This window comes from Aminobacter sp. P9b (genome assembly GCF_045345995.1).
GTDB lineage: Bacteria > Pseudomonadota > Alphaproteobacteria > Rhizobiales > Rhizobiaceae > Aminobacter > Aminobacter niigataensis.
On sequence record NZ_CP150082.1, the window covers coordinates 1599734 to 1821867 of the forward strand.

Annotated in this window: 219 protein-coding genes, 3 tRNA genes, 1 other RNA gene and 5 pseudogenes (2 of these 228 running past the window's edge); 127 read left to right on the forward strand and 101 right to left on the reverse strand. The window is 63.5% G+C overall.

Translation table 11 applies throughout. The features are described from left to right. On the reverse strand, nucleotides 1-177 hold the start of the coding sequence (locus tag WHT83_RS07875; RefSeq protein WP_406873481.1) for a sensor histidine kinase N-terminal domain-containing protein. It extends 1212 nt beyond the left edge of the window; the window shows 177 of its 1389 coding nt (coding positions 1-177); its start codon is at nucleotides 175-177; the stop codon falls past the left edge of the window. Further along, a complete protein-coding gene (locus tag WHT83_RS07880) occupies nucleotides 177-851 on the reverse strand; it encodes a response regulator transcription factor (RefSeq protein ID WP_183264173.1) in 675 nt (224 codons plus the stop codon). The genes WHT83_RS07875 and WHT83_RS07880 overlap by 1 nt, the downstream gene beginning before the upstream one ends. 127 nt (nucleotides 852-978) lie before the next feature. On the opposite strand from WHT83_RS07880, the gene WHT83_RS07885 reads away from it, so the two are divergent. The 4 genes from WHT83_RS07885 to WHT83_RS07900 all read left to right on the forward strand — a co-directional run bounded on the left by WHT83_RS07885 (nucleotide 979) and on the right by WHT83_RS07900 (nucleotide 5322). Then, the gene (locus WHT83_RS07885; RefSeq protein ID WP_183264172.1) at nucleotides 979-2043 is read left to right on the forward strand and encodes an ABC transporter substrate-binding protein; all 1065 of its coding nucleotides are present in this window, start codon (nucleotides 979-981) and stop codon (nucleotides 2041-2043) included. A gap of 307 nt (nucleotides 2044-2350) precedes the next feature. Further along, nucleotides 2351-3295, forward strand: a complete 945-nt coding sequence (locus WHT83_RS07890; protein WP_406873482.1) for a Bug family tripartite tricarboxylate transporter substrate binding protein — start codon at nucleotides 2351-2353, stop codon at nucleotides 3293-3295. Further along, nucleotides 3292-3780 (forward strand): tripartite tricarboxylate transporter TctB family protein, encoded by a 489-nt coding sequence (locus WHT83_RS07895; RefSeq protein ID WP_406873483.1) that lies wholly within the window; start codon nucleotides 3292-3294, stop codon nucleotides 3778-3780. The genes WHT83_RS07890 and WHT83_RS07895 overlap by 4 nt, the downstream gene beginning before the upstream one ends. 27 nt (nucleotides 3781-3807) lie before the next feature. After that, entirely contained in the window at nucleotides 3808-5322 is a 1515-nt protein-coding gene (locus tag WHT83_RS07900; RefSeq protein WP_108605401.1) for a tripartite tricarboxylate transporter permease, read from the forward strand. A 203-nt stretch (nucleotides 5323-5525) separates the two neighbouring features. On the opposite strand, the gene WHT83_RS07905 is transcribed toward WHT83_RS07900, so the two are convergent. Beyond that, entirely contained in the window at nucleotides 5526-5690 is a 165-nt protein-coding gene (locus tag WHT83_RS07905) for a hypothetical protein (RefSeq protein ID WP_165916076.1), read from the reverse strand. 273 nt (nucleotides 5691-5963) lie between these two features. Between WHT83_RS07905 and rimP the strand changes: the two genes are divergently transcribed. From rimP to WHT83_RS07955, 10 genes are all read left to right on the forward strand, one after another. Next, nucleotides 5964-6596, forward strand: a complete 633-nt coding sequence (gene rimP / locus WHT83_RS07910) for a ribosome maturation factor RimP (protein ID WP_108605400.1) — start codon at nucleotides 5964-5966, stop codon at nucleotides 6594-6596. Between the two features lie 51 nt (nucleotides 6597-6647). Beyond that, the gene (gene nusA, locus WHT83_RS07915; RefSeq protein ID WP_108605399.1) at nucleotides 6648-8240 is read left to right on the forward strand and encodes a transcription termination factor NusA; all 1593 of its coding nucleotides are present in this window, start codon (nucleotides 6648-6650) and stop codon (nucleotides 8238-8240) included. A 32-nt stretch (nucleotides 8241-8272) separates the two neighbouring features. Continuing rightward, nucleotides 8273-8923 (forward strand): RNA-binding protein, encoded by a 651-nt coding sequence (locus tag WHT83_RS07920; protein WP_183264187.1) that lies wholly within the window; start codon nucleotides 8273-8275, stop codon nucleotides 8921-8923. Next, the gene (gene infB, locus WHT83_RS07925; RefSeq protein ID WP_108605398.1) at nucleotides 8920-11538 is read left to right on the forward strand and encodes a translation initiation factor IF-2; all 2619 of its coding nucleotides are present in this window, start codon (nucleotides 8920-8922) and stop codon (nucleotides 11536-11538) included. The genes WHT83_RS07920 and infB overlap by 4 nt, the downstream gene beginning before the upstream one ends. Before the next feature lie 114 nt (nucleotides 11539-11652). After that, nucleotides 11653-12060, forward strand: coding sequence for a 30S ribosome-binding factor RbfA (gene rbfA / locus WHT83_RS07930; protein WP_108609539.1), 408 nt, complete (start codon nucleotides 11653-11655; stop codon nucleotides 12058-12060). Between the two features lies 1 nt (nucleotide 12061). Continuing rightward, nucleotides 12062-13009, forward strand: a complete 948-nt coding sequence (gene truB / locus WHT83_RS07935) for a tRNA pseudouridine(55) synthase TruB (protein ID WP_108605397.1) — start codon at nucleotides 12062-12064, stop codon at nucleotides 13007-13009. 63 nt (nucleotides 13010-13072) lie between these two features. Further along, nucleotides 13073-14167 carry a magnesium/cobalt transporter CorA gene (gene corA, locus WHT83_RS07940; RefSeq protein WP_108605396.1) on the forward strand — a complete coding sequence of 365 codons (1095 nt, stop codon included), beginning with the start codon at nucleotides 13073-13075 and terminating at the stop codon, nucleotides 14165-14167. A gap of 57 nt (nucleotides 14168-14224) precedes the next feature. After that, nucleotides 14225-14599, forward strand: a complete 375-nt coding sequence (gene rpsO, locus WHT83_RS07945) for a 30S ribosomal protein S15 (protein ID WP_275543110.1) — start codon at nucleotides 14225-14227, stop codon at nucleotides 14597-14599. Nucleotides 14600-14970: 371 nt separating this feature from the next. Beyond that, on the forward strand, nucleotides 14971-17118 hold the full coding sequence (gene pnp, locus WHT83_RS07950; protein ID WP_108605395.1) for a polyribonucleotide nucleotidyltransferase: 2148 nt from the start codon (nucleotides 14971-14973) through the stop codon (nucleotides 17116-17118). A 234-nt stretch (nucleotides 17119-17352) separates the two neighbouring features. Further along, nucleotides 17353-18366: a class I SAM-dependent methyltransferase gene (locus WHT83_RS07955; protein ID WP_406873484.1), complete on the forward strand. Its 1014-nt coding sequence runs from the start codon at nucleotides 17353-17355 to the stop codon at nucleotides 18364-18366. Nucleotides 18367-18376: 10 nt separating this feature from the next. On the opposite strand, the gene WHT83_RS07960 is transcribed toward WHT83_RS07955, so the two are convergent. The 4 genes from WHT83_RS07960 to fabA form a co-directional block, all read right to left on the reverse strand. Further along, nucleotides 18377-19915: a bifunctional diguanylate cyclase/phosphodiesterase gene (locus WHT83_RS07960; protein WP_183264169.1), complete on the reverse strand. Its 1539-nt coding sequence runs from the start codon at nucleotides 19913-19915 to the stop codon at nucleotides 18377-18379. A gap of 191 nt (nucleotides 19916-20106) precedes the next feature. Further along, entirely contained in the window at nucleotides 20107-20919 is an 813-nt protein-coding gene (gene fabI, locus WHT83_RS07965; RefSeq protein WP_406873485.1) for an enoyl-ACP reductase FabI, read from the reverse strand. Nucleotides 20920-20929: 10 nt separating this feature from the next. Continuing rightward, a complete protein-coding gene (gene fabB, locus WHT83_RS07970; protein WP_183264167.1) occupies nucleotides 20930-22153 on the reverse strand; it encodes a beta-ketoacyl-ACP synthase I in 1224 nt (407 codons plus the stop codon). Between the two features lie 30 nt (nucleotides 22154-22183). Further along, nucleotides 22184-22705, reverse strand: coding sequence for a 3-hydroxyacyl-[acyl-carrier-protein] dehydratase FabA (fabA, locus tag WHT83_RS07975; protein ID WP_108605390.1), 522 nt, complete (start codon nucleotides 22703-22705; stop codon nucleotides 22184-22186). Nucleotides 22706-22956: 251 nt separating this feature from the next. Here fabA and irrA point away from each other — a divergent pair, with 251 nt between their 5' ends. Next, a complete protein-coding gene (gene irrA / locus WHT83_RS07980) occupies nucleotides 22957-23382 on the forward strand; it encodes an iron response transcriptional regulator IrrA (RefSeq protein WP_183264166.1) in 426 nt (141 codons plus the stop codon). A gap of 37 nt (nucleotides 23383-23419) precedes the next feature. Here irrA and WHT83_RS07985 read toward each other — a convergent pair whose 3' ends face one another. Then, the gene (locus WHT83_RS07985; protein ID WP_108605388.1) at nucleotides 23420-23977 is read right to left on the reverse strand and encodes an SH3 domain-containing protein; all 558 of its coding nucleotides are present in this window, start codon (nucleotides 23975-23977) and stop codon (nucleotides 23420-23422) included. Between the two features lie 160 nt (nucleotides 23978-24137). On the opposite strand from WHT83_RS07985, the gene WHT83_RS07990 reads away from it, so the two are divergent. Next, nucleotides 24138-25139, forward strand: a complete 1002-nt coding sequence (locus tag WHT83_RS07990) for a 2-hydroxyacid dehydrogenase (protein WP_406873486.1) — start codon at nucleotides 24138-24140, stop codon at nucleotides 25137-25139. A gap of 60 nt (nucleotides 25140-25199) precedes the next feature. On the opposite strand, the gene WHT83_RS07995 is transcribed toward WHT83_RS07990, so the two are convergent. The 14 genes from WHT83_RS07995 to WHT83_RS08060 all read right to left on the reverse strand — a co-directional run bounded on the left by WHT83_RS07995 (nucleotide 25200) and on the right by WHT83_RS08060 (nucleotide 38263). Further along, complete coding sequence (locus WHT83_RS07995; protein ID WP_406873487.1) at nucleotides 25200-25625, reverse strand: aconitase X swivel domain-containing protein; 426 nt, start codon at nucleotides 25623-25625, stop codon at nucleotides 25200-25202. Continuing rightward, nucleotides 25622-26875, reverse strand: a complete 1254-nt coding sequence (locus tag WHT83_RS08000; RefSeq protein WP_406873488.1) for an aconitase X — start codon at nucleotides 26873-26875, stop codon at nucleotides 25622-25624. Before WHT83_RS08000 ends, WHT83_RS07995 begins: the two co-directional genes overlap by 4 nt. Next, complete coding sequence (locus tag WHT83_RS08005; RefSeq protein ID WP_406873489.1) at nucleotides 26872-27351, reverse strand: GNAT family N-acetyltransferase; 480 nt, start codon at nucleotides 27349-27351, stop codon at nucleotides 26872-26874. The genes WHT83_RS08000 and WHT83_RS08005 overlap by 4 nt, the downstream gene beginning before the upstream one ends. A gap of 2 nt (nucleotides 27352-27353) precedes the next feature. Continuing rightward, the gene (locus WHT83_RS08010; RefSeq protein ID WP_108605383.1) at nucleotides 27354-28112 is read right to left on the reverse strand and encodes a molybdopterin-synthase adenylyltransferase MoeB; all 759 of its coding nucleotides are present in this window, start codon (nucleotides 28110-28112) and stop codon (nucleotides 27354-27356) included. Between the two features lie 52 nt (nucleotides 28113-28164). Next, nucleotides 28165-29292 carry a DNA replication/repair protein RecF gene (gene recF, locus WHT83_RS08015; protein ID WP_406873490.1) on the reverse strand — a complete coding sequence of 376 codons (1128 nt, stop codon included), beginning with the start codon at nucleotides 29290-29292 and terminating at the stop codon, nucleotides 28165-28167. Nucleotides 29293-29368: 76 nt separating this feature from the next. Continuing rightward, a complete protein-coding gene (gene dnaN, locus WHT83_RS08020) occupies nucleotides 29369-30487 on the reverse strand; it encodes a DNA polymerase III subunit beta (protein WP_183264161.1) in 1119 nt (372 codons plus the stop codon). A gap of 202 nt (nucleotides 30488-30689) precedes the next feature. After that, a complete protein-coding gene (gene dnaA, locus WHT83_RS08025; protein ID WP_108605380.1) occupies nucleotides 30690-32222 on the reverse strand; it encodes a chromosomal replication initiator protein DnaA in 1533 nt (510 codons plus the stop codon). 831 nt (nucleotides 32223-33053) lie between these two features. Then, the gene (gene rpsT / locus WHT83_RS08030) at nucleotides 33054-33320 is read right to left on the reverse strand and encodes a 30S ribosomal protein S20 (protein WP_055980783.1); all 267 of its coding nucleotides are present in this window, start codon (nucleotides 33318-33320) and stop codon (nucleotides 33054-33056) included. A 133-nt stretch (nucleotides 33321-33453) separates the two neighbouring features. Next, entirely contained in the window at nucleotides 33454-34227 is a 774-nt protein-coding gene (locus WHT83_RS08035) for an enoyl-CoA hydratase (protein ID WP_108609537.1), read from the reverse strand. Nucleotides 34228-34275: 48 nt separating this feature from the next. Continuing rightward, complete coding sequence (mutM, locus tag WHT83_RS08040) at nucleotides 34276-35166, reverse strand: bifunctional DNA-formamidopyrimidine glycosylase/DNA-(apurinic or apyrimidinic site) lyase (RefSeq protein WP_406873491.1); 891 nt, start codon at nucleotides 35164-35166, stop codon at nucleotides 34276-34278. Beyond that, the gene (locus WHT83_RS08045) at nucleotides 35159-36397 is read right to left on the reverse strand and encodes a phosphopentomutase (RefSeq protein ID WP_406873492.1); all 1239 of its coding nucleotides are present in this window, start codon (nucleotides 36395-36397) and stop codon (nucleotides 35159-35161) included. The genes mutM and WHT83_RS08045 overlap by 8 nt, the downstream gene beginning before the upstream one ends. A gap of 108 nt (nucleotides 36398-36505) precedes the next feature. After that, nucleotides 36506-37108: a TadE/TadG family type IV pilus assembly protein gene (locus WHT83_RS08050; protein WP_246389691.1), complete on the reverse strand. Its 603-nt coding sequence runs from the start codon at nucleotides 37106-37108 to the stop codon at nucleotides 36506-36508. A gap of 70 nt (nucleotides 37109-37178) precedes the next feature. After that, the gene (locus tag WHT83_RS08055; RefSeq protein ID WP_108609533.1) at nucleotides 37179-37751 is read right to left on the reverse strand and encodes a TadE/TadG family type IV pilus assembly protein; all 573 of its coding nucleotides are present in this window, start codon (nucleotides 37749-37751) and stop codon (nucleotides 37179-37181) included. Between the two features lie 134 nt (nucleotides 37752-37885). Next, complete coding sequence (locus tag WHT83_RS08060) at nucleotides 37886-38263, reverse strand: pilus assembly protein N-terminal domain-containing protein (RefSeq protein WP_246389690.1); 378 nt, start codon at nucleotides 38261-38263, stop codon at nucleotides 37886-37888. A 401-nt stretch (nucleotides 38264-38664) separates the two neighbouring features. On the opposite strand from WHT83_RS08060, the gene WHT83_RS08065 reads away from it, so the two are divergent. From WHT83_RS08065 to WHT83_RS08105, 9 genes are all read left to right on the forward strand, one after another. Beyond that, nucleotides 38665-38847, forward strand: coding sequence for a Flp family type IVb pilin (locus tag WHT83_RS08065; protein WP_108609531.1), 183 nt, complete (start codon nucleotides 38665-38667; stop codon nucleotides 38845-38847). 151 nt (nucleotides 38848-38998) lie between these two features. Next, a complete protein-coding gene (locus tag WHT83_RS08070; protein WP_108610078.1) occupies nucleotides 38999-39520 on the forward strand; it encodes a prepilin peptidase in 522 nt (173 codons plus the stop codon). Between the two features lie 125 nt (nucleotides 39521-39645). After that, complete coding sequence (gene cpaB, locus WHT83_RS08075; RefSeq protein WP_318762670.1) at nucleotides 39646-40461, forward strand: Flp pilus assembly protein CpaB; 816 nt, start codon at nucleotides 39646-39648, stop codon at nucleotides 40459-40461. Continuing rightward, on the forward strand, nucleotides 40458-41975 hold the full coding sequence (locus WHT83_RS08080; RefSeq protein WP_108609529.1) for a type II and III secretion system protein family protein: 1518 nt from the start codon (nucleotides 40458-40460) through the stop codon (nucleotides 41973-41975). Before cpaB ends, WHT83_RS08080 begins: the two co-directional genes overlap by 4 nt. Before the next feature lie 14 nt (nucleotides 41976-41989). Beyond that, the gene (locus WHT83_RS08085; RefSeq protein ID WP_406873493.1) at nucleotides 41990-42721 is read left to right on the forward strand and encodes a CpaD family pilus assembly protein; all 732 of its coding nucleotides are present in this window, start codon (nucleotides 41990-41992) and stop codon (nucleotides 42719-42721) included. A 26-nt stretch (nucleotides 42722-42747) separates the two neighbouring features. Next, nucleotides 42748-44031 (forward strand): AAA family ATPase, encoded by a 1284-nt coding sequence (locus WHT83_RS08090; protein WP_406873494.1) that lies wholly within the window; start codon nucleotides 42748-42750, stop codon nucleotides 44029-44031. A 29-nt stretch (nucleotides 44032-44060) separates the two neighbouring features. Then, on the forward strand, nucleotides 44061-45563 hold the full coding sequence (locus tag WHT83_RS08095) for an ATPase, T2SS/T4P/T4SS family (RefSeq protein ID WP_406873495.1): 1503 nt from the start codon (nucleotides 44061-44063) through the stop codon (nucleotides 45561-45563). 43 nt (nucleotides 45564-45606) lie between these two features. Beyond that, nucleotides 45607-46620, forward strand: coding sequence for a type II secretion system F family protein (locus tag WHT83_RS08100; RefSeq protein WP_183264152.1), 1014 nt, complete (start codon nucleotides 45607-45609; stop codon nucleotides 46618-46620). A 7-nt stretch (nucleotides 46621-46627) separates the two neighbouring features. After that, nucleotides 46628-47644 (forward strand): type II secretion system F family protein, encoded by a 1017-nt coding sequence (locus tag WHT83_RS08105; protein ID WP_108609525.1) that lies wholly within the window; start codon nucleotides 46628-46630, stop codon nucleotides 47642-47644. A gap of 75 nt (nucleotides 47645-47719) precedes the next feature. On the opposite strand, the gene WHT83_RS08110 is transcribed toward WHT83_RS08105, so the two are convergent. Next, nucleotides 47720-48529 carry a tetratricopeptide repeat protein gene (locus WHT83_RS08110; RefSeq protein ID WP_406873496.1) on the reverse strand — a complete coding sequence of 270 codons (810 nt, stop codon included), beginning with the start codon at nucleotides 48527-48529 and terminating at the stop codon, nucleotides 47720-47722. 655 nt (nucleotides 48530-49184) lie between these two features. Here WHT83_RS08110 and WHT83_RS08115 point away from each other — a divergent pair. Beyond that, nucleotides 49185-49418: a hypothetical protein gene (locus WHT83_RS08115; RefSeq protein ID WP_406873497.1), complete on the forward strand. Its 234-nt coding sequence runs from the start codon at nucleotides 49185-49187 to the stop codon at nucleotides 49416-49418. Between the two features lie 71 nt (nucleotides 49419-49489). Beyond that, nucleotides 49490-49711: a hypothetical protein gene (locus WHT83_RS08120; protein WP_406873498.1), complete on the forward strand. Its 222-nt coding sequence runs from the start codon at nucleotides 49490-49492 to the stop codon at nucleotides 49709-49711. 24 nt (nucleotides 49712-49735) lie between these two features. Here the strand turns inward: WHT83_RS08120 and WHT83_RS08125 are convergent, their stop codons facing one another. Continuing rightward, nucleotides 49736-49903 (reverse strand): hypothetical protein, encoded by a 168-nt coding sequence (locus WHT83_RS08125; protein WP_406873499.1) that lies wholly within the window; start codon nucleotides 49901-49903, stop codon nucleotides 49736-49738. A gap of 806 nt (nucleotides 49904-50709) precedes the next feature. Between WHT83_RS08125 and WHT83_RS08130 the strand changes: the two genes are divergently transcribed. Together WHT83_RS08130 and WHT83_RS08135 are read left to right on the forward strand one after the other, a co-directional pair. After that, a complete protein-coding gene (locus tag WHT83_RS08130; protein ID WP_406873500.1) occupies nucleotides 50710-51780 on the forward strand; it encodes a porin in 1071 nt (356 codons plus the stop codon). A 107-nt stretch (nucleotides 51781-51887) separates the two neighbouring features. After that, complete coding sequence (locus WHT83_RS08135) at nucleotides 51888-52451, forward strand: site-specific integrase (RefSeq protein WP_406873501.1); 564 nt, start codon at nucleotides 51888-51890, stop codon at nucleotides 52449-52451. 42 nt (nucleotides 52452-52493) lie between these two features. On the opposite strand, the gene WHT83_RS08140 is transcribed toward WHT83_RS08135, so the two are convergent. Then, complete coding sequence (locus WHT83_RS08140; protein WP_406873502.1) at nucleotides 52494-53216, reverse strand: hypothetical protein; 723 nt, start codon at nucleotides 53214-53216, stop codon at nucleotides 52494-52496. A gap of 47 nt (nucleotides 53217-53263) precedes the next feature. On the opposite strand from WHT83_RS08140, the gene WHT83_RS08145 reads away from it, so the two are divergent. The 10 genes from WHT83_RS08145 to WHT83_RS08190 all read left to right on the forward strand — a co-directional run bounded on the left by WHT83_RS08145 (nucleotide 53264) and on the right by WHT83_RS08190 (nucleotide 66350). Continuing rightward, a complete protein-coding gene (locus WHT83_RS08145; protein WP_406873503.1) occupies nucleotides 53264-54082 on the forward strand; it encodes a tyrosine-type recombinase/integrase in 819 nt (272 codons plus the stop codon). A gap of 387 nt (nucleotides 54083-54469) precedes the next feature. Then, entirely contained in the window at nucleotides 54470-56596 is a 2127-nt protein-coding gene (locus WHT83_RS08150) for an Ig-like domain-containing protein (RefSeq protein WP_406873504.1), read from the forward strand. A gap of 102 nt (nucleotides 56597-56698) precedes the next feature. Next, nucleotides 56699-58423, forward strand: a complete 1725-nt coding sequence (locus WHT83_RS08155) for a type I secretion system permease/ATPase (protein WP_406873505.1) — start codon at nucleotides 56699-56701, stop codon at nucleotides 58421-58423. A 4-nt stretch (nucleotides 58424-58427) separates the two neighbouring features. Further along, complete coding sequence (locus tag WHT83_RS08160) at nucleotides 58428-59786, forward strand: HlyD family type I secretion periplasmic adaptor subunit (protein WP_406873506.1); 1359 nt, start codon at nucleotides 58428-58430, stop codon at nucleotides 59784-59786. Between the two features lie 1062 nt (nucleotides 59787-60848). Then, on the forward strand, nucleotides 60849-62375 hold the full coding sequence (gene istA, locus WHT83_RS08165; RefSeq protein WP_315929027.1) for an IS21 family transposase: 1527 nt from the start codon (nucleotides 60849-60851) through the stop codon (nucleotides 62373-62375). Continuing rightward, entirely contained in the window at nucleotides 62365-63177 is an 813-nt protein-coding gene (gene istB / locus WHT83_RS08170; RefSeq protein WP_315929025.1) for an IS21-like element helper ATPase IstB, read from the forward strand. The genes istA (WHT83_RS08165) and istB (WHT83_RS08170) overlap by 11 nt, the downstream gene beginning before the upstream one ends. A gap of 117 nt (nucleotides 63178-63294) precedes the next feature. Further along, entirely contained in the window at nucleotides 63295-63507 is a 213-nt protein-coding gene (locus WHT83_RS08175) for a hypothetical protein (protein WP_406873507.1), read from the forward strand. A 109-nt stretch (nucleotides 63508-63616) separates the two neighbouring features. Beyond that, nucleotides 63617-64981, forward strand: a complete 1365-nt coding sequence (locus WHT83_RS08180; protein WP_406873508.1) for a leucyl aminopeptidase family protein — start codon at nucleotides 63617-63619, stop codon at nucleotides 64979-64981. A 161-nt stretch (nucleotides 64982-65142) separates the two neighbouring features. Continuing rightward, nucleotides 65143-65493, forward strand: a complete 351-nt coding sequence (locus WHT83_RS08185; protein ID WP_183264149.1) for a MarR family winged helix-turn-helix transcriptional regulator — start codon at nucleotides 65143-65145, stop codon at nucleotides 65491-65493. Continuing rightward, nucleotides 65490-66350: an NlpC/P60 family protein gene (locus WHT83_RS08190; protein WP_183264148.1), complete on the forward strand. Its 861-nt coding sequence runs from the start codon at nucleotides 65490-65492 to the stop codon at nucleotides 66348-66350. Before WHT83_RS08185 ends, WHT83_RS08190 begins: the two co-directional genes overlap by 4 nt. A 12-nt stretch (nucleotides 66351-66362) precedes the next feature. On the opposite strand, the gene WHT83_RS08195 is transcribed toward WHT83_RS08190, so the two are convergent. The 9 genes from WHT83_RS08195 to WHT83_RS08235 form a co-directional block, all read right to left on the reverse strand. Beyond that, entirely contained in the window at nucleotides 66363-67307 is a 945-nt protein-coding gene (locus WHT83_RS08195; RefSeq protein WP_406873509.1) for a 2-hydroxyacid dehydrogenase, read from the reverse strand. Nucleotides 67308-67322: 15 nt separating this feature from the next. Continuing rightward, nucleotides 67323-68951 (reverse strand): ABC transporter ATP-binding protein, encoded by a 1629-nt coding sequence (locus WHT83_RS08200; protein ID WP_406873510.1) that lies wholly within the window; start codon nucleotides 68949-68951, stop codon nucleotides 67323-67325. Beyond that, nucleotides 68948-69340 carry a type II toxin-antitoxin system VapC family toxin gene (locus WHT83_RS08205; RefSeq protein WP_108609519.1) on the reverse strand — a complete coding sequence of 131 codons (393 nt, stop codon included), beginning with the start codon at nucleotides 69338-69340 and terminating at the stop codon, nucleotides 68948-68950. Before WHT83_RS08205 ends, WHT83_RS08200 begins: the two co-directional genes overlap by 4 nt. Beyond that, on the reverse strand, nucleotides 69337-69585 hold the full coding sequence (locus WHT83_RS08210) for a type II toxin-antitoxin system VapB family antitoxin (protein WP_159091736.1): 249 nt from the start codon (nucleotides 69583-69585) through the stop codon (nucleotides 69337-69339). Before WHT83_RS08210 ends, WHT83_RS08205 begins: the two co-directional genes overlap by 4 nt. A gap of 49 nt (nucleotides 69586-69634) precedes the next feature. After that, a complete protein-coding gene (locus WHT83_RS08215; protein ID WP_406873511.1) occupies nucleotides 69635-70777 on the reverse strand; it encodes an ABC transporter permease in 1143 nt (380 codons plus the stop codon). Further along, nucleotides 70777-71880: a microcin C ABC transporter permease YejB gene (locus tag WHT83_RS08220; protein WP_108609516.1), complete on the reverse strand. Its 1104-nt coding sequence runs from the start codon at nucleotides 71878-71880 to the stop codon at nucleotides 70777-70779. Before WHT83_RS08220 ends, WHT83_RS08215 begins: the two co-directional genes overlap by 1 nt. A 45-nt stretch (nucleotides 71881-71925) precedes the next feature. Next, nucleotides 71926-73797, reverse strand: a complete 1872-nt coding sequence (locus WHT83_RS08225) for an extracellular solute-binding protein (RefSeq protein WP_406873512.1) — start codon at nucleotides 73795-73797, stop codon at nucleotides 71926-71928. Next, entirely contained in the window at nucleotides 73794-75674 is a 1881-nt protein-coding gene (locus WHT83_RS08230) for an extracellular solute-binding protein (RefSeq protein WP_406873513.1), read from the reverse strand. The genes WHT83_RS08225 and WHT83_RS08230 overlap by 4 nt, the downstream gene beginning before the upstream one ends. Nucleotides 75675-75827: 153 nt before the next feature. Further along, nucleotides 75828-76532, reverse strand: a complete 705-nt coding sequence (locus WHT83_RS08235; RefSeq protein WP_108609514.1) for a cytochrome c family protein — start codon at nucleotides 76530-76532, stop codon at nucleotides 75828-75830. A gap of 201 nt (nucleotides 76533-76733) precedes the next feature. Here WHT83_RS08235 and WHT83_RS08240 point away from each other — a divergent pair, with 201 nt between their 5' ends. From WHT83_RS08240 to WHT83_RS08250, 3 genes are all read left to right on the forward strand, one after another. Then, a complete protein-coding gene (locus tag WHT83_RS08240) occupies nucleotides 76734-77462 on the forward strand; it encodes a 3-deoxy-manno-octulosonate cytidylyltransferase (protein WP_406873514.1) in 729 nt (242 codons plus the stop codon). A gap of 16 nt (nucleotides 77463-77478) precedes the next feature. Further along, a complete protein-coding gene (locus WHT83_RS08245; RefSeq protein WP_406873515.1) occupies nucleotides 77479-78345 on the forward strand; it encodes a prephenate dehydratase in 867 nt (288 codons plus the stop codon). Between the two features lie 77 nt (nucleotides 78346-78422). Then, nucleotides 78423-79205, forward strand: coding sequence for a class I SAM-dependent methyltransferase (locus WHT83_RS08250; protein ID WP_108609511.1), 783 nt, complete (start codon nucleotides 78423-78425; stop codon nucleotides 79203-79205). A gap of 33 nt (nucleotides 79206-79238) precedes the next feature. On the opposite strand, the gene WHT83_RS08255 is transcribed toward WHT83_RS08250, so the two are convergent. From WHT83_RS08255 to WHT83_RS08265, 3 genes are read right to left on the reverse strand one after another with little or no spacing between them, the layout of a single operon-like run. After that, a complete protein-coding gene (locus tag WHT83_RS08255) occupies nucleotides 79239-80144 on the reverse strand; it encodes a GNAT family N-acetyltransferase (protein ID WP_406873516.1) in 906 nt (301 codons plus the stop codon). Between the two features lie 27 nt (nucleotides 80145-80171). Beyond that, a complete protein-coding gene (gene nudC, locus WHT83_RS08260) occupies nucleotides 80172-81128 on the reverse strand; it encodes an NAD(+) diphosphatase (RefSeq protein WP_108609509.1) in 957 nt (318 codons plus the stop codon). 34 nt (nucleotides 81129-81162) lie between these two features. Then, a complete protein-coding gene (locus tag WHT83_RS08265) occupies nucleotides 81163-81582 on the reverse strand; it encodes an HIT domain-containing protein (protein WP_108609508.1) in 420 nt (139 codons plus the stop codon). Nucleotides 81583-81767: 185 nt separating this feature from the next. On the opposite strand from WHT83_RS08265, the gene ffs reads away from it, so the two are divergent. From ffs to WHT83_RS08280, 3 genes are all read left to right on the forward strand, one after another. Further along, nucleotides 81768-81864, forward strand: an RNA gene (ffs, locus tag WHT83_RS08270) — signal recognition particle sRNA small type. A gap of 122 nt (nucleotides 81865-81986) precedes the next feature. Continuing rightward, nucleotides 81987-83804, forward strand: a complete 1818-nt coding sequence (locus tag WHT83_RS08275; protein WP_406873517.1) for a DNA polymerase III subunit gamma/tau — start codon at nucleotides 81987-81989, stop codon at nucleotides 83802-83804. An 18-nt stretch (nucleotides 83805-83822) separates the two neighbouring features. Beyond that, nucleotides 83823-84146 carry a YbaB/EbfC family nucleoid-associated protein gene (locus WHT83_RS08280; RefSeq protein WP_108609506.1) on the forward strand — a complete coding sequence of 108 codons (324 nt, stop codon included), beginning with the start codon at nucleotides 83823-83825 and terminating at the stop codon, nucleotides 84144-84146. A gap of 154 nt (nucleotides 84147-84300) precedes the next feature. Here WHT83_RS08280 and WHT83_RS08285 read toward each other — a convergent pair whose 3' ends face one another. Next, a complete protein-coding gene (locus tag WHT83_RS08285; RefSeq protein WP_406873518.1) occupies nucleotides 84301-85341 on the reverse strand; it encodes a zinc-dependent alcohol dehydrogenase family protein in 1041 nt (346 codons plus the stop codon). 154 nt (nucleotides 85342-85495) lie between these two features. On the opposite strand from WHT83_RS08285, the gene WHT83_RS08290 reads away from it, so the two are divergent. From WHT83_RS08290 to WHT83_RS08300, 3 genes are all read left to right on the forward strand, one after another. After that, the gene (locus WHT83_RS08290; protein WP_406873519.1) at nucleotides 85496-86239 is read left to right on the forward strand and encodes a cell wall hydrolase; all 744 of its coding nucleotides are present in this window, start codon (nucleotides 85496-85498) and stop codon (nucleotides 86237-86239) included. Nucleotides 86240-86345: 106 nt separating this feature from the next. Continuing rightward, nucleotides 86346-86951 carry a recombination mediator RecR gene (gene recR, locus WHT83_RS08295; RefSeq protein ID WP_108609504.1) on the forward strand — a complete coding sequence of 202 codons (606 nt, stop codon included), beginning with the start codon at nucleotides 86346-86348 and terminating at the stop codon, nucleotides 86949-86951. A gap of 220 nt (nucleotides 86952-87171) precedes the next feature. Then, on the forward strand, nucleotides 87172-88401 hold the full coding sequence (locus WHT83_RS08300; protein WP_406873520.1) for a lytic murein transglycosylase: 1230 nt from the start codon (nucleotides 87172-87174) through the stop codon (nucleotides 88399-88401). 191 nt (nucleotides 88402-88592) lie between these two features. Here WHT83_RS08300 and WHT83_RS08305 read toward each other — a convergent pair whose 3' ends face one another. Together WHT83_RS08305 and WHT83_RS08310 are read right to left on the reverse strand one after the other, a co-directional pair. Beyond that, nucleotides 88593-89594, reverse strand: a complete 1002-nt coding sequence (locus WHT83_RS08305; protein ID WP_183264133.1) for an LLM class flavin-dependent oxidoreductase — start codon at nucleotides 89592-89594, stop codon at nucleotides 88593-88595. A gap of 96 nt (nucleotides 89595-89690) precedes the next feature. Continuing rightward, complete coding sequence (locus WHT83_RS08310) at nucleotides 89691-90743, reverse strand: LLM class flavin-dependent oxidoreductase (RefSeq protein WP_406873521.1); 1053 nt, start codon at nucleotides 90741-90743, stop codon at nucleotides 89691-89693. A 218-nt stretch (nucleotides 90744-90961) separates the two neighbouring features. Here WHT83_RS08310 and WHT83_RS08315 point away from each other — a divergent pair, with 218 nt between their 5' ends. Then, entirely contained in the window at nucleotides 90962-91390 is a 429-nt protein-coding gene (locus WHT83_RS08315; protein ID WP_108609500.1) for a DUF6481 family protein, read from the forward strand. Between the two features lie 200 nt (nucleotides 91391-91590). Here the strand turns inward: WHT83_RS08315 and sugE are convergent, their stop codons facing one another. Together sugE and WHT83_RS08325 are read right to left on the reverse strand one after the other, a co-directional pair. Further along, nucleotides 91591-91905 (reverse strand): quaternary ammonium compound efflux SMR transporter SugE, encoded by a 315-nt coding sequence (gene sugE, locus WHT83_RS08320; protein WP_108610073.1) that lies wholly within the window; start codon nucleotides 91903-91905, stop codon nucleotides 91591-91593. Nucleotides 91906-92063: 158 nt separating this feature from the next. Continuing rightward, a complete protein-coding gene (locus WHT83_RS08325) occupies nucleotides 92064-92189 on the reverse strand; it encodes a hypothetical protein (protein ID WP_108609499.1) in 126 nt (41 codons plus the stop codon). Between the two features lie 155 nt (nucleotides 92190-92344). Here WHT83_RS08325 and WHT83_RS08330 point away from each other — a divergent pair, with 155 nt between their 5' ends. Further along, a complete protein-coding gene (locus WHT83_RS08330; RefSeq protein WP_406873522.1) occupies nucleotides 92345-93313 on the forward strand; it encodes a cation diffusion facilitator family transporter in 969 nt (322 codons plus the stop codon). 27 nt (nucleotides 93314-93340) lie between these two features. Beyond that, entirely contained in the window at nucleotides 93341-93745 is a 405-nt protein-coding gene (locus WHT83_RS08335) for a GFA family protein (RefSeq protein WP_406873523.1), read from the forward strand. 7 nt (nucleotides 93746-93752) lie between these two features. Here WHT83_RS08335 and WHT83_RS08340 read toward each other — a convergent pair whose 3' ends face one another. Further along, nucleotides 93753-95018 carry a DNA recombination protein RmuC gene (locus WHT83_RS08340; protein ID WP_108610072.1) on the reverse strand — a complete coding sequence of 422 codons (1266 nt, stop codon included), beginning with the start codon at nucleotides 95016-95018 and terminating at the stop codon, nucleotides 93753-93755. A 103-nt stretch (nucleotides 95019-95121) separates the two neighbouring features. Between WHT83_RS08340 and def the strand changes: the two genes are divergently transcribed. The 4 genes from def (at nucleotide 95122) to truA (ending at nucleotide 98015) form a co-directional block, all read left to right on the forward strand. Next, on the forward strand, nucleotides 95122-95652 hold the full coding sequence (gene def / locus WHT83_RS08345; protein ID WP_108609497.1) for a peptide deformylase: 531 nt from the start codon (nucleotides 95122-95124) through the stop codon (nucleotides 95650-95652). 145 nt (nucleotides 95653-95797) lie between these two features. After that, nucleotides 95798-96733, forward strand: a complete 936-nt coding sequence (gene fmt, locus WHT83_RS08350; RefSeq protein ID WP_406873524.1) for a methionyl-tRNA formyltransferase — start codon at nucleotides 95798-95800, stop codon at nucleotides 96731-96733. Continuing rightward, the gene (locus WHT83_RS08355; RefSeq protein ID WP_183264128.1) at nucleotides 96730-97239 is read left to right on the forward strand and encodes a GNAT family N-acetyltransferase; all 510 of its coding nucleotides are present in this window, start codon (nucleotides 96730-96732) and stop codon (nucleotides 97237-97239) included. The genes fmt and WHT83_RS08355 overlap by 4 nt, the downstream gene beginning before the upstream one ends. Before the next feature lie 23 nt (nucleotides 97240-97262). Further along, complete coding sequence (gene truA, locus WHT83_RS08360) at nucleotides 97263-98015, forward strand: tRNA pseudouridine(38-40) synthase TruA (RefSeq protein WP_406873525.1); 753 nt, start codon at nucleotides 97263-97265, stop codon at nucleotides 98013-98015. Here truA and WHT83_RS08365 read toward each other — a convergent pair. The 5 genes from WHT83_RS08365 to dapD form a co-directional block, all read right to left on the reverse strand. Then, the gene (locus WHT83_RS08365) at nucleotides 98000-98596 is read right to left on the reverse strand and encodes a transporter (RefSeq protein ID WP_406873526.1); all 597 of its coding nucleotides are present in this window, start codon (nucleotides 98594-98596) and stop codon (nucleotides 98000-98002) included. The two genes, truA and WHT83_RS08365, sit on opposite strands and share 16 nt — an antisense overlap. A gap of 14 nt (nucleotides 98597-98610) precedes the next feature. Further along, a complete protein-coding gene (dapE, locus tag WHT83_RS08370) occupies nucleotides 98611-99798 on the reverse strand; it encodes a succinyl-diaminopimelate desuccinylase (RefSeq protein ID WP_318762648.1) in 1188 nt (395 codons plus the stop codon). Nucleotides 99799-99943: 145 nt separating this feature from the next. Beyond that, the gene (locus tag WHT83_RS08375) at nucleotides 99944-100315 is read right to left on the reverse strand and encodes a DUF805 domain-containing protein (RefSeq protein WP_108610071.1); all 372 of its coding nucleotides are present in this window, start codon (nucleotides 100313-100315) and stop codon (nucleotides 99944-99946) included. Beyond that, nucleotides 100308-100685, reverse strand: coding sequence for a DUF805 domain-containing protein (locus WHT83_RS08380; protein WP_406873527.1), 378 nt, complete (start codon nucleotides 100683-100685; stop codon nucleotides 100308-100310). Before WHT83_RS08380 ends, WHT83_RS08375 begins: the two co-directional genes overlap by 8 nt. A gap of 75 nt (nucleotides 100686-100760) precedes the next feature. Continuing rightward, nucleotides 100761-101615, reverse strand: a complete 855-nt coding sequence (gene dapD / locus WHT83_RS08385; protein ID WP_406873528.1) for a 2,3,4,5-tetrahydropyridine-2,6-dicarboxylate N-succinyltransferase — start codon at nucleotides 101613-101615, stop codon at nucleotides 100761-100763. Nucleotides 101616-101759: 144 nt separating this feature from the next. Between dapD and WHT83_RS08390 the strand changes: the two genes are divergently transcribed. Next, nucleotides 101760-102599, forward strand: coding sequence for an LOG family protein (locus WHT83_RS08390; protein ID WP_108609491.1), 840 nt, complete (start codon nucleotides 101760-101762; stop codon nucleotides 102597-102599). A gap of 9 nt (nucleotides 102600-102608) precedes the next feature. Here the strand turns inward: WHT83_RS08390 and WHT83_RS08395 are convergent. Both WHT83_RS08395 and WHT83_RS08400 read right to left on the reverse strand, forming a co-directional pair. Next, nucleotides 102609-103457 (reverse strand): annotated as a pseudogene (locus WHT83_RS08395) (DUF817 domain-containing protein); the annotation flags it as partial. After that, complete coding sequence (locus WHT83_RS08400; RefSeq protein ID WP_055980607.1) at nucleotides 103454-104164, reverse strand: pyrimidine 5'-nucleotidase; 711 nt, start codon at nucleotides 104162-104164, stop codon at nucleotides 103454-103456. The gene WHT83_RS08400 and the pseudogene WHT83_RS08395, both read right to left, overlap by 4 nt. A 162-nt stretch (nucleotides 104165-104326) precedes the next feature. Here WHT83_RS08400 and WHT83_RS08405 point away from each other — a divergent pair, with 162 nt between their 5' ends. Further along, nucleotides 104327-105088, forward strand: coding sequence for a GGDEF domain-containing protein (locus WHT83_RS08405; RefSeq protein ID WP_245439537.1), 762 nt, complete (start codon nucleotides 104327-104329; stop codon nucleotides 105086-105088). Between the two features lie 105 nt (nucleotides 105089-105193). After that, nucleotides 105194-106099, forward strand: a complete 906-nt coding sequence (locus WHT83_RS08410) for a DMT family transporter (protein ID WP_108609490.1) — start codon at nucleotides 105194-105196, stop codon at nucleotides 106097-106099. 10 nt (nucleotides 106100-106109) lie between these two features. Here the strand turns inward: WHT83_RS08410 and phhA are convergent, their stop codons facing one another. Then, nucleotides 106110-106943 carry a phenylalanine 4-monooxygenase gene (gene phhA / locus WHT83_RS08415; protein WP_406873529.1) on the reverse strand — a complete coding sequence of 278 codons (834 nt, stop codon included), beginning with the start codon at nucleotides 106941-106943 and terminating at the stop codon, nucleotides 106110-106112. Nucleotides 106944-107077: 134 nt separating this feature from the next. Between phhA and WHT83_RS08420 the strand changes: the two genes are divergently transcribed. Further along, nucleotides 107078-107554 (forward strand): Lrp/AsnC family transcriptional regulator, encoded by a 477-nt coding sequence (locus WHT83_RS08420; protein ID WP_406873530.1) that lies wholly within the window; start codon nucleotides 107078-107080, stop codon nucleotides 107552-107554. Nucleotides 107555-107558: 4 nt separating this feature from the next. Here WHT83_RS08420 and WHT83_RS08425 read toward each other — a convergent pair whose 3' ends face one another. Next, entirely contained in the window at nucleotides 107559-108341 is a 783-nt protein-coding gene (locus WHT83_RS08425; protein WP_183264120.1) for a DUF1194 domain-containing protein, read from the reverse strand. A 151-nt stretch (nucleotides 108342-108492) separates the two neighbouring features. Beyond that, nucleotides 108493-109395, reverse strand: coding sequence for an acetylglutamate kinase (gene argB / locus WHT83_RS08430; RefSeq protein ID WP_406873531.1), 903 nt, complete (start codon nucleotides 109393-109395; stop codon nucleotides 108493-108495). Nucleotides 109396-109577: 182 nt separating this feature from the next. On the opposite strand from argB, the gene WHT83_RS08435 reads away from it, so the two are divergent. The 4 genes from WHT83_RS08435 to msrB all read left to right on the forward strand — a co-directional run bounded on the left by WHT83_RS08435 (nucleotide 109578) and on the right by msrB (nucleotide 112233). After that, nucleotides 109578-110117, forward strand: coding sequence for a sigma-70 family RNA polymerase sigma factor (locus WHT83_RS08435; protein WP_108609487.1), 540 nt, complete (start codon nucleotides 109578-109580; stop codon nucleotides 110115-110117). Next, nucleotides 110114-110836 carry an anti-sigma factor domain-containing protein gene (locus WHT83_RS08440; RefSeq protein ID WP_406873946.1) on the forward strand — a complete coding sequence of 241 codons (723 nt, stop codon included), beginning with the start codon at nucleotides 110114-110116 and terminating at the stop codon, nucleotides 110834-110836. Before WHT83_RS08435 ends, WHT83_RS08440 begins: the two co-directional genes overlap by 4 nt. Before the next feature lie 184 nt (nucleotides 110837-111020). Beyond that, entirely contained in the window at nucleotides 111021-111572 is a 552-nt protein-coding gene (locus tag WHT83_RS08445; RefSeq protein WP_183264117.1) for a fasciclin domain-containing protein, read from the forward strand. A gap of 163 nt (nucleotides 111573-111735) precedes the next feature. Further along, complete coding sequence (gene msrB / locus WHT83_RS08450; protein WP_406873532.1) at nucleotides 111736-112233, forward strand: peptide-methionine (R)-S-oxide reductase MsrB; 498 nt, start codon at nucleotides 111736-111738, stop codon at nucleotides 112231-112233. Here msrB and yihA read toward each other — a convergent pair. The 5 genes from yihA to rpmH form a co-directional block, all read right to left on the reverse strand. After that, nucleotides 112230-112895: a ribosome biogenesis GTP-binding protein YihA/YsxC gene (yihA, locus tag WHT83_RS08455; RefSeq protein ID WP_183264115.1), complete on the reverse strand. Its 666-nt coding sequence runs from the start codon at nucleotides 112893-112895 to the stop codon at nucleotides 112230-112232. The two genes, msrB and yihA, sit on opposite strands and share 4 nt — an antisense overlap. Continuing rightward, the gene (locus WHT83_RS08460; protein ID WP_108610065.1) at nucleotides 112892-113530 is read right to left on the reverse strand and encodes a CatB-related O-acetyltransferase; all 639 of its coding nucleotides are present in this window, start codon (nucleotides 113528-113530) and stop codon (nucleotides 112892-112894) included. Before WHT83_RS08460 ends, yihA begins: the two co-directional genes overlap by 4 nt. Before the next feature lie 352 nt (nucleotides 113531-113882). After that, complete coding sequence (gene yidC, locus WHT83_RS08465) at nucleotides 113883-115697, reverse strand: membrane protein insertase YidC (protein ID WP_318762642.1); 1815 nt, start codon at nucleotides 115695-115697, stop codon at nucleotides 113883-113885. Nucleotides 115698-115706: 9 nt separating this feature from the next. Then, the gene (gene rnpA / locus WHT83_RS08470; RefSeq protein ID WP_108609482.1) at nucleotides 115707-116075 is read right to left on the reverse strand and encodes a ribonuclease P protein component; all 369 of its coding nucleotides are present in this window, start codon (nucleotides 116073-116075) and stop codon (nucleotides 115707-115709) included. A 16-nt stretch (nucleotides 116076-116091) separates the two neighbouring features. Continuing rightward, nucleotides 116092-116226, reverse strand: a complete 135-nt coding sequence (gene rpmH / locus WHT83_RS08475; RefSeq protein ID WP_008833937.1) for a 50S ribosomal protein L34 — start codon at nucleotides 116224-116226, stop codon at nucleotides 116092-116094. A gap of 361 nt (nucleotides 116227-116587) precedes the next feature. Here rpmH and WHT83_RS08480 point away from each other — a divergent pair, with 361 nt between their 5' ends. From WHT83_RS08480 to WHT83_RS08490, 3 genes are all read left to right on the forward strand, one after another. Next, nucleotides 116588-118078 (forward strand): HAMP domain-containing sensor histidine kinase, encoded by a 1491-nt coding sequence (locus WHT83_RS08480; protein ID WP_318762641.1) that lies wholly within the window; start codon nucleotides 116588-116590, stop codon nucleotides 118076-118078. 113 nt (nucleotides 118079-118191) lie between these two features. Continuing rightward, nucleotides 118192-118268 (forward strand) — tRNA-Arg (locus WHT83_RS08485). Nucleotides 118269-118473: 205 nt separating this feature from the next. Beyond that, nucleotides 118474-118550 (forward strand) — tRNA-Arg (locus WHT83_RS08490). A 158-nt stretch (nucleotides 118551-118708) separates the two neighbouring features. Here the strand turns inward: WHT83_RS08490 and WHT83_RS08495 are convergent. After that, the gene (locus WHT83_RS08495) at nucleotides 118709-119083 is read right to left on the reverse strand and encodes a winged helix-turn-helix transcriptional regulator (RefSeq protein WP_406873533.1); all 375 of its coding nucleotides are present in this window, start codon (nucleotides 119081-119083) and stop codon (nucleotides 118709-118711) included. Between the two features lie 112 nt (nucleotides 119084-119195). Between WHT83_RS08495 and WHT83_RS08500 the strand changes: the two genes are divergently transcribed. From WHT83_RS08500 to WHT83_RS08510, 3 genes are read left to right on the forward strand one after another with little or no spacing between them, the layout of a single operon-like run. After that, entirely contained in the window at nucleotides 119196-120263 is a 1068-nt protein-coding gene (locus WHT83_RS08500) for an LLM class flavin-dependent oxidoreductase (RefSeq protein ID WP_406873534.1), read from the forward strand. Continuing rightward, nucleotides 120253-120900, forward strand: coding sequence for an NADPH-dependent F420 reductase (locus WHT83_RS08505; protein ID WP_108609478.1), 648 nt, complete (start codon nucleotides 120253-120255; stop codon nucleotides 120898-120900). Before WHT83_RS08500 ends, WHT83_RS08505 begins: the two co-directional genes overlap by 11 nt. A gap of 51 nt (nucleotides 120901-120951) precedes the next feature. Beyond that, nucleotides 120952-121278 (forward strand): GNAT family N-acetyltransferase, encoded by a 327-nt coding sequence (locus WHT83_RS08510; protein ID WP_406873535.1) that lies wholly within the window; start codon nucleotides 120952-120954, stop codon nucleotides 121276-121278. Here WHT83_RS08510 and WHT83_RS08515 read toward each other — a convergent pair whose 3' ends face one another. The 4 genes from WHT83_RS08515 to WHT83_RS08530 all read right to left on the reverse strand — a co-directional run bounded on the left by WHT83_RS08515 (nucleotide 121279) and on the right by WHT83_RS08530 (nucleotide 123257). Continuing rightward, entirely contained in the window at nucleotides 121279-121995 is a 717-nt protein-coding gene (locus WHT83_RS08515; protein ID WP_108609476.1) for an LrgB family protein, read from the reverse strand. 4 nt (nucleotides 121996-121999) lie between these two features. Continuing rightward, the gene (locus WHT83_RS08520; RefSeq protein ID WP_108609475.1) at nucleotides 122000-122359 is read right to left on the reverse strand and encodes a CidA/LrgA family protein; all 360 of its coding nucleotides are present in this window, start codon (nucleotides 122357-122359) and stop codon (nucleotides 122000-122002) included. 116 nt (nucleotides 122360-122475) lie between these two features. Beyond that, nucleotides 122476-122754 (reverse strand): GNAT family N-acetyltransferase, encoded by a 279-nt coding sequence (locus tag WHT83_RS08525; protein ID WP_108609474.1) that lies wholly within the window; start codon nucleotides 122752-122754, stop codon nucleotides 122476-122478. 188 nt (nucleotides 122755-122942) lie between these two features. Then, the gene (locus tag WHT83_RS08530; RefSeq protein WP_406873536.1) at nucleotides 122943-123257 is read right to left on the reverse strand and encodes a hypothetical protein; all 315 of its coding nucleotides are present in this window, start codon (nucleotides 123255-123257) and stop codon (nucleotides 122943-122945) included. 129 nt (nucleotides 123258-123386) lie between these two features. Between WHT83_RS08530 and WHT83_RS08535 the strand changes: the two genes are divergently transcribed. Then, nucleotides 123387-124031, forward strand: coding sequence for a carbonic anhydrase (locus WHT83_RS08535; protein WP_318762632.1), 645 nt, complete (start codon nucleotides 123387-123389; stop codon nucleotides 124029-124031). Between the two features lie 116 nt (nucleotides 124032-124147). After that, nucleotides 124148-125629, forward strand: a complete 1482-nt coding sequence (locus WHT83_RS08540) for an aldehyde dehydrogenase family protein (protein ID WP_406873537.1) — start codon at nucleotides 124148-124150, stop codon at nucleotides 125627-125629. A 76-nt stretch (nucleotides 125630-125705) separates the two neighbouring features. Here WHT83_RS08540 and WHT83_RS08545 read toward each other — a convergent pair whose 3' ends face one another. After that, on the reverse strand, nucleotides 125706-127460 hold the full coding sequence (locus WHT83_RS08545) for an ABC transporter ATP-binding protein (RefSeq protein WP_406873538.1): 1755 nt from the start codon (nucleotides 127458-127460) through the stop codon (nucleotides 125706-125708). Between the two features lie 236 nt (nucleotides 127461-127696). Between WHT83_RS08545 and WHT83_RS08550 the strand changes: the two genes are divergently transcribed. From WHT83_RS08550 to WHT83_RS08580, 7 genes and pseudogenes are all read left to right on the forward strand, one after another. Beyond that, complete coding sequence (locus WHT83_RS08550; RefSeq protein WP_318762629.1) at nucleotides 127697-128722, forward strand: BMP family protein; 1026 nt, start codon at nucleotides 127697-127699, stop codon at nucleotides 128720-128722. A gap of 171 nt (nucleotides 128723-128893) precedes the next feature. Next, nucleotides 128894-130425, forward strand: a pseudogene (locus tag WHT83_RS08555) (ABC transporter ATP-binding protein). Nucleotides 130426-130659: 234 nt separating this feature from the next. Further along, entirely contained in the window at nucleotides 130660-131709 is a 1050-nt protein-coding gene (locus WHT83_RS08560; RefSeq protein WP_406873539.1) for an ABC transporter permease, read from the forward strand. 269 nt (nucleotides 131710-131978) lie between these two features. Continuing rightward, nucleotides 131979-132920, forward strand: a complete 942-nt coding sequence (locus WHT83_RS08565) for an ABC transporter permease (RefSeq protein ID WP_406873540.1) — start codon at nucleotides 131979-131981, stop codon at nucleotides 132918-132920. Further along, nucleotides 132917-134209: an amidohydrolase family protein gene (locus WHT83_RS08570; RefSeq protein ID WP_406873541.1), complete on the forward strand. Its 1293-nt coding sequence runs from the start codon at nucleotides 132917-132919 to the stop codon at nucleotides 134207-134209. Before WHT83_RS08565 ends, WHT83_RS08570 begins: the two co-directional genes overlap by 4 nt. Before the next feature lie 175 nt (nucleotides 134210-134384). Further along, a complete protein-coding gene (locus WHT83_RS08575; RefSeq protein ID WP_406873542.1) occupies nucleotides 134385-134639 on the forward strand; it encodes a hypothetical protein in 255 nt (84 codons plus the stop codon). Between the two features lie 114 nt (nucleotides 134640-134753). Beyond that, complete coding sequence (locus WHT83_RS08580) at nucleotides 134754-135674, forward strand: DMT family transporter (protein WP_108609464.1); 921 nt, start codon at nucleotides 134754-134756, stop codon at nucleotides 135672-135674. A 3-nt stretch (nucleotides 135675-135677) separates the two neighbouring features. On the opposite strand, the gene WHT83_RS08585 is transcribed toward WHT83_RS08580, so the two are convergent. From WHT83_RS08585 to WHT83_RS08595, 3 genes are all read right to left on the reverse strand, one after another. Then, a complete protein-coding gene (locus WHT83_RS08585) occupies nucleotides 135678-136166 on the reverse strand; it encodes a CAP domain-containing protein (RefSeq protein ID WP_318762624.1) in 489 nt (162 codons plus the stop codon). 67 nt (nucleotides 136167-136233) lie between these two features. Further along, entirely contained in the window at nucleotides 136234-138675 is a 2442-nt protein-coding gene (locus tag WHT83_RS08590; RefSeq protein ID WP_406873543.1) for an FAD-dependent oxidoreductase, read from the reverse strand. A 2-nt stretch (nucleotides 138676-138677) separates the two neighbouring features. Further along, entirely contained in the window at nucleotides 138678-139562 is an 885-nt protein-coding gene (locus WHT83_RS08595) for a choline/ethanolamine kinase family protein (RefSeq protein WP_108609462.1), read from the reverse strand. Between the two features lie 214 nt (nucleotides 139563-139776). Here WHT83_RS08595 and WHT83_RS08600 point away from each other — a divergent pair, with 214 nt between their 5' ends. From WHT83_RS08600 to WHT83_RS08610, 3 genes and pseudogenes are all read left to right on the forward strand, one after another. Continuing rightward, complete coding sequence (locus WHT83_RS08600; protein ID WP_108609461.1) at nucleotides 139777-140541, forward strand: DeoR/GlpR family DNA-binding transcription regulator; 765 nt, start codon at nucleotides 139777-139779, stop codon at nucleotides 140539-140541. A 122-nt stretch (nucleotides 140542-140663) separates the two neighbouring features. Next, nucleotides 140664-140894 (forward strand): annotated as a pseudogene (locus tag WHT83_RS08605) (SAM-dependent methyltransferase); the annotation flags it as partial. Next, nucleotides 140891-141508, forward strand: a complete 618-nt coding sequence (locus WHT83_RS08610) for a DedA family protein (protein WP_406873544.1) — start codon at nucleotides 140891-140893, stop codon at nucleotides 141506-141508. The pseudogene WHT83_RS08605 and the gene WHT83_RS08610, both read left to right, overlap by 4 nt. Before the next feature lie 21 nt (nucleotides 141509-141529). On the opposite strand, the gene WHT83_RS08615 is transcribed toward WHT83_RS08610, so the two are convergent. The 14 genes from WHT83_RS08615 to WHT83_RS08680 all read right to left on the reverse strand — a co-directional run bounded on the left by WHT83_RS08615 (nucleotide 141530) and on the right by WHT83_RS08680 (nucleotide 153526). Then, on the reverse strand, nucleotides 141530-141844 hold the full coding sequence (locus WHT83_RS08615; protein WP_108609459.1) for a hypothetical protein: 315 nt from the start codon (nucleotides 141842-141844) through the stop codon (nucleotides 141530-141532). A 41-nt stretch (nucleotides 141845-141885) separates the two neighbouring features. Next, complete coding sequence (locus WHT83_RS08620) at nucleotides 141886-142248, reverse strand: nuclear transport factor 2 family protein (RefSeq protein WP_108609458.1); 363 nt, start codon at nucleotides 142246-142248, stop codon at nucleotides 141886-141888. A gap of 55 nt (nucleotides 142249-142303) precedes the next feature. Then, a complete protein-coding gene (locus WHT83_RS08625; protein ID WP_108610061.1) occupies nucleotides 142304-142780 on the reverse strand; it encodes a carboxymuconolactone decarboxylase family protein in 477 nt (158 codons plus the stop codon). A 104-nt stretch (nucleotides 142781-142884) separates the two neighbouring features. Beyond that, nucleotides 142885-144438, reverse strand: a complete 1554-nt coding sequence (locus WHT83_RS08630; RefSeq protein ID WP_406873545.1) for an alpha/beta fold hydrolase — start codon at nucleotides 144436-144438, stop codon at nucleotides 142885-142887. A 93-nt stretch (nucleotides 144439-144531) separates the two neighbouring features. Continuing rightward, on the reverse strand, nucleotides 144532-144783 hold the full coding sequence (locus WHT83_RS08635) for a formate dehydrogenase subunit delta (RefSeq protein WP_108609456.1): 252 nt from the start codon (nucleotides 144781-144783) through the stop codon (nucleotides 144532-144534). Continuing rightward, nucleotides 144773-145600 (reverse strand): formate dehydrogenase accessory sulfurtransferase FdhD, encoded by an 828-nt coding sequence (gene fdhD / locus WHT83_RS08640; RefSeq protein WP_108609455.1) that lies wholly within the window; start codon nucleotides 145598-145600, stop codon nucleotides 144773-144775. Before fdhD ends, WHT83_RS08635 begins: the two co-directional genes overlap by 11 nt. Nucleotides 145601-145607: 7 nt before the next feature. After that, complete coding sequence (gene fdhF / locus WHT83_RS08645; RefSeq protein ID WP_108609454.1) at nucleotides 145608-148487, reverse strand: formate dehydrogenase subunit alpha; 2880 nt, start codon at nucleotides 148485-148487, stop codon at nucleotides 145608-145610. Nucleotides 148488-148498: 11 nt separating this feature from the next. Further along, nucleotides 148499-150055, reverse strand: a complete 1557-nt coding sequence (locus tag WHT83_RS08650; protein WP_406873546.1) for a formate dehydrogenase beta subunit — start codon at nucleotides 150053-150055, stop codon at nucleotides 148499-148501. Beyond that, nucleotides 150052-150531 carry a formate dehydrogenase subunit gamma gene (locus tag WHT83_RS08655; RefSeq protein ID WP_183264089.1) on the reverse strand — a complete coding sequence of 160 codons (480 nt, stop codon included), beginning with the start codon at nucleotides 150529-150531 and terminating at the stop codon, nucleotides 150052-150054. The genes WHT83_RS08650 and WHT83_RS08655 overlap by 4 nt, the downstream gene beginning before the upstream one ends. A gap of 141 nt (nucleotides 150532-150672) precedes the next feature. After that, a complete protein-coding gene (locus tag WHT83_RS08660) occupies nucleotides 150673-151572 on the reverse strand; it encodes a LysR family transcriptional regulator (protein WP_108609451.1) in 900 nt (299 codons plus the stop codon). Nucleotides 151573-151634: 62 nt separating this feature from the next. Beyond that, entirely contained in the window at nucleotides 151635-152012 is a 378-nt protein-coding gene (locus WHT83_RS08665) for a VOC family protein (RefSeq protein ID WP_183264088.1), read from the reverse strand. Nucleotides 152013-152101: 89 nt separating this feature from the next. Further along, a complete protein-coding gene (locus WHT83_RS08670; protein ID WP_406873547.1) occupies nucleotides 152102-152653 on the reverse strand; it encodes an SRPBCC family protein in 552 nt (183 codons plus the stop codon). A 22-nt stretch (nucleotides 152654-152675) separates the two neighbouring features. Further along, the gene (locus WHT83_RS08675) at nucleotides 152676-153086 is read right to left on the reverse strand and encodes a DoxX family protein (protein ID WP_108609448.1); all 411 of its coding nucleotides are present in this window, start codon (nucleotides 153084-153086) and stop codon (nucleotides 152676-152678) included. A 29-nt stretch (nucleotides 153087-153115) separates the two neighbouring features. Beyond that, nucleotides 153116-153526 carry a VOC family protein gene (locus WHT83_RS08680; RefSeq protein WP_108609447.1) on the reverse strand — a complete coding sequence of 137 codons (411 nt, stop codon included), beginning with the start codon at nucleotides 153524-153526 and terminating at the stop codon, nucleotides 153116-153118. A 205-nt stretch (nucleotides 153527-153731) separates the two neighbouring features. Here WHT83_RS08680 and WHT83_RS08685 point away from each other — a divergent pair, with 205 nt between their 5' ends. Then, nucleotides 153732-154901: an Mrp/NBP35 family ATP-binding protein gene (locus WHT83_RS08685; protein WP_108609446.1), complete on the forward strand. Its 1170-nt coding sequence runs from the start codon at nucleotides 153732-153734 to the stop codon at nucleotides 154899-154901. Between the two features lie 367 nt (nucleotides 154902-155268). Here WHT83_RS08685 and WHT83_RS08690 read toward each other — a convergent pair whose 3' ends face one another. Continuing rightward, nucleotides 155269-156480 (reverse strand): MFS transporter, encoded by a 1212-nt coding sequence (locus tag WHT83_RS08690; RefSeq protein ID WP_406873548.1) that lies wholly within the window; start codon nucleotides 156478-156480, stop codon nucleotides 155269-155271. A gap of 116 nt (nucleotides 156481-156596) precedes the next feature. Here WHT83_RS08690 and WHT83_RS08695 point away from each other — a divergent pair, with 116 nt between their 5' ends. Next, complete coding sequence (locus WHT83_RS08695; RefSeq protein ID WP_406873549.1) at nucleotides 156597-157526, forward strand: LysR substrate-binding domain-containing protein; 930 nt, start codon at nucleotides 156597-156599, stop codon at nucleotides 157524-157526. Nucleotides 157527-157766: 240 nt separating this feature from the next. Here the strand turns inward: WHT83_RS08695 and WHT83_RS08700 are convergent, their stop codons facing one another. Together WHT83_RS08700 and pgi are read right to left on the reverse strand one after the other, a co-directional pair. Further along, complete coding sequence (locus tag WHT83_RS08700; protein WP_108609443.1) at nucleotides 157767-158477, reverse strand: HAD family hydrolase; 711 nt, start codon at nucleotides 158475-158477, stop codon at nucleotides 157767-157769. A 5-nt stretch (nucleotides 158478-158482) separates the two neighbouring features. After that, complete coding sequence (gene pgi, locus WHT83_RS08705; protein ID WP_406873550.1) at nucleotides 158483-160126, reverse strand: glucose-6-phosphate isomerase; 1644 nt, start codon at nucleotides 160124-160126, stop codon at nucleotides 158483-158485. A gap of 262 nt (nucleotides 160127-160388) precedes the next feature. On the opposite strand from pgi, the gene WHT83_RS08710 reads away from it, so the two are divergent. Then, the gene (locus WHT83_RS08710) at nucleotides 160389-161882 is read left to right on the forward strand and encodes a PLP-dependent aminotransferase family protein (RefSeq protein WP_108609442.1); all 1494 of its coding nucleotides are present in this window, start codon (nucleotides 160389-160391) and stop codon (nucleotides 161880-161882) included. Between the two features lie 179 nt (nucleotides 161883-162061). Beyond that, nucleotides 162062-163651 (forward strand): trimethylamine methyltransferase family protein, encoded by a 1590-nt coding sequence (locus WHT83_RS08715; RefSeq protein WP_108609441.1) that lies wholly within the window; start codon nucleotides 162062-162064, stop codon nucleotides 163649-163651. A 7-nt stretch (nucleotides 163652-163658) separates the two neighbouring features. Here the strand turns inward: WHT83_RS08715 and WHT83_RS08720 are convergent, their stop codons facing one another. After that, nucleotides 163659-164057: a hypothetical protein gene (locus WHT83_RS08720; protein WP_108610059.1), complete on the reverse strand. Its 399-nt coding sequence runs from the start codon at nucleotides 164055-164057 to the stop codon at nucleotides 163659-163661. A 363-nt stretch (nucleotides 164058-164420) separates the two neighbouring features. On the opposite strand from WHT83_RS08720, the gene WHT83_RS08725 reads away from it, so the two are divergent. The 6 genes from WHT83_RS08725 to WHT83_RS08750 all read left to right on the forward strand — a co-directional run bounded on the left by WHT83_RS08725 (nucleotide 164421) and on the right by WHT83_RS08750 (nucleotide 169381). Beyond that, a complete protein-coding gene (locus WHT83_RS08725) occupies nucleotides 164421-166697 on the forward strand; it encodes an autotransporter domain-containing protein (RefSeq protein ID WP_406873551.1) in 2277 nt (758 codons plus the stop codon). A 152-nt stretch (nucleotides 166698-166849) separates the two neighbouring features. Next, nucleotides 166850-167209 carry a metalloregulator ArsR/SmtB family transcription factor gene (locus WHT83_RS08730; RefSeq protein WP_108609439.1) on the forward strand — a complete coding sequence of 120 codons (360 nt, stop codon included), beginning with the start codon at nucleotides 166850-166852 and terminating at the stop codon, nucleotides 167207-167209. Further along, nucleotides 167193-167672 (forward strand): SRPBCC domain-containing protein, encoded by a 480-nt coding sequence (locus tag WHT83_RS08735; protein WP_406873552.1) that lies wholly within the window; start codon nucleotides 167193-167195, stop codon nucleotides 167670-167672. Before WHT83_RS08730 ends, WHT83_RS08735 begins: the two co-directional genes overlap by 17 nt. Nucleotides 167673-167777: 105 nt before the next feature. Then, nucleotides 167778-168227: a GFA family protein gene (locus tag WHT83_RS08740; RefSeq protein WP_183264079.1), complete on the forward strand. Its 450-nt coding sequence runs from the start codon at nucleotides 167778-167780 to the stop codon at nucleotides 168225-168227. A gap of 86 nt (nucleotides 168228-168313) precedes the next feature. Next, on the forward strand, nucleotides 168314-169084 hold the full coding sequence (locus WHT83_RS08745) for a DUF899 domain-containing protein (protein ID WP_406873553.1): 771 nt from the start codon (nucleotides 168314-168316) through the stop codon (nucleotides 169082-169084). Between the two features lie 12 nt (nucleotides 169085-169096). Further along, nucleotides 169097-169381: a hypothetical protein gene (locus tag WHT83_RS08750; protein WP_406873554.1), complete on the forward strand. Its 285-nt coding sequence runs from the start codon at nucleotides 169097-169099 to the stop codon at nucleotides 169379-169381. Nucleotides 169382-169412: 31 nt separating this feature from the next. Here WHT83_RS08750 and WHT83_RS08755 read toward each other — a convergent pair whose 3' ends face one another. Further along, nucleotides 169413-171215 carry an IlvD/Edd family dehydratase gene (locus tag WHT83_RS08755; protein WP_318762603.1) on the reverse strand — a complete coding sequence of 601 codons (1803 nt, stop codon included), beginning with the start codon at nucleotides 171213-171215 and terminating at the stop codon, nucleotides 169413-169415. A 183-nt stretch (nucleotides 171216-171398) separates the two neighbouring features. On the opposite strand from WHT83_RS08755, the gene WHT83_RS08760 reads away from it, so the two are divergent. After that, entirely contained in the window at nucleotides 171399-171851 is a 453-nt protein-coding gene (locus WHT83_RS08760) for a carbon monoxide dehydrogenase subunit G (protein WP_318764265.1), read from the forward strand. A gap of 801 nt (nucleotides 171852-172652) precedes the next feature. Here WHT83_RS08760 and WHT83_RS08765 read toward each other — a convergent pair. Beyond that, complete coding sequence (locus WHT83_RS08765; protein WP_406873555.1) at nucleotides 172653-174971, reverse strand: long-chain-fatty-acid--CoA ligase; 2319 nt, start codon at nucleotides 174969-174971, stop codon at nucleotides 172653-172655. A gap of 478 nt (nucleotides 174972-175449) precedes the next feature. Between WHT83_RS08765 and WHT83_RS08770 the strand changes: the two genes are divergently transcribed. The 13 genes from WHT83_RS08770 to WHT83_RS08830 all read left to right on the forward strand — a co-directional run bounded on the left by WHT83_RS08770 (nucleotide 175450) and on the right by WHT83_RS08830 (nucleotide 187423). Continuing rightward, nucleotides 175450-177045, forward strand: coding sequence for an ABC transporter substrate-binding protein (locus WHT83_RS08770; protein WP_108609433.1), 1596 nt, complete (start codon nucleotides 175450-175452; stop codon nucleotides 177043-177045). Nucleotides 177046-177154: 109 nt separating this feature from the next. After that, entirely contained in the window at nucleotides 177155-178159 is a 1005-nt protein-coding gene (locus tag WHT83_RS08775) for an ABC transporter permease subunit (protein ID WP_108609432.1), read from the forward strand. A gap of 9 nt (nucleotides 178160-178168) precedes the next feature. Beyond that, nucleotides 178169-179077, forward strand: a complete 909-nt coding sequence (locus WHT83_RS08780; protein WP_108609431.1) for an ABC transporter permease subunit — start codon at nucleotides 178169-178171, stop codon at nucleotides 179075-179077. 1 nt (nucleotide 179078) lies between these two features. Next, a complete protein-coding gene (locus tag WHT83_RS08785) occupies nucleotides 179079-179930 on the forward strand; it encodes an ABC transporter ATP-binding protein (protein WP_108609430.1) in 852 nt (283 codons plus the stop codon). Beyond that, the gene (locus WHT83_RS08790; protein ID WP_108609429.1) at nucleotides 179927-180754 is read left to right on the forward strand and encodes an ABC transporter ATP-binding protein; all 828 of its coding nucleotides are present in this window, start codon (nucleotides 179927-179929) and stop codon (nucleotides 180752-180754) included. The genes WHT83_RS08785 and WHT83_RS08790 overlap by 4 nt, the downstream gene beginning before the upstream one ends. 240 nt (nucleotides 180755-180994) lie before the next feature. Next, nucleotides 180995-182602, forward strand: coding sequence for an ABC transporter substrate-binding protein (locus WHT83_RS08795; protein WP_406873556.1), 1608 nt, complete (start codon nucleotides 180995-180997; stop codon nucleotides 182600-182602). A 361-nt stretch (nucleotides 182603-182963) separates the two neighbouring features. Beyond that, nucleotides 182964-183950 (forward strand): ABC transporter permease, encoded by a 987-nt coding sequence (locus WHT83_RS08800; RefSeq protein ID WP_406873557.1) that lies wholly within the window; start codon nucleotides 182964-182966, stop codon nucleotides 183948-183950. Continuing rightward, entirely contained in the window at nucleotides 183947-184774 is an 828-nt protein-coding gene (locus WHT83_RS08805) for an ABC transporter permease (protein WP_406873558.1), read from the forward strand. The genes WHT83_RS08800 and WHT83_RS08805 overlap by 4 nt, the downstream gene beginning before the upstream one ends. Next, on the forward strand, nucleotides 184771-185547 hold the full coding sequence (locus WHT83_RS08810) for an ATP-binding cassette domain-containing protein (protein WP_406873559.1): 777 nt from the start codon (nucleotides 184771-184773) through the stop codon (nucleotides 185545-185547). The genes WHT83_RS08805 and WHT83_RS08810 overlap by 4 nt, the downstream gene beginning before the upstream one ends. Next, nucleotides 185544-186332, forward strand: coding sequence for an ATP-binding cassette domain-containing protein (locus tag WHT83_RS08815; RefSeq protein ID WP_406873560.1), 789 nt, complete (start codon nucleotides 185544-185546; stop codon nucleotides 186330-186332). The genes WHT83_RS08810 and WHT83_RS08815 overlap by 4 nt, the downstream gene beginning before the upstream one ends. Beyond that, nucleotides 186329-186832 (forward strand): L-2-amino-thiazoline-4-carboxylic acid hydrolase, encoded by a 504-nt coding sequence (locus WHT83_RS08820; RefSeq protein WP_108609424.1) that lies wholly within the window; start codon nucleotides 186329-186331, stop codon nucleotides 186830-186832. The genes WHT83_RS08815 and WHT83_RS08820 overlap by 4 nt, the downstream gene beginning before the upstream one ends. Nucleotides 186833-186948: 116 nt before the next feature. Then, on the forward strand, nucleotides 186949-187137 hold the full coding sequence (locus WHT83_RS08825) for a YegP family protein (RefSeq protein WP_108609423.1): 189 nt from the start codon (nucleotides 186949-186951) through the stop codon (nucleotides 187135-187137). 31 nt (nucleotides 187138-187168) lie between these two features. Next, nucleotides 187169-187423: a GlsB/YeaQ/YmgE family stress response membrane protein gene (locus WHT83_RS08830; RefSeq protein ID WP_108609422.1), complete on the forward strand. Its 255-nt coding sequence runs from the start codon at nucleotides 187169-187171 to the stop codon at nucleotides 187421-187423. Nucleotides 187424-187683: 260 nt separating this feature from the next. Here WHT83_RS08830 and WHT83_RS08835 read toward each other — a convergent pair whose 3' ends face one another. Beyond that, nucleotides 187684-187833 (reverse strand): hypothetical protein, encoded by a 150-nt coding sequence (locus WHT83_RS08835; RefSeq protein ID WP_183264069.1) that lies wholly within the window; start codon nucleotides 187831-187833, stop codon nucleotides 187684-187686. Nucleotides 187834-188092: 259 nt separating this feature from the next. After that, nucleotides 188093-188221 carry a hypothetical protein gene (locus WHT83_RS08840; protein WP_256371646.1) on the reverse strand — a complete coding sequence of 43 codons (129 nt, stop codon included), beginning with the start codon at nucleotides 188219-188221 and terminating at the stop codon, nucleotides 188093-188095. Nucleotides 188222-188245: 24 nt separating this feature from the next. Here WHT83_RS08840 and WHT83_RS08845 point away from each other — a divergent pair, with 24 nt between their 5' ends. After that, nucleotides 188246-189184: a helix-turn-helix transcriptional regulator gene (locus WHT83_RS08845; protein ID WP_159091732.1), complete on the forward strand. Its 939-nt coding sequence runs from the start codon at nucleotides 188246-188248 to the stop codon at nucleotides 189182-189184. A 731-nt stretch (nucleotides 189185-189915) separates the two neighbouring features. Here WHT83_RS08845 and WHT83_RS08850 read toward each other — a convergent pair. Next, nucleotides 189916-190149: a hypothetical protein gene (locus WHT83_RS08850; protein WP_183264068.1), complete on the reverse strand. Its 234-nt coding sequence runs from the start codon at nucleotides 190147-190149 to the stop codon at nucleotides 189916-189918. Nucleotides 190150-190423: 274 nt separating this feature from the next. On the opposite strand from WHT83_RS08850, the gene WHT83_RS08855 reads away from it, so the two are divergent. From WHT83_RS08855 to istB (WHT83_RS08875), 5 genes and pseudogenes are all read left to right on the forward strand, one after another. Beyond that, nucleotides 190424-190780 (forward strand): cupin domain-containing protein, encoded by a 357-nt coding sequence (locus WHT83_RS08855; protein WP_406873561.1) that lies wholly within the window; start codon nucleotides 190424-190426, stop codon nucleotides 190778-190780. A gap of 181 nt (nucleotides 190781-190961) precedes the next feature. After that, nucleotides 190962-191259: pseudogene (locus tag WHT83_RS08860) on the forward strand (hypothetical protein); the annotation flags it as partial. A 195-nt stretch (nucleotides 191260-191454) separates the two neighbouring features. Then, nucleotides 191455-192057 carry a DMT family transporter gene (locus WHT83_RS08865; RefSeq protein ID WP_406873562.1) on the forward strand — a complete coding sequence of 201 codons (603 nt, stop codon included), beginning with the start codon at nucleotides 191455-191457 and terminating at the stop codon, nucleotides 192055-192057. A 96-nt stretch (nucleotides 192058-192153) separates the two neighbouring features. After that, on the forward strand, nucleotides 192154-193680 hold the full coding sequence (gene istA, locus WHT83_RS08870; protein WP_315929027.1) for an IS21 family transposase: 1527 nt from the start codon (nucleotides 192154-192156) through the stop codon (nucleotides 193678-193680). Next, nucleotides 193670-194482: an IS21-like element helper ATPase IstB gene (gene istB, locus WHT83_RS08875; RefSeq protein ID WP_315929025.1), complete on the forward strand. Its 813-nt coding sequence runs from the start codon at nucleotides 193670-193672 to the stop codon at nucleotides 194480-194482. The genes istA (WHT83_RS08870) and istB (WHT83_RS08875) overlap by 11 nt, the downstream gene beginning before the upstream one ends. A 39-nt stretch (nucleotides 194483-194521) precedes the next feature. On the opposite strand, the gene WHT83_RS08880 is transcribed toward istB (WHT83_RS08875), so the two are convergent. Further along, nucleotides 194522-194842, reverse strand: a complete 321-nt coding sequence (locus tag WHT83_RS08880; RefSeq protein ID WP_406873563.1) for a type II toxin-antitoxin system Phd/YefM family antitoxin — start codon at nucleotides 194840-194842, stop codon at nucleotides 194522-194524. Nucleotides 194843-195288: 446 nt separating this feature from the next. Here WHT83_RS08880 and WHT83_RS08885 point away from each other — a divergent pair, with 446 nt between their 5' ends. The 4 genes and pseudogenes from WHT83_RS08885 to WHT83_RS08900 form a co-directional block, all read left to right on the forward strand. Further along, complete coding sequence (locus WHT83_RS08885) at nucleotides 195289-196152, forward strand: tyrosine-type recombinase/integrase (protein WP_406873947.1); 864 nt, start codon at nucleotides 195289-195291, stop codon at nucleotides 196150-196152. Then, nucleotides 196139-196645, forward strand: coding sequence for a hypothetical protein (locus WHT83_RS08890; RefSeq protein ID WP_406873564.1), 507 nt, complete (start codon nucleotides 196139-196141; stop codon nucleotides 196643-196645). Before WHT83_RS08885 ends, WHT83_RS08890 begins: the two co-directional genes overlap by 14 nt. A gap of 359 nt (nucleotides 196646-197004) precedes the next feature. Then, nucleotides 197005-197220, forward strand: coding sequence for a helix-turn-helix transcriptional regulator (locus WHT83_RS08895; protein ID WP_406873948.1), 216 nt, complete (start codon nucleotides 197005-197007; stop codon nucleotides 197218-197220). Further along, nucleotides 197213-197671: pseudogene (locus WHT83_RS08900) on the forward strand (bifunctional DNA primase/polymerase); the annotation flags it as partial. The gene WHT83_RS08895 and the pseudogene WHT83_RS08900, both read left to right, overlap by 8 nt. Here WHT83_RS08900 and WHT83_RS08905 read toward each other — a convergent pair. Then, nucleotides 197633-198313: a hypothetical protein gene (locus WHT83_RS08905; protein WP_406874058.1), complete on the reverse strand. Its 681-nt coding sequence runs from the start codon at nucleotides 198311-198313 to the stop codon at nucleotides 197633-197635. The pseudogene WHT83_RS08900 and the gene WHT83_RS08905 overlap by 39 nt on opposite strands. A 247-nt stretch (nucleotides 198314-198560) precedes the next feature. Here WHT83_RS08905 and WHT83_RS08910 point away from each other — a divergent pair, with 247 nt between their 5' ends. Next, complete coding sequence (locus WHT83_RS08910) at nucleotides 198561-199469, forward strand: hypothetical protein (RefSeq protein ID WP_406874059.1); 909 nt, start codon at nucleotides 198561-198563, stop codon at nucleotides 199467-199469. A gap of 303 nt (nucleotides 199470-199772) precedes the next feature. Here the strand turns inward: WHT83_RS08910 and WHT83_RS08915 are convergent, their stop codons facing one another. Further along, on the reverse strand, nucleotides 199773-199991 hold the full coding sequence (locus tag WHT83_RS08915) for a helix-turn-helix domain-containing protein (protein ID WP_406873949.1): 219 nt from the start codon (nucleotides 199989-199991) through the stop codon (nucleotides 199773-199775). Nucleotides 199992-200106: 115 nt separating this feature from the next. On the opposite strand from WHT83_RS08915, the gene WHT83_RS08920 reads away from it, so the two are divergent. From WHT83_RS08920 to WHT83_RS08930, 3 genes are all read left to right on the forward strand, one after another. Then, on the forward strand, nucleotides 200107-200403 hold the full coding sequence (locus WHT83_RS08920; protein ID WP_406873565.1) for a hypothetical protein: 297 nt from the start codon (nucleotides 200107-200109) through the stop codon (nucleotides 200401-200403). A 280-nt stretch (nucleotides 200404-200683) separates the two neighbouring features. After that, nucleotides 200684-200932 (forward strand): DUF2188 domain-containing protein, encoded by a 249-nt coding sequence (locus WHT83_RS08925; protein WP_406873566.1) that lies wholly within the window; start codon nucleotides 200684-200686, stop codon nucleotides 200930-200932. A 21-nt stretch (nucleotides 200933-200953) separates the two neighbouring features. Next, entirely contained in the window at nucleotides 200954-201544 is a 591-nt protein-coding gene (locus WHT83_RS08930; protein ID WP_406873567.1) for a hypothetical protein, read from the forward strand. Between the two features lie 19 nt (nucleotides 201545-201563). Here the strand turns inward: WHT83_RS08930 and WHT83_RS08935 are convergent. Further along, nucleotides 201564-201639: transfer RNA gene (locus tag WHT83_RS08935), tRNA-Thr, on the reverse strand. Nucleotides 201640-201937: 298 nt separating this feature from the next. Further along, on the reverse strand, nucleotides 201938-202894 hold the full coding sequence (locus tag WHT83_RS08940) for an NAD(P)H-dependent flavin oxidoreductase (protein ID WP_406873568.1): 957 nt from the start codon (nucleotides 202892-202894) through the stop codon (nucleotides 201938-201940). Between the two features lie 227 nt (nucleotides 202895-203121). On the opposite strand from WHT83_RS08940, the gene WHT83_RS08945 reads away from it, so the two are divergent. After that, nucleotides 203122-204204, forward strand: a complete 1083-nt coding sequence (locus WHT83_RS08945; RefSeq protein ID WP_406873569.1) for a hypothetical protein — start codon at nucleotides 203122-203124, stop codon at nucleotides 204202-204204. A gap of 13 nt (nucleotides 204205-204217) precedes the next feature. Here the strand turns inward: WHT83_RS08945 and WHT83_RS08950 are convergent, their stop codons facing one another. Next, on the reverse strand, nucleotides 204218-205816 hold the full coding sequence (locus WHT83_RS08950) for a cisplatin damage response ATP-dependent DNA ligase (protein ID WP_406873570.1): 1599 nt from the start codon (nucleotides 205814-205816) through the stop codon (nucleotides 204218-204220). A gap of 274 nt (nucleotides 205817-206090) precedes the next feature. Continuing rightward, the gene (locus WHT83_RS08955; protein WP_406873571.1) at nucleotides 206091-207101 is read right to left on the reverse strand and encodes a ligase-associated DNA damage response exonuclease; all 1011 of its coding nucleotides are present in this window, start codon (nucleotides 207099-207101) and stop codon (nucleotides 206091-206093) included. Nucleotides 207102-207185: 84 nt separating this feature from the next. On the opposite strand from WHT83_RS08955, the gene WHT83_RS08960 reads away from it, so the two are divergent. Further along, on the forward strand, nucleotides 207186-208097 hold the full coding sequence (locus WHT83_RS08960; RefSeq protein WP_406873572.1) for a methyltransferase domain-containing protein: 912 nt from the start codon (nucleotides 207186-207188) through the stop codon (nucleotides 208095-208097). Here WHT83_RS08960 and WHT83_RS08965 read toward each other — a convergent pair. Continuing rightward, the gene (locus WHT83_RS08965; RefSeq protein WP_406873573.1) at nucleotides 208094-208261 is read right to left on the reverse strand and encodes a hypothetical protein; all 168 of its coding nucleotides are present in this window, start codon (nucleotides 208259-208261) and stop codon (nucleotides 208094-208096) included. The genes WHT83_RS08960 and WHT83_RS08965 overlap by 4 nt on opposite strands. A gap of 366 nt (nucleotides 208262-208627) precedes the next feature. On the opposite strand from WHT83_RS08965, the gene WHT83_RS08970 reads away from it, so the two are divergent. Next, the gene (locus WHT83_RS08970; protein ID WP_406873574.1) at nucleotides 208628-211240 is read left to right on the forward strand and encodes a ligase-associated DNA damage response DEXH box helicase; all 2613 of its coding nucleotides are present in this window, start codon (nucleotides 208628-208630) and stop codon (nucleotides 211238-211240) included. Continuing rightward, entirely contained in the window at nucleotides 211237-211950 is a 714-nt protein-coding gene (pdeM, locus tag WHT83_RS08975) for a ligase-associated DNA damage response endonuclease PdeM (RefSeq protein WP_406873575.1), read from the forward strand. The genes WHT83_RS08970 and pdeM overlap by 4 nt, the downstream gene beginning before the upstream one ends. 353 nt (nucleotides 211951-212303) lie before the next feature. Here the strand turns inward: pdeM and WHT83_RS08980 are convergent, their stop codons facing one another. The 3 genes from WHT83_RS08980 to WHT83_RS08990 form a co-directional block, all read right to left on the reverse strand. Further along, the gene (locus WHT83_RS08980; RefSeq protein WP_406873576.1) at nucleotides 212304-213086 is read right to left on the reverse strand and encodes a TIGR02186 family protein; all 783 of its coding nucleotides are present in this window, start codon (nucleotides 213084-213086) and stop codon (nucleotides 212304-212306) included. Continuing rightward, the gene (locus tag WHT83_RS08985; protein WP_108609374.1) at nucleotides 213086-214012 is read right to left on the reverse strand and encodes a sulfite exporter TauE/SafE family protein; all 927 of its coding nucleotides are present in this window, start codon (nucleotides 214010-214012) and stop codon (nucleotides 213086-213088) included. Before WHT83_RS08985 ends, WHT83_RS08980 begins: the two co-directional genes overlap by 1 nt. A 174-nt stretch (nucleotides 214013-214186) precedes the next feature. Further along, complete coding sequence (locus WHT83_RS08990) at nucleotides 214187-217897, reverse strand: peptidoglycan-binding protein (RefSeq protein ID WP_406873577.1); 3711 nt, start codon at nucleotides 217895-217897, stop codon at nucleotides 214187-214189. Between the two features lie 442 nt (nucleotides 217898-218339). On the opposite strand from WHT83_RS08990, the gene WHT83_RS08995 reads away from it, so the two are divergent. The 4 genes from WHT83_RS08995 to WHT83_RS09010 all read left to right on the forward strand — a co-directional run. Further along, entirely contained in the window at nucleotides 218340-218792 is a 453-nt protein-coding gene (locus WHT83_RS08995) for a MerR family DNA-binding transcriptional regulator (protein WP_108610051.1), read from the forward strand. A gap of 255 nt (nucleotides 218793-219047) precedes the next feature. After that, entirely contained in the window at nucleotides 219048-220844 is a 1797-nt protein-coding gene (locus tag WHT83_RS09000) for an acyl-CoA dehydrogenase (protein ID WP_318762558.1), read from the forward strand. Between the two features lie 117 nt (nucleotides 220845-220961). Next, nucleotides 220962-221417: an endonuclease domain-containing protein gene (locus WHT83_RS09005; protein WP_406873578.1), complete on the forward strand. Its 456-nt coding sequence runs from the start codon at nucleotides 220962-220964 to the stop codon at nucleotides 221415-221417. Further along, nucleotides 221414-222134: the 5' portion of an acyl-CoA dehydrogenase family protein gene (locus WHT83_RS09010; RefSeq protein WP_108609370.1), read on the forward strand. It continues 449 nt past the right edge of the window; 721 of the gene's 1170 nt are visible here — the first part of the coding sequence; its start codon is at nucleotides 221414-221416; the stop codon falls past the right edge of the window. Before WHT83_RS09005 ends, WHT83_RS09010 begins: the two co-directional genes overlap by 4 nt.

Below are 222134 nucleotides of genomic sequence, written 5' to 3' on the forward strand. Positions count from 1 at the left end.
CACCCGCTCGGCGATTGCCAGGGCCGAGCCGGCCAGCACGCGATCGGAGACGGCGTTGGCGGTATCGACCGCCTCGTTGTAGGTGTCGGCGAGCGCGACCAGGCCCAGGGCGACCAGCGGCACGAGCAGCCAGAGCAGCAGCCGCCTGCGCAGTGAATATGGTTTGGCTCGGGCCATCAGGCGCTGGGCAGCTTTTCGAGGTAGTAGCCGATGCCGCGGGCGGTGCGGACGGTCAGCCCATAGGGCGCCAGCCGCTTGCGCAGCCGGCTGACATACTGCTCGATAGCGTTGGCGCTCAAATCCTCGTCGAAGCCGGCGAGCGATTCGATGATCGCCTGCTTGGCGACCACCTTGCCGGCGCGCATGAACAGGGTCTCGAGCAGCGCCAGTTCGCGCGCCGGGATGTCGATGGCCGCCCCGTGCGACGAGAAGCTGCGCGTGGTGAGGTCGAGCGTCACGTCGCCGAACGACACGGTCGACGCCTTGAGCCCGGCGCGGCGGCGCAACAGCGTGCGCACACGCGCCTCCAACTCGCCGACGTCGAACGGCTTGACCATGTAGTCGTCGGCGCCGAGGTCGAGACCCTTGACCCGCTCGTCGAGCGAATGACGCGCCGACAGGATCAGCACCGCGGCGTCGTGCTGGCGCCCGCGCATGGTGCGCAGCACGTCGAGCCCGTCCATTTCCGGCAGGTTGAGGTCGAGGATGACGAGGTCGAAGCGCTCGGTGGCAAGCACTGCCACGGCAGAGGCGCCGTCGCCGACGACGTCGACGGCATAGCCGCTGCCCTTGAGCACCGCCGCCAGCCCCCCGGCCAGCGTCGCATTGTCCTCGACCACCAGAATGCGCACCCGAATTCTCCTTGCCCGCCCGTTCGAACGATGCCTATTCGCTAGGCAAAGGTCCAGTGCCCGTCATGCGCGTCGATAGCGCTTCGCCGTTGTGCGGCTCGCCCGGCTGTTGCATGGTCTGGCGATCATGCGTCTGGCCATTTTCACCGTCCTTGCCTGCCTCTCATCGCCCGCCTGGGCCGAAGTCACCGTCTTTCCGGCGCTGAATGGCGCCGCCGACGCCCGCACGCTGGTTGTCTATTCGTCGCTCGACGCGCCGTTGGCCAAGCCGATGATCGAAGGCTTCCAGAAGGCAAACCCCGGCGTGGCGGTGCGCTACGAGGATCTGCAGACGGTCGACATCTATGACCGCGTCGTCGCCGAGACGGATGCCGGCAAGGGCACCGCCGACATCGCCTTTTCCTCGGCCATGGACCTGCAGGTCAAGCTCGCCAATGACGGCTATGCCCAGGAAAGCCGGCTGCCGCTGTCGGATCGCTGGCCGCGCTGGGCCAACTGGCGCGACACCGCCTATGCGCTGACCTTCGAGCCGGCGGTGTTCGTCTACCACAAGCCGAGCTTCAAGGACGCGCCGCCGCCGGCGACGCGCGGCCAGTTCGTCGAATTCCTCAAGACGCAGGGCGACAGGTTCTACGGCCGCATCGCCACCTACGACATCGAGCGTTCCGGCGTCGGCTTCATGTTCATGGCGCGCGACCAGGAGCAGTACCCCGACATCTGGTCGGTGATCCGCGCCATGGGGGCGGCGGGCGTGAAGCTCTATTCGACCAGTGGCGCCATCCTCGAGCGCATCGCCGACGGCCGTTTCGTGCTCGGCTACAACATCTTGGGCTCCTATGCCGCCGACTGGGCGGCGCGGAACCCCGACGTCGGCATCGTCCTGCCCAAGGACTACACCGTCGTCATGTCGCGCATCGGCCTGGTGCCGGCTGCCGCCAAGTCGTCGGATCTCGGCCGCCGCTATCTCGAATATTTCATGTCGGCCGAGGGCCAGACGGTGATGGCGCGGCAATTGCATATCGCAGCCGTCAATCCGGAGGTCTCGGGCGAGAATACCGCCAACCGCATGCAGGAGGTTCTTGGCGGGCAGTTGCGCCCGGTGCCGGTCAGCCCGGGACTGATGGTCTATCTTGACCAGGTCAAGCGCTCCCGTGTCATCGAGCGCTGGAACGAGGCGCTGCGCAGCCCGTGATTCCGGCGATGTTCCCAAGCTGTTGCATCGGTGTCAGTCTGATGTCAGGTTGCTGCGATAGGGAAGTTTTGGCCCATCCGTTGGAGGCGGCGAGGCTCGGAAAGTTCGGGAGGATTTCGAACACGTTTCCGCAACGGCTACCCGACGGCGATCCTATCGCCGGGCAGAGGGGCCGGGAAACGCTGCTCTGATGGCAGGCCCCTTGGCCGGCCAGTTCCTTCCCCCGAAATGCCGAGACGCTGCCCTGGCGCGGGCCTCGAAACTGAAAAGCATCTGCCCCGCGCATGCGGGCAAGGGAGGAACAGCAATGAAGCAGTTCGTATTGGCCACCATCGTCGCAGGCGCGCTCGCCCTGCCGGCTGCGGCCGCCGACTACAAGATCATGGCACCTGCGGCCCCTGGCGGCGGCTGGGACCAGACCGCGCGCTCGATGCAGACCGCGCTCCAGGACGAGAAGATTTCCGCCTCGGTCCAGGTCAACAACGTTCCGGGCGCCGGCGGCACCATCGGCCTCGCCCAGTTCGTCAACCAGGCCAATGGCGACCCGGCCCAGCTTATCGTCGGCGGCTACGTCATGGTCGGCGCGATCCTGACCAACGCCTCGCCGGTGACGCTCGACCAGGTCACCCCAATTGCCCGCCTGACCGGCGAGTTTGAGGCGCTTGTCGTTCCGGCCGCTTCCGACATCAAGGACATGGCTGGCCTCGTTGCCAAGCTCAAGGCCGATCCGGGCGCGGTTTCCTGGGGCGGCGGCTCTGCCGGCGGCACCGACCACATCACGGCAGGCCTGATTGCCAAGGCCATCGGCGTCGACCCGACCAAGGTCAACTACATCGCCTATTCCGGCGGTGGCGAGGCTCTTGCCGCCATCCTCGGCGGCCAGGTGACGGTCGGCATTTCCGGTTACGGCGAATTCGCCGAGCAGATCAAGGCCGGCACGCTCCGCATCATCGGCATCTCGTCCGACGCCAAGGTCGAAGGCATCGACGCACCGACCTTCAAGGAAGGCGGCGTTGACGTCTCGATCCAGAACTGGCGCATGGTCGCTGCCGCTCCCGGCATCTCGGCCGAGCAGAAGGCGGCAGTGCTCGCCGACGTCGAAAAGATGGTCACCTCGGCTTCGTGGACGAAGATCCTCGCCGACAAGGGCTGGGCCAACACCTACCTCGCCGGCGACGACTTCGCAGCGCAGCTGAAGAAGGACACCGAGTCCACCGCAGCGATCCTGAAAGACATCGGCCTGGTGAAATGAGCCTGGACAACCAGCAACAAGAAAGGCGCCGCCCCGATTGGGCGGCGCTTGTCATCGCCGCCCTGCTTATGGCGGTGTCTGTCGTCATCGCCTGGAGCACCGCCAGCCATGGCGCCGGCGCCAGCTATGCCCGCGTCGGCCCGACAACCTTTCCCTACGTGATCGCCGTGGCGTTCTTCGGCCTGTCGATCTGGACGGTTTTCGAAGCTTTCCGCGGTGATTTCCCCGAGCGCGAGAAACAAGAGATCAGCCCGATCCTGTGGATCGTCGGCGGTCTTGCCGCCCAGATGCTGCTGCTCAAGGCAGCCGGCTTCTCGATCGCCACCGGATTGCTCTTCGCCGCGACAGCACGCGCGTTCGGACGCGGGCTGCTGTGGAAGACGATCCCGATCGGCATCGTGCTTTCGTTCGTCGTCTGGGTCATTTTCGCTAAGGGATTGCAGCTCTCGCTGCCCGCCGGCCCGCTCGAACACCTGCTGTTCTGAGCGATCATCAAGGGAGCTCGGCTCTAAATGGATACCTTTGGTCTGCTCGCGCAGGGGCTGCTCACGGCACTCGAGCCGATGAACATGCTCTATGCGCTGATCGGCGTGACGCTCGGCACGGCTGTCGGCGTTCTTCCCGGCATCGGCCCGGCACTTACCGTCGCCCTGCTTTTGCCCGTCACCTACAAGCTTGATCCCGCCGGTTCGCTGATCATGTTCGCCGGCATCTATTACGGCGGCATGTATGGCGGCTCGACGACGTCGATCCTGCTCAACACGCCTGGCGAAAGTGCCTCGATCGTCACGGCGCTCGAAGGCAACAAGATGGCGCGCGCCGGGCGAGGCGGCCCGGCACTGGCAACCGCCGCCATCGGCTCGTTCGTCGCCGGCCTGATCGCCACCATCGGCCTTGCCTTCGTTGCGCCGACGGTCGTCAAGATGGCGCTGTCCTTCGGTCCGGCCGAATATTTCGCGCTGATGATCCTGGCGTTCATGACCGTCTCCGCCGCCTTCGGTGACTCGACGCTGCGCGGTCTTACAGCGCTGTTCATCGGCCTTGGGCTCGGTCTGATCGGCATCGACCTGCAGACCGGCCAGGCGCGCCTTGCATTCGGCATTCCCGACCTGCTTGACGGCATCGAGGTGACGACGCTTGCGGTTGCCTTGTTCGCCGTCGGCGAGGCGCTCAGCGTCGCCGCCAGCAAGGGCGGCGATTCGACCATCCAGGCGATCAAGGGTTCGGTGTGGATGACTCGCGAGGACTGGCGCCGTTCATGGAAGCCATGGCTGCGCGGCACCGCGATCGGCTTCCCGATCGGTGCGATGCCGGCCGGCGGCGCCGAAATCGGCACCTTCCTGTCCTATTCTGTGGAAAAGAACCTGGCGCAAAAGCCCGAAGAGTTCGGCCATGGCGCCATCGAAGGTGTCGCCGGCCCGGAAGCTGCCAACAATGCATCGGCGGCCGGCACGCTGGTGCCGCTGTTGACGCTCGGCCTGCCGACCACGGCGACCGCCGCGATCATGCTCGCCGGTTTCCAGCAGTTCGGCCTGCAGCCCGGGCCGCTGTTGTTTGCGACCAACCCGCAGCTCGTCTGGGGCCTGATCGCCTCGCTGCTGGTGGCAAACCTGATGCTTTTGGTGCTCAACCTGCCGCTGATCGGCGTCTGGGTCAGGTTGCTGACCATCCCGCTGCCCTGGCTCTATTCGGGCATCCTGCTGTTTGCGACGCTTGGCACCATCGGCGCCAATCCGTCGACTTTCGAGCTCGGCATGCTGCTGGCATTTGGCCTGCTCGGCTACGGCCTGCGCCGCTTCGGCTATCCGATTGCGCCAGTGGTGGTGGGATTGATCCTGGGGCCGATGGCCGAGCAGCAACTGCGTCGGGCGCTGGCTATCAGCCAGGGCGACCCGATGATCCTGGTGCATTCGCCGATCGCGATCGTGCTGCTGCTCTTGGCGGCAACGGCGGTGCTGCTGCCGCTCTACCTGCGCGCCCGTGGCCGCGGCAAGGTGCTGGCCCAGCTGGGCGCCAATGAGGACTGAGGCCTCTCGGTTGCGAAACAAAAAAGCCGAGGCCCGGAATTCCGGCCTCGGCTTTTTCTTTGCCTCGACAGCGAGGCGGGATACCCAGGGACAGAGCGACGGTCAGATTGACCGGCCGCTCCGGAGCACTGCCCGGCTGGCAACGCCTTGGCAATCGCCAATGACGCGGCCAGCGGTGCGCTCTCTACCCTGAATGCCTGTAATCAGTATTTGCGAATGCGGTCGAAGTGGAGCGGGTCGATGCCGAGCATCACCAGGTCCTGGTTGGTTGGGCGATGACCGCGCTCGACGGCTGCTGCGGCAGCGACGGCGCTACCAAAGGTGCGGACCAGTTCGCCAATGCGGCCAAGGGGCTTGCGGGTGTTCATCTCTTTATCCTCTTTTGCGCTGCATCATCATTTCTTGTGCAGCGCAACAAATATAGGTGACGCAAAGGGAAGCGGTAGGGGCATCTGCGCATGCTTGCCATGCATCCGCTGCATTGGTTGGCTAAATAAGTGCCAGTGGACGCCGCCGGCCACGGGACTTGAAAGCGCCGCCGCCTTCGGCTATATCAGCCTCAAATTCTTGGTCGGTATGACGAAGAGTGGGTCCACCCGGTCCCGCTCTTTTTTGTTACCTGCCGACCGTCTGGAGATTCTATGACCGAAAACGCAGTCGAACAGACAGGCGACGACCGCATCATCCGCGAGACCGGCATCGACGCCCGCATCGCCCTGATCGTCCAGCCCGTCCTTCGCGCGATCGGCTTCCGCCTCGTTCGCATCCGCCTTTCGGGGCAGAGCGGGCTGACGCTGCAGATCATGGCCGAGCGCGAAGACGGCACCATGACCGTCCAGGATTGCGAAGAAGTGAGCCGCGCGGTTTCGCCTGCTCTCGATGTCGATGATCCGATCGAAAAAGCGTATCATCTCGAAGTGTCGTCGCCGGGCATCGACCGGCCGCTGGTCCGCAAGTCGGATTTCGGCAACTGGATCGGTCACATCGTCAAGATGGAGACCTCGGTCATGGTTGCCGACCGCAAGCGGTTCCGCGGCAAGATCGCCGAGGTCGACGAAGAAGGCATCCTGATCCAGCGTGACCAGGCTGCCTACGGCGAGGAGCCGACCGTGCGCGTGCCTTTCGAGGCGATTTCCGAGGCGCGGCTGATCCTTACCGACGATCTCATTCGCGATGCCCTGAGCAAGGACAATCAGGCGCGCAAGGAAGCACGGAAACGTCGCGGCGAAGACGAAGATGCGCCGGAAGACGAAGAAACCGAAACGGAAGATTGATAGAGCCGCGCGGCTGGACCAGGTTCGGCCGAACGCTCCGGGAGAAAGACAATGGTTGTAAGCGCCAACAGGCTCGAACTGCTGCAGATCGCCGATGCGGTCGCCCGCGAGAAGTCGATCGACAAGTCGATCGTCATCGCCGCGATGGCCGACGCGATCCAGAAGGCAGCGCGCTCGCGCTATGGTCAAGAGACCAACATCCGCGCCGACATCAACCCCAACACGGGCGAGATGAAGCTGCAGCGCCTGATGGAAGTTGTCGAAAAGGTCGACGACTATGCCATCCAGATCGCGCTGAGCTCGGCTCGCGAACGCAACCCCGACGCCCAGCTCGGCGATTTCATCGCCGAACAGCTGCCGCCGATGGATTTCGGCCGCATCGCCGCCCAGTCGGCCAAGCAGGTCATCGTCCAGAAGGTGCGTGAAGCCGAGCGCGACCGCCAGTACGACGAATACAAGGATCGCATCGGCGAGATCGTCAACGGCACGGTCAAGCGCGTCGAGTATGGCAACGTCATCGTCGATCTCGGCCGCGGCGAGGCGATCATCCGCCGCGACGAGCTGATCCCCCGCGAAAACTACAAGTACGGCGACCGCGTTCGCGCCTACGTCTACGACGTGCGCCGCGAGCAGCGCGGCCCGCAGATCTTCCTGTCGCGTACCCATCCGCAGTTCATGGCGAAGCTGTTCACCATGGAAGTGCCGGAAATCTACGACGGCATCATCGAGATCAAGTCGGTTGCCCGCGATCCCGGTTCGCGCGCCAAGATCGCCGTCATCTCGCGTGACAGCTCGATCGACCCGGTCGGCGCCTGCGTCGGTATGCGCGGTTCGCGCGTCCAGGCCGTTGTCGGCGAGCTCCAGGGTGAAAAGATCGACATCATTCCGTGGTCGCCCTCGGCCGCTTCCTTCATCGTCAACGCCTTGCAGCCGGCTGAAGTCGCCAAGGTCGTCCTCGACGAGGACGCCGAGCGCATCGAAGTGGTGGTTCCCGACGACCAGCTGTCGCTGGCCATCGGCCGCCGCGGCCAGAACGTGCGCCTGGCTTCGCAGCTGACCGGCTGGGATATCGACATCCTGACCGAGCAGGAAGAGTCGGAGCGCCGCCAGAAGGAATTCGTCGAGCGTTCGACCCTGTTCATGGAATCGCTCGACGTCGACGAGATGGTCGGTCAGGTGCTGGCTTCCGAAGGCTTCACCTCGGTTGAGGAAGTGGCTTACGTCGATGCCGACGAAATTGCCTCGATCGACGGCTTCGACGAGGACACCGCTTCCGAGATCCAGACCCGGGCCCGCGAGTATCTCGAAAAGATCGAGGCCGAGCACGACGAGAAGCGCAAGACGCTCGGCGTGCAGGACGAACTGCGCGAAATCCCCGGCATTACCACCGCGATGCTGGTGGCGCTCGGTGATGACGGCGTGAAGACGATCGAGGACTTCGCCGGCTATGCCGCCGACGATCTCGTCGGTTGGAAGGAACGCAAGGACGGCGAGACCAAGTTCTTCCCGGGCGTGCTCGCCGACTACGGCGTGTCGCGCACTGATGCGGAACAGATGGTCGTTGCTGCCCGCCGCATGGTTGGTTGGATCGCCGAGGACGAAGTCGTGTCCGAGGAAGAGCCAGCCGACGTCGCCGGTGAGTGACGTGAGGCCGGCCGGAGAATCTGTTGGACGAGATGAACGATCGCACCTGCATCGTCACGCGCAAGAGCGCCGAACCGGATGATCTGATCCGTTTCGTCGTCGGCCCGGATTCGACCGTTTTTCCGGACCTCAAGAGAAATCTGCCCGGCCGCGGTTGCTGGGTGACGGCCGACCGCCTACATATCGACAAGGCGGAGGCCAAGGGCATGTTCGCCCGCGCTTTCAAGGCGCAGGTCGTCGTGCCGCCTGAATTGGGCGCCATGGTCGATAATCTGCTCGCCAGATCGGCGCTTGGCGCGCTTGGGCTTGCCCGAAAGGCCGGTCTGGTGGCACTAGGTGCCGCCAAGGTCGACTCCACGGTCCGCGCCGGCAAGGCGCTTCTTGTACTCCATGCTTACGAGGGTGCTGAAGACGGCGTCCGCAAGATCACCCAGGCCCGCAAGGCCACAGTGCATATCGGCGGGCCTGCAACGCCTGCCTATAAACTTTTTTCGGAAGCCGAATTGGGTTTGGCATTGGGTGCAACAAATGTGATACATGCTGCCGTCCTCGCGGGAGAAGCGGGCAAGGCGGTCGCGAAGCGCATGGTTGCGCTTGACCGATATCGGGGCGGATCCCCGGATGATCTGGCAATGATTGCGGCGATTGCCTACGACGATGATGCCGCAGAGGATATGGAATGAGCGACACTAAATCGGGCGATGACAACACGTTGAGCGTCACTCCGAAGAAGACCTTGACGCTGAAGCGCCCGGGATCGGAGCAGGGAACCGTACGCCAGAACTTCTCGCACGGCCGCACAAAGCAGGTCGTCGTGGAGACTAAGAAGCGTAAGTTCTCCATGCCCGGCGACAAGCACGAGCCGACACCGGCCGCAGCCGTCTTTGCACCCAAGCCTCAGCCCGCAGCTCCGGTAGCCGCAGCTCCGGTGGTCGCAGCACCTGCGCCAGCGCCCGCGCCGGTCGTCGTGCGCGAGACGCCGCGGCCCCAGCCCGAGCGTTCGGGCATGGTCCTGAATGAATTGTCGCGCAGCGAGATGGATGCGCGTCGCCGCGCGCTTGAAGGTTCTGTCGCCCGCGAGCACGAGGAGCGCCAGCGCGCTGCCGACGACGCACGCCGCCGCGCCGAGGAAGATGAACGCCGCGGCCGCGAGCGCGAGGAATCGGCTCGCCGCCAGGCGGAAGAGGAAGCCCGTCTCAAGGCGGAGTCGGAATCGCGCCGTCGCGCCGAGGACGAAGCCCGTCGCCGCGCCCCCGCTGCAGCGCTCGAGGCCAATGTACCCGACGAGGTGGACGCCAAGCCGAAGGGCCGCGTCGGTCCCGGCGTCGCTGCTGCAGCGCCCATCCGCCGCATTGCGACCCCCGAGGTTGCCCGTCCGGCCAAGACCAAGACGGAAGACGACCGCCGTCGCGGCAAGCTGACGCTCAATACGGCGCTGACTTCCGGGGATGGCGACGCCCGTTCGCGTTCGCTGTCGGCGATGCGTCGTCGTCAGGAGAAGTTCAAGCGTGCGATGCACCAGGAAACGCGCGAAAAGATCGTGCGTGAGGTTATTCTTCCTGAGACCATTACCATTCAGGAACTGGCCCAGCGCATGTCCGAACGCGCCGTTGAGGTCGTCAAGTTCTTCATGAAGCAAGGCCAGATGTTGAAGCCGGGCGACGTCATCGACGCCGATACGGCTGAACTGGTCGCTTCCGAATTCGGCCACACGGTTCGCCGCGTTGCCGAGTCCGACATCGAAGAAGGCCTGTTCGACATCGCCGATCACAGCGCGACCCTGGTTTCGCGTCCGCCTGTCGTCACCATCATGGGCCACGTCGACCACGGCAAGACCTCGCTGCTCGACGCCATCCGCAATGCGAATGTGCAGTCGGGCGAAGCCGGCGGCATCACCCAGCACATCGGCGCCTACCAGGTCGAGAAGAACGGTCAGAAGATCACCTTCATCGACACCCCCGGCCACGCCGCCTTCACGGCGATGCGTGCTCGTGGTGCCCAGGCGACCGACATTGCGATCCTCGTGGTTGCGGCCGACGACAGCGTCATGCCGCAGACGATCGAGTCGATCAGCCATGCCAAGGCGGCCGGCGTGCCGATCATCGTGGCGATCAACAAGATCGACAAGCCGACGGCTGATGCCCAGAAGGTCCGCACCGAGCTGCTGCGCCACGAAGTCTTCGTGGAATCGATGGGCGGTGAAGTGCTCGACGTCGAGGTTTCGGCCAAGAACGGCACCAATCTCGACAAGCTGCTCGAGGCGATCCTGCTGCAGGCCGAAGTGCTCGACCTCAAGGCCAACCCCGACCGTACGGCCGAAGGTGTCGTCATCGAAGCCAAGCTCGACAAGGGTCGTGGCCCGGTCGCGACCGTGCTGGTCCAGACCGGTACGCTGATGCCCGGCGACATCCTCGTCGCCGGCAACCAGTGGGGCCGTGTCCGCGCGCTGGTCAATGACCGTGGTGAACACCTCGAAGAGGCGCCGCCGTCCATGCCGGTCGAGATTCTCGGCCTCCAGGGCACGCCTCAGGCTGGCGACCGCTTTGCGGTGGTCAACAACGAGGCCCGCGCTCGCGAGATCACCGAGTACCGCCAGCGCCTGGCGCGCGACAAGGCTGTCGCCAAGCACGCCACCCAGCGCGGCTCGCTCGAGCAGATGATGTCGCAGCTGCAGTCGTCCGGCCTCAAGGAGTTCCCGCTCATCATCAAGGGTGACGTGCAGGGTTCGGTCGAAGCGATCGTGGCTGCCCTCGACAAGCTCGGCACCGACGAAGTGCGTGCGCGCATCGTCCATTCGGGCGCCGGCGCCATCACCGAGAGCGACGTCACGCTTGCCGAAACCTCGGGTGCGGCGATCATCGGCTTCAACGTGCGCGCCAACGCGCAGGCGCGCCACGCCGCTGAACAGTCCGGTATCGAGATCCGCTACTACAACATCATCTACAGCCTCGTGGATGACGTTAAGGATGCGATGTCGGGCCTGCTGTCGCCGGAACGCCGCGAAACCTTCATCGGCAACGCCGAAATCCTCGAAGTCTTCAACATCACGAAGACCGGCAAGGTTGCGGGTTGCCGCGTCACCGAAGGCAAGGTCGAGCGTGGCGCAGGCGTCCGCCTGATCCGCGAAAACGTTGTCATCCACGAAGGCACGCTCAAGACGCTCAAGCGCTTCAAGGACGAAGTCTCCGAAGTGCCGGTCGGCCAGGAATGCGGTATGGCCTTCCAGAACTACGAAGACATGCGCCAGGGCGATGTCATCGAGTGCTTCCGCGTGGAGATGGTGACCCGGAGGCTCTAAGCCTCTGGCATTTGTCTCATCGTTTGGACGGTGGCCGGTCGGCCGCCGTCCGTTTTCGTGCAGCAGGAAGCGCGGTCCCATTCCGCCTCCTGCGACATATGGATTTTCAGGACCATGTCGCGTTTTCAGAGTTCAGGCCCGTCACAGCGCCAGCTTCGCGTCGGCGAACAGGTGCGCCATGCGCTTTCCGAAATGCTCCCGCGCGGAGAGATCATCGATCCGGTGATTGAAACGACGGTCATTTCGATCACCGAGGTGCGCATGTCGCCAGACCTCAAGATCGCCACCGCCTTCGTGTCGCCGATTGGCGCCAAGGATCCCGATACGGTCATCGAGGCGCTCAACAAATACGCCAAGTTCATCCGTGGCCGCGTTTCCTTTGCCTTGCGGCAGATGAAATACATGCCGGAATTCCGTTTCCGGCTGGACACCAGTTACGACAATTTCGCCAAGATCAACGATCTGCTGCGCTCGCCCGAAGTGGCGCGTGACCTCGACGGCGAAGAAGACAAGGAAGACTGACATGTCGCGTCGCGGCAAGAAGAAAGGCCGGCCCGTCTCCGGCTGGCTGGTGCTGGACAAACCCGTGGGCATGGGCTCGACCGAGGCCGTCTCCAAGATCAAGTGGCTGTTCAATGCCGAAAAGGCCGGTCACGCCGGAACCCTCGACCCGCTGGCCTCCGGCATGCTGCCGATCGCGCTTGGCGAGGCGACCAAGACGGTGCCTTACGTCATGGACGGCGCCAAGGTTTACCGCTTTACCGTCTCCTGGGGCGAGGAGCGTTCCACGGACGACCTCGAAGGCCCGGTGACCAAGAGCTCCGACAAGCGTCCTTCCGAGGACGAAATCCGTGCGATCATGCCGAACTACACCGGCGTCATCATGCAGACGCCGCCGCAGTTTTCGGCGATCAAGATTGCCGGCGAGCGCGCCTATGACCTTGCCCGCGAGGGCGAGACGGTCGACATTCCGGCCCGCGAGGTCGAGATCGGCCGCCTCGAGATCATCGAAAACAGTGCTGATCGCACCGTTTTCGAGATCGATTGCGGCAAGGGCACCTATGTCCGGTCGCTCGCGCGCGACATGGGCCGCGATCTCGGCTGCTTCGGCCATATCTCCGAGCTTCGCCGCACTGAGGTCGATCCGTTCACTGCCGAAGACTTCGTCACCATCGCTGAGCTCGAAGCTGCTCGCGCCGCCGGCCAGCCGGACGGCGAAGAGGGCAGCTGGGATTTCACCGCTATTGACGAGTTCGTCGTCGACACCGCAGCAGCGCTCGATTGCCTGCCGCAGGTCGCCGTGACCGACGAGGCAGCCAACAAGATCAGGCTTGGCAATCCGGTCATCGTGCGAGGCCGCGACGCGCCCGTGGAGGCCGAGGAGGCCTGCGCCACCGCGCGTGGCAAGCTGGTCGCCATCGGCGCCATCGAGCAGGGCATGTTCAAGCCCAAGCGCGTCTTCACCGCCTGACACTTGTACGCGGCTGCCGTTTCCGCTTGGATCGTCCCAGATGATTCCGCGGGCGGAACGCGAATGGCAGGGGCTGAGACGATAGCAGTACGTCCATCACGACACGTGCGGCGGGCCCCTGTAGGGGCCTCGCCTGGAACGTTGATTGCCGATCCGTCCGCACGGCAATCGGCGCTCAACCTGACACTGATATCGCCCGACGCGTGCGAATTCATCAACAACGCCAGTCTCGACGATGTGGCGGCCGCTTGCGAGAAATGGCCGCTGATCTGGCTCGACTGCGTCGGTCTCGCCGACATCGCGCTGATCGAGGAAATCGGAAACATCTTCAGCCTGCACACGCTGGCGCTCGAGGATGTGGTCAACACCGGCCAGCGCCCGAAGGCCGACTTCTTCGACGACCATGCCTTCTTCGTGCTCAGCATGATCGACGATGCCAAGAGCGGCCGCTACGAGCAGATTTCATTCTTCTTCGGCGAGAACTTCGTCGTCACCTTCCAGGAGCGTGAGGGCGATCCGTTCGAACCGGTGCGCCAGCGCATCCGCATCTCGAACCCGAGCCGGCTGCGCCATCGCAAGGCCGACTATCTCGCCTATGCCCTGATCGACGCCGTCGTCGACAGCTACTTCCCGATCGTCGATGCCACCGGCGACAAGGTGGATGCGATCGAGGACGAGCTGCTGGCCGCCCCCAGGAAGCAGCACATCAGCCAGTTGCACGGCCTGCGTCGGGCGACCAATCTGCTCAAGCGCACGCTTTGGCCGCTGCGCGATGCCCTGACGACCCTCATCCGCTCCGACGCCGCCTTCATCTCGGCCGAGACAAAGGTCTATTTCAACGACACGCTCGACCACTCGATCAGGTTGGCCGAGACAGTCGAATCCCAGCGCGAAACGATGATCGGCCTTATCGAAATGCAGTTGTCGCTGTCGCAATCGCGCACCAACGAGATTATCGGCGTGCTGACGATCGTCTCGGCGATCTTCATCCCGCTGACCTTTCTCGCCGGCATCTGGGGAATGAATTTCGACCCCACCATATCGCCCTGGAACATGCCCGAGCTGTTGTGGCCTTATGGCTATCCCGTGGCCCTCGGCTTCATGGCCCTGGTCGCGATCTCGCTGGTGTTGTTTTTCCGCTGGCGGAAATGGCTCTGAACCCCGGCCCGGAGCCGGCTTGCGAAATAGCTGGCATTTGCCGCCAAATTCCACTATATGCGCCGCAACATCGCGTCTTTTGCCGCTTTGTTCATCGGCCCCAGCTGGACGACATCCCGGCCGTGGGCGTCCCGTTTCCTCCAGATCGAAAGGAAAAACACGATGTCGATCACTGCCGAGCGCAAGTCGGAACTCATGGGCGAATTCGCAACCGTCAAGGGCGACACCGGTTCTCCGGAAGTCCAGGTTGCCATCCTCTCCGAGCGCATCAAGAACCTGACCGAGCACTTCAAGGACCACAAGAAGGACAACCACTCCCGTCGTGGTCTTCTGGCGCTCGTCTCCCAGCGTCGCAGCCTGCTTGATTACCTCAAGCGCAAGGACGACGCACGCTATCAGACGCTGATCGAGAAGCTCGGTCTGCGCCGCTGACGAATTGACCGGCGGGCTCTCCTTGTGGGAGCCCGCCGGTCGCGCATTCAGGGCCATCAACCGGATGGTCCCTCGGCCCGATCCTGCCACAGGGTGCGGTCGCGTCGAAAAGGTTCCGGAGCGCCAAAGGGAAGCGCCCGAACCGCCCATGGACGGTCATGGGGCAGGATTGCAGGACGTTCGGTCGGCCGCCTTCGCGGCCAACATCCACCACCGAGCTTCTTGTTGTCTTGCCCGTGGCTGGCCAAACTGAAGCCAGGCACATGATCCATCAGGAAGGCCCTGTGGTTTTCCCGGATCCCGTGCCTAACAAGCCAGGGAATGGGCGCGCCGCCGAGCGGCGTTGCCACTCCCGCTACGAAGGACAAGAAATGTTCAAACACCACAAAGTCGAAATCGAGTGGGCCGGCCGTCCGCTCATCCTCGAGACCGGCAAGATCGCGCGTCAGGCTGACGCCGCCGTTCTCGCCACCTACGGCGAGACCGTCGTTCTCGCGACGGTCGTTTCGGCCAAGGAGCCGAAGCCTGGCTTCGACTTCTTCCCGCTGACCGTCAACTACCAGGAAAAGACCTACGCGGCCGGCAAGATCCCCGGTGGCTATTTCAAGCGTGAAGGCCGTCCGAGCGAAAAGGAGACGCTGGTCTCCCGCCTGATCGACCGCCCGATCCGTCCGCTCTTCGCCGCCGGCTACAAGAACGACACCCAGGTCGTCATCACGGTTGTGCAGCACGACCTCGAAAACGATCCTGATATCCTGTCGATCGTTGCCACCTCGGCTGCCTTGACGCTCTCGGGCGTGCCTTTCATGGGCCCGATCGGCGGCGCGCGCGTCGGCTACATCAACGGCGAATACGTGCTCAACCCGCACATCGACGAGATGCAGGAATCCAAGCTCGACCTCGTTGTCGCCGGCACCGATGCCGCCGTGCTGATGGTCGAGTCGGAAGCCAAGGAACTGGCCGAAGACATCATGCTCGGTGCCGTCATGTTCGGTCACCGTGGCTTCCAGCCGGTCATCGACGCCATCATCAAGCTGGCCGAAGTGGCCGCCAAGGATCCGCGCGACTTCACCGCGCCGGACTATTCCGAGCTTGAAGCCGAGATGCTGAAGATCGTCGAAGGCGAACTGCGCGACGCCTACAAGATCACCGACAAGCAGGCCCGCTACACCGCCGTCGACGCGGTCAAGACCAAGGTCAAGGCAGCCTTCGCCGCTGAAGGCGAAGAAGCTCCGAAGTGGTCGGCCGACAAGGTCGCAACCGTGTTCAAGGAACTCCAGGCCAAGATCGTGCGCTGGAACATCCTCGACACCGGTTCGCGCATCGATGGTCGTGACCTCAAGACCGTCCGCCAGATCGTTTCCGAAGTCGGCGTCCTGCCGCGCACCCACGGTTCGTCGCTGTTCACCCGCGGCGAGACCCAGGCGCTTGTCGTTGCCACGCTCGGCACCGGCGAAGACGAGCAGTATGTCGACGCGCTGACCGGCATGTACAAGGAGAAGTTCCTCCTTCACTACAACTTCCCGCCCTACTCGGTTGGCGAAACCGGCCGCATGGGCTCGCCCGGCCGCCGCGAAATCGGCCACGGCAAGCTCGCCTGGCGCGCTGTCCGCCCGATGCTGCCGGCTGCCGAGCAGTTCCCCTACACGCTGCGCGTCGTCTCCGAGATCACCGAGTCCAACGGCTCGTCCTCGATGGCCACCGTCTGCGGCACCTCGCTGGCGCTGATGGATGCGGGCGTTCCGCTGCAGAAGCCGGTTGCCGGCATCGCCATGGGCCTGATCAAGGAAGGCGAGCGCTTCGCCGTCCTGTCTGACATCCTCGGCGACGAGGATCACCTCGGCGACATGGACTTCAAGGTTGCCGGCACGACCAACGGCATCACCGCGCTGCAGATGGACATCAAGATCGACGGTATCACCGAAGAGATCATGAACATCGCGCTCGGCCAGGCCAAGGACGGCCGCCTGCACATCCTCGGCGAAATGGCCACGGCCCTGTCGGAAGGCCGCTCGGAACTGGGCGAATTCGCTCCGCGCATCGAGGTCATGCACATCCCGACCGACAAGATCCGTGAAGTCATCGGCTCGGGCGGCAAGGTCATCCGCGAGATCGTCGAAAAAACCGGCGCCAAGATCAACATCGAGGACGACGGCACGGTCAAGATCGCTTCGTCGAACGCCAAGGAAATCGAGGCGGCCAAGAAGTGGATCCACACCATCGTGGCTGAGCCGGAAGTCGGCGAGATCTACGAAGGCACGGTCGTCAAGACCGCTGACTTCGGCGCCTTCGTCAACTTCTTCGGCCCGCGCGACGGCCTCGTCCACATCTCGCAGCTTGCCAACGACCGCGTTGCCAAGACCTCGGATGTGGTCAAGGAAGGCGACAAGGTCTGGGTCAAGCTGATGGGCTTCGACGAGCGCGGCAAGGTCCGCCTGTCGATGAAGGTCGTCGACCAGGAAACGGGCAAGGAAATTGCTCGCGACAAGAAGGCTGAAGGCGAAGAATCCGCCGCCTGATAGCCTGATAAGTTGATAAGAAGCGGGCGCGCCGTAAGGTCGCGCCCGTTTTCGTTTGTTGTGCGGTCTTCGAGGCTCACTTCGCTCGCACCTCAGGATGAGGTAGGTAGGGCTCGGTGGCAGCATGACAGGTTACATCAAGCCACAACATCTCCGGTTGGTGGCGCCAACCGCCCTCATCCTGAGGTGCTTGCCGAGGGCGAGCCTCGCAGGACGCACGACTAGGATGCCAGAATGCGCGATGCCCTGAAAACCCTGTTCTATCCCTTCGAGGCCGACGTCCTGGCGATGCCGGGGCAGGGCGCGCGCGTGTTGTTCATCGGCGCCGAGCCGGGCTTCAGGACGCCGCAGGGCTTCGACGCAAAGCTTTCCCTGGTTCAGGGCTTTCGACCCCACGTGCTGGCCCTGGCGGCCGCGGGACATGATGTGACTGCACGCGCCGAGGAAGAAGGCTTCGACACGGCTCTCGTGCTCGCCGGCAGGCATCGCGGCCTCAACGAACTGCGAATTGCCGAGGCGATCGAGCGCGTGGCGGCCGGCGGCCTGATCGTTGTTGCCGGCGGCAAGGACGACGGCATTGCCAGCCTGCGCAAGCGGCTTGGCTCGATGGTCGAGATCGAGGACCACCTGCCCAAGTATCATGGCACTGCACTCTGGTTCCGGCGCACCGCGCAGGCGGACGCTGCCGCTGCCGCCTTGCGCGCTGACAATCCCGAGCAACTGGTCGAGGACCGCTTCCGCACCGCGCCCGGCATGTTCTCGTTCGAACGCGTCGATGCCGGTTCGCGCCTTCTGGCCGACAACCTGCCGTCCGACATCAAGGGCAAGGTCGCCGATTTCTGCGCCGGCTGGGGCTATGTCGCCGCCGAGGTGGCGGCGCGCGCCAAGGAACTCAAGGCGCTCGACCTGTTCGAGGCCGACTTCGACGCGCTGGAGGCGGCCAAGGCCAACGTGCCCAACACACCTGTCCAGCCTGCGTTCCACTGGCAGGATCTCGCCAAGGAACCGGTCGAGCGGCGCTACGATTTGGTGGTGATGAACCCGCCGTTCCATCAGGATCGCGATGCCGATCCGGAGATCGGCCAGCGCATGATCAAGGCGGCATCTGCCGCGCTCAAGCCCGGCGGCAGGCTGTTCATGGTGGCCAACCGCCATCTGCCCTACCAGCCGGTGCTGGCGGCAACATTCTCATCTGTTCAGGAAATTGCCGTCGACAGCGCCTTCAGGGTCTATTCCGCCAAGCGCTGAGCGTGCGTTTTCAGTGCAGGCTGGTGGGGCGGTCAGCGGGAACGACAAGCCCTGCATCGCCAATGACGAGCGGCGCCGGCCGTCCGAAGAAATAGCCCTGCACCACCTGGCAGCCAGCCGCCCTGAGCAGGGTGGCCTGGTTCTCCGTCTCGACGCCCTCGGCAATGGTGCGCACGCCGAGCGCCCTGGACAGGCCGACGATGGTCGAGACCACGGCGCCGGAATTGCTGTCGGTCTCCATGCGGCTGACGAAGGAACGGTCGATCTTGAGCTTGTGGAACGAGAAGTCGATCAGGTAGGCGAGGTTAGAGTAGCCGGTGCCGAAATCGTCGACGGCCACCGAAATGCCCATCGCCGTCAGCTGCTTCAGGATCAGGGCGGCGCGGTCGCGGTCCTGCATCATCGCCGATTCGGTCAGCTCCAGTTCGAGCCGCTTGGGCGCGATGCCGGTTTCCTTGATGATCTTCTCGACGATGCCGACGAAGTCGCGGGTCATGAACTGGACCGGCGAAATGTTGACCGCCACGAAGCAGTCTTCCGGCAGCAGGCGCGCATCGGTGCAGGCCTTGCGCAGCACCCATTCGCCGATCGGGGCGATCATGCCGGTTTCTTCGGCGACCGAGATGAACTCGTTGGGCGCGATCATGCCGCGCTCGGGGTGATTCCAGCGGATCAGCGCCTCGTAGCCGACGACGCGGCCGGTCGGCAGGTCGAGCTGCGGCTGGTAGTGAAGGTCGAAGTCGCCGCGCTCGAAGGCGACATGCAGTTCCGACTCGACCCATTGGCGGTGATCTGCGACGCGGCCCATCTCGGGCTGGAAAACGGTCCAGGCGCCGATGCCGCTGGCCCGCGCGTTCTGCAGCGCCAGGTTGGAGCGGCGCAGCAGCGTCACCGGATCGTAGCCGTCCTTGGGCATGGCGACCACGCCGACGGACACGTTGACCGACTGGAGATGCGATGCCAGCGGGTAAGGCCGCATGAGATCGTGGATGACGCGGTCGATGAGCGCTTCGAGCGACCCGTGCAAGGCCTGGTCGGGATAGAGGATGGCGAATTCGCCGGCGCCGATGCGGCCGACGACCACGTCGCGCGGCAGCGCCGCCTTGAGCCTTGCGGTGAAGGCACGGATCAGCGCGTCGCCATTGCTGTAGCCGATGGCATCGTTGATCTGCTTGAAGCGGTCGATATCGATGTCGATGAGGAACACCGGCTTGCCGGTTCGTGCCGTGGCCGACGCCGCCTCGGCGATCTTGCCGACCATCGCGGTACGGGCCAGCAGCCCGGTCAGCTTGTCGAAATGGGTCTCGTTGAAAACGTAATCGGCCGATTCGTCGATGCCGGCGAAGAACGACATGGCTGCAATCGACGCAGCGAGCGCGCAAAGCGCGGCGATGACCGCGCTGGCAACTTCCGTGGGCATGCCGCCGATGTTGTCGCCAAGGGCGAACTTCAGCCCCCACATGCCCAATGTGAAACTGCCCAACCCCGAACTGGCGATGGTGACGAGCCGAAACAGCGGGCTTCGACGGGGATTCCTGACGGCAGGCATGCGTGACTTTCCTAACTTGCGTGGCATCACTACCGATTCGCTCGTTAAGATCGCTTGCGGCGATTGTCTACAATTTTAATTTGGGCAAGAATTTTCACCCCGCCGCAAGTCTTCCCATAAGCGCAAAAGACGCTGCAAAAGCATGAATAGGTACATGGGGCTTGCCGGAAATCGAATCCGATTTCCGGATACTACTCGCGGCCACCGTCCATCTGCTTGAGCTCGTCCAGCGTCGGCATCGAGACGATGTGATAGCCCGAATCAACGTAATGGATCTCGCCGGTGACGCCCGACGACAGGTCCGACAGCAGGTACAGCGCCGAACCGCCAACCTCGTCGAGGGTCACGGTACGCCGCAGCGGCGAGTTGCGCTGCTGGTAGGAGAACATGTGGCGGGCATCCGAGATGCCAGCACCTGCCAGCGTGCGCACCGGGCCGGCCGAGATGCCGTTGATGCGGATGCCGCGCGGGCCGTAATCGTTGGCAAGATACCGGACACTGGCCTCGAGGCCTGCCTTGGCGACGCCCATGACGTTGTAGTTGGGCATGACGCGCACCGATCCGGCATAGGTCAGGGTGATCATCGAGCCGCCGTCGTTCATCAGGGCCGCAGCGTGCTTGGCGACTTCGGTGAATGAGAAGCACGAGATCACCATGGTGCGCACGAAATTTTCGCGCGTGGTGTCGGCGTAGAGGCCCTTCAGCTCGTTCTTGTCGGAGAAGCCGATGGCGTGGACCAGGAAGTCGATGCCGCCCCACTTTTCCCTGAGCGTCTCGAAGGCGGCAGCCACCGAGGCGCTGTCCTCGACGTCGCAGGGCACCAGGATCTCCGCGCCGACCTTCTCGGCCAGCGGCTTGACGCGGCGGCCAAAGGCCTCGCCCTGATAGGTGAAGGCAAGCTCGGCGCCGTGCTGGGCGAGCTTCTGCGCGATACCCCAGGCAATGGAGTGGTCGTTCGCGACGCCCATGATGAGCCCGCGCTTGCCCTTCATCAATCCATCCATGTCGGTGTCCCTATGCGGAGAGGCGCTGGAAAACGAGCGTGGCGTTGGTGCCGCCGAAGCCGAAGGAATTGGACAGCACCGTGTCGATCTTGGCGTTGTCGATGCGCTTGCGCACGATCGGCATGCCTTCGAATTCCGGGTCGAGCTCCTCGATATGAGCGCTCTCGCCGATGAAGCCGCCCTGCATCATCAGGATCGAGTAGATCGATTCCTGCACGCCGGCCGCACCCAGGGAGTGGCCGGTCAGCGACTTGGTCGAGGTGATGTTGGGGAGCTTGTCTGCAAAGACTTCGCGGATCGCGCCCATTTCCTTCGAATCGCCCACCGGCGTCGAAGTACCGTGGGTGTTGATGTAGTCGACCGGACCCTTCACCGTCGACAGCGCCTGGCGCATGCAGCGCATGGCGCCTTCGCCCGACGGCGCGACCATGTCGTAGCCGTCTGATGTCGCACCGTAGCCGACCAGTTCGCAATAGATCCTGGCGCCGCGCGCCTTGGCGTGTTCGAGCTCCTCGAGCACCAGCACGCCCGCGCCGCCGGCGATGACGAAGCCGTCGCGGTTGGCGTCATAGGCGCGCGAGGCGACCGAGGCGCGGTCGTTGTACTTGGACGACATGGCGCCCATGGCGTCGAACAGGTTCGACATGGTCCAGTCGAGGTCCTCGTGGCCGCCGGCGAACATGACGTCCTGCTTGCCCCACTGGATCATCTCGGCGGCGTTGCCGATGCAATGCGCCGAGGTCGAGCAGGCCGACGAGATCGAATAATTGACGCCGTGGATCTTGAACCAGGTGGCGAGCGTTGCCGATGCGGTCGAAGACATCGCCTTCGGCACGGCGAACGGCCCGATGCGCTTGGGGCTGTTGTTCTTGAGCGTGATCTCTGCGGCTTCGACGATGGTGCGGGTCGAAGGACCGCCCGAACCCATGATGATGCCGGTGCGTTCGTTGCCGGAAATGACGTTCTCTTCGAGACCGCTGTCGGCGATCGCCTGCTTCATGGCGACATGGTTCCACATGCCGCCCTGCGACAGGAAGCGCGCGGCGCGACGGTCGACAAGTTCGGTCGTGTCGAGATTCGGCGCGCCCCACACCTGGCACTTGAAGCCATGTTCGGCAAAGGATTCGGAAAAGCTGATGCCGGACTTGGCGTCACGCAGCGAAGCCTGAACCTCGGAGGCGTTGTTGCCGATGGACGATACGATGCCAAGGCCAGTTACGACGACACGTCTCATGAGAATCTCCGGTCCAGTGTATGGGGCCGATCAGACGGCCGAGGCTTCCTGCTTCGAGAGCCCGACCTTCAGGTCGGTAGCCTTGTAGATAGGTTCGCCGTCAGCCTTCAGCCAGCCATCGGCGATGCCGAGCACCAGGCGGCCGCGCATGACGCGCTTGAAGTCGATGCCGTATTCGACTTTCTTCACCGAAGGCGTGACCATGCCCTTGAACTTCACCTCGCCGGTGGAGAGCGCCATGCCCTTGCCGGACTCGCCGAGCCAGCCGAGGAAGAAGCCGGTCAGCTGCCACATGGCGTCGAGGCCGAGGCAGCCGGGCATGATGGGATTGCCGATGAAATGGCAGGGGAAGAACCAAAGGTCCGGCTTGATGTCGAATTCGGCGCGGACGAAGCCCTTGTCGAACTCGCCGCCGGTCTCGCTGATCTCGGTGATGCGATCGAACATCAGCATCGGCGGGGCCGGCAGCTGGGCATTGCCGGGTCCGAACAGCTCGCCGCGGGCACATGCCAGCAATTCTTCGTAGCCGTAGCTGGATTTCTGATCGGCCATGAACACCTTCCCCGTAATAGTTCTCGGGCGGTGCCACGCCCTTCTTGTGTGCTCTCACTAGCACAGACTGTTTGCAGCCGGAAACCGGCGTTTGCGATTAACGTGCCCGTCCGCCTGGGTCAATGCGCGCTATTGATCGCATTTGAACGACAGAATATATGTCAGGCATAGCTTGCCGGCGTTCCATTCGGATTTGAGAGCGCCTGGCGGATATTATTGAGGCGAAGGCCAACTTCGACGAGGCAAACCGAGTGGATTCCCGCAAGGCCAGTATTGCTGTGGAAGCGCGTGTCCGCGACGCGGGGCTGAGGCCCACGCGGCAGCGCATCGCGTTGGCCGAACTCCTGTTCGCAAAGGGCGATCGCCATCTCTCGGCGGAGGAGCTGCACGAAGAGGCGCTGGGCGCCGGCGTGCCGGTGTCGCTGGCGACCGTCTACAACGCGCTGCACCAGTTCACCGAGTCCGGGCTGCTGCGTATTCTCGCGGTCGAAGGTTCGAAGACCTATTTCGACACCAACACCTCCGACCACCACCACTTCTTCATCGAAGGCGAAAACCGCGTGTTCGATATCGAATCGGGCCCGGTCACGGTCACCAACCTGCCGGAGCCTCCGGAAGGCATGGAAATCGCCAATGTCGATATCGTGGTGAGGCTCAGGCCCAAGCGCCAAGCCTGAGGTCGGCGATCCCGGCTGCGGCAGCCGGGAAGATAACTCAGTTCTCGATGCTTTCGCCGGGATATGCACCCCAGACCTGCGACTGGTTGAGCCAGCCGCTCGTGCCGGCAAAGGTCATCTCGCACCATTCGCCGTTGCACTGCTTGATCGAGCCGATCACGCCTGGGTCGATGACGGCGACGGTGCGCGCGCCCTGTTCGGGTTTGGCCAGCAGGTTGAGCTGTGCCGGCTTGCCGCGCTGCCAGGGAGCCGTCATCGCCGTGCGGTGGCCCGACAGCAGCGACTGGTTGATCCAGCCCTCGGCACCTTCCGAGTCGCGCACGCGGCGCCAGTTGTCATATTCCTGGATGATTTCCATCGGCAGGCCCGGCTTGAGATAAAGCCAGTCGACCGGATAGTTGACGCCGGGGCCGATGCGCGAATTGACCTTGCCGGATTTCAGGCTGACGAATCGCGGCAGCGGCAGCCCGCTCGGGCCGAGCCTGACGTCCTGGGCCGCCACGGCGGGGCCGACCAGACCGGCATTCGGCGAAACGAAAGCAATGCCGATCAGTGCTGCGCTGACGGCCAGGCGGAGCGACGCGAAACCAGACACTTCCGTAACCTCTGTTTGAACCTGGTGTCCTTTTGGCGGGCACCCTTTTTCTTTGTCTTCGGCGGCACTGCTTGTTACACAGATTACCGCTCAGTGATCGGTTCCCAGTTTCGCCGGTCTTGGTTAAAGAGGTCTCAACGAGATCTTCGTCGAGGATAGAATGGCCGGTCGAAAAAAGCCTCTCGTCGTCATTACGCGCAAGCTGCCCGACCAGGTCGAGACGCGCATGCGCGAATTGTTCGACGCGCGCCTCAATGTCGACGACCGACCGATGACCCAGCCGGAGCTGGTGGCGGCGGTCAAGGAGGCCGACGTGCTGGTGCCGACGGTCACTGACACCATCGACGCAGCCCTGATCGAGCAGGCCGGGCCTAACCTCAAGCTGATCGCCAATTTCGGCAATGGCGTCGACAAGATCGATGTCACCGTTGCCGCGAAACGCGGCATCACCGTCACCAACACGCCGAATGTTTTGACCGAAGACACGGCCGACATGGCGATGGCGCTGATGCTCGCCGTGCCGCGCCGGCTGACCGAGGGCGCGAGCGTTCTCACCGGCGACAAGAAATGGGCTGGCTGGTCGCCGACCTGGATGCTCGGCCGCCGCATCGGCGGCAAGCGTCTCGGCATCGTCGGCATGGGCCGCATCGGCACCGCCGTCGCCCGCCGCGCCAAGGCTTTCGGCCTATCGATCCACTATCACAACCGCCATCGCGTGCTGCAATCGGTCGAAGACGAGCTGGAGGCGACCTACTGGGAAAGCCTCGACCAGATGCTCGCCCGCATGGACATCATCTCGATCAACTGCCCGTCGACGCCGGCGACCTTCCATCTGCTGTCGGGGCGCCGGCTGGCGCTGATGCAGCCGCACGCCTACCTCGTCAACATCGCCCGTGGCGACATCATCGACGAGGATGCACTGGTCAAGATGCTGCAGGACGGCAAGCTTGCCGGTGCTGCCCTCGACGTCTTCGAGCATGAGCCGGCGGTCAACCACAAGCTGCTCAAGCTCGCCGCCAAGGGCAAGGTGGTGCTGATGCCGCATATGGGCTCGGCCACCATCGAAGGCCGTATCGACATGGGCGAGAAGGTCATCATCAACATTCGTGCCCATGTCGACGGGCATCGCCCGCCGGATAGGGTGCTGCCGCTCAGGACCTGATCAGCGAGGGCGCTGCACGTTCGCTGCGTCCTTCGAGGCTCGAAGGACGCACTGATGAATTCAGTCCGTCAGGTCCGAACCCCGAATCGTCACCTCGCCGTCAGCCCCGACCCGCACTTGCTGGCCTTCGAAGGCGCTGAACGCGTCGCGCGGCAACTTCACCGCCACCGGGGTCATCCAGCCCATCTCGCGCGCCACGATCAGCCCGAGCAGCAGGATGGCGTCGGGCGCGTGCAGCACCAGCGCCGCCGGCGCATGGCCGGCATGCACCAATTCCATCAGCACCGCCGACGCCGACGACGAGCCGATGGTGCCGGGCAGGAACAGCACTTTGCCGGCGATGCTCTCTCCGCATTCAGGATGGCGCACGTCGGCAATGCGTCCGGATTTCGGATCGACCCCACCCCAGAAGCTGATCGGCGCCGACAGGATCAGTGCCGGGCCTTCGCCCGCCTGGCCTGGTACCAGGATTGCGGCCTGGCTCATCGTTTGATCTCCGCAAACAGCGGCCTGCCGGCGACGGCGCTCTCGACGCAATCGGCGAGCGAGCCATAAAGCACGGCATAACCGGTATTGCCGGGCGCATAGTGGGCGAACTTGCCGGAGTTGGTCATCAGCACGCCGCCCGACCGGTCGGGCAGGATCGGCGTCACGACCACGCAGGTATCAGCGACGATGACCACGCCCAGGTCTTCCAGCACCTTGCGCCTGCCGTCGCGGTCGAGTTCGCCAAGAACATGCCGGCCGGTGCAGGCGTGGATCGGCACTGTGAGTCGCCGCCCTGACATCAGCCGCTCCAGCGCGTCGAATTCCGCCAGCGACAAGTGCGGGCTGCCGATGGCGACGGCGTCGATTCGGTCGGCGTTTTCAGCCGTCGACAGGCGCGCCTGCGCCTCGGCGACCATGTCCGGCGTGACGCGGATCACAGTTTCGGCATCCACGCCGCCCAGCGCCGTCTCGGCATCGGGTGCTTCCGGCGTCACGCCTGCGATGTGAAACAGCCCGACCGCGCCCGACGAGGCCGCGGCGGCACCGAATGCCTTGAGCGCGTCCTCGCCGGGATTCTTGGTCACACCCGTGACGACACCAACCGCGTCGCCGACTTCGCGGCCATAAAGGCTGCCCAGCACCGGCCAGGCGATCTCGGAAGCCATGAAGGTCCGGGGCAGGGCGGAGACGTCGAACACCAGCCTGGCCAGGCGATTTTCTGGCCGGTGCAGGCCATAGTCGGGCGCCCGGCCTGATATGGCGCAGGCGATGTCGAGGAAATCGCCGTAGCGGTTGGTGCGCGCGCCGAGGACCGAATTGCAGAATACCACCGCGTTCGATTCGCCCCAGGCGACATCGGTGCCCAAAGCCGGCCTGTGGCCGGCCTGATAGGGCGCGCAGGTCCAGCTCTGCTCGCAGCCGAGCTTTCGGTAGGCCTCCATCATCCGCCGCGCCATCGAGCGTTGCGGCTCTTCCAGGCGCACGCGCGAGCAGCCCATGAGGTCGAGCGCGCCGACATTGAGCGTCGAACGCACCCCTACCCGCGCGCCGCCTTCGACCAGTCTTTCTGCGAACAGCGTGCCCGAATCGCCATGGTAGAGCGCGCCGTCGATATGCGCCGAGGCGATCGGGAGCAGCCTGGGGGCGCCGAGCAGGGCGGCGCTTTCGGCGACGATGCGCATCGCCATCGCCGCACCATCGGTGCCATTGGCGATCCGCCGCTCGTCGGCTGTGAGTTCGAGGCTCAATTGAGCGTCTTCCGGTAGGTGATCGACGTCGGGCGGCCGTAACCTTCGTGTGCCGTGCGCTCGAATTCGACGAAACCCATCCGCTCGAAGGTCGCGTGGTTGGCTTCGAGCTCGATTCGGGTCTGCAGTTCGAGGGCAGGTTTGCCTTGCGCGACGGCATGGCGTTCGGCCGCCTGCATCAGCGCCCGGCCGATGCCCATCCCGCGGGCACTGTCATCGACCGCCAGCTTGCCGACATAAAAGGCGTCGGCGCGCTCGGCGGCGAAGATGCAGCCGGCGAGCCTGCCGTCCAGCGCGGCGATGAAACAGACCTCGTTGCTAGCCCTGTCGCGAAGGTTGGCCGGCGTCAACCGATGCGCCGAGGACGGCGGGTCGATGACACCGTCCATGTAGGCGAAGCAGCGCATGATCAGGTCGAGCAGTTCGGCCCAGGCCGAAAAATCCTCGGGGAGGCGGGTGACGATCAGGCCGGTCATCGTCAGGGCGCCTTGTAGCGGACCGTGTCGAACCGGGCGCCGAGCGCATCGTAGAGCAGCAGGCGGCCGACCAGCGGTTCGCCGATGCCGGTGATCAGCTTGATCGCCTCCATTGCCTGCAGCGTGCCGATGACGCCTGTCAGCGCGCCGAGCACGCCTGCCACCGCGCAGGAGGGCACAAGTCCCGCCGGCGGCGGTTCGGGAAACAGGTCGCGGTACGAGGGGTTTCGGCGTCCGTCGGCGCCGGACTCGAACGGCTTCAGCACGGTGATCGAGCCGTCGAAACGACCGACCGCGGCATGCACCAGCGGCCGTTTCACCTCCGCGCTGGCGTCGGCCACGGCGTAGCGTGTCTCGAAATTGTCGGAACCGTCGATGACCATGTCATAACCGGCGATCAGATCCGCCGCATTGTCGGGCGTCAGCCTGAGCTTGTGCAGTTCGACTGTCACATGCGGGTTGATGCGCAGGATCGCGGTCCTTGCGCTTTCGGCCTTGGAGATGCCGATCGACTGGGTGTCGTGGATCACCTGGCGCTGCAGGTTGGACAACGAGACATGATCGTCGTCGACGATGCCGAGCGTGCCGACGCCTGCCGCCGCCAGATATTCAAGAACCGGCGCGCCGAGCCCGCCGGCGCCGATCACCAGCACGCGGGCGCGCTTCAGCTTCTGCTGGCCCGGGCCGCCGATCTCCGGCAGCACGATGTGGCGGGCGTAGCGTTCGAGTTCTTCTGAAGAGAGCGGGGCTGACTGGTTCATGACGCAACCATATCGCCGCGAGTCCTGCTTGTCAGTCCGGTAGCGGTACGATCTATAGGTCCATGCCGTCGGGACCGACTGTCGCTCGAACGCTGCCGTGGTCGACAGTCAGGAACTGCGCCCGCCCAGCGAGGCTCGAAAAAAGGCTGGCTTCGGTGCCGGTCATGAAGGCCTGGCAGTTGAGCTCCTCGAGGATTTCGAACAGCGCCGCGCGGCGTCCGGCGTCGAGATGGGCGGCGATCTCGTCGAGCAGCAGGATGGGGGCTGCGCCCGCCATCTCGCCGGTCAGGCGTGCATGCGAGATGACGATGCCGACCAGCAGTGCCTTCTGCTCGCCGGTCGAGCACAGTTCGGCCGGCATCGATTTAGGCCGATGACGGACCAGGAGGTCGGAGCGATGTGGGCCTTCCAGCGTGCGCCCCGCCGCACGGTCGCGGTCGCGGCCGCTGGCGAGCGCCTGGCGGAAGCGCTCTTCCAGTTCCACCGCCGGCATGTTGCCGATGCTTTCCTCCAGCGTTCCGGAAAGCGCCAGCTCGGCTTGCGGGAAGGGACCGGTCTCGGGCATGCGGCCGATCATGGCGGTAAGCAGCCGCACCATCTCGACGCGGGCGGCGGCGATAGCCGCACCGGTCTCGGCCATCTGGATCTCGATCGCATCGAACCAGGCGTTGTCGCGGCGGTCCTCTGAAAGCAGCCGGTTGCGGCCGCGCATCGCCTTTTCGTAGTCGAGCGCGCGCTGGCCGTGTGCCGGGTCGATGGCCAGCACCAGCCGGTCGAGGAAGCGCCTGCGGTCGCCGGTCGGCCCGGTGAACAGCGCATCCATCGACGGCGTCAGCCAGACCACGCGCAGCCAGTCGAGCATCTCGTCGGCCGACTTTGCATTGGCGCCGTTGATGCGCACGCGCCGGCCAGCTTCGTTGGCGGCTTCCGGTGCGGTGCCTGTGCCGATCTCGACATCGCCGAACGATCCTTCGATGCCGGCATGCACGGCAAAGCCGCCGGCACTGCCTTCGCGCGCCACGTCGGGATAGGGCGCACGGCGCAGCCCGCGCCCAGGCGTCAGAAACGAAATCGCCTCGAGCAGGTTGGTCTTGCCGGCGCCGTTGTCGCCGGTGAACACCACGGCACCAGGCCTGAGGTCGAGCGCAAGCGAGGTGTAGTTGCGGAAATCCGTAAGCATGAGCTTACGGATATGCGTCGAGGGGGTGCGTTTTCGCTCGCCCCCCGGTTCCTGGTCTGGCACGGGCGTCGGGGCGCTACACGCGCATCGGCATCAGCACGTAGAGAGCGTTCTCGTCGGCTGTGTCGTGGATGAGCGTGGGGGAGCCGGCATCGGCCAGCATGAAGCGCGCTTCGCTGCCCGAGAGCTGGGCGGCGACGTCGAGCAGGTACTTGGCGTTGAAGCCGATCTCGATCGGGTCCGACGAGTAGTCGGCGGCGAGTTCTTCGGTCGCGCTGCCCGAATCGGGGTTGTTGACGGCAAGTGTCACCTGGCCGTCGGCGATCGTCAGCTTCACCGCGCGGCCGCGCTCGGACGAGATCGTCGAGACGCGGTCGACGGCCGCGGCAAAGCTCTGCCGGTCGATGATCAGCTGCTTGTCGTTGCCGCTCGGAATGACGCGCTGGTAGTCGGGGAAGGTGCCGTCGATCAGCTTCGAGGTCAGGATCACGCCGCCGATGGTCAGGCGGATCTTGGTATCGGAAAGCTCGGTCGTCACCGCCACGTCGGGCGTGTCCATCAGCTTCTGCAACTCGCTGACCGTCTTGCGCGGGATGATGATGCCCGGCATGCCTTCCGATCCGGCCGGCGCCTCGACCTCGGCACGGGCGAGGCGGTGGCCGTCGGTGGCAACCGCACGCAGCATCAGCTTGCCGCCGCTCTCATGCGTGTGCAGGTAAATGCCGTTGAGGTAGTAGCGCGTCTCTTCGGTCGAGATGGCAAACTGCGTCTTGTCGATCAGGCCCTTCAGCGCCTGGGCGTCGAGCCGGAAGATATGCGAGAAGGTGCCGGCCGAAAGCTCCGGGAAGTCCGACTGCGGCAGGCACTGCAGCCGGAAGCTCGAACGGCCCGACACCACCGACATGGCGTTGCCGTCTTCGTCGGTCCTCAGCATCACTTCGGCACCGTCGGGCAGCTTGCGCACGATGTCGTAGAGCAGGTGGGCGGGTACGGTGGTCGCACCGCCTTGCTCGATATTTGCCGGCGTAGCTTCCGAGATCTCGAGGTCGAGGTCGGTGGCCTTGAGTTCGAGGCTTGCGCCGTTGGCCTGCAGCAGCACGTTGGAAAGAATCGGGATCGTGTTTCGCCGCTCCACCACGCGGTGCACGTGGTTCAGCGACTTCAACAGGTTGGAGCGTTCCAGGATAACACGCATGACGAAACAGGCTCGCTTATTTGAAGGTGCGGGCTCACGGGCTCGAATGCGCCCGGGAAAGCCCGCAACACGATCGGAATTGCGCCGAGTCTGACAGTAAAAACTATGGAAAGGCAAGCCCGCGCAGCCATTCCAGGGCGGTTGCGCGGGCGTTCTGGGGATAAGTGGCGGACGTCGATCGGTCGCCGCCGCCACCGAGCCGTCAGGCCTGGTCGTTGATCAGCCTTCTCAGCAGCTCGAGTTCCTGCGCCAGCGTGTTGTCGCCACCCGAGAGGTCCTCGATCTTGCGCACGGCGTGCAGCACGGTTGTGTGGTCGCGGCCGCCGAAACGCCTGCCGATCTCGGGCAGCGAGCGCGGCGTCATCACCTTCGACAGATACATGGCGATCTGGCGCGGCTTGACGATGGTGCGGGTGCGGCGGTTCGAAAGGAGCTCCGTCTTCGACACGTTGTAGTGGCGCGCGACGACGCGCTGGATGTCTTCGATACGCACGCGCTTGGGCTCGCCCGAGCGATAGATATGGCCGAGGATCTCGTCGATCCGCTCGATCGACAGCTGCGGTTCGAACGACTGGCGGAAGATCAGCTGGTTGAAGGCGCCTTCCAGCTCGCGGCCGCTGCCGGTGACCGTGCGGGCGACATGGGCGAGGATCTCCTCGTCGATGGCAAGGTTCGGGTCTTCGTTCTTGGCGCCGGCAAAGCGCATCTTGAGCATGCCCAGGCGCATGCCGAAGTCCGGCGCCGACATCTCGAGCGCCACGCCGCCATTGAGGCGTGAGCGGACGCGGGGTTCGAGCGATTCCAGTTCTGCCGGCGGGCGGTCGGCTGCCACCACGACCTGCTTGGCCGAGTCGAGCAGCATGTTGATGAGATGGCAGAACTCGTGCTGGATCGACTTGCCCTGCAGGAACTGCATGTCGTCGATGATCAGCAGGTCGATGTCGCGCAGCTGTTCCTTGAGCGTCAGCGCGTTGTTGTCGCGGATCGCGGTCGCGAAACGCCACATGAAGTATTCGGCCGTCAGGTAGACGACACGCGACTTCGGGTTCTGGCGCAGCGACTCGGCGGCGATCGCCTGGAGCAGGTGCGTCTTTCCGAGACCGACGGTGGCGTGGAGGAACAGCGGGTTGAAGCGCGAGTTCGATTCCGCCACCGCACGGGCGGCGGCCAGCGCCACGCGATTGGACGGACCTTCGACGAAGGACTGGAACGTGTAGCGCGGGTCGAGCGGCGAGCCGAGAACGCTCTGCTTGAACTCCGCATCCGCCGTGCCGTTGCGGGCAGGGGCGGGGCGTTCGGTGCGTCCGGCAGCCACGGTGCTGGTGGCCAGGGCCGTCTGAGCCTGGCGCACCGGCTTGCGCAGTGCTGCGGCCTCGGCTTCGACGCCGGGACGCATCTGGCGGGTGGCCGTACGGATGATGATTTCGAGCTTCAGGAGCTCGGGTTCTTCCTGCCGCCAAAGCTCGGAAATCAGATCCAGATAGTGGCTGTTGATCCAGGAACGCAGGAAGGCCGTCGGCACCGAAAGGCGCACCACGCCCTTCGAAGTCTCGGCAAGCTTCATGCGGCCGAACCAGCTCGAGAATACTTCGCTGCCCAGGCGAACCTGCAGCTGCGTCTTGACCCGGTCAAAATTCTTCTCTGCGGCGCTGGTTGCTGCCACTTCGTTCCCCTCGATCAGTTCGCCGGTAAAAAGAAAGCCCGCATTTGCTTCCCTTTCGATGCCGCTTTGCATGTCGCAATCCCTAACCTTCGGTCCTCGTTGCCGTATGGGGATGCGCCGCTCGCATCTCCACCGGTATGTTCATTCGGGATGCTGCCGTTTCCGGCGAGGCCCCGTATCGCCTTCCTCGGCGCCGTCAGGCGCTTTCGGAAGGCTGGTGCTGCGGGGGCAGCAGCACCAGGCAAATGCGTAGCCCTCCGGCGAAATCGCCGGTGCATTGCAAAGTCACCATGCCGTGTATCCCCACACGCCCCAAGTATAACTCGAAGTGAGCACGCCTCCCCCGATCGCGGATTCCATCCACGCCGAGAACGCCGCCGATTTTTAGGCTTGGCAGAGGGCTTGGTGCCCGTCCCTTCGATGAAAAGACCTTACAAAAATCGCTGTGGACAGGGCAAGGCCGAGTCTAACGCGTTTTTAATGAATCTGCTTAGCCCCCGCCCGGATTCAAAGCCCGTTTGTGTCCCTCGCGCGGCCAAAGCCTTTGTGATTCAAACCCTTTTCCGGGGATCGAAAAAAACCGGGCCCTGTTGGAAAAAATTATAAAAGAATCCGCTTGACACCAACTTGTCCCCCAAGCCCCGTGGGTGACGTGAACAAGCTGTGGATGACCGTTCACAACTCTATGAATTTACAGGAGAATTTCTGCCAGGGTGAGTCTGCGGGGGAGGCCGCTTGCTGCAGTTGTACTTATGAGAATAGCCGCATATGCCGGCAAAGAACTTGGTGCCCCAAGGGTATGCTCGCACGGCCATTGCGGACTGCTTTTCCGGCCGTTTTCGGACAAAAGAAAAACCCGGCTGGTGAGGCCGGGTTGATCAGAAATCCAATTGCTTGCAGGGCTTAGGCGGAAAGCGCCTTGAGCCGCTGAGCCAGACGCGAAACCTTGCGCGAGGCGGTGTTCTTGTGGACCACGCCCTTGCTGGCGGCGCGCATCAATTCCGGCTGAGCGGCGTTGAAGGCGGCTTCTGCCTTTGCCTTGTCGCCCGAGGCCAGTGCCTCTTCGACCTGGCGGATATAGGTCCGGACGCGCGAACGGCGGTTCTTGTTGACCGCGGTGCGGGCGGCAATCTTGCGGGTAGCCTTCTTGGCCGAGGAGGTATTGGCCATGGTGCCTCTCTTTGATCTATGGTGGGCGCGAGCAGCTTCCCGCAAAGCGCAGAAATCATTCGGGCGTCCCTAGGGGCGCCTCGGTTGGTGCGGCTTATAGTTCAGCTTACTCCCAACGTCAACGCGATTCCGGTCAGCGGTTGCGGAAATTCGCAGTCCTCTTCTCCGCAAAAGCCGCCATGCCTTCCTTCTGATCTTCGAGTGCGAACATCGAATGGAACAGGCGGCGCTCGAAGCGCAGCCCTTCCGAAAGCGTCACTTCATAGGAGCGATTGACGGCCTCCTTGCACATCATGACCGCCGGCAACGAGAAATCGGCGATCTTGGCCGCCGCCTTCATTGCCTCTTCCATGAGGTCTGCCGCCGGCACGACGCGCGATACCAGACCCGAGCGCTCGGCTTCGGCCGCATCCATCATCCGGCCGGTCAGGCACATGTCCATTGCCTTGGACTTGCCGACGAAGCGGGTGAGTCGCTGCGAGCCGCCCATGCCCGGCATGACGCCGAGGGTGATCTCGGGCTGGCCGAACTTGGCCGAGTCGGCGGCGATGATGAAGTCGCACATCATGGCGAGCTCGCAGCCGCCGCCCAGCGCATAGCCCGCGACAGCCGCGATCATCGGCTTGCGGTTGCGGGTGAAGGCTTCCCAGCCGGAGAAGAAATCCTCGAGATAGGCCTCGACATAGGTCTTGGCCTGCATCTCCTTGATGTCGGCACCGGCGGCGAATGCCTTTTCCGAGCCGGTGATGATTATGGCGCCGATGCCGTGGTCGGCCTCGAAGGCTGCGGTGGCGGCCAGCAGTTCGCCGAGCACCTGCGAATTCAGCGCATTGAGCGCCTTCGGTCGATTGAGCGTGATCAGCCCGACCTTGCCGCGTGTTTCCACGATGATCGTTTCATAGGCCATCTCAGGCTCTCCCTGTCTCGCAGCACCACCAATGAGACTTGATCTAGCTTAGCGCTGGCACTGGCGGCAATAGAAGGTTGACCGCCCACTCTGCACTATGCGCTCGACATGGCCGGCACAGCCGGTGTGCGGGCACGGTTCGCCCTCGCGGTCATAGACGGAGAACGAGTGCTGGAAGTACCCCAGCGAGCCGTCGGTGTGGACATAGTCGCGCAACGAGGAGCCGCCCGCCGCGATCGCATCGGCAATCACCTCGCGCACGCTGGCGGCGAGCAGCGCAGCACGTTCGCGTGCCACCTTGCCCTTGCCGGCGAGCGTGCCGGCAGCGCGCAGTGGCGACAGGCCGGCGCGCCAGAGAGCTTCGGAGACATAGATATTGCCGAGCCCGGCGATCAGGCGCTGATCGAGCAGCGCCGCCTTGAGCGGCGTCTTTTTGCCTTCGAACAAGCCGCCCAGCAATTCGCCGTCGAGCGTGTTGCCGGTCGGCTCGACCCCGAGGCCGGACAGCATCGGATGCTCGGCGCCGTTGCGCTCGGCAAACAGCATGAAGCCGAAACGCCGGGGATCGTTGAAGACGACGCGCGCCGGGGCGCCTCTTTGATCTGCGACGTGGAAGACGACGTGATCGTGCGCTTCCGACTTCGATCGTTCGTGGTGGAACTGGCCCGGCGTCGTTCCATCCTCGTCGGTTTCGACGCGGAACGAGCCGGACATGCCGAGATGGCAGATCAGCAGCGGGGCATCCTCGACATCGGCGAGCAGATATTTGGCGCGGCGGCCGAGCGAGGTGATCTTCTTGCCCGCAAGGCGTTCGCCGAAATGTTCGGGGAAGGGGTAGCGCAGATTCGGCCGGCGCGTTTCGACCCGTTCGATGCGCGCGCCTTCGAGCACCGGCTGCAGTCCGCGCCGGACGGTTTCGACTTCGGGCAATTCAGGCATGGGTGGCGATCGTTTCGAGGAAGGAGGTGCCGTGGCGCCCACGTGGCAGGCCGAGATGCTCGGCCACCGTCTCGCCGATGTCGGCGAATGTCGGCCTGAGGCCGATATCGCCGCCGCGAAGGCCCTGCACAACACCGATCACCGGGATGCGTTCGCGGGTGTGGTCGGTGCCGCGCCAGCTTGGGTCGTTGCCGTGGTCGGCGGTCAGGATCAGCAGGTCGCCCGGTTTCAGCCGTGCGAACGCTTCCGGCAGGCGCCCGTCGAAGGCTTCCAGGGCAGCCGCATAACCCGGCACGTCGCGGCGATGACCGAATTCGGTGTCGAAATCGACGAAGTTGGCGAAGACGAGATCGCCGTCGCCGGTATCGTCCATGGCGCCGAGTGCTGCGTCGAACATCGCCATGTTGCCGACGCCCTTGCGGATTTCGCTGATGCCGCGATGGGCGAAGATGTCGCCGATCTTGCCGACGGCGATGACCTTGCTGCCACGCCCGGTGAGCCTGTCGAGCAGCGTCGCCTCCGGCGGTGGCGTGGCATAGTCCTTGCGGTTCGGCGTACGCTCGAACGTCTCCCTGCTTTCGCCGACGAAGGGGCGGGCGATGACGCGGCCGATGTTCAGCGGGTCGACGAGCCGGCGGACGGTCTTGCAGAGCGCATAGAGCCGCTCGAGCCCGAAGTGCTCTTCGTGCGCGGCGATCTGCAGCACGGAATCCACCGATGTGTAGCAGATAGGCTTGCCGGTGCGGACGTGTTCCTCGCCGAAGCGCTCGATGATCTCGATGCCCGAGGCGTGGCAATCGCCAAGGATGCCCGGCACGTTGCCTTCGCGGGTGATGGCTTCGGTCAGCGATGCCGGGAAGGCCGGCACGGTCAGTGGAAAATAGCCCCAGGCGAAGGTGACCGGCACCGCGGCGATCTCCCAATGGCCCGACGGCGTGTCCTTGCCGCTCGAAATCTCCTGGGCGGCGCCATGGAAGGCGCCGGCGCGCAGCTTGGCGTTCGCTTCGAATTCAAAGCCGGTTGCCAGCCTTGCCGCGCGGCCGAGCCCGAGTGCCGTCATGTTCGGAAGGTCGAGCGGACCTGAGCGCAGACCTTCGCGATTGCCGCGGCCCTCGGCGCAGGCGGCTGCTATGTGGCCGAAGGTATCGGACCCGACATCGCCGAAACGTTCGGCGTCGGCCGCGCCGCCAATGCCGAAGGAATCCAGGACGAACAGGAATGCACGCGCCATCTATGAAGGGCTCTCGGTTGCCAGCTTGCCGCACAGACATAGGATCAGTCGCGGTCGTTGGCAATTATCCGGCAAATGGCAACTGACGAGAGCAGATGGACCGGCTACCTAGATTTCGCAACCTGTGCAGGGGATCGTCTGGCTCATGCGCGGCCGCAGATAATAGGTCTCGTCCATCGTGATCGGATCGATTGCGGCAGCGAGGCCAAGCACGGGCTTGCTTTCGGCGGCCCAGGTGATCATCGGCTTGTAGTCGAGTTCGCTGACGACCCGGATCAGGAAAGCGCCCTTGGTCTTGAGGGCGTCGGGCACGGTCGTCACCGTGTCCTTGACGACGTCCGGCTTGCCGACGCCGTCGACGTATTTGCGCGACCAGACCACCAGCACTTGGGGCGACGCTTCGTCGGTGACCTGGATTGCCGTGATGAAGATCTTGCCGGTGCTGCGGTTGTAGGGCTGCAGGATCGACTCGGCAATCTTCATCACCGCGTCCACTTCGGTTGCCTTGATCGTCTGCTGTTGCGTGATGAGATCGGCGACCATCGAGCCGGCCCGGCTGACTTTCTTGTTCGTCTCGATCGCCTGGGAGACCTCCATGGTCACGAAATACAGCGACAACAGGAGAGGGACGACGAAGGCGAATTCGACCGCGGCGATACCGCGCCGGTCGCAAATCAGGGCATATGCGTATGATCGCAATTGCTTCAGCATCGATTGTGCCCCCCGCCACGCCGACATCCCAAGACTTTCCGCTAGCTGCGGCCGTAACTGGCCGTTTCGATCAATCATTGAACGGTTCGTTCTGCCAGATGGCAGACGCAAACTGCAGCGTATAGCCACCGTTCAGGTTCGACATGGACGCCCGCATGAAGTCGGTGATGACTGGCCATTTGTAAAAAACGCGCAGCATGTTCTTGGTGCCGGCTGGTCCAGGCGTGACACTAATGCCGGTCGTGTCGATCTCCCGGCCAGTCAGCCTGAGCTTCACGTCGGCCGCAGCAGCAAAAGTTGGATAGCTGCGCAGGTCAACGATCAGATTGGGGCACCCGTCGGCGACGATGACCTCAAGACGCTCACAGATCTTGCCTTCCAGCCAATCTTTGGTGACGTCCTTGCTCTTGACCTGTCCAGTGCGCAACTGGCGGGCGACATCGTCGACTGCGTTAGAAAGTACCTGCTGGCCGGCGAATGAAATGCAACTCTCGAGGATCGCAAAGACCAGCAGCGAGAAAGGTATCACCAGCATGACGAACTCGATCGCCGTGCTGCCGCTGCGGTCGCGCGCAAAACCTGCGAACAATCCTCGCCGGCGCGCCTTCGTCTTGTCATGCACTGCAGACGCTGTGTCGCTCATGTCCCGACCGCCTTCTCATTCCGGGCGGACAATAGTGCAAAGCCGTTGAGGTCCCGTTTTGATGTTCGGGAAAATAGCAGGCAAAATCTTTACCCAAGGCTAACCTTGTCCGGTACGTCCTGCGGGTCCCACGCTTACTGGGAAGCGTTCATCTCGCTTTCGGACATCCGCTCGGCGTCGCTCTTGTAGGAGCTCTCGCAATAGGGCGTGCAAGAGAGCGTCTGTATCTCGGAGCGGCGGTAGATCCGTACGGAAGAGGCGTCGTGACGTATGACGGTCACCTGTTCGTCGACGATGGGCGTGCCGTCCGCATCGAGCACCACGAGGTTGGTGACGCCAAAACCCTTGCCGGTCAACACTAGGGTCGAAGCGTCTTGGACCGAGGCGTCGGCGATGGACGAGTTGCCGACCACGATGGTGTCGGCAGGGCGGGCGAGTCGCACGATCTTGGCCTGGTTCATCGTCACTTCGATGCCGCCACCCGCATGGGCCGGCACAGCGGCGGCGGCCATCGCTATCGCAACTGCGCACGCTCCCGGAAAGAAAGCTTTCGGCCTTGTCATCGCTGCCCCTCGATCACTGTCAGTATCGACTGATCAACGGAAGATGAACGCTTTTGGTGAACCAACAGTTAAGCCGTCTGACTGGTGGCAACCGGTGCGCGAGCAGCGCCGCTAAGGAAGTGCCATGCAGCCCCCCAAACGCCTCGCGGGCAGCGGTTCCCAGCTGAAGACAAAAGGCCAGCCCAGCTTAGCCTGTAGTTAACCACACGATGGCAATGGCCGGCTAAAGGTTTCGGTAAGGCTGTTTCTTAAGCCGTTTGAAAGAGCTCCCCGCTAGGTTGCACTCATCCGATCGACGACAAAGAAATGTTGACGGAAGTGCTGTAACAAACGGAGTAAGGAGCTCTCCAATGTCCAATCTCATCGCACGCTTTGTGAAGGACGAATCCGGCGCGACCGCCATCGAATACGGTCTGATCGCCGCCCTTATCGCAGTTGCCATCATTGCCGGCGCCGGCTTGGTTGGCAGCGCGCTCGACACCAAGTTCAGGGGTGTCGCGACGGCAATCGAAAACGCCCCTGTGGCTCCGTGATAGGCGGCTCTACGCCAAAAATCACGTAGACAAAAAGCGAAAGGCTGCTCAAGGGCGGCCTTTTTCTTTTTGAGAATAGGCCCAGCCTTCACCCAAGATTAATGTCAATTCTCTAAGTTAGATCTTGGTTCAACCTATCAGGTATGTGGCGATGCTTGAAGCACTGATCTTTGTCGTGTTCCCGTTCTGCATGGTCTACTCGGCCGTATCCGACACCATGTCGATGACCATCGCCAACCGTGTGCCGCTACTCCTACTTGGCGTCTTCCTTGTCGTCGCGCCGCTGACCGGCATGGCCTGGGCCGACATCGGCATGCATCTTGCTGCAGGCGCCTTGCTTCTTACCGTCACCTTCGCGCTGTTCGCACTCGGCGGCATGGGCGGCGGTGACGCCAAGCTCATCGCCGCGTCCGCCGTTTGGATGGGGTTCGGCATGCCGTTGATGCAGTACCTGCTTACCTCCGCTGTATTTGGCGGGATGCTGACGCTCGCGATCCTGACCTTCCGCAGTTCCGCTCTTTCCCACATCACCAGCCAGAACATGTTCCTCAGGAATTTCTCCAAAGATGCCGGCGGCGTGCCCTACGGCATTGCGCTCGGCATAGGTGGCCTGATCACCTATCCGAGTTCACCCCTGATGGTCTGGGCGCTGGAGCGGCTGACTGCCCAATGATCTCCACGCCTGCAGGCGTAAGGTATCGTTAATCATATATATAAGCATCGCGTTAACCATAATTTGACGATTGGCTATGCAAAGTCCGACTTGGCTTGATGGGTTGCCGGGGCGAGGTTCGGACAATGGCTGCATCGCGACTAATGATACTTGGCGTAGCGGTCGCCGCCGCGGGTGGCGCTGGTTTCGTCGCCAAGAATATGTCTGCTCCACCTCCTCAGGAGGTCATCGTCGAATCCGGGCCGCAACAGCCGCAACTCGCGCTCACCGACGTGCTGGTGCTCACCGGCGACGTGCCGATGGGCGGTGTTGTGGAGGGCAACATCGGCTGGCAGCCTTGGCCGAGCGACGCGATAAATCCCAATTTCATCACGCGCAGCGCCGAGCCTGAAGCGCTGGAAAAATTCAAGAATTCGGTCGCGCGCCTTGCCATGTACGGCGGCGAGCCGCTGCGCAAGTCGAAGCTGATCGGCGAAGGCCAGAGCTTCATGTCGGCGGTCCTGCCGGCAGGCAGTCGCGCAGTCGCCACTGCGATTTCCGCCGACACCTCCGCTGGCGGCTTCATTCTGCCGAACGACTATGTCGACGTGATCATGACCCGCCGCAGCGATGCCGCGAAATCGGGAAGCGGCTTCACCACCGAGACCATCCTCAAGAACATCCGCGTGCTGGCCATCGACCAGACCATCCAGGAGGATGAGGAGGGCAAGAAGGTCAAGGTCGGCGAAACCGCGACGCTGGAACTCACCGCCCAGCAGGCCGAGATCATCACCGTGGCCCAGCAGATGGCGGACCGCCTCACCCTTGCCCTGCGCTCGGTTGCCGACGCCCAGGAAAAGAACCTCGCCGAGGCCGACTATCTGGTCTCGGGCAGTGGCAAGCGCGGCACGGTGCGGCTGATCAAGTCAGGTGAGATTTCCGAATCGGGAGCAAGGAAATGAGGTCCACCGCCAGACTTCTTGTGACTGCTGCGACGTTGGCCATAGGCTCCGTTGGGGTCTGGCAGTCGCCGGTACTTGCTGCAAAGGCGAGGGTCGGCGCGGAAAATTCCAGCCAGCGCGTCAAGCTCGGGCTCAACAAGTCGGTGGTCATCGACCTGCCGTCCGACGCCTACGATATCCTTGTCGCCAATCCGGCTGTTGCCGATGCAGTGACGCGCACGGCGCGCCGCATCTACCTGTTCGGCAAGTCGGTCGGCCAAACCAACATCTTCGTCTTCGGCCCCAATGGCGAGCAGATCGCCAGCCTCGATCTCGCTATCGAACGCGACGTTGCCGGGCTTGAGGACTACATCAAGCGTTTCATCCCGAATTCGCAGATCAAGGTTGAATTGATCAACGACAACGTCGTGCTGACCGGCATGGTCGATACGCCGCTCGATGCCAAGCGCGCTGTCGATCTGGCGACCATCTTCGTCACCGGCGGTGAGGCGACGACCGGGCAATATTCGCAGACCGCCAGCGGCGGCTCCGAAAATGGCGGCGTCGACATCGACAATCCCGACTCGACGCGCCAGAAGAGCAAGATCGTCAACCTGCTCCAGATCGTCGGCGACGACCAGGTGATGCTCAAGGTCACCGTCGCCGAGGTCAGCCGCACGGTGATGAAGCAGCTCGGCGTCAACATGATCGGCTCGGGCGATGCCAACGGCATCAGCTGGGGCGCCATCAGCGACAGCATCCCGGGTCTAGGCAAGCCGCTTGGCGCCTCGCAGGTCTCGATCGGGACCTCGCTTCTCGACGCGTATGTCAATGCCATGGAACAGGCTGGCGTGATGAAGACGCTGGCCGAGCCGACACTCACCGCAGTTTCGGGCGAAAAGGCGACCTTCAAGGTCGGCGGCGAGTTCAACCTGGTGACCAACCAGGAAGGCGGCGGCTCAAGCGGCGGCCGGACCTACGAAATCGAGAAGATCGAATACGGCATCGGTCTCGAATTTCAGCCGGTGGTGCTGTCGCCAGGGCGTATTAGTCTCAAGATCAGAACCCAGGTCTCCGAGCCGACCACTGAAGCGTCGGTCTCGCTGTCGGGAGGCGGATCCCGCGGAGCGAGGTTCAATGCTCCTGGCATGACGGCCCTGTCGATCCGTAAGCGCCTGGCCGACACGACGGTGGAGCTGCCCTCCGGCGGGTCGATGATGATTGCCGGCCTCGTCCGCGACGACGTGCGTCAGGCGGTCAACGGATTGCCCGGACTGTCCAAGATTCCCGTTCTTGGCACCCTGTTCCGCAGCCGCGATTTTGTCCGCAACGAGTCCGAACTCGTCATCATCGTCACGCCGTATCTGGCCCGTCCGGTGGCGCGCAACGAGCTCGCCAGGCCCGACGACAATTTCAACGCCGCCAGCGACGGCGCCGGCATGTTCCTCGGCCGCGTCAATCGCGTCTACGGCACCATGAAAACCGACAAGCCCATGGGCCGTTATCACGGCGTCGTCGGCTTCATCTACAAATGAGCGGGGATAGGGGCATGTCTCAGGCAATACACCACGCCACGCGCGCCACCGGCCGGACCCGGCAGGAAATGTCGCGCCTCTTCCGTCCGCTTCTGGCGGCGGCCGCGGTTGCCCTTGTCGCCGGATGCGCGACCAACCGCGACAGCGTCACTGTCGGCTCGATCCCGGATGACTACCGAACCAATCACCCAATCGTCATTGCCGAGAAGAACCAGACCCTCGACATCGCGGTCGGCACCAGCGATCGCGGCATCTCCAAGGGCCAGGAAGCGACATTCGCCGGCTTCCTCAGCGACTATGACCGCCGCTCGAAGCCGGCGCTGACGATCATGGTGCCCGCGGGGGCCTCGAACGATGTGGCGGCGAACGAGGCCGCGCGGGCGCTGGCGCGCGTCGCGACGAGGAATGGCGTGCCGTCGAACCGTATCGACATCGCCCGCTACCAGGCGGCCTATGCCGATGCCGCGTCGCCGGTACGTGTGACCTACACCGCCATGCGCGCGCAGACCGACCGGTGCGGCAGCTGGCCGGAGGACGTGCTCAACACGACCGAGAACAAGCACTACGCAAATTTCGGCTGTTCCTATCAGAACAATCTCGCCGCACAGGTTGCCAATCCTGCCGACTTGCTTGGACCGCGCAAGCAGACGGAGATCGACGCTGAAAATCGCGGCGAAGTAATCGATCTCTACCGCAAACGCGGGATCACCACCGAGTTCAACAAGAACTCCGAAGTGAGCTTTTGATCGCGAGCTATGGGAAGAACGAGACAATGAGCAATCTCGCCTACGATTCCCAGCCTGAGAGCGCTGAACCTGCGCATCAGGATATGGCACTGATGCAGGCGCTGCGGCCCGTGCCGCGCATCTCCATCCAGGCCTTCTGCGAGACCGACAGCGTCGCGGGCCCGATCGAACGCGCCGGCGCCGACCGACGCATGGCCAAGGCCCACCTCCAGGTTCATATGGGCGGCGTCGAGACTGCGGTCGAAGTCTATCGCGGCTCGCCGACGCCCAACCTGATCATTCTCGAATCGCGCCGCGAGCCGAAGAACCTTCTCGAAGCCCTGCACGCGCTGTCGGAATATTGCGACCCGAGTTCCAAGGTCGTGGTCATCGGGCACTACAATGACATTGCGCTCTATCGCGAGTTGATCCGCTCGGGCATTTCCGAATATGTCGTGGCGCCGGTATCGACCGCCGACATCGTCAGCGTGATCTCCTCGATCTTTATCGATCCCGAAGCGGAGCCGATGGGCCGCTCGATCGCGTTCGTCGGCGCCAAGGGTGGCGTCGGCTCCTCGACCATCGCCCACAACGTTGCGTGGAGCATGTCCAACCTGTTCAAGTCGGAAGTGGTCGTTGCCGACCTCGACCTGGCTTTCGGTACCGCAAACATCAACTTCGATCAGGACCCCGCCCAAGGCATTGCCGAGGCGGTGTTTGCGCCCGAGCGCGTCGACGAGGTCTACCTGGACCGCCTTTTGGCCCAATGTGCCGAACACCTGTCCCTGCTTGCCGCGCCCTCGACGCTCGAGCGCGTCTACGATTTCGATCCAGAGGCGTTCGCCCAGATCATCGACACCGCTCAGCGCAGCACCCCGCTGCTGGTGCTCGATGTCCCCCACATCTGGAGTGGTTGGAGCAAGAACACCCTGGCCCGTGCCGACGAAGTGGTTATCACCGCCACGCCGGAACTCGCCAATCTGCGCAATACCAAGAACCTGGTCGATATGCTCAAGCGGCTGCGGCCCAACGATCCGCCGCCGAGGCTGATCCTCAATCAGGCAGGTCTGCCCAAGCGTCCGGAAATTGCGGCAAGCGATTTCGCCGAACCGCTGGGCATCACCCCGATGTCCGTCATCCCCTTCGACGCGCTGCTGTTTGGCAATGCCGCAAACAATGGCCGCATGCTGGGCGAGATGGATGCGAAGAACCCGACGGTCCATATGATCAACGAGATTGCGCATGTGCTGACTGGGAGGTCGGAAGCCAAGGTCAAGAAACAGTCAGGGCTTGGCGGAATTCTGGCCCGGCTCAAGGCTCGCAAGAAGTGATGCCGGCGCGGCGGAGGCGATAGTCGACCATGTTTGGCAGAAGAGGCAGCGACGACGGCAACCGCTCAACGCCGGGGTTCCGCCCGAACGCACCCATACAGGCGCCGGTCGCGAGCACCAGCGACACACTGGTCGCGCCGCGTCCATCCATCCCGGCGCCACCCGCAGAATCGGTCGCGACGCAGAAGCGGACGGTCCAGCCGACGCCGCCATTCGCCGCGGAGCCGCGCAAGGCGCAGCGCGAACGCAGCGAAAGCTATTACGACACGAAAAGCCAGGTCTTTTCGGCGCTGATCGATACCATCGACCTGTCGCAGCTGGCCAAGCTCGATCCCGACAGCGCGCGTGAGGAAATCCGCGATATCGTCAACGATATCATCGCGATCAAGAACTTCGCAATGTCGATCGCCGAGCAGGAAGAGCTGCTCGAGGATATCTGCAACGACGTTCTCGGCTATGGTCCGCTGGAGCCTTTGCTCGCCCGCGACGACATCGCCGACATCATGGTGAATGGCGCCAGGAACGTCTATATCGAAGTCAACGGCAAGGTCGAGCAGACGGGCATCCGCTTCCGCGATAACCAGCAACTGCTCAACATCTGCCAGCGCATCGTCAGCCAGGTCGGCCGCCGCGTCGATGAATCCTCGCCGATCTGCGATGCGCGCTTGCCAGACGGGTCCCGCGTCAACGTCATCGCGCCGCCACTGTCGATCGACGGCACCGCGCTCACCATTCGAAAATTCAAGAAGGACAAGCTGACGCTCGACCAGCTCGTCAAGTTCGGCGCGATTTCCCAGCATGGCGCCGACGTGCTGAAGATCATAGGCCGGGTCCGTTGCAACATCGTCATTTCAGGCGGTACCGGTTCGGGCAAGACGACGCTGCTCAACTGCCTGACCAACTATATCGACCGCGACGAGCGCATCATCACCTGCGAAGACTCGGCGGAGCTGCAGCTGCAGCAGCCGCATGTGGTCCGTCTCGAAACCCGTCCCGCCAACCTGGAAGGCGAGGGCGAGGTGACCATGCGCGACCTGGTCAAGAACTGCCTGCGCATGCGTCCGGAGCGGATCATCGTCGGCGAAGTGCGCGGACCGGAAGTGTTCGACCTGTTGCAGGCGATGAACACCGGCCACGACGGATCGATGGGCACCATCCACTCCAACAGCCCGCGCGAGTGCCTCAATCGTATCGAGTCCATGATCGCCATGGGCGGCTATTCGCTGCCACAGAAGACGGTTCGCGAGATCATCGTCGGTTCCGTCGACGTCATCATCCAGGCCGCCCGCCTGCGCGATGGCTCGCGCCGCATCACCCACATCACCGAGGTGATCGGCATGGAAGGCGACGTCATCATCACCCAGGACCTGGTGCTCTACAACATCAAGGGCGAGGACCAGAACGGCAGGCTTCTCGGCCAGCACGTTTCCACGGGGATCGGCCGGCCGCATTTCTGGGACCGGGCACGTTACTTCGGCGAGGATTCCCGGTTGGCCAATGCTCTCGAGAGCATGGAAAAGAGCGCTGACTGAGATGGCACTAACAACGATGCGAGCAGGGAGGATTTAGCGCGCCATGTTCGGGCTTGATGCTTCAATGCTGGTATTTGTCGCGCTTGCCGGTCTTAGCGCCGGCCTGGTGGCTTACGCTTTCCTGTTCAAGCGCATGGAAACCGAGAGCAACACCGAGCGCCGCCTTTCGACTGTAAGGCAGACCGAAACGGATCGCTCGCTGGTCAAGGCTTCGCGCGATCGGACTGCCGAAGTCGCCAAGCGCAGGAAGTCGGTTCAGGACACGCTCAAGGAACTGGACGACAAGCAGAGGGCCAAGGACCGCAACATCAAGAAGCCGCCGCTGAAGGTCCAGATCCGGCAGGCCGGCATGCAGGTGACGATCGAGCGCTTCTATGTCTATTCGGTGGTTTGCGGCATCGTTGCGACCCTTTTCGTCTACATCGCCGGTGCCCCGCTGATCCTGCTGCCCGGTGCGCTGCTTGCAGGCACGATCGGCCTGCCGCGCTGGTTTGTCGCCTTCCGGCGCAACCGTCGCGTCAAGCAATTCCTGGAAGAGTTTCCCAATGCGCTCGACATCATCGTGCGTGCGGTGAAGTCGGGTCTGCCGCTCAACGATGGCATTCGCCTCATCGCGTCGGAATCGCCGGAGCCGGTACGCGGCGAGTTCCGCCGCATAGTCGAGTCTCAGCAGGTCGGCATCGCCATCCCCGATGCGGCCTTGCGCATGACCGAGACCATGCCGTGCCCCGAGGCCGGCTTCTTTGGTATCGTCATCCAGATTCAGAGCCAAGCGGGCGGCAACCTCTCGGAAGCATTGGGCAACCTGTCGCGCGTGCTGCGTGACCGCAAGAAGATGAAAGCCAAGGTTCAGGCGCTGTCGATGGAAGCAAAGGCCTCGGCCGTAATCATCGGCGCCCTGCCGATCATCGTCGCCACCCTCGTCTACCTATCGAGCCCGAACTACATCATGCCGCTTTTCACCACGAATACCGGCAACCTGATCCTGGGCATCTCGGGCATCTGGATGTCGATCGGCATCTTCGTGATGCGCAAGATGATGAATTTCGAGGTCTAGTGCACAAATGACCGATCAAGTCGTCAAGTCGCTCACGGATCCGTCCTTCCTCATCGCACTGCTGGTCGGAATCGCTGTCTTTGCCACGGTCTTCACCGCGATGCCGTCGCTGATCGGCAATCCGCTCAAGGCGCGCATGAAAGCCGTTGCTCTGGAACGCGATGAGTTGCGCGCCAAGCAGCGCGTCCGCCTCGCCGCCGAAAGTGATCGCCGCCGTGGCGCGCTGCGCGAGCAGCAGCATGTCGGCATGCGCAACATCGTCGAGCGCCTCGACCTGCGCCGTGCGCTCGTTGACGAAGGGACGCTCAACAAGCTGAAGGTTGCCGGCTTCCGCGGCCAGAATCCTCTGACGCGCTTCCTGTTCTTTCGCCTGGTGTTGCCCTTCGTCGGCTTCGTGCTGGCGGCTGTCTACGTGTTCGCAATGGGCGGAGCCGCGGAAAAGCCGATCTTCGTCAAGATTTTCATCTGTATCGTGGCTGCCTATGCCGGTTTCTACCTGCCGGTGCTCTACGTCTCCAACCGCGCCACCAAGCGCAAGCAGTCGATCCAGCAGGCATGGCCAGATGCACTCGACCTGATGCTGATCTGCGTCGAATCGGGCATGTCGGTGGAAGCGGCGCTTCGCAAGGTCGCCGATGAGATCGGCTCGCAATCCGTCGACCTCGCCGAAGAGTTCGTGCTCACCAACGCCGAGCTTTCCTATTTGACTGAGCGCCGCCAGGCCTATGAGAACCTCGCCGCCCGCACTGGCCTCGACTCCGTCAAGTCGGTGACCCAGGCCCTGATCCAGGCAGAGCGCTACGGCACCCCGGTCGCGCATGCCCTGCGCGTGCTGGCAGCCGAAAGCCGTGACATGCGCATGAATGCTGCCGAGAAGAAGGCTGCCGCACTGCCGCCCAAGCTGACAGTGCCGATGATCCTGTTTTTCCTGCCGGTGCTGTTTGCCATCATCCTCGGCCCTGCCGGCATCCAGATCAGCGAACGCGGTCTGTTTGGCGATAAGCCGCAGTCGAGCAGCGAATAGGTTCCGCATCGCCAGTCATGAACGAAAAAGGCCGCGTCAGACGACGCGGCCTTTTTCATGTCCGGCGCTATACGGTCAGTTGGTGGTGGGCTTGTCCTCGGCCTTGATCTGGTTCCAGGCGTTTTGCTGGGCAAGCATGCTGCGGAGGTAGGCGACGTTGGCCTGTGCCTGCTCGGGGGAAAGCTCCTGGCTGGCAATCTTCTCGGCTTCGTCGAACCGTCCCTGGAGGCCGACCGCGAGCGCAAGGTTCTGGCGCACGCGGCTGTCGGCGCCCTGCTGCGAGGCGGCCGAACGCAAATAGGTCTCCGCCGATTTCAGGTCGCCCTCGAGCACATAGGACATGCCGAGGTTGGAGAGCACGGTAGGATCGTTCGGCTTGAGGTCGAGCGCCTTGCGGTAGAGGCTGCGCGCGTCCTGGGTCTGGCCAAGCTGGTCAAGGATCGCGGCCTCGGCCGAGACCAGTTTCCAGTCGGGATATTCCGGGGTCTGGGCGCGGCGCACGGCGTCGAGCGCCGGCTGCAACTCGCCCGAGGCGGCCAGCGCCTTGCCGTATGCGGCCAGCACGTCCCGGTCCTTGGGGTAGCCGATCGCGAGCTTGCGCATCACCGCCAGGGATTGGTCTGTCTGACCCTTCATCTGCAGCGCCGAGGCGTATTGCATCGCCACCGGCTTGTTGTTCGGGTTGCTGGCATAGGCGCGGCCGATCTGGTCGGTGGACCCCGCGATCGCGCCGGTCGACATGGTGTCGACCGATTTGCCGCGGCCGATCGAACCGGTGGTCATCTTGCTGGTGCCGCAACCGGCGACGCCTGCCATCAGCAGTGCCACGAAAGCCGCTCTTGCAAGGCGTTTTCCCGTTGCGTTCATCGAGCGATTGGTCAACATCGGAGGCAGGTCTCCATTCGTCCGCGTGGCCGTTCGCCGGCCATTTCCCCGCTTTGGAGAAATAATCTGTTAACCCTAACGGATGGTTAACAGTAAGGTGTTGAAAACAAAGCAACCCGTTACCGCTGATCGGGCAGAAAACACCCCGAGGGGGCGCATGTCGGCGAATCGTCGGCGGCACATCTTTTCGGAGAACTGCACCGAGGCTTCAAGCGGCGGAAGGGCTGGTCTACGATTGGCAGAAGCGCAGGTACGTGCGAGAAATTGCCCCAGCCAGTGAGGGCATGCAATGCAGCCAATCCAATCTGAAGACGGTGAGACCTGCGAGTTCTTGGTGATACCGCCGTCAGGCACATGGTTTGACCAAAACCGACGCGAGATAGCCCTGGAGCTTGAACTCCGTTTCCCAGACATGAAGTTCACGGTGACTGTGGAGTCCGGTGAGCGGGACGATAGAGCCTTCAAGCTAATCCCTATCCTAGGCGCCGCTGATACCAACCAGCCAATGCTGAAGTGGCCTTCCATGGACGTCATCGAGGATGTGTTGAATTGCCTGGCGGGGTTCATTGTGCAGTCTGAGACGAAGCCTCTCCTTCATTGAACAGGAAGAGTTGCGACTATGTCGAGCACCGGACAAGTCCTACCTGAACGCAAGATGCCAAAGCTGATCGTCGTGGCCGCATTCAACCGCGACGAGGAAGGCGACCTCAAGCCGGCCTTTGATCCGCGCCAGATGCAGAGCGAGGATGCGGCCGTCCGCCTGGCCAAGATGATCGAGAGCGAGCATGCCGGTGTTATCGCATGGTCACGAGAGGCAAATCCCGCCATTGGCGAGTACGGCGAGCCCACGATCCTCTACCAGGCTGGCAACGTGCCCGACATGGAATGATCGAGAGCGTGCTCCTTGACACGTGCTTCCCGAATGCGTGTGATGGTATGGTTGGGCCCGAGGATATGATCATGGCCGCCGCCAAATATCTCAATCACAAGCTCGAATGTCCCTATTGCGAGACAATTCGCTTGCGGATCCCGGAGGATGCGTCGGCCGATACGCCAATATCTTGCGATGACTGCGGGGAGTATCTCGGCACTTGGGACGAACTGCTAACGGATCTCGAAAAGCAGGGCGGGACCCACGGCGCGTTTCGGTTGGAAAAGGGCCGTATCAGGAAGATTGGCTAACCGTCGAAGACACGCCTGCCGGCGCTAACGTTTTTTCGCTAGGAGCCTGGCTTCCCTTAAAAGCGACGGCCACTCATATCCGATCAGGGCGATGAGCTCCCGAGCTTGCTCTTCAGTGATGGTGGCTTCTTTCATTAAACGCCCAACCATAGCGTTGTCAGTGCTCTGCAGTTTGCTCGGTTCGTCGGTCATTTTTAAACATTTCCCTGGCGCCGAAACGTATTCATGGCCCGGCGGTTCCGCCCTATTCTTGAACCCTCGATGAAGGGCTTCCAAAACGACAAAGGCCCAAGCCTTTCCTACACACCCTCCGGCGGGGACGAAGAAGCAGTTTACATGGTCTTCGGTGGGATGGAGGCAAATTTGGAAAGACGTGTCGCCCGAGGTCAACTCGTCACCATAGGGATTCTGTAGTGGTGGGGGTGGGGCGCCGTTATGCCGCCCGTTGTCTTGCCCCGTAGAACACGAACACGCAGGTCGAAACAACGGCCTTTCATACGACAGCGCGGCGCGAAAGGACTTTCGCCACGGTCATCGAAGTTTTGAAGCCGCTTGCATTGGCCTATGCTGCCAATGCGGCGAGTGAGTTGGACGCTGCTCCCCCGCACGTGATCCCACGGAGCAATCGAGCGATGCAGTTCGAGCTAGCATTAAGGTCTATCGCAAGAAGCCAGGAGGAGAATCATCATTGTCACCACGTGCTTCCCTTCTGAACGGGTCCCCTTGTGCAGTTAGGGCTTTAGGCGCTTCAAGTATTAACAGAAATCTAATGCGCCCCCTCAAATCGTGGCTTTTCTGCCACACGCGAATTGGATAGCGCGGCTCAGCGTGTACGTTTGGCACGTTGGCTGTTGAACCGCATCGGCTCATAGGTAATGTCGGGGTCGAAGAGGGAGCGCGGTGCGCATCTTTTTCAAACGGGGATGGGGCAGGGAACGCTGTCCTTCAGCAAAAAATACCCAGACCCTCTTTTGAAACTTTTGACTGGAGGTCAGAAAATGAACATTAAGAGCCTTCTTCTCGGCTCCGCTGCGGCTCTGCTCGCAGTCTCCGGCGCTCGTGCGGCCGACGCTGTCGTCGTCGCTGAGCCGGAACCCATGGAATACGTCCGCATCTGCGACGTTTACGGCGCGGGCTTCTACTACATCCCCGGCACCGAGACCTGCCTCAAGGTCGGCGGCCTCGTTCGTTACCAGATCAACTGGGACGACAACGATGATGGCTGGCGCAAGGAAACCACCGCTCGTGTGAACCTCGACGCCCGTTCGGAAACTGAATACGGCACGTTCCGCCGCTTCATCGAGCTGAACTTCCGCCACAACGGCGGCGAGTTCACTGAAAACGACGATCTGGCCGATTATTACGATTACTCGGACACGCAGGATTCCTGGATCCGTTATGCGTTCTTCGAGCTCGGCGGTCTGATGGTCGGTCGTAACGACACCCTCTGGGACGGCGGTTTGGCGGGCGAGTTCGACGCCGGCGGCGGCGACTTCATCAACTCGATCCGCTACACCTTCGACGCCGGCAACGGCATTGCGGTGTCGCTCGCTCTCGAAGAAGAAGACAACAACTTCGACTACATCCCGCTCGTAGTCGGCAAGGTTTCGGTGTCGCAGGGCTGGGGTTCGGTCGACCTGTTCGCTGCCTATGACGATCGCTTCGAAGAGTTCGCCCTCAAGGGTATCGCCAACATCAAGGCGACCGACGCTCTGACCCTTCAGCTGCTCGCAGCTTACGAGTCCGGCCCGACCTGGCTGAGCCTCGGCGACTTCTATTCGGGTTACGAATGGTCGGTTGGTGGTTACCTGAAGTACCAGGTCAGCGAGAAGCTGGCAGTTGGCTTCGGTGGTCAGTACTTTGCTGATCAGCACATCGGTCTGCTGAATCCTGATGGCACGGCGCTCGCAGTTCTCGAATCCGGCAACGACGACTGGTCGATCGGTGCAGTCATCGACTACACGATCGTCGAGAACCTGAATGCTAAGCTCGCCCTCAACTACGACGACGGCGACAGCTTCGTGGACGGCTCGTTCAACGGCTTCCTCCGTCTCGACGCTTCGTTCTAATCAGCTAAGCTGACTTAGATTGATGGCCCGCGGTCTTAGGATCGCGGGCCATTTTCATTTGTGCTTAAATAGCGCAGTTTCTTCTCCGCCGATTTGGTGGATGATATATGGCTGATTTCCACAACCTGTCTAAGGCTCGCGCACAACGGGAAGGACTTCCGCCAGTTCGGTTTCTGGACGGGAAAGAGGAAACAGCTTTGTTCGCTGCCCTCCGCACTCAATCGGAAGTTTATTATAGTCTCTCAATCTTTCTCCTTGATACTGGCGCCCGGATTGGAGAGGCCACCGCGCTCAAGTGGGCGTCAGTAGCCGAACAATGCGTGACGTTCGAGCAGGGAAAGACAACGATAAAGCGAACGATACCACTAACAAAACGGGCAGCGCGTGTCATGGCTGGCCAGCGTGAGAACGGCGACGGACCTTACGTCTCGGTAAGGCTCCAAGCCTATCGAGCGGCCTGGAAAAACGCCAAGCATGACGCCGGGATCTTCGACGCGAACCTCGTTCCCACCGTCTTAAGACACACGTGCGCGGTGCGACTTGTTAAAGGCGGCGTCGACTTGCGTACCGTCCAAAAGTGGCTAGGTCATCGATCGCTCGCGATGACGATGCGCTATGCGCAGTTTGCCGAGACCGACCTGGAAGCATGTGTCCGGGTTCTAGAGCGATGACTTGCCGTTGCCGTTAAATCTCAGAGCGTAGGGGACGCCCAACTACTTCGGGCCGATTTCCGGCAGCCGCATGGTATTCGCATAAGCCCGCGCTGCCCGAACCACATCTTGCACACGATCCATTTTTAGAAGATCAATGGGCAAATAGCCGTCAAGCTCGTCACACGGTCTGCTGAGCCAATACCAAGTCAACCTAGGATGGCCGATCAACTCGCTCACCTCAGCGATTCCATTCGCTGGGCGGCCATCTACGAACTGTGCCAGCGGAAACACGTGCCTCTTACCGCCCGCTAGGAGCGCGATTACTTCGTTCCGTCTTTGCCAGCGATGGAGTGTAGAACGGGGGATCCCATAGTTTTCCTCTAGGAATGTTGGTCCTGCTGATGGTCCTAACCAGTCGTGTAAGGCGACCACTGAAAGCGGATTCGGGATGGGTGTAGGGTAGTGGCTCGGCTTGATGGTGTTGCCGTCCGCAGCCCGCTGCGCGAGGAGTTCCTGTCTCGTTGCCCCTGCCAACTCCGCGATAAAACTGTCGAGCTTATCTCCGATGTCGTTGAGATCCGTAGTGAGCGCCGCCTGCCTTTTCAGTGACAGGAAAACATAGGAAGTCGCCGCAACCCCGGCTAACTTAGCTGCGCTGATGATGGCTGGGCGCTTTAAGTCGGGATCGAGCCGTGCAAGCAGTTGCTCGATCTCGCCAGCTATGAGGCTAACCATGTCCTCTTTTCTGAATTTTTGGGGACGTTGGGGGGCATCAGCGGTCAACAAACTCTCCTATGCTAGAAACTCGAACACGGGGGGCCCGATCATTGATGGACGATGACCTGGCAGCAGTATTGGACGTGCTCAAGTTCCGTTTATGGCCCAACCCTGCACACCGTTACAATGCTGAGCTTGCGATCAATGAGTTGGACAGGCTCGCCGGGTGCTGTGGACTCGTCGCGACAGCGCTAGCCATCGACCAAACAGTTACCCGATACCGGAACGCCGGCAATTCAGATGCTACGATCAACCGGAAACTGTCTTTCTTCCGCAAGTTGATAGGAGGCGCATTAGAGGCAGGGTATATACGTGAAGCCCCAAGAGTAGACAGACTGCCAGAAAGTTCCAAAGCACAGCCAGTACTCAGCGAGGACCAAATCAATCGAGCGCTCGCTTTGCTCGAAGTCATTGACCGCGAAGCATTTCAGCTTATCGCCTTCCTTGCCGATAGTGGAGCGACGATCAAGGAAGCCCTTGCACTGAGGTGGTCTGACATTACTTACCGGCACGTGACATTTTGGTCTGCGACCGGCTATGCGCGAACGATTCCACTCACCCAGCGGGCTTCAAAAGCGCTGACATTCCGGCCGGACCTCCCTCAAGGGCCGTTTTCCGCAGTCAAACTGAGAGAGCTTCGGGTAAACTGGCGGCGCTCGCAAATTGACGCCGGGGTTCAGGCACCAATTTCCCCCTCTGGTCTCCGATATTCCTGCGAAGCTCGGTTGGTAAAGCAAGGTGTTGATACAAAATCGATCCATCGTTGGCTGGGATATCGGACGCCGCGGACGTCATTGAGATTTCCGACATCGGATGATCTTCGTGGAGTGCAGACTGTTCTAGAGAGTGGTCGTGCCCAGGAACGACGATGAGCCAAGAAACCAGCCTCGCGCTGTTAGCTGGGTTGCATTAAGCCATGATGAGTGCGCGCGCACTGACATGGAAAGCCCGGATGTTGTCATATACATCGTTCGATATACATCGATGTAATTAAAAAATAACAGACGAGGTCCGTATTACTGTTTTGACAGTCGTGATCGTTTAAGAGTAGCTTATGGATAATTTCCGTTTGTACCGGAAGATACTGTCGAATGGAGAAGGTGCTGTTTAGCTATGCAATTCGCATGGTCGAACGAAGATTTTGATGAATCAAAGAAACTGAGGGAACGATCTCAATAGCTCATTGAAACAAGCTGGTGTCGGCCAGCTCTGGCCTCAGGCGCGGACGCACCCCAGCCGTGGAATAGGGAGAACGAGCGATGGCCATCGTGGTGAAGGGCGGGCAAGACGACCAGATCACAACCGGATCGGCAAATGACATCATCTTTGCCGGCGGCGGTAACAACACCGTCAATGCCGGTGACGGCAACAACACCGTGGCGGCGGGCGCCGGCAACGATGACATCACCACCGGCAGCGGCAACGACGCCATCAACGCCGGTAACGGCAACAACACCATCCATGCCGGCGATGGCAACAATGCCGTCAACACCGGTAACGGCCTGGATGAGGTCGTTACTGGATCGGGTGACGATGCTGTCAACACGGGAGGCGGCGACGATACGGTCTCGCTCGGCGGCGGCGACAACACCGCCTATCTCGGCAGCGGTAACGACACGGTCAACTTCGTCTGGACCGAGGGCGCCGGTAACCGCAACGTCTTCTACGGCCAAGGCGGGCAGGATAAGCTTCGGATCACGCTCACCGCGGACGAAGCCCAGAACACAGCAGTCCTGGCAGACCTGGCGGCCTTCCAGGCGCATCTCGCAACCGGCTCGGACAATCCTTTCCGGTTCACCGCAATCAACCTCGCCGTGGCCGATTTCGAGAGCGTCGAGCTCATCGCGCCAGTATTGGCAAGCGACGACACGGCCGAAGTCGAGGAAAACGGCGCGCCCGTCGCCATCGACGTGCTGGCGAACGATACCGATCTTCTCGCTCCGGATAACAGCGCGCTGTCGGTGACCGATTTTGACGACTCGGGCGTGCCGGCCGGCGCGAGCCTGACGCTCAATCCCGACAACACGTTCAGTTTCGATCCGGGCACGGCCTTCGACCACTTGGCCGCCGGCGAAAAGGCACTAGTGCAGTTCACCTACACTGTGTCTGACAATCAGGGCTTCGAGGACACCGCCACGGCGACCGTCACCATCACCGGCACCAACGACGATCCGGTGATCAGCGTCGGCGCTGGCGACAGCAGCGCGACGACGCTGGCCGAGACCGATGCCGCGCTGACCACCGGCGGCACACTGACGGTCACCGACGTGGACCTGTCGGACACGGTGAGCCCAAACGTGCAGTCTGTCGTGGCGAGCGGCACTACGTTGGGGCTCGGCCCTGACAACGCGGCGCTCCTGGCGATGCTGACCGTTTCGCCGGCGACGATCGATGCCAACAGCGGGGACGCGAACAACCTCACGTGGTCGTTCAACTCAGGCTCCGAAGCCTTCGATTACCTGGGAGCCGGCGAGAGCCTGGTACTGACCTACACGGTGCGTACCGCCGACGGCGCCGGGGCTTTTGACGAGCAGACGTTGATGGTGACGGTGACGGGCACGACCGACGAAGCACAGGTCGTTACCGATCCGCTCGTAATCTCCGCGACGTCTCAGTTTGCTCCGAACCAGGATCTAACGTTTGGCTCATTCTTTGGCATGGGCAAAGATCCCGTAACGGGTGAGTTCTATATCTCCAGAGGCTACGGGGAGGTAGGTGACGGCTCTCTGGTTCACAAGTTTGCAAATTCAACTGATTTCATTTCCGGCAATGCGGCGTCGAGCTTCTATTTAAGCCAGCAGGACATTGCGGGAACATACTTCTCTGCCCATGCGGGGAAGATCATCGGCAGAAGTGATCCAACTGATGGCAATTGGCCCGACGATACCAAATTGGGTCAATGGGATGGCACTACAGGCGGGCTCGATCTTGTCACGTCATCGCTGCCCGTGATCGGCGGCGACAACTTTGATGACAGCTTCGACTGGGGCGGCTTCTCCGCTCCGGCGGTTATGCAGAGCGACGCCGGAATGTTCGTATTCGGCAAGGTCGACACGTCCAGTAGCAACTGGCAACTCATCCAGATTGACCCTACGACGTTGTCACCTGTGGCGACAGAGACGTTCAGTCTGACAGACCGCCCCGGCTTCGCATTTATGGTAGATCATTTCCTGTTCATAGGAGATGATTATAATTCTGAAAAAATATCGAATGTTTTCGATTTCGAGACAGGTACGATGATGTCAGTCGATGTCACGTTCTCGACACCTGAGATAAATGACTACATTTCAAACTCCTTGTATGATGAAGAAACCGACACGCTTTACTTGGCCAGCGCTGGGGATGTTTATGTCTACCAGTCTGTATCCCAACAATTGTTCGCCTGAGGATCGGAGGAGTTGATGGACACTACTCTCCTGCCCAACCAAGGCTATGGGTCTCCGATAGTCGCGGATCACGCCTTCATAGCCAGTTAGGGCGGACGGGCGGTGACGCGGGGGGCTGGAGGATTGCGAAGGGCGCTGCGGCAATGCTTCGCAGCGCTTTTCGGCGTCGGCATCTTTTCCGCCATCGCCAACATCCTTGGCCTGACCGGAGCCATCTACATGCTCCAGGTCTACGATCGCGTGCTGCCATCGCGTAGCGTGCCGACCCTGGTCGGAATCACGGTGGCGATGGCCGGGCTTTATCTCACCTACGGCCTGCTTGATTTGGTCAGGCTGAGGCTTTTGGTGCGCATCGGCAACCGCTTCGACCACAGCCTCCGCAAGGAAGCCTTCGCTGCCCTGCTGCTTTTGCCGCTGCGGGCAGGCCCGGAAGGGAACCGGATCCAGCCGCTGCGCGACCTCGACCAGATCCGGGGTTTCCTCTCGGGGATGGGCCCGGCCGCCTTCTTCGACCTGCCGTGGATCCCGTTCTATTTGGCCGTCATCTGGGTGATGCATCCTTCGCTCGGCATCCTGTCGTGCATCGGAGCAGCGGCCATCGTGATCCTGACACTCTTCACCGAGCTGATGGGACGGGGGCCATCGCGCCGCGCCACTGAAACCGGCGTTACCCGTGGGCTCCAGGCGGACGCCGCGCGCCGCAACGCGGAAGCCATCGGGGCGATGGGCCTGCAGCGCAGGATCGCCTCGATCTGGAATGCACAAAACATGCGCTTCCTCAAGGAGCAGCAGCGTGTCTCCGACCTCGTGAGCGCCGCCGGAGCGTTGTCCCGGGCGCTCAGGATGATGCTGCAATCGCTGGTGTTGGGCCTGGGGGCTTGGCTGGTTATCGAGGGTGAAGCATCGTCGGGTGTCATCATCGCATCGTCAGTCATGTTCGCCCGCGCGCTCGCCCCCGTCGACATGGCGATCGCCCACTGGAGAGGGTTCATGGCCGCACGCCAGAGCTGGAATCAGCTCGGGCGGACGCTCAACATGCTGTCAGCCGCAAGAGAGCCGATGGCGTTGCCGCGCCCGGTGCGGAGCCTATCCGTCGAGAACCTGGCCGTCGCAGCGCCCGGTCGGCAGAAGCCGCTCGTCCAGAACGTCACTTTCTCGCTTCAGAAGGGGGATGGCCTCGGAGTGATCGGACCGAGCGCATCAGGTAAGTCCACGCTGGTGCGCGCCATCGTCGGCGTATGGCAGCCGGCCCGCGGCACAGTCCGCTTCGATGGGGCGGCGGTCGATCAGTGGGACGCGGAGGCACTCGGACGCGATATCGGTTACCTGCCGCAAGATATCGAACTCTTCGAGGGCACTGTTGCCGAAAACATCAGCCGCTTCGATCCGGGCGCTGATCCAAGAGACATTCTTGCCGCAGCGGAAACCGCAGGCATCCATGAGATGATCCTGCGGTTGCCCGACGGTTTCCAGACGCGTGTAGGCGAAGGCGGCATGGAGCTGTCGGCCGGCCAGCGCCAACTCGTCGGACTCGCCCGTGCCCTTTACGGCAATCCTTTCCTGGTCGTTCTGGACGAACCCAACTCCAATCTTGACGCTGACGGCGAAACGGCCCTCGCGGCGGCGATCGCATCGGTCCGCCGCCGCGGCGGGATTATCATCGTGGTTGCCCATCGCCCTTCTGCGCTCGCCAATCTCGACCGGCTGCTGGTCCTGGCGGGGGGCTTGGCGCAAGCTTTCGGCCCGAAGAACGAAGTCCTTGCCGCCGTCACACGGCCTGTTGTTCATGCCGCTCCGAACGTCGTTCAGCTGCCGGAAAAGGGGTGAAGCAGTGTCCGCGATCTTGAGACTGCACCCTTCCAACGCCGGCCCGATGCCGGAGCAGGCCGACGCCGATCTCCCGGGTGCCGGCGACGGCATCCGCGGGAACCTTGCCCTCGGTGCGGCGGTGACGTCCTTGTTGGTCGGTGGGCTCGGCGCATGGGCTGCGACGACGACGCTGGCCGGAGCGGTGATCGCGCCTGGAACCGTGGTCGTCGAGAGCAATGTCAAGAAGGTGCAGCATCAGGAAGGTGGCATCGTCGGCGAGTTGCTGGCCCGCGAAGGCGACCGCGTCAATGCGGGTGACACTCTCATCCGGCTCGACGAAACCATGACGCGCGCGAACCTTGAAATCGTCAGCCAGCAACACGATCGCACCGTCGCTCGCCAAGCCCGCCTCCGCGCCGAGTTGTTGGACCTTCCAGAAATCACAGTACCGGAAAACCTCGCCTCGCGGGTCAACGATCCCGACGTCGCCGCCATCCTCGAGGGCGAACGAGCATTGTTCAGGAGCCGTTCGGGGGCCCTGGCAGGTCTGAAGTCGCAGCTCGCGGCCCGCTCCGGGCAGTTGCGGCAGCAGATCGAAGGGCTTGCGGCGCAGAAGAAGGCAACTGCCGACTCCGCCGCACTGATCGAAAAGGATCTGGAGAAGCTGCAGGCCCTCTATACGAAGAAGCTGGTCTCGATGGAGCGCATAGGCGAACTTCAACTGGAGCTGTCGCGCCTACGGGGCGATTCAGGCCGCCTCGCAGCGGCGGTCGCAGAGACCGAGGGCAGGATCAGCGAAACGACCCTGCAAGCGCTGCAGCTCGATGAAGAACTTCGCAAGGAGGTCAATGAGGAACTCCGAGAGCTCGAGGGCAAGGAGGCCGAGCTGGCTGAGCGGAGGCTGGTTGCGAAAGACCAACTGCGGCGGATGGGGATCCAAGCCCCGCAATCCGGATTCGTCCAGGAACTCGCAGTTCATACGGTTGGCGGTGTCATTGCGCCGGGCGAGGTGGTCATGCTGATCGTCCCTGAACAGGACCGGCTTGTGATCGACGCGATGGTTGCACCCCAAAGCATCGACGAACTTAAACCGGGGCAAGAGGTTTCGATTCGGCTTCCTGCCTTCGATGCGAACACTACCCCAGAATGCAGGGGAACCCTCGACCGGGTCTCGGCGGACATCGTCCGCGATCCGCAGCAGAAGACATCCTACTTCGTCGCCAGGACGACCTTGGACGATCGGGAGCCCTGCCTGGGTGGCTTGAGGCTTCTCCAGCCCGGGATGCCGGCGGAGGTCCACATCAGGACGGCAGACCGCACAGTGTGGTCCTACTTTATGAAGCCGCTCTTCGATCAGATGTCACGGGCGTTCAAGGATTAGTAGGAGAGGGTCATCGGCTCAGATACAATCGCATAGCTGGTAGCCGCTTCTAGTGCGAGCTGACGTTTTGTTGCGGATCGTGATGGGCGGCTTTCGCAGAGCAAGACTTGGGGGCGGTATCAGCTTACCATTGAAGTCGGCTGGCGAGGCTAGCTCCAATTGCCGACTAGCACTTCGCCAGCGCCATCGGATATGATGAATGACCGACCATCCATGGGGCACGCTTTGCTTGACTTGTTAAAACTTGCAGGCACCGCGCCAGGGCGAAGGAGGCCCGCTCCCTAAAGGAGCGGGTCTTTTAGTTTGGTCTCGCAGGCAAAGTGTTAGTTGTTGGTAGAGCGCAGGACGGGGTCGGGGACGCGCTCAACATCGCGACCATATCAAAACGAATCTTATCAGCTAATGCTTTTTGACGCCTATAGTAGTGCGCGCCAGTACGAGGCCCCCCTGTCCGGCGACAGGTCACGGGGTCTCGTGGGTCTGGCTTGGCGACTGCTAGGAAATCCTACCGCTTAGCTTGTCTTTGTTGCACCCTGGCCCGGCACGCAGGGCTTAGCTCGGACAGCATGTTGCGGAGATTGCAGTCACCGCGCCGGCTTGTTCCGCACAACCGCTTCCTGTCATCTGCACAAGCGCCTTCTCCCTTAGTTGAATTCTGCCGGGGCGCCTTACCCCTCTTTTTCATCTCGGGTTCGACAATAGCTCGGCACATCGTAGAGAGCTGATCGACATATCGGCTCAATTTGCATTCATGTCGCGGTATTCCCGCACATAACCGTGCCCGGTCGCTCTTGCAGCTATCGGGTTTTTTCTCGGCAATGGCACCGTTTGGAACTAGAAGCGTTAATGAAAGAAGGGAATTGCATAGCCAAATCCTCGCGGATGTCATGCCATTTTTCCTCCCTAAGTGACCTTTTCGTTGCATCGGCACGTTAGCAGTTTGGCTATTATGTTGATTGCCACTGAGAACTGACCCGGCGCAGCCCAATATTTCCATTGAGAATTGACCCATGTTTGAACCCTCCCTCGCATGTTTTCAGCGGGGGCTATGGAGTGATCGACATGGCGTTATTGAGCGTGATCCGACGCTGGCATTTTCGAGAGCATCTATCGATCCGGGAGATTTGCCGCAGGACTGGCCTATCCCGGAATACCATCCGCAAGTATCTCCGTGCCGACGGCGTAGAGCCGAAGTTCAAGGTCCCGGAGCGTCCGAGCAAACTTGACCCGTTTGCGGATCGGTTATCGGCCTGGCTGAAGACGGAATCCAAGAAGGGCCGCAAGCAGAAGCGGACGATGAAGCAGTTGCATGCCGACCTTATAAGCCTCGGCTATGAGGGTTCCTATAACCGCGTGGCGGCTTTTGCTCGGGAATGGCGGGAGGATCGGCAGAGGGAGTTGCAAACTACTGGCCGCGGGACGTTTGTGCCCCTGGCGTTCGAGCCGGGCGAAGCCTTCCAGTTCGATTGGTCGGAGGACTGGGCGATCATCGGCAATGAGCGCACCAAGCTCCAGGTAGCGCATACGAAGCTGAGCTACAGCCGGGCCTTCATCGTCCGGGCCTACCTCCTGCAGACGCATGAGATGCTGTTTGACGCCCACAATCATGCATTCCGCGTCTTTGGTGGCATTCCGGGTCGCGGCATCTACGACAATATGCGCACGGCGATCGACAAGGTCGGACGTGGCAAGGAACGTGACATCAATGTCCGTTTCCAGGCGATGGCCAGCCACTATCTGTTCGAGCCGGAGTTCTGCAATCCGGCTTCTGGCTGGGAGAAGGGACAGGTCGAGAAGAACGTGCAGGACGCGCGTCACCGCCTCTGGCAGCCCACGCCGCGCTTTCCGTCGCTGGCAGCACTCAATGAATGGCTGGAGCAGCGCTGCAAGGAACTATGGGCACAGACGCCGCATGGTCAGATGCGTGGCACCATTGCCGACATCTGGGCTGAGGAGGCTCAGGCTCTGATGCCAGTTTCCCGGCTCTTCGACGGTTTTGTAGAATACACCAAGCGGGTCTCGCCCACCTGCCTCGTGCATCTGGAACGCAACCGCTACAGCGTCCCGGCTTCCTTTGCCAACCGGCCGGTGAGCCTGCGGGTCTACCCGGATCGTGTCGTTGTCGCCGCGGAAGGTCAGATCGTCTGCGAGCATCGGCGCGTCATCGATCGTTCCCATGATCGGCCGGGGCAGACTATCTACGACTGGCGACATTATCTGGCGGTCGTGCAGCGCAAGCCGGGCGCTCTTCGCAACGGCGCACCGTTCGCCGAGCTTCCCGACGCGTTCCGGACTCTGCAGCAGTATTTGCTCAAGAAGCCGGGCGGCGACCGCGAGATGGTCGATATCCTGGCGCTCGTGCTTCAGCACGATGAACAGGCCGTTCTGTCGGCGGTCGATATGGCACTGAAGTCCGGCGTTCCAACCAAGACGCATGTGCTGAACTTGCTACATCGCCTTGTCGACGGCAAATCCTTCACACCACCGACCATCGAGGCGCCTCAGGCCCTAACGCTCATCAACGAGCCCAAGGCCAATGTCGAACGATACGATGCCCTGAGAAAGACGGAGGCCCGCCATGCGTCATAATCCGGCAAGCGGCGCTATCGTCATCATGCTGCGGCAACTGAAGATGCACGGCATGGCGCAGGCAGTCGGCGAGTTGACCGAACAGGGATCGCCGGCGTTCGAGGGCGCCATTCCGATCCTGTCACAGCTTCTCAAGGCGGAGACGGCGGAACGAGAGGTGCGATCGACGGCCTATCAGCTCAAGACCGCACGCTTTCCAGCCTACCGCGATCTGAACGGCTTCGACTTCGCCAGCAGTGAGATCAACGAGGCGCTCGTGCGCCAGCTCCATCGCTGCGAGTTCCTCGACGAGGCCAACAACATCGTTCTGGTCGGCGGCCCCGGCACGGGCAAGACGCATATCGCCACGGCGATCGGCGTCCAGGCCATCGAACATCATCACAAACGGGTCCGCTTCTTCTCGACCGTGGAACTGGTCAACGCGTTGGAGCAGGAGAAAGCACAGGGACGTTCTGGCCAGATCGCCAATCGCCTTGTCCATTCCGATGTCGTCATTCTCGACGAGCTGGGATACCTGCCGTTCAGTGCGTCCGGCGGTGCGCTGCTCTTCCATCTGCTGAGCAAACTCTACGAGCGCACCAGCGTCATCATCACCACCAACCTAAGCTTCAGCGAGTGGGCCAGCGTCTTCGGCGACGCGAAGATGACCACCGCGCTGCTCGACCGGCTCACCCATCATTGCCACATCCTCGAAACCGGAAATGACAGCTTCCGCTTCAAGAACAGCTCGGCGCATGAGACCAAAAGCAAAAAGGAGAAAGGCAGGAACTTGACCCAAGCCACAGACCCGAAACATACCTAATAGGCGGGTCAATTCTCGGTGGAAATGCCGGGTCAGTTCTCAGTGGCAATCAACACTGGAGGCTGCTGGCCGCTTTGCAGACGCTCGCATCAAGGGGCGCAACACCAAGGGTGACGCATGACCGACCACCTCTACACCCGCGCGCTTCAGACCGTCACAACGGGCGCGACTGAGTGCGAGTTGACAGAGGACGAGTGGAAAGCTCTGCGCCTGAATGCCTACCTGGCCGGGCAGCATCTTGCCTATGACAAGGAGGGCGCAACCTTCATGGGAATGAGGCTCAAGATCACCCGTGAACAGAGCGGTAACAGCACCGGTAACGGGCGGTAACGCGCGGTCAATAACTGCCTGATAAACAAGCAGAAATCGATTTGTGAAACTAACGGATGGTTAAGAGTGCCCTGATGTACCGAGCCGTCCGACACTGAAGGAAGCCGCAATGCCGGTCGAACTGCTCGACGCCAAGCCCAGCGATGCGCTGCCGATCCATCTTGTTGCCAAGGATGGCCTGGGCAATGCCGGTCTTGCACCCGAAATTGCCGCCTGGGCCAATGCCAACGGCTTTGCCGGCGAGGCGGGCAGGGTGCTAGCCGTGCCCGGCGTGGACGGCAGGCTGGCCGGGGCGCTGTTCGGCACGGGTCAGCAGGAAAACGGGCTTGGCTTCGGCGTTCTTGCCCGCAACCTGCCGGAAGGCGACTGGCATTTCGCCACCGCGCCGGCGCATCCCGAGCTGGCCGCGCTTGCAGTCGCGCTCGGCGGCTACAGCTTCACCCGATATGGCAAGAAGCCGGGCAGGGAACTTGGGCTGGCGGTCCCAGCGGGGGTCGATGCCGATCGCCTCAAGCGCCTGGTCGAAGCGGTTTTCCTCGTCCGCGACCTCGTCAATACGCCGACCAATGACATGGGCCCCTCGGCGCTCGAAGCCGCGGCACGGACTCTTGCCGGCGCACATGGCGCCGAGGTCCGCGTGACGATCGGCGACGGCCTGCTTGAACACAATTTCCCGATGATCCACGCCGTCGGCCGCGCCTCGCATGATGCGCCGCGACTGATCGACCTGACCTGGGGCGCAAGCGACGCCCCGAAGGTCACGCTTGTCGGCAAGGGCGTCTGCTTCGACACCGGCGGTCTCGACATCAAGCCTGCCTCGGGCATGCTTTTGATGAAGAAGGACATGGGCGGTGCCGCCAACGTGCTTGGCCTTGCCTCGATGGTCATGGCGGCAAGGCTGAACGTCAGGCTGCGCGTGCTCATCCCCGCGGTGGAGAATTCGATCTCGGCCAACGCCTTCCGCCCGGGCGACGTGCTGCAGAGCCGCAAGGGCATCACGGTCGAGATCGGCAACACCGATGCCGAGGGCCGGCTGGTGCTCGCCGACGCGCTGGCCCTTGCCGATGAGGAACAGCCGGAGATGCTTGTCGATATGGCGACGCTGACGGGGGCTGCGCGCGTGGCGCTCGGGCCGGACCTGCCACCCTTCTACACCGACGACGATGCCCTTGCTGCCGAACTCGCGGCCGCATCCGGCGCGGTCGAGGACCCGATCTGGCGCATGCCGCTTTGGAAGCCCTACGACGCAAAACTGTCTTCGAAGATCGCCGACATGAACAACGTCACCTCGGACGGTTTCGCCGGCTCGATCACTGCTGCCCTGTTCCTCAAGCGCTTTGTCGAAAAGACGCCCGGCTGGGCGCATTTCGACATCTTCGCCTGGAACCCGACGGACCGCCCGTACGGCCCGAGCGGCGGCGAAGCGCAGGCGATCCGGGCACTAGAAAAAGTGATTTTGGCACGATTTGGCTGAGGCTGGCGTGGTTCCTCGCCCCCGCTTTGCGGGGGAGAGGTGCCGAGCGCAGCGAGGCGGAGAGGTGTTTACTCCGCATCTGTCCGACTGCGCCTTGCCATCGCCGCAAAATCCCATTTGAATGAAACGGAACCGAAACAAATACAGTGGATGCTGGCGGCATGCCGATCGCATTGCGTCCGAGCCAGTCGTTGAAACTGTTGCAGCAGTTTGCCCTTTCCGAGGTGCGTGACGACGCGCCCGACCTGACGCTGCGCCAGATGGCGATCCTGCTCACCATCTATCTCGACCCGCCGCCGCATACGGTGCGGGGGCTGGCGGCTCGGCTCGGCGTCAGCAAGCCGGTCATCACCCGCGCGCTCGACACCATGGGTGCGCTCAAGCTGGTATCGCGGCACCGCGACCCGAGCGACAAGCGCAACGTGTTGATCAGGCGCACCGTCGAAGGCGCGCTCTATGTCGAGAGATTGGGCGATGCTATCATCGCCAAAGCCATGGAGCTTCCGATTTGACCGCCCGCGACAGCCGCCTTCACGCTTTCCGTCCCGACCTTGCCGACGCCCGCCTCAAGGGCGAAGTGGCGGCCGAGCGATTTGTCGCCGGCCGCCCGGCGCGCATTTCCGCCCCCGTTGCGGACGTTCGCAAGGCGCCCAGGCCGGATTCGGGCCTCAACACGCAACTGCTTTATGGCGACGACGTCACGATCTTCGAGGAGGCTGAGGGGTTCGCCTGGCTCCAGGCCGAGCGTGACGGCTATGTCGGCTATGTCTCGTCTGGCGACCTTGCGCCGCGCGGCCCGGCGCCGACCCACGTCGTCATGGCGACACGCACCTTCGTCTATCCCGGTCCTGACATGAAGTTTCCGCGCGGCCCGGCATTGTCGCTGGGATCGCAGGTTGCGATTGCCGGCCATGCCGAAACGCGCGGCACCCAATATGCCCTGCTTGCCTCGGGCGAGGCACTGGTTTCCCAGCATTTGGCGCCTTTGGGCACAAAGGCCGACGACTTCGTTTCGGTGGCGGAACGGCTGATCGACACGCCCTATCTCTGGGGCGGCTTCTCAGCCTTCGGCATCGACTGCTCGGGGCTGGTCCAGCTTTCGATGCGCATGACAGGGCGTGACGTCCTGCGCGACTCGGACATGCAGGAAGCCTCGCTTGGCAACCCGGTCGACGCGGGCACGGATTTCTCCAAGCTCCAGCGCGGCGACCTCGTCTTCTGGAAAGGCCACGTCGCGATCATGACCGATGCGGTGAACATGATCCACGCCAATGGTCACACCATGACGGTCGCGCGCGAAGGTCTGCGCGACGCCATCGACCGTATAGGCTACCTCTATGGCGGGCCTACGAGCTTCCGCCGGCCGTAAGGGCTTCCGGCTCTAATACCCTGCCGCGCGGTCGACGACATTCTCCAGCGGTTCGCCCCGCTCGAAAGCGTCCATCTGCTCGAGCATCGGCGGCACCAGATGGGTGGGGTCGGACGTCGCGGCCGCATGCGGCGTCACGAACACCTTCGGGTGGTTCCACATCGGGCTGGTCTTGGGCAGCGGCTCGACCTCGAAGACGTCGAGGCTGGCTTCTTTCAGCGTGCCGTCGTCGAGCGCGCGCAGGATGTCGGCATCGCGCTGCAGCTTGCCGCGCCCGGCATTGATCAGCACAGCACCCCCGAGGCCGTTGCGCCGGCGCAGTTCCTTGAGCAGGCCGTAGCTGATGATGCCCTTGGTCGCCTCCGTCAGTGGCAGCAGCACCACAAGGATGTCGGTCGCGTTGAGGAACGGCACGAGGCCGGCATCGCCGCTGAAGGTGGTCACGCCTGCTGCTTCCTGTGGGCGGCGGCTCCAGCCATTGACGTGGAAGCCGACACCCTTGAGCGCTTCGGCCGCCGCACGGCCGAGATTGCCCAGGCCCATGATGCCGACCGAGATGTCGGCGGCAGGCCGCTGCTGCGGCTCGTGCCAGGCCTTCTTCGTCTGCTGTATCCGGTAGAGCTGGCCCTGGCGATGATGGTCGAACACCCGCCACAACACGTATTCGACCATGTGCTGGGTCAGGTTTTCATCCACGACGCGGATGATCGGGGCTGCAGGCAGGTTGGGATCGGCAAACAGATGATCGACGCCGGCGCCGATGGAGAAGATGACCTTCAGGTTCGGCAACTTGGCGAGCAGGCCGGGCTTCTGCTTCCAAACCACGGCGTATTCGATCGAGGGATCGGCGGGGCCATCCGGTTCGAGCACCACCTCGCGCTCCGCCGACAGCAATTCATACCAGCGCTGCGGGCTGAATCCGGTGATCGAAAGAAGAACCTTGCCCTTGCCTGCCATGCTATGCCCTTGATGCTATTCGCTGACGACGCCAGTAGGCGCGGTCTCGATCTTGAACGCCGCCGATATCAGCGCTCGAGTGTAATCCGTTTGCGGACGCTCGAAAATCTGCTCGGACGGCCCCGCCTCGACCACCTTGCCGTTGCGCATCACGATGACGTCATTGGCAAGCGCGCGCACGACCTTGAGGTCGTGGCTGATGAAAAGGTAGGCGAGGTCGTGCTTGGCCTGCAGGCTGCGCAAGAGATCGACCACCTGGGCCTGCACGCTCATGTCGAGCGCCGAAGTCGGCTCGTCGAGCATGACGAAGCGTGGCTTGAGCACCATGGCGCGGGCAATGGCGATGCGCTGGCGCTGGCCGCCCGAGAATTCGTGCGGATAGCGGAAGCGGGTCTCGGGGTCGAGGCCGACCTCGCGCAGCACGTCGACGACCTTGTGGTCACGTTCGGCCACCTTGAGACCGGGCTCGTGGATCTTCAGTCCCTCCTCGATGATGTCGGCCACCGACATGCGCGGGCTGAGCGAGCCGAACGGGTCCTGGAACACGATCTGCATCTCGCGTCTTAGTGGCCGCATCGCGTTGAAGCTGAATTTGTCGATCTCGCGGCCGTCGAAGTCGATCCTGCCTTGCGACGAGATCATGCGGGTCAGCGCCAGTCCCAGCGTCGTCTTGCCGGAGCCCGATTCGCCGACCACGCCGACGGTTTGGCCGGCGCGGACGGCAACATCGATGCCGTCGACCGCCTTCACATGGTCGACCGTCTTGCGGAAGAAGCCCTGCTTGATAGGAAACCAGACCTTCACGTCGGAGCCCGACATCACCGTCTTGGCTGACGCGTCGGCCGCCGGCGGCTTGCCCTTGGGCTCGGCGGCCAGCAGGTGGCGGGTGTAGCTGTGCTGCGGGTTGGCGAAGATTTCCTTGGTCGGCCCGGTCTCGACGATCTGGCCCTTGGTCATGACGCAGACCCGGTCGGCGATGCGCCGGACGATGCCGAGGTCGTGGGTGATGAACAGCATTGACATGCCCTTGCGGGCCTTGAGCTTGGCGAGCAGCTCCAGGATCTGCGCCTGGACCGTCACGTCGAGCGCGGTCGTAGGCTCGTCGGCGATCAGGAGTTCGGGCTCGTTGGCGAGCGCCATGGCGATCATCACGCGCTGGCGCTGGCCGCCCGAGAGCTGGTGCGGATAGGCGTCGAGCCGCTTGCTGGGTTCGCGGATGCCGACCTCTTCGAGCAGTTCGAGAGTGCGCGACTTGGCCTGCTTGTCGCCCATGCCCTGATGCAGCGACAGCACCTCGACGATCTGCCGCTCGATCGTGTGCAGCGGGTTGAGCGAGGTCATCGGCTCCTGGAAGATCATGGTGATCTTGTTGCCGCGGACCTTGCGCAAGGCGTTTTCGTCGAGCGCAAGCAGGTCCTGGCCGCCGAACATCATGCGTCCCGAGGGGTGGCTCGCCGGCGGGTAGGGCAGGAGCTTCAGCACCGAAAGTGCCGACACCGACTTGCCCGAGCCGGATTCGCCGACTAGCGCCACCGTCTCGCCCTTGGCGATGTCGAAGGAGATGTGGTCCACGGCGGTCGTCGTCATGCCGCCCTGGCTGAAGGCGACGGACAGGTCCTGGACGGAAAGGAGAGGAGAGGTCAAATGGCGGCCTCGATGTCGGTCATGCGGAAATCGTCGCCTTTGAAAAGAAGCGGCTCGCGGCGCGCCTTGGCAAGCGCATAGGCAAAGCAGTCGCCGAGGTTGAGCTTGGCCGGGTGATTGCCCTTGCCGAATTGTTTATAGGCTTCGCGGGCGAGCAATGCCTGTTCCGGTGTCACCACGACGATCTCGATGCCGAAGTCTGCCAACAAATTGTTGAGTTCAGCACCTTTCCTGGTGTCCTTTAGGCCGTCTGCTTTGACAGCGGCTTCAAGGTAGTTGACTGGGGACATCGCGTGGCGCTGACGAGGCGAAAGGAGCTTGTCTTCCATCGCGTCGCCATCGGACTCTTCCAGTAGGATTGCGAGAATTGCCGACGCATCAACGATCATGCCGGCAAACCGTCATCGTCATAAAGGTCGGAATGATCGCTTGTGGCCCCTGGGGGTGTTGGCCCCGAGCGCCTCAAGATTTCCTTGATCCGCGCTTTGCGAATTGCAAGGTCGTCATTGGTTTCGAGCCTTTTGATTTCGGCTTCCAACGCCTGTTCGATGGCTGCCGTCATGCTTTGCCCTGTCGCATCGGCCAACCGTCTCGCGAGCTTTTGCGCCTTCTCACTCTTGATGTTCATGCCCATGTTGATCTCCATGGTAGAAAACACAAGAAATTATACCATAGGTCCCAGCTCACTTGAACGTCTTCCTTGGGTCGAAGGCGTCGCGGGTTGCCTCGCCGATGAAGATCAGCAGCGACAGCATCAGCGAGATCACGACGAATCCGGAGAGCCCGAGCCATGGCGCGTTGAGGTTGCGCTGGCCCTGCTTGAGCAATTCGCCGAGCGACGCCGAGCCCGGCGGCAGGCCGAAGCCGAGGAAGTCGAGAGAGGTCAGCGTCGAGATCGAGCCGTTGAGGATGAAGGGCAGGAAGGTCAGCGTCGCCACCATGGCGTTGGGCAAAAGGTGGCGGAAGATGATCGTCCGGTTGGGCACGCCGAGCGCGCGCGCTGCATTGACGTATTCGAAGTTGCGGGCGCGCAGGAACTCGGCCCGTACGACGCCCACCAGCGCCACCCATGAGAATACCAGCATCAGCCCGAGCAGGATGAAGAAGCCGGGCGGCAGGATGGCGGCGACGATCAGCAGAAGATAGAGCACCGGGATGGCCGACCAGATTTCGATGAAGCGTTGGAACAGCAAGTCGGTCCAGCCGCCGAAATAGCCCTGCATGGCGCCCGCCGAGACGCCGATCAGCGCCGAGCCGGCGGTCAGGATCAGGCCGAACAGCACCGAGATGCGGAAGCCGTAGATGACGCGGGCGAGCACGTCGCGCGCCTGGTCGTCGGTGCCGAGCCAGTTCCAGTTGCCGACGGTGCAGTTGGGGTCGTCCACCCCCAGCGGATAGCGCTGGCAGCGAACGTCCTTGGGGTACATCCAGGATGGCTTGGCGGGCGCTGCCTCGGGAATCTCGTTGTTGGTCGTGCGGTAGGAATAGCGGACCGGCGGCCAGATCATCCAGCCATTGGCTGATATCGCCTCCTGCACCACCGACATGCGGTAGTCGGTGACAGGCAGGAAACCCTCGTCGCCAAGGAACGTCTCTTCGCCATAGTCGCGGACGATCGGCGAAAAGAACTCGCCCTTGAAGCGAATCAGGAGCGGCCTGTCGTTGGCGATCAGTTCGGAGAACAGCGTGAGCACGAACAGGATGAGGAACAGCCACAGAGACCAGTAGCCACGGCGGTTGGCCTTGAAGCTCTGCCAGCGGCGTTTGTTGATCGGCGAGAGCCAGGGCCGCTTGACCGGTGCGGCAACCGTATCGACCGCCGACATCAGACGTCCCTCCGCTCGAAGTCGATGCGCGGATCGATCCATGTGTAGGTCAGGTCGGAGATCAGGCTGACGAACAGCCCCATCAGCGAGAAGATGTAGAGGTTGGCGAAGACCACGGGATAGTCGCGGTCGAGCACCGAGCGGAAGCCGAGCAGGCCGAGCCCGTCGAGCGAGAAGATATTCTCGATCAAGAGCGAGCCGGTGAAGAAGGCCGAGATGAAGGCGCCGGGGAAGCCGGCGATGACGATCAGCATGGCGTTGCGGAAGACGTGGCCGTAAAGCACCTGGCGCTGCGACAGTCCCTTGGCGCGGGCGGTGACGACATACTGCTTGCGGATTTCGTCGAGGAACGAGTTCTTGGTCAAAAGCGTCGTGGTGGCGAAGGCCGACAGCACCAGTGCGGTCAGCGGCAATGCGAGGTGCCAGAGATAGTCGAGCACCTTGCCGCCGAGCGACAGCTGGTCGAAATTCTCCGAGGTCAGGCCGCGCAGCGGGAACCAGTCGAAGAACGAGCCGCCGGCAAACAGAACCATCAGAAGGATGGCGAACAGGAAGGCCGGGATGGCGTAGCCGACGATGATGACGCCGCTGGTCCAGATGTCGAAGGACGAGCCGTCCTTGACTGCCTTGCGGATGCCGAGCGGAATCGAAATCAGGTAGGACAGCAGCGTGATCCAGATGCCGAGCGAGATCGACACCGGCATCTTCTCGAGGATAAGATCGAGCACCGAGACGTCGCGGAAATAGCTGTCGCCGAAGTCGAAGCGGGCATAATTCCACAGCATCATGCCGAAGCGTTCGAGCGGCGGTTTGTCGAAGCCGAACTGCTTCTCCAGCTTGGCGATGAATTCGGGGTCCAGACCTTGCGCGCCGCGGTATTTGGACGAGCCTTCGCCGCCCGCCGGGTCGAAGTTGTTGCCGCCGACATCGCCTCCGCCGCCAGAAAGCCGGTCACTGGCGTCGCCGCCTTGGCCGGTCAGCTTGGCGATGACCTGCTCGACCGGGCCGCCCGGCGCGAACTGGATGACGGCGAACGAGATCGCCATGATGCCGAACAGGGTCGGAATCATCAAAAGGATACGGCGTAAGACGTAGGCGCCCATCAGGCGAGGCTCCTCAGGCGGAACGGAGCTTCAAGCGAAAAAATCTCAGGTCTTGCCAATACGTGCAGCCTTGTCCTTGTCGAACCACCACATCGCCTCGATGGGGAAGCCGAAATCCGGTTTCGGCTCCTTGAAGCCGAACATGTCCCAGAATGCGGCGCGGTGATTCGCCGAAAACCAATTTGGAATCCAGTCTTGCCGGGCGCGCAAGACCCGGTCCAGAGCCCGCATGGCGACTGTCAGCGCTTCGCGATCCTTGGCCGCACCCACGGCGTCGATCAAGGCGTCGATGGCGGGGTCGGCGGTGCCGGGCAGGTTGGTCGAGCCCTGCAGGGCGGCCGAGCGCGAATGGAACAGCCCGTCGATCTCGTCGCGGCTGGGGGTCGCCGAAAAAGAGGCCGCGGCCGAAATGGCGTCATAGTCGAATGTTGTCTGCCGCGCCTGGTGCTGGGTCGAATCGACCATGCGCAGCGATGCCGCGATGCCGATCGCCTTCATGTTCTCGACCCAGGGTGAAAAGACGCGGACCAGGGAGTCGTCGTCGACGAGGATTTCGAGCGTCAGCTGCTCGCCTTTGGCGTTGCGCAGACTGCCGTCCTTGCGGGTCCAGCCGGCGTCAGCGAGCAGTTTCGAAGCCTTGCCGAGCAGCTTGCGGTCTCGGCCCGAGCCGTCCGACGGCGGCTGCAGCACTGCCTCGCCGAAGGCTTCGTCGGGGATGCGGCCGCGGAACGGTTCGAGCAATGCCAGTTCCTCGGGCGTGGGCAAGCCCTCGGCACGGTAAGCCGATTTCTCGAAGGTCGACTGCGAACGCTCATAGGCGCCGTAGAACAGGTTGCGGTTGGTCCATTCGAAGTCGAAGCACAGCGCAATCGCCTGCCGCACACGCGGGTCGCGAAAGCGCTCGCGCCGCTGGTTGAGCGCCAGTGCCTGCATCGCTGGGCGCTTTTCGCTAGGGAATTCGCGCTTGACCACCTTGCCGGCCTTCAGTGCTGGAAAGTCGTAGCCGGTTGCCCAGACGCGGGAGACGTATTCCTGCCGATAGAGGATGGCGCCCTTCTTGAAGGCCTCGAAGGCGGCCTGCCGGTCCTGGTAGAACTCGATGCGGATGCGGTCGAAATTGTAGAGGCCGCGATTGATCGGCAGGTCGCGTCCCCAATAGTCGGCTACCCGCTCGAACTCGATGGTCTGCCCAGGCGAGACGCGGCCGACCTTGTAGGGGCCGGAGCCCAGCGGCGCCTTGAGCTGGGAGCCGTCGAACGGATTGGCCTCGAAGAAAGCCTTGGCCGGGATCGGGTATGTCGCGATGTCGAGGACGGTACGGTCCGACTGCTGGCCGTCGAAGCTGAGCCGCAGCGTGTGCGCGTCGAGCGCCTTCGCCTCCTTGAGATGGCTGAGCGGCAAAAGCAGGTTCGGATGGCCATTCTTCTTGAAAAGATCGAAGGCGTAGGCCGCGTCTTGCGCCGTGAACGGCGTGCCGTCGTTGAAGCGCGCTTCGGGCCTCAGCGCGAAATCGAAACTGTTGCGGTCGTCGGAAATGGTCACCGACTGCGCCAGCAAGCCGTAGATGGCGTCGGGCTCGTCGATCGCCCGCGTCATCAGCGAATCGTAGCACAGTTCCATGCGTGGCGGGGAATCGCCCCTGGCGACGAAGGTATTCAGCGTGTTGAAGGTCTGCGGATTCTGGTTGAAGACCCAGTAGGACGGCGAAAAGTTGAACGTACCGCCCTTGGGGGCGTCGGCATTGACGAAGTCGAGATGCGTGAAGTCCGGGCCGTATTTGAGATCGCCGAAGGCCGACAGGCCGTGCAGCCCCACACCGGTGGGGCTCGCCGCGAACACGCGTCCCGGCATCAGCGGTGTTACGGCCGCGGCCGTACCAAACGCCAGGAAATCGCGACGGGTCGGGCGCGGTCTCAATTGGCTCCCTTGTACTTGGCGGCGAGTGCCGCCTCCTTGTCCTTGTCGATCCACCAGGAATCGATGTCGGCGCCGATGAAGCTCGGCTGCTTTTCAGGGATGCCGAACTTGTTCCAGTAGGCAAGCCACAACACCGACCGGTGATATTGCGGCACGACGTAGTAGTTCCACAACAGCACGCGGTCGAGCGCGTGGGTGGCGGCCAAGAGGTCGTCGCGATCGGTGGCGAAGATGACGCGTTCGACCAGCGCATCGACGATCGGGTCGCCGATGCCCATGATGTTGCGCGAACCCGGCTTGGCGGCGGCCTTCGAGCTCCAGAAATCGCGCTGCTCATTACCCGGCGAGGACGACTGGTTGAGCGTCGTCGTTGTCGCGTCGAAGTCGAATTCATTGATCCGGTTGATGTACTGGCTGGTGTCGACCATGCGCAGCGTCGCGTCGATGCCAAGCCGACGCAGACTGTCGATGAAGGGGCTGGCGATGACCTCGTCGGTGGCGTCCTTGCCGAGGAACTCGATCTTGAACTGCTCGCCGGTCTTTTCGTTCATCAGCTTGCCGCCGCTGGCGCGCCAGCCGGCCTCGGCGAACAGCGATATCGCCTGGCGCAGATGTTGCCGTTCCGACTGGGGCGTATCATAGACCGGCAGCTTGAACTCTTCGGTGAAGAGTTCGGGTGGTAGCTTGTCCTTGTAAGGCGTCAGAAGCTCCAACTCCTTGCCGGTCGGCAGGCCGCTCGAGGCGAGATCCTGGCCCTGGAAGTAGCTGTTGGTGCGGGTGTTGAGCCCGAAGAACAGCGTGCGGTTCATGTATTCGAAATTATATGCCAGCGTCAGCGCCTGCCTGACGCGACGGTCCTGGAACTGCGGCCGACGCAGGTTGAGCGCGTAGCCTTGGAACGGTTCGCCCGACGTCGTCTTGAACACCTGCTTGATGACGTCGCCGGCCTTGAAGGCGGGGAAATCATACTGCGTTGACCAGCGGCGCGAGCTGTTTTCGCGCTTGACGTCCTGAAGCCCGCCCTTGGTGAAGGCCTGCCATTCGGCGCTCTCGTCGAGGAAGTAGCTATAACGGCGCTTGTCGAAATTGTTGCGCCCGACATTGACCCCGACGGTGGCCGCCCAATGGTCGGATACGCGGGTCCAGACGATCTCGGTACCCGGCTTGAAGCTTTCGACCTTGTAGGGGCCGGAGCCGAGCGGGATTTCGAGCGTTGGCCGGGTCACGTCGCGCTTCTTGCCCGAAGCGTCGTTGCCTTCCCACCAGTGCTTGGGCAGGACCACCAGGTCGCCCATGATCTTGGGAAGCTCGCGGTTGCCCTTCTGGTCGAAACGAAACTCGACCTCGCGATCCGAGACCGCGACGGCTTCCTTCACATTGGCATAATACTGGCCGTATTGCGGGCTGTTGGCTTTCAGCACATTGAACGACCAGATGACATCGTCCGTGGTGATCGGCTTGCCGTCGTGCCACTTGGCGCGCGGGTCGAGCCGATACGTCGCGGAAGAGTAATCGGCGGCAAACTTGTAGGCATCGGCGATCATGGGGTGGCTAACGCTGGGTTCGTCGAGCGATTGCTCCATCAGCGTTTCATAGAGCAAACCGCCACCGAAATAAGTGAAGCCAGCGGCCGATGCGCCTTTGACGATATATGGGTTGAAGCTGTCGAAGGTGCCGCCGACGGTCGAATTCAGCGTGCCGCCCTTGGGCGCGTCCGGATTGACGTAGTCGTAGCGCTTGAAGTCCTGTCCATATTTCGAAGGGCCAGTCAGCGAGGAACTGGTTTGCCACTCCTGGGCGCTCGCCGGCAGCAGCATGCCCGACGCCAGAACAGCGGCGAGGCCGGTTGCAAATATCCTGGTCAGGCAAGCCTTCATGAAATTCCCCTTCGCCCGGTGCTTCGCGCCACTCTAATTGTTTCCCGACGCATGGAAACCGCACGTTGGACGATTGTCGTCGCATGTTTGCGGCGGGCAACAAAAAAGCCGGGTCAAACCCGGCTTTTTCAAGATGCGAAGATTACAAATCGGTTAGTGCGCGGCCGGAGCCGGAGCTGCACCCTCTGCCGGTGCTGCCGGGGCAGCGCCCTCTGCGGGAGCAGCCGGTGCGGCGCCTCCAGCGGGAGCTGCCGGAGCCTCGCCAGCCGGCGCTGCTGTCGGCTCTGCGGCAGGAGCCGCGTCTGCCGCAGGCAGCGGTGCCGGGCTGTCCGACTGCGAGTTCAGATAGGCCAGCAGGTTGGCGCGCTCGTCATCCTTCTTGATGCCGGCAAAGCCCATTGCCGTGCCCTTGATGTAGCCCTTCGGCGAAGCCAGGAAGTGGTTCAGGTGCTCGAAGTCCCAGACGACCGAACCGCCCTGCGAGAATTCCTTCATCGCGCCCGAATAGGAGAAGCCTTCATGCGAGGCGATCGGGCGGTTGACCACGGCCCAGAGATCCGGTCCGACCTTGTTGGGGCCACCCTTTTCGATGGAGTGGCAGGCTGTGCACTTCTTGAACACGGCAGCACCCGCTTCGGCATTGGCGCTGGCCAGCAGCTGGGCGACCGGTACTGCGGCCGGAGCGGCTTCGCCACCACCTGCTGCTGCGCCACCTTCTTCGGCAGCCTCGATGGCAAAGCCCGGCTTCTCGGGAACCGGCGCAGCGAAGATCGCGTCCGAGACCAGCGAGATGGAGAACACCACAAAGGCAGTGCCCAGCAGGCCGCCGAGCACCTTGTTGATTTCGAATGAGTCCATACGCCCCTGGCTCCCTTATCCGGCCGATCGCCATCCTCTGCGACCGTTGCCGTTCGTCGGTATCGTCTATCGCCCGGCCGGCCGGGTGAAATCGCGCGGAAACTAGGTCTTTTGCTTGCCGGTTGCAACACCTATAAGGGCGCTTCCAGTGAGACCTTTTGACACTTTTCCACGCCATTTCGAGACAGCCGCAGCCAAGCCATGTCCACTCTCGTCCTGATCCCCGCCCGCATGGCCTCGACGCGCCTTCCGGGCAAGCCGCTCGCCGACATCGCCGGCCGCCCGATGATCGTCCATGTCGCCGCCCGCGCTTCGGAAAGCAGCCTGGGCCGTGTCGTGGTGGCCACCGACACCGACATCGTTGCGGAAACGGTAAGGGCGCATGGCTTCGAGGCGGTGATGACACGCGCCGACCATGAGTCGGGTTCGGACCGTATCTTCGAGGCGCTGACCAGGCTCGATCCCAAGGGCGAGGTCGACACGGTGGTCAACGTCCAGGGCGACTTGCCGACCATCGACCCGGAACTGATCCGGGCTGCCTTCCGGCCATTGGCTGAAGCAGCCGTCGACATTGCCACGCTCGGCGTCGAGATCGTCCGAGAGGAAGAAAAGACCAACCCCAACGTCGTCAAGATCGTCGGCTCCGCCCTTTCAGTGCGGCGTCTGAAGGCGCTCTACTTTACGCGCGCGACTGCCCCCTGGGGCGAGGGGCCGCTCTACCACCACATCGGGCTCTATGCGTATCGCCGTGCGGCACTCGAACGGTTCGTCCGGCTCGGGCCGTCACCGCTCGAAAAGCGCGAGCGCCTCGAGCAGTTGCGCGCGCTCGAAGCCGGCATGCGCATCGACGCCGAGATCGTCTCGTCGGTACCGCTCGGCGTAGATACGCCCGAAGACCTCGAACGTGCCCGCGAAATCCTCTCCAGATAGACAAGACAGGCCAACCATGCCGACCACGACCAACAAGATTGCCTTCCAGGGCGAGCCGGGCGCCAATTCCGACACCGCCTGCCGCAACGTCTATCCAACCATGGAACCGTTGCCGTGCCCGACCTTCGAGGACGCATTCAACGCGGTCGAAACCGGCAAGGCCGATCTCGCCATGATCCCGATCGAAAACACGATCGCCGGCCGCGTCGCCGACATCCATCACCTTTTGCCTGAATCCAAGCTGCACATCGTCGGCGAATATTTCCTGCCGATCCATTTCCAGCTGATGGTGCTGCCGGGCGTCAAGCGCTCCGAGATCAAGACGGTGCACAGCCACATCCACGCGCTCGGACAGTGCCGCAAATACATCCGCAAGAACAACTGGAAGCCGGTCGTTGCCGGCGATACCGCCGGTGCGGCCAAGCTCGTCGCCGAGGTCAAGGACCGCACGATGGCAGCACTTGCGCCGCGTCTGGCCTCGTCGCTCTACGGCCTCGACATCCTCGAGGAGAACGTCGAGGACACGGAAAACAACATCACCCGTTTCGTCGTCCTGTCCAAGGGCAAGAGCTGGGCCGAGCGCACCAATCCCGAGACGAAGATGATGACGACCTTCGTCTTCCGCGTCCGCAACGTGCCGGCCGCCCTCTACAAGGCCATGGGCGGCTTCGCCACCAATGGCGTCAACATGACCAAGCTGGAAAGCTACCAGCTCGGCGGCGAGTTCACCGCCACCCAGTTCTATTCCGACATCGAAGGCCACCCCGACGACCGACTGGTGGCGCTGGCGCTCGAAGAACTGCGTTTCTTCACCCGCGAGGTGCGCATCCTAGGCGTCTACGAAGCCAACGAATTCCGCGGCACGCAGGCCAACGGCGACTGAGCCGCAGCCTGCTCACCGCAGATTGAATTGTGAGTTCGCCGCACCTGGCGCAGCATCGTCCACGCTAGGACGGCGTCATGGGCACGGCAGCAATCCAGGGTGAATTGTGGGGCGCCAAGGCGCGAGACTGGGCGGAGGCCCAGGAACCCGCCTGGCTGCCGGTGTTTGGGGCCGCCATGGCTCTGGCCGGCGTCGGGCAGGGCAGGCGACTGCTCGACATCGGCTGCGGCACCGGCGGGGCACTCGTGATCGCTCGCGATCGTGGGGCGGAGGTTTCAGGCATCGACGCCTCGGAGGCCTTCGTCGCCATTGCGCGGGAGCGCCTGCCGGACGCCCAGATAGAAGCCGGCGAGATGGAGGAACTGCCCTTCGCTGACGGTGCCTTCGATATCGTGACCGGCATCAATTCGTTCCAATTCGCGGGCGACATGATTCGTGCGCTGGGCGAGGCCGCTCGCGTCTGTGACAGCGGTGGCAGCGTTTTCATGCTGGTCTGGGGGCAGCGGGATAGATGCCAGCTGCAATTGGCGGCGATACGGGCGCTCGGTCCATTGCTGCCGCCATCACCTGTGCCGCCCCTTCCACTCGCCGAGCCTGGCGTGATCGAGGGCCTTCTGCGCATGGCAGGGCTGACACCGATCGGTTCTGGCGTGCTTGACGAGACCATCGCCTTTCCCGATTCCGGCACGGCATTGCGTGCCTTTGCCTCGGCCGGGATGGTCACCCGAGCCGAGCGCCATTCAGGCGCCCATAAGGTTCGCGACGCGCTTGCCGACGCAATCAGGCCCTATATTCGTGGGGATGGTCAGGTCATGCTTGCCAACCAGTTTCGCTGGGTGAAGGCCGTGCCGGAGTTTTAGGCGCGTGTCGCCAGATGCTGCCGGCGAAGTGCTCTACAGGCGTTTCTCGAACCAGTGGTCGGCATAGGGATTGTCGTTGAAGCGCGCAATTTCCTCGTAGCCCTCACGGCGGTAGAGAGTCTGCGCCTCCTTGAGCGCCCGGTTGGTGTCGAGGCACACCGTTTTCGCGCCAAGACCTGCCGCGATCGCTTCCAGCTTGAGCAGCAGGCGGCTGGCAATGCCAAGCCCGCGTGCGGAAGGCGCGACCCACATCCGCTTGATCTCCGCGGTCGTGGCATCGATCATGCGCAGTGCCGCGCAGCCTACGGGGCGTCCGTCAAGCCGTGCGATCACGAAACTGCCACGGGGAGGGATGAACTCTTCCTCTGTGGTTGTGTTTCCCCTGGCCGGGTCGAACCCCTTTTCGAAACGCTCTGCGAGTTCGTCGAAATACTGCGCCAGGCATTGCCGCGCTTCCGCAGAATTGGGAGCCTCCTCGCCGATCGTGATCGACGCTGCCATAAGCAGGCGCTCGACCTCTGCCATCGCGGCAACGAGGCGATCTCGCCGCGACACCGAAAGCGGATCGAGAATGGAATTCGCCAATTCGTCCGACAAGGCGTCATAGGCTGCGTGCTCGTCGCGGCCCTTTTGGGTCAGCGTCGCGCGGCGGCTGCGGGCGTCGCCGGCGTGTTTGCCGACGGCGACGAGGCCCTGTGCCTCGAGCGAACGCAACATCCGGCTGAGATAGCCCGAATCCAGCCCAAGCCGCGAGCGGAGCACGCCGAGCCCCGCGCCTTCCAGCCCGATTTCGAAAATGACCCGTGCCTCGCCGAGCGGGCGCCCACGGCTGAGATAGCTGTCTTCCAGCACGCCAATACGGCGGGTCACCGTGCGGTTGAAGCTGCAAATCCGGGTGACTTGCAGAGCCTTGTCCATTGCCTGACTATAGTCAGGCATGTGCGGGCAGGCAAGAATTATCGGACTTTAGTCAGGCATTTTGTTGAGCGTTTTCGCCCAAGCGTGGATCAGCTGGTGGGCGATGGCGTGGGGCGGCGGCACCCGGAGTTCTCCGGGGTGCGTGCCGTCGAGCATCTGCAGCACCTCGGCACGGGAAAACCAGCGGCAATCCTCGAGCTCGGCGGTATCAGGCACGATGTCCTCGTTCAGCGCTTCGCCATAGCAGCCGATCATCAGCGAGTAGGGGAACGGCCAGGGCTGGCTCGAGTGGTAGACGACGCGGCCGAGCCTGATGCCGGATTCCTCCAGCGTTTCGCGCCGCACCGCCGCCTCGATCGTTTCGCCCGGCTCGATGAAGCCGGCGAGCGCCGAGTAGACCCCGGGCGCGAAATGCCGGCCCCGCCCCATCAGGCACCGGTCGCCCGACACGGTCAGCATGATGGCCACCGGGTCGGTGCGCGGGAAGTGCTCGGCGTCGCAGGAAGTGCACCGCCGCTTGTAGCCGCCGGCGCGCATCTCGGTCGGCCCGCCGCAGCGGCCGCAGAAACGGTGGGTTGCATGCCAGGCGAGCAGGGCGGCACCTTGCGCCATGGCACCGAGGCCGGCGCCGTCGATCAGGCCTTGCGTCAGGATCGAGCGGAAATCGACCGCCTTGAGGTGCTCGGGCAGGGTTTCCGGCTCGACGGCGACAGGCACCGCGAGCATGGCGACATCGTCGACCCGGCCGAGCAGGATCGCGGCGTCGGGTTGGATGCCGATGGTCTGGGCTGCGGTGACCGTGAAATATGGGCTGGCCGCGCCGGTGCTGAAATCGAGCACCAACCGTCCCGCGCCGATCAGCAGCAACCGCGCGCCGGGCTCGGCCAACGCCAGCCGGGCGGAATCGTCGCTGCGCTTTTCCGACTGGCGGTCGATGACGTTGCCGGCAAAACCGAGGAACTGGCTGGCTTCGCGCTCGGGCGCGTTGGACAGGCTGAAATGCATTGCGTGGACTCAGGCGCTGGGTCGGGGGATGCCCTTATAGGGCGGCCTTGATGTTCTCGGCAAACCGGTGGAGGTCGTCGCGGCGATAAGGCTCGCGCACGCCATGGCCCCAGACCGGGCCGGGCCAGCCGGGGTCGCCCTCGGAGCGGGCGACGACATGGAAATGCAGCTGCCGCACGACATTGCCGAGTGCACCGCTGTTGATCTTGGCGCAGCCGGTTACGCGCTTCAGCGCATGGGCCACCATGTTGCTTTCGAAGGTCAGCATGGCTTGGTCGAGCGGGGTCAGGTCGTGGATTTCCTCGATGCCGGAGCGTTGCGGCACCAGGATCAGCCAGGGCCAGCGCTGGTCGTTCATGACGCGCAATTCGCACAAGCCAAGCCACATCAAGGGCTCGCTGTCGGTGTCGAGACGCGAATCCAGCGCAAACCCGGCCTTGAGCCCCGACATCATTGGCGTTTTCCCTGTTCATGCGGAGGCTAGAGCCTGCCTGCTGCCGCTGCAAGCGAATCATTGCTCTCGGCTGCCGTGCTTCGATCAATCTGATGGGCTACCGGAGGGACGATAGAGGCGCATGTTTGCAGGCGCAGCCTGCTTGGCTCTTGCAATTGCTGCGGCAATTGCCGATATGGGGATTGGGAGGTTGGTGGTGGACGATCCACTCGCCAACCGGGTCAGGTCCGGAAGGAAGCAGCCCTAACGAGCCCGGAACGGGTCATTGTTCCAGCCTCCCGCCTCTTCGCCCTTCTCCGCGTCATTGACGGCGTTGCGCCGTGCGGGCGAAACTCGTTTCGCGGAATCGGCCCTGTGGGGTCGAGGCAGGGGCGCCACTACGAACGGGCGAGCGAACGGGGCGGATGAGCGAAGCCGGACAAACCGATAAGAGCAAGGCTTACCGCGTTCTCGCGCGCAAGTACCGCCCTGCGGATTTCTCAGCCCTCGTCGGCCAGGAGCCGATGGTCCAGACGCTGACCAACGCTTTTTCCAGCGGGCGCATCGCCCAGGCCTGGATGCTGACCGGCGTCCGCGGCGTCGGCAAGACCACCACCGCCCGCATTCTGGCCCGTGCCCTCAACTACAAGACCCCGGACATCGACCGGCCGTCGGTCGACTTGTCGGTGCTCGGCGAGCATTGCCAGTCGATCATGGAAGGCCGCCATGTCGATGTCATCGAAATGGACGCGGCCTCCCACACTGGCATCGACGACATCAGGGACATCATCGAGCGCGTACGCTATGCGCCCGTTTCGGCGCGCTACAAGGTCTACATCATCGACGAGGTGCACATGCTTTCGACGCAGGCCTTCAACGGCCTGCTGAAGACGCTGGAAGAGCCGCCTCCGCATGTGAAGTTCATCTTCGCCACCACCGAAATCCGAAAAGTTCCGATCACGGTGCTGTCGCGCTGCCAGCGCTTCGACCTGCGCCGCATCGATGCCGGCAAGCTGGTCGGCCATCTAAGGAGCATCGCGCAGCAGGAAGGCATTGCGGTCGAGGACGACGCGCTTGCCATGGTTGCCCGTGCAGCCGAAGGCTCGGCGCGCGATTCGCTGTCGATCCTCGACCAGGCCATCGCCCATGGCGGCGGCAAGGTGACGACGGATGCGGTGCGCGCCATGCTCGGCCTTGCCGACCGTGCCCGTGTCGTCGACCTGTTCGAAAACGTCATGAAGGGCGACATTGCAGCCGCCCTTGGCGAACTGCGCGCCCAGTATGACACCGGCGCCGACCCGGTCGCCGTGCTCAACGATCTTGCCGAATTCACCCATCTCGTCACCCGCCTGCGCTTCGTGCCTTCGGCGGCCGACGACGCCTCGCTGTCGGAAGACGAGCGCAAGAGGGGCGGGGAGTTCGCCCAGAGCTTGTCGGTCAGGGTCCTGTCCCGCGCCTGGCAGATGCTGCTCAAGGGTATCCCCGAAGTGCAGTCGTCCAACCGGCCTGTCAGTGCCGCAGAGATGGTGCTGATCCGGCTGGCGCACGCCGCCGACCTGCCGACGCTCGACGAGGCGTTGAAGTCACTGGGCGATGCGCCGTCACAACCCGCATCCGGCCCACGCAATGGCGGCATGCCTGCGGGCGGCGGCAATGGTGGACCTGGCGCTTCGGCTGTTTCTCAGGCCCGCATGCCGGTCAGCAATGGCGGTGGCCAGGCCATGCGCCTGATCGAGACGGCGCCTGCGCCTGCTGCGTTTGTCGCGCCGACGCCGGCACCCGAGCCGGTGGCCGACGCGGTGCCGGTCAAGTCGATCGCTGATCTGGCGGCGCTTGCCGAAACCAATCGCGAGATGGCCTTCAAGGTGCTGATCCGCCGCGTGGTTCGGCCGGTCCGCATCGAGCCGGGCCATATCGAGGTCAGCCTGACCGCGGACGCGCCACGGACTTTTCTCAACGACCTGACCACCAAGCTGAAGGCCTGGACCGGGCGCCACTGGCTGGTGTCGCTTTCGAAGGACGAAGGCGGTGCCACGCTCGCCGAGATCGAGGCCAACAAGCGCGAGGTCGCCCTTACCGATGCGAAGGCCGATCCCACCGTGGCCGCGATCCTGTCGCGCTTTCCCGGCGCCAAGATCATCGATGTGCGCCTGCCGACGCAGCCGGACGCGCCCGATCTGGATACCGACACCGAGTTGCCGCCCGATCCCGGCGTGGACAACGACGATGACGACCCGTTCTGAGACGAAAGGAATACGACCATGAAGGATCTGCTCGGCCTGATGGGCAAAGCGAAGGAAATGCAGGCCAAACTCCAGGCCATGCAGGAAGAGGTCGCCCTGATCGAAGCCACCGGCCAGTCCGGCGGCGGGCTCGTCACCGTCACCCTTTCCGGCAAGTCGGAGATGAAGTCGCTGAAGATCGACCCGTCGTTGCTGAAGGAAGGCGAGGGCGAGATCCTCGAGGACCTGATCGTCGCCGCCCACAACGACGCCAAGGCCAAGGTCGAGGCGACGATGCAGGAAAAGACCAAGGCGCTGACGGCAGGCCTGCCGATCCCGCCCGGCATGAAGCTGCCGTTCTGAGAAAGAGCTATAGCGAATAGTGAGTAGTGAGTAGTGAATAGTGAATAGTGAATAGTGGGGTGGCGCTTGATCATCAGGCGCCGTTGCTCATCAATCTATTCGCTATTCGCTATTCGCTATTCGCTATTCGCTATTCGCTATTCGCTGTTTGCCCCTAGAACCTCGTCACCACGCTGATCCCAAGCCCCTCGAACCGGTCCATCGCCATCAGTGCGGCGGGCGCTTCGTTGAGGCTGAGATGCTTGCCGACCAGCATCTGCGGCTTGAGCGTGCCGGCGTCGATCATCTCCATCATCGCCTGGTAGCGGAACGCCTGCATGCCGTGACTGCCGAGGATTTCGAGTTCGTGGGCAATCACCTTGTCCATCGGAATCCTGGGGTGATGGTGATCGCCGAGCATCAGCCCGACCTGCACGTGCCGGCCGCGGCCACGCAAATTGGCGATCGAGTTGAAGCAGGTGGTGGGATGGCCGAGCGCGTCGAGCGAAAGATGCGCGCCGCCCTTGGTGATCTCCCTGACAGCACCCACGACGTCCTTGTCGCCTGAGGCATTGATCGTCGCCACGGCGCCGACCTTCCTGGCGAACTCCAGCTTGTCGTCGGCGAGGTCGATGGCGATCACGTTGGCCCCGGCAGCCGCCGCGATCATGATCGCCGATAGCCCGACGCCACCGCAGCCGTGCACGGCGACCCATTCGCCCGGCTTGACCCGGCCCTGATCGACGACCGCCCGGAACGAGGTGACAAAGCGGCAGCCGAGGCTGGCCGCCGTGGCGAAGTCCAGCTTTTCCGGCAGCCGCACCAGGTTGGTGTCGGCGAAATCGACGGCGACATATTCGGCAAACGAGCCCCAGGCGGTGAAGCCGGGCTGGAATTGATGTTCACAGACCTGGTGGTTGCCCGACGTGCATTCGAAGCAACGGCCGCAACCGCCGACGAAGGGCACGGTCACGCGGTCGCCGACCTTCCATCGCGTGACCAGCTTGCCCAGGGCAGACACCGTGCCGGCAAGCTCATGACCCGGCACGTGCGGCAGCACGATGTCGGCGTCGTGTCCCATCCAGCCGTGCCAGTCGCTGCGGCACAGGCCGGTCGCCTCGACCTTGATCACCACGCCTGCCGGCGAGGGCGTCGGATCGGCCACGTTCTGCATCTTTGGCGGCTGGCCGAATTGCTCGAACAGGACAGCTTTCACGATCGTCTTCCTCTTGCTTCTCGGCCGTTGCGCCGCGTCTTGGCAGCGACCATAGCGACCGGGCGTTGCAGAGGCGACCCTGCCGATTGCCACATTTCGGCCTTCGGCCATCATTTTGCCCGAAATGGGCTCATTGTTGCTGCAATCTGGGGACGTGGCGGGACTGCAAGAGGGGCGCTTTTTGATCGCCAAGAAATGGAAGATGCCGATCCTTGTCGGCATCCTTGTCTCGCTGTTCATCGTGTCCGGATGCACCACCAGCAAACTCGCTGACGGGGTCACCACGAGCTCGGTTCGTTCCGGTTCCTACGCCTATACGGCGAAGGACAAGGAGTGCCTGGCGCGGGCGATGTTCTTCGAATCCAACCGCTCCAGCCGCGACGGCCTCGTTGCCGTTGGCAGCGTCGTCATGAACCGCCTCAAGTCGGGCGAATATGGCGAAACGGTCTGCGGTGTGGTTGGCCAGAAAGGCCAGTTCGCGCCCGGCGTGCTGTCGCGGCCGATGAATTCGAAGGCCTTGCCCGACGTGCAGGCGGCTGCCGACGCGGTGCTCAAGGGCGAACGTCACCCTAAGGTGAAGCCCGAAGTGATGTTCTTCCACACGGCCGGGCTGAAGTTTCCCTACAAGAACATGCACTACACGACAGTCGCCGGCGGCAATGCCTTTTACGAGAAGCGCAGCCGCAGGAAGCCGCTGCCTGCAGCGATCGAGGCCGAAACCATGGTCGCTTCAGCCGAACCGCAGGCGCTGCCGGGCGTTGTCGAGGAGAAGCCGACGACCGTCGCTTCCGCCGGTTCCGATGCGGCACTGGCCAGTGCCATGTCGTTCCAGGCGACATCCGAGGATGCCGACGCGATCGGCGCGCTGATTGCCAGCCAGGACAGGCCGATGCAATGAGTGAGGGAATAGGGAGTAGCGAATAGGGCAAGAAGACAAGGGCTGCCGGTTGGCGCTTCGTCACTATTCGCTACTCACCATTCGCTCCTCGTTTTATACCGCTTCCATGTCGAAGCGAATCGCCGGTCCCGAGATCGAACGCCTGATTCAGCTGCTGGCCAAGGTGCCGGGGCTTGGGCCCCGTTCGGCCCGCCGCGCAGCCCTCCATTTGATCAAGAAGAAAGAGCAGCTGCTGGCACCTCTGGCTGCCGCCATGGGCGAAGCGGTCGACAAGGTGCGTGTCTGCTCGACCTGCGGCAATGTCGATACCTCCGATCCCTGCATGATCTGCACCGATCCGCGTCGCGACCCGACCACCATCATCGTCGTCGAGGACGTGTCGGATCTCTGGGCGCTGGAGCGGGCTGGCGCCATGAATGCGCGTTTCCATGTGCTTGGTGGCACGCTGTCGCCGCTGGATGGCGTGGGGCCGGACCAGCTGACCATCAAACAACTGGTGACCCGCATCGCCGAGGGCGGCGTCAGCGAGGTCATCCTGGCGGTCAACGCCACCGTCGAGGGCCAGACCACGGCGCACTATCTCACCGACCAGCTCTCCGGCTTCGACGTGAAGATCACGCGGCTGGCACATGGCGTGCCGGTCGGTGGCGAACTCGATTATCTCGACGAGGGCACGCTTTCCGCGGCCCTCAAGTCGCGGACCGTGTTTTGACGCAATTGGCTTGCAGGGAGGTTGGATGATCGGCGCCCTAAGTTGCCCCCCTCTGTCCTGCCGGACATCTCCCCCACAAGGGGGGAGATCAGCCCTCATCGCACCTTTGGCCAATCTCCACCGTCGTTGCACGACGAGCGGTGAGGACGCAGCCGCCAATCTCCCCCCTTGTGGGGGAGATGTCCGGCAGGACAGAGGGGGGCAACGTGGAGCGCAATCCTTGCGCCAGTTCCTGGCTTCGCTGGTGATAGGACTCTTGGCCTGCGCCGCCCCAGCCTCCGCTGCCCCCGTCGACAGCCAGTTCCAGGCCTGGCTGGCGAAGGACCTCTGGCCGGAAGCCAAGGCCAAGGGCATCTCCAGGGCGACATTCGACGCGGCTTTCGCCGGCGTCTCGCCCAATCTCAAGTTGCCCGACCTCGTCTTGCCCGGCGAAAAGCCGAAGACGCCGAAGAAGCAGCACCAGGCCGAGTTCGGTTCGCCAGGCAACTACTTCGCCGAGAAGACCCTGGGTGCGGTCAGTGCAGGCGGGCGCACGCGTGCCGGCTCCAATGCCAAAACGCTTGCCGCGATCGAAAAGCGCTTCGGCGTGCCCCGCGGCGTGGTGCTCGCCATATGGGGCCGCGAGTCTGGCTTTGGCGCCGCCAAGATGCCTTACGATGCCTTCGAGGTGCTGGGCACCAAGGCATTTCTCGCCACCCGTAAGGACATGTTCCGCAAGGAGTTGCTCGCCGGTCTCGAGATGGTCGAGCGCGGGCTGGTCAGCCGCAAGGCCATGCGCTCGTCCTGGGCCGGCGCGCTTGGCCAGCCGCAGTTCCTGCCGACGTCGTTCCTCGAGCATGCCGTCGATTTCGACGGCGACGGCCGCGCCGACATCTGGAACTCGACGCCCGACACGCTGGCCTCGATCGCCAACTATCTTGTCCATTACGGCTGGGTGAAGGGGCGCGACTGGGGTTTCGAGGTGTCGGTGCCGGATACCGTAACCTGCGCTCTGGAGGGTCCTGACCAGGGCAAAAAAATCGCCGACTGGGCGGCGATGGGCATCGGCCGTATCGGCGGCAAGCCATTCCCGCAAAACGAAGCGAGGGCCGAAGGTTTCCTGATGATGCCGGCGGGACGCAACGGGCCTGCCTTCATCGTCACGCCCAATTTCTACGTGCTCAAGGAATACAACGAGAGCGACGTCTATGCGCTGTTCATCGGCCATGGCGCCGACCGGATCGCGTCAGGCGACAGGCGCTTCGCCGGCAGCTGGGGCAAGGTCGACGGGCTCTACCGCTCCGACATCGCCGCCATGCAGCGTGGGCTAGAAAAGCTCGGCTACGACGTCGGCGGCGCCGATGGGTTGCCGGGGTTCAAGACCCGTCGCTCGATCGGCGACTGGCAGGCCAAGAATGGCCGCGCAGCGACGTGTTTTCCGGACAAGGGCATCGTCGAGGCTATGCGATAGCGCACTCTTCCTTCTCCCCTTGTGGGAGAAGGTGCCCCGAAGCGATGAGGAGTGCTGGCCGGAGCTCGGTTTTCGAAATTCGGTCCTGCGCCCGCTCCTGATGCCTCGTATATCTTCCAACACCCCTCATCCGTCTCGGCGCTTCGCGCCGATTCACCTTCTCCCACAAGGGGAGAAGGTAAGACACCAGACTACGCCGCCTTTGCCAGTGCGGCGCCGACTTCCGCCAATATCTCGTACGACCGCTTGCGCGCGACATGGTCAAACACCTGCGCGGTCACCATCAATTCGTCAGCACCGGTTCGCGCAATGAACGCCTCCACGCCGCGGCGGACGGTTTCGGGCGAACCGACCACCGCGCAGGCGAGCGTCTGCGACAGCATCTGGCGGGCGACCGGGTCAAGGTCGCGCTCGTAGCCTTCGACCGGGGCCGGAAGCCTGCCTGGGCGGCCGCTGCGCAGATTGACGAAGGCCTGCTGCACCGAGGTGAACAGGAGCTTCGCCTCCGCGTCGGTCTCCGCGGCCACGACATTGATGCCGGCCATGACATAGGGCTTGGCCAGCCGCTCCGAGGGCTGGAAGCGCGAGCGGTAGATCTCGATCGCATGGTCGAGCTCGGCGGGCGCGAAATGGGAGGCGAATGCGTAGGGCAGGCCAAGCATGGCGGCGAGTTGCGCGCCATAAAGGCTGGAGCCGAGCACCCAGACCTCGACCTGCTCGCCCTCGCCGGGTACGGCGCGGATGCGCTGCTCCGGCGTCGCCGGCTCGAAGTAGCCCATCAGCTCGACGACATCCTGCGGGAAATTGTCGACGCCGGCTTCGAGATTACGGCGCAGGGCGCGTGCGGTCAGCATGTCGGTGCCGGGCGCCCGGCCGATGCCGAGGTCGATTCGGCCGGGGTGAAGGGCGGCCAGCGTGCCGAACTGCTCGGCGATCACCAGCGGCGCGTGGTTGGGCAGCATGATGCCGCCGGCGCCGACTCGGATGGTGCTGGTGCCGGCCGCGACATGGGCGATGACGACCGAGGTCGCAGCACTCGCGATGCCGGCCATGTTGTGGTGCTCGGCCAGCCAGTAGCGGTGGAAGCCGAGTGTCTCGGCGTGGCGGGCGAGGTCGAGCGTATTCCGGAGCGATTGCGCGGCAGTGCTGCCTTCGGTGACCGGCGAAAGGTCGAGGACAGAAAGGGTGGTCATGATGCAGCTCCGGCGGGTGGGGACCCGCCGGATATAGGAACCACTATCCTCGCAAACAAACCTTCCCGCTCAGGGTAAGTTTTGGTCCAGCCGGATTCAGGCTGCCGGACCGGCGGGCGAGGCGCCAAGTTCCTTGCGCACCAGCGGCGCCACCTTGGTGCCGTAGAGCTCGATCGCTTTCATGATCTTGTCGTGCGGCATGATGCCGATCGCCATCTGCAGCAGGAAGCGGTCGTTCTTGAACAGCTTGTGCTGTGCCACGATCTTTTCGGCCACCACCTCCGGGTTGCCGACGAACAGCGCGCCTTGCGGCGAACGCGATTGGTCGAAATGCGCCCTTGAAGTCGGTCCCCAGCCGCGCTCGCGGCCGATGCGGTTCATCACCTCGGCCTGCGGTTGGTAGAAGTCGTCGGCCGCCTGCTCGGTGGTTTCGCCGACGAAGCCATGGACGTTGATGCTGGTGGCAAGCTTGGCCGGGTCCTGCCCGCCGCGCCGTGCCGCCTCGCGATAGAGGTCGAAAAGCGGTGCGAATCGTGCCGGCTCGCCGCCGATGATGGCAAGCGCCAGCGGCAGGCCGAGCACGCCGGCGCGCGCTGCCGATTGCGGCGTGCCGCCGATGGCGATCCAGATCGGCAGCTTGTCCTGATAGGGGCGGGGATAGACGCCGCGATCGTCGATCGACGCGCGATGCGTGCCCGACCACGTGACGCACTCGCTGTCGCGCAGCGCCAGCAGCAGGTCGAGCTTTTCGGCGAACAACTCGTCGTAGTCCTCGAGGTTGTAGCCGAACAGCGGGAACGATTCGATGAACGAGCCGCGACCGGCCATGATCTCCGCGCGGCCGCCGGAAAGCTGGTCGAGGGTGGCGAATTGCTGGAACACGCGCACGGGATCGTCGGAGGAAAGCACGGTGACGGCGCTGGTCAGCCGGATGCGCTTGGTGCGCTCGGCTGCGGCAGCAAGCGCGACGACCGGCGCAGAGGCTGCGTAATCCGGGCGGTGGTGCTCGCCAAGACCGAACACATCGAGCCCGACCTGGTCGGCCAGTTCGATTTCTTCGATGAGATTGCGCAACCGCTGATGCGGTCCAATGGCTCCCGGGCCTGCTTCCGGGCTGACGTCGGCAAAAGTGTAAAGGCCAAGTTCCATATCGCTGGTCCTGTCGCTGTCATTCGTGCTACAGGTAGCCATCGCTCCACGAAGCCGCCAGATGCGGACTAGTGAACAATCCATATCGAGATTGGCGCCAAAGAGCGTTTCCTATCCGCAACAACACGCGAATTCATGGGAGACATGCCTTTTTGGCGCTTGAACTCTGCCTTTGCGCGCGTATGTAAGCGGCGCGAAGTGACTCCAGGGAAATCAAATTGGCAATCTACAGGGAAAAAGACGTCTTCGAACGGCGTAACGCCGCCAATGACGCAAAGAAAGCTCTCCTCGAAAAGTACAAGGCACGCCCGGCAGCTGACGATCCAGCGGTTGTGGCACGCCAGGCTGAACGCAAGGCGATCCTAGAGGCACGCGCCATCCGCGAAGCCGAAAAGGAAAAGCTGCGGCAGGAACGCTTGGCTCGTGAAGCCATCGAAAAGGCCGAACGCGAAGCCAAGGCCGAAGCTGAACGCCTGGCCGCCGAAGAGGCCGCGCAGGCGGAAGCCAAGGCACGCGAGGCTGAAGAGGCCGACCGTATCAGCCGCGTGCTCTCCGACGAGGCTGAGCGCAAGGCCAAGCGTGACGCGCGTTACGCAGCGCGCAAGGCGCGCGGCAAGCGGATGCCGCCTTCGGCCAATTTCGGCTGATTGCAGGACACATTCGCCTGAAAGACGCATCGGCCTGCTAGCCAGGTCCGATTGCGCGAATTCTCATTGCTGGTGGTTCGCGACCGGGGTTTTGCCAAGCCCGGGGCGCGGGCCGCTTTGGCGTGTCCGCAGGTCAGCCGGCATGCAGATTGCTGTGGCCCGCCCGGTTGGGCAGGCCAGGCCATTTCGCGACTGCGCGATCAGGCGACGAGCTTGAGGCCGACGATGCCGGACACGATCAGGCCGATGCAGGCAAGGCGGAGCGCCGTTGCCGGCTCTCCCAGAAGCCAGATGCCAAGCATCGCCGTGCCGACCGTGCCGATGCCGGTCCAGATGGCATAAGCCGTGCCGACGGGCAGCGTCTTCAGCGCCAGGCCGAGCAGGCCGAGGCTGACGATCATCGAGGCGATGGTGAGGACAGTCGGCATCGGCTTCGAAAAGCCGTCCGTGTATTTCAGCCCGATGGCCCAGCCGATCTCAAACAGTCCAGCAAGAAACAGATAAGTCCAAGCCATGGAACGCTCCATTGGATGGCGGGTCGTCCCGACCGGTTTTTGGGGGAGGCGCAAGATCGTTCCTGCGCCAGGATAGATGGGGTTTTTGGAAGAAGAATCAACCAGACGCCCGGCCGAGACCGGGCGTCTGGTGATTGATATCAAGCCGAGACCAGAGCCTACTTGTCCTTGATCTTGGTGGCTTGCACCGGAGGCGCCTTGAATGCCGGCGCTGGCGCAGGCTTCTTGGCGTCTTTTTTGGGTTTCCGGGCTTCTTTCCCGGCTTTCATCGCACCCTTGGCCATGATTCGTTTCTCCCGCTGCTGAGACACGAAGTGAAACGCGAAGTTGTCTCGCTTGCAAGAGGGGTGTTGAGCCACCAGCCGCTTGTTTCGCAGCCACGAATTGGCTTGAGCCCAGCCCGGCGCCCGCTACAGTTGCCTCTCGCGAGGAACTGACGGTGGCACACTCCGGCTCCAGATTTGTGATCTTTGCGGCAATCGCCGGCAACCTGCTGATCGCCGCCACCAAGTTTGTCGCCGCCGCGTTCACCGGCAGTTCGGCGATGCTGTCGGAAGGCGTGCACTCGCTGGTCGACACCGGCAACGGGCTTTTGCTGCTCTATGGGCTTCGGCGCGCCGCCCAGCCGCCCGACCGCTTGCATCCATTCGGCCATGGCCGCGAGCTCTATTTCTGGAGTTTCATCGTCGCACTTCTGGTCTTTGCGCTCGGTGCCGGCGTCGCCTTCTATGAGGGCGTGATCCACATGCTCGATCCCGAGCCGATCGAAAACCCGCTCGTCAATTACGTGGTGCTTGGCCTGTGCATGGTCTTTGAAGGTGGCTCCTGGCTGGTCGCGCTCAAGGAGTTCCGGCGCAGCAAAGGCAGCCTCGGCTACATCCAGGCCGTGCGGCGCAGCAAGGATCCCAGCGTCTACACCGTGCTGTTCGAGGATAGCGCAGCCCTGCTCGGGCTGGTCATCGCGCTCATCGGCATTTCCGCGGCGCAGTATTTCGAGCAGCCCTGGATGGACGGCGCCGCATCCATCGGTATCAGCCTGATTCTCGCGGCGACGGCGGTGTTCCTCGCCCGGGAGAGCAAGGGGCTGCTGATGGGAGAGCCCGCCTTGCCCGATATGCAGGCCAAGATCCTGGAGGTTGCTCAGGCCGACCCGGCGGTCGAAAAGGCCAACGGCGTTCTGACGGTGCACATGGGGCCCGAGCAGATCGTCGCCGGCCTCAGCCTCGATTTTGTCGACCACATCTCGGCGGCCGATATCGAAACCTGCGTCGAGCGGCTGGAGAACAAGCTCAAGGCGGAAGTTCCCGAGGTAAGCGCGGTCTTCATCAAGCCGCAGACTTCCGAGCGCTGGCGCGAGCGGCGGGAAAGGCTTGTGACCGGGGATACGGCGGCGCCTGAGACGGAATAGAATCGTGAGGAAAAGGGAGGAATTTCAATGAAGATTGAAGGCGGCTGCCATTGCGGCGCCATCACCTACACGGCCGAGGTCGACCCCGAGAAGACGGCGATCTGCCATTGCACCGACTGCCAGAAGCTGACCGGCACGGCCTTTCGCGTCACGGTTCCGGTCGCCGAGGACAAGATCGCGTTCTCGGGCAAACCCAGGATCTACGTGAAGACAGGTGAGAGCGGCAACAAGCGGGCACAAGGCTTTTGCGCCGAGTGTGGGTCGCATCTCTTCGCCACCTCGGTCGGCGACGGTCCGAAGGTCTACGGCCTCAGGACCGGTACATCCAGCCAGCGCGAGCAACTGGTTCCGCGCAAGCAGGTCTGGCACCGCTCGGCCCTGCACTGGCTGCCCGCATTCGACGGCATGGAGACGGTCGAGAAGCAGTCCTAGCGACGCCTTATTCGCTTTCCTCGACCACTCGCAGCCTGAGCTGGCCCGTCTTGGAGTCGGCGGCGCGGCCATTCGGCGTTTGAGGTTTCGCGGCTTCGTCCGATTCGCCGGCATGCGAGGCGCCGAATTCCAGTGCCTCGATCTTTTCGCCGCGCTTGGTGACCTTGGACGACGACACCAGGATGTCGTCGATGTCCTTGCTGGCCTGGCCGAAATGGGTCTGCAGCTTGCGCACGCGCTCGTCGAGGCGCCCGACATCCTCCATCAGGCGGATGACTTCGCCCTGGATCAGGTGCGCCTGCTCGCGCATCCGCGCATCCTTGAGGATCGCCTGGATGACCTGGATCGACAGCATCAAAAGCGATGGCGAGACGATCACGATGCGGGCGCGATGCGCCCGGTGCACCAGTGATTCGAAATTCTCGTGGATCTCGGCGAAGATCGATTCCGACGGCACGAACATGAACGCCGTGTCCTGCGTCTCGCCCGAGATCAGGTACTTGTCGGCGATCGCCTTGATGTGCACATCGAGATCGCGCCGGAACGCCTGCGCGGCATATTTCTGCGCGTCTGCAGCGCCATCGACGTCGGCTGCGGCACGGATGGCGTTCCAGGCCTCGAGGGGAAACTTGGCATCGATCACCAGCGACGGTGCGCCATTGGGCATCTTGACCAGGCAGTCCGGCCGGTTGTTGTTCGACAGCGTCGCCTGGAACTCATAGGCGCCGAGAGGCAGCCCGTCGGCGACGATCGCCTCCATCCGCGACTGGCCGAAGGCGCCGCGCGTCTGCTTGTTGGACAGGATCGCCTGCAACTGCACCACCTGGCCGGCGAGCGACTGGATGTTGCCCTGGGCGGTGTCGATGACGGCGAGCCGCTCCTGCAGCTTGGCGAGGCTGTCATGCGTCGACTTAGTCTGCTCGGCCATTGTCTGGCCGATACGCCCGGTCATGGCGTCGAGACGCTGGCCCAGCGACTGCGTCAGCTCGGCCTGGCGCGCGCCGAAGATGTCGGCAACCGTGCCGAGCCGTCCCTGCATTTCCGCCTGCGCCTGCAGGATGCCGGCCATGCGGGCTTCCGCGTCGCGGGCGTGATCGGCGGCTTCGGCGGCGGCCACTGCGCGCGCCTTTGCCGATCGCCACAAGGCGATCATGAGGACGGCGAGCAGGATCACGAACAGCAGGGCGCCGAAACCAAGCGCCTGGCCGAGCGTGATGATGGTGGCGCCAAGCTGGGCGATGGGAGCGGACAAGATGCTGGAAAGGTCGTTCATGGCCGGCACCATAACCGATTCGCATCCTACGGTCAGATCAAAACAGGAACATCGCCCCATGCCACCGGTTGACGGTTTTATTCCGACATCTTAGTTGAGGCACATGACTATCAAGCCGCTGATCATCCTTCCCGATCCACTGCTGCGCGAGCTTTCCAGGCCCGTGGAGCGCATCGACGACGACGTGCGCAAGTTCGCGCGCGACATGCTCGACACCATGTATGACGCGCCGGGCATCGGCCTTGCCGCCATCCAGGTAGGCGAGCCGCTGCGCATGCTGGTGCTCGACCTTGCCAAGGAGGGCGAGGAGCCGGCGCCGCGCGTCGTCATCAATCCGCAAGTGCTTTCGCGCAGCGACGAACGCTCGGTCTACGAGGAAGGCTGCCTGTCGATCCCCGACTATTATGCCGAGGTCGAGCGTCCGTCGGCGGTTCGGGTCAAGTATCTCGACGAGAACGGCAAGGAGCAGGAGGTCGAGGCCGACGGCCTGCTCGCCACGTGCCTCCAGCACGAGATCGACCACCTCGATGGCGTGCTGTTCATCGACTACATCTCGAAGCTCAAGCGCGACATGGTGCTGCGCAAGTTCAAGAAGCTCGCCAAGGACCGTCCGCCGAGCCGCATGGTGGGTTGATCCCGCTCTGTTTGCCTCAAAGCTTGCGACGCGCGACATCCGCGACTTCGACGGGCTTGACCTCAGGCTCGTAAACCCGTTTGAAGCGGAGGCCTGAACGGTTGGCCGTCGCCGGCCGGGCTTAGCTCCTGGACTGCATACCCTCATGAGCCTTCGCGTCATCTTCATGGGAACGCCGGATTTTTCCGTGCCGACGCTGCGTGCGATCGCCGAGGCTGGCCATGAGGTCGTCGCCGTCTATTCGCAGCCGCCGCGCGCCGCGGGCCGTCGCGGACTGGAGCTCACGCCCTCGCCGGTGCAGCGCGAGGCCGAGCGGCTGGGCATCGAAATACGCACGCCGCTTTCGCTGAAAAGCGACGCAGAGCATGCGGCATTCGCCGGGCTCAAGGCCGATGTCGCCGTGGTCGTGGCCTATGGCCTGTTGCTGCCGAAGGCCATTCTCGAAGGCACGCGATTGGGCTGCTACAACGGCCATGCTTCGCTCCTGCCGCGCTGGCGCGGGGCCGCACCCATCCAGCGCGCGATCATGGCCGGCGATGCTGAAACCGGCATGATGGTCATGCGGATGGAAGAGGGATTGGACACCGGACCGGTCGCGCGACTTGAAAAAGTCGCGATCGGACCCGACATGACGGCTGGCGAGTTGCACGATCGTCTGATGGCGGTAGGTGCCTCGCTCATGGTAGAAGCGCTGGCTGAGCTCGAAGCGGGCAGGCTGGAGACGGTGCCCCAGGCCAGCGAAGGCGTGACCTACGCCAAAAAAATCGATAAAGCGGAGACGCGGATCGATTGGACCTTGCCGGCGACGGCGGTCGACAACAATATCCGCGGCCTGTCGCCATTTCCCGGCGCCTGGTGCGAATTCGAGATCGGTGGACGAACAGAGCGCTTGAAAGTGTTGCGCTCGCAACGTGCCGCCGGACAAGGAGAGCCGGGAACGGTTCTCGACGACCGGTTGGAGATTGCCTGTGGCGAAGCCGCCGTCAGGCTGGTCGAGGTACAAAGGGCGGGGGGAAAACCCGTCACCGCGGATGAATTCCTGCGCGGTGCCAAGATCGAAAAAGGAATGAAGTTGTCATGAGCATGATGTCGATCCGGGCGGCAACGCCCCGCGACCGCGAGGCGATCCGCCTCGTCGAGGAACACGCCTTCGGGCAACAGGCCGAAGCCGGTCTCGTCGATGCACTGGTCGCCGAGGGCGACGCGGTCGTCGAACTGGTGGCCGAAGAAGACGGCGACGTTGTCGGCCACATCCTGTTTTCGAGGCTCTATGTCCAAAACGGCGGCAAGACCGTTCCGGCAGTTGCGCTCGCACCGCTGGCGGTCGAGCCCGATTTCCACGGCACCGGCATCGGTGGCGCGCTGATCCGCGAGGCTCATATCCGCCTCAAGGATGGCGGCGAGACGCTGGCCGTGGTGCTCGGCGATCCGGCCTATTACGGCCGCTTCGGCTACACGCACGACCGCGCGGCCAAATTCGAAAGCGACTACCAGTGCGAGGCGCTGCAGGCGCTGGCCTGGGGCGATGCGCCCGAGACCGGCGAGCTGGTCTACGCCTCGGCCTTCGGTACGGCTCTGGCCGCGTAAAGCGGCCGGAGTTTTGACAGCACATGCCGCGCTATCGCCTTGATATCGAATATGACGGTCGCGGCTACGCCGGCTGGCAGCGACAGGCCGGGCTGCATACGGTGCAGGCGGCGATCGAGCAGGCAATCCTGAAATTCTCCGGCGATGACATCTCGCTGCGGGGCGCTGGCCGCACGGATGCCGGCGTGCACGCGTCCGCCCAGGTCGCCCATGCCGACCTCACCAAGGCATGGGCTGACGACAAGGTGCGCGATGCCGTCAACGCGCATATGCAGGCTGCCGGCGAGACGGTATCGGTGCTCGCCGCCCGGCAAGTGCCAGACGATTTCGACGCCCGTTTCTCCGCCACAGGGCGCCATTACATCTACCGTATCCTCAATCGCCGCGCGCCAGCCGCACTGGAACGTGGCAGGGTCTGGTGGGTGCCCAAACGCCTCGACCACGAGGCGATGGCAGATGCAGCCAAGCTCCTGCTCGGGCGGCACGATTTCACCACTTTCCGCTCGACCCAGTGCCAGGCCAACAGCCCTGTCCGCACGCTCGACCGGCTCGACGTCACGCGGTCCGGCGACATGATCGAGGTCAGGACTTCGGCTCGCTCGTTCCTGCATAACCAGGTCCGATCGATGGTCGGCAGCCTGAAGCGGGTCGGCGAGGGCGGCTGGACGGCCGACGATCTCAGGGCGGCACTTGAGGCGCAGGACCGCGCCGCCTGCGGACAGGTGGCGCCGCCGGACGGTCTTTACCTGACAGGCGTGGATTATGCGGGTACGTAGATCCCGAACATCGACTGCAGCGAAAACAGCACCAGCAGCGACACCAGGAACATGCCGGCAAAGACTGCCGAGCCGACCGCAGCCCCCTTGCTGATCGCCGCGTTGGTCATGCGCCAACTGAGCACCATCGACAGCACGAACAGCGCCAGCGACAGCCCTGACGTCGCGCTCTGCGCCGCCGGCATCAGCATCCGGAGCAGCGCGGCGGGCAGCATCAGCCAGGCGATGATGGCCGAAGCCCAGTTGCTGGCCACGACATAGTGCACGAAACGGTCGCCGACGCCGGCGCGGCGTGCCACCAGGGCAAAGACGATCAGCGGCAGGACCCAGGCACCGATGTCGACCAGCGCCAGCCGGACGACGATGCCGAAGCGGCCTGCAAATGCGGTCGATTGCAGGGCAAGCTCGTCGGAGACCCCGACCCAGCCGATGATCAAGGCGGGCACGGCGATCAGGATGGCGAAGAACGAGTTCCAGAACCCGTCGGCGCTGAGATCGAGCAGGCGCAGGCCGTCGGCCTTGCCCAGCATCAGCCGCCAGGCACCGGACAGATATTGCTGGATTTCACTGCTGCCCAACATCGCGTCCTAAGCTGTCATCCGAACCAGTCTTCCAGGAAGCGCTGGTAGACCTGTGTCAGCATTTCGAGTTCGGCAAGCGGCACGCGCTCGTCGACCATGTGCATGGTCTTGCCGACCAGCCCGAATTCGACGACCGGGCAATAATCCTTGATGAAACGCGCATCCGACGTGCCGCCGGTGGTCGACAGTTTCGGCTTGCGGCCGGTGACCGCCTTGATCGAGCCCGCCAGAGCGTCGACCAGCTTGTCGTCGCGGGTCAAAAAGACATGGCTCGGCGTGTCGCGCCAGGTCAGCTCGAATTCGATCGGCTCCTTGCGGCCCTTGCGGTATTTCTTCCGGCCGCTCGCCTTGTCCAGGCGATTGTGGATCTCCGCCTGCAGCGTCTCCACCGTCCAGGTGTCGTTGAAGCGGATGTTGAAGGCTGCCGTCGCCTTGGCCGGAATGACGTTGGTGGCCGGATTGCCGACGTCGAAGGTGGTGACCTCGAGGTTGCTCGGCTGGAAATCCTTGGTGCCCTTGTCGAAGGCAGGGTTGAGCAGCGCGTCGACCAGCGTCATTAGGCCGCGCACGGGGTTGTCGGCGAGGTGCGGATAGGCGGCATGGCCCTGTCGGCCGTTGACGGTGACGACGCCCGACACCGAGCCGCGCCGGCCGATCTTGATCATGTCGCCCAGCATATCCGGGTTGGTCGGCTCGCCGACCAGCGAAGCGTCCCACTTCTCGCCGCGTGCGGCTGCCCATTCGAGCAGCTTGACGGTGCCGTTGATCGCGGGGCCTTCCTCGTCGCCGGTGATCAGCAGCGACACCGATCCTTTCGGGCCGCCATTGGCCTCGACATGGCGCGCCACCGCCGCCACGAAGCAGGCGATGCCGCCCTTCATATCGACGGCGCCGCGGCCATACATCTCGCCATTGGCGATGGCTGCCGAGAACGGCGGGTGCGTCCACGCCGCCTCGTCGCCGACCGGCACGACGTCGGTGTGGCCGGCGAACATCAGGTGCGGTCCGTTACCGGAACGGCGGGCATAGAGGTTCTCGATGTCGGGTGTGCCCGACTCGGAGAAGGTCGGGCGGTCGACGGCGAAGCCGAGCGGCTTCAGCATGGCTTCCAGCGCCGTCAGGGCGCCGCCTTCAGCCGGGGTGACCGACGGGCAGCGAATGAGGGCGGCAAGGTTCTCGGCGGGATCTGTAGGCAGTTTCATGGCCACAGCGATAATTGAATCGTCCGGCCCTGTCACGACGTTCGGTTGCTCCGGTGAACGCCGAGTTAAGCCTCGCTACAGCGTCGCCCGTCACGACCTGTCATGGGAAGGCGCAGGCTCGCTCGTTGGGCCTCACAGGAAGGGTCTATTGCGGCGCGTTGGTCTGGTGGCCGAACTGGTTCGGGCCCGGCGTTCCCGGATAGAAGCAGAGCGCGATGAAGGCGAAGATCGAGATCACCGGGATGAACAGCGCCACCGCGAAGAGGCCTGGCTTGTCGAAATCGTGCAGGCGTTTGACGCTGAAGGCGATGTGCGCCCACAGGAAGACCAGGAAGCTCAGGCCGAACAGCATCGACCATAACTGGGCCGCGCCGCTTTCGGGATGCACGCGCATGAACTGGTAGAGCGGGAACGACATCGTCACCAGCATCAGCAGAAAGCCGAGCACGTAGGCCGCGCGGTTCACGCGGCCCGAGAATCGGAAGAACAACCAGAAAAGCTGGGATTTGTCAGGCAAGTGGGTCCGGTCCGTATTCATTTGCGCCGCGGTCGCCTTCAAGGATCCCGAGTTCTACCACGATCCAGACAGTGCCGATGACCGGAACTATTGCTATCAGGCTCCACCAGCCTGTTTTGCCGCGATCATGCCAACGCTTCGCATAGACCGCGAGCGCCATGTACATCATCAGGAGGCCGAAGACAAAGGAGGCTGCCGCGCGAGCAAAAAAAACGGCCATGTCGGGGTTGGGATCTGCGAGGTTCAGTCCGAAGGCCCGGATCAAAATGGTGAAGACGACCCAGGTCACCACGAAGACAGCCACGCAAGCCCAGAACTTGGCACGATTGATGCGGCCGTCGAAGCTGGTCAGGAGATACTTCCAGTCCATGTCACCACTCCGAAGCTGAAATGCCGGCGCGCCCCGTGCGCGCCAGCCCGACGTTGCTTCGGTTTCAGGAGAAGATCAATCTCTGAGCAGTTCGTTGATCGAGGTCTTGGAGCGGGTCCTGGCGTCGACGCGCTTGACGATGACGGCGCAATAGAGGCTCGGGCCGGGCTCGCCATTGGGCAGCGGCTTGCCGGGCAGCGAGCCGGCGACGACGACCGAATTGGCCGGCACTTCACCGTAGAATATTTCGCCCGTGGCGCGGTCGACGATCTTGGTCGACTGGCCGATGAACACGCCCATGCCGAGCACCGAGCCTTCGCGCACGATGCAGCCTTCGACCACTTCCGAACGCGCGCCGATGAAGCAATTGTCCTCGATGATGGTCGGGCCGGCCTGCATCGGCTCGAGCACGCCGCCGATGCCGACGCCGCCGGACAGGTGCACGTTCTTGCCGATCTGGGCGCAGGAGCCGACAGAGGCCCAGGTGTCGACCATCGTGCCGGTGTCGACATAGGCGCCGACATTGACGAAGGACGGCATCAGCACGGCGCCCGGAGCGACGAAAGCCGACTTGCGCACGACGGCCGACGGCACGGCGCGGAAGCCGGCCTTTTCGAAGTCGACCGAGCCCCAGCCGTCGAACTTGGACGGCACCTTGTCCCACCACGAAGCGCCACCGGGCGCACCCGAGATCAACTCCATCGGGTTCAGGCGGAACGACAGCAGCACCGCCTTCTTGAGCCACTGGTTGACCTGCCACTTGCCGTCGTCCTGGCGCTGCGCGACGCGGGCAGTGCCCTTGTCCAGAAGGTCGAGTGCGGTCTCGATGGCGTCGCGGACTTCGCCGCGCGTCGATGTCGAAATGCCGTCGCGTTCCTCGAACGCCTTGTCGATTGTCTTTTCGAGGCTGGCGAGATCGGGCTTCGACATGAACATCTCCGTTACGTACCGTTAAGGTTAAGGCTTCTAAGCTGGCATAAAATCGCGCGGACCCTATTTCAGGCTAGTGGAGGGGTCAATCGCGGTGACGCCGCGGAATGTCGCGGGCAACGGTAATTTGGGGTCGAGCAGAAAATGAATCCTATGGATAAGGCTGGCTGGACGCCGCTGCCGCACTCTGACGAGGACCTGGAGCGCTCCAAAAGCGTACCCGACACGCCGCAGACGCGCGCCTCGACCTACCGGCTTGCCTGGAACGACGAAGACTTCATGACCCAGCGCGACCTGCGCCCGGTGCGGCTGCAGCTGGAACTGCTCAAGACCGAGATGATTCTGGCAGAGCGCGGCATACGCTCCACGGTGATTCTTTTCGGCGGCGCGCGTATTCCCGAGCCCGGCGGCGAGGCCTGGGCGGCGAAGAACGAGACGCAGCGCAAGAATCTTGAGGCCAACAGTCGCTACTACGAGGAGGCGCGCAAGTTTGCCCGCCTGTGCTCGCAGCATTCGGCTGCGTCCTACTACCGCGAGTTCGTCGTCGTCACCGGCGGCGGCCCTGGCGTGATGGAAGCCGGCAACCGCGGAGCCGACGATGTCGGCGCGCCTTCCATAGGCCTCAACATCGTCCTGCCGCACGAGCAGGCGCCCAATGCCTATGTGACGCCGGAGCTGTGCTTCAACTTCCACTACTTCGCCATCCGCAAGATGCATTTCGTCATGCGTGCCAAGGCGGTCGCCGTGTTCCCCGGCGGCTTCGGCACGATGGACGAGTTCTTCGAGACGCTGACCCTGATCCAGACCGGACGCATGGAGCGTGTGCCGGTCATCCTGTTCGGCAAGTCATTTTGGGAGCGGGCGATCGACCTCGACTTCCTCGCCGACCAGGGCACGATCACGCCGGGCGACCAGGACATCATCGATTTTGTCGACACCGCCGACGAGGCCTGGGACATCATCGCCAAGTTCTACAGCCTTTGAGCCTGGCGTCGCGTCCATCGGCCGCGGCCGGTGGACCAGCGTCACCAGCACGAAGGATATGATCATCAGCAGATACCAAGAGCCGAGCTTCTGGATCGACACCGGCGTCCAGCCGTCATGCTGGCCGGGATAGATCCAGGCGCGCGACCACGTGCCGATGTTCTCCGCGAACCAGATGAACAGCGCGACCAGCAGGAAGCCGAGCAGCAGCGGCATGCGGTGGCGGAAGCGGAAGACGCGGTAATGCACCACCGTCGTGAGGTAGAGCAGCGCGGTTGCCGCAAACAGGCCGTAGCGGATGTCGATGGTGAAATGGTGGGCGAAGAAGTTGACGTAGATCGCCGCGCACAGCAGCACCGTCGCCCATAGCGGCGGATAGCCAGTATAGCGCATGTCGAAGATGCGGCTGACGCGGGCGAGGTAGGAGCCGACCGCCGCATACATGAAGCCGGAGAACAGCGGCACGCCGGCGATGCGAAACAGGTTCTCCTCGGGATAGATCCACGAGCCGGCGGAGGTCTTGAACACCTCCATCACTGTCCCTACGACGTGGAATATCAGGATGACCTTGGCTTCGGACGGCTTCTCCAGGCGCAGCGCCAGCATGGCGACCTGGATGGCGACCGCGGCGAGGAACAGGAAGTCGTAGCGCGTCAGTCCGGCGTCCGCCGGCCACCACAGCCTGGTCGCCATGATCAATGCCAGCATGGCGCCGCCGAACAGGCAGGCCCAGGCCTGCTTCAGCCCGAAGACAAGGAATTCGACGAGCGCACCGTAAAAGCCTCCGGCAGGCAAGCGGTCGAGCACGGCATGTGCCGCCGCATCGATCCGCGCCTCGACGGAGGTGAAGCGGCTCAAGCGGCGTTGGCCTCGACGATCGTCGTCAGGAAGGTCGCGAGATCGTCGGTGACGTAGTCGACGTCGTCCTCGTGGGTGGGATCGCTCTCCCAGATCTCCGAGAAGGTCGGCTCGAAATTACGCGGCACGATCAGCACCGTCGTCATGCCGAGCGACTTCGGCACCGAAAGGTTGCGCGCCAGGTCCTCGAACATCACGGCATTGGCGCCGGTGACCTTGTGCAGGGCGGCGAAGGTCTCATAGGGCTGGCGCGCCGGCTTGGGCGTCAGGCCGGCGGCGACGATGTCGAAGATGTCGTCGAAATGGTCGAGGATGCCCAGCTGGCGCGCGGTGCGCTCGGCGTGGCTACGATTGCCATTGGTGAAGATGAACTTGCGGCCCGGCAACTGGCGGATGGCAGCGCCCAGCACAGGATCCGGCACCAGCCAGGAATAATCGATGTCGTGTACGTGTTCGAGGAACGCGTCGGGATCGATGCCGTGGCGCTGCATCAGGCCGTTCAGCGTCGTGCCATATTCGAGATAGAGTTCTTTCTGCAGCTTGCGTGCGTCCTCGCGCGACAGCGTCAGCAGCTCCGCGACATAGCCCGTCATCTTCACGTCGATCTGGGAAAACAGATTCGAATGATGCGGATAGAGCGTGTTGTCGAGGTCGAACACCCAGTCGGTGACGTGGTCGAAGCGGGCGGGATCGGGAATATCGGTCATGACGCCCTTATGGCATGGTTCAGGAAATTTGGAAGCGTCCGCGCACGCTCACAATCGCGTTGGACGATGGCGAATTTACGCGGGGTAAGTCGAATTTTAACTACCTGGGAAAGATGACCTTCAGTTGATGCTGGCATTCCAGCTGTCGGCAGGGAGCAGAAATTGAAGATTGTGCTTTTAAAATCCGGTTTCGTCACACTATTGTGCATCGCGGTCACGATGGCGCTGGTCCTGACGGTGATTCCGCTCACGAATGGCACTGTCGACACCGCCGCTTATCTATTGCCGGTGCTGTGTCCCGTCTTGATTGCATTTCCTTTTTCTTTTCACACCTTCTGGCAGCGTGAAAAGTTGAAGGTGGCCCATGCAGAGCTGACGCGTGCCCACGCCCAGCTTGCCGCCGCGCACAAGCGCCTCTCGGAAAAGGCAAGCCGCGACGAGATGACCGGCATGCTCAACCGCGAGAACTTCTTTGCCGCCCTCGATGGATCCAGGCGCAAGACCGATCGCGGCGCGCTGCTGATCATCGATGCCGACCACTTCAAGCAGATCAACGACAGCTTCGGTCACCTGACCGGCGACCAGGCGCTGCTCCAGATCGCCGCCGCGATCACACGCGGCGTGCGCAGCGGCGACATCCTCGGGCGCATCGGCGGTGAGGAGTTCGGCGCCTTCCTGGTTGGCGCCACGAAGGACGAGGCCAAGCTGGTGGCCGAGCGTATCCGCAGCGAGGTCGAGGCGCTGCGCTTCCAGCCCAACGACGAGCGCTCCGTGCCGCTGACCGTCAGCATCGGCGGCACCACCTGCGAGTCCGAGGCCAACGTATCGGAACTGATGAAAAGCGCCGACAAGCGCCTCTACGAGGCCAAGCGCCGTGGCCGCAACCGCGCGATCTTCGATACGGGCGTCCCCGAAGCGGCCTGATCTGTTTCTGGCACAAGGTTTTTGAGGCCGCGTACGGTTGCACGCGGCCTTTGCCGCTTCTAGAGGGAACGGGCGGCGCCTCCAGCCGTCCCGCCGGACATCTCCATGGAACTCTGGATACCCATCACCATCGCCGCCGCCTTCCTGCAGAACCTGCGGTCGGTGGTGCAGAAGCATTTGAAGGGCGTGATGGGCACCACCGGTGCCACCTTCGTCCGCTTCGGTTTCGGTTTTCCCTTCGCGCTTGCCTTCGTCGGCGTGCTGCATTTTGTCGTCGGCTACGACCTGCCGCAGCTCAACCGAGCGTTTTTTGCTTGGGCCGTGGTCGGCGGTGTCGGCCAGATCGCCGCGACCTTCCTTTTGATCCACCTGTTTTCGTTCCGCAACTTTGCCGTCGGCACCGCCTATTCGCGTACCGAGCCGGCGCAGGCGGCACTGTTCGGGTTGCTGTTCCTCGGCGAGCGGGCGACGGCGGGCGCCATCGCGGCCATCGCCATCAGCGTCTTCGGCGTGATGCTGATCTCGGTCGCGCACACGGCATTCACCGCCCGCACGCTGGTGACCTCGGTGCTCAGCCGCAACGCGCTGATCGGGCTGGCCTCGGGCACGTTTTTCGGCATCTCGGCCGTCGCCTACCGCGCCGCTTCGCTTTCGCTCGGCGGGCCGAATTTCATGATGCAGGCGGCGGTCACGCTCGCCGTCGTCATCGTCTTCCAGACGCTGATCATGCTGGCCTGGATCGTCTGGAAGGAGCGCGATGAGCTGCCGCGCATCGCCAAGGCGTGGCGGCCGGCATTGTTCACCGGCCTTGTCGGTGCGTCGGCGTCCTTCGGCTGGTTCATGGCCATGACGCTTCAGCAGGCGGCGATCGTCAAGTCGCTGGCCCAGATCGAGATGCTGTTCACTTTTGCGTCGAGCGTCTTTTTCTTCCGCGAACGCATCAACCGGCTCGAGATCGCCGGTTGCGTTTTGATCGTCGGCGGCATCCTGGTGCTGTTGGCCGTCGGCTAGCCAGGCAAGCCTAGATCGTCGCCGGGTCGAGCGGCGGCTCATCCTTCCAGCGCTTGATGATACCGGCCAGGTCGGAGTTCTGGAAAGCGTCCCTGAGGACGTCGAACGACGGCAGCACGAAATAGGCGCGCTGGAACTTGTCGATCTCGTAGGTCGTGCGCATCACCGTCTCGATGTCGAACGGGACCTGGTGGGCATCGGGGCTTTCGACGGCGAATTGCAGTTCCGTGAACGACGACATCAGCCCGGCGCCGAATGCCTTGAGCGGCTGGCCGGCTTCACGCATCAGGCCGTATTCCGCCGTGTACCAGTAGAGCCGGGTGGTCATCTCGTCGCCGCCGAGCGCGATCAGGTCGCCGGCCTTCTCGCCATACATCTGCATGAAGTCGCCGAACACCGGCTGGCTCAGCACCGGCACATGGCCGAAGAAGTCGTGGAACATGTCGGGCTCGACGATGTAGTCGAGCTCTTCGCGCGTCCTCAGCCAGTTGGTGACGGGAAAGCGGCGATTGGCGAGATGATCGAAGAACGGCTGTGCCGGGATCAGGCCGGGCACCGCGACGATCTCCCAGCCGGAGAGCTTGCGCAGCTTCTCGCTGACGTCGTGAAAATCCGGGATGCGGTCGACGAGGCCGAGCGCCGACATGCCATCGAGATAGGATTTGTGCGCCAGCCTCTGGGTCAGCTTGGTCTGGCGGTCGCACAATGTGCGCCACACCTCCTGCTCGGCGGCGCTGTAGTCGTATTTCTGTTCGACGGTGAAGTCGGGGCGGCAGATCGTGTAGTCGCCACGCAGCCCTTGGGCCGCACATTCTTGCGCGTAGTCCTGAACGCTGATGCCCATTGTCTGATCCTCCCGACAACATGGTTTCGATGCCGAATCATAATCGGGGCTGTCGAGCAGGATTCACTTCTTTCCGCGCATCAGCCCGGGAATTGAGGTATATTTCCCTGCAGATGATGCACAAGGGAGTGAAAATGCCTCAGTTCGACGAGTTCGAGGTCAAGATGCTCGACATTCTCCAGCGCGACGGCCGCAAGCCGGTGTCCGAGATCGCGCAGGAGATCGGCCTCTCCAATACGCCTTGCGCCCGGCGCTTCGAAGCGCTGCAGGAGGCCGGCGTCATCAAGGGCTTTGCCGCCCGCATCGGCCGCCGGGCGGTGGGCCTCATGGTCGAGGTCTTCGTCCAGGTCAGGCTGGTCAGCCACAGCGACGACTCGCCGGAAAAGTTCATCGCCGCCGTGCAGCGCATGGACGAGGTCTCGGCCTGCTGGACGATGACCGGCGACTACGACTTTTTGCTGCACGTCATGGTGCCCAGCGTCGACGACCTCAACGCCTTCGTCATGCACCGCCTGATGCGGCTGTCGGGCGTGCGCGACGTGCACACCCAGCTGGTGCTGCAGAACATCAAGGGTCCCGGCCACGTGCCGCTCGGGCATCTGCGGCCGTAAGCGACTACGGCTCTGGATAAACCAGCCGGTAGCGTTCGCCGACGAGACAGTTGACGGGTTCTGTCGCCTGGATTTTCAGGATGTCCGGCGCGTCGGTGACGCCGCTGACCTCGAGGATCAGCTTGCGGCGGATCGCGGTGATGAACTCCGATGCGAGATGAATGGGCAGGACGAACGAGCCGGGCCCGCCGGTCACGCATTCGGCGTAGTAGCGGTCGATGTCTTCGAGGCTTCCCGTCGGTCGAACGAGGATCGGCAGGCCGTTGATGATGATGCCGGTCGCAACTGCGTTGTTGCGGGCGACCTCCACCGGCGCTCCGGTGTTGTTCGGGCCGTCGCCCGAGATGTCGATGACCTTCTTTTCACCCCTGAAGTCGTTGTGCTGCAGCAGGCTCGCGCCGAACGCCACCGCATTGGAGATCGAGGTGCCGCCAGATCCGCCGATCGGCCTGACGGCGAGCTTGGCGGCGAATTCGTCGGCGCTGTCGCGGCTGTCGATGATCTGCCACGGTATGACCGATTCCTGCTGGACGGTTCCCGCCCACTCGAAATAGGTCACTGCAATGCGCCCCCTCACGCCCGACAGAACGGCATTGACGAAGTCGGGGTGGCGCAGCGCCTTGACATAACCGGCGCGCTGAAGGGCGAACTCGCCTTCGTCCATCGAACTTGAGACATCGACGGCCAGAACCAGCTCGACATCCACCGTCCCGGCGTCCACGCCGATGACCGGCGTGGCAGGCAGTTCGCAGCTCGTGCACAGCATCAGCGCCAGCGCAGCCAGCATGGTTGTCGTCCGAGGGACCGGAAATCAGTGTGCGTCAACACGGGAAAAAGGAAAGCCGCAGCGCTTCAATGCTTCGTGAACGCAAGGGCTGAAATGACAAGGCCGGCAAAAGCCGGCCTGTCATTGTCCGTTGGGGCAGAACTGTTATCGCTTACGGGACGATCAGCGTGCCCGCGCCATGCTCGGTGAACAGCTCGAGCAGCACCGAGTGCGGCGTCTTGCCGTTGAGGATGACGACGCCTTCGACGCCGCGCTCGATCGCCTCGATGCAGGTCTCGACCTTGGGGATCATGCCGCCCGAGATGGTGCCGTCCCTGATCAGCGCCTTGGCGTCGGCGACCGTCAGCTCGTCGATCAGCCTCTTGTCCTTGTCGAGCACGCCCGGCACGTCGGTGAGGAACAAAAGCCGCGATGCCTTGACCGCGCCGGCAATGGCGCCGGCGAAGGTGTCGGCGTTGATGTTGTAGGTGTGGCCGTCACGGCCCGGGGCGACGGGCGCCAGGACCGGGATCATTTCGGAACGGGCCAGAAGGTCGAGCAAAGTGCGGTCGACTTCGACCGGCTCGCCGACGAAGCCGAGGTCGAGCACCTTTTCGATGTTCGAATCGGGGTCGATCATGGTCTTCTTGGCCTTTTCGGCGAAGACCATGTTGCCGTCCTTGCCGCACAGGCCGATCGCCCACTCGCCCTCGGCGTTGATCAGGGCGACGATCTCCTTGTTGATCGAGCCGGCCAGCACCATCTCGACGATCTCGACCGTCTTCTGGTCGGTGACGCGCAGGCCACCTTCGAACTTCGATTCGATGCCCATCTTGTTGAGCATGGCGCCGATCTGCGGGCCGCCGCCGTGCACCACGATGGGGTTGACGCCCGACTGCTTCAGTAAAGCGATGTCGCGGGCAAAAGCGCGGCCGAGCGCCACGTCGCCCATGGCGTGGCCGCCGTATTTCACGACGACGGTCTTGTTCTCGTAGCGCTGCATGTAGGGCAGGGCGGCTGAAAGCAGGGCGGCCTGCATTTCGGCGGTGGCGGCGACGTTCGTCGTCATCGGCATGGTCCCGGATCGGTGGAAAAGGTCGGCGCGGTCTTAGCCGGAAACCGGGCAGGGGGCAAATGGTTCGATGACCCTGGCCGGCCTGTGACGCCATGCCTCCTGCGCTGCCGAAACCGGTTGCAGGTTGTGGCGCAATCTAAACAGCAGTTGCAATTCGGCCTCCGCAACGTAACGTGGCGACAATGACGCCGCAGGACATCACCAAACTGATCGTGCGGACCTCGATGAAGGACCGCGGTGCCTTCGATCTGCTCTACCGGCAGACGAGCTCGAAACTTTTCGGCGTCTGCCTGCGTGTATTGAACGACAGGGCAGATGCCGAGGAAGCGCTGCAGGAGGTCTTCGTCAAGATATGGACGAAGGCCGACCGGTTTGCCGCCTCCGACCTCAGCCCCATCTCGTGGCTTGTGGCAATCGCGCGCAATCATGCGATCGATCGTATCCGGGCACGGCGCCAGGCACCCTTCGCCATCGACGAGGCGCTTGAGATTGCCGATCCCGCGCCGGGACCGGAGGCCGCCGCGGTGGCGGGCGACGAGGCCGGGCGCATCCACGGCTGCCTCGAGGAACTGGAGAAGGACCGGGCCGCCGCAGTCCGCGGCGCCTATCTCAAGGGCGAGAGCTATGCCGAACTCGCGGAACGCCATGGCGTGCCGCTCAATACCATGCGGACATGGCTGCGCCGCAGCCTGTTGAAGCTTAGGGAATGTCTGGAAAGATGACGCTCGCGGAAGACAATGGACCGGAACGTGGAGGGGACGACATCGTCGCCGCCGAATACGTTCTCGGCGTCCTGCCTGCCGACGAGCGCCGCCAGGTCGGTATGCGCATCGATAGCGAGCCTGGGTTCGCCCGCCTCGTCGACGAATGGGAAGTGCGGTTCGCCCCGCTGGGCGCGGCCTATCCCGAGGTCGAGGCGCCGGCCTCGGTCAAGCAGGCCATCGACGCCAGATTGTTCTCCTCCACCGCTCAGGCGCCGGTTGGGCAGCCTGCCGGCCTGTGGGCGAGCCTTGCCTTCTGGCGCGGCCTGGCAACGGCTGCCGTGGCTGCCCTGGCGATCTATGTCGCCGTGCCCATGATCAGCCCTCCGGTCGACGTGCCGCAGGAGCGCATGGTGGCATCGCTCGCCGCCGACGGCAGCGACGTGAAGTACATGGTCATGTACGACGCCGCCTCCGGCGAGGTCGGCCTGTCCCATGTCGCGGGCGAACGCGGCACCGGCAAGGACTTCGAGCTCTGGATGATCGAAGGCACCAACCCGCCGGTATCGATGGGCGTCATTCCGGTCGGCGCCACCATGAAGATGCCGGTCAAGGAAGACATGCGCGACAAGCTGGCAGCCGGTGCCGTGCTCGCAGTCAGCCTCGAGCCGACAGGCGGTTCGCCGACCGGCCAGCCGACCGGTCCTGTGGTTGCGGCCGGCGACCTCCGGGAAATCTGAGAATCTTCGCAGATAAGCAAGGTGGGTCGAAACTTATTCGCATTGACCCTCGTATCTACAAGGTTTTGAGAAATAACCGTTTGATAATAAATATATATTTCTGCCTTCTTGTGAAACTGTTCGAGCTCGAAACCGTAATTCCTTGTGCCTTTCCATCTCGGGAAACAATCCAAGGAGTTACGATATGCGTAAGATCTCTCTCGCTTTGCTCGCCGGTGCTTTCTCCGCTCTCGCCACCGTTGCTTATGCCGAAAACCCGATGGTTGGCGGTGCGGCGATGTTTGCCGACAAGAACATCGTCGAGAACGCGGTCAACTCGAAGGACCACACCACGCTCGTCGCCGCCGTCAAGGCTGCCGGCCTTGTCGAGACGCTGCAGGGCAAGGGCCCGTTCACCGTTTTCGCGCCGACCAACGAGGCCTTCGCCGCCCTGCCGGCCGGCACCGTCGAGAACCTGCTCAAGCCGGAGAACAAGGATCAGCTGACCAAGATCCTGACCTGCCACGTCGTCGGTGCCAAGGCGATGGCGGCCGACATCAAGAAGATGGTCGACGACGACAAGGGCGCTCACCCGGTCAAGACCGTCGGCGGCTGCACCTGGACCGCCAAATATGACGGCGACAAGGTCACCGTCGAGGACGAGAACGGCAATGTCGCCAACGTCACCATTGCCAATGTCGAACAGTCGAACGGCGTCATCCATGTCATCGACAAGGTGCTTCTGCCCAAGATGTGAGCCGGGGGCATGATTGTGCGGGCACTGGGTCGCTGACGCTCGTGCAATCGACGATGCGCCCCGCAACGGCCTTGAAGCCGCGGCGGGGCGCATCCTTTGCCCTCAAGCCCAGTTGATTTCGCCGTGATGCGGCACCGGCCTATGGTCGGATAGGAGCAATGCCATGAACCGCCGGTCATTCCTGTTGGGCAGCGCAGCGATCGCCGTTTTTGGAGGCTTCGTCATTTCCAGGCGATTGACCATTGCCGGCCCGGCATTGGCCGAGAGCTTCGAGATCACCAGGACGGAGGCGGAGTGGCGCACCGTACTTTCCGACGCCCAGTTTGCGGTGTTGCGCCAGGAAGACACCGAGCGGCCATGGACCAGCCCGCTGCTCCAGGAGCACCGCAAGGGTGTTTTCCATTGCGCGGGATGCGATCTCGGCGCTTACGCTTCCGAGACAAAATACGACTCAGGGACAGGCTGGCCGAGCTTCTGGGAGGCGCTGCCCAATGCCGTCGGCACCAAGGTCGACAGTGCCCTGTTGATGACCCGCACCGAAGTGCACTGCCGCCGCTGTGGCGGCCATTTCGGCCACATCTTCGACGACGGCCCGCCGCCGACCGGCAAGCGTCACTGCATCAACGGCCTGGCGCTGAGCTTCAGGCCGGCGACGGCCTAGCCGCCATTGACCACCAGCGCGATCGCGGCGCGCAGTTCGTCCATGCCTTCGTTCTTTTCCGAAGAGGTGGCGAGCACGACCGGGAATGCCGCTGCCCGCTTCTTGATCTTGAGAAGCGTCTCGTCGATCAGCCGGGGTACGCCGGCAGCCTTGATCTTGTCGGTCTTGGTCAGGATGATCTGGTAGGAGATCGCCGCCTTGTCGAGCAGGGTCAGCACCTCCTCGTCGTTCTTCTTGATGCCATGGCGGGAATCGATCAGCAGGTAGACGCGCTTGAGCGTCACCCGGCCGCGCAAATAGTCGAAGACCAGTTTGGTCCAGGCGTCGACCTGTTCCTTCGGTGCCTGGGCATAGCCGTAGCCCGGCATGTCGACCAGCGCCATCGGCGGCAGGTCGCCGGCCTCGCCGGAATAGCCGTCGGGCACGAAATAATTGAGCTCCTGCGTGCGCCCCGGCGTGTTCGAGGTGCGCGCCAGCCCGCCCTGCCTGACCAGGCCGTTGATCAGCGACGACTTGCCGACATTCGAGCGGCCGGCAAAGGCGATCTCGGGCGGTCCCTCTGGCGGCAGGAACTTCATGGCGGGCACGCCGCGGATGAAGATCCACGGGCGCTTGAATAGCTCGGCATCCACCGGTGCTGCCGGTCTTGTCTGGTCGTTCAAACCGCTGCCTCCAGCAGAGAAATATCGGAGCCGCGAATGGCGTCGAGGTTGCGGCCGATCTTGTCCACCGGCCAATCCCACCAGGCAATCGAAAGCAGCCGTTCGATGGTCTTGTCGTCGAAACGCTTCTTGACCACGACCGAAGGATTGCCGGCTACGATCGCATAAGGCGGTACGTGCCTGCTGACAACCGATTTCGCTGCAATGATGGCGCCGTGGCCAATATGGACGCCCGGCAGGATCACCGCTTCCATGCCGATCCACACGTCGTTGCCGACAACCGTGTCGCCACGCACCTCCTGCTGCCAGGTGGCGACGTCGAAGCCTTCCTCCCAGCCGTGGCCGAAGATGTTGAAAGGATAGGTCGAAAAGCCGGACATGGCATGGTTGGCGCCGTTCATGATGAAGCGGGCGCCCTCGGCAATGGCGCAGAACTTCCCGATGATCAGCTTGTCGCCGATGAAGGGGTAGTGATGCAGCACGCATTTGGTCTGGAAGAGGTCGGGGCCCTCGGGATCGTCGTAATAGGTGAAGTCGCCGACCTCGATGTTTTCGGCGTCGACGAGGGGCTTCAGGAAGCCGACGCGCTTGTGCATCGGCATCGGGTGCTTGATCGAGGGGTTCGGTCCCGGCATGGCGCAACGTCCGTATTGAGGCGGATAGGGTGACAGTATAGCGCGATCCGCCGCGCTGACATCGCCGCGCCGGACCTTCTTCATTCGATCATTGCGCGAATACTTGAATTCTTGGTTGCGATTGCTGGGCCGCAAACCGGGGTCCCGCAAGGGACAGCGGGACCCCGGCCTTGCCGAGACGGTTCATTGCTGACCGGGGGGAGGTCAGACACCGCCACCCCGCAAGCTGACGCATGCAGGTATCTTCGAGATACGCAGCGCCTGCCGAAAGAGTTTCAGTGCTTCGATATCAGGTGAAAAGAAAAGGCCCCGGAAATTCCAGGGCCTTTCTGTTTCATCTCGATTGTCCGGCCTATTCGGCCGGTGTCGGTTTCTTCTTGAACAGCGCCACGAGGTTGTCCCACAGCTCGATCTTGGCGCCCTGGCGCTTCATGATCACGCCCTGCTGCAGGATCGACAGCGAGTTGTTCCACGCCCAGTAGATGACGAGGCCCGCCGGGAACGACGCCAGCATGAAGGTGAACAGGATCGGCATCCAGGTGAAGATCATCGCCTGGGTCGGATCCGGAGGCGTCGGGTTCATGCGCATCTGCAGGAACATGGTCACGCCCATGATCAGCGGCCAGACGCCGATCATCAGGAAGGCGGGCACGCCCCATGGCAGCAGGCCGAACAGGTTGAAGATCGAGGTCGGATCGGGTGCCGCCAGATCGTGGATCCAGCCGAAGAACGGCGCGTGGCGCATTTCGATGGTGACGTAGAGCACCTTGTAGAGCGCGAAGAAAACCGGGATCTGGATCAGCACCGGCCAGCAGCCGGCCAGCGGATTGATCTTCTCGGTCTTGTACAGCTCCATCATCGCCTGCTGCTGCTTCATCTTGTCGTCCGCGTATTTCTCGCGGATTTCCAGCATCTTGGGCTGCACCATCTTCATGTTCGCCATCGACTTGTACGACTTGTTGGCGAGCGGGAAGAAGATGGCCTTGACGATGACGGTGGTGGCGAGGATCGCCAGGCCGAAATTGCCGAGCAACTTGTAGAGGTTGTCGATCAGCCAGAACATCGGCTTGGTGATGAAGTAGAACCACCCCCAGTCGATCAGGAGCTCGAACTGGCGAATCTGGCGATCCGCCTCGTAGGCGTTGATCTTGGCCACTTCCTTGGCGCCGGCGAAGACCAGCGTTTCGACAGTCGCCGACTGGCCGGCCGCCACCGTGATCGGGTCGGTCAGGTAGTCGGCCTGGTAGCGCGGGCGGCCGTCGTCGAAATAGGAGAAGCGCGGCTGGAACGGCTGCTTGCCCGAGGGAACCAGCGTCGCGGCCCAGTATTTGTCGGTGATGCCGAGCCAGCCGTCGGTCGACTTGCCGGGCAGGACCTGCTTGTCGTCCTCGATCGTGCTGTAGCTGATCTCCTGCAGGCCTTCGGTGCCGGTCACGCCGATCAGGCCTTCGTGCAGTACGTAGGTCGAGGCATGCAGCGGCTTGTCGAAGCGGGTCAGGCGTCCGTAGTTGGACAGCGCGACGTCGGCGCTGCCGGCATTCGTCACCGTATCGGTCACCGTGAACATGTAGTTCTCGTCGACCGCAATGGCGCGCTTGAAGGTCAGGCCCTTTTCATTGGTGTAGGTCAGCGTGATCGGCGTTGCCGGGGTCAGCGTCTGGTTGCCTTCGGCGGTCCAGACCGTGTCGGGACCCGGAACGGCACCGGTCGCCTCGCTGCCGACGAAGCCGATCTCGCCGTAGAAGCCGGACGGCAGTGCCTGCGGGTTCAGCAGCTCGATGACAGGCGAATTCGGCTCGACCGTCACGCGGTAGTGCTTGAGGCTGATGTCGTCGATGCGCGCGCCGGTCAGGTTGATCGAACCCTTCAGGCTCGGCGTGTCGAGGGCGACGCGGCCCGAGCCGGCGATCGCCTGGGCGCGGTCGGCAATGGCGGCCTGCGTCGTCGGCGCGCCGGGGATGCCGGCCTGCGGCGCGGCAGGGGTGGCGCTGCCGGGCGTCGTGCCGGCAGGCTGCGCGGCCTTCTGCTCCTGCGCCACGCGCTCGGCCTCGATCCGCGCGGTTTCGCGCTGCGTTTCGATGCGAGGGTTCATGTAGAACACCTGCCAGAGCGTCAGGATCAGCACCGACAAGGCGATGGTGATGAAGAAGTTACGGTTGTTTTCCATCGAAAGCCCTTATCGCGTTCCGCGAATGCGCCGAGAAAGTTCAGCCGTTATCTGGCCGAAAGGGGCGGTGAGCACATCTTCGCGCCCGACGATCACATAGTCTTTGCCGGCGGCCATGTCACCTGCGGCATGTGTACGAACGGCCTCCCGCAGGCGCCGCTTGACACGATTGCGGACAACCGCATTGCCGACCTTCTTGGTGACGGTATAGCCGACCCGCGGCCCGGCCTTGTCGTCGCGATCCAGGACCTCGACGAGAAAAAACCGCCCGCGCCGCTTGTCACCGCGGCGGACGGCCAGGAACTGTTTTCTTTTCAGAAGCCGTTCGGGGCCGCGTCCATGCGGAGCAGACCCCTCTGGCTTGCCGTCAGCGGGCAAGGTCCCCGCCTACGGCTTAGGCGGAGAGCCGCTTGCGGCCGCGATTGCGGCGAGCTGCGACGACGCCACGACCGCCCTTGGTAGCCATGCGAGCACGGAAACCATGACGGCGCTTACGGACGAGTTTGGAAGGCTGATAGGTACGCTTCATTTGTTTTAATACCGCGGGGTGCGGCCCTTCTTGATTCTGTCACTTTGTAACAGGAGCTTGGCTCGGCTTGCCTCGACGCGATCAAAAACCGCGACGGAAGCGGGTCCCGAGCGTGTGCGGGCTTATAGAAAGAAGGTGCCGTGAAGTCAATCCGCCGGCGCCGTTGCCACCGCCGGTTGTCGGCAGCCCGTCCGGGACCGCCAACCGGCCCGTCCACGACATGGCTACAGGCCGTCTTTTGCACTGCGGAATTTGCAACTGCGCTGCAATAGCCTATCTTTGCCGTGACGGGATGCAAGGCGTTTCGCGCCTCCATTGGCCGAACCTACGCTCCCAGGGTGGACTTGCAGCAAAGACCAAAATGACTGAAGCAGCAGATACCGGCGCATATGCCGGAAAACCAGCGGACCGTTCGGTTCCGCTTTCGCGCGGCCTCTCGGCCAAGCTGCTGCTCTTGACCATTGCCTTCGTGCTTTTTGCCGAAGTGCTGTTCTTCCTGCCCTCGATTGCCTCCTATCGCCTGCGCTGGCTGGAGGAGCGGCTGGCGACGGCTGCCGCGGTTGCGGCTATCCTGGTGCAGGGCGATCCGACGTCGTTGTCGCGCGCCGCCCAGAACGACGTGCTGATGGCGATCGGCGCCAAGGCAATCGCCGTGCGCGATGGCGGCGTCTCGAGGCTGCTCGTCGTTACCGACATGCCTCCCCAGGTCGACGAACATATCGACATCACCAAGGCAGGCGTGCTGAGCTCGATGCCGGCGGCGATCGACACGTTGCTGTTCGGTGGCAACCGCATGCTGCGGGTCTTCGGAACCGTCGGCGAGAGCCAGAAGGAATTCGAGCTCGTCATCCCCGACTACCGGCTGCATCGCGCCATGCTGGGCAACGCGCGGTACATCGTCTTCGTCTCGCTGTTGATTTCGCTCTGTACTGCAGCCCTGGTCTACGCAGCCATCGACCGCATCATGATCGGCCCGATCCGCGCCATGACGCGCTCGATGCTGACCTTTTCCGATGCTCCCGACAGCCCGGCAGGTGTCATCGTTCCGGCCGGGTCGCGTGGCGACGAGATCGGCGTTGCCGAACGCGAATTGTCGGCGATGCAGATGCATCTGCAGAAGATGTTGAACGAACAGAAGCACCTCGCCGACCTCGGCCTTGCGGTGTCGAAGATCAACCATGACATGCGCAACATACTTGCCTCGGCGCAACTGATGTCCGACCGCCTGCGCATGGTCAAGGATCCGGCCGTCCAGGCCTTTGCGCCGAAGCTGCTGAAGACGCTCGACCGTGCCGTCGCCTATACCGAAAACGTGCTGTCTTATGGCCGCGCCCAGGAACTTCCGCCGGCGCGCCGTCGCCTGCGGCTCAGCCAGCTGGTCGACGACGTGCATGGCCTGCTCGGCCTCGAGTCCGACTCGGGCATCGAATTCTTCAATGCGGTCGATACCGACTTCGAGATCGATGCCGACCCGGACCAGCTGTTCAGGGTGCTGACCAATCTCTGCCGCAACGCCGTCCAGGCCATGGCGGGCGTGGCCGACAGCGCCATCGTCAATCGCCTCACCGTCTATGCCGAACGCGAAGGCAGCGTCAGCCGCATCCTGGTCGCCGACACCGGTCCGGGGCTGCCGCAGAAGGCACGCGAAAATCTCTTTGCCGCCTTCCGCGGTTCTGCGCGCAGCGGCGGCACCGGGCTTGGCCTCGCCATCGCCTACGAGCTGGTGCGCGCCCATGGCGGCTCGCTGGAACTGGTCGAGAGCACCGGCGGCCGCACCGTCTTTGCCGTCACCATTCCCGATCAGCCGGTCCGCCTCGACGAGGCACGCAACGGTTTGCGCCGGCCGGCCTGATGTCAAAAAACTTTGCCGGCAGCGGCTTGCATTTCGTCATGCCAGCCGTTAGGTAGCGCCAATCGCCGCGGTCGATTGACCGAAGCGTCTCGGCCATTCGCATGGCCTGTTGCGCGCCCGTAGCTCAGCTGGATAGAGCACCAGACTACGAATCTGGGGGTCAGAGGTTCGAATCCTTTCGGGCGCGCCATTCTTCCGAATTTCAGAATGATGGAACTGTTCAAGACGCAGTTCGATTTTCTGTCCCGCTGGCCGCGCGGCGGGACAACTGCGTTGCCTTTCCAGAAAAAGCTCGGCGGCTGCTTGCAATTCGCAAAACCAACCGCTAGGTAGCGCCGGTCGCTGCGGTCGATTGACCGAAGCGTCTCGGCCATTTTCAACATTTGGCCTGTTGCGCGCCCGTAGCTCAGCTGGATAGAGCACCAGACTACGAATCTGGGGGTCAGAGGTTCGAATCCTTTCGGGCGCGCCATTTTCTTCGCAAATTAACGAGCATTGTCGCCGGCGCTAGAGCATGCGCAGGCGAAACCGATCTGGCGAACATGCCGGTCGGCTCCTGACTTTTGGCGTCGAACGCTTCGGGGAGCTCCGCGCTGCGAGCTTGTCGCCGGCCGCACCTGCCGGAACAGGTCAGGCGGCCTTGTCGCGGCCGTCGAACCACAGCTGCGCTTCGGTGATCCGCCTCTCGTTGTCGATCGCCCAGCGCCCGAGCTCTTCGATCGGTCCGCGCAGGGAATGCCCCAATTCGGTGAGTTCGTAGTCGACGCGGGGCGGGTTCGCCGGCGTCACCGTGCGCCGCACCAGCCCGTCGCGTTCCATGCCTTTGAGCGTCAATGTCAGCATGCGCTGCGAGATGGTGCCGATGGCGCGCTTGATCTCGTTGAAGCGGCGCGGGCCGTCGCGCAGGGCCATGACGATGAGCACGCTCCATTTGTCGCCGACGCGGGCGAGAATGTGGCGGACAGGCCTGCAAATCTCCAGCAGGCCGCTCGGTTCAGGTAACATCGATGTGCCTCCTTGCGCCTTTCCGGCCAGTCACAATATTAGGCCAGGTTACAAAAATATACCTACTGACAAGGCGAGCGACAAGGGCGCCGCCGACAAAGGAGCGAAGACCATGGAACTGGGTGTCTACAGCTTTGGCGATGTGCAGGCCGACGCCGCGACCGGCAAGCTCGGCTCGACCGCCGATGCCACGCGCAACCTGCTCGAAGCCATCCAGCTCGCCGACCAGGTGGGGCTGGACTATTTCGGCATTGGCGAGCATCACACCCGCGAAATGCCGGCCTCTGCCGCGACAGTCATCCTGGGCGCGGCCGCCTCCACAACCAGGAACATCAAGCTCGGCAGCGCGGTCACCGTGCTCAGCACCGATGATCCGGTGCGCGTCTACCAGCAGTTTGCCACGCTCGACGCAGTCTCGAATGGCCGCGCTGAAATCACCGCGGGCCGCGGATCGTCGACCGAATCCTTCCCGTTGTTCGGCCACAGCCTGAACGACTATGACGAACTCTATGCCGAAAAGCTCGAGCTGCTGCTCCAGATCAACGAGAGCGAATCGATCACCTGGAGCGGCAAGTTCCGCCCGGCGCTGAACGATGCGCTGGTGGTGCCGCGCCCGGACGCCGGTTCGCTGCCGATCTGGCTCGCCACCGGCGGCAATCCGCATTCGTCGGTGCGTGCCGGCCTGCTCGGCTTGCCGGTCTCCTATGCCATCATCGGCGGGCAGGCCAGCCGCTTTGCGCCCTTGGCCGATCTCTACAGGCGTGCTGCCGCACAGGCCGGCATGGCGCAGGAGAAGATCAAGGTCGCCGTCGCCAGCCCCGGCTTCGTCGGTGAGGATGCGGCACAGGCCAAGGAGTTCTTCTGGACCCACTGGCACCGCGTCATGGAACAGCTCGGCAAGATCCGCGGTTTCGCTCCGCCGCCGCGCGCCCATTTCGACAAGGAGGCCAGCGGTGCCGGCGCCTTGTTTGCCGGTGGACCCGAGGAGATCGCCGAGCGGATCGTGACCCTGCACAAGAGCCTCGGCCACATGAGGCAGTTCTTCCAGACCGATGTCGGCCAGATGCCGCACAGGGAGTTCCTGCGCTCCATCGAACTGCTCGGCACCAAGGTGAAGCCGCTCGTAGATGCCGAACTCGGCACCAGCGAGCCGGCCAAGGAGTTGACCAATGTCGCCTGAGACGTCCGCCATCGGCATTCTCGGCGCCGGCCGTGTCGGCACCGCGCTGGCTCGGCTGGCGCTAGGAGCCGGCTACGAGGTCCGTGTCGCAACGGGTCGGCCGCCCGCCGAGATCGAACTGCTGCTGGAGATCATGGCTCCGGGGGCAAAGGCAGTGACGGCGGAGGCTGCGATCGCCGAAAGCGACATCGTGCTGCTGGCGCTGCCTTTGTCGAAGTATCGCAGCCTGAAGCCCGAGCTTCTGGCCGGCAAGGTGGTGGTCGACATCATGAACTACTGGGCCCCGACCGACGGGACAATCGCCGAGTTCGAGGGCGTGCGGTCGAGCAGCGAGGTTGTCCAGGAGTTCTTGTCGGCAGCGCTGCTGGTGCGTAGCTTCAATCACATGGGCTACCATGAGATCGAGGAGGAGGCGCGTCCGGCCGGTGATCCCGACAGGCGCGCCCTGGCCATCGCCGGAAACGATCCCGCGGCCCGCGGCATCGTCGCAGCGTTTGTCGACCGCCTTGGCTACGATGCCGTCGATGCCGGTACGCTCGCGGCCAGCCGCACTTTCGGAACCGGCACGCCGATCTTCGGCGCCACCTTCGGCCGTTCCGAGATGGAACGGATGCTGTCGGTCGAGCCGGTGGCCTGATCCCGGAGCGGCTTTTGTCCGGGTTCCATGATGTGAAAGCAGAGGAAAGACATGTCTGAAATCGACATCTCCAGGGAAGAACGCGGCCAGCGCCACGGGCGCTACGTCGCCCGCATCGCCGGCGTCGACGGCGAAGCCGAAATCACCTTCACCAAGAGGGGCCCTGGGCTGATCAGCGCCGATCACACCGGCGCGCCCGAGACGATGCGTGGAACCGGTGCCGCCGCGGCCCTGGTGACGTTCCTGGTCGAGGACGCGCGCAAGAACGGGTTCAAGATCCTGCCGCTTTGCCCCTATGTGCGGGCGCAGTATCGCAAGCATCCCGAATGGGCCGACGTCATGACGCTGGCGCCCGGCGAAGAGCCGCCGGCCCGCTGATCACAGCACCAGCCTGACCAGCAGCGGCACGATCAGGGACGTTGCGATGGCGTTCAGCGCCATCGCGATCCCGGCGAACAGTCCCGCAGTCTCATCGACGTCGAAGGCGCGGGCCGTGCCGATCCCGTGCGAGGTCAGCCCGACCGCAAAGCCGCGCGCGGCATAGTCCTTGATCCGCATGGCATTCATCAGCGGTGTCACCACAAGCGCGCCGACGATGCCGGTGAGCACCACCAGGACGGCGGTCAGCGAGGGATTCCCACCCAGCGACGATGAAATCGCCATGGCCACGCCGGCCGTGGCCGATTTGGGCAGGAACGAGACGAGCACATCTTGGGAAAGACCAACCCATTTGCCCATCAGCACGATCGACAGCACCGCGGAGAAGGAGCCGACGACCAGCGCCGCCGCCATCGGGATCAGCGCCTGCCGCACCTTTTGCCACTGGCGGTACAACGGGATGGCGATGGCCACGGTGGCGGGGCCGAGCAGGAAATGGATGAACTGGGCGCCTTCGAAAAACGTCTCGTAGGGCACGTCGAACAGCCACAGCGTCGTCGACAGCACCGCGATGGTGATCAGCACCGGATTGGCCAGTGGGTGGCGCTTCAGGCGCACCGAGATCGTGGTGGCCAATATCCACGCAAACAAGGTCAGGGTGAGCCACAGCAGCGGCGAGGCGGACAGGTAGACCCAGAGTTCGATGGGATGCTTCATGGCGCTATTCCCGTCCGACGAACCGGCGGACGATGACGAACGTCCACACGGTGATGGCAAGGGTCAGAACCGCGGACGCCACCAGCACCATCAGGATCGCACCAGCCTGGCTCTGCAACTGGCTCCAAAGTGCGACGATGCCGACGCCGGCCGGCACGAACAGCAGGCCGAGATTGGCAAGGAAGCCGTCGGCCGCAGTTTCCGCCTCGGCGAACAGCCCGAGGCCGAGCATCTTGCATGCCTGCATCGCCACGAACAGCAGCACCAGGCCAACCACCGGTCCGGGCAGGGGAAGCCCCGTGGTGAAGACGATGCTTTCCCCCAGCAGTTGAAACAGCAGCAGAAGTGCTATGCCCTTGATCATGTGTGGCCTGTCCAGGATGTAGCTCGAAGGTGGAAAGTACGGCTCAGAAGCGCTGCCTCGCATCGACGCTCGAGATTGCTCGAACCTCGGTCCGCAAGGCGGTGGCGTTTGGAAGGTCAACCATCCAGCAGCGCCAGGTATTCCGGGTGGCGGCTGGCATAGGTCGCCATGAAGGGGCATTTGGCGATCGCCCTGCGGCCGCTGGATTTGATGGCTTCGAACACACCCTTGGCAAGCCTGGAGCCGATGCCTTGTCCCGCGAACGCCTGCGGCACCTCGGTGTGGACGAGCACGATGCGGTTGTCCTCGATCCGGTAGTAGGCCGCCGCCACTTCGTCACCCAGTGCAAGTTCGTATCGGCTCATGGCCGGGTTATCGACGACGTGTCCGTCCATGCTCATTTCCAATGCGACAGCTTCTGGCCCGGTCTGTTGTCGGCAGCGAGGCTCTACGGGCATCCTCGACAACGGCGCACGCAAAATCAACCGGCATTGCGCAGCGAGCGCTGCCGGCGATGCGCGGCCACTTAAGTCCTGAGCCCCCGCGGAAGAAGCGTGAGTCGACCTGTCGGGCTGGCGCGCCGTCAGCTGACCGTATTTTCCTTCTTGCTTTCGCAGTCCCGGCCGCTGCCCTGGCCGCTTGGCTGCGGGCAGTTTTCGCCCGAGCATTCCTGGGCTTGTGCGGGTGAGACGGGCGCGGGTCCGACGCCTGTCGCCGCCAGAACGCCGGCAGCAAAAATGATGAAAAGGAGCAGGCGCATTTCACTCTCCTTGCCGTGTTGCAGATAGTGTGCCGCGCTTGTTGTCAGCTGCCGGGTCTCGGCGGGCAGGCGAGAGCCTTGCTTGGGCAAGGCGCTTCTGGTGCGGTTCGAACCGCAGCATAGCTCAACTTCGTTCATGGTAAAGCGCTTGGCTTTTCGTCCCGCGGTTGCGCGGTGCGAGGGCCACTGGTCCAAGACGTCGGAGACTTAGTAGCTGTTGCTCATTTGCATTTGCCGCAACGGCAATTTCCGTTTATGGGCAACTCCATGTCGAATTTGCCTGATACGCTGCTCACCGGTTATCGCAACTTCATGAAGGGCCGTTACGCGGCCGAAACCGAGCATTACAAGTCGCTGGCGCGCGAGGGCCAGTCGCCCGAAACGCTGGTCATCGCCTGTTGCGATTCCCGTGCGGCGCCCGAAACCATATTCGATGCCGGCCCGGGCGAATTGTTCGTGCTGCGCAACGTCGCCAATCTCGTGCCGCCCTATTCGCCGGATGGCGAGTTCCACTCCACTTCGGCGGCGCTCGAATTCGCCGTGCAGGCGCTCAAGGTCAAGAACATCGTCGTCATGGGCCATGGCCGCTGCGGCGGCATCCGCGCGGCCCTCGACCCCAATGCCGCGCCGCTTTCGCCCGGCGATTTCATCGGCAAGTGGATGAGCCTCGTCGGGCCTGCGGCCGAAGTCGTCTCCGGCAACGAGATGATGACCAAGTCCGAGCGGCAGACAGCGCTCGAGCGCATCTCGATCCGCTACTCGATCGCCAATCTGCGCACCTTCCCGTGCGTCCAGATACTCGAGCAGAAGGGCCGGCTGGAAATCTTCGGCGCCTGGTTCGACATCTCGGCGGGCGAGTTGTGGGTCATGGACCGCAACACCGGCGATTTCGAACGCACCGCAATCGCCTGACGTTCGGCTCCTGGCCTCATCGCAATGGCTTGAATGGCGTGGCCACTCCAGCCTAGCCTTGCCGCGTTGACCAGGCCATGGCGCCACGCCTCGGCCGCGCCGGCGAGGAGCACACCATGACCATCGTCCCCATCCGCCAGCCCATCGATGGCCGCCATCGGCCGATGTTCATCGGCGGGTTATGGGTGGAAGCGGCTTCCGGCCAGACCTTCGAGACGCGCAACCCGGCTACCGGCGAGATCATCGCCACAGTGCCGCGCGGCGGCAGGCAGGATATCGAGCGCGCCGTGGCCGCCGCACGCAATGCCTTTGTCGGGCCCTGGAGCCGCTTCAAGCCGCATGAACGGCAGAAGCTGCTGCTGCGCATTGCCGATTTGTTCGAGCGCCATTGGGAGGAGATCTGCACCTCCGACACCACCGACATGGGGCTGCCCATCGCGAGAGCCCGGGGCAACGCCAATCGCGTCCTTGGCATGCTGCGCTATTATGCCGGCATGGCGACCGCCCTGCACGGCGAGACCATCGAGAACTCGTTGCCCGGCGACATCGTTTCGTTCACGCGCAAGGAGCCGGTCGGCGTCGTCGGCGCCATCATCCCGTGGAATGCACCGACCGCTGCTTCGATCTGGAAGATTGGCCCTGCGCTGGCGACGGGCTGTACCGTCGTGCTCAAGCCGTCGGAAGAAGCCCCCCTGACGCCGCTGCTGATCGCCGAGCTGATGGCAGAGGCCGGGGTGCCCGATGGCGTCGTCAATGTGGTCACCGGCACGGGAGCGGAAGCCGGCGCGCCGCTGGCAGAGCATCTGGGCGTCGACAAGATCGTCTTCACCGGCTCCACCCTGACCGGTCAGGGCATCGTCCGGGCTTCAGCCGGCAATCTCAAGCGCGTGTCGCTCGAACTCGGCGGCAAGTCGCCGGTCATCGTCTGCGCCGATGCCGACCTGGAGCGGGCGGTGCCCGTCGCCGCCATGTCGGTCTTTGCCAATTCCGGCCAGATCTGCATCGCCGGCTCGCGCCTGTTCGTCGCGCGTTCGATCCATGACGAGTTCGTCGAGCGTCTTTCCGTCTATGCCGCAAGCTTGCGCATCGGTAACGGCATCGACCCCGAAACCGAAATCGGGCCGCTGATTTCCCAGCGCCAGCTCGAGCGTGTCGAGGGCTACCTGCGTGCCGGCTCCGAGGAGGGCGCTCGGCTCGTCACCGGCGGCACCAGGCTGTCGCAAGGCGCCCTGGCTGCCGGCAATTTCATCGCCCCGACAGTTTTTGCCGGCGTTTCCGACACCATGCGCATCGCGCGCGAGGAGATATTCGGCCCGGTCATTTCGGCCTTGCCTTTCGATACGCTGGACGAGGCGGTCAGACGCGCCAACGACACGCCCTATGGCCTGGCCGCTGGTGTCTTCACGCGCGACCTGGCCACCGCGCACCAGCTGTCGCGCCGGCTGCAGGCCGGTTCGGTGTGGGTCAACACCTATCACGCCATCGACCCCGCGGTGCCCTTCGGCGGCTACAAGATGAGCGGTTACGGCCGCGAGGGCGGTGGCGAGCATCTTGGCGAATATCTCAGCACCAAGGGCGTCTTCATCCGCATCGATTGAGGGCCGCCAGGCCAAATGCACAAGCAAAAAGCCGCGCCTCGGGTGTGCCAAGGCGCGGCTTTCAGGCTCACGGCGATCAGCGCATCAGCTGGAATTCGTAGAGCCGGCGATAGAGCCCGCCAGCTTCCAGAAGATCGGCATGGCCGCCCTGTTCGGTAACCTTGCCGTCCTGCATCACCACGATGTTGTCGGCCTGGTGAACGGTCGACAGCCGGTGTGCGATCGCAATCGTCGTGCGGCCCGCCGACAGCTTTTCCAGTGCCTCGCGGAACAGCGCCTCGGATTCGGCGTCGAGCGCACTGGTGGCTTCGTCCAGCAAAAGCACGTTGGCATCGCGCAGGATGGCGCGCGCGATCGACAGCCGCTGCTTCTGGCCACCCGAAAGCAGGGCGCCGTTCTCGCCGACTTGGGTCGCATAGCCGTTCTTCAGCGCCGTGATGAAGTCGTGCGCGTTGGCGGCCTTGGCGGCTGCGATCACCTCTTCGTCGCTGGCGCCTTCGCGGCCGAGCCGGATGTTGTGCATGATCGTGCCGGTAAACAGGAAGGTATCCTGGCTGACATAGGCGATGCGATCGCGCACCGAATGCAGCGTCGCATGCGAAATGTCCTGCCCGTCGAACAGCACTTGGCCGCTGTCGGGATCGTACATGCGCATGATCAGGTTCATGATCGTCGACTTGCCGCTGCCCGAGGGGCCGACGAGTGCGGTCATCTTGCCCGGGGGGAAGACCAGGTCGAGATCGCGCAGCACCGGCTCGCCGTCGGCATAAGAGAAGCTGAGATCCTTGAGTTCGATCCTGCCGGGGCCGGCCAACAATGCCTCGGCACCAGGCTTTTCGGTAATCGTCAGCGGCCGGTCGGTAAGTTCGAACATCATGCGCACGCCGACAAGGCCGGCCTCGAGCGAAACGCGGAACCGCGCCAGCCGCTTGGCAGGCTCGTAAGCCAACAGCAGTGCCGTGATGAACGACATGATGCTGCCCGGGGTCTGGCCGCCCTGGACGACGAGGTAGCCGCTGACCAGCACCACGCCGGCGATGGCGAGTCCGGCCAGCGTTTCCATGATCGGGCTGGTGCCGGCTTCGAGCGCGGCAATGGTGTTGGCGCGCTGCTCGACGTCGGAGACTGCACGGTGCATGCGGCTGCGCATCAGGGATTCGAGATTGAAGGATTTGACGATGCGCACACCGACCGTCGTCTCCTGCATCACCTGCACGATCTGCGCCAGCGACATGAACTCCGCCTCCATGATCTTGCGCACCCGGCGCAGGATCTGGTTGACGCCGAAGATGGCGATCGGGCCGACGATGAAGGCGACCAGCGACAGGACCGGCTGCTGGTAGACCATCACAGCAACCAGGCCGAGCAGCGAAAACAGGTCGCGCACGAAGGAGGTGACGATGACGTCGAGCACCGCACGTGCTGCCTGCGCATTGTGGGTGACGCGGGTGATCAGGTCCGACGACGGGATCGAATGGTAAAAGGAGATGCCTTGCGCCAGGATGCGATCGTAGATCTTGCGCTGGCGGTCGGCGATGATGCTGTTGCCGACACGGCTCAGGAAGAAGGCCTGGACGAACGTCGCCACGCCCTTGAGGATGAATATCCCCGCCACCATCGCCGCGATCATGTAGACGCGGTTGATGTCCTTGCCGATGACGAACTCGTTGGTGATGTCCTGCATGATCCAGGCGCTGGCCGCGGTCATGCCGGCCACCACGAGCATGGCGGCGATTGCGATACCGTAGCCAAGGGCATGCTGGCGGAAGGATTCGCGCAGCAATCGAAAGATCAGGCGGTGATTCTGCGTCGGACGAAAAAATCCAAACAAATCAATGGGTCCCTTGAGGCGCGGCCCCCCGTGCGGGCCTATATAAAGCACCTGCGGGCGAAGGGAAACGGGAGATGTGCTGCCAATGCAAGGACCTGCCGTGGCAGTGCGCAAGGAGACGGTGGACAGCAGGCTGCCTGCGGATTGCCGGCATTCCGGATTTCGCATACCGTTGACCAAACGATAAAAAACGCGCCTTCGCCAAAGAAGACCAAAACCAGCCAGAGGTGGAAAGAATGCCAAGAAATTCAAACGATTTCGGCTTGTCTCGGCGTACGCTGATCAAGGCTGCGGGTGCCTCCGCCGCCGTGGCGGCGGTGGGGCTGCCGGTGCGGCTTTTCGCGGCCGACCCGATCAAGGTCGCAGCCGTCTACACGGTTCCGGTCGAGCAGCAGTGGGTCAGCCGCATCCACAAGGCGGCCAACGCCGCCAAGGACCGCGGCGACATCGAATATGTCTATTCGGAAAACACCGCCAACAACGACTATGAGCGTGTCATGCGCGAATATGCCGAGGCCGGCCACAAGCTCATCCTCGGCGAGGTCTTCGGCGTCGAGGATGCCGCACGCGCCGTCGCCAAGGACTATCCCGACGTCGCCTTCTTGATGGGCTCCAGCTTCAAGCCCGACGCCGCCGTGCCGAATTTCTCGGTCTTCGACAACTACATCCAGGACGCGTCCTACCTCTCCGGCCTTGTCGCCGGCGCGATGACCAAGTCGAAGAATATAGGCATGGTCGGCGGCTACCCGATCCCCGAGGTCAACCGCCTGATGAACGCCTTCATGGCCGGCGTGAAGGAAGTGGCCCCCGACACCAAGTTCCAGGTCGCTTTCATCGGCTCGTGGTTCGATCCGCCCAAGGCCAAGGAAACCGCCTTCGCCCAGATCGACGGCGGCGCCGACCTGCTCTACGCCGAGCGTTTCGGCGTCTCTGATGCCGCCAAGGAAAAGAAGGTGCTGGCCATCGGCAACGTCATCGATACCCAGGCCGACTATCCCGAAACCGTCGTCGCCTCTGCGCTGTGGCACTTTGAGCCGACGCTCGACAAGGCGATTGCGGAAGTGAAGGCCGGCACCTTCAAGGCCGACGACTACGGCGTCTATTCCTTCATGAAGAACGGCGGCTCGTCGCTGGCTCCGCTCGGCACCTTCGAGGGCAAGGTGCCCGACGAGATCAAGGCCAAGGTTGCCGAGAAGGAAAAGGCGATCAAGGACGGCTCGTTCACCGTCGAGATCAACGACGCCGAGCCCAAGTCGAGCTAGCGCTTTCCACCTCTCCCCTTGTGGGAGAGGTCGGATTGCCCCGCAGCGGCAAGGTTGGCAATGGTGAGGGGTATTCCAAGTTGGAACACCCCTCATCCGATCTCGCTCCGCTCGGCCACCATCTCCTACAGGGGGAGAAGGGGTCGCCCAATCGCCCCGCCCGGATAGAGAATGTCGCCCAACGCCTCAGAACCCGTCCTTAGCCTCTCCGGCATCACCAAGCGGTTCGGCCCGCTCGTCGCCAACGACGCCATTTCCTTCGAGCTGAAGCGTGGCGAAGTGATCGCGCTGCTCGGCGAAAACGGCGCCGGCAAGACGACGCTGATGAACATCCTCTTCGGCCACTACGTCGCCGACGAGGGCACGGTCGAGGCCTTCGGCAAGCCGTTGCCGCCGGGCGATCCGCACGCAGCACTCGATGCCGGCATCGGCATGGTGCACCAGCATTTCACGCTCGCCGACAACATGACGGTGCTGGAAAACATCGCCCTCGGCACTCAGAGCCTGTGGCGTCCGCGCCTCGACCGGGCCGCCGCGCGCAACCGCATAGGACAGCTTTCCACCGATTTCGGCCTGGCGGTCGACCCCACTGCAACCGTCTCGACCCTTTCCGTTGGCGAGCGCCAGCGTGTCGAGATCCTGAAGGCGCTCTACCGCGAGGCCCGCATCCTGATCCTCGACGAGCCGACGGCGGTGCTGACCCCAGCCGAGACCGATGCGCTGTTCCGCACGCTGAAGCTGCTTGTCGCCAAGGGCCTGTCGATCATCTTCATTTCCCACAAGCTGCATGAGGTCATGGCCGTCAGCGACCGCGTGCTGGTGCTGCGCTCGGGCCGGCTCGCCGGCGAACGCGAAACCAAGGCGACCGATCGCAAGGAACTGGCGGCCCTGATGGTCGGCCAGGAAGTCAAGCCGGCGGAGGTCAGCCCGGTCCAGGTCGGCGCGCCGCTGCTGGTGCTCGACCGTGTCTCCACCGCCCGCCACAATGGCGCCGGCCTCGACGAGGTGTCGCTGACCCTGAGCGCCGGCGAGATCACCGGCCTGGCCGGCGTTTCCGGCAACGGCCAGGCGGCCCTTGCCGCTCTCATCGCCGGCACAAGGCGCCCCACAGGCGGCGGCATTTCCATTGCCGGCCAACCGATCGGCGACTGGTCGCCACAGGCAGCGCTCGGCCATGGCGTTGCCCGCATCCCGGAAGACCGCCACGCCGTCGGCACCATCGGCGACATGAGCGTCACCGAGAACGTCATCGCCGAGCGCTATGGCAGTCCGCGCTTCAGCCGCATGGGCTTCCTCGACTGGAAGGCGGCACGAAGCTTCGCCGAGGAAATCATCGCCGACTACGACGTCAAATGCCCGTCGCCCGAGGCGCGCATCCGGCTGCTTTCGGGCGGCAACATGCAGAAGCTCATCCTCGGCCGCGCGCTTGATCCCGAGCCGGCGGTCATCCTCGCCAGCCAGCCGACGCGCGGCCTCGATGTCGGCGCGGTCGCCTATGTCCATCGCATGCTGCTTGCCGCGCGCGAGCGGGGGCAGCGGTCCTGCTGATCTCGGAGGACCTGGAGGAAATCCTGGCGTTGTCGGACCGCATCGTCGTGATGTCCAAGGGGCGGCTTTCGAGCCCGTCGGCGCGCGGCGAGCGCAGCATTCGCGAACTAGGGGAACTGATGGCAGGTCACGGCGAAGAGGGGCAGGCGGCGTGAGCAACGAGTGCACCTTTGCTCGGGCCGCGCTCGACGTTGCCCCCCTCTGTCCTGCCGGACATTTCCCTCACAAGGGAGGAGATTGGCCGGCCGCGCCGGTTTCGCCAATCTGCGGAGTTGCAGAAAGGCGTCAGCCGGAGCCACTGCTGATCTCTCCCCTTGTGGGGGAGATGTCCGGCAGGACAGAGGGGGGCGCTGTCCCGCAGCCATCTCAAGCCGGGGGAAGGCAACATCATGCGGCTTGAGCCGAAACCCGCGCCGTCGCTGGCGCTCACCCTGCTGTTCCCGATCGCGGCGATTGTTGCCACGCTGCTCATCACATCGCTGCTGGTGCTCGCGGCCGGGGCTTCGCCGCTGTCGGTGTTTTACCTCGTCGCCAAAGGTGCCGCTGGCTCGCAATTCGCCCTGCTAGAGACGCTGACGCGCGCGACGCCGCTGATCTTCACCGGCTTGGCGGTTGCCGTCGCCTTCCGCGCCAAGCTCTGGAACATCGGTGCCGAGGCCCAGCTTTATGTCGGCGGCATCGTCACCGTGGTGCTCGGCACCGGCGCCCTGCCGCTGCCATCGATCGTTCTCGTCCCTATCATCATGCTGGCGGTGATGCTCGCCGGAGGGTTGCTGCTTCTCGGTCCGGCGATCCTGAAGACCCGCTTCGGCGTCGACGAGGTCGTCACCACCCTCCTGCTCAATTTCATCGTGCTGCTGTTCGTCTCGATGCTGCTCGAAGGCGTGCTCAAGGACCCGATGGGCCTCGGCTGGCCGCAGTCGCAGAAGGTCATCGCCGAGGCGCAACTGCCGCGCATCATCCAGGGCAAGCGCCTTCACTACGGCTTCGTCGTCGCCATCGTCTCGGCCATTGTCGTCTGGGTCATCATGAAGAAGACCGTGCTCGGCTACGAAATGCGCGCCGTCGGCCACAACCCCGAGGGTGCGCGTTTCGTCGGCATTCCGGTCAACCGCGTGCTGATGAAGACAGCGCTTCTGTCGGGCGGGCTGGCGGCACTGGCAGGTTTCTCCGAGGTCTCGGGCCTCAAGGGCAACCTGACGCTCGACCTGTCGCCGGGCTACGGCTATTCGGGCATCGTCGTCGCCATGTTGGCGATGCTGAATCCGCTCGGCGTCATCGCCTCGGCCATCTTCGTCGCCGGCATCTTCGTCGGCGCCGACGCCATGAGCCGCGTCGCCAAGGTACCGAGCTACATCGCCGACGTCATGGTCGCGACGTCGCTTCTGACTATGGTGGTGGCGATACTCCTGACGCGGTTCCGGGTGAGGTGGAGGTGATGGCTGTGATCCTTCGCGCCCCCCTCTGGCCTGCCGGCCATCCCCCCTCAAGGGGGGAGATCAGTCGCGTCGACGCCGCACCAATTCCTGCCGCGTCGCAATGCGCTTTGGCAGACATGGCGAAACCTTTCTGCCGCCGACGATTGGGCGAGGCGCTGGTCACAGCTTGATCTCCCCCTTGAGGGGGAGATGGCCGGCAGGCCAGAGGGGGGCAACGTAGGGCGCCCACATCGGTTGATGCAGGCAGTATCGAGGCGGAGAGCCCTCTGATGGACGCGTTTGAAATCCTCTTCACCGCCTCCTTCTGGGTCGCTGCCATCCGCATCGCCTCGCCGCTGATCTTCGCCACCATGGGCGAACTGATCTGCGAGCGTGCCGGCGTGCTCAACCTGGGCATCGAGGGCATCATGACCGCCGGCGCCTTTGCCGGCTGGTTCACTGTCTATGCCGGCGGCGACCTGTGGACGGGGGTGCTCGTGGCTGCCCTTGCCGGCGCGATGTTCGGCCTGCTGCATGCGACGCTGACCGTGCCGCTCGGCTTGTCGCAGCATGTCGTCGGCATCGGCATCACGCTGCTTGCCACCAGCCTGACCTATTTCATCTATCGCCTGGCGCTGCCCGAGGTGACCTCGCCGCCCAAGATCGAGCCATTCCAGCCGCTGCCGATCCCCGGCCTGTCTGATATCCCGGTGCTTGGCGAAGCACTGTTTTCGCAGACGCCGCTGACCTATCTTGCCTTCCTCACCGTCGCAGTCGTCGCCTGGGTGCTCTACCGCACGCCCGTCGGCCTTGCCGTCCGCGCCGCCGGCGAGAACCCGTCGGCCGTCGAGGCGCAGGGCATCTCCGTCACCGCCATCCGCATCGGCGCCGTCATGGTCGGCAGCGCGCTGATGGCCGTCGGCGGCGCCTTCCTCACCATGTCGGCGTTCAACTCGTTCTTCTTCGAGATGATCAACGGCCGCGGTTGGATCTGCATTGCGCTGGTGGTGTTCGGCTCGTGGCGGCCGGGCAAGGCCCTGATCGGCGCCATCCTGTTTGCCGCGTTCGACGCCTACCAGGTTCGCCTGCAGCAGATGTCGGGCGGCATCGTGCCCTACCAGGTGTTCCTGATGATGCCCTATGCGCTGTCCATCCTGGCCCTGATCCTGGTGGCGCGCCGCGCTACCTATCCCAAGGCGCTGATGATTCCGTACCAGAAAGGCGAAAGATGAGCTTCGACCTGATCGTCAAGGGCGGCACGCTGCCCGATGGAACCGTTGCCGACATCGGCATCAAGGGCGACCGCATCGCCGCGATCGAACCGCGCATCGACGCTGAGGCGGGCCGTGTCGTCGATGCCTCCGGCAACCTCGTCTCGCAGCCCTTTGTCGACCCGCATTTCCATATGGATGCGACGCTGTCCTACGGCCTGCCGCGCATTAATGCCTCGGGTACTCTGCTCGAAGGCATTTCGCTGTGGGGCGAGCTCAAGCCGCTGCTCACCCACGAGGCGGTGAAGGAGCGCGCGCTTGCTTATTGCGACTGGGCCGTGTCGATGGGCCTGCTCGCCATCCGCACCCATGTCGACACCTGCGATGATCGGCTGCTTGCCGTCGAGGCCCTGCTCGAGGTCAAGAAAGAGATCGCGCCCTACATCGACCTGCAGCTTGTCGCCTTCCCGCAGGATGGGCTCTATCGCTCGCCGACGGCCCGCGAAAACACCATCCGCGCCCTCGACATGGGCGTCGATGTCGTTGGCGGCATTCCGCATTTCGAGCGTACCATGGCCGACGGCACGCGCTCGGTCACCGAACTCTGCGAAATCGCGGCGACACGAGGCCTGATGGTCGACCTGCATTGCGACGAAACCGACGATCCGCTGTCGCGCCACATCGAGCAACTGGCCTACGAGGCCCAGCGCCTCGGCCTGCAGGGCAGGGTGGCCGGTTCGCATCTGACGTCGATGCACTCGATGGACAATTATTACGTCTCGAAGCTGTTGCCGCTCATCGCCGAAGCCAGCGTGTCGGCGATCCCCAACCCGCTGATCAACATCATGCTGCAGGGCCGCCACGACACCTATCCCAAGCGCCGCGGCATGACCCGCGTCCCCGAAATGCTCAAGGCCGGCATCCGCGTCGGCTGGGGCCAGGATTGCGTGCTCGACCCGTGGTATTCGCTCGGCACCGCCGACATGCTCGATGTCGCCTTCATGGGCCTGCATGTCGCCCAGATGTCGTCGCCCGCCGATATGCGCCGCTGCTTCGACATGGTGACCAGGGTCAATGCCGAGATCATGGGGCTCGACCATCTCGGCCTCGTGGTCGGCAAGACGGCGAGCCTCGTCGTGCTCGACGCCGGCAATCCGATCGAGGCGGTGCGCCTGCGCGCCGAGCGGCTGTGCGTCGTCGCCAAGGGCAAGGTCGTGGCCGAGCGCCCGAAGCGCGATACGTCACTTTCGATCAAGGGCCGTCCGGCGAGCATCAACCGCCGCCACGTCGTGCCGCCGCAAGCAAATTGACAGGTGCTTTTCCAGCTTGGGTTCCTCGCCCCACTAAGTGGGGAGAGGTGGCGAGGCAAAGCCGAGCCGGAGAGGGGTAATGCCGACAGCAGGCGAATAGGCCACCTCTTCCCGAACCCCGGCGGAACGAATAAAGTCTCCGTCCGGAATCAAGTTTTGAATGCGAGGCGCAGCCATGAAGTTCAGGACCGTCTTGTTGCTTCTCACGGCCGCCGTTGTTGCCGGCTGTGTGTCTTCCGAAGAGCAGCGCGCCCGTGACGAGGAAAAGTGCCGTTCCTACGGCTTCACCAAGCGCAATGACGCCTTCGCCGAATGCCTGCAACGCATCGAACTCGACCGTCGCGCCGAGTTCCGCCGTCGCAGCGAGTTCGATGACTGGGATCGACCGTTCGTCGTCTATCGCCCGATCGTCGTCGCGCCCAGGCCGTGATCGCTGGCGCTGCGACGCAGCAACGCATGGTCCAGGGCACTTAGCTCTCGCAAAGATGGCGTTGCGGGCCTAGATAGGCGCGATCCGGGCCCGTTGCCCGCGGACGCTGACACCATGACATTTCGACAAGCCATAGCCCTGCCCAAGGGGAACCTCGTTCTCGCGGGCGTCCTGCTGATGCTGCTGGGCGACTTCATGTTCGCCCTCAACGATGCCATGGGCAAATGGCTGGTCACCAGCTTCTCCGTCGGCCAGGTGCTTTTCATCCGCTCGGTCGGCGCCTTCATCATCCTCGGCCCGATGATCGCCAAGCAAGGCGTAGCCCCTCTGACAAGGGTCGAGCGCCCGGGCCTGCAGGTGCTTCGCGTCGTGCTCGCCACGGCCGATACGGGCTTTTTCTATGCCGCCGTCGCCTACCTGCCGCTGGCCGACGTCATGACCTTCTACATGGCCGGCCCGATCTACATCGCCGCCCTTTCGCACTTCTTCCTTGGCGAAAAGGTCGGCTGGCGCCGGTGGATCGCCATCGTGCTCGGCTTCTGCGGCGTGGTCATTGCGCTGCGTCCGTCGACAGCCTCGCTGTCCTGGCCGTCGCTGTTCGCCATCGTCGGCAGCCTGTCCTTCTCCGTCACGCTGATCCTCAGCCGCAAGCTGCGCGCCACCAACGACACCACGCTCGTTACCTGGCAGACGGTGGGCGCGCTTATTGTCGGCGGTGTGCTGGCGGTCGCCGACTGGCGCGCGCCAAGTGCGCTCGACTGGTCGGCCATGCTGCTGCTCGGCGTCGTCTCATGCGCGGCGCACCTGATGATCACGCGCGCGCTCAAGCTTGCGCCCGCCTCGCTGCTGGCGCCGCTGCAATACACGCTGCTTCTGTGGGCAATTGTCATGGGCATCGCCTTCTTCGGCGATTACCCCGATGCTCAGGGCCTCATCGGCTCGGCGATCATCGTCGTTGCCGGCCTGTTCATCTTCCACCGCCAGAAGGTGGTGGACAAGGCCGAGCCCGAGACGGTGCCGACCAGCGTGCACTGAGGGTTATTTGCCCAGCACCAGCGCCCAGTAGCGCTTGTCGCTGCCCTTGGCCTCGCGCACATAGGCGAGGCCGAACTTGCTGAAGCGCGGGTCGAGCATGTTGCGGCGATGGCCGGCCGAATTCATCCACATCGAAAACAGCTTGGCCGGCTCCATGCCGCCATGGGCGATGTTTTCGGCTGCAGCACCTGCAACGCTGTTGTCGTTCATGCGGGCGGCGAAATCCTTGCCCCAGCCGGTGGTGTGCTCCATCTTGCCGCTTCGCGCCATGTAGCCCGCCTGCTGCAGTGCTGCGCGCTCCAGCGTCGAGTCGGGGCGCAGCGGCGGCAGGCCGTGCTCGGAGCGGATGGTCTGGAGATAGGCTATGCCTGTCGTCGACGCGCCGGCACCGTCACCGGCCATGTTCGAACCGGTCTGGCAGGCGGCCAGGAAAAGCAGTCCGCCCATCGCCGTTGCGCGCAATGCCGCGCGCGCCATCTGTTTCGCCATCATCAGGTCCTTGTCTCGTGCCCGTCCTTGCGAGCCTTGATAAGGCAGATCATGGCTTTTTGGCGAGCACCTACCCCTTCACACGTGCTGCGGCGGGATCGAACAGCGGCTCGAGGTGGATCTTCGCCGCAACCCGCTCCATGGCGACCACCAGCTCGTAGCTGCCGCCGGTGAGGAACGCATCGTCGACGCCTCCGGCGTCGCGGACGTAACCGAAGCCGATGTTCTTGCCCACTGTGTAGCCATAGCCGCCGCTGGTGAGGTAGCCGACCGGCTGGCCGTCGCGCAGGATCGTCTCGCGCCCGACAAGCACGACCTCCTTGTCGTCCACGGTGAAGCAGGCGAGCCGCTTGGTCAGCGGCGCGTTACCGAGCTTCTCCAGCGCCTTGCGGCCGAGGAAGTCGATGTTCTTCTTCAGCTTCACCGCCCAGCCGAGCCCCGCCTCGAATGGCGTGTCGTTGGGGGTGATGTCCGAGCCCCAGGCGCGGTAGCCCTTTTCCAGCCGCAGCGATTCCAGCGCGCGGTAGCCGACCGGGCGGATGCCATGTGCAGCGCCCGCCGCCATCAGCGCGTCGAACACCTCGCCTGTAGCCTCGATCGGCACATGCAGTTCCCAGCCGAGTTCGCCGACATAGGTCACGCGCAGCGCCCTGATGGTGGCACCGGCGATGGCGATCTCCTTGATATGGCCGAAGGGGAAGGCAGCGTTGGAGACGTCGGCATCGGTGACGGCTTCGAGCACTTTCCGCGCATTCGGCCCCATCAGCGACAGCGTGCCGAACTGCTCGGTGACATCGACCAGCCTCGCGTCCAGCCCCTCCGGAATGTGGTCGCTGATCCAGGCCAGGTCGTGGGTGCGGAAGCCGGTGCCGGTAACGATGTAGAACTTGTCTTCTGCCAGCCGCGCCACGGTCAGGTCGGCCTCGATGCCGCCCCGCGTGTTGAGCAGTTGAGTGTAGGTCAGCCGTCCGGCAGGCTTCGACACGTCGTTGGCACAGATGAAGTCGAGCGCCTTTTGCGCGTCCTTGCCGGTCATCTCGTATTTGGCGAAGGACGACTGGTCGAACACGCCCACTGCCTGGCGCACGTGCCTGTGCTCGTCGCCGACAGGTGCAAACCAGTTCTGACGGCCCATGGCATAGACGTCCTTTGGCTCCACGCCGTCCGGCGCGAACCAGTTGGGCCGCTCCCAGCCGAGCTTGGAACCGAAGACGGCGCCATACTTCTTCAGCCGCTCATAGAGCGGCGAGACGATGTAGGGCCGGCCGCTGTCATATTCCTCGTGCGGAAAGCCGATCGTGTAGTGCTTGCCATAGGCCTCGAGCGTGCGGTCGGACACCCATTGACGATCGCGGTGCAGGCCCGAGAAGCGCCGGATGTCGACCACCCAGAGGTCCAACGGCGCTTCGCCGTCGACGACCCATTGCGCCAGCACCCAGCCGGCACCGCCGCCAGAGGCGATGCCGAAGGCGTTGAAGCCGGCACCGACGAACATATTCTGGCACTCAGGCGCCGCCCCCAGGATGAAGTTGCCGTCGGGCGTGAAGCTCTCCGGGCCGTTGATCATCTGCTTGACGCCGACATCAGCCAGTCCGGGCACACGCTCTATCGCCTGCACCATGTGCTGCTCAAAATGGTCGTAGTCGTCGTCGAACAGCCGGAATTCCCAGTCGTTGGGCACGTCGCCTGTGGTCCAGCCTTGCGGGTTGGGCTCGTAGCCGCCCATGACAAGCCCGCCGACCTCTTCCTTGAAATAGGTACGCCGGTCAGGGTCGCGGATGGTTGGCGCATCGGTGGCGAGCCCGGGCAGCTTCTCGGTGATGATGTACTGGTGCTTGACCGGCTGCAGCGGCACGTTGATGCCGGCCATCGCACCCACCTGCCGCGCCCACTGGCCGGCGCAGTTCACCACCTTGTCGCAGGCGATGTCGCCTTGGTCGGTCATAACCTTGAGGATACGGCCGTCCTTCATCTCGAAGCCGGTCACGCGCACGTTCTCGAACAGCTTGGCGCCATGCATGCGCGCGCCCTTGGCCAGCGACTGGGTGATGTCGGAGGGGCTCGCCTGGCCGTCGGTCGGCAGCCACGAAGCGCCGACGAGATCCGAGGTCTCCATCAGCGGCCACATCCGCTTGACCTCTTCCGGCGATACCAGCTGCATGTCCATGCCGAAGCTTTTGGCCGTCGTCGCCAGCCGCTTGTATTCGGTCCAGCGGTCCTGGTTGGTGGCGAGCCGCAGGCAGCCCGTCATCTTCCAGCCGGTGGCAAGCCCGGTCTCGGCCTCCAGCCCCTTGTAGAGTTCGACCGAATATTTGAGCACGCGGGTGATCGAGGCCGACGAGCGCAACTGCCCCACCAGTCCCGCCGCATGCCAGGTCGACCCTGAGGTCAGCTTGCCCTGTTCGAGCAGAATCACGTCGGCCTTGTGGTCGCGCGCCAGGTGATAGGCGGTCGAGCAGCCGATGATGCCACCGCCGATGACGACGATCTGTGCATGTGGGGGGAGGGCCATGGTCAGAGTTTTCCGTACAATGTGCGATAGGTTTCGAGCGCCGCATCGAGCTTTCCGAGGTTCTCGGCGGTGTAGGCGACATAGTCGCTGCCCGGAGCGGAGAGGTGGATTTCCGAGACCATGCTCCACATCGCCTCGCGCAGCAGCGAGGCGCACTGCATGGCCGCGTGCGAGCGGCGGATTTCCTGGTCGGGCGGGCCGCCGAAATAGGTGGTGAGCAGATCGTCCGACTCTTGCTCAGTCATCCCTGCATTGGAGGCGATGCCGGCAAGGTCGAACATTCCGGTCGAAAATCCGGCATATTCGAAATCGATCAGCCACAGCCTGTCGCCGTCGTCGAGGAAGTTGGCCGGCAACAGGTCGTTGTGGCCGAAGACGATCGGCAGGGGCGCCTGCGCCTCCTCGAGCGCGTCGGCCAGTTCGAGATAGCGGGGCAATTCGGCCGTCATCCGGCTGCCGCCGGCCTGAAGCGTGCGGGCATAGTCGCGGATCACGTGGAAGGCCCAGAACATGAAGCCGGGCCCCGAAACATGCCTGGGCATCTCGATATGGAAGCGCCTGACCATGCGGGCGATGCCTGTCGCATTGGCCCGGACATCGCCGGCGCCATAGGTCCTGGCGCCGAGAAACTCCGTCACCATCACGCCGGGTGCCGCATATTGCAGTTCAGGCGCGAAGCCCGCCTCGAAGGCTGCTTTCGCCACCATCACCTCGCGCTCGCGGGTGACGTGATGGAAGGGAAAATCCTTGCCGAAGCGCACGACATGCGCCCCCGACGCGTCGGTCACCACCCAGCTTTCGTTGCTGATGCCGCCCTTCAGCGGCGCGATCGTCACTGCCCCGTTCCACAGCGGCAGGGCGCGGATGCGATCCTCGCTATTCGACATCCAGCCTCTCCGTGCCGTGTCCGGCGCGTTCCCCTTGCGCCCTGATTTTGTTGACGGGCAGTCTCACGCAGCGGAAGCGGCAGTGTCAATCCGGGTTTGTGGTTTTTGTTGTTCTTTTGCCCGTATCTGTTGAATATCGCGGGATAAATACGGTAGAGTCAGTCATCGTGAATCTCGGAAACGGCCATACTGGCCCTTCGAGCGGGGCAGCCTGATGAACCATTCCAAGCGTCACAGCGAAATCCTGCGCCTGCTCGAGGACGAGGGCACGATCACCATCGCCGACCTTGCCGACAAGCTCGGCGTGTCACTCGAAACCGTGCGGCGGGACGTCAAGCCGCTGGCATCCGACGGGGCGATCCTCAAGATGCACGGTGCCATCGGCCTGCCGTCGGCCGTCGGCGAGGCGCCCTTCGAGCGCCGCATGCGCGAAAATGCCGAGGCCAAGCGTGCCATCGCCAAGGCCGTCGCCGCCACCATCCATGACGGCGAGTCGGTCATGCTCGATACCGGCACCACCACCAGCTATCTTGCCCGGGAACTGCTCGGCCATCGCCGCCTGACGGTGGTGACCAACTCCTCCGACATCGCCCGCACGCTGGCCACCGTCAACGGCAACAAGGTCTACATGGCGGGCGGCGAACTGCGCAGCGACAGCGGTGCTGCCTTCGGCGTCTCGGCCATCGAATTCGTCAGCCGCTTCGCCGTCACCCATGCAGTGATCTCGGCCGGCGCGCTCGACGCGGCCAACGGCGTGATGGACTACGATCTCGAGGAGGCGGAGTTCGCCCGCATGGTGCTGTCGCGCGGCCAGCGTTCGGTCGTCGTCACCGACCACACCAAGTTCGGCCGCCAGGGGCTGGTCCAGGTCTGCGGCTTTTCCGGCTTCACCGAACTCTTCACCGACCGGCAGCCGGCGGACGACCTCACCGGGGCGCTGTCCGATGCCGGCGCGAAGCTCTCCATCGCCGCTGGCTAGGCAGCCGGATCGCTTGCAAAGACCATCCTGAAGCGGGTGCCTCTTTGCTCGCCGCAGGCCAGTTCGATGCGGCCGCCATGGATCTGCATGATCCCTGGACCAGGTTGAGGCCCGGGCCCGTGCCGCGCCGGACACTCGCCATCCTCGAAGGCGTTTTTGCTAATGTCAGGCCCGGCGGGGCGATGTATATGTTCACCTACGGCTTCCGTTGTCCTATCGATCAGCCGCTACTCGACAGGCTCGATCTCGAAGTGACGCGCGTTGGCCATACTTTCCGCAACCTGCCGCCGGCGGCCGTCTATCGGATCACCAGGATGAAGCCGGCAAAGAGTTACGACTGGCGTTTTGCATGATCCCATCGATCCTGGGTTTCGGCCTGTTTGGTGCCGCCGGCCTGGCCTTCACCGAGAAGATATCGCCGGTCCCGCCGTCGCATGTGCTGCTGCTGTTCCTCGGCATGACCGCCGCGCCGGACATGCAGACGCTTGTCGCGCTGATGTTTGCGACCATGGTCGGCTCGACCCTCGGTTCGATGATCTGGTATGCCGGCGGCAACTGGCTGGGGCCTGATCGCGCCGACGCTGCCGTCAAGCGCTTCGGCAAGTACGTTTTCCTCAAGCACGCGACCTATCAGAAGCTGACGCAGGCTTATCGCCGCAACAACTTCCGCGCTTCGCTGATCGCCCAATTGGTGCCGGTGTCGCGCACCTACCTGGCGCTCGAGGCCGGCGTCCTGCGGCTTTCCTTCGTACCTTTCGCGCTGGCAACGCTTTGCGGCGCCCTGATCTGGAATTCCGCCTTCCTGATCGGCGGCTACCTGATGCGCGATGGCGACCACGATCCTGTGACCATCGGCTTCCGCATCATCGCGATCGTCGTCGCCGCCGAGATTATCTTCCTCTTCGCACTGCGCCACAGTACCCGAAGGCCGGTCGAAGACCGCCCTCCGGGCGAAACGCATCAGTAGGCATGGGTGGTCGGGTGGTCGTCAGTCAATCACCCGGTAGATGTTCCAGTAGGACGAGCCTGACACGACCAGCGGCTCGAGCCGTTTGCCCCATTGGGCGTGGGCGTCGAGTTTGGAGATCTTGGCGAACATGTCGTCGAGTTGCGCCAGGCTCTCGACCGTATGGTTGACCTCGATCGCCGCCTCCTTGGCGCCGATCGATCCGGTCAGGATCTGCATCGCCATCTGGTCGGTGCCGGCCTGCGGACCGATCTCCCGTTCCCATTGGCGCAGCAGCTCGATTGCACCCTGCTTGTGCCCGAAGCGGGCATCGATCTTCCAGCGTGCGACGAACATGGCTTCCTCCTTTTTGCGGACGACCATTCGTCCGCATTCGATCACTCGTCCCAGGCCTGCACGACGGTCTGCCGCGCGATCTTGCCATCCTTGAGTTCAAGCATGGCCGCGCAGAAGACCTTGGTGCCGTCGGGGTAAGAGCAGGCTTGCGAGAAGGCGAGGCTGTCGCCTTGCGCGATGGTGGTGTCGACGCGGTGGGTCATCGCCCGGCTGCAGATGTCGTCCCAGAACGTGGTGATCGCAGCCCGGCCGCGGATCTCGCGCGGCTTGCTCGGTGGGTTGTTGCGGTCGATGACGCGCACCAGCGCGTCGTCGGCATAGAAGCTGGACAGCATCTTGCCGTCGCGGCCTTCGATCGCCTTCTTGATCGAGGCGCCGGTCACGGCTTCCTTGGTGGCAAGCATTTGTTCCTCCTGTTGGCGTCCCCGGCGGGACGCCCGGTTGATTGATCTCAGCGGTCTATTGCGACTTGGCCTTGGCTGCGGCCATCACCGTGTCGACCTCTTGCTTGAATTGCGGGTAGTCGACCTGCATGCCGTTCAGCACCGTCGACCAGTGCCGCACGGTCGCAGACATCGCCACGGCCTCGCGGATTTCCTCGTCGGTGGCGCCGTTGGCCTTGGCCGCTACGGTGTGGAAATAGATGCAGTACTGGCACGGTATCTGTGCTGCCACCGCCAGGCCGAGCAGTTCCTTGGTCTTGCCGTCCAGCTCGGTCTTGGGATTGAGCTGCACGCCCTTGAACTCGGCCCAGGCGCCGGCGATGCCGGACTCCGGAAACTGCTTGAAGAAGCCGGGCACCGAGCCGAGCGTGGCCTCGATATCCCGGTAGGTTGCCTCAGCCGAACTGTCCTCGGCGAGCGCGCTCGATGCGATGAGCGCGGAGAACCCGGCTGCGACCGCCAGCGCTGCGAACACCTCACGTGCCTTGGTCATGACTTCCTCCATCCGCAGGTCCATGGCCATTTTGCCTGCCTGCTTGGGGAGAATTTGTAGTCCCTTGTGCGGCTCTTCCGCTTCGCCCGGACGGGCCATTTCCGCTATGGCCCGTCCGGGCCAGTCTGGCGGGCGGCAAAGGCCGCCGCCGCCGCGCGTGACGGCAGGTCGAGTTTGAGCAGGATGTTGGCGACATGGCGCTTGACCGTGTGTTCGCTGAGGCTGAGCTCGGCTGCGATCGCGGCATTGCTCTTGCCGTCGGCGATCAGCGCCACCACCTCGTTCTCGCGCACTGTCAGTGCCGATGGTTCCACCGCGATCGCCCTGCTGCGGCATGCCGGCTCCAGGTGCTGTTCCGACGTCGCCTCGACCAGCGCCAGCGGCTCGTCGAGATCGTCGAGGGACAGCCGCCCGGCATCGATGAAACGCAGGCCCGAGCCGGCGGCGAGGTCGGCGACCAGCCGCGAGGCAAGGATACCGCCGCGCCCGACATGGTCGGCGATCTGTGCCGTCACGCGGATCGCCAGGCCGGAGGGAGGTCCGCGCATCTCGACCTCGCCGACATGCACGCCTTGCGCGCTGGCGATGCCGATGTCCTGGGCGGCCTCGCGCAAGGCGGCGGCGCACCGCACCGCCCGCGCCGGGCCGTCGAAGCGCGAGACCAGCATCTCGCCATGCTGGTCGGCGGCGCGACCGCCGTGGCGACCGACCAGAAGGCGCCAGGTCTCATGAAAGCGCAGGCTGCGTTCCGCCCACATCCGGTCGCCCAGCCGTGCCGTATCCGAAATGCGTGTGACGAGCAGGGCAGCGAGCACCCGCTCCGTGTCGGGTGCTGCATGCGTGCCGGTCAGGAATTCCTCGACCAGATCGGCGACACGATTGACGTCGCCAGTCCAGATCGGGTGATCGCGCCCGGTGATTTCGGCGAGCCGCGCGCCGGGGATCTTCTGCGCGAGATAGCGGCTGGCGTCGGGGTTGACCCGCGCGTCATTGCGGCGATGGATCACCAGCGTCGGCGCGCGGATGCTCGCCAGGACGCCGCGCACGTCGATGTCTGCGTTCATCCGGGCCAGTGCGGCGGCTGCGGTCGGGCTGGCCGACAGCCGCTCGAAGCGTGCCCACCAGTTGGCGAAGCGGCTGTCGTCGACACGCCCGGGCGCAAAGTTCGCCAGCGTTGCGCCCGTGCCCCACGAGGTCGCCGCCGCCTCGATGAAGGCGTCGAGCCGTTCGCGCCCCATCACCCATTTGTCGAACTGCGCGTAGCCGCCATAGAGCACCAGTGAGCGCGTCCGTTCCGGATAGGTCGCGGCAAACAGGATCGCCATCGGCGCGCCTTCGGAGGCGCCCAGGATTGCGGCCCGGCTCGAGCCCACTGCGTCCATCACCGCGCGGACATCGTCCATGCGCGTTTCGAGGCTGGGCAGGGCATGCGCGTCGACCCGGTCGGAAAGCCCGGTGCCGCGCTTGTCGAACAGGATCAGGCGGGAAAAGGACGACAACCGGTGCAACAGCCGGCTGTAGCCTTCGTCTTCCCAGTGCAGGTCGAGATTGGAGATGAAGCCGGGAACAAAAACGAGGTCGATCGGCCCCTGGCCGACCACCTGATAGGCTATGTGGACGTCACCGCTGCGCGCATATCGGGTCGCGATCGGCCTCATCGGAGCCATCCCATCGGTAGAAACCATTAGGGATGGCTAACATAGCAGATGTTTGGTCGGGGGGAACGGCCTGTTCCGCCGGCTTCGGTGCGGTCAGGCTGCGTCCTGCCTGGGGCGACGGATCGTGGCGGCCGCCTCGATGACAAGCGGCTTCATGCCCTTGCCGCCTTCATCGAACATCTCGAAGAACTGGCGCCGCATGCGCGGATCCCAGAAATCGTTGATGTGCTTGGCGACACCGGCCACACCCTCGTCATGGGGTTTGGTTTCGAAGAAGGTCGCGATCTGGTTCGCCATGTAGACGAGTTTTTCCTTCGTCCCCATCTTGTGCTCTTCATGCGACATTTTTGGCGGCTCCGGTACTTACGCGGTCTGGATGGGTGAAGATGTCGAAATCGTCGCCACGCACGAGTGCAATCAGTGTCATGCCGGCCTGTTCGGCGGTGCGGATGGCCAGTGCGGTTGGCGCCGATACGGCAATGATGAAAGGCGCGCCGATGGCGGCCGTCTTTTGAACCATTTCCACCGACACCCGGCTGGTCACGACCACGGCGCCCGACGCGCCCGATATGCCTGCCTTGTCGAGGGCGCCGGCAAGCTTGTCGAGAGCGTTGTGGCGGCCTACATCCTCGCGCGCCGCGACAATGCCCTTGCCAGGCACGTAGAAGCCGGCTGCGTGTACCGCGCCGGTCTCCGCATGCAGCGGCTGGACCTTGGACAGCAGCTTCACCGCCTGCACGATGTCGTCGGAGGAAAGCCCTGACGTTGCCTTGTGCACATCGTCGACCGAGCGCATCGCCTCTTCGATGGATTCGATGCCGCACAATCCGCAGCCGACAGGTCCGGCGAGGCGGCGACGGCGCTGTTCGAAGCGCTTGTTGGCCTTGTCCTTGAGCCTGATCTGGATGTCGATGCCGGCCTCGACGTCCAGCACCTCGATCGACTCGATTTCTTCGACCGAGCCGATGATGCCTTCGGTCAGCGAGAAGCCAAGCGCGAAATCGTCGAAGTCGGCCGGGCTCGCCATCATCACCGCATGCGTGGTGCCGCCATAAGACAACGCCACCGGCGTCTCTTCGGGCACCATGCGGTTGGCAACCGTCGTCCCGCTCGCCCGGCGGGCGAGACGGGAGGTCTGGGTGATTGCGGGGCGAGTGGTCACGCCGTCGCTACTCCGCCGCTTCCAGATGCCCGGCAATGCGCCGGCTCTGCTGTGCCTGCTCGTTGTAGCCCTTCTGCCATTCCGACGGCCCGTTGGAGGCGCCGACCTGAACCGCCGTCACCTTGTACTCCGGACAGTTGGTTGCCCAGTCGGAGAAGTCGGTGGTGATGACGTTGGCCTGCGTGTCGGGGTGGTGGAAGGTGGTGTAGACCACGCCTGGCGACACCTTGTCGGTGATCTGTGCCCTGAGCGTCGTCTCGCCGGCGCGGCTCTGCAGCCGCACCCAGTCGCCGTCGCGCAAGCCGCGGTTTTCGGCATCGTGCGGGTGGATCTCCAGCAGGTCCTCGGCATGCCAGGCGACGTTTTCGGTACGCCGGGTCTGCGCGCCGACATTGTACTGGCTGAGAATACGGCCGGTGGTAAGCAGCAGCGGGAAGCGAGGGCCGGTCTTTTCGTCCGTCGCGACATATTCGGTGCGGATGAACTTGCCCTTGCCGCGGACGAAGCCGTCGATGTGCATGATCGGCGTGCCTTCAGGCGCCTTTTCGTTGCACGGCCACTGCACCGAGCCCATCTTCTCCAGGAAGTCGTAGGAGACGTTGGCGAAGCTCGGCGTCGTCTTGGCAACCTCGTCCATGATCTCGGACGGGTGCTTGTAGTTCCAGTTCAGACCCATTGCCTGGGCGAGTTTCTGCGTCACTTCCCAGTCGGCATAACCGTTCTTCGGGGTCATCACCTTGCGCACGCGGTTGATGCGGCGCTCGGCGTTGGTGAAGGTGCCGTCCTTCTCGAGGAAGGTCGAGCCCGGCAGGAACACGTGGGCGTAATTTGCGGTTTCGTTCAAGAAAAGGTCCTGCACGACAACGCATTCCATCGCCTCGAGGCCGGCCGACACGTGCTTGGTGTCGGGGTCCGACTGCAGGATGTCCTCACCCTGGATGTAGATGCCCTTGAACGTGCCGTCGACGGCGGCGTCCAGCATGTTGGGGATGCGCAGGCCCGGCTCGTTGTCGAGCTTGACGCCCCACAGGCTGTCATAGATGTCGCGCACGGCGTCGCCCGAAATGTGGCGGTAGCCCGGCAGTTCGTGCGGGAACGAGCCCATGTCGCAGGCGCCCTGCACGTTGTTCTGGCCGCGCAGCGGGTTCACGCCGACGCCCTTGCGGCCGATATTGCCGGTCAGCATGGCGAGGTTGGCGATGCCGATGACGGTGGTCGAACCCTGGCTGTGCTCGGTCACGCCGAGGCCGTAGTAGATCGCGCCATTGCCGCCGGTGGCGTAAAGGCGGGCGGCACCCCGGATCGTCTCCGCCGGAACGCCCGAAAGCTTCTCGACTTCCTCGGGGCTGTGGCGCGGATCCGAGACGAACTCTGCGTAATCCTGGAATTCCGACCAGTCGCAGCGCTCGCGGATGAATGTCTCGTTGAACAGGCCCTCGGTGACGATGACATGTGCCAGCGCGGTAACCACGGCCACGTTCGTGCCTGGCTTCAGCGCCAGGTGATGCTCAGCCAGGATGTGGGCCGACTTCACCATTTCCGTGCGGCGCGGATCGATGACGATCAGCTTGGCACCGGCGCGCAGGCGCTTCTTCAGGCGTGAAGCGAACACCGGGTGGGCCGAGGCAGGATTGGCGCCGATGATCAGCGCGACATCGGTGTCTTCGACCGAATCGAAGTCCTGCGTGCCGGCCGACGTGCCGTAGGTCTGGCCGAGGCCATAGCCGGTCGGCGAGTGGCAGACGCGGGCGCAGGTGTCGACGTTGTTGTTGCCGAAACCCTGGCGGATCAGCTTCTGCACGAGGAAGGTTTCCTCGTTGGTGCAGCGCGACGAGGTGATGCCGCCCACGGCGCCGCGTCCGTACTGGTACTGGATGCGGCGGAATTCCTTGGTCGTGTAATCGATCGCCTCTTCCCACGACACTTCGCGCCAGGGGTCGGTGATCTTCTCGCGGATCATCGGGTTGAGGATGCGCTCCTTGTGGGTGGCGTAGCCGTAGGCGAAGCGGCCCTTGACGCAGGAGTGGCCGCGATTGGCCTTGCCGTCTTTCCACGGCACCATGCGCACCAGCTCTTCGCCGCGCATCTCGGCCTTGAACGAGCAGCCGACGCCGCAATAGGCGCAGGTGGTGACGACCGAGTGCTCGGGCTGGCCGATCTCGATGACCGACTTTTCCGTCAGCGTCGCCGTCGGGCAGGCCTGCACGCAGGCGCCGCAGGAAACGCACTCGCTGTCGAGGAACAGTTCGTGCACGCCCGGCGAAACGCGGCTGTCGAAGCCACGGCCTTCGATGGTCAGCGCAAAGGTGCCCTGAACCTCTTCACAGGCACGCACGCAGCGCGAGCAGACGATGCACTTGGACGGATCGTAGGTGAAATAGGGGTTGGACTCGTCCTTGGCCATCCACTTGAAGTTTTCGGCCCCGTCGTTCTTCGCGCGAACGTGGTTGTCGCCTTCATAGCCATAGCGCACGTCGCGCAGGCCGACAGCGCCGGCCATGTCCTGCAGTTCGCAGTCGCCATTGGCGGCACAGGTCAGGCAGTCGAGCGGGTGGTCGGAGATGTAGAGCTCCATCACGCCCTTGCGGATATCCTTCAGGCGGCCGGTCTGGGTGTGCACCACCATGCCCGGCATGACGGGCGTGGTGCAGGAAGACGGCGTGCCGTTGCGGCCCTCGATCTCCACCAGGCAGAGACGGCAGGAGCCGAACGCGTCGACCATGTCGGTGGCGCAGAGCTTCGGGATCTCGATGCCGGCCTCCATCGAGGCGCGCATGATCGAGGTGCCTTCCGGCACGGTGACCTCGAAGCCATCGACGATCAGGGTGACTTGTTTTTCGGACTTGGAGGCGGGGGTGCCGAAGTCGATTTCGTGTACGAGACCCATGATGCTGTCTCCTATTCCGCTGCCTGTGCGACCGCTGCCGGCCGGAAATCTTCGGGGAAATGGTTGATGGCGCTCATCACCGGATAAGGCGTGAAACCGCCCAGCGCGCAGAGCGAACCAAACTTCATCGTGTTGCAGAGGTCGGTCACCAGCGCGAGCTGCTTCTCCGGCTCGATGTTCTGGGCCAGCTTGTCCAGCGTCTCGACGCCGCGCGTCGAGCCGATGCGGCAGGGCGTGCACTTGCCGCAGCTTTCGATGGCGCAGAATTCCATGGCAAAGCGTGCCTGCTTCAGCATGTCGGCGCTGTCGTCGAACACGGTGATGCCGGCGTGGCCGATCAGGCCGTCCTTGGCCGCGAACGCCTCGTAGTCGAAGGGCGTGTCGAACAAAGCGCGCGGGAAATAGGCGCCGAGCGGGCCGCCGACCTGCACCGCCTTGACCGGACGTCCCGATGCCGTGCCGCCGCCGATCTCGTCGACGATCTCGCCCAGCGTCAGGCCGAAGGCCACTTCGAACAGGCCGCCATGCTTGACGTTGCCGGCGATCTGGATCGGGATGGTGCCGCGCGAGCGGCCCATGCCGAAGTCCTTGTAGTACTGCGCGCCCTTGTCCATGACGATCGGCACGGAAGCGAGCGAGATGACGTTGTTGATGACGGTGGGCTTGCCGAACAGGCCCTGGATCGCCGGCAGCGGCGGCTTGGCGCGGACCACGCCGCGCTTGCCTTCGAGGCTGTTCAGCAGCGAGGTTTCTTCGCCGCAGACATAGGCGCCGGCGCCGGAGCGGATCTCGATGTCAAAGCCTTGGGAGGATCCGAGAACGCTCTTGCCGAGAATGCCGGCCTTCTTGGCGACTTCCACCGCCTTCGTCATCACCGCGATCGCATGCGGATATTCGGAGCGGATGTAGACGTAGCCCTTGGTCGCGTGGGTCGCGAGGCCGGCGATCGCCATGCCTTCGATCAGCACGAAGGGATCGCCTTCCATGATCATGCGGTCGGCGAAGGTTGCCGAGTCGCCTTCGTCGGCGTTGCAGACGATGTATTTCTGCTCGCCAGGGGTATCGAGAACCGTCTTCCACTTGATGCCGGTCGGGAAACCGGCGCCGCCGCGGCCGCGCAGGCCGGACTCGGTCACCTGCTTGACGACGTCGGCAGGGGCCATCTTGACCGCGTTGCGCAGGCCGGTCAGGCCGCCATGTGCTTCGTAGTCTTCCAGCGACAGCGGGTCGGTGATGCCGCAGCGGGCAAAGGTCAGGCGTGTCTGCTTGGCGACGTAGGGCAGCTTTTCCGGGTCGCCGAGCGACAGCTTGTGCTGGCCGCCGGTGACGAAACCTGCGTCGAACAGCGACGCCACGTCCTTGTTCGACACGGGACCGTAGGCTGTGCGGCCGGCATCGGTAACGACCTCGACCATCGGCTCGAGCCAGTACAGGCCGCGCGAACCATTGCGCACGATCTTGGCGTCGACGCCGCGCTCGGCCGCCTCTTTGGCGATCGCCTTGGCGACCTTTTCGGCACCGAGCGAAAGCGCGCCGGAATCGCCGGGAACGTAGATCGTCACGCTCATTTGCGCACCTCTTCGGCGATTTCTTCGATCTTGTCTGCGTCAAGCCGGCCGATCACCTGGCCGTCGAGCATCGCGGCGGGAGCACAGGCGCACAGGCCCAGGCAATAGATCGGCTCCAGCGTGACCGCGCCGTCCTTGCTGGTCTCGTGGAAGCCGATGCCGAGCGTCTGCTTGATCTGGGCGGCGATGGCATCGCTGCCCATCGACTGGCAGGCCTCGGCCTGGCAGACCTTCAGCACATGCCGTCCAGCCGGGTTGTGGCGGAAATCGTGGTAGAAGGTGAAGACGCCGTGGACTTCGGCCCGCGAAATGTTCAGCGCCTCGGCGATGATCGGCAGGGTCTCCTGCGGAACATAGCCGAATTCCTCCTGGACGCCGTGAAGAATCGGGATCAGCGGACCCTCGAGGTTCTTCATTTCGCTGATCACCGCGGCCGTGCGCGCGGCGAGTTCGGTACTTGCTGGCTGCATGACCACGCAGCGCCCTCCCTGACACTGGCGCCTAACATGGGCGCTATTTCCCTATTGAACCCGATTTTGGCAGCCGGAATCAATAAAGCTGTTTCGTCACATGATAAAAATTTTCTATCGAGTGGACGAAAGCAGGAAAAGCCTAGCTCAGGATTGACGGCGAAAATCGCCTGCCAGCGTCATGGCTTCGTCAAGCAGCGCCTGCACCAGCGTGGTGTTCGGATCGCGCCGCGCCACGACCAGGCCGACATTGTGGCTGGCATCCGGCTCGACGATCGGAATCGCCCTGATAGGTTCGGCAAAACCGAAGGTTTCCGCGAGGTTCAGCGGCATGATCGACGACCATTTGCCGGTGCGGATGTGCGAAAACAGCACGATCATCGAGTTCGATTCGAGCGTCGGCCGGACCTGCACGCCGGCATCGGCGAGGTGCTGGTCGATGATGCGGCGGTTCTGCATGTCGGGGGTCAGGAGGCAAAGCGGCAGCGTGCTCACCTCTTCCCACGTCACCTTGTCACGATCGGAATATTCGTTCCCCGCAGCGGTGATCAGCTGATAGCGCTCGGCATAGAGCGGCACGCTGGTCACGCGCCCCAGCGGTTCGTTGTCGAGATAGGTGATTCCCGCATCGATCTCGAAATTGCCGAGCAGCGACAGCACTTCGATCGACGTCCGCGACAGGATCGAGAAGGTGACGCCGGGATGCTTGTCGCGAAACGGCGTCGTCAGCCGCGGCACCATCGCGAGTGCCGTCGGGATGGCGGCGATCCGGATGCGGCCCGAAAGGCCGTGGCGGGCGGCGCGCATTTCCTCGCGCATGGCGCGGGTGTCGCCGACGATGCGCCGCGCCCAGTCCAGCACCTGCCGGCCTTCCGGCGTCAGGCCCTGGAAGCGCGAGCCGCGCTGCACCAGCATCACGCCCAGGATGTCCTCGAGCTGCTTGATCCCGGCCGAAAGCGTCGGCTGGGTGACGCCGCATTCCTCGGCTGCGCGTCCGAAATGTTGCTCCCTTGCGAGTGCGATGAAGAATTCGAGCTTGTCGATCATGCCGCAAAACTATCCGGCGCCGATCGATTAGGCCAGCCATCACATTGCACTTGCTATGAAAATCACTGGTTGATGAGGTTCAGTATGTTCCCGTCGGGATCCTTGAACCAGGCAACCCTGATGTCGCCGAAGACATGGACGTCGCCTTCATGGCGGGTATCCGGCATGTCGTAGTGCTCGAATGTCACGCCTTTCGACTTCAATTCATCGACCAGCCTGTCGATCTTGTCGCCGACGGCCCAGCTTACCGCTGTCGCCTTGTTGGTTCCGGCATAGTCCGACCGGTAGACGTTGATCACGGTGTCGCCGCTCTTCAGCACCGACACCTCTTCGCCCATATGGTCGATCTCCTTGAGGCCGAGCGTGCGCTCATAGAAGGTCTTGGCGCGCCCGAGGTCCTTGACGGCCAGATTGGCAACGGCGTTGATTTGACCAAGCATGTCAGTTTCCTTTCGTGCTGCCCCACATCCTGATGAAGATAGTGCCGCCCCGGCGGGGCGACAGGCCTTGTTGCGCCAGACCGACGGACTCACGAGCCGGCGAGGCGCTGCCGTTCGGCGATCGCCTTGAGGCTGGCGAGGCCCTTTTCGAAGTCCGTGCCGACCATCGTGTCGAAGTTCATGAACACCTGCATCACCTTGGACATGAAGGGCGATGGGCCGGTCATTTCCCAATTCAGCCGCGTTTTTCCGTTCTGCGGCTCCATGGTGAAGCGCGCCACATTGTGCGCCTCGAACGGCTTCAGGAAGTCGAGCTTGATGACCACCTTGGTCGGTGCCGTCACCTCGGTGATCTCCATCCGGCCGCTGCCGACCTTCTTGTTGCCCTCCCATTCGTAGACCGCGCCGCGACCCGATTCGGCGCCACTCATCTTGCGCTTGAGGTCGGGGTCGAGCGCTTCCCATGGCGACCAGTCGTGCCAATTGCGGAAGTCATTGATCAGCGGAAAGATTGCTTCCGGTGCGGCATCGACATCGGTCGTTCGCCGAATGCTGAACGTGGCGGGCTTGGTTGCGGCAATCGCCAGGATGGCGAGGATCGCGATCACGATCAGGCCGAGGATGATGGCGAGAATCTGCATGGTTGTCTCCGTGGATATGGCTTCAGCGGCGGAACGGGATCAGCGCCTGCAGGCGTGGATCGCGCAGATAGAGCCCGCCCCAGGCCATCAGCCCGAGATAGACGCCGAACAAAGTGTGCGAAAACAGCGGGTTGCCGATGCGTAGGTGGATGGCGATGGCGCCGCCGAGATAGCCGGTCAGCAGGATCGCGCCGAGGACGGCCGTTCGTGGCCAGGCATAGAGCGCCGCGCAGGCAAGGGTCAGCACGCCGAGGGTCCGGGCAAGCTCCGGTGGAAAGCCGAGTGCCGCGGTGGTTTCGATCACCACTTGCAGCGGCACGAGTTTGATCGCCGCGTCAAAGACCAGGAACGCGATCACCGCGCCGCTCAGTGCGCGGCCGGTCCACAGTGCCACATTCGAAATTGCGGGAGTTTCAATGGCTGAATAGGTCATGTTTTCCTCGTGAAATCGCACTCGTGCTGTTACTCGGCGTTGCCGCTGCTGATCATCCACGGCGTGCCGAACTTGTCCTTCACCATGCCGAAGCCCTTGGCCCAGAAGGTCGGGCTGAACGGCATGTTGACCGTGCCGCCATCTGCAAGTGCTGCGAAGATCGCCTCGGCCTTGGCCAGGTCGTCCGTGTCGACCGATACCGAAAATCCCGACATCTCCGTCCGGTATTGTGGCGGTGCATCGGAGGCCATGATCATCTCGTCGCCGATGACGAGCTGGGCATTGATGATCTTGTCCTGCCATTCCTCCGAAACGTCCTTGCTGGCCGGCGTTTCGCGGTGAGTGAGCATGCCGACGATCTCGCCGTCGAAAACCTTGGCGTAGAACGCGAAGGCTTCGCGGCAATTGCCGTTGAAGAACAGGTAGTTGACGAATTTCATCGCATTTCTCCCTGGTTGGGTGTCTGCACCAAGGACGCCGCAGGCTGGTCGATGCCGACACATCGGCAAAAAAATCATGTCCATGACAGGTGGGGCGCGATGCCGCTTTGCCAAGCGCAGCCGTCGACTGCCATTTCGGGTAGCTTGGTTCTTTCGCCAAACTGCATTATCTGAAGCCCAACAAGGAAGCAGACAGGTTCGACACATGACAGTCACCAAAGAAACCGTTGTGGAGCGTCTCAAGACGGTCAACGGCCCGGATTTCTCAGGCAACATCGTCGATCTCGGATTGGTTTCCGACATCTTCATCGCTGACGGCAAGGTGTTCTTCTCGATCACCGTGCCGGCCGCGCGCGCCCAGGAAATGGAGCCGCTGCGTGCCGCCGCCGAGCGCGTTGTCAAGGCCATTCCCGGCGTCAATGGCGCTGTCGTGGCCCTGACCGCCGAGAAGAAGGGCGGCGGCATGGAAGCGCCGGTGCCGCAGCGCCCGGCACCTCCGCGTCCGGCAGCCGCGCCCGCCGCACGCCCCGCACCGCACGCGCCCGCCTCGCAGTCGCAGGGCAAGCGCGGCGTGCCCGGCATTGCCGCGATCATCGCGGTTGCCTCCGGCAAGGGCGGCGTCGGCAAGTCGACGACTGCCGTCAACATCGCACTCGGCCTCGCCGCCAACGGTCTCAAGGTCGGCGTGCTCGATGCCGACATCTACGGCCCGTCGATGCCCAAGCTTCTCGGCATCCATGGCCGCCCCGAAACGGTCGATGGCAAGATCCTGAAGCCGATGCAGAATTACGGCCTCAAGGTCATGTCTATGGGCTTCCTCGTCGACGAGGAGACACCGATGATCTGGCGCGGCCCGATGGTCATGTCGGCGCTGACGCAGATGCTGCGCGAAGTCGAATGGGGTCCGCTCGACGTGCTCGTCGTCGACATGCCGCCTGGCACCGGTGACGCCCAGCTGACCATGGCCCAGCAGGTGCCTCTGGCCGGCGCCGTCATCGTCTCCACGCCGCAGGACCTGGCCCTGATCGACGCCCGCAAGGGGTTGAACATGTTCAAGAAGGTTGACGTGCCGCTGCTCGGCATCGTCGAGAACATGAGCTATTTCGTCGCCCCCGATACCGGCAAGCGCTACGACATCTTCGGTCATGGCGGCGCCAGGAAGGAGGCCGAGCGCCTCGGCGTGACCTTCCTCGGCGAAGTGCCGCTGGAAATGGGCATCCGCGAAAGCTCCGATGCCGGCACGCCGGTCACCGTGGCCAGGCCCGACAGCGTCGAGGCCAAGACCTATCGCGACATCGCCACCAAGGTCTGGGAGCGGCTACAGCAAGAGCAGGGCGCCGCCGCAGCAGCCACACCTACGATCGTGTTCGAATAGGCGAGGGGGCTTCTGCCCCCTCAGCTTTCCCACGGCTGCAGCCGCCATATATCGAGGCCGGCGTCGAACAATCCGGCGTCGGGGTAGCGCTGTTGGCCATGTCCGCCAGTGCTGCAAGGGCTGACTCGGTGGCTGCTCCGCCGGCTTCCAATGTCGTCTGGACGGGAGGGTATGTCGGCATACGAACCGGACATGCAAGGACGTCCGGTTCGGGGTCGCCTACAAGTTCTGATGTCGCGTTGTCCACGGTGGCCGTTTTTGCGTCGGGCATTTGATCGGCAACGCCATTCTCATCGCGTCTGAGACGGTTGGGAAACCGTCGTTCGCCCAGGATGCTCGTTTGGGCCACAATCGGGCGTGGTGGAGCTTATGCGGTGGCGAGGCGCCGAAGCCGAACCGACATCGCCAGAGCGACGAGGATGGCTATGGCGGCGACCCCGCTCGATACCGCTCCCACGCTCTCCAGGCCCAGATGATCGATGGTGAGGCCGCCGAAAATCGCACCAAGTCCTGTGCCAGCGTTGGCGGCGGAAACGTTGATGGTTCCCGCAAGTGCCTGGGCACCCGCGCCAGCCTTCATCACCCGGACCTGGCAGATTGGGAACAAGGCAGTGTAGGCAACGCCCCAAGCGACAAGGGACAAAGTCAATCCGACCGTCGAACCTGCCAAGGGCGCGAATGCGAGCATGGCCACGGCCAGGATTGCGGCGAACAGCATGCTCGCCCCGAGTGGGGCCTTGTCGACCATGCGTCCGCCCAGCCAGTTGCCAAGCATGCCGACCGCACCAAAGCCCATCAGCCACCAGCCGACATGCTTTGGCGCGATGTTTGCCAGACGTACCAGCATGTCCGCCAGATAGGTGTAGGCGGTGAACATTGCCGTAAAGAGAAAGACTGACAGGAGGACGTTCGCCAAAAAGGCCTTGTCCCTGAGAACATGAGCCTGCCGTGTCCCTGGGGCAGTCGTAGGAGGTGCGGGAAGCTTTTGCATCATCGCCGCCATGGCGATCGCCATCGCCAGCGACATGACCGCGAGGACCCAGAAGGTCCCACGCCAGCCTATCGTGTTTGTCGCGATGGTACCGAGCGGGATTCCGAAGACGAGGGCCGCCGAGATACCGAGATAGACCTTTGAAACCGCGCGTCCAGCGTGCCTTTGTCCAGCCAACTGGCCAGCAGTTTCACTGGCAGTCCCCCAGAATACCGGCAGGAACAGAGCCGGGACAAAACGCGCTGCCGCCAGGACCCATATGTTGGGCGCTACAGCCGCTACGGCGTTCGAAACAACGAAAACGAGCAGGATTCCAATAGACAGCTGCTTTCGATCGAGATGCGACAGGGCAGCCGTCAGAGGCGGCCCGAACAGCATCACCGTGAAGGCGAACAAGGTGACCAACTGGCCTGCGGTGGAGATCGATATATCAAGGTCTCGGGCAAGAGCAGGCAGGATTCCAAGAATGATGTATTCCGTCGTGACGATCAGAAATGCCGCAACTGCAAGGAGAAAGATCGAAAGGCCGGGCTTTGGAATGCCCTCCCGATCCGTGGATGAAGGGAAAGCCGAAGAGGTCGTGTGCATCGATGATCACCATGGGAACGAAGATGCACATCCAGGTATAATGGAAGTTTACATGTGTCTCTGGCTAAGATTTCCAGAAATAATGGACTGGAATTCCAGAATTAGGACGAGTCGAGATGTTGCCGGAACGGCTCAAGGGCATTGATGCGTTCGTCGCAGCCGCTGACAGCGGAAGCTTCACGGCAGCGGCTTCGCGGCTGAAGATCACCAATTCCGCGGTAGGAAAGGCGGTCGCAAGACTTGAACAACGCCTTGGTACGCGATTGTTCGCCAGAACCACCCGAAGCCTGTCCCTCACCGACGCGGGCGTGGCGTACTATCGGACATGCGCAAAGATCCTTGCCGACCTTGAGGATGCAGAGGCTATTCTCACGGCCGAGCGGCTCGAGCCCGCAGGTCGCCTACGGATAGACGTCCCGGTGTCCTACGGGAGGTTGCACGTTCTGCCTCATCTCTTGCGGTTCGCGAACGAGCATCCGCGCCTTCGCCCGCAAATTTCCTTTTCCGACCACTTCGTCGATCTAATTGCCGAGGAGATCGATATCGTCGTCCGGATCGGAGGGCCTGCGGTTTGGCAACCCTCCCTCGGGCACCGGCTCCTGGGCTTCGAGCGGGTGATTTTCTGCGCCTCGCCAGAATATCTGAAGCGCCACGGTCCGGTCTTGTCAGTCGCCGATCTGAAACAACGCGATTGCATCGTCTACAAGAAGGCTGGCGGTACAGCCACTTCGTGGATGTTCAAGGAAACCGAAAACGACCCGGGGGTACGTCACGTTGTCGATGGACGCATCGCCGTCGGTAGCGGAGATGCAGAAGTTGCGGCGGTAGCCGCAGGCTGTGGCGTGGCTCAACTTCCGACCTGGCTTGCACGGCACGAGTTGGAAAGCGGGACAATCGTTGAAATACTCCCGGAGGCGTCGACAGTCGGGCTCCCCATCAGCGTCATGTGGCAGCGGAGCAAACAGGAACTGCCGAAGGTTTCTATGGTGCTTGAAGTGCTTTTCAGGACGTTGACCACGGACAGCGATCAATCACGGGAGCGATAGCGGACGTCGTCCCCCGATTTTGAAGCGGATTGCCCGCCAATTCCACGATGCGGCATTGGGCTATCGCGAACTTCCGATTGTGGCGCGGGGATCATGGCCGGAAGTGGCAAACGCCGCAGCGGTCCGGAACCAGCACGCGACGACGGCCGATTGTCGGCATTCGCCGGCAACCTGCGCGGATGGACGTGCCCCGTTTTTCCACTGGACGGGAAGGGCCGCCGCAGAAGCGACCGCGCCCTGTCAGTCTTGGCCGGCAGCCAGGAACGCCGGCAGGTCGGCGATCGAATCGAGCACGACGTCTGCCATCGGCGTCAGCGACTCGCGTGTGCCCGTTCCCGAAAGCACGGCGATCGCCAGCGCACCGCCGGCCTTGGCCATTTCGAGGTCGTGGCGGTTGTCGCCGACCATCGCGATCTCCGACGGCTTGAGGCCGGTGAGGTCGGAGAAGGCGTGGATCGAATCAGGCGCAGGCTTGGGATTGGCAACCGCATCGTAGCCATAGGCCGCGTCGAACATCTGGGCGACGCCGAGCGACAGCAGCGTCTTTTCCGCCCCGCTGGTCGAATCGTTGGTGGCGACGCCGAGCCGGAAGCCGGCACTGTGCAGGCTGGCCAGCGCGTCCTTGCTGCCGGGCAGCGCCACGGCCTGCGCCGAGCCTTGTTCGGCCGAGACCTGGTCAAACATCTTGACCAGCACCGCCTGCTCGGCATCGTCGGCATCGGGATACCACAGCGCCACGATGTCGGCGTTGGTGCCGGCGGCAAACACCGAATCGGCCTTGAAGCAATGAGCCTCGAAATCGTACCCGGCGGCTTCCATCAGGGCGGTCGCCCGCGCCCGGTCGCCATCCGCCGCCTTCAGCGCCATCATTTCGCCGATGGCGAACCACGTCGCCTGGAAATCGACAAGGGTTCCATCCTTGTCGAAAAGTATGCCCTTGATGCCCCGCAAATCACCTACTCCTTAGCCCTTAGCCGGTGAATATGCTCCACCAGCCCGGCTGTCGAGGCGTCGCTTCGCGCGGCATTTTCCCGCCCCTCCACGACAGGCAGCAGCCCGGTCGCCAGTTCCTTGCCCAGTTCGACGCCCCACTGGTCGAAGGCATTGATGCCGAACAGCTGCGCTTCGACGAAGACGCGGTGCTCGTAGAGTGCGATCAGCCGGCCCAGCATATGCGGGTCGAGCTTGCGGTAGAGCAGCGTTACCGACGGCCGGTTGCCGGAGAAGACGCGGTGCGGCGCGATCTTGTCGACTTCTTCCGGCTTGATGCCCTTGGTCAGCATCTGCCGCCGCGCCTCTTCCAGCGTGCGGCCCTTCATCAGTGCTTCCGACTGCGCCAGGCAGTTGGCGAGCAGAAGGTCATGGTGTTCCCTAAGGTCGGGTTCATGGCCCTCAGCCGCCGCCAGGAACTCCACCGGAATGTAATCGGTGCCCTGGTGCAGCAGCTGGAAGAAGGCGTGCTGGCCGTTTGTGCCGGGTTCGCCCCAGACAAGCGGTCCGGTGGGCGTCACCGCGGCGCCGCCGGCGACGGTCACGCTCTTGCCGTTCGATTCCATGTCGAGCTGCTGCAGATAGGCCGGCAGGCGCGCAAGCCGCTGGTCATAGGGGATGACGGCGCGCGCCGGATAGTTGCACACCGCGCGGTGCCAGAAGCCGACCAGCCCCATCAGCACCGGAATGTTCTTGAGCAGCGGTGCGGTGGCGAAATGCCGGTCCATGGCGTGCGCACCGGCGAGGAAGTCGCGGAAATTCCGCGGTCCGATGGCCATCATGATCGGCAGGCCGATCGCCGACCACAAGGAATAGCGCCCGCCGACCCAGTCCCAGAAGCCGAAGACGCGCGACGGCTCGATGCCGAAGGCCGCGACCTTGTCGAGTGCGGTCGACACGGCCGCAAAATGGCTGCCCACCGCCTTGGCGCCGAGCGCCTGTTCGACCCAGCGCCGGGCCGTTGCGGCATTGGTCATGGTCTCGACGGTGGTGAAGGTCTTCGACGCGATGATGAACAGCGTCGTTCCGGCGTCGAGCCCCTTCAGCGTGTCGTGAATGTGGGCGCCGTCGATGTTGGAGACGAAATGGGCGCGCGGCCCGTCGTGATAGGGCGCCAGCGCCAGCGTCGCCATGGCCGGGCCGAGATCGGAGCCGCCGATGCCGATATTGACGACGTCGGTGATCTTCTTGCCGGTCGCGCCGGCCGCCTTGCCCGAACGGATGTCGTCGGCGAAAGCCGCCATGGCGTCGAGCACGGCATGCACGTCCACCGTCACGTCCTGGCCGTCGAGCATGACCGCTTCGCCGCGCGGGTTGCGCAGCGCCGTGTGCAGCACCGCCCGGTCTTCGGTGATGTTGATTCGCTGGCCGGCAAACATCGCCGCGCGCTTGCCCTCGAGATCGACCACCTGTGCCAGCTTTTCGAGCAGCACCATGGTCGTCGCATCGACGGCGCATTTCGACCAGTCGAACAACAGGTCGTCATCGGTGACCGAAAAGTTCTTGAACCGCTTCGGGTCGGACGCGAACGCCGCCCGCATGTTCTTCGGCGCTTCCTGACGATGGTTGCGAAGCGCGGCAAGAGCCGCCTGGAAGGGTTGTTCGGTCACCATGGAACTCCGGAAGTTGGGCTGCCCGTTCGCCTGCGACGCCATCCTAGCAGACCTGTGGGCTCATTGAGAGGGTGTCGCGGCGGACTATCGGGGCAAATTTCAATCGATTCAACTGGTCCTGTCAGCAACCGTCGATGGGAAGGTTCACTGGCATAAATCCATAGGATTAGAAAAATTGATTGGTGCAACGGCTTGTGCCAAGGATAGCTTTCTATGGTCCAGCAAAGTCAAAAAGACTGGACATGCAGGAAACGCCACTATGCCACAGCGAAACGACACGGCGATCTGGTCCGGCCTGTTCCGGATTTCAGCGGAATCAGGCCAGACGCTCCAGGCGCAGATCAGGCAGGCGATCGTCGCCGCCATTCTCGACCGGCAGATTGCGGCCTCGATGCCGCTGCCGTCCTGCCGAATCCTGGCAGAAAAGCTCGGTGTTGCCCGCGGCACCGTGGTGCTGGCCTTCCAGCAGCTGGTCGACCAGGGCTTCCTTGTGGCGCGCGAGCGCCGCGGCCACTTCGTCAATCCGGAAGTGCTGGCGACGCCGGCCAAGCCGCAGCAGAAGGCCCCCGACCAGGCCAATGACATCGATTGGAAGGCGCGCCGCAAGATCGCTGCCTCTGACATGCCGCCGCCGGCCAAGCTCGAGAACTGGATCAAGTCGTCCTACCCCTTCGTCTACGGCCAGTTCGATCCGACGCTGTTTCCGACCGCCGAATGGCGCGAATGCAACCGCATGGCGCTGGCCGTTCTGGAGATCCGCAACTGGGCTGCAGACATGGTCGACCGCGACGATCCGCTCCTGATCGAGCAGATCCAGGCGCGTCTCTTGCCGCGCCGCGGCATCTTCGCCAATCCGGACGAGATCATCGTCACGCTGGGCGCCCAGAACGCGCTCTACATGCTGGCCTCGCTCTTGATGTCCAAGGGCTCCAAGGTGGCGATGGAAGATCCGGGCTATCCCGATGCGCGTTCGATCTTCCGCCTCGCCGGTGCCGACATCGAGCCCGTGCCGGTCGATCAGCAGGGCATTGTCACGTCAGCCATCCCCTCGGATGCCGGCTTCGTCTTCGTCACGCCGAGCCACCAGTGCCCGACCATGGTGCCGCTCAGCGCCGAGCGTCGCCAGGACCTTCTCGCCCGCGCCACGCGCAACAACCAGATCATCATCGAGGATGGCTACGACAGCCAGCTGCTCGACGAGGCGCCGCAGCAGGCGCTGAAGAGCCTCGATCGCTCCGGCCGCGTCGTCTATGTCGGCTCGATGTCGAAGACACTCGCGCCTGGCCTGCGCCTTGGCTACATCGTCGCCTCGGCGGATCTCATCGCCGAGCTGCGCGCGCTGCGCCGATTCATGCTGCGCCACCCGCCGGCCAACAACCAGCGCGCGGTCGCCCTGTTCCTGTCGCTTGGCCATCATGAGGCGCTGGTGCGTCGCCTGTCGACGGCCTTCACCGAGAGGCGCAAGCGATTGGTCCAGGCGATCTCGGCTTTTCTGCCGGACTGGCAGTCGACCGACTCGGCCGGCGGCACGTCGCTGTGGCTCGAGGGGCCGCGCGGAACGGACTCGCGCGGGCTTGCCGCGGCGGCGGCGGCGCGCAGCGTCATCATCGAGCCGGGCGAACGCTTCTTCGAGCATGGCGACAAGCCTACACGCTTCATGCGGCTGGGTATTTCCTCGATCGCCCTGCAGCATATCGAGCCAGGAATCCGTGAGCTGGCGACTGCCGCCGGTCGCCGTCCCGCGGCTGCATGATGCCCTTTGCCGGCGGCTTCTCCGTGCCGCCGGTCATATGAGCGCTCTGGCATATCCGGCGGGATATGCTGGCCCATGGTCTGGGCCAATGGACGCTGCATAGTCGCGCAAAGGGAACGAGGCGACACGACGGTGGCATAATCACTGCGGCCAGCCTCACAGAAATTCGGAGGACCTGCATGTCAGTTGCCATCGAAAGCCATGACCTGTCGGCAGAGCAGCGCTCGCGTCGGTCCGGCGGCCGGGAGGCGAGGCGGGCGATGCGCGCAGCACCTTTGGCCGACGACATCCGCCCCATCCGTGCCGGCCTCGAAGGTGGCCGCTTCGGCCCGCTCGGCCGGAACGATCTGGAGCGCATCCACGAGGCGGTGCTCACGCTGCTTGAAACAGTCGGGTTCGCCAATGCCATTCCGAACTGTATCGAGGCGCTGACGCGGGTCGGCGCCAGCTACGGCGACGACGGCCGCATCCGCTTCCCCCGTGCGCTGGTGATGTCGACGATCGAGAATGCCGCCCGCAACTTCACCCTCTGCGGCCAGGACCCCAAACACGACATGCTGATCCAGGGCAAGCGCGTGCACTACGGCACGGCGGGCGCTGCGGTGCATCTGGTCGATGTCGAAAGGCGCGAGTACCGCGAATCGCTGCTGCAGGACATCTACGACGCCGCCCGCATCGTCGAAGGGCTCGACAACATCCATTTCTTCCAGCGCCCGATGGTGCCGCGCGACATCCCTGATCCGCTGGATATGGACTTCAACACGCTCTACGCCTGCGTCAGCGGAACGACCAAGCATGTCGGCACCAGCTTCACCGTACGCGAGAACGTCGCCCCGGCGCTGGAGATGCTCTACGAGATCGCCGGCGGCGAGGAGAATTTCCGCGCCCGGCCCTTCGTCTCCAACTCCAACTGCTTCGTCGTGCCGCCGATGAAGTTCGCCGAGGATGCCTGCGGCGTGCTCGAGGCCTGCGTCGAAGGCGGCATCCCGATCCTGCTGCTGTCGGCAGGGCAGGCGGGCGCAACCGCTCCTGCGGCAATCGCCGGCGCGGTCGTCCAGGCGGTAGCCGAAGTGCTCGCCGGCCTCGTCTATGTCAACGCGCTCAAGCCCGGCCATCCCGCCATCTTCGGTACATGGCCGTTCGTCTCGGACCTGCGCACCGGCGCGATGTCCGGCGGCTCGGCCGAGCAGGCGTTGCTCACGGCGGCCTGCGCCCAGATGGCCCAGTTCTACGACCTTCCCGGCGGCTCGGCCGCCGGTATGGCCGACTCCAAGCTGCCCGACGTCCAGTCCGGTTACGAAAAGGGCATCACCAATGTCATGGCGGGCCTGTCCGGCCTCAATCTGGTCTATGAGTCCGCCGGCATGCATGCCTCGCTGCTCGGTTTCTGCCTGGAAAGCCTGATCATCGACAACGACATGCTGGGCCAATGCCTGCGCTGCGTGCGCGGCATCGAGGTCACAGACGAGGCGCTGTCCATCGCCACCATTTCCGAAGTCTGCCTCAACGGTCCCGGCCATTATCTCGGCAACGAGCAGACGCTGAGGTTGATGCAGACCGAGTATTTCTATCCTGCAATCGCCGACCGCTTCTCGCCTAAGGAGTGGAATGAAAAGGGCAAGCCCGACATATTGGGCCGCGCCATCGCCGAGAAGAAACGCATCCTCGCCGAACGGTTCCCGCGCCATATTCCAAAAGCGACCGACGACAAGCTGCGTGCCCGCTTCGGCGAGATGATCAAGCTGCCGCGCAGCGGCATGGGCGGTTAGGCGCTGCTCAGTCGGCCGTCAGGTCGAAGCGCTCGACGACTTCCGGGTTGATCAGCTTGGCATGCAGCGCCAGAAGTACGATGTCGGCGTCGAAGCCGCTGCCGGCTTCGAGTGCGGCCTCGATGCGCCGCTCCGCCTCCAGCATTTGGTCGCGCCCGTTTGCCTGCGCGAAAACCTCCGGTCCGGCAATGCAGTAGCCGAACAATTGCGCCACCGGCGGATAGGCCGAGGCCGGTGGCTCGTCGGGCCAGCGGTCCTTCATCAGGTTGACGATGGTGAGTTTGACGCCCTCCGGCACCAGCGCCGGATGCAGGTCGACACTGCGCAACGCAGCGTCAAGCTGGCGCAGGTCGCCTGAGCGGCCGAAGATGCCGAGAAAACCAAGGGAAGAGCGCCGTCTAGCCATGATGTCCGTATCCGTTTGCCAAATCACCTAGGTGGTTTGCCCATGGAATTCAAAGGCCGGTGTCCGCATTTGGCCGACATCTTTCCGGCGGGGCCCTGAATTGCTGCGGGCGACGGGCACCTTTTCCTTGAGCGAACGTTGCGCACATTGTCGGTGAAGCCTGATTGGAGACTGCCCAGGTCAATGGTCAGGTCAATGCGCCGGGCTGTTGCTGTGGTCGCCTCGAAGCTGATGGAAAGGAAGTGACGGCCATCGGCATCGTTGTGCCGCCATGCTCGAATTTCATTCCCAAATGGGAACTGTTCGCCTGCCGAAATGCGGCTACTGGCCTTGATCGGACTTCTTTGGCAGTGGGCGGGGGCAATGAAGGTCAAGCGGTACCAGGTACTATTCTGCGGCGTTGCCGCATCCACGATTGTGCTGGCGCAGGCGGCATCTGCCGACAGCTTCACCATCGTCAATGGACAGGCCGTCGGCACCACCCAGATACTCGACACCGCGGGCGACGTCGGCACGGTAGAGGCGGGAGGAACCGTCGATGTACCTGCCGGGCATGGTATCGAAGCCACCGTCGACGGTGTGACCATCACCAATGCGGGTAGCGTCAGCGCCGCGGCATTCGGGGCTTCCGGCATCTACTCCGAGGACGGCAACACGATCACCAATGCGGGCACGGTGACGGGCGGGGATGTTGGCATCCGCGCCAACGACGGCAACGCCATTGCCAACTCGGGCACGCTAACGGGCGGACTATTTGGTATCCGTGCCTTTCACAACAACACCATCACCAATACGGGCGAGGTCACCGGCGGTTGGTCTGGCATTCACGCCTGGGACAACAACACTATCGCCAACTCGGGCACGGCCTCGGGCGGGCTGTTTGGCATCTACGCCAACGACGGCAGCACCATTACCAACTCGGGCATGAGCTCGAGCGCGGACATCGGCATCGGTGTCGACAACTCCAACACCATCACCAATGCGGGCATTGCTGAGGGTGGGCTCAGCGGCATCCGCGGCCTTGACAACAACATCATTGTGAATTCGGGCACGGCTACTGGCGCGAACTTCCTGTCCGCAGGCATCCAAGCCGGTGACGGCAACACCGTCATCAACACGGGCACGGCAAAGGGCGACTATGGCATCCAGGCAGACGAATCCAACACCATCATCAATGCTGGTGATGTAACCAGTATAGGCTCGGGGCTTGCTGGCATCGCCGTCATCGATAACAACACAATCACCAATACTGGCGCGATAACCAGCATCGGTGCGAGCAGTTCTGCCATCTGGCTCCAGAACAATAATACGATCACCAATGCGGGCGCCGCCACAGGTGTTCGTTATGGGATCCGCTCTGGCAGCTTCAACACCGTCACCAATACGGGGACGGCCAGCGGCAACATCGGCATCGCGGCCAGTAGCTCCAACACCATCACCAACTCGGGCACGATTGTCGGCAGCGCGTCTGCTGTTCATCTGGTTGGCACCGGCAACACGCTGAACCTGCTGGCCGGCAGCAACATCCAGGGCATGCTGGCGCTCGGCACCGGCAACATGCTCAACATCGATATCGGCCTCAGTTCGGCCTTTGCCTATACCGGCACGCCGACCATCAACACCTTCGGCCTGCCAAGCCACGACAGCGGTAGCGTCGTTTATGTCGTCGACCCGACCGGTTTTTCCACCGCCGACGAGATGGTCGCCGACTTGACCGGGGTCGTGGCCGGCGCGCTCGATGAACGCTTTACCGCGGCGCGCAGCGGCCCCGTTGCTGTCGGCGACGGCGCCGAGGGCGCCGGCACGGTCGCCTGGCTCACAGCTCTCGGCAGCCATCGCGACCAGAAAACCGACGGCCTCGACGCAGGCTTCGACAACCAGATCGGCGGCTTGATGGCCGGCGCCGACGGGGCAATCGGCGAGGGCTGGCGCGGCGGCTTGTTCATCGGCGCCGCCGCAAGCCGCATGCGGACAGACCGGGACTCCCAGGCCATCGACACCGGCAACTATTTCGCCGGCGGCTATGCGGGTTTTTCAGGCCCCGGCGGCTTCGTCGACTTGTCGCTGACGGCTGGCCTGTCGGATTTTTCCAGCGACCGGCGCGTCGCCAACAACTTGGCTCCTGGCGGTTTCGAGCATGCCGAAGCCGACTACAACGGCGTCTTCATCAGCCCCTCGGTCACCTTCGGCAGGGATTTTTCAATGGCCAATGGCGGCGTCGTCACGCCGAGCCTGCGGGCGCGCTACGCCGGGCTGTTCCTTGGCAGCTACGAGGAAAGCGGATCAGCAGCGAACATCAGCGTCGACAACCGCACGGTAAACGTGTTCGAGCTGCGCGGGCAGTTGGCCTATGGCCTGGCACCGTGGCAGGCCGAAAACGGCATCTTCCGCGCAACGCTGCGCGCCGGCGCGGACGGTGTCTTTTCCGATGGCGGCAGCATCGAAGCGGGAATTGCCGGCAACCCGCTCGATTTCGCGGCGATCGAGGGCTCCGACCAGAACCTGCGCGGCTTTGCCGGCTTCGATGCGGCCTATGCCACGGCAGGCGGTGCCAAGTTCAATGTCGGGACCGAACTTGGCTACGACAGCAACAACGCCTTCACCGCACGGGCCGAAATCGGTTTTGATATGCCGCTGTAGCCAGACTGTTTCCTTCCCGGAGGTTTGCTCCCTGGATGGAGCTTTCTGGGAGCTCGGCCGCGCGTGCTTGGCGCATTTAGCGGCCCGAGCTTGACAGAGAAACTTATCCGCTGTACTTAACAAATATGTTAATTAATAATCGTGCTAAATAAATGACCGAAGATCGCCTCGACGCCACATTCGCCAGCCTTGCCGACCCAACGAGGCGAGCCATTCTCGCCCGGCTGGCGCAAGGGGAGGCGACGGTCAACGAACTGGCCGAACCGTTCGAGATGAGCCTGCCGGCTATCTCGAGGCATTTGAAGGTGCTTGAGCGCGCCGGCCTCATCAGCCGAGGCCGCGAGGCGCAGTGGCGGCCGTGCCGGCTGGAGGCCGGGCCGCTCAAGGACATCGCCAACTGGGTCGAGCACTATCGCCGCTTCTGGGATGCGAGCTTCGACCGCATGGCCGACTATCTCAAGGAACTGCAGACAGTGAAAACCAAGGGAGACCGGGATGACCGCAAGAACTGACGCCGTCGCAGCACAGTCGCTTTCGCTCGAATTCTCCAGGGTCTTCGATGCGCCGCCGGTTCTCGTCTTCAAGATGTGGTCGAGCCCTGAGCACCTGACCCGCTGGTGGGGTCCGAAAGGCTTCACCTCGGCCGTCAAGAAACTCGAATTCCGCAAGGGTGGGCGCTACCACTTCCTCATCCTTGGCCCAGGCGGCCAGGATGACAGCATGTCATCCGGTATGTCCGGCACGTTCCGCGAAATCGTCGAGGGCGAAAAGATCGTCTTCACCTTCGCCTGGGACTACGACCCCGACTGGCAGACGCTGGTGACAGTTACGTTTGCGGCCGAAGGCACGGGAACGCGGCTGACCTTCCGGCAGGAGCCGTTCCTCGATATCGAAACGCGCGACTCGCATCTGGGTGGTTGGGGCGAATGCCTCGATCGCCTGGCCGACGCGCTCGCCGGCCGTCCCGTGGTCTGAGTTTTGCGCGCCAGACCGGCGCGCGACGACTGCCTGTCTTGCAACTGCGCTTGCCGAGGGTCGTCGCCGATCCTCGGAACGATGCGCCATGCCGAGGAGAGACGAATGCTGAAATCCTATCGCGGCAGCTGCCATTGCGGAGCAGTCCATTTCGAATGCCAGCTCGATCTCGCGCCCGAGGGCCAGCGCTCGAAGCCAGAGCTCGACGGTGTCTGGTGGACGTCGAGCTTCCGCTGCAATTGCTCCTGGTGCGCCAAGACGCGGTTCTGGAAGGGTTTTGCCCGCCCGTCCGGTTTCCGCGTCACTTCTGGAGCCGACATGCTGACCGAATACCGCTTCGGCGAGGCCGCCATCCGCCACACCTTCTGCAGCCGCTGCGGCGTCCATCCCTTCGCCACCGCGAGCTTCGAGCCGATGGGCGGCGATTTCCACGCCGTGAACATCGCCTGCCTTGATGACGTTCCGCCCGAAGAATTGGCCGCCATTCCGATCATCTTCGAGGACGGTCGCAACGACGCCTGGGACAGGCCGCCGGCAGTGACCTCCTACCTGTAGCCCAGGCGCTGACAGTTTGAAGCCGAGCATGACGGCCGCAATCCTGCGGCCGAAGGGAAACCTGTGCCCAAACGATGGAGAGCAAGATGCAGCATGAAATCGTATCGAAAGAGCAGTGGGTGGTGGCGCGGCGCGCGTTGCTTGCCAAGGAAAAGGCGATGACCCGCGCTCGCGACCAACTCAGCGCCGAGCGGCGCGAACTGCCCTGGGTTCGGATCGACAAGCCATACTTCTTCGACGGGCCCGAGGGCCGGCTGTCACTATCCGACCTTTTCGCTGGCCGCAGTCAGTTGTTCATCAAGCACTTCATGATGGGGCCGGGACAGCAACACCACTGCGTCGGCTGCTCGTTCGAGCTCGACAATGCCGAAGGCGTGCTCGTGCATCTCGAAAACCACGACGTCAGCTACGTCGCCGTGGCGCGTGCGCCGATTGTGGAAATCGAGGCGCTGAAGGCGCGCATGGGCTGGCGCACGCGCTTCGTCTCGTCCTACGGCAGCGACTTCAACTTCGACTTCAATGTCTCGTACACACCCGAGCAACTGGCGGCGAAGAAGGCTACCTACAACTTCGGCCCGCTCGACTTCGAGATCGAGGATCTCTCCGGCGACAGCGTCTTCTACAAGGACGATGACGGCCAGATATTCCTGACCTATGCCAACTTCGGCCGCGGCAGCGAAATGTATCTTGGTGCCTACGGCATTCTCGATGCCATGCCCAAGGGCCGCAACGAAAACGGGACTTCCAACGACCTGACAAGCTGGGTGCGACCGCACGACATGTATGGCAAGGGCGGCATGGTCGAGCCGACGGGCCGCTATCACCCAGCCGATTGCGGCTGCGGCAAGCACGGCTGAGCGAGGCCGAAAATGTGCTGCGCGCTGGCCGGCCTGATGCTTGCGATGGTCGCCGTATGGCGGCGGCTGCTCGCTGTGGCGTCAGGCTGGTGTCGCATGCTGCGATGGGCTGCTGTGTTCGCCGCGGCCCTGGTGCTTGGTGTCGGTGCTGCTGCCGCCGCGCAGCATTTCGGCCACTACGCCGAACGCGCCGACGCCAACCGGCGCACGGTGCTTGCCGAGGTGCTCGCCCAGCCAATCTGCGCCGGCACGCCGGCGAGCCGTTCGAAAGATCAGCTGCTGTCGCAGCTCGACTGACCAATGCGTCTGGTTCCCGCGCGGCGATCCTTCAGTGATTGTCGCGTGGAATACCCTTGGTCTGGGCGACGCGCTGGTATTTCACCGCCGGCTTCAGCACCATGCCGTCCGACAGCTGGTCGACCATGCCGCGCTGGATCTCCTGCCACGGCGTTTGGTGCGCCGGGAAATGGTAGCCGCCATTGGCCTGCAGCTCGGTGCGGCGACGGGCAAGCTCGTCGTCGCCGATGAGGATGTCGGCGGTGCCTTTCCTGAGGTCGATGCGCACCCGGTCGCCTGACTTCAGCAACGCCAGTCCCCCGCCGATGGCCGCCTCCGGCGAGGCGTTGAGGATCGACGGCGAACCCGACGTGCCCGACTGGCGCCCGTCACCGATGCAGGGAAGCGAATGGATGCCGCGCTTGAGCAGGTAGGCCGGCGGCTGCATGTTGACCACCTCGGCACCGCCGGGATAGCCGACGGGGCCTGCACCGCGCATGAACAGCACCGTGTTCTCGTCGATGTTCTCGGCCGGGTCGTCGATGCGGGCGTGATAATCCTCCGGCCCGTCGAACACCTTTGCGGTGCCTTCGAAGGCTTCCGGATCGCGTGGGTTCGACAGATAACGGTCGCGGAATTCCTTCGAGATCACGCTGGTCTTCATGATGGCGCTGTCGAACAGATTGCCCCTGAGGTTGATGAAGCCGGCATCCGTCTTCAGCGGCTCGGCGACCGGCCGGATCACCTTGGGGTCCATGTTTTCGGCACCGGCGCAGTTCTCGCCCATGGTCTTTCCATTGGCGGTGACCGCATCCGGATGGGGCAGCAGGCCCGCCTTCATCAGTTCGGCGACGACTGCCGGCACGCCGCCGGCATGGTGATAGTCCTCGCCGAGATATTCGCCGGCCGGCTGCAGATTGACGAGCAGCGGCACATGATGGCCGACCTTCTGCCAGTCGTCATTGTTAAGCGGCACGCCGAGATGGCGGGCGATGGCGTTGAGGTGGATCGGCGCGTTGGTTGAACCGCCGATCGCCGAGTTGACGACGATGGCGTTCTCGAACGCCGCGCGCGTCATGATGTCGGACGGCTTCAGGTCCTCGCGCACCATGTCGACGATGCGCTTGCCGGTCTCGTAGGAGATCTGGCCGCGCTCGCGATAGGGCGCGGGGATGGCCGCCGAGCCCGGCAGTTGCATGCCCAGCGCCTCGGCCAGGCTGTTCATCGTCGTTGCCGTACCCATGGTGTTGCAGTAGCCGACCGAGGGTGCGGACGATGCGACGATGTCCATGAACTGGTCGTAGTCGATCTCGCCGGCCGACAGTCTTTCGCGCGATTCCCATACCACCGTGCCCGAGCCGGTGCGTTTGCCCTTGTGCCAGCCGTTGAGCATCGGCCCGACCGACAGCGCGATCGCCGGGATGTTGACGGTCGCCGCCGCCATCAGCAGTGCCGGCGTGGTCTTGTCGCAGCCGATGGTCAGCACCACGCCGTCGAGCGGGTAGCCGTAAAGCACCTCGACGAGGCTGAGATAGGCTAGGTTGCGGTCGAGCGCGGCTGTCGGGCGCTTGCCGGTTTCCTGGATCGGGTGGCACGGGAATTCGAACGGCACGCCGCCGGCAGCGACGATGCCCTCGCGTACCCGCTTGGCCAGCTCGATGTGGTGACGGTTGCACGGCGACAGGTCCGAGCCGGTCTGGGCGATGCCGATCAGCGGCTTGCCCGACTGCAGCTCCGCGCGTGTCAGGCCGAAATTCAGGTAGCGCTCGAGATACAGCGCGGTCATGCCGGGATTATCGGGATTGTCGAACCACTCCTGCGAACGGAGCTTCTTCGTCGTCTTCTGGCCGGTCATCGATTTCTCCCGTAATCCGACCTGCATCGTTATTCCAAGCGCGAAAACGCTACAAGCGCGATGGCGGAGCGTGCGCCGTGGCTGCCGACCGAGGGTGCCGTCTGGCTTGGCTCCGACGCGATGGACAAGCCCGATTTGCTGAGTTACCCCTCGTTTGGTCAGTTCATTTGGGAGGGATTTGCCGTGGCTCTGGTGATCGAAGGCGAAGAGAAGATCTCAGCCCCCATCGACGTGGTCTGGAAGGCGCTGAACGATCCCGCGATCCTGAAGGAGAGCATTCCCGGCTGCGAGAGCCTGGAGATGTCGTCGCCGACCGAAATGGCCGCCAAGGTGGTTCTCAAGATCGGCCCGATCAAGGCGACCTTCGCCGGCGAGGTCACGCTCAAGAACCTCAAGCCACCGCATTCCTACACCATCGAAGGCGAGGGCAAGGGCGGCATCGCCGGCTTCGCCAAGGGCGGCGCGGATGTCACGCTCACCGAGGACGGTCCTGACGCGACCATCCTCAAATACGCGGCCAAGGCCGATGTCGGCGGCAAGATCGCCCAGCTCGGCAGCCGCCTGATCACTTCGACGTCGAAGAAGCTGGCCGGGCAGTTTTTCTCCACCTTCGGCGAGAAGGTGGGCGGAGCATAAGCCCCTTCTCCCCTTGTGGGAGAAGGTGGCCGAGCGAAGGGAGGTCGGATGAGGGGTGTTGGACGGAGCTCGACTTCCGGGTGCCCACCAATGTTTCCTATTGTCGCCTCTCATTTCTTCCAACACCCCCTTGCATGTTTGGGCTGCGCGCCAATCCACCTTCTCCCACAAGGGGAGAAGGCAGGTTCTCGCCTTGCCACACCCCGTTTCCGGTCTGGCTATTGTTTGAGGTTCGGGAAGCGGGGCGCGAGGCCGTGCCTTCCGATTGTAATTATGTGGCGCGACGTTCGCGCCCCGCCCGGTGTTCTTGCCCCGCTCAGTCGCCTCGGCTTTCACCGCCAGCCGCCGCAAGGCCCGGACTTGGGGGCTCATCACCCAGCAGGAGATCCGACCTCCTGCCAGCCCGGCACCGGCGCTTCCCCCCGCTGCCCGGTGCGCACCGGAGTCCCGTGGAAGATCGCAAGGGGAATCATACGGGAGGCGGAGAGGGGGTGGAAAAACGGGGACGGTCTATCCACACGGATTGCTGACAGATGGTGACAGTTTCGGGATGCGCTGGGCGTTGATTCTGGACCGCAGCGGCAGCTGCCACTTCACGGCATGGATCCCCGGGGATCCATGCCGTGAAGGTTCCGCTATTCTCAGGGAACGCTCCAATCCTTCGCACCCGCGCCTTGGTGTCCTTCGATGAAAATGAGGAAGTGAGCCGCGCCAGAAGGTCCAAAACAAGAGCAGCAAAAAGGTGGCCGCCGTGGAGAACTTCTCCACGGCGGCCGGGTGTTCGTCGCGATAGGGCGGGGCTTACCCCCTGAGTTCGCGCCTGAGAATCTTGCCGACATTGGTCTTCGGCAGCTCGGTGCGGAACTCGATGTATTTGGGCCGCTTGTAGCCGGTCAGGTTTTCGCGGCAGTAGGCGATCAGCGTCTCGACGGTGAGGTCGGGATCCTTGCGCACGACGAACAGTTTGGGCACTTCGCCCGAATGCTCGTCCGGCACGCCGATGGCCGCGACTTCGAGCACGCCGGGATGCTGGGCGACGACGTCCTCGAGTTCGTTGGGATAGACGTTGAAGCCCGAGACCAGGATCATGTCCTTCTTGCGGTCGACGATCTTGGTGAAGCCGGCCTCGTCCATGAAGCCCATGTCGCCCGACTTGAAGTAGCCGTCCGGCGTCATCACCTTGGCGGTCTCGTCGGGCCGGTTCCAGTAACCGGCCATCACCTGCGGTCCCTTGATGCAGATCTCGCCGACCTCGCCGAGCGGCATGTCGTTGCCGTCCTCGTCGCGGATGGCGATGTCGGTCGAGGGCAGGGGCAGGCCGATGGTGCCGGTGAAGTCGGGCGACGAGCACTTGTTGGCGGTCGCCACCGGCGAGGTCTCCGACAGGCCGTAGCCCTCGGTGATGTGGTTGCCCGTCGCCTTCTTCCAGCGTTCGGCGACCGGCCGTTGCACGGCCATGCCGCCGCCGAGCGAGAGGATCAGGCCGCTGAAGTCGAGCTTGCGGAAATCCTCGTTGTTGGTCAGCGCGTTGAACAGCGTGTTGAGGCCGGGGAAGATGTTGAAGTTGAACTTGCCCAGTTCCTTGACGAATCCGGGGATGTCGCGCGGGTTGGGGATGAGCACGTTGAGAGCGCCTTGCTGCATGCCCATCAGCGCGTTCACCGTCAGCGCGAAGATATGGTAGAGCGGCAGCGCGCAGACAAAGGTCAGGTGCGGCGGCTTGGGCCGCACCGTGTAGGCGTCCTCGACCCACAGCGCCAGCTGCGCGACATTGGCCAGCACGTTCGTGTGGATCAGCATCGCGCCCTTGGAAACGCCGGTCGTGCCGCCGGTATATTGCAGGAAGGCGATGTCGTCGGGAGCAACCGCGACGGGCTTGAGGCTCTTGCCCGAACCCTCCTTGAGCGCTGCCATGAACGTGACGTGGCCGGGCAACGACCAAGCCGGCACCAGCTTCTTGACGCGGCGCACGACCAGGTTGACCAGCACGCCCTTGAGCCCGAGCATCTCGCCCATCGAGGCGACGACGACGTGCTTGACGCCGGTCTTGGCGACGACCGCCTGCAGCGTGGTGGCGAAGTTCTCCAGGATGATGATGGCTTCCGCGCCCGAATCCTTGAGCTGGTGCTCGAGTTCGCGCGGGGTGTAGAGCGGGTTGACGTTGACGACGGTGTAGCCGGCGCGCAGCACCGCCATCATGGCGACCGGGTACTGCAGCACGTTGGGCATCATGATCGCCACGCGCGCGCCCTTGGCGAGGCCCTTCGACTGCAGCCAGGCGGCAAACGCCGTCGACATGCGGTCGAGCTCGCCATAGGTCAGCGACTTGCCCATGCAGGAGAAGGCGGGACGGCCGGCATAGGTCTGGCAGGCGGCGGTGAGCAGGTCGCCGATCGACTGGTAGGCCAGCGGCGCGATCTCGGCGGCCATGTTGGCGGGGTAGCTCTTCAGCCACGGCCTGGCGCCGGCCTTGACCGAGGTGGGCTTGGTGGCTGCCTTGGCCGCCGGCTCGGCCTTTGCCGCGGGAGACTTGGTGGCGGCCTTCACCGCGGAAGCCTTGGCGGCAGGTTTCGCCTTCGCTGATGCAGCGGGAGCCATCGTGGCTGGCTTGGTCTTTGCCGGCGCCGCGGCCTTGGCTGCTGGCTTCGGCATTTCGGCAAGCTTGGCCGGGGCTTTGGTGGATTCGGATTTCGCAGCCACCGGCTTGGTCGCAGACTTGGCGGGCGCGGCGGGAGCGGCCTTCGCAGGTGCGACCTTGCCAGCAGGCGCGGTCGCTACCGGTTCGACCTTGGCAGCAGCAGGCTTGGTTTCGGCCGGCTTTGCCTTGGCTGCCGCCGGCTTCGGCGTTGCCGGCTTGGCACTGGCGGGCTTTGCCGGCGTGGCCTTCGCCTTGGCTGCTGGCGCGGCGGCTTTCGCCTCGGCCTTCCTTGCGGGAGCTGTCGTCTTGGCTGTCGGCTTGGCGGCGGGCTTTGCCGGGGCTGTCGATTTGGCGGCCTCGGCCTTCGGCGCGGCAGGCTTGGCGGTTGCCCTGGTTTCGGGCTTTTCCTTGCCGGCGGGTTTGGTGGCCGCCGTCTTGGTTGCGGTGTTTGCCGTACGCGCCTTGCCGGTAGATTTAGCCAATGCAGCCTCCCACGTTGTTCTTGTTTTTCCGGCTTGATGGACCGCCGGCATTCGCCCTCGTGATCAGTCGCAGCGCCGCAAGAACAGTGCCGCGTCGGGGCATGTTGTAGTTGTTTGTATTGCCACCTGACGTTAACGGCAAGTATCACCCAACGTCAGCTAGACACACGAATTGCGCTTTTTTTGGCACGGCTGGAACCGGCCACGGCGCGGCCGGCCCGATATCGCGACCGGGACGGGATATGGCGTGGCGGACGCTGATAAAGCGGTTTCTGATGAAGCGTCGGCAAAGTTGAAATCGACTGCCCGGTAATGAAACTTCGAAAAAAAAAGACTGTCTTCAAGTCATCTGTGGGTAATTTATTCTGCTTACCAAAGGGCACGTAGGCGGGGAGTTCCAAAGCTGAATAAACGGTGCTTATATGCGCGCCTGCGAGCCTGACGGGTAGGGCTTGGGAAAAATCATAGGGAGTGTTCAATGTTCAAAAAAACGACCTTTGCGGCCGCGTTGCTGGCTGCAACCGTCCTCAGCGGTGCGGCGAGCGCCAAGACGTTCGTGTACTGCTCGGAAGGTTCGCCGGAAGGCTTCGATCCGGGCCTCTACACTGCCGGCACGACTTTCGACGCTGCTGCGCACACCGTCTACAACCGCCTGCTCGAGTTCAAGAAGGGCACGACCGAGACCGAGCCGGGCCTGGCCGAGAGCTACACGATCTCCGACGACGGCCTGGAGTACACCTTCAAGCTGCGTCCGGGCGTCAAGTACCAGACCACCGAGTTCTTCACGCCGAGCCGTGACTTCAACGCCGATGACGTCGTCTTCTCCTTCGAGCGCCAGCTCAAGGCCGACAACCCCTGGAACAAGTACGTGACCGGCGCTTCGTGGGAATATTCCGCCGGCATGGGCTTCCCGGAAGTCATCAAGTCGGTCGAGAAGGTCGACGACCTGACGGTCAAGATCACGCTCACCCGCAAGGAAGCGCCGTTCCTCGCCAACATCGCGATGCCGTTCGCTTCGATCGTGTCGAAGGAATATGCCGACAAGCTGCAGGCCGACGGCAAGATGAACCAGATGAACCAGATGCCGCTCGGCACCGGTCCGTTCAGCTTCGTCGCCTACCAGCAGGACGCCATCATCCGCTACAAGGCCAACCCGGATTACTGGGGCGGCAAGCAGAAGATCGACGACCTGGTCTTCGCGATCACCCCTGACGCATCGGTTCGCTACCAGAAGCTGAAGGCCGGCGAATGCCACCTGATGCCGTTCCCGAACGCTGCCGACGTCGCCGCGATGAAGGCCGACACGAACCTGAAGGTGATGGAGCAGGAAGGCCTGAACGTTGCTTACCTGGCCTACAACACCACCCAGGCTCCGTTCGACAAGCCGGAAGTCCGCAAGGCGCTGAACCAGGCCATCAACAAGCAGGCGATCGTCGACGCCGTGTTCCAGGGTGCTGCCACCCCGGCAACCAACCCGATCCCGCCGACCATGTGGTCGTATAACAAGGCCGTCGAAGACGACAAATACGATCCGGAAGCCTCGAAGAAGGCACTCGAGGCAGCTGGCGTCAGCGGTCTCAAGATGAAGGTGTGGGCGATGCCGGTTTCGCGTCCCTACATGCTCAATGCCCGTCGCGCGGCCGAGCTGATCCAGTCCGACTTCTCCAAGGTCGGCGTCGAGGTCGAGATCGTCTCCTACGAGTGGGCCGAGTATCTCGACAAGTCGAAGGCCAAGGATCGTGACGGCGCCGTCATGCTCGGCTGGACCGGCGACAATGGCGATCCGGACAACTTCCTCGACACCCTGCTCGGTTGCGACGCCGTCGGCGGCAACAACCGCGCCCAGTGGTGCAACAAGGAGTTCGACGACCTGGTGACCAAGGCCAAGGAGACCAACGACCTGGCCGAGCGCACCAAGCTCTATGAGCAGGCGCAGGTGGTGTTCAAGAAGGACGCCCCCTGGGCGACCATCGACCACTCGCTGTCGGTCGTGCCGATGCGCAAGAACGTCGAAGGCTTCGTCCAGAGCCCGCTCGGCGACTTCGCCTTCGACGGAGTTGACATCACGGAGTAAGGTTGCCTAAACATGGCCAACCTGGGTTGGGGCGCTTGGACGACAAGCGCCCCAATGCACATTTTGTGCTACCCTTACCTTTCTCGGAACATTCACTTAAAGGTCTGACATGCTCCGGTTCCTATTGGGGCGGCTAGCCGTCCTCATCCCGACATTCGTCGGGGTTTCCATCATCGCATTCTCATTCATCCGACTTCTGCCTGGCGATCCCGTAGCCCTCCTGTCGGGCGAGCGCGTCATGTCGCCGGAGCGCCACGCGGAAATCTCCGCCCAGCTCGGTTTCGACCGGCCGATCGTCATCCAGTATCTCGACTACCTCTGGGGCGTCGTGCGGGGCGATTTCGGCACTTCGATCGTCACCAAGCGGCCGGTGGTCGACCAGTTCTTCGAGCTGTTCCCGGCGACCGTCGAGCTTTCGCTCTGCGCCATCATCTTCGCCGTCGTGCTCGGCATTCCCGCCGGCATGATCGCCGCCATCAAGCGCGGCTCCTTCGCCGACCAGGCGATGATGGGCACTGCGCTGGTCGGCTTCTCGATGCCGATCTTCTGGTGGGGCCTGCTGCTGATCATGCTGGTGTCCGGCATGCTCGGATGGACGCCCGTCTCCGGCCGCATCTCGCTGATGTATTACTTCCCGCCCGTCACCGGCTTCATGCTGATCGACTCGCTGCTGTCCGGCCAGGCCGGCGCCTTCAAGTCGGCCGTCAGCCACCTGATCCTGCCGACCATCGTGCTGGGCACCATCCCGCTCGCCGTCATTGCGCGCCAGACGCGCTCGGCGATGCTCGAAGTGCTGTCGGAAGACTATGTCCGCACCGCGCGCGCCAAGGGCCTGTCGACCTTCCGTGTCGTCGGCGTCCATGCGCTGCGCAACGCCATGATCCCGGTGGTCACCACCGTCGGCCTGCAGGTCGGCGTGATGCTCGCCGGCGCGATCCTGACCGAGACGATCTTCTCCTGGCCGGGCATCGGCAAGTGGATGGTCGATTCCGTGTCGCGGCGCGACTACGCCGTCATCCAGGGCGGCCTGTTGATGATCGCCGCCGTCATCATGCTGGTGAACCTTGCCGTGGACCTGCTTTACGGTCTCATCAATCCGCGCATCCGGCACTAGGAGGGCGTCATGTCTCAAGCTGCTGCAACAAGCGCCGTTTCGACTGATCCGTCCCGCCGGGCGCGACTGGCCGAATTCTGGTACTACTTCTCCGAAAATCGCGGCGCCGTGATCGGCCTCGTGTTCTTCATTTTCCTGGTTCTGCTGGCGATCTTCGCACCGCTGATCGCACCGCACGATCCGACCCAGCAGTACCGCGACGCGGTCCTGGTTCCGCCGGTCTGGCAGGAGGGCGGCCGCGCCGACTTCCTGCTCGGCACCGACGCCGTCGGCCGCGACATGCTTTCGCGCCTGATCTTCGGCACCCAGTTCTCGCTGTTCGTCGGCGTCATCGTGACGACGCTGTCGTTGGTCGTCGGCGTCGTGTTCGGCGTGATCGCCGGCTACTTCCGCGGCTGGGTCGACACCGCCATCATGCGCGTGATGGACATCATCCTGGCCTTCCCGTCGCTGCTGCTGGCTCTCGTGCTGGTGGCCATCCTCGGGCCGGGCCTGGTCAACGCCATGATCGCCATCTCGCTCGTCTACCAGCCGCATTTCGTGCGCCTGGCCCGCGCCGCGGTGATGAGCGAAAAGAGCCGCGACTATGTCGTCGCCGCCAAGGTGGCCGGTGCCGGCCATATCCGCCTGATGTTCAAGACGATCCTGCCCAACTGCATGGCGCCGCTGATCGTCCAGGCGACGCTGTCGTTCTCGAGCGCCATTCTCGACGCGGCCGCACTGGGCTTCCTCGGCATGGGCGCGCAGCCGCCGACCCCGGAATGGGGCACGATGCTGGCAGAGGCACGCGAGTTCATCCAGAGCAAATGGTGGGTGGTGACGCTTCCGGGCGTGGCGATCCTCATCACCGTTCTGGCGATCAACCTGATGGGCGACGGCCTGCGCGACGCGCTCGACCCGAAGCTGAAGAGGTCCTGACATGGCACTTCTTGAAATCGAAAACCTGGTCGTCGAATTCGAGACGGCCTCCGGCCCCTTCCGGGCGGTCAACGGCGTGTCGATGAAGGTTCACGAGGGCGAGGTTCTCGCCATCGTCGGCGAATCCGGTTCGGGCAAGTCGGTGTCGATGCTGGCGGCGATGGGCCTCTTGCCCTGGACGGCCAAGGTCACGGCCGACAAACTGACCTTCAACGGCCGCGACCTGCTGTCGATGTCGGCCAACGAGCGGCGCAAGATCATCGGCAAGGAAATTGCCATGATCTTCCAGGAGCCGGTGGCCAGCCTCAACCCGTGCTTCACCGTCGGCTTCCAGATCGAGGAAGTGCTGCGCATGCATTTGGGGCTCGACAGAGCCGCGCGCCGCAAGCGGGCGATCGAGCTGTTCGAGGCGGTCGGCATTGCCGACCCGGCCGAGCGCCTCGGTTCCTACCCGCACCAGATGTCGGGTGGCCAGTGCCAGCGGGTGATGATCGCCATCGCGATCGCCTGCAACCCCAAGCTACTGATCGCCGACGAGCCGACCACGGCACTCGACGTGACCATCCAGAAGCAGATCCTCGACCTGCTGATGAAGCTGCAGGCGGACTATGGCATGGGCCTTATCATGATCACCCACAACATGGGCGTGGTTGCCGAGACCGCCGACCGCGTGGTCGTGCAGTACAAGGGCCGCAAGATGGAAGAAGCCGACGTGCTGACGCTGTTCGAGAACCCCAAGAGCAACTACACGCGCGCGCTGCTGGCGGCATTGCCCGACAATGCCACCGGCGACCGGCTGCCGACGATCTCCGAACTGTTCGTCGACGACCAGATTGAAGGGGCAGCACGATGAGCGTCATTCTCGAAGCGCGCAACATCGTGCGCGACTACCATGTGCCCGGCAGCTTTCTGAAGAAAGCCAAGACCGTGCACGCCGTCAAGGGCGTGAGCTTCTCCGTCGAAAAGGGCAAGACGCTGGCCATCGTCGGCGAAAGCGGCTGCGGCAAGTCCACGCTCGGCCGCATCCTGACGCTGATCGACCCGGCGACGTCGGGCGAGCTGCTGATCGAAGGCAAGAAGATCGACATCGCCAAGGGCGACCTGACGCCTGAGATGCGCCGCAAGGTGCAGATCGTCTTCCAGAACCCGTACGGTTCGCTCAACCCGCGCCAGAAGATCGGCGACATCCTGACCGAGCCGCTGGTCATCAACACCAAGACCCCCGCCGACGAGCGCCGTGACCGGGCGATGACGCTGCTGAAGAAGGTCGGCCTCGAAGAGAAGCACTACAACCGCTATCCGCACATGTTCTCCGGCGGGCAGCGCCAGCGCATCGCCATTGCGCGTGCCCTGATGCTGAACCCGAAGCTGCTGGTGCTGGACGAGCCCGTCTCGGCGCTCGACCTGTCGGTGCAGGCACAGGTACTGAACCTGCTCGCCGACCTGCAGGACGAGTTCCAGCTGACCTACGTCTTCATCAGCCACGACCTCAGTGTGGTGCGCTACATCGCCGACGAGGTGATGGTGATGTATTTCGGCGAGGCGGTCGAATATGGCAGCCGCGACGAGGTCTTCGCCGACCCCAAGCACAGCTACACCAAGACGCTGTTTGCGGCGACGCCGCGCGCCGATGTCGAAAGCATACGCGCCCGCCTGGCCAAGAAGAAGGCCGCCTGAACGGCGGCAGATATTCGACGCACGGTCTTATGCATCGGCCCGGAAATCGGCAGCGGTTTCCGGGCCGATGCATTTTCCGAGGCGTTTGCGCGGCATGGCATCGCGCAAAGAGCACAATGTTTTGGGCCAGCGCCGCAAAACGCCAATTTCGTCTCTCGCAAAACGGCTTTCCCGGATCATAATCCCGGCCATCATCTGATGGGCCGGCGATGTCGCCGTGCCGAGGGCATGGAGGCCGATATGGCGGGTTTCAAAATTTCCAGGCGCAGGGTCCTGGCAGGGTCGGCATTCCTTCTGGCGTCGACGGCCTTGCCATCGATCGGCTGGACGCAGGCGAAGAAAGGCGGGCGGCTGGTGGTGGCGGCCGACTCCGAGCCGCGCAACCTGAACCCGGCGATCGTCGCCTCCAACGGCGTGTTCTTCGTCGCAAGCAAGGTTGTCGAGCCGCTGGCCGAGGCCTCGTTCGACGGTGAGGGCGGGTTGGAGCCGCGGCTGGCGACGGGCTGGGAAGGCTCGGCCGACGGGCTATCCGTTACCTTCAAGCTGCGTGAGGGCGTGACCTGGCACGACGGCAAGCCGTTCACTTCGGCCGACGTGGCGTTCTCGGCGCTCAACGTCTGGAAGCCGCTGCAGAATCTCGGTCGCGTCGTCTTCAAGAACCTCGATGCGGTGGAGACACCCGACGAATACACCGCCGTCTTCAAGTTCTCCAAGCCGACCCCGCTGCAACTGATCAAGAACGCGCTGCCGGCGCTGACGTCGGTCGTGCCCAAGCATGTCTACGAGGGCAAGGACATCGCCGAGAACCCGGCCAACAATGCGCCCGTCGGCACCGGGCCGTTCAAGTTTGCCGAGCACAAGCCGGGCGAATATTACCGGCTCGAGCGTTACGACAAATACTGGGGCGAGAACGAGCCGCAACTCGACGAGATCATCTATCGCGTGCTGCCAGACCGCGCGGCGGCGGCCGGCGCACTGGAGGCCGAAGAGATCCAGCTTGCCGCGTTTTCCGCCGTGCCTTTGGCCGACCTCGAACGCATCTCCAAGGTGCCCGGCATCAAGGTGATCACGGAAGGATACGAGGCACTGACCTACCAACTCGTCGTCGAGATCAACCATCGCCGCAAGGAACTCGCCGACCTCAAGGTGCGCCAGGCGATCGCGCATGCCATCGACAAGGACTTCGTCGTCAAGACGATCTTCCTCGGCTACGCCAAGCCGGCGACCGGCATCGTGCCGCAGAACGACAAGCAGTTCTACACGCCTGATGTTGCGACCTATGGCTTCGACGTCGCCAAGGCCAATGCGCTGCTCGACGAGGCCGGCTATCCGAAAAAGGACGACGGCAAGCGCTTTGCCCTGAAACTGTTGCCGGCGCCCTATTTCAACGAGACCAAGCAGTTCGGCGACTATCTGCGCCAGGCGCTGGCTGCCGTAGGCATCGACGCCGAACTGGTCAACAACGACTCGGCCGCGCACCAGAAGGCCGTCTACACCGACCATGCCTTCGACATCGCCATTGCCCCGCCGGTGTTCCGCGGCGACCCGGCGATCTCGACAACCATCCTTGTGCAGTCGGGTATCCCCGACGGCGTGCCGTTCTCCAACCAGGGCGGCTACAAGAACGATGAGCTCGACGCGCTAATCGCCAAGGCGGCGGAGACGCTGGATCCTGCGGCGCGCATCGAGCTCTACAAGGAGTTCCAGAAGAAGGTGGCGGCCGACCTGCCGCTGATCAACGTTGCCGAGTGGGGCTTCATCACAGTGGCGCGCGACACGGTCAAGAACGTGTCCAACAACCCGCGTTGGGCGGTTTCGAACTGGGCGGACACCTATGTCGAAACGTGACATCATCGCCTGAGCTGGGATGATGACCCGTTACTGAGCATGCCCCTGGAAGTCGCAGTGCCTCAATTCACCCCCACCCCTGACCCCTCCCCACAAAGGGGAGGGGGACTGGCGGTCGCGCGCCTTTCAATTGGGTGGGTGTTTGTCTGGGTGAAGCCGAGGCACTTCTTTCCGGAAAAAGCAGGCGCGGTGGCCGCTGCAGATGAAGCAGAACTGCACGCAGTGGCGCTTGCAGATGACGCTGAGCCAGAATTACCCTCCCCCTTGTGGGGCGGGGCCAGGGGTGGGGGTAGCTCTTTCACTCCGGTAACCCCCACCCGGCCCTTCGGGCCACCCTCCCCACAAGGGGGAGGGTAGGCTGATGAACCGCGCCGTTCGCCTGTTGAAACGCCGTCTCATCGGCAGCATTCCGGTGCTGCTGATCGTGGTCGTCGGTTCCTTCCTATTGCTCGAAGCTGCGCCCGGCGACGCGGTCGACGCTTATGTCGCCTCCGTCGGCGGCGACGCCGGCATGATCGAGGCATTGCGCCAGAGCTGGGGGCTCGACGCTTCGCCGATGACGCGGCTCGCCGCCTATCTCTGGGCGCTGCTGCATCTCGACCTCGGCCACTCGGTCGCCTTTTCCAGGCCGGTGCTGTCAGTCGTTCTGGAACGGCTGCCGAACACGCTGCTCTTGATGGGGGCGGCAACTGCATCGTCCTTCGCACTTGGCACGGCATTGGGCATCGTCGCCGGCGCGCGGCCGGGCAGCGCCCGCGACCGGCTGCTGTCGATCGGCTCGCTGGCGCTCTATGCCGTGCCCGGCTTCTGGCTGGCGCTGGTGCTGACCATCGTCTTTTCGGTCGAGCTGCGCTGGCTGCCCTTGTCGGGCATGGAGACCATCGCGTCGGGGAATACGGGCATCGCCCGCGCGCTCGACATTGCCCGGCACATGGTGCTGCCGGTGACGAGCCTCGGCCTGATCTATCTGGCGCTCTATCTCAGGATGATGCGCGCCGGCATGGCCGAGGTCTGGCGCATGGACTTTACCCTCGCCGCCCGCGCCCGCGGCATTCCCAGGCGCCGCATCGTGCTGCGCCATGTCGCCCGCAATGCACTGCTGCCGCTGGTCACCATGCTCGGCCTGCAGTCGGCCCAGATGTTGGGCGGTAGCGTGGTCATCGAAAGCGTGTTTTCGGTGCCGGGCCTAGGCCGGCTGGCGCAGGAGGCGGTGGGGTCGCGCGACACGCCGCTTCTGATCGGCATCATCCTTGTCAGCGCCGTGCTCGTAATCGTCATCAACCTGCTCGTCGACATCGCCTATGCCGCGCTCGACCCGCGCGTCGGCGCCAGCGAGGCGAACGCATGAGCCTGCGCCGCCTGTTCCGTTCGCCCGAGGCCGTCGCCGGTTTCGTCATCCTCGGCCTGCTTGGCGCGATGGCGCTGACGGCGCCCTTGCTGTTTCCCGGCGACCCGCTGGCCATCGCCGGCCAGCCCCTGCTGCGGCCTTTCCAGGACTGGGCGTTGCCACTCGGCACCGACCGGCTCGGCCGCGACGTGCTGGCCGGGCTGTTCCATGGCGCGCGCACCTCGCTGGCCGTCGGCCTTGCCGCCGCCGCTGCATCGATCCTCGTCGGCAGCGTCGTCGGCACGGTGGCCGGTTTTGCCGGCGGGCTGGTCGACGAGGTGCTGATGCGCATCACCGACGCCTTCCAGACGGTGCCGGGCTTCCTCTTGTCGCTGGCACTCGTCAGCGTCGTCGGGCCTTCACTTTCGGTGGTGGTGGCGGCGATCGCGCTCAGCGCCTGGACCGGGCCGGCGCGTATCGCCCGCGCCGAAGTGCTGTCGATCCGCGAGCGCGACTACGTCGCCTCGGCGCGGGTCATCGGCATGCATCCCATCGAGATCGCCTTCCGCGAGGTGCTGCCCAATGCGCTGCCGCCGGTGCTGGCGCTGTCGTCGGTGATCGTCGCCGCCGCCATCCTGACCGAGGCGGCACTGTCCTTCCTCGGTCTCGGCGACCCCAACCGCGTCACCTGGGGCGGCATGATCGCGGAGGGCAGGGCGGTCTTGCGCTCGGCGCCCTTCCTTTCGGTCATACCCGGCATCGCCTTGGTGTTCTCAGTGCTCGGCGTCTACCTCGCCGGCGAGGGCGTGGTCGAAGGCACCGCGGCGCGGGAGGGGCAGGCATGAGCCCGCTGCTTTCGCTGCGTGGACTGGGCGTGCGCTACAGCGGCGCCACTGCGGCGGCGCTCGAAGGCGTCGACTTCGACCTGGCCGCCGGCGAACGGCTGGCCGTCATCGGCGAGAGCGGCTCGGGCAAGAGCACGCTGGCGCGGGCGATTGCCGGCCTGCTGCCGCAAGCGGCGGCGCTGGAAGGAACAATCGCGTGGCCGGGTCTCGACCATCCGGCGCGCAACGGTCGCGACATCGGTTTCGTCTTCCAGGACCCGGGATCGAGCCTCGACCCTGTCATGTCGGTCGGTAAGCAGGTGGCCGAGGTGGCGCATGCCAATCTCGATATGGACTGGCGCGGCGCAATGCGGCTGGCAGTCGAACTGCTCGACCGGGTGAGGCTGCCCGAGCCTTCGGTACTGGCGCATGCCTATCCGCACCAGCTTTCCGGTGGGCAGAAGCAGCGTGTGGCGATTGCAGCGGCCATCGTGGCGCGGCCGCGGCTGCTGATCGCAGACGAGGCGACGAGCGCGCTCGACACCATCGTCCAGGCCGAGATCGTGGCACTGATCCGCGAACTGGTGGCCGAGGACGGCATGGCGCTGATCTTCGTCAGCCACGACATCGCGCTCGCCGCCAGCTTTGCCGAACGCATCGCCGTGTTCCGCCACGGCCGCATGGTCGAGCTGGCGCCGACTGTCGAACTGGTCGCCCAACCCAGGAGCGACTACAGCCGCGCGCTGCTTGCCGCGCATCTGGGGCTCGAGGCCCATTCTGGTGCCGGCATATGAGCGCGCTGCTCGAAGTCGACGGGCTGTCGAAACGCTACCGTCGCGGCGACAGGGATTTCGCCGCGCTCGACGGTGTTTCCTTCTCAATTGCAGCCGGCGAGACACTGGCGCTGGTGGGTCCCTCGGGGTCGGGCAAGTCGACGGTTGCTCGCATCCTGCTCAGGCTGGTCGAGCCGGACGCCGGCAGCGTTCGGTTCGCCGGAGAAGACCTGCTCGTTCTGCGCGGTGCCGCGCTGCGCGCCGTCAGGCCGAAACTGCAGATGGTGTTCCAGGACCCGCTCGCTGCCTTCAACCCGCGCGCCACGGTGGCGCGCCTGCTCGACGATCCGCTGCGGATCCACGGCATCGCCGACCGAGCCACGCGCCCCAAGGCCATCGCTGCCTTGCTCGAGCGTGTCGGTCTGTCGGCAGAACTCGCCAGCCGCAGGGTCCACGAGATCTCGGGCGGGCAGCGCCAGCGCGTCGCGATCGCCCGGGTGATTGCCACAAGGCCGAAGCTGATCGTGCTCGACGAGGCCGTGGCGTCGCTCGACGTGCTGGTGCGCGGCGACATCCTGCGCCTGCTTGGGGAACTGCAGGCGAAGGAGGGCATCGCCTATCTCTTCATCTCGCATGACCTGGGTGCTGTCAGGGCGATCGCCCACCGCATCGCCATCATGGATGGCGGACGCGTCGTCGAACAGGGCGAGGCGAAAGCGGTGATCGCCGCACCTGCCTCCGCCACCGGCCGGGCGCTGGTGGCCGCCACGCCGGAGCTGCCGACTATCAAGGAGACTGTTTCGTGACCGAACTTGCGATACGTGCGGAAAAGCTCGCCGCGGAACTCGACTCCGCCTTCCGCAACCGCGCCGACCTCTACCGGCTGATGCTGGAGGAGCTGTCGGCCGAGCTGGGCGAGGCGAAGGCCGAGGAAGTGCTGGTGCGGGCGATCGAGCGGCGCGGCCGTGAAGTCGCCGAGGTGGCATTCGCGCAGTTCGGGCCGAACGACGCGCGCGCCATCGGCGAGGCCTTCCTGGCCGTCAGCCCCGATGACGGACGCATGTACCCGACCGATGTCGAGCGCAGCGACAGCCACATCGCCTTCAAGGTCAAGCGCTGTCCGCTGAAGGACGCCTGGGTGGCGGCAGACGTCGGCGACGACAGGCTGGCGACGCTGTGCCGGATCGCCGGCGCTTTCGACCGTGGCCTGTTCGAGGCGACCGGCGTGCGCTTCGACAATGCCACCTGGACGCCCGGCCACGGCACGGGCTGCTGCCACATCTGCCTGACCGACAGGGACGCCTGACACGCCTGCAGCGTGTCGGCACAGCGCCCTTGCAACCGCGATGGACTTTCGCCGCCAGCCTGTGCGACGATTCGTCAGCGGCGTGAGTCGCGAACCGGTAATTACGAGGAAATGCGATGTATAAGTTCGAGGTCTACAAGGACAAGGGCGGCGAGTTTCGCTTCCGCTTCAGGGCTTCCAATGGCGAGGTCATGTTCAGCTCCGAAGGCTACGCGGCCAAGGCGTCGGCGCTGAAGGCGATCGAGTCGATCAAGAAGAATACACCGGGCGCTGCCGTCGAAGACCAGACCACTGCCGTAGCCTGACCTCCAAACGGCACAAACCAGGAGAGATCACATGGGTATCGAAAGCCTGCTCGTCTTCCTTATCGTCGGTGCCGTCGCCGGCTGGCTCGCCGGCCAGCTGGTCAAGGGCTACGGTTTCGGCCTGATCGGCAATATCGTGGTTGGCATCGTCGGCGCGCTGATTGCCGGCTGGCTGTTTCCGGCCATCGGCATCAGCCTGGGGGCCGGCATCATCGCCGCCATCCTCCATGCGACCATCGGCGCTGTGATCCTGCTCGTGCTGCTGAGGCTGGTGAAATCAGCCTAGCGCCGGGCGCGTACAAATCCGCAGGCCCGGGCAATGTCCGGGTCTGCGCGCAATAGGCGGCAATTGCAAAGCTCAAGGCGACCGCGATCTTGCGCCGTCGACATGTTCGCGACGAAGAGGCGGCGCGCCGCGTGCGACCCACCAGCCATTAGTAGCCGAGTTGCCAAAGCACCGCGCTCACTGTGCCGAATGCCACGGCGACATAGAACCAATCCGACCAGTCCATGGCGGCAAGCGGGGCTTTCCCGCTCCTCGTGCGGTTAGGGAAGCAGCAATATGGCCAGCATGAAATCCGCCGCCGCTGCGTTGAGAAGCGTTGCCGCAACGGCGATCATGACCGCCGCCGCGAAGAAGTATTCGAAGCTGTTTTGATCTTCTCTCGGTTGGCGCGGCTGCAACGGCGTCGGCATGATGTGGGGCTCCTGAACGCTGCCTCACGATTCAATTCCCGAAACGAAGGACAGTTCCATGGACGGCAGAAAGATCCGTCCGCGTGCAGTGCCGGCATCGGCTGGAAGAAAATGCTGGCGGGAGCATCTGGGTATTCATCGCGGCCGGGGCAAATCGAGTCCGAACACGCACCGCAGCTGTCTCGATTTCCTGCGACGTATTGATGTATGTATTGGAAAATAGAACTCGCGCCTGTTCTGCATGCCCATGCGAATTGACTTAGCCAAACTGGATCGTGCGCTCGACGGAACTCTCGAAGCTGCCGTCGACCCTTCCTTGTGGCCGCGCATTCTCGACCAGGTGGCCGAAGCTACGGGCGCCTTCGGGGTCAACATCGTGCCGTTGCATGGCTGTTTCCCCGGTGGGGTGGTCATGACTGACAGCCTCCAGCCAGCCCTCGAGGGCTACTTTGATGGCGGCTGGAACAAGAGGGAGTGGCGTCTTCGCGCATTGCCGTTGCTGGCCTTGCAGGGAACCGTTCTGGAACAGCACTACACCACCAGCGAAGATTTCAAGAAGCAGGAATATTATCGCGCCCAGTCGAAATACGGCATTGGCCGCACCTGCATCATAGGCCTCTCCAACCCCAGCGACCTGGTCTGCTTCACCTTGCACCGGCGCCTGGACGAGGACCCGTTCGACGTAGAGGACGAGCGGATTTTCCGCGCCATGCGGGACCGGTTGATGGTCTCCGCCTCCATCATGTGGAACATTGCCAGCCAGAAAATCGACGGCATGCTGGAAGCCTTCCAGATGGCCAGGATGGGGGCGGTGTTTTTCAACCGCTTTGGGAGAGTAACGGCCACGAACGCTGCCGCAAGCGCAAGCCTCGGGCGCGAATTGCAGATTTCGCAAGGTGAACTCCGTTCGCGGACACATGCCGAAACCGTCCTGATCAAGACGCGCATGAATGCCGTGCTGACGGAAAGATGGCTGGACCCTAGCCTCGCCAAGCCGGTCGTGATCCAGAGGGATGCCGCGCGGCCGATCCTGCTGCGTATCCAGCGTCTCGGCGGCAACCTTCTCGACATCTTCTCGCACTCGGTTGGCGTTTGCCTGATCGAAGACCTCGATCAATCGAAGATATCGGAACCCGAAAATGTGGCCGAAACATTCGGCCTGACCAAGTCCCAGGCGATGCTGGCCTCGATGCTGGCCGATGGCATGTCGCTTCGCGAAGCCGCCGAATTGCGGTCGGTCAGCTATGAGACGGCGCGATCGCATCTCCGCTCCATTTTTGCCAAGACCGGCACCGGGCGCCAATCGGAACTTGTCGCCCTGATCGCCCGCCTCCGGCAGACTGCGTCCTGAGTTCACACCGCTATGGCAGCCAGGCCTTGCGGCGGCCGCCCTGTCGCTATGCGTTCCGCGTGGTGATTGGCGGGTGATGCAGCTTGAATGAACGCGGATACAAGCGGCTTGCGCTGCCGTTTCTGAGTTCGGGAACCGAAGCCTCACAGCTACGTTCCTGTTGACGGAGCGACCCAACACCCCCGCCCGCCATCGCTCCGACATAGGGGCCTGCCGGTACCACCGGCGGGCCCTTGGCATTTCCGCCTGAGCTCCGGCATATCCGCCGGCTCACATGCAGGGCAGCAATATGGCGGATACGCCCATCTTTGCCCCGCCTTTGCGTGGGTTCCGTCTCGCGGGTCCCCGCCGCCGGTCAGACGAACATCATGATGGCGATGCCGCCGACCGCCACCAGGACGAGCCCGGCAACCAGCATCGGCAGAAGGGAGCTTTCTTGATTGGCGTCAGGCACGAGCATTTCTCCGGTTGGGCTGCCGGCAGTATGACCCAACGTCTTGCGTCTTCTTTGCGCTAGCGCAAACAAGATGCCCGCGGTTGCCTCGATGCGGCAAACGTCGCAGCCATGCTTGGCCTTGCTTCGCCGGAGACAGAGACAGCCGGCCAGCAAACGAAAAGGCCCGCGCCGAATGGGGAGGCAGCGCGGGCGAGGTTGGATCAAGTGCAAACAGAGGGTGTTGCACCCGACCGAAAGACCATAGCAAGTCCGGCGGTGGCTTCTTTGCGCTGGGTCAAACTGCCAGCTGCATCCATGGAATGCCGCCATTGCCGACATCGGGCGCGTGCTTGCGCAGACCTTGGCCGCCTAGTTCCGTCACAGCAATGTCTGCGACCGATTCTGCGCCATCAGGACGCGCATGGGCCGCGTGCTTGTCGATTGTCCAGTTTTCTCGGGGGAAGCGGTTGCCGCTTAGGTGGTTCGAAAGATCGCCGGCCTCGTCTGCGATCGGTGCGGCGCAAAGCATAAGGAGTTGCTTCGCCTGATCGGTCGAGCGCGTGGCCAGCCTGTCGCGCGCGTTCCCTGGATGACAGCTTGGCTCTTGGATCTTCCGCTTTCCCCACCAGCCCAGGCGCGATTGCCAGCGTCTGCTGGATCTCGATCGCCGCCGCAAGTGCCGGGACTTGCGCCTCTCCTCGGCGGCGCAAGACCTTCAAGAAAATTAAATGGTAGGAAACTAAGTTGCCTGTCAATGATACATCGGCTATTGAGAAGCGTCTGATAAATGGGAGTTCTTTACCATGGCACACAACACTGTCCTCAAGTTCGGCAAAGTGGAAAATGCCGACGTCAACGATCTGCCGGGATGGGTGGTGGTCGAAGGAAAGCCGACGATGAAGACCGCCGTCCAGCACAAGACCAAGGACGGCAAGGTTCTGTCGGGAACATGGCAAGCGACCCCGGGCACCTACCACGCAAGCTACACAGATTACGAATTCGTCCACATGATCTCGGGCCGTATCGTCATCACTCCAGACGGCGGCGAGCCTGTCGAGGTTGGGCCGGGCGACGCGTTTGTCGTGGAAGCGGATTTCAAGGGCACTTGGAAGATCATCGAGCCAGTGACGAAACACTTCGTCGTCACTGTCGGATTGTAAGTGCGCAACGGCGCATTCGCCTGAGACAGGCGTACCATTGCACCCGTAGAGATCGGCCTGCAATAAGGCCCCGGTGGAAAGCCGGGGCCACCCATCAAGCGTCCCTGGCGCGGGCTCTATGCCCTGAACTGCTTGCCCTTGAGCCTGAGTGGTTCCTGCGTTTCGCCCCTCGACACCGAACGAGGACGAGCGGACCCGCATGCCCGCCGGAAAGTTCTCGGCCATCATACGCAAGGTCAGCGAACACGTGGCGCTCGATCCCACTGCCAAGCTGACCTTTGAGGCAAGCGACGGCATCGCGCCGATGCAGCTTCACCAGGCATCGATGCCGCTCGTCCAGGGAGGTGATGTGCATGTGCAGCTGTCCGCCCGGGGCGGCGAGCTGCAAGCCGCGAGACCGTTGGCTGGTCGAACAGGCTAAGGCCACCGCTGCCTGCTGCGGCCCCGCGAAAGGCGATGGCCAGCCGTGCTGTAGCTAGGCGGAAAACCCGACAGGTTGATGGCCCCTGCCGCAGGTGCTAACAATCGAAGATCTTGCATGATGGGTTAGAGACGGATGGCTAGGCCTCCAAGAAGACCCGGTTACGACCATTGCGACGCGGAGAACTGCGCCGGGCGCTAGCCCGTTCGCTGCATCCACCGCTTTTCCGTAACCGCTTCTGGAGTCCACTGAGATGCGCCATTCGCCGCGCTTTCCTCCTGCTGTCCTGCTGGTTGCTGCATGTGCCCTGTGGGGTGCTGCAACCGTCCTGAACAAGGCACTGCTTGCGTCAATCAACCCGGTTACGCTGCTGGTCGTCCAGCTTGCGCCGAGTGCCTTGTTCCTGTGGGCTGCCGTTCTTGCAACAGCCTGTCCTGCTCCCGCGAAGTCATATTGGCTTCCGCTGATCGCTCTCGGCGTACTCAACCCCGGCATTTCCTACACGCTCAACTTGATGGGCCTTGCCAGCGTGTCGGCGAGCGTCGCGACGCTGTTGTGGGCCGCCGAGCCGCTGATGATACTTGGCCTGGCTGCACTGGTTCTCGGAGAGAAAGTCACCTGGCGGCTGCTCCTGGTAATGCTGCTCGGCGGTTTGGGGGTTGGTTTGGTGGCCAACGTCTTCGGCGGTCTCCGAGACGTAACTGCTCCCCAGGGAATACTCTTGCTGCTGGGAGCGGTCCTCTGCTGTGCTTTCTACACCGTGTTTTCGCGAAAGCTGGTCGAAAGCGTCGACCCGGTGTTCACCGTGGCCCTGCAGCAGACGGCTGGGCTAGGTTGGGCTGTTGATTGCCACTGAGAACTGACCCGGCGCAGCCCAATATTTCCATTGAGAATTGACCCATGTTTGAACCCTCCCTCGCATGTTTTCAGCGGGGGCTATGGAGTGATCGACATGGCGTTATTGAGCGTGATCCGACGCTGGCATTTTCGAGAGCATCTATCGATCCGGGAGATTTGCCGCAGGACTGGCCTATCCCGGAATACCATCCGCAAGTATCTCCGTGCCGACGGCGTAGAGCCGAAGTTCAAGGTCCCGGAGCGTCCGAGCAAACTTGACCCGTTTGCGGATCGGTTATCGGCCTGGCTGAAGACGGAATCCAAGAAGGGCCGCAAGCAGAAGCGGACGATGAAGCAGTTGCATGCCGACCTTATAAGCCTCGGCTATGAGGGTTCCTATAACCGCGTGGCGGCTTTTGCTCGGGAATGGCGGGAGGATCGGCAGAGGGAGTTGCAAACTACTGGCCGCGGGACGTTTGTGCCCCTGGCGTTCGAGCCGGGCGAAGCCTTCCAGTTCGATTGGTCGGAGGACTGGGCGATCATCGGCAATGAGCGCACCAAGCTCCAGGTAGCGCATACGAAGCTGAGCTACAGCCGGGCCTTCATCGTCCGGGCCTACCTCCTGCAGACGCATGAGATGCTGTTTGACGCCCACAATCATGCATTCCGCGTCTTTGGTGGCATTCCGGGTCGCGGCATCTACGACAATATGCGCACGGCGATCGACAAGGTCGGACGTGGCAAGGAACGTGACATCAATGTCCGTTTCCAGGCGATGGCCAGCCACTATCTGTTCGAGCCGGAGTTCTGCAATCCGGCTTCTGGCTGGGAGAAGGGACAGGTCGAGAAGAACGTGCAGGACGCGCGTCACCGCCTCTGGCAGCCCACGCCGCGCTTTCCGTCGCTGGCAGCACTCAATGAATGGCTGGAGCAGCGCTGCAAGGAACTATGGGCACAGACGCCGCATGGTCAGATGCGTGGCACCATTGCCGACATCTGGGCTGAGGAGGCTCAGGCTCTGATGCCAGTTTCCCGGCTCTTCGACGGTTTTGTAGAATACACCAAGCGGGTCTCGCCCACCTGCCTCGTGCATCTGGAACGCAACCGCTACAGCGTCCCGGCTTCCTTTGCCAACCGGCCGGTGAGCCTGCGGGTCTACCCGGATCGTGTCGTTGTCGCCGCGGAAGGTCAGATCGTCTGCGAGCATCGGCGCGTCATCGATCGTTCCCATGATCGGCCGGGGCAGACTATCTACGACTGGCGACATTATCTGGCGGTCGTGCAGCGCAAGCCGGGCGCTCTTCGCAACGGCGCACCGTTCGCCGAGCTTCCCGACGCGTTCCGGACTCTGCAGCAGTATTTGCTCAAGAAGCCGGGCGGCGACCGCGAGATGGTCGATATCCTGGCGCTCGTGCTTCAGCACGATGAACAGGCCGTTCTGTCGGCGGTCGATATGGCACTGAAGTCCGGCGTTCCAACCAAGACGCATGTGCTGAACTTGCTACATCGCCTTGTCGACGGCAAATCCTTCACACCACCGACCATCGAGGCGCCTCAGGCCCTAACGCTCATCAACGAGCCCAAGGCCAATGTCGAACGATACGATGCCCTGAGAAAGACGGAGGCCCGCCATGCGTCATAATCCGGCAAGCGGCGCTATCGTCATCATGCTGCGGCAACTGAAGATGCACGGCATGGCGCAGGCAGTCGGCGAGTTGACCGAACAGGGATCGCCGGCGTTCGAGGGCGCCATTCCGATCCTGTCACAGCTTCTCAAGGCGGAGACGGCGGAACGAGAGGTGCGATCGACGGCCTATCAGCTCAAGACCGCACGCTTTCCAGCCTACCGCGATCTGAACGGCTTCGACTTCGCCAGCAGTGAGATCAACGAGGCGCTCGTGCGCCAGCTCCATCGCTGCGAGTTCCTCGACGAGGCCAACAACATCGTTCTGGTCGGCGGCCCCGGCACGGGCAAGACGCATATCGCCACGGCGATCGGCGTCCAGGCCATCGAACATCATCACAAACGGGTCCGCTTCTTCTCGACCGTGGAACTGGTCAACGCGTTGGAGCAGGAGAAAGCACAGGGACGTTCTGGCCAGATCGCCAATCGCCTTGTCCATTCCGATGTCGTCATTCTCGACGAGCTGGGATACCTGCCGTTCAGTGCGTCCGGCGGTGCGCTGCTCTTCCATCTGCTGAGCAAACTCTACGAGCGCACCAGCGTCATCATCACCACCAACCTAAGCTTCAGCGAGTGGGCCAGCGTCTTCGGCGACGCGAAGATGACCACCGCGCTGCTCGACCGGCTCACCCATCATTGCCACATCCTCGAAACCGGAAATGACAGCTTCCGCTTCAAGAACAGCTCGGCGCATGAGACCAAAAGCAAAAAGGAGAAAGGCAGGAACTTGACCCAAGCCACAGACCCGAAACATACCTAATAGGCGGGTCAATTCTCGGTGGAAATGCCGGGTCAGTTCTCAGTGGCAATCAACATCCTCGACGCTTACAACGACGACAACTGGCCTCCCATGCTTTTCGATGGAGATCGGCTCCTGTCGTGCCAAATCGATCAGGTAACCGAAGCGGTTTTTTGCCTCACGGGCAGACAAAGTCTTCTGCGGAGAATGATCCATAATGGCCACTTTAGCTACATGCCTCGGCATTGCAATGCAGTTGTCGAAGATGCTGTTTGGCGATTGGAGGCCATCCACAGATGCTTGCTTCCTCCAACTTCCCGCCCAGCAAGCCCAAGGGAAGGTGCGCCGGCCTTTGGCTAAACTGAACCTGCCGTTGCTCATGTGCGTCTGATCGCGCGTGCGCTGGCGTTGGAGCGCGTTTCATTGCGCCGCATCGCGCTAGAAATTTTAGATAAGTATCTGATATTACTGGTATTTTTAAGATGATTTAGTTAGTTTGAGTTGAGGCCAACAGGAGGTCTCAAATGCCTAGCCTACGTCTTACCCGCCGCACCATTGACGACATTCCGTTCGCTGCCAGCGGTCAAATCCTTTACCGCGATACCCTGCTTTCTGGTTTCGGCCTTCGGGTCGGCAGCCGCTCCAAGGTCTATTTCGCCGAAGGACAGGTGAACCGTGACACCCGTCGTGTCACCATAGGTCGTGCCGATTTGTTTGCGCCGGAGGTGGCCCGCAAGAAGGCTCTCGCCCTGCTGGGCGAAAATGGCAGAGGGCCGCAACCCCAACGAAGAAAAGCGCAAGGAAACGGTGGAGCGGGTCACTTGGCCGTGGCCTTCGAACGCTTCTTCGAGACGCGCAACAAGCTGTCGACGCACACTGTCACCAATTACGGGCGCACCGCCAAGCTGTACCTCAAGGCATGGCGCAAAAAGCCCATGAACCAGATCACCCGGCAAATGGTGCTGGCCAAGCATCAGGAGATTGCCAAGGCGCATGGCGAGGTCACGGCCAACAATGCGATGCGCCATTTGCGCTCGGTCTACAATTTCATTGCCGCGACGCAGGACGACTTCCCGCCGAACCCGGTGCTGATCCTTTCGCAGGCTCGCGCTTGGTATCGCGAACGGCGTCGGCAGACCTTGGTGATGGCGCTGGACCTGCCTATGTGGTGGAAAGCCGTCATGGCTGAGCCGGATTACTCCCGTGACTTCCTGCTAACGGCATTGTTCACCGGAATGCGTCGGGGCGAGCTGATGAAGCTGCGCTGGGAGAACGTGGACCTCGCGGCTCGCACGCTGCACCTGCCCACCACCAAAAACGGCGATCCTTTGAACCTGCCGCTCTCGGCATTCCTTGCGGACCTACTGACCAAGCGCAAGGAGCAGGCGGATGGGTCGCCCTGGGTGTTTCCCGGCCCAGGCAAGAATGGGCATCTGGTGGAGACCAAGAAATTCCTACTCCGCGTCACCACAGGGTCGGGTGTCAGCTTCACCCTGCACGACCTGCGCCGCACGTTTATCACCATCGCCGAAAGCCTCGACGTTCCCTACTACGCGCTCAAGCGGCTCTTGAACCATCGTGCCAATAGCGACGTCACGGGCGGCTATATCGTCGTGAATGCTGAGCGCTTGCGCGGGCCGGTGGAATTGGTCGCGGCCCGGATATTGGAGTTGGCGAATGTCAGTCAGTGACTCCACTTATTGGGCGATCTTCGGCGATGGAACAAGCGTGCTGGAGCGCGTTCTGCTCGCCATCATCAATGCCCACACGACCCGCGCTACAGAGGGTCTTCAGGCGGAACGGCTGCAAGCGGCGATGACGGCGCTGATCGGACCAGCGGCGCGGGACGGGCAGGATATGGAGCGGGCGCTGCTGTTTATGCGGCGACATAGGCAGCGGGACGTTTGCGACGTCGAGATGCAAGCGCTGCGCTCATGCGCTGGGTCCACGACGTGTGCGACCCGTACGGTCTCCGAACTGGCAACGCTCGCGGCGTGTGAGGTCCTGGGTTGCACGACAGCCGGCGAAGTTGAGGTGACTGCGCGCGTTCTTTGCGAGACTTTCTGCAAACGCGGCAGCCCCTATGAGGTGGCACTGGATCACGTTCAGGAGGTGCTTGAAGCTGAGGCCGTGCAACGGTTCTGCGATGAACTCGCGGAATGGGGTGTGCCCACGAGGCTGTGAGGCCAATTATCTGCAGGCTGAATGTTGGAACAGCTTGCGCTTTGTTTCACCCCCCGCAGTCTCTTCTTGTCTTTGACTTTTTCACCTCGTATCGTGGCCAGACTTGGAAGCGCATTCCTCACCAGTTTTCCGGTGAGCGATACACCTAAAGCGGTTTGACGTCCGCGAGGCCGGTAGCAGTCCGGGACCAAGTCGGCGGGACCAGTGCAACGTGGAGGTCTCGTAAGCGAACGGGAGTTGCCCGCTCTATGGCGGGCCGAAGCCAGCGCCGAAGTCACTCACCCAGAACCTCAATTCGGCACATCCGCCTGTCTGTGGCGGGTGCCTAAAGGTGGAGTGGCCAGATGGCACATCCCGTTATGCAAACACGCGCGCAAGCTGACGAATGGCTCTGCACGAAAGAAGTCGCTTGGCTAACCAAGCGGAGCAAGTCCACGTTTGAAAAGGCGAGAATCCGGGGCCGTGGAAATGGCCTGCCTTGGTACAAGGTAGGGGGACGCGTTCTCTACCGAAGGTCCGAAGTTGAAGCATGGCTTGAATCCGGCCGCATGTCCGGAGGTGAATGTCATGACTGATTTCAAACTAACCTCCGAGAAGCAGTTCGCATTGCCCGGCGATGCGGCTGTCTTTTACAAATCTCTGGGTTGGGAGCCGCTTGTGCTCCCAGCCCGTGAAAAGGCGCCGAAAGGCAAGTGGGGAAAGGCTATCGAACGAACCGACGAGGATTTGTTCTTCGCCTATGAACCAACGAGCAATGTCGGTATTGCGTTGGGCGAGCGTTCTGGCGGGCTAATCGACATCGACAACGATTGGCCGGAAGCGGCCTCGATCAGCAATCTGATCTTTGCCCGCTATCCCAGCTTCGGCCGCGCAACGTCGCAGAATAGCCACCGCTTCGTCAGGGGGAGGCTACGCAAGAACCTGTCTTTCCAAGTTCCCGCGAGTGCTCTAGGTTTGTTCGACACCGACAAGGCGACGGTGCTGGAGCTACGCGGCGACAAGCTGCAGACTATGGTGCCGCCGTCCGTTCACCCGAATGGCGAGCGCCTGCGGTGGCACGATGATCCACGTAACATCCCGGAAGTGAATGGCGCAGAGTTGGAGCGCTACGCAGGGTGCACCGCGTTCCTTTCCGTCATTCTGAATCGCTATCCGCGCGGGTCTGGTAATCGCGACAATGTCTGCCTCGCGCTGACCGGCACCCTCATTCGCGTCGGCTTCACCGACGAGGAGACAGATGCCTGGGTGACGCATGTCGCCATGCTTGCCGGCGACGAGGAGGCAGAGAAGCGCGGCGGCAAAGCGGCTGTCAGCCGAGAGAAGTTCGAGGCAGGCGAGGAAACGTGGGGTCTTCCCACCCTGTGCGAGTTTCTTGGCATCGAGCTGATGGAAAAGACCCTGCGAAAATGGTTGGGAGTCGGGGATGATGGTGATGGCGTTGATCCCAACGCCATCGTCGTTCGCCCCGGCGAACTTCCGCAGGCCGTCGACCGGGCTGAGCAGGCGCTGATCGACAAAGGCGTCGATATCTTCCAGCGATTTGAGTCCCTCGTGCGCGTTGCCCGCATTCCCACCGCCGCCGAACAGGAAGGGATCAAACGGGAAACTGGCGCGCTTGTCCTGCAGACAGTCACGAGCCCGTGGCTCAGGGAAGAATTCGCCCGCCATGCAAAATGGGCGAAAAAGCAGAGGAAGAAACTCGTCCCTGTCGATCCGCCGACCGACGCGGCTACCGCCTATCTCGCGCGCGTGGGGAATTGGAAGTTGCGGTTCTTGAAGGGCGTCATTCAGGCTCCGACGCTTCGTCCGGACGGCACTGTACTGCAAGACAAGGGCTACGATACTGCCACGGGCCTTCTCTACGATCCTGGCCGAACGGAGTTTGAGAGGGTTCCCGATTATCCCACGAAGGACGATGCCCGCGCCGTCACTACTCTCCGAAATCGTCTGCATTATCGCTACCGGCCACAAGCCGGCGATGATGTCGCAAGGCAAGTCAGACGAGGAAAACGAAAAGCGGTTGTCATCGGTGCTGATGGCCGGCGATCCCGTGATCGTCATCGACAATTGCGATCGCCCCATAGAGGGCGACTTTCTCTGTACGATGCTGACCCAGGAGAAGGTAAGGCCGCGCGTGCTCGGTCAGTCCGAGGTGCGCAACGTGCCGACAGGAAGCCTCGTGATCGCCACCGGCAACAACTTGGAACTTGCCGGCGATGTCACGCGGCGCACGCTTTTCTGCCGGATCGACACCGGCAAAGAACGACCCGACCAGATCGAGTACAGTTTCGATGCAGTAGCGGAAACCACGGAGATGCGCCCCCGAATTGTCGTCGCAGCACTTACCATCCTTCGCGCCTACATCTCGGAGGGGATGCCGTCGCCGCTCAGGAAGATTGGCTCGTTCGAGCAATGGGGGCTGATTCGCGAGGCGCTTGTGTGGCTCGATCAGCCGGACCCGGCGTTGACTCGCGAACTAGTCATGGCCGACGACCCGCACAAAGCAGTGCTGGTCGATTTCCTCACCCTCTGGCGCAACGTGTTCCAAGATCGTCAATTGAGTCTCAGCGAGGTTGCCCACATGGCCCAGGAAGAAGGTCGCGAGGGCGCGCAAGCCATCATCAATGAACTGATCGCCAACACCAACGGCAGGGTGTTCAACACCCGTAGCGCCGGGAAATTCCTGCGCAAGCATGTCGGGCGCATCGCGGGCGGCATGATGCTCAAGACCGACACCGACAGTTCCGGGATCAAGCACTACCGCGTGCTTGAGGTCGGGCAGCGAAGCGAGCGAGCTGAGGTCTCAGGCGACCCCCCGTTTTGACAGAGTCGAGCGGCAGCAGGTTTGGGCCGGTTTGCCGGGTTTTATTTTGCCGGCATGGCTGCCCAAAAACCTGCCATACCTGCTCAAACCGGGCGGCGGAGCAACGCTTCCGCCGCCCGAGCCTTTACCGCCCTCGGAGGGGCGCTAGAGCGGGCAGCAAGCGGCAGCGGTGGGTGTTTTGCCTGCTAGGCCCAAAAGGCGGCTTTAGGCGCTCTGAAGCCCCGCGCGGCGGGGTTATGTGCGGTGGCCTTGGCTGTGCGGCGCGTGAGGGTCGCGGTTGTGCGCTATTCCGTGCCCATCCGGTCAATTTGATCGGTCAGTCAGTAGGTCTGCCGTGGTGGTGCCAAGAGCCTTGGCTACTTTAGCAACCACGGTGATCGTCGGGTTCCGCACCCGTCGTTCAACGCCCGAGATATAGGTGCGGTCGATTTCGGCGCGCGCGGCAAGCTCTTCCTGGGACCAACCCAGAAGGCTTCGGGCCGCTTTGATGTTCCGGGCCAGTATCGCGCACACGTCTTCCATGCCCACGATAGGGCAGTTATGTAGACGATGAGACCACGGACTATGAGTCTCTTTTTTGCTTTCAAGTTCAAATTGTAGACTATAGGCTACATCGCATTTCACCGGGGGTGGTGCGATGTGGGATATTTTTGCTCAAGCATTTTTGTGGCTCTTGCTGATTTTCTTCGGCGGGCAGGCGCTTATCTTCGTCGGCCTCGTGCTCTGGACGATCTGGACAGACGCGATAGAGCCGAGACTGATCCCTTCCGATGATATCGCCCGCGTAGCTGACGACATCATCGCCAGCTACCCCGACCCGGAGCTTGAGGCTTTCGCCCGTCATCAGCGCGCGTGGTACGACAGCGACGGCGCGAAGCAGACCTATTGGTATCGGGTGCGGAAGGCCGTCAGGCGGCGACTGGAGGGGCGCTGAGGCGCGACAGTCGAACAGAGGACCGTGACCACCGCCAGCGGCTTTGCAGCGAACTTCGTGCTCGCCCGCCTCGCTGAAGTCGCTCCCCCCTCCGGTTGGTCAAATCCGCGGAGGCAACCCAAATTGGCGGGTTGCCAGCTTTCAGCCGCTTTGTACTGACTGACAGTATTACGCGAAAGATATTCATCCGCGCGCCCCCAAGTGGAAGTCGTACGACTCCAATCTTTTGCCGAATCGATATAAGTTCTCTTTATGTTCAATATGGCAGGAGCCAGTTGCTATGAGCAAAGACCGAGACCGTATGGTTTATCGTCGCCCTGACGGAACGTGGGCCAATGAACGCAATGATGCCAGTAGAGCATCCAGTGTTCATGACACGCAGAAAGCGGCGCTTGAGGCCGCGAAATCAATGCTTGAAAAGCAGGGTGGTGGCGAGCTGACCACCAAGGGTGTCGACGGCAAGATCCGGAGTAAGGACACCATCGCACCAGGCAATGATTCGAATCCGCCGCGCGACAAGGAACACTGATTCTAGAGCGGCGAGGTAGTCATGCCCGTAGTCATGCATTTTGCGACGTTCCTGAAACTCCTGACCCTGAGCACGGGAGACAAGATTCGTGATCTCGAACGTTACGCAAAGCCAGGCGGGTTTGATTTCTATCGACCCTCGCGGGATGGTGTAGTCCAGCACTGCGCGCACGGCAGGACAAAAGATCGAGTGCTTGATGACATTGAGGCCTCATCCACAGTGAACTCCCTTGAAAGAAATAAAGAGGTATTCGAGCAGGTATCGGCATGGATCGCGGATCATCCGGGACATGCAACGATGCCGAACCGCGGAGTTTGGCGATCTCCTCAGAAGAGGTTCTCGGTACATATTGAACCGGAAATCTCATATCAGTCCAAGAGCGCGCAACATGTTATCGCTGTGTATCCGCGAAAGGATGTGCGCATCAATCGCGACCAAGCTGGCGCAGGGCTGATACTGCTTAATCGTGGCTATCGGGGGTTCGGAAACGAGAAGTTTGGCATTCTCGATGCGTTCGGAAACAAGGTGCACCGAACACCGACCAACATTTCCGAGCGGTTGCTCGAGAATGAGATTGCCACCATTGAGGCTGAGCTTGCCAGAATACTTTGACGGGATTCTGGCTGGGAAGTGGTGCCGCTTAGGTGACTCGAACACCTGACCCCATCATTACGAATGATGTGCTCTACCAACTGAGCTAAAGCGGCTTAACCCTTCACACACGGCCATACTATGGCCCTACTAACTTTCACTCACCAGCCCCAACCCACTGGCTTCGAACCTCATTCTCTAGCGGACCCGCTAATTACGAATGATGTGCTCTACCAACTGAGCTAAAGCGGCTTCCAGGCTACGCGATCCCGGAGGCTCGCGCGACGTGAGTGCCTGATAACTTCATTGCGCGCCGATTTCAAGCGGCCTTTGAAGGGATTTGACAAGTGGCGAATGGACGCCGCCTGCCTTCATGCACGGACCCGGGCGCCGCGGCGGCGCAGGACGCCCGTCTCAGGCGCAGATGCGGGCCTTGGCGGCGGCGTATTCGCTGGCGAGGCGCGTGACGAGTTCGGCCGTGGGCACGACCTTGTCGACGGCGCCGATGCCCTGGCCGCAACCCCAGATGTCCTTCCAGGCCTTGTATTTGTTGTCGCCTTCGAAATCCATCTGCGTCGGGTCGGAGACGGCGAGATTGTCGGGGTCCATGCCGGCGGCGCGCACCGAGCCCTTGAGGTAGTTGCCGTGGATGCCGGTGAACAGGTTGGAGTAGACGATGTCGGCGGCCTTGGATTCGACGATCATCTGCTTGTAGGCGTCATTGGCGCGGGCCTCTTCGGTGGCGATGAAGGGCGAGCCGATATAGGCGAGGTCAGCACCCATGGCCTGGGCGGCGAGCACGGCACCGCCGTTGGCGATGGCGCCCGACAACAGCAGCGGCCCGTCGAACCACTGGCGGATTTCCTGGATCAGCGCAAACGGCGACAGCGTCCCGGCATGGCCGCCGGCGCCCGCTGCGACCGCGATCAGGCCGTCGGCGCCCATCTTGATCGCCTTGCGGGCATGGCGGTCGTGGATGATGTCGTGCAGCACGATGCCGCCATAGGAATGGACGGCCTGGTTGACCTCCTCGACCGCGCCGAGCGACGAGATGACGATCGGCACGCGGTATTTGACGCAGAGCCTGAGGTCGTGCTCGAGGCGCTTGTTGGACTTGTGGACGATCTGGTTGACGGCGAAGGGGGCTGCCGGGCGGTCGGGATTGGCGTCGTCGTGGGCGGCGAGATCCTCGGTGATCTGGGCCAGCCACTCGTCGAGCTGGGCTTCTGGCCGGGCGTTCAGCGCGGGGAACGAGCCGACGATGCCGGCCTTGCACTGCGCCAGCACCAGCGGCGGATGCGAGATGATGAACAGCGGCGCGCCGACGACCGGGACGCGCACGTTCTTCTTGAGGATTTCAGGCAGCGCCACGCGTGTCTCTCCCGGTTTTCGTTTTGACGTTTCCGTAAACGTAACTTCATATAGCAGATCGGGCGCTCCGGACAATGCACCGACTTCGACGGTTGCTGCACGCGTTTTGCCGGTCCGGAGGCACATTGCATCCAGTTTTGGCTGACAAAACGCTTTCCGTGCCGTTGATTGATGCCGCCTCTGTCGCTAACCATCTGGCAACACAGGCGCGTTGCGAGGAATATCGGTTGGATTCGATCGAAAAGGCGATCCGGAACGCTTTCGAAAAGGGCGATCCCGAGAACCGCGAATTTCGCGAAAAGGTTTACCGCGCGGCCTTCGCCGCGCTCGATCGTGCGCTCAAGACCAATCCTGCCATGACGGTCGAGGTGGCGATCAACCGCCGCAAGTCGCTCCAGGCCACGATCACCGAGATCGAATCGGAGTTCATGCCGGCTGCCCCGGCGGTTTCGGCCGGCGCGGCCCCGGCTCCGGAAGTGTCGCTCAACGGCAATGGTGCTGCGAAAGCGCCTTCCGTATCGATCGGCAGCCCGGCAACAGGCGTGACACCCGTCGTGCCCGACATCATGCCCGATGCCACCTTGCCGGGCGGGCCGCCGGTCGAGATCACCGAAAAGCGCAGCAGGGCCGAAAGGCGCGCGGCGGATCGCGCGGCGCGGCGCGCCGAAAGGCAACGGCCTTTCGCGGCGATGTTCTTGGCCGTGACGCTGCTGGCCATGGGTGGCATAGGCGCCTGGTGGGCGGTGCAGACCGACCAGTTCAAGTCGGCCGAAGAGATCGATACCTCGGTGCGCAACCCGCCCAAGACGCTCGAGAGCGAGGATTTTTCGCCGGACGGCGGACCGGCACGGCCGGGCGAGGCCGACCAGGCCCGCAACTGGATCACCGTGTTCACGCCGACCGATCCCACCGATGTCAGCGCGCCGAGCGGCACCTCGGCGGAGGTCGCCAAGGACGACACCGGCAGCTTCCTGCGCATCCGTTCGGGCAACACCGGCTCGGCCGTCAGCTTCGACGTCGGCCAGGGCGTGCTCGAACAGATCGCCGGCAAGCATGCGGTGTTCGACATCGTCGCCCGCGCCGAGGACGGCAAGGAAACGCAGATGGCCGTCGACTGCAATTTCGGCGAACTCGGCGATTGCGGCCGCAAGCGCTATATCGTCGGCTATCAGCGCGGCGAGTATCTGTTCGAGATGGACGTGCCCGACAAGGAGCCGGGCGCGGCCGGAACCATCGCCATCAACTCGGACCTCGCCAAGGAAGGCAAGGCGGTCGACATCTACGAGATCAGGGTCTCTGTGACCGAGTAGGTCGCCATCGAAGTCAGTCGAGTAGCGCCTGGAGCGTTTCGATGCGGTCGGCTTCCGCCGGCGGCTTGTCCCAGCGCAGCCGCGAGATCCTGGGAAAGCGCATGGCAACGCCCGACTTGTGGCGCGTCGAGCGGTTGAGCCCCTCGAAAGCGACTTCCAGCACCAGCCCGTTCGACTTGTCGGCGCGCACAGAGCGCACCGGGCCGAAGCGCTCGATGGTGTTGTCGCGGACGAACTTGTCGATCTGCTTGAGCTCCTCGTCGGTGAAACCGAAATAGGCCTTGCCCACCGGCACCAGTTCCTCCTGGCCTTCCGGCCCCGACCAGACGCCGAATGTATAGTCGGAGTAGAAGCTCGAGCGCTTGCCGTGACCGCGCTGGGCATACATCAACACGGCGTCGACCGTGTGCGGATCGCGCTTCCACTTGAACCACGGACCCTTGGGGCGGCCGGCGAGGTAGGCCGAATCCAGGCGTTTCAGCATCACGCCTTCGATGATCGGGTGCGGCGGGGCGCTGCGCATGCCTTCGAGCTGCTGCCAGCTTTCGAAGGCGATGATCGGCGACAGGTCGAAGCGGTCGGGGTCCAGCGTGGCGATGAAGGTTTCGAGCCGCGCGCGGCGCCCGGTGAAGGCGAGACCGCGCAGGTCTTCGCCGTTCAGCTGGAGCAGATCGTAGCAGCGCACGAAAGCAGGGTAGCGGTCCTGCATCTTGGCCGAGACGGTCTTGCGGTTGAGCCGCTGCTGCAGGTCGGAGAAGGTGCCGGTCGCCTCGCGGGGCACGCCGACCAGCAATTCGCCGTCGAGTGCCGCATCGAAATCCATCGCCGCGACCACGTCGGGGAAGGCGCCGGAGACGTCGTCGCCGGTGCGCGAATAGAGCCGGCGGATGCCGCCCTCCGAAACCGCCTGGACGCGGATGCCATCCCATTTCCACTCGGCGGCGTAGTCGGCCGGCGCGAGCTTTTCGAGATCGCCGTCACTGAGCGGGTTGGACAGCATCACCGGGCGGAATGGAGTCTTGGCAGCCTGTTCCGGCTTCGGTGCCTTGCCTTCCAGCCAGGCGAACAGTTCGGCATAGGGCGGTGTCAGCCCGTGCCACAACTCCTCGATCTCGGCGACGTCGACAGGGCCGAGGTCGGCCAGCGCCTGCTTGGCAAGCCGTGCCGAGACGCCGATGCGCAATCCGCCGGTGACCAGCTTGATGATGGCGAAGCGCGCGGATGTTTCCGCCTGGTCGAGCAGCCGGGCGAGCACGGCCGGCCCGTCGGAACGGCTGGCCGATTGCAGTTTCTCGACCACTTCGGCAAGCGTGATGTCGTGGTTGGGCCGGTTGGCGGGCGTCTCTGGCCAGACCAGCGAGACTGTTTCGGCGAGGTCGCCGACATAGTCATAGGAATAGCCGAACAGCACGGGATCCATGCGCTCGGAAACCAGCTGTCGCAGCATCGCTGGCTTGACCGAGGCGATGTCGAGATCGCCGGTGAGTGCGGCGAGCGCCAGCCCGCGGTCGGGATCCTCGACCGCGCGGAAATGGTCGGTGATGAGCTTGAGCTTGCCGTTGCGCGACGGCGTCAGCACTAGGCGGTCGAGCAGTTCGGCGAAGCGGTTCATGGGGCAGCCGACCTGGGCTGGGTGGGCGCTCTACGTTGCCCCCCTCTGTCCTGCCGGACATCTCCCCCACAAGGGGGGAGATTGGCCGTCATCTCGGCTTTCGCCAATCGCCATTGTTGCAGGACGAGGACCGGCGGCGGAACTGCCAATCTCCCCCCTTGTGGGGGAGATGTCCGGCAGGACAGAGGGGGGCGCTGTCCCGCAAGCCTGGCAGTCCTGCCGCGCCCGGCAGGCCAGAGGGAGGTGGGAAGGAATGCGATGTTCGAGGCCATCCTCAATCCCCCTCATCCTCGTAGCCGACGAGGTGCAGCGGGCGCGCGGAAATCCCGTTGAGCTCGCACCAGCGCACCAGCGCCTCCTCGCGGCCATGGGTGACCCAGACCTCGCCGGCGCCGGTTTCCTTGATCGTGTCGGTCAGCTCAATCCAGTCGGAATGGTCGGAGATGATCAGCGGCAGTTCGACGCCGCCCTGCTTGGCACGCTGGCGGATGCGCATCCAGCCGGAGGCGAAGCAGGCGAGCGGATCGGGAAAGCGCCGTGCCCAGCGGTCGGCGAAGGCCGACGACGGCGCAATGACGATGGCGCCGGCAAAGTCGCTTTTGTCGCCGTCCTCGACGGTCGCGGGCTGCAACTCGCCAAGGTCGACGCCCTGGTGCTGGTAATACTCGCTGAGTCTGGCAATGGCGCCGTGGATGTAGATCGGCTTGTCGTAGCCCTGGTCGCGCAACAGGCGCATGACGCGCTGCGCCTTGCCGAGCGCATAGGCGCCGACGAGATGCGCGCGCTCGGGAAACTGCTGCACGGACTTCAGCAGCTTGCCGATCTCGTGTGCGGCATCGGGATGGCGGAACACCGGCAGCGCGAAGGTGGCCTCTGATATGAATACATCGCATGGCACCACCTCGAAGGCGGCACAAGTAGGGTCGCTGGCGCGCTTGTAGTCGCCCGAGGCGACGATGCGAAGGCCGTTGTGCTGGACCGATATCTGGGCCGAGCCCAGCACGTGGCCGGCAGGGTGGAACGACACGGTGACGTCGCCGACTTTGATCTTGTCGCCCAGCGCCACCGCCTGGGTGCTGCCGGCAAAGCCCGGTCCGCAGCGGATCGCCATGATGTCGAGCGTCTCGCGCGTTGCCAGCACCTTGGCATGGCCGGGCCGGGCATGGTCGGAATGGCCGTGGGTGATGAGCGCGCGCTCGACCGGGCGCACGGGGTCGATGTAGAAATCGCCGGGCGGGCAATAGAGCCCTTCGGGGCGCGGATGGAGCAGGTCGCGGGCACGCATCTTTGCAAGATAGGCATTTGCCGCTTGCGTGGAAGGCCGCTTTGGCAGTAATGCGCGCCACTCTCCTCATTCTGGATACCGCGCTTGACGCCGTTGCAGCTCTCTTCCAACGACCTGCTTGCCGACCGGCGGGCGGACTATGCCGAAATGCTGTTCGCCTCGGGCGACCACGCTGCTGCCGCCGAACTGATGCTCGGCGCGCTCGAACTGGCGCCGAACTGGGCGATGGGCTGGTTCCGCGCGGGCGAAATGCACGAGGCTGCTGGGCAGATGGAAGCCGCGGCCGAGGCCTGGCGCATGTCGCTGAAGCTCGAGCCGGCTGATAGGCCGGGCGCGGCGCTGAAGCTGCAACTGGTCGGTGCGGCTCCCGCTGCCGACAGCCCGCCGAGCGCCTTCGTCGAGACGCTGTTCGACCAGTATGCCGACAAGTTCGATTACGCACTGGTCGAGACGTTGCATTACCGCGTGCCGGAACTGCTGACGGCGGCCATCGGTGCGACCCGGCGCAACGCGTTTGCGCATGCGGTCGATCTCGGCTGCGGCACCGGACTGATGGGCGTCAAGCTGCGGCCGGTGGCGAAGCGTCTCGATGGCTACGACATCTCGGCCGAGATGCTGCGCAAGGCGCGCGACAAGGGCGTTTATGACCAGCTGATCAAGGCCGACCTGCAGGAACCGGAATTTGCGGGCGAGGCGGCAGACCTGGTCACCGCCGCCGACGTGTTCATGTATCTCGGTGCGCTCGATAGAGTGTTTTCAAGCGTCATGAAGATGCTGGTGCCGGGCGGCATCTTTGCCTTTTCGGTCGAGCTCTTTTCGGGCGTCGAGCCGTTCGAGCTTCAGGCCTCGCGCCGCTACGCCCATTCCGAAGCCTATGTGCACGGGCTGATCGCCGCTGCCGGCCTGAAGCTGGTTTCGCTGGAGCGCGCCGTAATCCGCCAGGACCGCCGCGAGCCGGTCGAGGGCCTGATCGTGGTGACGGAGTGGGCGGCCTAGCGCCCCTTCGGGCTGCCGAGCATGCCGCGCGAGCGTAGCGGCTTTTCGGCCGGCTTGGCCGTGATGCCCACCTGCTTCTGTACGGTCTCCAGTTGCGCCTGAAGCTCGTGGACGAGTTTTTCGAGGTTGGCGATGCGGGCTTCGTGGGAGGCTGTGTCGGTCATTCGGGCGGCTCTCAGTTTGGGCTGTCCATCTGATACCGCAGTGCTTGGGATGCAAGTCTGTTGCGTCTGCCGGCCATCTCCCCCTCAAGGGAGGAGATCAGTCTCGTCGCCGGCAGTGCCCATCTTCTGAGAGGTTGCAAGGCGCAAACAGCTACGTTGGCGACTGGCTGCGGCGGCGATGAAGGCCTGATCTCCCTCCTTGTGGGGGAGATGGCCGGCAGGCCAGAGGGGGGCGCGAAGGAATGGGACCTTCGGTATTTTGTTGATCCCTTTTTGTTCCAGATTCCACTTGGCGTTCCAACGCGCCCGCGCTAGGTCTGGGGCGTGACGAGCCAAGCGCGACTGGAGCCGAATTCGACTGCCGCCATGTTGCCGGAACCATTCGTGCGATGGTTCGCCGAACGCGGCTGGTCGCCACGTGCGCATCAGCTCGATTTGCTGGCCGCGGCCCAGCAGGGCCATTCGGTGCTGCTGATCGCCCCGACCGGTGCCGGCAAGACGCTGGCCGGTTTCCTGCCGGCGCTGACCGACCTGGCGGTCAGGCCGAAGAAGCGGCCGGGCACGGCACATCGCGGCGTGCACACGCTCTACATCTCGCCGCTCAAGGCGCTGGCCGTCGACATCGAGCGCAATCTCGGCAAGCCGGTCGATGAAATGAGCCTGCCGATTTCGATGGAGACGCGCACCGGCGACACGCCGCAGCACAAGCGCACCCGCCAGAAGCTGTCGCCGCCCGACATATTGCTGACCACGCCCGAGCAACTGGCGCTGCTGATCGCCTCGCCAGATGCCGAGCGCTTCTTTTCCGACCTGCGCTACATCGTGCTCGACGAGCTGCACTCGCTGGTGACCTCCAAGCGCGGCCACCTGCTGTCGCTCGGGCTGGCGCGGCTGCGTGCTTTCGTGCCCGACCTTCAGGCGATCGGCCTGTCGGCGACGGTGGCCGAACCGGACGAGCTGCGCCGCTGGCTGGTGAGGCAGGGCTCTTCACCCTCCCCCTTGTGGGGAGGGTCGCCCGAAGGGCGGGGTGGGGGTGACGGTCTCGCCTCTACCCCCACTCCGACGCTGCGCGTCGACCCTCCCCACAAGGGGGAGGGTACAAACAACATGGCCGAGCTGATCACGGTGTCGGGCGGCGCCAAGCCCGAGATATTGATCCTCGATTCCGAGGAACACGTGCCGTGGTCGGGGCATTCGGCGCGCTATGCCATTCCAGATGTCTATGAAGCGATCCGCAAGCACAGGACGACGCTGCTCTTCGTCAACACCCGCAGCCAGGCGGAGCTGTTGTTCCAGGAGCTGTGGCGGGTCAACGACGACAATTTGCCGATCGCACTACATCACGGCTCGCTCGATGTCGGTCAGCGCCGCAAGGTCGAGAAGGCGATGGCCGACAACGTGCTGCGCGCCGTCGTCGCCACCTCGACGCTCGACCTCGGCATCGACTGGGGCGATGTCGATCTCGTCATCCATGTCGGCGCGCCCAAGGGTGCGAGCCGGCTGGCCCAGCGCATCGGCCGTGCCAACCACCGGATGGACGAGCCGAGCCGGGCGATCCTGGTGCCGGCCAACCGCTTCGAGGTGCTGGAGTGCCGGGCAGCACTGGAGGCCAACTATCTCGGCGCGCAGGACACCCCGCCGCTGATCGAGGGCGCGCTCGACGTGCTGGCCCAGCATGTGCTGGGTTGCGCCTGCGGTGCAGCCTTCGACGCGGACGAACTCTATGACGAGGTGAGGGGGGCCGCGCCCTATACCGGGCTCGACCGCGAAAGCTTCGACCGCGTCGTCGACTTCGTCGCCACCGGCGGCTACGCGCTGCGCAGCTACGAGCGCTATGCGCGCATCCGCAAGACCAAGGACGGCAAGTGGCGGGTGTCGCATCCGCGCATCGCCCAGCAATACAGACTCAACGTCGGCACCATCATCGAGGCGCCGATGCTCAACGTCCGCTACACCCGCGCCAAGGGCAAGTCGGGGGCGGGCAGCGCCCAGTCGCTCGCCTTGCGCGGCGGGCCGGTGCTCGGCAAGATCGAGGAGTATTTCGTCGAGACGTTGTCGATCGGTGACATGTTCATCTTCGCCGGCAAGGTGCTGCGCTTCGAGGGCATCCGCGAAAACGAGTGCTACGTCTCGACGGGGGGCGGCGGCAACGTGCTGGTGCCGTCCTATGCCGGCGGCAAGTTTCCGCTCTCGACCTATCTCGCCGAGCAGGTGCGCGGCATGCTGGCCGACCCCGCGCGCTGGACGGCGCTGCCCGACCAGGTGTCGGACTGGCTGCGCATGCAGCAGATGAAGTCGATCCTGCCCAGGCGTGAGGACCTGCTGGTCGAGACCTTTCCGCGCGGCGAACGCTTCTACATGGTCGCCTATCCTTTCGAGGGCCGGCTGGCGCACCAGACGCTCGGCATGCTGTTGACGCGCAGGCTGGAGCGCATGGGCGCGCGACCGCTGGGTTTCGTCGCCACAGATTATTCGCTGGCGGTCTGGGCGCTGGGCGATCTCGGTCGCATGTTCAAGGCGAAGATCCCGTCGCTGGCGGAACTGTTCGATGAGGACATGCTCGGCGATGACCTTGAGGCCTGGCTCGCCGACAGCTGGCTGCTCAAGCGCACATTCCGCAATTGCGCGGTCATAGCGGGCCTTATCGAGAGGCGCTTTCCCGGGCAGGAAAAGAACGGCCGGCAGGTGACGGTTTCGGCCGACCTCATCTACGACGTCTTGCGCAGCCATGAGCCCGACCACATCCTGCTCAAGGCGACGCGTGCGGATGCCGCCAGCGGGCTGCTCGATGTCAGGAGACTGGCGGAGATGCTCTCGCGCATCCGCGGCCGAATCGTCCATAAGATGCTCGACCAGATTTCCCCGCTGGCGGTGCCCGTCATGCTGGAAATTGGCCGGGAACCGGTCAACGGCGAGGCCAACGACACGCTGCTGATGGAGGCAGCCGACCTGATCGAAGAGGCGATGGGAAGCGCATGAACATAGCCGCGCGCGAACTGACCAGGGCCGGCTGCGAGGCGATCGCGGTGGCCGGCATGCGCGCCGCCTGTGACCGGCGCGGGGTGCTGCACTTCCCCGAACTCGATCTGCTCGTCGTCTCCGACCTGCATCTGGAGAAGGGCTCGTCCCATGCCCGCCGCGGCCGTCTGATCCCGCCCTATGACACGGCGGCGACGCTGTCGCGCCTTGCCGAGGTGGTCGAGGACTACCAGCCGCGCATCATCGTCAGCCTCGGCGACAGCTTCCATGACGGCGAGGGCGCCGCGCGTTTGCCCGAGCCGTTTCGCGTGAGCCTGATGGCGATGATGGCGGGGCGGAACTGGTTCTGGATCGCGGGTAACCACGATCCCGATGCACCGGCGGATTTGCCGGGCGAGACGGTCGAGGAGCTGGCGGTCGGCGGGCTGGTGTTCCGCCACGAGCCGTCGAAGGGCCATGCCGAGGGCGAGATCGCAGGGCACCTGCATCCTTGCGCCAGGATCGTCCAGCGTGGCCGTTCGGTGCGGCGGCGCTGCTTTGCCAGCGACGGCGCGCGGCTGATCATGCCCGCCTTCGGCGCCTTCACCGGTTCGCTCAACGTGCTCGACCGGGCGTACAAGGGCATGTTCCGCGATGGTGCGCCCACCGCGTATATGATCGGCACGAGTCGCGTTTATCCGATTGCCGGGTCGTTGCTGAGGCCGGGGTAGTCTCTGCTGAGCATTGGCTGATTGACGGCCCACCCTCCAGCTTTCGCCAAATCCTGCACCCGCCGGCATCGTCACCGTCACGGCATGGATTCCCGACACTCTCCGCTCGTTTCACTCGCTCACGAGGTCGGGAATGACGGAGTGAGGGTGCCGCCTCTCTTGATCATCGGCGTTGGCGCTTGGCGGAAACGTTGTTTGGCTGGCGGAAGTGGCCAATGAAGCTCGTCATTCCCGACTTCGCGAGCGAGTGAAACGAGTGGAGAGTGTCGGGAATCCATGCCGTGACAGTAGCGACATCAGTGACGGTGCAGGATCTTGCGTCTCCGGGGGGAGAGCGGTGCCTTCGGCCCCCCTCAGTCCTTCCTGAAGATGATCCGTCCGAGCCAGCCGGTGAGCATGGCGAGCCCGATGGCAAAGAGGCCGTAGCCGAAGCCGTGGTCGGTGGCAAAACGGAAGATGGTCTGCTCGAAGCCCGACTTGACGATGGCGAGCTGGGCCGAGGTTTCCTTGATGAAGATGCCGTTGCGGAACAGGAAGGCGCGCGCCTTGTGGGTGCCGACCGGCACGTTGGGGGCGAGGTGCAGCGTGGCGCGGAACAGGCTCTGCGACAGGAACTGCACGCCGCCGATATTGTCCGAGTAGAGACCGATCGCCTGCTTGCGATCGCGCAGCGCCTCGGTGAACTCCTGGATGGTCAGCGGGCTGTCGCGCTTGTCCTCGGGCTCCATGTAGATGTTGTTGGCGCCCAGCGACAGCTGGCGGTAGTTGTTGGGATCGGTGATGTCCTGCGGCTGGCGCGTGGTCGCCACCGAATAGGACACCGGCACGTTGACGAAGGTCTCTGAGCGGGTGTTGATCCACATGCCGAGCACGCGGTCCTTGCGGCGCACGACGACCGACCGGGCCGGGCCTTCGAGCACGACATAGACGTCGTAGCGGCCTTGGCGGTTGATCAGCGGATCGGCGTTCTCGAGCGCGCCGAAGATGGTCAGGTCTGCGCCCGAGAAGTCGGCGGTGATGGCAACGCGGTCGGTCGACAGCCCGATCTGGATGCTTTCGGGATGCGCCGCGTCCTGGCCCTGTGCCGGAAGTGCGGGGGCCAGCAACAGGGCTGCAAGAAGTGCCGCCGCCCGCATCACAGCAGCCCGCTCACGCCGGTCAGCGAATAGAGGTTCTGCGGCTTGACGAACAGGTCGAAGCCGAGGCGCAGCGCAACCGCCAGCACCAGCAGCGCGAGCAGGGCGCGCAGCTGTTCGCCGCGCAGCTTCTGGCCGGCCTTGGCGCCGTACTGGGCGCCGGCAACGCCGCCGATCATCAGCACCAGCGCCAGGATGATGTCGACGGTCTGGTTGGTGGTCGAATGCACCAGCGTGGTGAAGGCCGAAACGACCACGATCTGGAACAAGGAGGTGCCGACGACGACGTTTGTCGGCACCTTGAGCAGGTAGATCAGCGCCGGCACCATGATGAAGCCGCCGCCGACGCCCATGATGGCGGAGAGGAAGCCGATGCCGGCGCCGATGCCGAGCACCGGGATGACCGAGACGAACAGCTTCGAGGTGCGGAAGCGCATCTTGAAGGGCAGGCGGTGGATCCAGTTGTGCTGGCCCGACTTCTTCAGCGCCGGCGGCACGCCGCCCTTGGTCAGGCGCAGCGCGTTGACGCTTTCGATCAGCATCAGCCCGCCGACGGTGCCGAGGAAGACGACGTAGAGCAGCGAGATGAACAGGTCGAGCTGGCCGATGGCGCGCAGCAGCGCAAAGACGAAGGCGCCGGCTGCCGAGCCGGCGATACCTCCGATCAGCAGCACCGTGCCGAGCTTGAAGTCGAGCGTGCCGCGCTTGAGATGGGCGAGCGCGCCGGAGAAGGACGAGGCGATGACCTGGTTGGCGCCGGTGGCGACCGCGATCGCGGGAGGGATGTTGTAGAAGATCAGCAGCGGCGTGATCAGGAAGCCGCCGCCGACCCCGAACATGCCCGACAGGAAGCCGACCGCCGCGCCCATCGCCAGGAGCACGAACACATTGACCGACATTTCAGCTATCGGGAGATAAATGCCCACCCGTCAGTCTCTGCAAAATGAATTATTGCCGTCGCCCATCCCTGGGAGCCAGTTGGCTACCGGGTACTTGCGCCGACATTGCGGCGAAGTCAAACTTCGCCGTGCCCGAAATGAAAATATCTCAATCAGTTAACCCGCCGGTTAAGGCGGGCTGCTGATAGTGGAGACGGTGAATTATTTGCGCGCCAGCAGCGCTTCTACCAGGGGACCGTCGATCTCGCCGGTCGGCTTGAGGGCGTTGTCCTTCTGGAACGCGGCGATGGCGTCCTTGGTCTTCTGGCCCATCATGCCGTCAGGCTGGCCGGCTTCGTAGCCGTTCTTGTTGAGAATGGCCTGGACGTTGTGGATGGCCTTCTTCATGTCGACGGCCGCCGGCGCATCCTGCCATGTGGCCGGGATGTCGACGGCATTGGATGCCGGGTCGAGCGTCTTGGCCTGCCAGAGCGCGGTCGTCTCTTCGGCACGCTTGAGCTGCTCGGGGTTGAGCGCCTTGGCGATCTCGTCGCGCTTGGCAGCCGCATCCTTGTCGCCTCCCTTGGCGACGATGGCGAACCACTTGTAGGACTCCTCGAGGTTCTGCTTCATGCCAACGCCCTTGGCAGCGAGGATGCCGAGATTGAACTGGCTGTCCTTGACGCCGAGTTCGGCGGCACTGACGAACCAGCGCGTCGCCGAGTCGTTGTCGACGGTGCCGTCGGCCCCCATGGCAAACAGCACCGCCAGATTGTGCATGGCACTGGCGTTGCCCTGGGCCGCGGCGAGCTGGTACCAGGTCTTGGCCTTGGCGGCATCGCGGTCGACGCCGTTGCCTTTCTCATACAGGTTGCCGATGCGGTATTGCGCCGGTGCGAAGCCGAGCTCGGCGGCCTTCTCGTACCACTGGGCCGCAGCCTTCATGTCGGCATTGGTGCCGCGGGCTTCGGCGTAACGCGAGCCGATCTCAAACAGCGCCTTGGCGTCGCTTGCATTGGCAGCTTCGCGCAGGGCCGTCGGGCCGATCGCCTCTGGCATGAAGGCGGCAGGCGTGCTGGTCGGCTTGAACGTCTCGGTCACGGTCGGCTGCGCCGGAATGGACTGCGTGCTGTTGTGGTCGAGCGCGACCTGGGCCGGTGCGGCCGCTTCGATCGTCTCGGCGACCATGTCGGGTTCGGCGGCCGGTGCCTTGGCGACCACGGGTTTGTCGACATTACGAACCGGGGCTGCGGGGGCTTCGATGGCCTTGGCCGGCGCTGCGGCAGCGACCTTGACCGGCTGGGATGCCGAGGGTGCGACGGTGACGCTTGCCGTTTCGACCGGATCGTTGAGGAAGGCCTTGCCGAGTTGCATGCCGGCGAGCGCCAGCATCACCGCACCGACCGCCATCAGCACCGACTTGCGGCGCGACTTGATGAGATCGCCGATGCGCAGTGCGCGCACCGGGCCTTTGAGATCGGAGCTGCGCTTGAGCGCGTCGGCTTCGGCTGCCGCTGCCTGGGCGGCGCGGCGGGCGGCGGCGATGAAGTCGGACTTCGACGCATCGGTCTCGTTCGGCCGGGCCGTTTCGCCGCGCTCGTCGCGGACGCGGCGCATGATGGCGTTGAGGTCGGGGGCGCCGGAGCCGGGCTCCAGCGGACGGTTGGCGATCTTGGGGTCGAGCGGCGCGTCGAGCATGACGCTCGGGGCCGTGTCTTCGATGACCGGCTCGGCGACCTCGGTTGCCGGCTGTTGCTGCTTGGTCTTCTTGGCGCTGAAGGCGCGAGCCAGGCCGCTGAACATCGAGGTCCTAGCGGGTGTTGCATCCTTCTTGTCGGCGCGCACGCCGTCGAGCGCTGCAACCGCTGCGGCAGCTTCCGCGGCGGCCTGGGCCGGGCTGCGGGTGACGCGTTCGTCATCGCCTGCATTGCGGCGGCCGAAGGTGGCGTTGGCTTCGGGCAGCGGTGCAGGTTCATCGGGATCGAGCGACGGCGTCTCGCTGAGCGCAAGCTTGGCTTCCGCCTCGACGATCCTCGGCGACAGCAATTCGGCGACGGAAGCCGGCGGGATGTCGACGGCGGCAGGTTCGCCGGTTTCGATAGAGCCGAGCCGGTCGACGATCTTGAGCAGCGTGTCGTGGATCGCCTCGAAAGTCTTGCCGTTGCGCTCGTCGGAACGGCGGGTAAGCGCTTCGAGCGCCTTGAGGTCCTCAGCCAGACCGGTGACGGCAGCGGTGTCGGTGGTCGAGCCGGTGAAGGAGCGGACCGCATTCTCGGCCGCCTGGCGGGCAGCCTCGACAAGGGCGTGGTGGTTGCCGGCGATGGAGCGTTCGATCTCATCGAGGCGTGGACGGACGTCCTCGAACTCGGGCAGCGGCGAGCCTGGGCGCGCCAGATGGTTCGTCAGTTCGCTGACCTGCGCCTCAAGACCGCGGATCAGTTGCGGGTCGATGCTCGACACCTGTGCCGCCGACATTTCGAGGCGGCCGGAAATGTCTTCGAGGCGGGCTTCGAGCCCGCGCATCGCCTGCTCGGTGGCAGGGTCCGGACGGTTGGTTTCGAGGCGCTGGGCGAATGCCGTGAAGCGGGCGTCGATGGCTTCCATGATGCCCGACTGATCGGCGACAGGCTGGGCCGCTTGCCGGTCGAGGCGATTGCCGAGATCTTGGAGGCGGTTTTCGAGTTCGCGGAACAGCGCATTGCCATGTTCGAAGGCATCGCCCTGGCGGCGCTCGAACACGTCGGCAAGTGCGTCGAAGCGCTGTTCGATGCCCTGGAAGATGAGGCCGGCGTCGGGTGCTGCGGGCGTGCGTTCGATCTTGTCGGCGATCAGCGAGATCTGTTGGCCGAGGCGCTCGACGGCCTGCTCGGGGATGTCGCTGCGGGCGGCGATGCCGTCGACGCGCTCGGACAGAAAATTGAGCCGGTCGATGATCTCTGCGGTCGGCTGGTCGGCGGTGATCTCCTCGATCTGGTGGGCAAGCGCGGCGATGCGCACCTCGATACGCTCGAACGGCGCGGGGTCGAAATGCGGTGTCTGGGCCGCGACCGTCGAGGCGACGATGGCGCGCGAGATCTCGTCGAGGCGCTCGTCGATGAGGCCGAACATCTCGTCGCTGTGGCTGTCGCGCTGGCGCACGAACTGGTCGACGGCACCGGCCAGCGTGCGGACCTTCTCCTCGATGCTGCGCAGCGATAGCGATTCGGGCAGGTTGTTGACGGCATCGTTGATCTGTTCGAGCCGGCCGGCCAATGCGGCAAGCGCCGGGTCTTCGGCGCGCTGATCCTGGCTCGCCGACATGCGGTCGGCGAAATCGGTCCAGCGGCGGTCGAAATCGTCCCAGCGCCGATCGACGGAAAGCACGGTTTCCTCGCGGGCAAGATCGCCGAGCGAGCGGCGGACCTGTTCCAGTTCGAGGCGCAGCGTGTTGACGCTTCTGTCGTCGCTGCGTTCGGCGAGCGAATGGATGGCGCCCGACAGGCGCTCCAGTTCGTGACCCAGCTCGACCGCTTCGGCGCCGGCTACGCCTGCCTGGCTGGCGCGGTCGATGTCCTTGCGCAGGAGGTCGAACTCGTGCTGCAGACCGGAGCTCATCTGGTGGCGCATCTCTTCGCGCAATGCGCGCAACTCGCCGGCGATCTTGCCGACGGCGGCGATACCGTCCTCCTGGCCACGGACCCGGTCGATGTCGCGGACGATGGTGTGGTAGGGGCGTTCGTAGGGCGCGCTGCGGCCATATTCGCCGCGCGGCGTGTAGCCGGCCGCCGGGGCCTGGCGCATCTGGTCGCGGTAGGGTTCGGCACTTTCCTCGCGTGCGCGTTCAAGCCGCGCTTCGAGATTTTCGAGAGACCGGTTGAGCTGGTCGAGCGACGCGTGCGGGCGGCGCTGCCTGCCGTCGTTGAGGCTGTCGAGATAGGACCGCTTGCTGTTCATCGAAACGCCCGTTGGTAAGAGTGCTGGCTATGAACCAGTTGTCTCAAATCCTTGCCGGGATCGGGGTCGCGAAGGGCCGCGCGGGAATTGGCTTCCTGGGGCTATTCGCCGCCCTCCGAAACCGTGAACAATTCGATACATGATGACCACGGGAGAACCGACATGCGCACATTTCCCCGAACGTGGTAAACAACCTCTTAACCAAGCTTAAGAATGTGCGACGTTGTGTTCCCGCCCTGGCGCCGAAAGCGGCCAAATTTCCCTTGCGTAGGGTAGGCCGCATCGTTATAGCATTTACGTAAACGTAAGACGTGTGCAGAACGCCGTCTTGAGTGCCTTTACATAGAAACCATGATCGGAAGCCCCGCCCCCTGCGGCTTCCATCAGAGCATGGCCGGCTCACCGCCGCCGCGCTCGCAATTGGGGATATCGGAAGCAGATGATGAAGCTTGTATCGGTCGCCGATGTAGCGGCCAATGAAAACAATCTTTCCGGCGAGGACTATGTCCGCATCGGCGAGATGGCGAAGAAGTACGGCGTGACGCTTCGTACGTTGCGTTTCTACGAGGACAAGGGGCTGCTCAACCCCAAGCGCGAGGGCGCGACGCGCCTTTACACCCGGCGCGACCGCGCACGGCTGAAGCTGATCCTGCTTGGCAGGAAGGTCGGTTTCTCGCTGCGCGACGTCAAGCAGATGATCGACCTCTACGATCCCACGGGTACCAACGCCAAGCAGCTGCGCCTGACGCTGGACAAGTCGGACAAGCAGCTCGGCCGCCTGCAGAAGCAGCGCCAGCTGCTCGACGAGGCGATCGGCGAGCTGAACAACCATATGGACGTCGTTCGCCAACTGCTGGCCGAGCGCACCGCGCCTCAGGCAAGTGCTGCAAGCTAACCAGGCGACTTTGCTTTCTGAAACGACCCGGCGAGGGAGACCTCGCCGGGTCGTTTTGCGTTTGGGATCGGCGCGATTTCGTTGTCTCTTCGGATCGGCGATCCCGCCCCGCTGGACGTAACGATCACCCAAAAACGGCTGCGGCAAAAATTGACGTTTACGCAAACGTCAATTTTTGCTAATCGACGTTCGACAAGCGGTTCCCCGTCGCATACCGTCTGGCCGGAACCGGTTACATTTGCTGGAGGAAGAGCAATGCCGATATTCCGCGCGCCGGTCCAGGACACCCTTTTTGTGCTCAACGACGTGCTCGGCTATGAGCGCTACAGCAACCTTGCCGGCTTTTCCGATGCCAGCCCCGACGTGCTGGAGGCGATTCTCGCCGAGGGCGCCAAGCTCGCCGAAAACGTCATGCATCCGCTCAATCGCGTCGGCGACATGGAAGGCTGCGTCCGTAACGACGACGGCTCTGTCACCACGCCCAAGGGTTTCAAGGAAGCGTTCGACCAGTATCGCGAAGGCGGCTGGATGGGGCTTGCCGTGCCGGCTGAATTTGGCGGTCAGGGATTGCCTTACACGGTCCACTCGGCGGTCGGCGAATACATGTCGGCGGCCAACATGGCGCTGATGATGTATCCCGGCCTGACCCAGGGCGCGATCGCCGCAGTGCTGGTTCATGGCACCGACGAGCAAAAGGCCACGTGGCTGCCCAAGATGGTCGAGGGCGCCTGGACCGGGACCATGAACCTGACCGAGCCGCATTGTGGCACTGATCTCGGCCTGCTGCGCTCCAAGGCGGTGCCGAACGGCGACGGTTCCTACAAGATTTCGGGCCAGAAGATCTTCATCTCGGCCGGCGAGCACGACATGTCGGACAACATCATCCATCTGGTGCTGGCCCGCATCGAAGGCGCGCCGGAAGGCGTGAAGGGCATCTCGCTGTTCATCGTGCCGAAGTTCAACATCGACGCCTCGGGCAACCCCGGCACCCGCAACGCGGTCTCTTGCGGCTCGATCGAAGAGAAGATGGGCATCCATGGCAACTCGACCTGCGTCATGAACTATGACGAGGCGCATGGCTTCCTGCTCGGCGAGGCCAATGGCGGCCTGAAGGCGATGTTCACGATGATGAACGAGGCCCGTCTCGGCGTCGGCCTGCAGGGCCTTGCCGTCTCCGAAGTCGCCTACCAGAACGCCGTCGCCTACGCCAAGGACCGCATCCAGGGCCGTTCGCTGACCGGGCCGAAGGCGCCCGACAAGAAGGCCGATCCGATCATCGTCCACCCCGACATCCGCCGCAAGCTGATGACCATGAAGGCCTTCAACGAGGCCGGCCGGGCGCTGGTGCTGTGGACGGCGATCAACTCCGACGTCGCCCACCGCTCCGAGGACGACGCCGAGCGCCAGGCAGCCGACGACCACATGGGCCTGATGACGCCGGTGGTGAAGGGCGTGCTCACCGACAAGGGCTTCGAGCATGCGGTCATGGCGCAGCAGGTGTTCGGCGGTCACGGCTACATCGAAGAGCACGGCATGAGCCAGTTCGTGCGCGATGCCCGTATCGCCATGATCTATGAGGGCGCCAATGGCGTGCAGGCGCTCGACCTCGTCGGCCGCAAGCTCGGCCTCAATGGCGGCCGCGCCGTGCAGGCTTTCTTCAAGGATGTCGGCGAGTTCTGCGAGGCCAATCGCGGCGACGAGCAGATGGCGCCCTACACCAAGGCGCTGAAGAAGGGCCTGAATGATCTGCAGGCGGCGACCATGTGGCTGGTGCAGAACGGCATGAGCAATCCCGACAATGCGGGTGCGGCCTCGACCGACTACATGCATCTCTTCGGCCTTGTGGCGCTCGGCTACATGTGGGGCAGGATGGTCAAGACGGCTCAGGACAAGCTCGCGACAGGCGCCAACGGGTCAGCAGACTTCTACGAGACCAAGCTGGTGACCGGCCTTTATTTCATGGAGCGTGTCATGCCCGAAACCGCGGCGCATCTTGCGCGGCTTTCGACCGGTTCGGCAACGATGATGGCGCTTGCCGCGGAAGCGTTCTGATTGAGGCCGAGGTACCCCCTCCCCCTTGAGGGGAGGGTGGCCCGTAGGGCCGGGTGGGGTCATCGCGGCCATGCGCCAACGCCGGGCCTGGCGGGATAAGGTGGGAGGATTGGTGGAGTGCCCAGAACCCGCGTCAGCTTCGAAATGCGCCAGAAGGCGCGGTCGTTGCGCAACCATGCGACCAAGGCGGAAAATCTGCTCTGGTACGAATTGCGTGACCTGAAGGCCGGTGGGTTCAAGTTCAGACGGCAGGCCCCTATCGGTCCCTACATCGTCGATTTTGTCTGCCCGCTGTTGAAGCTTGTTGTGGAAGTTGATGGAGATACCCATGAGACCGACAGCGGCAAGCGGCACGATGCAAATCGAGACGCGTATCTGAAATCTCTCGGCTACAAGGTCCTCAGGATTGATGAGCCAGATGTAGTGAACAGTGCTTGGCACGTCGCGCAAATGGTGAGGGAAAAGGCCAGTAGACTGGTCGGCGACCCCACCCGACCGCTTCGCGGCCACCCTCCCCTCAAGGGGGAGGGGGATGTCGGCGCCGTTGCCGCAAAAAATGGATCGGAAGCATGACCAATCCTGCTGAAATTCTCGGACTCCCCAAACCCGCCTGGGCGGCGGACGACGTGGCGATGCTCTACGACATGGCGCACCGCTTCATGTCCGAGGAAATCCTGCCGCACTACGACGCGTTCGAGAAGAACGAGATGGTCGACCGCGCGAGCTGGGAGAAAGCGGGCGCTGCCGGCCTGCTCTGCGCTTCGATGCCCGAGGAATATGGCGGCTCGGGCGGCACCTTCGCCCATGAAAGCGCGATCATCGAGGCGATCGGCCATGTCGGCGTCGATGGCTTCGGCATTGCCCTGCACAATTCGATCGTCGCCCCCTACATCCTGCACTATGGCTCGGAAGAGCAGAAGAAGAAGTGGCTGCCGAAGATGGCGACCGGCGAGCTGATCGGCGCCATCGCCATGACCGAGCCGGGTGCCGGCTCCGACCTGCAGGGCGTCAAGACGCGCGCCGAGAAGGACGGCAACCAGTACCGCATCAATGGTTCCAAGACCTTCATCACCAACGGCCAGCATGCCAATCTGATCATCGTCGTTACCAAGACCGACCCGGCCAAGGGTGCCAAGGGCACGTCGCTGATCGTTGTCGAGACCGATGAGGTCGATGGCTTCGAGCGTGGCCGCAACCTCGACAAGATCGGGCTGAAGGCCAACGACACTTCGGAGCTGTTTTTCAACGACGTGCGCGTGCCGACCTCCAACCTGCTCGGGCAGGAAGAGG

Excerpts from the sequence above, each read along its gene's own strand:
- WHT83_RS08090 (WP_406873494.1), top strand. The coding sequence starts at position 42,748 with ATGAGCAATCTCGCCTACGATTCCCAGCCTGAGAGCGCTGAACCTGCG.
- WHT83_RS08310 (WP_406873521.1), bottom strand. The coding sequence starts at position 90,743 with ATGGAACTTGGCCTTTACACTTTTGCCGACGTCAGCCCGGAAGCAGGC.
- WHT83_RS08600 (WP_108609461.1), top strand. The coding sequence starts at position 139,777 with ATGAACCATTCCAAGCGTCACAGCGAAATCCTGCGCCTGCTCGAGGAC.
- WHT83_RS08660 (WP_108609451.1), bottom strand. The coding sequence starts at position 151,572 with ATGATCGACAAGCTCGAATTCTTCATCGCACTCGCAAGGGAGCAACAT.
- WHT83_RS07890 (WP_406873482.1), top strand. The coding sequence starts at position 2,351 with ATGAAGCAGTTCGTATTGGCCACCATCGTCGCAGGCGCGCTCGCCCTG.
- WHT83_RS08745 (WP_406873553.1), top strand. The coding sequence starts at position 168,314 with ATGCAGCATGAAATCGTATCGAAAGAGCAGTGGGTGGTGGCGCGGCGC.
- WHT83_RS08060 (WP_246389690.1), bottom strand. The coding sequence starts at position 38,263 with ATGGCCGCCGCCGCTGTGCCGGCCCATGCGGGTGGCGGCATCGAAGTG.
- WHT83_RS08845 (WP_159091732.1), top strand. The coding sequence starts at position 188,246 with ATGACTGACAGCCTCCAGCCAGCCCTCGAGGGCTACTTTGATGGCGGC.
- WHT83_RS08250 (WP_108609511.1), top strand. The coding sequence starts at position 78,423 with ATGGGCACGGCAGCAATCCAGGGTGAATTGTGGGGCGCCAAGGCGCGA.
- WHT83_RS08990 (WP_406873577.1), bottom strand. The coding sequence starts at position 217,897 with ATGAACAGCAAGCGGTCCTATCTCGACAGCCTCAACGACGGCAGGCAG.
- WHT83_RS08205 (WP_108609519.1), bottom strand. The coding sequence starts at position 69,340 with ATGATCGTTGATGCGTCGGCAATTCTCGCAATCCTACTGGAAGAGTCC.
- WHT83_RS08005 (WP_406873489.1), bottom strand. The coding sequence starts at position 27,351 with ATGACCGGCCTGATCGTCACCCGCCTCCCCGAGGATTTTTCGGCCTGG.
- WHT83_RS07960 (WP_183264169.1), bottom strand. The coding sequence starts at position 19,915 with ATGCCTGCCGTCAGGAATCCCCGTCGAAGCCCGCTGTTTCGGCTCGTC.
- WHT83_RS08690 (WP_406873548.1), bottom strand. The coding sequence starts at position 156,480 with ATGCACACGACCTCTTCGGCTTTCCCTTCATCCACGGATCGGGAGGGC.
- WHT83_RS08880 (WP_406873563.1), bottom strand. The coding sequence starts at position 194,842 with ATGAGCAACGGCAGGTTCAGTTTAGCCAAAGGCCGGCGCACCTTCCCT.
- WHT83_RS08240 (WP_406873514.1), top strand. The coding sequence starts at position 76,734 with ATGTCCACTCTCGTCCTGATCCCCGCCCGCATGGCCTCGACGCGCCTT.
- WHT83_RS08920 (WP_406873565.1), top strand. The coding sequence starts at position 200,107 with ATGTGGGATATTTTTGCTCAAGCATTTTTGTGGCTCTTGCTGATTTTC.
- WHT83_RS08585 (WP_318762624.1), bottom strand. The coding sequence starts at position 136,166 with ATGATGGCGAAACAGATGGCGCGCGCGGCATTGCGCGCAACGGCGATG.
- WHT83_RS08050 (WP_246389691.1), bottom strand. The coding sequence starts at position 37,108 with ATGCTGAAGCAATTGCGATCATACGCATATGCCCTGATTTGCGACCGG.
- WHT83_RS08590 (WP_406873543.1), bottom strand. The coding sequence starts at position 138,675 with ATGGCCCTCCCCCCACATGCACAGATCGTCGTCATCGGCGGTGGCATC.
- WHT83_RS08215 (WP_406873511.1), bottom strand. The coding sequence starts at position 70,777 with ATGTCGGCGGTCGATACGGTTGCCGCACCGGTCAAGCGGCCCTGGCTC.
- WHT83_RS07990 (WP_406873486.1), top strand. The coding sequence starts at position 24,138 with ATGGCCGGTCGAAAAAAGCCTCTCGTCGTCATTACGCGCAAGCTGCCC.
- WHT83_RS08810 (WP_406873559.1), top strand. The coding sequence starts at position 184,771 with ATGAGCCCGCTGCTTTCGCTGCGTGGACTGGGCGTGCGCTACAGCGGC.
- sugE (WP_108610073.1), bottom strand. The coding sequence starts at position 91,905 with ATGGCTTGGACTTATCTGTTTCTTGCTGGACTGTTTGAGATCGGCTGG.
- WHT83_RS08115 (WP_406873497.1), top strand. The coding sequence starts at position 49,185 with ATGCCAAAGCTGATCGTCGTGGCCGCATTCAACCGCGACGAGGAAGGC.
- WHT83_RS08035 (WP_108609537.1), bottom strand. The coding sequence starts at position 34,227 with ATGGCCTATGAAACGATCATCGTGGAAACACGCGGCAAGGTCGGGCTG.
- WHT83_RS08535 (WP_318762632.1), top strand. The coding sequence starts at position 123,387 with ATGTCGAATTTGCCTGATACGCTGCTCACCGGTTATCGCAACTTCATG.
- WHT83_RS08680 (WP_108609447.1), bottom strand. The coding sequence starts at position 153,526 with ATGAAATTCGTCAACTACCTGTTCTTCAACGGCAATTGCCGCGAAGCC.
- WHT83_RS08425 (WP_183264120.1), bottom strand. The coding sequence starts at position 108,341 with ATGCTGGCTGCGCTGGCGCTGATGCTGTGCACGAGCTGCGAACTGCCT.
- msrB (WP_406873532.1), top strand. The coding sequence starts at position 111,736 with ATGAACCGCCGGTCATTCCTGTTGGGCAGCGCAGCGATCGCCGTTTTT.
- rimP (WP_108605400.1), top strand. The coding sequence starts at position 5,964 with ATGACCGAAAACGCAGTCGAACAGACAGGCGACGACCGCATCATCCGC.
- WHT83_RS08220 (WP_108609516.1), bottom strand. The coding sequence starts at position 71,880 with ATGGGCGCCTACGTCTTACGCCGTATCCTTTTGATGATTCCGACCCTG.
- WHT83_RS08365 (WP_406873526.1), bottom strand. The coding sequence starts at position 98,596 with ATGTTGGGCAGCAGTGAAATCCAGCAATATCTGTCCGGTGCCTGGCGG.
- WHT83_RS09000 (WP_318762558.1), top strand. The coding sequence starts at position 219,048 with ATGCCGATATTCCGCGCGCCGGTCCAGGACACCCTTTTTGTGCTCAAC.
- pnp (WP_108605395.1), top strand. The coding sequence starts at position 14,971 with ATGTTCAAACACCACAAAGTCGAAATCGAGTGGGCCGGCCGTCCGCTC.
- dapE (WP_318762648.1), bottom strand. The coding sequence starts at position 99,798 with ATGAAACTGCCTACAGATCCCGCCGAGAACCTTGCCGCCCTCATTCGC.
- WHT83_RS08770 (WP_108609433.1), top strand. The coding sequence starts at position 175,450 with ATGTTCAAAAAAACGACCTTTGCGGCCGCGTTGCTGGCTGCAACCGTC.
- WHT83_RS08515 (WP_108609476.1), bottom strand. The coding sequence starts at position 121,995 with ATGAAGCATCCCATCGAACTCTGGGTCTACCTGTCCGCCTCGCCGCTG.
- WHT83_RS08420 (WP_406873530.1), top strand. The coding sequence starts at position 107,078 with ATGCCTCAGTTCGACGAGTTCGAGGTCAAGATGCTCGACATTCTCCAG.
- WHT83_RS08650 (WP_406873546.1), bottom strand. The coding sequence starts at position 150,055 with ATGAGCGTGACGATCTACGTTCCCGGCGATTCCGGCGCGCTTTCGCTC.
- WHT83_RS08815 (WP_406873560.1), top strand. The coding sequence starts at position 185,544 with ATGAGCGCGCTGCTCGAAGTCGACGGGCTGTCGAAACGCTACCGTCGC.
- nusA (WP_108605399.1), top strand. The coding sequence starts at position 6,648 with ATGGTTGTAAGCGCCAACAGGCTCGAACTGCTGCAGATCGCCGATGCG.
- WHT83_RS08835 (WP_183264069.1), bottom strand. The coding sequence starts at position 187,833 with ATGCCGACGCCGTTGCAGCCGCGCCAACCGAGAGAAGATCAAAACAGC.
- WHT83_RS08740 (WP_183264079.1), top strand. The coding sequence starts at position 167,778 with ATGCTGAAATCCTATCGCGGCAGCTGCCATTGCGGAGCAGTCCATTTC.
- WHT83_RS08625 (WP_108610061.1), bottom strand. The coding sequence starts at position 142,780 with ATGACCAAGGCACGTGAGGTGTTCGCAGCGCTGGCGGTCGCAGCCGGG.
- WHT83_RS08755 (WP_318762603.1), bottom strand. The coding sequence starts at position 171,215 with ATGACCGGCCAGAAGACGACGAAGAAGCTCCGTTCGCAGGAGTGGTTC.
- istB (WP_315929025.1), top strand. The coding sequence starts at position 193,670 with ATGCGTCATAATCCGGCAAGCGGCGCTATCGTCATCATGCTGCGGCAA.
- WHT83_RS07900 (WP_108605401.1), top strand. The coding sequence starts at position 3,808 with ATGGATACCTTTGGTCTGCTCGCGCAGGGGCTGCTCACGGCACTCGAG.
- rpsO (WP_275543110.1), top strand. The coding sequence starts at position 14,225 with ATGCGCCGCAACATCGCGTCTTTTGCCGCTTTGTTCATCGGCCCCAGC.
- yidC (WP_318762642.1), bottom strand. The coding sequence starts at position 115,697 with ATGGAAAACAACCGTAACTTCTTCATCACCATCGCCTTGTCGGTGCTG.
- WHT83_RS08980 (WP_406873576.1), bottom strand. The coding sequence starts at position 213,086 with ATGCGGGCGGCGGCACTTCTTGCAGCCCTGTTGCTGGCCCCCGCACTT.
- WHT83_RS08750 (WP_406873554.1), top strand. The coding sequence starts at position 169,097 with ATGTGCTGCGCGCTGGCCGGCCTGATGCTTGCGATGGTCGCCGTATGG.
- WHT83_RS08630 (WP_406873545.1), bottom strand. The coding sequence starts at position 144,438 with ATGAGGCCGATCGCGACCCGATATGCGCGCAGCGGTGACGTCCACATA.
- WHT83_RS08550 (WP_318762629.1), top strand. The coding sequence starts at position 127,697 with ATGCCAAGAAATTCAAACGATTTCGGCTTGTCTCGGCGTACGCTGATC.
- WHT83_RS08495 (WP_406873533.1), bottom strand. The coding sequence starts at position 119,083 with ATGTTACCTGAACCGAGCGGCCTGCTGGAGATTTGCAGGCCTGTCCGC.
- WHT83_RS08720 (WP_108610059.1), bottom strand. The coding sequence starts at position 164,057 with ATGGCTAGACGGCGCTCTTCCCTTGGTTTTCTCGGCATCTTCGGCCGC.
- WHT83_RS08230 (WP_406873513.1), bottom strand. The coding sequence starts at position 75,674 with ATGAAGGCTTGCCTGACCAGGATATTTGCAACCGGCCTCGCCGCTGTT.
- WHT83_RS08785 (WP_108609430.1), top strand. The coding sequence starts at position 179,079 with ATGGCACTTCTTGAAATCGAAAACCTGGTCGTCGAATTCGAGACGGCC.
- WHT83_RS08355 (WP_183264128.1), top strand. The coding sequence starts at position 96,730 with ATGAGCATGATGTCGATCCGGGCGGCAACGCCCCGCGACCGCGAGGCG.
- WHT83_RS08675 (WP_108609448.1), bottom strand. The coding sequence starts at position 153,086 with ATGACCTATTCAGCCATTGAAACTCCCGCAATTTCGAATGTGGCACTG.
- WHT83_RS08235 (WP_108609514.1), bottom strand. The coding sequence starts at position 76,532 with ATGGACTCATTCGAAATCAACAAGGTGCTCGGCGGCCTGCTGGGCACT.
- WHT83_RS08695 (WP_406873549.1), top strand. The coding sequence starts at position 156,597 with ATGTTGCCGGAACGGCTCAAGGGCATTGATGCGTTCGTCGCAGCCGCT.
- WHT83_RS08305 (WP_183264133.1), bottom strand. The coding sequence starts at position 89,594 with ATGACCACCCTTTCTGTCCTCGACCTTTCGCCGGTCACCGAAGGCAGC.
- WHT83_RS08445 (WP_183264117.1), top strand. The coding sequence starts at position 111,021 with ATGCGTAAGATCTCTCTCGCTTTGCTCGCCGGTGCTTTCTCCGCTCTC.
- WHT83_RS08435 (WP_108609487.1), top strand. The coding sequence starts at position 109,578 with ATGACGCCGCAGGACATCACCAAACTGATCGTGCGGACCTCGATGAAG.
- WHT83_RS07895 (WP_406873483.1), top strand. The coding sequence starts at position 3,292 with ATGAGCCTGGACAACCAGCAACAAGAAAGGCGCCGCCCCGATTGGGCG.
- WHT83_RS08905 (WP_406874058.1), bottom strand. The coding sequence starts at position 198,313 with ATGGCGGGCGAATTCTTCCCTGAGCCACGGGCTCGTGACTGTCTGCAG.
- WHT83_RS08530 (WP_406873536.1), bottom strand. The coding sequence starts at position 123,257 with ATGAACGAAGTTGAGCTATGCTGCGGTTCGAACCGCACCAGAAGCGCC.
- WHT83_RS08180 (WP_406873508.1), top strand. The coding sequence starts at position 63,617 with ATGCCGGTCGAACTGCTCGACGCCAAGCCCAGCGATGCGCTGCCGATC.
- WHT83_RS08615 (WP_108609459.1), bottom strand. The coding sequence starts at position 141,844 with ATGTTCGTCGCACGCTGGAAGATCGATGCCCGCTTCGGGCACAAGCAG.
- WHT83_RS08610 (WP_406873544.1), top strand. The coding sequence starts at position 140,891 with ATGATCCCATCGATCCTGGGTTTCGGCCTGTTTGGTGCCGCCGGCCTG.
- WHT83_RS08010 (WP_108605383.1), bottom strand. The coding sequence starts at position 28,112 with ATGAACCAGTCAGCCCCGCTCTCTTCAGAAGAACTCGAACGCTACGCC.
- recR (WP_108609504.1), top strand. The coding sequence starts at position 86,346 with ATGTCGAAGCGAATCGCCGGTCCCGAGATCGAACGCCTGATTCAGCTG.
- WHT83_RS08185 (WP_183264149.1), top strand. The coding sequence starts at position 65,143 with ATGCCGATCGCATTGCGTCCGAGCCAGTCGTTGAAACTGTTGCAGCAG.
- WHT83_RS08780 (WP_108609431.1), top strand. The coding sequence starts at position 178,169 with ATGTCTCAAGCTGCTGCAACAAGCGCCGTTTCGACTGATCCGTCCCGC.
- WHT83_RS08125 (WP_406873499.1), bottom strand. The coding sequence starts at position 49,903 with ATGACCGACGAACCGAGCAAACTGCAGAGCACTGACAACGCTATGGTT.
- WHT83_RS08595 (WP_108609462.1), bottom strand. The coding sequence starts at position 139,562 with ATGTCGAATAGCGAGGATCGCATCCGCGCCCTGCCGCTGTGGAACGGG.
- WHT83_RS07920 (WP_183264187.1), top strand. The coding sequence starts at position 8,273 with ATGAACGATCGCACCTGCATCGTCACGCGCAAGAGCGCCGAACCGGAT.
- WHT83_RS08080 (WP_108609529.1), top strand. The coding sequence starts at position 40,458 with ATGAGGTCCACCGCCAGACTTCTTGTGACTGCTGCGACGTTGGCCATA.
- WHT83_RS08280 (WP_108609506.1), top strand. The coding sequence starts at position 83,823 with ATGAAGGATCTGCTCGGCCTGATGGGCAAAGCGAAGGAAATGCAGGCC.
- WHT83_RS08970 (WP_406873574.1), top strand. The coding sequence starts at position 208,628 with ATGTTGCCGGAACCATTCGTGCGATGGTTCGCCGAACGCGGCTGGTCG.
- recF (WP_406873490.1), bottom strand. The coding sequence starts at position 29,292 with ATGCTTACGGATTTCCGCAACTACACCTCGCTTGCGCTCGACCTCAGG.
- WHT83_RS08665 (WP_183264088.1), bottom strand. The coding sequence starts at position 152,012 with ATGCTTGGTCAAATCAACGCCGTTGCCAATCTGGCCGTCAAGGACCTC.
- corA (WP_108605396.1), top strand. The coding sequence starts at position 13,073 with ATGGCAGGGGCTGAGACGATAGCAGTACGTCCATCACGACACGTGCGG.
- WHT83_RS07885 (WP_183264172.1), top strand. The coding sequence starts at position 979 with ATGCGTCTGGCCATTTTCACCGTCCTTGCCTGCCTCTCATCGCCCGCC.
- WHT83_RS08955 (WP_406873571.1), bottom strand. The coding sequence starts at position 207,101 with ATGCGTGCCCGCGACCTGCTCCATCCGCGCCCCGAAGGGCTCTATTGC.
- WHT83_RS08930 (WP_406873567.1), top strand. The coding sequence starts at position 200,954 with ATGCCCGTAGTCATGCATTTTGCGACGTTCCTGAAACTCCTGACCCTG.
- WHT83_RS08100 (WP_183264152.1), top strand. The coding sequence starts at position 45,607 with ATGTTCGGGCTTGATGCTTCAATGCTGGTATTTGTCGCGCTTGCCGGT.
- WHT83_RS08965 (WP_406873573.1), bottom strand. The coding sequence starts at position 208,261 with ATGACCGACACAGCCTCCCACGAAGCCCGCATCGCCAACCTCGAAAAA.
- WHT83_RS08790 (WP_108609429.1), top strand. The coding sequence starts at position 179,927 with ATGAGCGTCATTCTCGAAGCGCGCAACATCGTGCGCGACTACCATGTG.
- WHT83_RS08400 (WP_055980607.1), bottom strand. The coding sequence starts at position 104,164 with ATGACCGATATTCCCGATCCCGCCCGCTTCGACCACGTCACCGACTGG.
- WHT83_RS08380 (WP_406873527.1), bottom strand. The coding sequence starts at position 100,685 with ATGGACTGGAAGTATCTCCTGACCAGCTTCGACGGCCGCATCAATCGT.
- WHT83_RS08685 (WP_108609446.1), top strand. The coding sequence starts at position 153,732 with ATGACAGTCACCAAAGAAACCGTTGTGGAGCGTCTCAAGACGGTCAAC.
- WHT83_RS08440 (WP_406873946.1), top strand. The coding sequence starts at position 110,114 with ATGACGCTCGCGGAAGACAATGGACCGGAACGTGGAGGGGACGACATC.
- dapD (WP_406873528.1), bottom strand. The coding sequence starts at position 101,615 with ATGTCGAAGCCCGATCTCGCCAGCCTCGAAAAGACAATCGACAAGGCG.
- nudC (WP_108609509.1), bottom strand. The coding sequence starts at position 81,128 with ATGCATTTCAGCCTGTCCAACGCGCCCGAGCGCGAAGCCAGCCAGTTC.
- WHT83_RS08335 (WP_406873523.1), top strand. The coding sequence starts at position 93,341 with ATGAAGATTGAAGGCGGCTGCCATTGCGGCGCCATCACCTACACGGCC.
- WHT83_RS08195 (WP_406873509.1), bottom strand. The coding sequence starts at position 67,307 with ATGGCAGGCAAGGGCAAGGTTCTTCTTTCGATCACCGGATTCAGCCCG.
- fabI (WP_406873485.1), bottom strand. The coding sequence starts at position 20,919 with ATGGATGGATTGATGAAGGGCAAGCGCGGGCTCATCATGGGCGTCGCG.
- fabA (WP_108605390.1), bottom strand. The coding sequence starts at position 22,705 with ATGGCCGATCAGAAATCCAGCTACGGCTACGAAGAATTGCTGGCATGT.
- rpmH (WP_008833937.1), bottom strand. The coding sequence starts at position 116,226 with ATGAAGCGTACCTATCAGCCTTCCAAACTCGTCCGTAAGCGCCGTCAT.
- WHT83_RS08850 (WP_183264068.1), bottom strand. The coding sequence starts at position 190,149 with ATGCTTTGCGCCGCACCGATCGCAGACGAGGCCGGCGATCTTTCGAAC.
- WHT83_RS08855 (WP_406873561.1), top strand. The coding sequence starts at position 190,424 with ATGGCACACAACACTGTCCTCAAGTTCGGCAAAGTGGAAAATGCCGAC.
- WHT83_RS08045 (WP_406873492.1), bottom strand. The coding sequence starts at position 36,397 with ATGGCGCGTGCATTCCTGTTCGTCCTGGATTCCTTCGGCATTGGCGGC.
- WHT83_RS08135 (WP_406873501.1), top strand. The coding sequence starts at position 51,888 with ATGGCTGATTTCCACAACCTGTCTAAGGCTCGCGCACAACGGGAAGGA.
- WHT83_RS08175 (WP_406873507.1), top strand. The coding sequence starts at position 63,295 with ATGACCGACCACCTCTACACCCGCGCGCTTCAGACCGTCACAACGGGC.
- truB (WP_108605397.1), top strand. The coding sequence starts at position 12,062 with ATGTCGCGTCGCGGCAAGAAGAAAGGCCGGCCCGTCTCCGGCTGGCTG.
- WHT83_RS08130 (WP_406873500.1), top strand. The coding sequence starts at position 50,710 with ATGAACATTAAGAGCCTTCTTCTCGGCTCCGCTGCGGCTCTGCTCGCA.
- WHT83_RS08735 (WP_406873552.1), top strand. The coding sequence starts at position 167,193 with ATGACCGCAAGAACTGACGCCGTCGCAGCACAGTCGCTTTCGCTCGAA.
- WHT83_RS08460 (WP_108610065.1), bottom strand. The coding sequence starts at position 113,530 with ATGCCGGGACCGAACCCCTCGATCAAGCACCCGATGCCGATGCACAAG.
- WHT83_RS08715 (WP_108609441.1), top strand. The coding sequence starts at position 162,062 with ATGTCAGTTGCCATCGAAAGCCATGACCTGTCGGCAGAGCAGCGCTCG.
- fmt (WP_406873524.1), top strand. The coding sequence starts at position 95,798 with ATGAGCCTTCGCGTCATCTTCATGGGAACGCCGGATTTTTCCGTGCCG.
- WHT83_RS08830 (WP_108609422.1), top strand. The coding sequence starts at position 187,169 with ATGGGTATCGAAAGCCTGCTCGTCTTCCTTATCGTCGGTGCCGTCGCC.
- WHT83_RS08915 (WP_406873949.1), bottom strand. The coding sequence starts at position 199,991 with ATGGAAGACGTGTGCGCGATACTGGCCCGGAACATCAAAGCGGCCCGA.
- WHT83_RS08110 (WP_406873496.1), bottom strand. The coding sequence starts at position 48,529 with ATGTTGACCAATCGCTCGATGAACGCAACGGGAAAACGCCTTGCAAGA.
- WHT83_RS08340 (WP_108610072.1), bottom strand. The coding sequence starts at position 95,018 with ATGAACGACCTTTCCAGCATCTTGTCCGCTCCCATCGCCCAGCTTGGC.
- argB (WP_406873531.1), bottom strand. The coding sequence starts at position 109,395 with ATGCCGATGACGACGAACGTCGCCGCCACCGCCGAAATGCAGGCCGCC.
- WHT83_RS08525 (WP_108609474.1), bottom strand. The coding sequence starts at position 122,754 with ATGGACGGACACGTCGTCGATAACCCGGCCATGAGCCGATACGAACTT.
- WHT83_RS08710 (WP_108609442.1), top strand. The coding sequence starts at position 160,389 with ATGCCACAGCGAAACGACACGGCGATCTGGTCCGGCCTGTTCCGGATT.
- fdhF (WP_108609454.1), bottom strand. The coding sequence starts at position 148,487 with ATGGGTCTCGTACACGAAATCGACTTCGGCACCCCCGCCTCCAAGTCC.
- WHT83_RS08925 (WP_406873566.1), top strand. The coding sequence starts at position 200,684 with ATGAGCAAAGACCGAGACCGTATGGTTTATCGTCGCCCTGACGGAACG.
- istA (WP_315929027.1), top strand. The coding sequence starts at position 60,849 with ATGGCGTTATTGAGCGTGATCCGACGCTGGCATTTTCGAGAGCATCTA.
- WHT83_RS08510 (WP_406873535.1), top strand. The coding sequence starts at position 120,952 with ATGTCTGAAATCGACATCTCCAGGGAAGAACGCGGCCAGCGCCACGGG.
- WHT83_RS08325 (WP_108609499.1), bottom strand. The coding sequence starts at position 92,189 with ATGGCCAAGGGTGCGATGAAAGCCGGGAAAGAAGCCCGGAAACCCAAA.
- WHT83_RS08540 (WP_406873537.1), top strand. The coding sequence starts at position 124,148 with ATGACCATCGTCCCCATCCGCCAGCCCATCGATGGCCGCCATCGGCCG.
- dnaN (WP_183264161.1), bottom strand. The coding sequence starts at position 30,487 with ATGCGTGTTATCCTGGAACGCTCCAACCTGTTGAAGTCGCTGAACCAC.
- WHT83_RS08635 (WP_108609456.1), bottom strand. The coding sequence starts at position 144,783 with ATGTCGCATGAAGAGCACAAGATGGGGACGAAGGAAAAACTCGTCTAC.
- def (WP_108609497.1), top strand. The coding sequence starts at position 95,122 with ATGACTATCAAGCCGCTGATCATCCTTCCCGATCCACTGCTGCGCGAG.
- phhA (WP_406873529.1), bottom strand. The coding sequence starts at position 106,943 with ATGGGCATCAGCGTTCAGGACTACGCGCAAGAATGTGCGGCCCAAGGG.
- WHT83_RS08800 (WP_406873557.1), top strand. The coding sequence starts at position 182,964 with ATGAACCGCGCCGTTCGCCTGTTGAAACGCCGTCTCATCGGCAGCATT.
- WHT83_RS08410 (WP_108609490.1), top strand. The coding sequence starts at position 105,194 with ATGGAACTCTGGATACCCATCACCATCGCCGCCGCCTTCCTGCAGAAC.
- WHT83_RS08210 (WP_159091736.1), bottom strand. The coding sequence starts at position 69,585 with ATGGGCATGAACATCAAGAGTGAGAAGGCGCAAAAGCTCGCGAGACGG.
- WHT83_RS08950 (WP_406873570.1), bottom strand. The coding sequence starts at position 205,816 with ATGAACCGCTTCGCCGAACTGCTCGACCGCCTAGTGCTGACGCCGTCG.
- WHT83_RS08505 (WP_108609478.1), top strand. The coding sequence starts at position 120,253 with ATGTCGCCTGAGACGTCCGCCATCGGCATTCTCGGCGCCGGCCGTGTC.
- WHT83_RS08565 (WP_406873540.1), top strand. The coding sequence starts at position 131,979 with ATGGACGCGTTTGAAATCCTCTTCACCGCCTCCTTCTGGGTCGCTGCC.
- WHT83_RS08265 (WP_108609508.1), bottom strand. The coding sequence starts at position 81,582 with ATGATGTCGGGGCTCAAGGCCGGGTTTGCGCTGGATTCGCGTCTCGAC.
- WHT83_RS08725 (WP_406873551.1), top strand. The coding sequence starts at position 164,421 with ATGAAGGTCAAGCGGTACCAGGTACTATTCTGCGGCGTTGCCGCATCC.
- WHT83_RS08055 (WP_108609533.1), bottom strand. The coding sequence starts at position 37,751 with ATGAGCGACACAGCGTCTGCAGTGCATGACAAGACGAAGGCGCGCCGG.
- WHT83_RS08995 (WP_108610051.1), top strand. The coding sequence starts at position 218,340 with ATGAAGCTTGTATCGGTCGCCGATGTAGCGGCCAATGAAAACAATCTT.
- WHT83_RS08150 (WP_406873504.1), top strand. The coding sequence starts at position 54,470 with ATGGCCATCGTGGTGAAGGGCGGGCAAGACGACCAGATCACAACCGGA.
- fabB (WP_183264167.1), bottom strand. The coding sequence starts at position 22,153 with ATGAGACGTGTCGTCGTAACTGGCCTTGGCATCGTATCGTCCATCGGC.
- WHT83_RS08570 (WP_406873541.1), top strand. The coding sequence starts at position 132,917 with ATGAGCTTCGACCTGATCGTCAAGGGCGGCACGCTGCCCGATGGAACC.
- truA (WP_406873525.1), top strand. The coding sequence starts at position 97,263 with ATGCCGCGCTATCGCCTTGATATCGAATATGACGGTCGCGGCTACGCC.
- WHT83_RS08775 (WP_108609432.1), top strand. The coding sequence starts at position 177,155 with ATGCTCCGGTTCCTATTGGGGCGGCTAGCCGTCCTCATCCCGACATTC.
- WHT83_RS08085 (WP_406873493.1), top strand. The coding sequence starts at position 41,990 with ATGTCTCAGGCAATACACCACGCCACGCGCGCCACCGGCCGGACCCGG.
- rpsT (WP_055980783.1), bottom strand. The coding sequence starts at position 33,320 with ATGGCCAATACCTCCTCGGCCAAGAAGGCTACCCGCAAGATTGCCGCC.
- WHT83_RS07955 (WP_406873484.1), top strand. The coding sequence starts at position 17,353 with ATGCGCGATGCCCTGAAAACCCTGTTCTATCCCTTCGAGGCCGACGTC.
- istB (WP_315929025.1), top strand. The coding sequence starts at position 62,365 with ATGCGTCATAATCCGGCAAGCGGCGCTATCGTCATCATGCTGCGGCAA.
- WHT83_RS08795 (WP_406873556.1), top strand. The coding sequence starts at position 180,995 with ATGGCGGGTTTCAAAATTTCCAGGCGCAGGGTCCTGGCAGGGTCGGCA.
- dnaA (WP_108605380.1), bottom strand. The coding sequence starts at position 32,222 with ATGCAAAGCGGCATCGAAAGGGAAGCAAATGCGGGCTTTCTTTTTACC.
- WHT83_RS08120 (WP_406873498.1), top strand. The coding sequence starts at position 49,490 with ATGGCCGCCGCCAAATATCTCAATCACAAGCTCGAATGTCCCTATTGC.
- WHT83_RS08500 (WP_406873534.1), top strand. The coding sequence starts at position 119,196 with ATGGAACTGGGTGTCTACAGCTTTGGCGATGTGCAGGCCGACGCCGCG.
- WHT83_RS08910 (WP_406874059.1), top strand. The coding sequence starts at position 198,561 with ATGCCCGCGCCGTCACTACTCTCCGAAATCGTCTGCATTATCGCTACC.
- WHT83_RS08730 (WP_108609439.1), top strand. The coding sequence starts at position 166,850 with ATGACCGAAGATCGCCTCGACGCCACATTCGCCAGCCTTGCCGACCCA.
- WHT83_RS08895 (WP_406873948.1), top strand. The coding sequence starts at position 197,005 with ATGCAAACACGCGCGCAAGCTGACGAATGGCTCTGCACGAAAGAAGTC.
- WHT83_RS08620 (WP_108609458.1), bottom strand. The coding sequence starts at position 142,248 with ATGCTTGCCACCAAGGAAGCCGTGACCGGCGCCTCGATCAAGAAGGCG.
- WHT83_RS08145 (WP_406873503.1), top strand. The coding sequence starts at position 53,264 with ATGGACGATGACCTGGCAGCAGTATTGGACGTGCTCAAGTTCCGTTTA.
- WHT83_RS08560 (WP_406873539.1), top strand. The coding sequence starts at position 130,660 with ATGCGGCTTGAGCCGAAACCCGCGCCGTCGCTGGCGCTCACCCTGCTG.
- infB (WP_108605398.1), top strand. The coding sequence starts at position 8,920 with ATGAGCGACACTAAATCGGGCGATGACAACACGTTGAGCGTCACTCCG.
- WHT83_RS08805 (WP_406873558.1), top strand. The coding sequence starts at position 183,947 with ATGAGCCTGCGCCGCCTGTTCCGTTCGCCCGAGGCCGTCGCCGGTTTC.
- WHT83_RS07995 (WP_406873487.1), bottom strand. The coding sequence starts at position 25,625 with ATGAGCCAGGCCGCAATCCTGGTACCAGGCCAGGCGGGCGAAGGCCCG.
- WHT83_RS08065 (WP_108609531.1), top strand. The coding sequence starts at position 38,665 with ATGTCCAATCTCATCGCACGCTTTGTGAAGGACGAATCCGGCGCGACC.
- WHT83_RS08670 (WP_406873547.1), bottom strand. The coding sequence starts at position 152,653 with ATGCAGATTCTCGCCATCATCCTCGGCCTGATCGTGATCGCGATCCTC.
- WHT83_RS08390 (WP_108609491.1), top strand. The coding sequence starts at position 101,760 with ATGAATCCTATGGATAAGGCTGGCTGGACGCCGCTGCCGCACTCTGAC.
- pdeM (WP_406873575.1), top strand. The coding sequence starts at position 211,237 with ATGAACATAGCCGCGCGCGAACTGACCAGGGCCGGCTGCGAGGCGATC.
- WHT83_RS08520 (WP_108609475.1), bottom strand. The coding sequence starts at position 122,359 with ATGATCAAGGGCATAGCACTTCTGCTGCTGTTTCAACTGCTGGGGGAA.
- istA (WP_315929027.1), top strand. The coding sequence starts at position 192,154 with ATGGCGTTATTGAGCGTGATCCGACGCTGGCATTTTCGAGAGCATCTA.
- WHT83_RS08575 (WP_406873542.1), top strand. The coding sequence starts at position 134,385 with ATGAAGTTCAGGACCGTCTTGTTGCTTCTCACGGCCGCCGTTGTTGCC.
- WHT83_RS08580 (WP_108609464.1), top strand. The coding sequence starts at position 134,754 with ATGACATTTCGACAAGCCATAGCCCTGCCCAAGGGGAACCTCGTTCTC.
- WHT83_RS08890 (WP_406873564.1), top strand. The coding sequence starts at position 196,139 with ATGTCAGTCAGTGACTCCACTTATTGGGCGATCTTCGGCGATGGAACA.
- WHT83_RS08480 (WP_318762641.1), top strand. The coding sequence starts at position 116,588 with ATGACTGAAGCAGCAGATACCGGCGCATATGCCGGAAAACCAGCGGAC.
- rbfA (WP_108609539.1), top strand. The coding sequence starts at position 11,653 with ATGTCGCGTTTTCAGAGTTCAGGCCCGTCACAGCGCCAGCTTCGCGTC.
- WHT83_RS08865 (WP_406873562.1), top strand. The coding sequence starts at position 191,455 with ATGCGCCATTCGCCGCGCTTTCCTCCTGCTGTCCTGCTGGTTGCTGCA.
- cpaB (WP_318762670.1), top strand. The coding sequence starts at position 39,646 with ATGGCTGCATCGCGACTAATGATACTTGGCGTAGCGGTCGCCGCCGCG.
- WHT83_RS08825 (WP_108609423.1), top strand. The coding sequence starts at position 186,949 with ATGTATAAGTTCGAGGTCTACAAGGACAAGGGCGGCGAGTTTCGCTTC.
- WHT83_RS08070 (WP_108610078.1), top strand. The coding sequence starts at position 38,999 with ATGCTTGAAGCACTGATCTTTGTCGTGTTCCCGTTCTGCATGGTCTAC.
- WHT83_RS08105 (WP_108609525.1), top strand. The coding sequence starts at position 46,628 with ATGACCGATCAAGTCGTCAAGTCGCTCACGGATCCGTCCTTCCTCATC.
- mutM (WP_406873491.1), bottom strand. The coding sequence starts at position 35,166 with ATGCCTGAATTGCCCGAAGTCGAAACCGTCCGGCGCGGACTGCAGCCG.
- WHT83_RS08840 (WP_256371646.1), bottom strand. The coding sequence starts at position 188,221 with ATGCAACGGCACGATGTTGACCCCGAAGGCGCCCGTAGCTTCGGCCAC.
- WHT83_RS08275 (WP_406873517.1), top strand. The coding sequence starts at position 81,987 with ATGAGCGAAGCCGGACAAACCGATAAGAGCAAGGCTTACCGCGTTCTC.
- WHT83_RS07905 (WP_165916076.1), bottom strand. The coding sequence starts at position 5,690 with ATGAACACCCGCAAGCCCCTTGGCCGCATTGGCGAACTGGTCCGCACC.
- WHT83_RS08095 (WP_406873495.1), top strand. The coding sequence starts at position 44,061 with ATGTTTGGCAGAAGAGGCAGCGACGACGGCAACCGCTCAACGCCGGGG.
- WHT83_RS08255 (WP_406873516.1), bottom strand. The coding sequence starts at position 80,144 with ATGCCTGACTATAGTCAGGCAATGGACAAGGCTCTGCAAGTCACCCGG.
- WHT83_RS08245 (WP_406873515.1), top strand. The coding sequence starts at position 77,479 with ATGCCGACCACGACCAACAAGATTGCCTTCCAGGGCGAGCCGGGCGCC.